Source organism: Arthrobacter sp. SD76, assembly GCF_049726125.1.
Classification (GTDB): domain Bacteria; phylum Actinomycetota; class Actinomycetes; order Actinomycetales; family Micrococcaceae; genus Arthrobacter; species Arthrobacter nitrophenolicus.
This window is the reverse complement of the sequence record NZ_JBNBLR010000001.1, coordinates 4,127,219-4,357,904: the sequence shown is the minus strand read 5'-3', so window position 1 is coordinate 4,357,904 and position 230,686 is coordinate 4,127,219. Positions and strand designations below refer to the sequence as shown.

The 230,686-nt window shown below is 64.4% G+C and carries 170 protein-coding genes, 3 tRNA genes and 42 pseudogenes (2 of these 215 cut by a window edge); 103 read left to right on the top strand and 112 right to left on the bottom strand.

The annotated features are described in order from the left end of the window. Nucleotides 1-1,261: the 3' portion of an MFS transporter gene (locus ACPEE0_RS21060; RefSeq protein WP_354176188.1), read on the top strand. 77 nt of this gene lie to the left of the window's left edge; the window shows 1,261 of its 1,338 coding nt (coding positions 78-1,338); its start codon lies off the left edge, out of view; the stop codon is at nucleotides 1,259-1,261. A 105-nt stretch (nucleotides 1,262-1,366) separates the two neighbouring features. On the opposite strand, the pseudogene ACPEE0_RS21055 reads toward ACPEE0_RS21060, so the two are convergent. From ACPEE0_RS21055 to ACPEE0_RS21000, 12 genes and pseudogenes are all read right to left on the bottom strand, one after another. Beyond that, nucleotides 1,367-2,183 (bottom strand): annotated as a pseudogene (locus ACPEE0_RS21055) (IclR family transcriptional regulator domain-containing protein). A 46-nt stretch (nucleotides 2,184-2,229) separates the two neighbouring features. Then, a complete protein-coding gene (locus ACPEE0_RS21050; protein WP_009357907.1) occupies nucleotides 2,230-2,916 on the bottom strand; it encodes a 3-oxoacid CoA-transferase subunit B in 687 nt (228 codons plus the stop codon). A 1-nt stretch (nucleotide 2,917) separates the two neighbouring features. Then, on the bottom strand, nucleotides 2,918-3,616 hold the full coding sequence (locus ACPEE0_RS21045; RefSeq protein WP_354176184.1) for a 3-oxoacid CoA-transferase subunit A: 699 nt from the start codon (nucleotides 3,614-3,616) through the stop codon (nucleotides 2,918-2,920). 6 nt (nucleotides 3,617-3,622) lie between these two features. Next, nucleotides 3,623-4,821: pseudogene (locus ACPEE0_RS21040) on the bottom strand (thiolase family protein). Continuing rightward, entirely contained in the window at nucleotides 4,818-5,243 is a 426-nt protein-coding gene (gene pcaC / locus ACPEE0_RS21035) for a 4-carboxymuconolactone decarboxylase (protein ID WP_009357905.1), read from the bottom strand. Before pcaC ends, ACPEE0_RS21040 begins: the two are co-directional and overlap by 4 nt. Beyond that, a pseudogene (locus ACPEE0_RS21030) lies at nucleotides 5,240-6,065 on the bottom strand (alpha/beta fold hydrolase). Before ACPEE0_RS21030 ends, pcaC begins: the two are co-directional and overlap by 4 nt. Beyond that, nucleotides 6,058-7,465, bottom strand: a pseudogene (locus ACPEE0_RS21025) (lyase family protein). The pseudogenes ACPEE0_RS21030 and ACPEE0_RS21025 overlap by 8 nt, the downstream one beginning before the upstream one ends. 77 nt (nucleotides 7,466-7,542) lie before the next feature. After that, nucleotides 7,543-8,109 (bottom strand): protocatechuate 3,4-dioxygenase subunit alpha, encoded by a 567-nt coding sequence (gene pcaG, locus ACPEE0_RS21020; protein WP_354176179.1) that lies wholly within the window; start codon nucleotides 8,107-8,109, stop codon nucleotides 7,543-7,545. A 16-nt stretch (nucleotides 8,110-8,125) separates the two neighbouring features. Next, a complete protein-coding gene (pcaH, locus tag ACPEE0_RS21015; RefSeq protein ID WP_009357045.1) occupies nucleotides 8,126-8,992 on the bottom strand; it encodes a protocatechuate 3,4-dioxygenase subunit beta in 867 nt (288 codons plus the stop codon). 46 nt (nucleotides 8,993-9,038) lie between these two features. After that, nucleotides 9,039-10,907, bottom strand: coding sequence for a bifunctional sugar phosphate isomerase/epimerase/4-hydroxyphenylpyruvate dioxygenase family protein (locus ACPEE0_RS21010; protein ID WP_009357046.1), 1,869 nt, complete (start codon nucleotides 10,905-10,907; stop codon nucleotides 9,039-9,041). Next, on the bottom strand, nucleotides 10,907-11,788 hold the full coding sequence (locus ACPEE0_RS21005; protein ID WP_009357047.1) for a shikimate dehydrogenase: 882 nt from the start codon (nucleotides 11,786-11,788) through the stop codon (nucleotides 10,907-10,909). Before ACPEE0_RS21005 ends, ACPEE0_RS21010 begins: the two co-directional genes overlap by 1 nt. A gap of 112 nt (nucleotides 11,789-11,900) precedes the next feature. Continuing rightward, complete coding sequence (locus ACPEE0_RS21000) at nucleotides 11,901-12,740, bottom strand: IclR family transcriptional regulator (RefSeq protein WP_083875014.1); 840 nt, start codon at nucleotides 12,738-12,740, stop codon at nucleotides 11,901-11,903. A 229-nt stretch (nucleotides 12,741-12,969) separates the two neighbouring features. On the opposite strand from ACPEE0_RS21000, the gene ACPEE0_RS20995 reads away from it, so the two are divergent. The 5 genes from ACPEE0_RS20995 to ACPEE0_RS20975 all read left to right on the top strand — a co-directional run bounded on the left by ACPEE0_RS20995 (nucleotide 12,970) and on the right by ACPEE0_RS20975 (nucleotide 19,507). Beyond that, nucleotides 12,970-14,289: an MFS transporter gene (locus tag ACPEE0_RS20995; protein WP_424575200.1), complete on the top strand. Its 1,320-nt coding sequence runs from the start codon at nucleotides 12,970-12,972 to the stop codon at nucleotides 14,287-14,289. Between the two features lie 253 nt (nucleotides 14,290-14,542). Then, on the top strand, nucleotides 14,543-16,099 hold the full coding sequence (locus tag ACPEE0_RS20990; protein WP_009357050.1) for an ABC transporter substrate-binding protein: 1,557 nt from the start codon (nucleotides 14,543-14,545) through the stop codon (nucleotides 16,097-16,099). Between the two features lie 31 nt (nucleotides 16,100-16,130). Next, nucleotides 16,131-17,072 (top strand): ABC transporter permease, encoded by a 942-nt coding sequence (locus tag ACPEE0_RS20985; protein WP_009357051.1) that lies wholly within the window; start codon nucleotides 16,131-16,133, stop codon nucleotides 17,070-17,072. A 10-nt stretch (nucleotides 17,073-17,082) separates the two neighbouring features. Next, a complete protein-coding gene (locus ACPEE0_RS20980) occupies nucleotides 17,083-18,000 on the top strand; it encodes an ABC transporter permease (RefSeq protein ID WP_424575199.1) in 918 nt (305 codons plus the stop codon). After that, nucleotides 17,891-19,507: an ATP-binding cassette domain-containing protein gene (locus tag ACPEE0_RS20975; RefSeq protein ID WP_009357053.1), complete on the top strand. Its 1,617-nt coding sequence runs from the start codon at nucleotides 17,891-17,893 to the stop codon at nucleotides 19,505-19,507. The genes ACPEE0_RS20980 and ACPEE0_RS20975 overlap by 110 nt, the downstream gene beginning before the upstream one ends. Here ACPEE0_RS20975 and ACPEE0_RS20970 read toward each other — a convergent pair. Then, nucleotides 19,504-20,592, bottom strand: a complete 1,089-nt coding sequence (locus tag ACPEE0_RS20970; RefSeq protein ID WP_009357054.1) for an ATP-dependent DNA ligase — start codon at nucleotides 20,590-20,592, stop codon at nucleotides 19,504-19,506. The genes ACPEE0_RS20975 and ACPEE0_RS20970 overlap by 4 nt on opposite strands. 63 nt (nucleotides 20,593-20,655) lie before the next feature. Next, entirely contained in the window at nucleotides 20,656-21,579 is a 924-nt protein-coding gene (locus ACPEE0_RS20965; protein ID WP_009357055.1) for an AEC family transporter, read from the bottom strand. 152 nt (nucleotides 21,580-21,731) lie between these two features. On the opposite strand from ACPEE0_RS20965, the gene ACPEE0_RS20960 reads away from it, so the two are divergent. The 5 genes and pseudogenes from ACPEE0_RS20960 to ACPEE0_RS20940 all read left to right on the top strand — a co-directional run bounded on the left by ACPEE0_RS20960 (nucleotide 21,732) and on the right by ACPEE0_RS20940 (nucleotide 27,480). Beyond that, entirely contained in the window at nucleotides 21,732-22,757 is a 1,026-nt protein-coding gene (locus ACPEE0_RS20960; RefSeq protein ID WP_009357056.1) for a TIGR03885 family FMN-dependent LLM class oxidoreductase, read from the top strand. Continuing rightward, nucleotides 22,754-24,448 (top strand): alpha-amylase family protein, encoded by a 1,695-nt coding sequence (locus ACPEE0_RS20955; RefSeq protein WP_424575198.1) that lies wholly within the window; start codon nucleotides 22,754-22,756, stop codon nucleotides 24,446-24,448. The genes ACPEE0_RS20960 and ACPEE0_RS20955 overlap by 4 nt, the downstream gene beginning before the upstream one ends. A 141-nt stretch (nucleotides 24,449-24,589) precedes the next feature. Next, nucleotides 24,590-25,806: pseudogene (locus ACPEE0_RS20950) on the top strand (MFS transporter). Nucleotides 25,807-25,872: 66 nt separating this feature from the next. Next, nucleotides 25,873-27,099, top strand: coding sequence for a pyridoxal phosphate-dependent aminotransferase (locus ACPEE0_RS20945; RefSeq protein WP_009357059.1), 1,227 nt, complete (start codon nucleotides 25,873-25,875; stop codon nucleotides 27,097-27,099). A gap of 144 nt (nucleotides 27,100-27,243) precedes the next feature. Further along, nucleotides 27,244-27,480 carry a hypothetical protein gene (locus ACPEE0_RS20940; protein ID WP_009357060.1) on the top strand — a complete coding sequence of 79 codons (237 nt, stop codon included), beginning with the start codon at nucleotides 27,244-27,246 and terminating at the stop codon, nucleotides 27,478-27,480. Nucleotides 27,481-27,574: 94 nt separating this feature from the next. Here the strand turns inward: ACPEE0_RS20940 and ACPEE0_RS20935 are convergent, their stop codons facing one another. From ACPEE0_RS20935 to ACPEE0_RS20925, 3 genes and pseudogenes are all read right to left on the bottom strand, one after another. After that, nucleotides 27,575-27,895 carry a MoaD/ThiS family protein gene (locus ACPEE0_RS20935; RefSeq protein ID WP_407710247.1) on the bottom strand — a complete coding sequence of 107 codons (321 nt, stop codon included), beginning with the start codon at nucleotides 27,893-27,895 and terminating at the stop codon, nucleotides 27,575-27,577. Beyond that, nucleotides 27,855-28,962: pseudogene (locus tag ACPEE0_RS20930) on the bottom strand (exo-alpha-sialidase). Before ACPEE0_RS20930 ends, ACPEE0_RS20935 begins: the two are co-directional and overlap by 41 nt. A 63-nt stretch (nucleotides 28,963-29,025) precedes the next feature. Next, on the bottom strand, nucleotides 29,026-29,226 hold the full coding sequence (locus ACPEE0_RS20925) for a hypothetical protein (protein ID WP_009357062.1): 201 nt from the start codon (nucleotides 29,224-29,226) through the stop codon (nucleotides 29,026-29,028). Between the two features lie 300 nt (nucleotides 29,227-29,526). Here ACPEE0_RS20925 and ACPEE0_RS20920 point away from each other — a divergent pair, with 300 nt between their 5' ends. The 6 genes and pseudogenes from ACPEE0_RS20920 (at nucleotide 29,527) to ACPEE0_RS20895 (ending at nucleotide 34,899) form a co-directional block, all read left to right on the top strand. Continuing rightward, entirely contained in the window at nucleotides 29,527-30,216 is a 690-nt protein-coding gene (locus tag ACPEE0_RS20920; RefSeq protein WP_200859137.1) for a hypothetical protein, read from the top strand. A gap of 107 nt (nucleotides 30,217-30,323) precedes the next feature. Continuing rightward, nucleotides 30,324-31,052: a class F sortase gene (locus ACPEE0_RS20915; protein ID WP_009357064.1), complete on the top strand. Its 729-nt coding sequence runs from the start codon at nucleotides 30,324-30,326 to the stop codon at nucleotides 31,050-31,052. A gap of 46 nt (nucleotides 31,053-31,098) precedes the next feature. Further along, a pseudogene (locus tag ACPEE0_RS20910) lies at nucleotides 31,099-31,618 on the top strand (universal stress protein). Between the two features lie 277 nt (nucleotides 31,619-31,895). Next, on the top strand, nucleotides 31,896-32,240 hold the full coding sequence (locus ACPEE0_RS20905; RefSeq protein WP_009357066.1) for a metal-sensitive transcriptional regulator: 345 nt from the start codon (nucleotides 31,896-31,898) through the stop codon (nucleotides 32,238-32,240). A 55-nt stretch (nucleotides 32,241-32,295) separates the two neighbouring features. After that, nucleotides 32,296-32,535 carry a heavy-metal-associated domain-containing protein gene (locus tag ACPEE0_RS20900; RefSeq protein ID WP_009357067.1) on the top strand — a complete coding sequence of 80 codons (240 nt, stop codon included), beginning with the start codon at nucleotides 32,296-32,298 and terminating at the stop codon, nucleotides 32,533-32,535. Between the two features lie 21 nt (nucleotides 32,536-32,556). Beyond that, the gene (locus tag ACPEE0_RS20895) at nucleotides 32,557-34,899 is read left to right on the top strand and encodes a heavy metal translocating P-type ATPase (protein ID WP_009357068.1); all 2,343 of its coding nucleotides are present in this window, start codon (nucleotides 32,557-32,559) and stop codon (nucleotides 34,897-34,899) included. A 25-nt stretch (nucleotides 34,900-34,924) separates the two neighbouring features. Here the strand turns inward: ACPEE0_RS20895 and ACPEE0_RS20890 are convergent, their stop codons facing one another. Then, nucleotides 34,925-35,197, bottom strand: a complete 273-nt coding sequence (locus ACPEE0_RS20890) for a DUF2277 domain-containing protein (protein ID WP_009357069.1) — start codon at nucleotides 35,195-35,197, stop codon at nucleotides 34,925-34,927. Between the two features lie 212 nt (nucleotides 35,198-35,409). Here ACPEE0_RS20890 and ACPEE0_RS20885 point away from each other — a divergent pair, with 212 nt between their 5' ends. Next, the gene (locus ACPEE0_RS20885; RefSeq protein ID WP_009357070.1) at nucleotides 35,410-35,673 is read left to right on the top strand and encodes a WXG100 family type VII secretion target; all 264 of its coding nucleotides are present in this window, start codon (nucleotides 35,410-35,412) and stop codon (nucleotides 35,671-35,673) included. A 97-nt stretch (nucleotides 35,674-35,770) separates the two neighbouring features. On the opposite strand, the pseudogene ACPEE0_RS20880 reads toward ACPEE0_RS20885, so the two are convergent. Then, nucleotides 35,771-36,819 (bottom strand): annotated as a pseudogene (locus tag ACPEE0_RS20880) (EamA family transporter). A gap of 71 nt (nucleotides 36,820-36,890) precedes the next feature. Here ACPEE0_RS20880 and ACPEE0_RS20875 point away from each other — a divergent pair. After that, nucleotides 36,891-37,436 carry a CGNR zinc finger domain-containing protein gene (locus tag ACPEE0_RS20875; RefSeq protein ID WP_009357071.1) on the top strand — a complete coding sequence of 182 codons (546 nt, stop codon included), beginning with the start codon at nucleotides 36,891-36,893 and terminating at the stop codon, nucleotides 37,434-37,436. Between the two features lie 27 nt (nucleotides 37,437-37,463). Here ACPEE0_RS20875 and ACPEE0_RS20870 read toward each other — a convergent pair whose 3' ends face one another. The 3 genes and pseudogenes from ACPEE0_RS20870 to ACPEE0_RS20860 all read right to left on the bottom strand — a co-directional run bounded on the left by ACPEE0_RS20870 (nucleotide 37,464) and on the right by ACPEE0_RS20860 (nucleotide 39,921). Continuing rightward, complete coding sequence (locus tag ACPEE0_RS20870; protein WP_133350384.1) at nucleotides 37,464-37,820, bottom strand: hypothetical protein; 357 nt, start codon at nucleotides 37,818-37,820, stop codon at nucleotides 37,464-37,466. 104 nt (nucleotides 37,821-37,924) lie between these two features. Beyond that, nucleotides 37,925-38,515, bottom strand: coding sequence for a DUF308 domain-containing protein (locus ACPEE0_RS20865; protein WP_354176167.1), 591 nt, complete (start codon nucleotides 38,513-38,515; stop codon nucleotides 37,925-37,927). 54 nt (nucleotides 38,516-38,569) lie between these two features. Then, nucleotides 38,570-39,921, bottom strand: a pseudogene (locus tag ACPEE0_RS20860) (MATE family efflux transporter). 117 nt (nucleotides 39,922-40,038) lie between these two features. Between ACPEE0_RS20860 and ACPEE0_RS20855 the strand changes: the two are divergent. The 4 genes and pseudogenes from ACPEE0_RS20855 (at nucleotide 40,039) to ACPEE0_RS20840 (ending at nucleotide 46,338) form a co-directional block, all read left to right on the top strand. After that, a complete protein-coding gene (locus tag ACPEE0_RS20855) occupies nucleotides 40,039-40,473 on the top strand; it encodes a DoxX family protein (RefSeq protein WP_009357074.1) in 435 nt (144 codons plus the stop codon). A gap of 350 nt (nucleotides 40,474-40,823) precedes the next feature. Then, entirely contained in the window at nucleotides 40,824-42,770 is a 1,947-nt protein-coding gene (locus ACPEE0_RS20850; protein WP_424575197.1) for a GDSL-type esterase/lipase family protein, read from the top strand. Nucleotides 42,771-43,402: 632 nt separating this feature from the next. Beyond that, nucleotides 43,403-45,216 (top strand): annotated as a pseudogene (locus tag ACPEE0_RS20845) (rhamnogalacturonan lyase); the annotation flags it as partial. A gap of 102 nt (nucleotides 45,217-45,318) precedes the next feature. Then, nucleotides 45,319-46,338: an acyl-CoA thioesterase gene (locus ACPEE0_RS20840; RefSeq protein WP_009357076.1), complete on the top strand. Its 1,020-nt coding sequence runs from the start codon at nucleotides 45,319-45,321 to the stop codon at nucleotides 46,336-46,338. Nucleotides 46,339-46,350: 12 nt separating this feature from the next. Here ACPEE0_RS20840 and dnaB read toward each other — a convergent pair. Next, a pseudogene (gene dnaB, locus ACPEE0_RS20835) lies at nucleotides 46,351-47,730 on the bottom strand (replicative DNA helicase); the annotation flags it as partial. 662 nt (nucleotides 47,731-48,392) lie between these two features. Here dnaB and ACPEE0_RS20830 point away from each other — a divergent pair. Together ACPEE0_RS20830 and ACPEE0_RS20825 are read left to right on the top strand one after the other, a co-directional pair. Next, nucleotides 48,393-48,677, top strand: a complete 285-nt coding sequence (locus ACPEE0_RS20830; protein WP_009357078.1) for a hypothetical protein — start codon at nucleotides 48,393-48,395, stop codon at nucleotides 48,675-48,677. Between the two features lie 13 nt (nucleotides 48,678-48,690). Beyond that, nucleotides 48,691-49,260 carry a hypothetical protein gene (locus ACPEE0_RS20825; protein ID WP_009357079.1) on the top strand — a complete coding sequence of 190 codons (570 nt, stop codon included), beginning with the start codon at nucleotides 48,691-48,693 and terminating at the stop codon, nucleotides 49,258-49,260. Between the two features lie 9 nt (nucleotides 49,261-49,269). On the opposite strand, the gene ACPEE0_RS20820 is transcribed toward ACPEE0_RS20825, so the two are convergent. From ACPEE0_RS20820 to ACPEE0_RS20810, 3 genes and pseudogenes are all read right to left on the bottom strand, one after another. Next, entirely contained in the window at nucleotides 49,270-49,593 is a 324-nt protein-coding gene (locus tag ACPEE0_RS20820; RefSeq protein WP_009357080.1) for a zf-TFIIB domain-containing protein, read from the bottom strand. Nucleotides 49,594-49,652: 59 nt separating this feature from the next. Further along, nucleotides 49,653-50,279 carry an FMN reductase gene (locus ACPEE0_RS20815; RefSeq protein ID WP_009357081.1) on the bottom strand — a complete coding sequence of 209 codons (627 nt, stop codon included), beginning with the start codon at nucleotides 50,277-50,279 and terminating at the stop codon, nucleotides 49,653-49,655. 103 nt (nucleotides 50,280-50,382) lie between these two features. After that, nucleotides 50,383-51,231, bottom strand: a pseudogene (locus ACPEE0_RS20810) (PhzF family phenazine biosynthesis protein). A gap of 57 nt (nucleotides 51,232-51,288) precedes the next feature. Here ACPEE0_RS20810 and ACPEE0_RS20805 point away from each other — a divergent pair. Continuing rightward, on the top strand, nucleotides 51,289-51,711 hold the full coding sequence (locus ACPEE0_RS20805; RefSeq protein ID WP_407710249.1) for a DUF1801 domain-containing protein: 423 nt from the start codon (nucleotides 51,289-51,291) through the stop codon (nucleotides 51,709-51,711). Between the two features lie 70 nt (nucleotides 51,712-51,781). On the opposite strand, the pseudogene rplI reads toward ACPEE0_RS20805, so the two are convergent. From rplI to ACPEE0_RS20780, 5 genes and pseudogenes are all read right to left on the bottom strand, one after another. Continuing rightward, nucleotides 51,782-52,231 (bottom strand): annotated as a pseudogene (gene rplI / locus ACPEE0_RS20800) (50S ribosomal protein L9); the annotation flags it as partial. Between the two features lie 17 nt (nucleotides 52,232-52,248). Beyond that, nucleotides 52,249-52,488, bottom strand: a complete 240-nt coding sequence (gene rpsR / locus ACPEE0_RS20795; RefSeq protein ID WP_003800144.1) for a 30S ribosomal protein S18 — start codon at nucleotides 52,486-52,488, stop codon at nucleotides 52,249-52,251. 125 nt (nucleotides 52,489-52,613) lie between these two features. Next, nucleotides 52,614-53,186 carry a single-stranded DNA-binding protein gene (locus tag ACPEE0_RS20790; protein ID WP_009357084.1) on the bottom strand — a complete coding sequence of 191 codons (573 nt, stop codon included), beginning with the start codon at nucleotides 53,184-53,186 and terminating at the stop codon, nucleotides 52,614-52,616. A 73-nt stretch (nucleotides 53,187-53,259) separates the two neighbouring features. Then, nucleotides 53,260-53,565 carry a 30S ribosomal protein S6 gene (gene rpsF, locus ACPEE0_RS20785; protein WP_015939036.1) on the bottom strand — a complete coding sequence of 102 codons (306 nt, stop codon included), beginning with the start codon at nucleotides 53,563-53,565 and terminating at the stop codon, nucleotides 53,260-53,262. A 280-nt stretch (nucleotides 53,566-53,845) separates the two neighbouring features. Then, entirely contained in the window at nucleotides 53,846-55,264 is a 1,419-nt protein-coding gene (locus tag ACPEE0_RS20780) for an amino acid permease (RefSeq protein ID WP_424575196.1), read from the bottom strand. Between the two features lie 475 nt (nucleotides 55,265-55,739). Here ACPEE0_RS20780 and ACPEE0_RS20775 point away from each other — a divergent pair, with 475 nt between their 5' ends. Then, nucleotides 55,740-58,433: an AAA family ATPase gene (locus tag ACPEE0_RS20775; RefSeq protein WP_424575195.1), complete on the top strand. Its 2,694-nt coding sequence runs from the start codon at nucleotides 55,740-55,742 to the stop codon at nucleotides 58,431-58,433. Between the two features lie 22 nt (nucleotides 58,434-58,455). On the opposite strand, the pseudogene ACPEE0_RS20770 reads toward ACPEE0_RS20775, so the two are convergent. The 15 genes and pseudogenes from ACPEE0_RS20770 to ACPEE0_RS20700 form a co-directional block, all read right to left on the bottom strand. Then, nucleotides 58,456-59,759 (bottom strand): annotated as a pseudogene (locus tag ACPEE0_RS20770) (M18 family aminopeptidase). A gap of 51 nt (nucleotides 59,760-59,810) precedes the next feature. Continuing rightward, nucleotides 59,811-60,504, bottom strand: a pseudogene (locus tag ACPEE0_RS20765) (response regulator). After that, the gene (locus tag ACPEE0_RS20760; protein WP_424575194.1) at nucleotides 60,501-61,715 is read right to left on the bottom strand and encodes a sensor histidine kinase; all 1,215 of its coding nucleotides are present in this window, start codon (nucleotides 61,713-61,715) and stop codon (nucleotides 60,501-60,503) included. The pseudogene ACPEE0_RS20765 and the gene ACPEE0_RS20760 overlap by 4 nt, the downstream one beginning before the upstream one ends. Before the next feature lie 144 nt (nucleotides 61,716-61,859). Then, on the bottom strand, nucleotides 61,860-62,645 hold the full coding sequence (locus ACPEE0_RS20755; RefSeq protein ID WP_424575193.1) for an ABC transporter permease: 786 nt from the start codon (nucleotides 62,643-62,645) through the stop codon (nucleotides 61,860-61,862). A 115-nt stretch (nucleotides 62,646-62,760) separates the two neighbouring features. Then, nucleotides 62,761-63,708: an ABC transporter ATP-binding protein gene (locus tag ACPEE0_RS20750; RefSeq protein WP_407710255.1), complete on the bottom strand. Its 948-nt coding sequence runs from the start codon at nucleotides 63,706-63,708 to the stop codon at nucleotides 62,761-62,763. A 164-nt stretch (nucleotides 63,709-63,872) separates the two neighbouring features. After that, nucleotides 63,873-65,369, bottom strand: coding sequence for a bifunctional phosphatase PAP2/diacylglycerol kinase family protein (locus tag ACPEE0_RS20745; protein WP_407710256.1), 1,497 nt, complete (start codon nucleotides 65,367-65,369; stop codon nucleotides 63,873-63,875). A gap of 46 nt (nucleotides 65,370-65,415) precedes the next feature. Continuing rightward, nucleotides 65,416-66,620 (bottom strand): annotated as a pseudogene (locus ACPEE0_RS20740) (MFS transporter). Next, nucleotides 66,617-67,390: a DeoR/GlpR family DNA-binding transcription regulator gene (locus ACPEE0_RS20735; protein WP_424575323.1), complete on the bottom strand. Its 774-nt coding sequence runs from the start codon at nucleotides 67,388-67,390 to the stop codon at nucleotides 66,617-66,619. Before ACPEE0_RS20735 ends, ACPEE0_RS20740 begins: the two are co-directional and overlap by 4 nt. A 56-nt stretch (nucleotides 67,391-67,446) precedes the next feature. Next, nucleotides 67,447-69,128: pseudogene (locus tag ACPEE0_RS20730) on the bottom strand (ABC-F family ATP-binding cassette domain-containing protein). Nucleotides 69,129-69,217: 89 nt separating this feature from the next. Continuing rightward, a pseudogene (locus ACPEE0_RS20725) lies at nucleotides 69,218-71,213 on the bottom strand (penicillin-binding transpeptidase domain-containing protein). Nucleotides 71,214-71,266: 53 nt separating this feature from the next. Then, nucleotides 71,267-72,722 (bottom strand): annotated as a pseudogene (locus tag ACPEE0_RS20720) (phytoene desaturase family protein). After that, nucleotides 72,715-74,175: a glycosyltransferase family 87 protein gene (locus ACPEE0_RS20715; RefSeq protein WP_009357097.1), complete on the bottom strand. Its 1,461-nt coding sequence runs from the start codon at nucleotides 74,173-74,175 to the stop codon at nucleotides 72,715-72,717. The pseudogene ACPEE0_RS20720 and the gene ACPEE0_RS20715 overlap by 8 nt, the downstream one beginning before the upstream one ends. A 63-nt stretch (nucleotides 74,176-74,238) precedes the next feature. Further along, on the bottom strand, nucleotides 74,239-74,373 hold the full coding sequence (locus ACPEE0_RS20710) for a hypothetical protein (protein WP_009357098.1): 135 nt from the start codon (nucleotides 74,371-74,373) through the stop codon (nucleotides 74,239-74,241). Nucleotides 74,374-74,960: 587 nt separating this feature from the next. Further along, nucleotides 74,961-75,545: a histidine phosphatase family protein gene (locus ACPEE0_RS20705; RefSeq protein WP_009357099.1), complete on the bottom strand. Its 585-nt coding sequence runs from the start codon at nucleotides 75,543-75,545 to the stop codon at nucleotides 74,961-74,963. Next, nucleotides 75,542-77,048, bottom strand: a pseudogene (locus tag ACPEE0_RS20700) (CCA tRNA nucleotidyltransferase). Before ACPEE0_RS20700 ends, ACPEE0_RS20705 begins: the two are co-directional and overlap by 4 nt. A gap of 207 nt (nucleotides 77,049-77,255) precedes the next feature. Between ACPEE0_RS20700 and ACPEE0_RS20695 the strand changes: the two are divergent. The 5 genes and pseudogenes from ACPEE0_RS20695 (at nucleotide 77,256) to trxA (ending at nucleotide 83,419) form a co-directional block, all read left to right on the top strand. Beyond that, complete coding sequence (locus tag ACPEE0_RS20695) at nucleotides 77,256-77,822, top strand: NUDIX hydrolase (RefSeq protein ID WP_424575192.1); 567 nt, start codon at nucleotides 77,256-77,258, stop codon at nucleotides 77,820-77,822. A 27-nt stretch (nucleotides 77,823-77,849) separates the two neighbouring features. After that, nucleotides 77,850-80,025, top strand: a pseudogene (gene murJ, locus ACPEE0_RS20690) (murein biosynthesis integral membrane protein MurJ). 166 nt (nucleotides 80,026-80,191) lie between these two features. After that, entirely contained in the window at nucleotides 80,192-81,781 is a 1,590-nt protein-coding gene (locus tag ACPEE0_RS20685; RefSeq protein WP_424575191.1) for an ABC transporter substrate-binding protein, read from the top strand. 318 nt (nucleotides 81,782-82,099) lie between these two features. Then, a complete protein-coding gene (gene trxB / locus ACPEE0_RS20680) occupies nucleotides 82,100-83,056 on the top strand; it encodes a thioredoxin-disulfide reductase (protein WP_354176150.1) in 957 nt (318 codons plus the stop codon). A 36-nt stretch (nucleotides 83,057-83,092) separates the two neighbouring features. Continuing rightward, nucleotides 83,093-83,419, top strand: coding sequence for a thioredoxin (trxA, locus tag ACPEE0_RS20675; protein ID WP_009357103.1), 327 nt, complete (start codon nucleotides 83,093-83,095; stop codon nucleotides 83,417-83,419). A 4,165-nt stretch (nucleotides 83,420-87,584) separates the two neighbouring features. Here the strand turns inward: trxA and ACPEE0_RS20670 are convergent. The 8 genes from ACPEE0_RS20670 to rpmH form a co-directional block, all read right to left on the bottom strand. Continuing rightward, a complete protein-coding gene (locus ACPEE0_RS20670; protein ID WP_354176148.1) occupies nucleotides 87,585-88,883 on the bottom strand; it encodes a ParB/RepB/Spo0J family partition protein in 1,299 nt (432 codons plus the stop codon). Nucleotides 88,884-88,947: 64 nt separating this feature from the next. Further along, nucleotides 88,948-90,015 (bottom strand): ParA family protein, encoded by a 1,068-nt coding sequence (locus ACPEE0_RS20665; RefSeq protein WP_424575190.1) that lies wholly within the window; start codon nucleotides 90,013-90,015, stop codon nucleotides 88,948-88,950. 91 nt (nucleotides 90,016-90,106) lie between these two features. Further along, on the bottom strand, nucleotides 90,107-90,757 hold the full coding sequence (gene rsmG / locus ACPEE0_RS20660) for a 16S rRNA (guanine(527)-N(7))-methyltransferase RsmG (protein ID WP_009357105.1): 651 nt from the start codon (nucleotides 90,755-90,757) through the stop codon (nucleotides 90,107-90,109). A 21-nt stretch (nucleotides 90,758-90,778) separates the two neighbouring features. After that, a complete protein-coding gene (locus tag ACPEE0_RS20655) occupies nucleotides 90,779-91,345 on the bottom strand; it encodes a protein jag (RefSeq protein ID WP_009357106.1) in 567 nt (188 codons plus the stop codon). Beyond that, on the bottom strand, nucleotides 91,345-92,319 hold the full coding sequence (yidC, locus tag ACPEE0_RS20650; protein ID WP_009357107.1) for a membrane protein insertase YidC: 975 nt from the start codon (nucleotides 92,317-92,319) through the stop codon (nucleotides 91,345-91,347). Before yidC ends, ACPEE0_RS20655 begins: the two co-directional genes overlap by 1 nt. 15 nt (nucleotides 92,320-92,334) lie before the next feature. Next, entirely contained in the window at nucleotides 92,335-92,727 is a 393-nt protein-coding gene (gene yidD / locus ACPEE0_RS20645) for a membrane protein insertion efficiency factor YidD (protein WP_009357108.1), read from the bottom strand. After that, entirely contained in the window at nucleotides 92,720-93,130 is a 411-nt protein-coding gene (gene rnpA, locus ACPEE0_RS20640) for a ribonuclease P protein component (RefSeq protein ID WP_035752146.1), read from the bottom strand. Before rnpA ends, yidD begins: the two co-directional genes overlap by 8 nt. A 41-nt stretch (nucleotides 93,131-93,171) precedes the next feature. After that, nucleotides 93,172-93,309, bottom strand: a complete 138-nt coding sequence (gene rpmH, locus ACPEE0_RS20635) for a 50S ribosomal protein L34 (protein ID WP_003800212.1) — start codon at nucleotides 93,307-93,309, stop codon at nucleotides 93,172-93,174. Between the two features lie 469 nt (nucleotides 93,310-93,778). On the opposite strand from rpmH, the gene dnaA reads away from it, so the two are divergent. The 12 genes and pseudogenes from dnaA to ACPEE0_RS20575 all read left to right on the top strand — a co-directional run bounded on the left by dnaA (nucleotide 93,779) and on the right by ACPEE0_RS20575 (nucleotide 106,978). Next, nucleotides 93,779-95,200, top strand: coding sequence for a chromosomal replication initiator protein DnaA (dnaA, locus tag ACPEE0_RS20630; protein WP_009357110.1), 1,422 nt, complete (start codon nucleotides 93,779-93,781; stop codon nucleotides 95,198-95,200). 524 nt (nucleotides 95,201-95,724) lie between these two features. Continuing rightward, nucleotides 95,725-96,846: pseudogene (gene dnaN, locus ACPEE0_RS20625) on the top strand (DNA polymerase III subunit beta); the annotation flags it as partial. A gap of 70 nt (nucleotides 96,847-96,916) precedes the next feature. Continuing rightward, on the top strand, nucleotides 96,917-97,801 hold the full coding sequence (gene gnd / locus ACPEE0_RS20620; RefSeq protein ID WP_354176144.1) for a phosphogluconate dehydrogenase (NAD(+)-dependent, decarboxylating): 885 nt from the start codon (nucleotides 96,917-96,919) through the stop codon (nucleotides 97,799-97,801). A 45-nt stretch (nucleotides 97,802-97,846) separates the two neighbouring features. Next, nucleotides 97,847-99,055, top strand: a complete 1,209-nt coding sequence (recF, locus tag ACPEE0_RS20615; protein WP_009357112.1) for a DNA replication/repair protein RecF — start codon at nucleotides 97,847-97,849, stop codon at nucleotides 99,053-99,055. Further along, on the top strand, nucleotides 99,039-99,599 hold the full coding sequence (locus ACPEE0_RS20610) for a DUF721 domain-containing protein (protein WP_424575189.1): 561 nt from the start codon (nucleotides 99,039-99,041) through the stop codon (nucleotides 99,597-99,599). Before recF ends, ACPEE0_RS20610 begins: the two co-directional genes overlap by 17 nt. 359 nt (nucleotides 99,600-99,958) lie before the next feature. Next, the gene (gene gyrB, locus ACPEE0_RS20605; protein WP_354176141.1) at nucleotides 99,959-102,043 is read left to right on the top strand and encodes a DNA topoisomerase (ATP-hydrolyzing) subunit B; all 2,085 of its coding nucleotides are present in this window, start codon (nucleotides 99,959-99,961) and stop codon (nucleotides 102,041-102,043) included. A gap of 54 nt (nucleotides 102,044-102,097) precedes the next feature. Then, nucleotides 102,098-104,776, top strand: a complete 2,679-nt coding sequence (gyrA, locus tag ACPEE0_RS20600; RefSeq protein ID WP_354176139.1) for a DNA gyrase subunit A — start codon at nucleotides 102,098-102,100, stop codon at nucleotides 104,774-104,776. Continuing rightward, nucleotides 104,769-105,437, top strand: coding sequence for a DUF3566 domain-containing protein (locus tag ACPEE0_RS20595; protein WP_354176137.1), 669 nt, complete (start codon nucleotides 104,769-104,771; stop codon nucleotides 105,435-105,437). The genes gyrA and ACPEE0_RS20595 overlap by 8 nt, the downstream gene beginning before the upstream one ends. A gap of 110 nt (nucleotides 105,438-105,547) precedes the next feature. Then, nucleotides 105,548-105,621 (top strand) — tRNA-Ile (locus ACPEE0_RS20590). 8 nt (nucleotides 105,622-105,629) lie between these two features. Then, complete coding sequence (locus ACPEE0_RS20585; protein WP_424575188.1) at nucleotides 105,630-105,809, top strand: DLW-39 family protein; 180 nt, start codon at nucleotides 105,630-105,632, stop codon at nucleotides 105,807-105,809. Nucleotides 105,810-105,881: 72 nt separating this feature from the next. Further along, nucleotides 105,882-105,958, top strand: a tRNA-Ala gene (locus ACPEE0_RS20580). An 81-nt stretch (nucleotides 105,959-106,039) separates the two neighbouring features. Beyond that, entirely contained in the window at nucleotides 106,040-106,978 is a 939-nt protein-coding gene (locus ACPEE0_RS20575; RefSeq protein WP_009359535.1) for a DMT family transporter, read from the top strand. Here ACPEE0_RS20575 and ACPEE0_RS20570 read toward each other — a convergent pair whose 3' ends face one another. Both ACPEE0_RS20570 and ACPEE0_RS20565 read right to left on the bottom strand, forming a co-directional pair. After that, nucleotides 106,979-107,854: a glycosyltransferase gene (locus tag ACPEE0_RS20570; RefSeq protein ID WP_035753914.1), complete on the bottom strand. Its 876-nt coding sequence runs from the start codon at nucleotides 107,852-107,854 to the stop codon at nucleotides 106,979-106,981. It abuts the gene before it with no gap. 128 nt (nucleotides 107,855-107,982) lie between these two features. After that, nucleotides 107,983-108,960 carry a hypothetical protein gene (locus ACPEE0_RS20565; protein ID WP_009359537.1) on the bottom strand — a complete coding sequence of 326 codons (978 nt, stop codon included), beginning with the start codon at nucleotides 108,958-108,960 and terminating at the stop codon, nucleotides 107,983-107,985. Between the two features lie 154 nt (nucleotides 108,961-109,114). Here ACPEE0_RS20565 and ACPEE0_RS20560 point away from each other — a divergent pair, with 154 nt between their 5' ends. The 3 genes from ACPEE0_RS20560 to ACPEE0_RS20550 all read left to right on the top strand — a co-directional run bounded on the left by ACPEE0_RS20560 (nucleotide 109,115) and on the right by ACPEE0_RS20550 (nucleotide 111,556). Continuing rightward, complete coding sequence (locus ACPEE0_RS20560) at nucleotides 109,115-109,660, top strand: peptidylprolyl isomerase (RefSeq protein ID WP_009359538.1); 546 nt, start codon at nucleotides 109,115-109,117, stop codon at nucleotides 109,658-109,660. Nucleotides 109,661-109,716: 56 nt separating this feature from the next. Then, nucleotides 109,717-110,547, top strand: a complete 831-nt coding sequence (locus ACPEE0_RS20555) for a rhomboid family intramembrane serine protease (RefSeq protein WP_424575187.1) — start codon at nucleotides 109,717-109,719, stop codon at nucleotides 110,545-110,547. Between the two features lie 535 nt (nucleotides 110,548-111,082). After that, complete coding sequence (locus tag ACPEE0_RS20550; RefSeq protein ID WP_009359540.1) at nucleotides 111,083-111,556, top strand: carboxymuconolactone decarboxylase family protein; 474 nt, start codon at nucleotides 111,083-111,085, stop codon at nucleotides 111,554-111,556. A gap of 175 nt (nucleotides 111,557-111,731) precedes the next feature. On the opposite strand, the gene ACPEE0_RS20545 is transcribed toward ACPEE0_RS20550, so the two are convergent. Together ACPEE0_RS20545 and ACPEE0_RS20540 are read right to left on the bottom strand one after the other, a co-directional pair. Continuing rightward, entirely contained in the window at nucleotides 111,732-112,349 is a 618-nt protein-coding gene (locus ACPEE0_RS20545; RefSeq protein WP_009359541.1) for a DNA-3-methyladenine glycosylase I, read from the bottom strand. A 43-nt stretch (nucleotides 112,350-112,392) separates the two neighbouring features. Further along, entirely contained in the window at nucleotides 112,393-112,644 is a 252-nt protein-coding gene (locus ACPEE0_RS20540; RefSeq protein WP_009359542.1) for a cell division protein CrgA, read from the bottom strand. Nucleotides 112,645-112,817: 173 nt separating this feature from the next. Between ACPEE0_RS20540 and ACPEE0_RS20535 the strand changes: the two are divergent. Together ACPEE0_RS20535 and ACPEE0_RS20530 are read left to right on the top strand one after the other, a co-directional pair. Continuing rightward, nucleotides 112,818-113,620 (top strand): annotated as a pseudogene (locus ACPEE0_RS20535) (class E sortase). 168 nt (nucleotides 113,621-113,788) lie between these two features. Next, complete coding sequence (locus tag ACPEE0_RS20530; protein ID WP_009359545.1) at nucleotides 113,789-114,430, top strand: aminodeoxychorismate/anthranilate synthase component II; 642 nt, start codon at nucleotides 113,789-113,791, stop codon at nucleotides 114,428-114,430. On the opposite strand, the pseudogene pknB reads toward ACPEE0_RS20530, so the two are convergent. The 7 genes and pseudogenes from pknB to ACPEE0_RS20495 all read right to left on the bottom strand — a co-directional run bounded on the left by pknB (nucleotide 114,427) and on the right by ACPEE0_RS20495 (nucleotide 123,797). Continuing rightward, nucleotides 114,427-116,333 (bottom strand): annotated as a pseudogene (gene pknB / locus ACPEE0_RS20525) (Stk1 family PASTA domain-containing Ser/Thr kinase). The gene ACPEE0_RS20530 and the pseudogene pknB overlap by 4 nt on opposite strands. 39 nt (nucleotides 116,334-116,372) lie before the next feature. Continuing rightward, a pseudogene (locus ACPEE0_RS20520) lies at nucleotides 116,373-118,074 on the bottom strand (protein kinase domain-containing protein). After that, nucleotides 118,071-119,531, bottom strand: a complete 1,461-nt coding sequence (locus ACPEE0_RS20515) for a peptidoglycan D,D-transpeptidase FtsI family protein (RefSeq protein ID WP_009359396.1) — start codon at nucleotides 119,529-119,531, stop codon at nucleotides 118,071-118,073. The pseudogene ACPEE0_RS20520 and the gene ACPEE0_RS20515 overlap by 4 nt, the downstream one beginning before the upstream one ends. Next, nucleotides 119,528-120,923, bottom strand: a pseudogene (locus ACPEE0_RS20510) (FtsW/RodA/SpoVE family cell cycle protein). The gene ACPEE0_RS20515 and the pseudogene ACPEE0_RS20510 overlap by 4 nt, the downstream one beginning before the upstream one ends. Continuing rightward, complete coding sequence (locus tag ACPEE0_RS20505) at nucleotides 120,920-122,575, bottom strand: PP2C family protein-serine/threonine phosphatase (protein ID WP_424575186.1); 1,656 nt, start codon at nucleotides 122,573-122,575, stop codon at nucleotides 120,920-120,922. The pseudogene ACPEE0_RS20510 and the gene ACPEE0_RS20505 overlap by 4 nt, the downstream one beginning before the upstream one ends. 2 nt (nucleotides 122,576-122,577) lie before the next feature. Next, nucleotides 122,578-123,057 (bottom strand): FHA domain-containing protein FhaB/FipA, encoded by a 480-nt coding sequence (locus tag ACPEE0_RS20500; RefSeq protein WP_424575185.1) that lies wholly within the window; start codon nucleotides 123,055-123,057, stop codon nucleotides 122,578-122,580. Then, nucleotides 123,054-123,797 (bottom strand): FhaA domain-containing protein, encoded by a 744-nt coding sequence (locus ACPEE0_RS20495; protein WP_009359400.1) that lies wholly within the window; start codon nucleotides 123,795-123,797, stop codon nucleotides 123,054-123,056. Before ACPEE0_RS20495 ends, ACPEE0_RS20500 begins: the two co-directional genes overlap by 4 nt. Nucleotides 123,798-124,172: 375 nt before the next feature. Between ACPEE0_RS20495 and ACPEE0_RS20490 the strand changes: the two genes are divergently transcribed. Beyond that, nucleotides 124,173-124,255 (top strand) — tRNA-Leu (locus tag ACPEE0_RS20490). A gap of 181 nt (nucleotides 124,256-124,436) precedes the next feature. Here the strand turns inward: ACPEE0_RS20490 and ACPEE0_RS20485 are convergent. Further along, the gene (locus ACPEE0_RS20485; RefSeq protein WP_009359401.1) at nucleotides 124,437-125,141 is read right to left on the bottom strand and encodes a FadR/GntR family transcriptional regulator; all 705 of its coding nucleotides are present in this window, start codon (nucleotides 125,139-125,141) and stop codon (nucleotides 124,437-124,439) included. A gap of 10 nt (nucleotides 125,142-125,151) precedes the next feature. Then, a complete protein-coding gene (locus ACPEE0_RS20480) occupies nucleotides 125,152-126,279 on the bottom strand; it encodes an L-talarate/galactarate dehydratase (protein WP_424575184.1) in 1,128 nt (375 codons plus the stop codon). Between the two features lie 284 nt (nucleotides 126,280-126,563). Between ACPEE0_RS20480 and ACPEE0_RS20475 the strand changes: the two genes are divergently transcribed. Beyond that, complete coding sequence (locus tag ACPEE0_RS20475; protein WP_424575183.1) at nucleotides 126,564-127,217, top strand: hypothetical protein; 654 nt, start codon at nucleotides 126,564-126,566, stop codon at nucleotides 127,215-127,217. Between the two features lie 11 nt (nucleotides 127,218-127,228). On the opposite strand, the gene ACPEE0_RS20470 is transcribed toward ACPEE0_RS20475, so the two are convergent. Further along, on the bottom strand, nucleotides 127,229-127,948 hold the full coding sequence (locus ACPEE0_RS20470) for a TetR/AcrR family transcriptional regulator (RefSeq protein WP_424575182.1): 720 nt from the start codon (nucleotides 127,946-127,948) through the stop codon (nucleotides 127,229-127,231). A gap of 109 nt (nucleotides 127,949-128,057) precedes the next feature. Here ACPEE0_RS20470 and ACPEE0_RS20465 point away from each other — a divergent pair, with 109 nt between their 5' ends. Both ACPEE0_RS20465 and ACPEE0_RS20460 read left to right on the top strand, forming a co-directional pair. Beyond that, complete coding sequence (locus tag ACPEE0_RS20465; protein WP_424575181.1) at nucleotides 128,058-129,446, top strand: flavin monoamine oxidase family protein; 1,389 nt, start codon at nucleotides 128,058-128,060, stop codon at nucleotides 129,444-129,446. Between the two features lie 69 nt (nucleotides 129,447-129,515). After that, nucleotides 129,516-129,998: a pyridoxamine 5'-phosphate oxidase family protein gene (locus ACPEE0_RS20460; protein WP_009359406.1), complete on the top strand. Its 483-nt coding sequence runs from the start codon at nucleotides 129,516-129,518 to the stop codon at nucleotides 129,996-129,998. Here ACPEE0_RS20460 and ACPEE0_RS20455 read toward each other — a convergent pair. From ACPEE0_RS20455 to ACPEE0_RS20445, 3 genes are all read right to left on the bottom strand, one after another. Beyond that, complete coding sequence (locus ACPEE0_RS20455; RefSeq protein ID WP_424575180.1) at nucleotides 129,949-131,433, bottom strand: phenylacetate--CoA ligase family protein; 1,485 nt, start codon at nucleotides 131,431-131,433, stop codon at nucleotides 129,949-129,951. The two genes, ACPEE0_RS20460 and ACPEE0_RS20455, sit on opposite strands and share 50 nt — an antisense overlap. A 100-nt stretch (nucleotides 131,434-131,533) precedes the next feature. After that, entirely contained in the window at nucleotides 131,534-132,154 is a 621-nt protein-coding gene (locus tag ACPEE0_RS20450; RefSeq protein WP_009359408.1) for a DUF6919 domain-containing protein, read from the bottom strand. A gap of 66 nt (nucleotides 132,155-132,220) precedes the next feature. Next, nucleotides 132,221-132,823 (bottom strand): hypothetical protein, encoded by a 603-nt coding sequence (locus tag ACPEE0_RS20445; RefSeq protein WP_083875118.1) that lies wholly within the window; start codon nucleotides 132,821-132,823, stop codon nucleotides 132,221-132,223. Between the two features lie 133 nt (nucleotides 132,824-132,956). Between ACPEE0_RS20445 and ACPEE0_RS20440 the strand changes: the two genes are divergently transcribed. After that, nucleotides 132,957-133,337: a VOC family protein gene (locus ACPEE0_RS20440; RefSeq protein ID WP_035753825.1), complete on the top strand. Its 381-nt coding sequence runs from the start codon at nucleotides 132,957-132,959 to the stop codon at nucleotides 133,335-133,337. A gap of 83 nt (nucleotides 133,338-133,420) precedes the next feature. On the opposite strand, the gene ACPEE0_RS20435 is transcribed toward ACPEE0_RS20440, so the two are convergent. Then, nucleotides 133,421-133,825 (bottom strand): DUF5997 family protein, encoded by a 405-nt coding sequence (locus ACPEE0_RS20435; protein ID WP_035753827.1) that lies wholly within the window; start codon nucleotides 133,823-133,825, stop codon nucleotides 133,421-133,423. Here ACPEE0_RS20435 and ACPEE0_RS20430 point away from each other — a divergent pair. Further along, nucleotides 133,788-134,621, top strand: a complete 834-nt coding sequence (locus ACPEE0_RS20430) for a LysR family transcriptional regulator substrate-binding protein (RefSeq protein ID WP_009359412.1) — start codon at nucleotides 133,788-133,790, stop codon at nucleotides 134,619-134,621. The genes ACPEE0_RS20435 and ACPEE0_RS20430 overlap by 38 nt on opposite strands. A 203-nt stretch (nucleotides 134,622-134,824) precedes the next feature. Here the strand turns inward: ACPEE0_RS20430 and ACPEE0_RS20425 are convergent, their stop codons facing one another. The 3 genes and pseudogenes from ACPEE0_RS20425 to ACPEE0_RS20415 all read right to left on the bottom strand — a co-directional run bounded on the left by ACPEE0_RS20425 (nucleotide 134,825) and on the right by ACPEE0_RS20415 (nucleotide 136,762). Then, complete coding sequence (locus ACPEE0_RS20425; protein WP_407708850.1) at nucleotides 134,825-135,487, bottom strand: DUF3618 domain-containing protein; 663 nt, start codon at nucleotides 135,485-135,487, stop codon at nucleotides 134,825-134,827. Beyond that, nucleotides 135,484-135,893 (bottom strand): annotated as a pseudogene (locus ACPEE0_RS20420) (phage holin family protein). The gene ACPEE0_RS20425 and the pseudogene ACPEE0_RS20420 overlap by 4 nt, the downstream one beginning before the upstream one ends. 17 nt (nucleotides 135,894-135,910) lie before the next feature. Continuing rightward, nucleotides 135,911-136,762: a hypothetical protein gene (locus ACPEE0_RS20415; RefSeq protein ID WP_354176512.1), complete on the bottom strand. Its 852-nt coding sequence runs from the start codon at nucleotides 136,760-136,762 to the stop codon at nucleotides 135,911-135,913. Nucleotides 136,763-137,021: 259 nt separating this feature from the next. Between ACPEE0_RS20415 and ACPEE0_RS20410 the strand changes: the two genes are divergently transcribed. Continuing rightward, the gene (locus tag ACPEE0_RS20410; RefSeq protein WP_009358088.1) at nucleotides 137,022-137,606 is read left to right on the top strand and encodes a MarR family winged helix-turn-helix transcriptional regulator; all 585 of its coding nucleotides are present in this window, start codon (nucleotides 137,022-137,024) and stop codon (nucleotides 137,604-137,606) included. On the opposite strand, the gene ACPEE0_RS20405 is transcribed toward ACPEE0_RS20410, so the two are convergent. From ACPEE0_RS20405 to ACPEE0_RS20365, 9 genes and pseudogenes are all read right to left on the bottom strand, one after another. Then, on the bottom strand, nucleotides 137,607-137,942 hold the full coding sequence (locus tag ACPEE0_RS20405) for a hypothetical protein (protein WP_009358087.1): 336 nt from the start codon (nucleotides 137,940-137,942) through the stop codon (nucleotides 137,607-137,609). Nucleotides 137,943-137,988: 46 nt separating this feature from the next. Continuing rightward, nucleotides 137,989-139,245, bottom strand: coding sequence for a D-arabinono-1,4-lactone oxidase (locus tag ACPEE0_RS20400; protein ID WP_424575179.1), 1,257 nt, complete (start codon nucleotides 139,243-139,245; stop codon nucleotides 137,989-137,991). Between the two features lie 97 nt (nucleotides 139,246-139,342). Continuing rightward, nucleotides 139,343-140,206 carry a pentapeptide repeat-containing protein gene (locus tag ACPEE0_RS20395; protein WP_009358085.1) on the bottom strand — a complete coding sequence of 288 codons (864 nt, stop codon included), beginning with the start codon at nucleotides 140,204-140,206 and terminating at the stop codon, nucleotides 139,343-139,345. Nucleotides 140,207-140,399: 193 nt separating this feature from the next. Beyond that, nucleotides 140,400-142,159: pseudogene (locus ACPEE0_RS20390) on the bottom strand (amidase). After that, nucleotides 142,156-143,238 carry an agmatine deiminase family protein gene (locus tag ACPEE0_RS20385; RefSeq protein WP_354176515.1) on the bottom strand — a complete coding sequence of 361 codons (1,083 nt, stop codon included), beginning with the start codon at nucleotides 143,236-143,238 and terminating at the stop codon, nucleotides 142,156-142,158. The pseudogene ACPEE0_RS20390 and the gene ACPEE0_RS20385 overlap by 4 nt, the downstream one beginning before the upstream one ends. Then, on the bottom strand, nucleotides 143,235-144,956 hold the full coding sequence (locus tag ACPEE0_RS20380; RefSeq protein ID WP_424575178.1) for an amidohydrolase: 1,722 nt from the start codon (nucleotides 144,954-144,956) through the stop codon (nucleotides 143,235-143,237). Before ACPEE0_RS20380 ends, ACPEE0_RS20385 begins: the two co-directional genes overlap by 4 nt. 32 nt (nucleotides 144,957-144,988) lie before the next feature. Continuing rightward, nucleotides 144,989-146,104, bottom strand: coding sequence for an MFS transporter (locus tag ACPEE0_RS20375; protein ID WP_424575177.1), 1,116 nt, complete (start codon nucleotides 146,102-146,104; stop codon nucleotides 144,989-144,991). A 215-nt stretch (nucleotides 146,105-146,319) separates the two neighbouring features. After that, nucleotides 146,320-146,943 (bottom strand): TetR/AcrR family transcriptional regulator, encoded by a 624-nt coding sequence (locus tag ACPEE0_RS20370; protein WP_009358083.1) that lies wholly within the window; start codon nucleotides 146,941-146,943, stop codon nucleotides 146,320-146,322. A gap of 28 nt (nucleotides 146,944-146,971) precedes the next feature. Further along, nucleotides 146,972-147,685 carry an alpha/beta fold hydrolase gene (locus tag ACPEE0_RS20365; RefSeq protein ID WP_009358082.1) on the bottom strand — a complete coding sequence of 238 codons (714 nt, stop codon included), beginning with the start codon at nucleotides 147,683-147,685 and terminating at the stop codon, nucleotides 146,972-146,974. A 112-nt stretch (nucleotides 147,686-147,797) separates the two neighbouring features. Between ACPEE0_RS20365 and ACPEE0_RS20360 the strand changes: the two are divergent. Next, nucleotides 147,798-149,370, top strand: a pseudogene (locus ACPEE0_RS20360) (sodium-dependent transporter). Continuing rightward, a complete protein-coding gene (locus tag ACPEE0_RS20355; RefSeq protein ID WP_009358081.1) occupies nucleotides 149,367-149,504 on the top strand; it encodes a methionine/alanine import family NSS transporter small subunit in 138 nt (45 codons plus the stop codon). The pseudogene ACPEE0_RS20360 and the gene ACPEE0_RS20355 overlap by 4 nt, the downstream one beginning before the upstream one ends. An 11-nt stretch (nucleotides 149,505-149,515) precedes the next feature. Here ACPEE0_RS20355 and ACPEE0_RS20350 read toward each other — a convergent pair whose 3' ends face one another. Further along, the gene (locus ACPEE0_RS20350; RefSeq protein ID WP_424575176.1) at nucleotides 149,516-149,860 is read right to left on the bottom strand and encodes a hypothetical protein; all 345 of its coding nucleotides are present in this window, start codon (nucleotides 149,858-149,860) and stop codon (nucleotides 149,516-149,518) included. Next, nucleotides 149,857-150,975 carry an arabinan endo-1,5-alpha-L-arabinosidase gene (locus tag ACPEE0_RS20345; RefSeq protein WP_424575175.1) on the bottom strand — a complete coding sequence of 373 codons (1,119 nt, stop codon included), beginning with the start codon at nucleotides 150,973-150,975 and terminating at the stop codon, nucleotides 149,857-149,859. The genes ACPEE0_RS20350 and ACPEE0_RS20345 overlap by 4 nt, the downstream gene beginning before the upstream one ends. Before the next feature lie 295 nt (nucleotides 150,976-151,270). Here ACPEE0_RS20345 and ACPEE0_RS20340 point away from each other — a divergent pair, with 295 nt between their 5' ends. From ACPEE0_RS20340 to ACPEE0_RS20310, 7 genes are all read left to right on the top strand, one after another. Continuing rightward, nucleotides 151,271-152,602 (top strand): ABC transporter substrate-binding protein, encoded by a 1,332-nt coding sequence (locus ACPEE0_RS20340; protein ID WP_009358079.1) that lies wholly within the window; start codon nucleotides 151,271-151,273, stop codon nucleotides 152,600-152,602. Nucleotides 152,603-152,619: 17 nt separating this feature from the next. After that, a complete protein-coding gene (locus tag ACPEE0_RS20335) occupies nucleotides 152,620-153,528 on the top strand; it encodes a carbohydrate ABC transporter permease (protein ID WP_407710285.1) in 909 nt (302 codons plus the stop codon). 11 nt (nucleotides 153,529-153,539) lie between these two features. Then, nucleotides 153,540-154,493, top strand: coding sequence for a carbohydrate ABC transporter permease (locus ACPEE0_RS20330; RefSeq protein WP_407710286.1), 954 nt, complete (start codon nucleotides 153,540-153,542; stop codon nucleotides 154,491-154,493). A 3-nt stretch (nucleotides 154,494-154,496) separates the two neighbouring features. Beyond that, complete coding sequence (locus tag ACPEE0_RS20325) at nucleotides 154,497-155,852, top strand: arabinan endo-1,5-alpha-L-arabinosidase (protein WP_407710287.1); 1,356 nt, start codon at nucleotides 154,497-154,499, stop codon at nucleotides 155,850-155,852. Nucleotides 155,853-155,859: 7 nt separating this feature from the next. Continuing rightward, nucleotides 155,860-156,486 carry a YesL family protein gene (locus ACPEE0_RS20320; RefSeq protein WP_424575174.1) on the top strand — a complete coding sequence of 209 codons (627 nt, stop codon included), beginning with the start codon at nucleotides 155,860-155,862 and terminating at the stop codon, nucleotides 156,484-156,486. 120 nt (nucleotides 156,487-156,606) lie between these two features. Next, a complete protein-coding gene (locus ACPEE0_RS20315; protein WP_424575322.1) occupies nucleotides 156,607-158,112 on the top strand; it encodes an alpha-N-arabinofuranosidase in 1,506 nt (501 codons plus the stop codon). 1 nt (nucleotide 158,113) lies between these two features. Beyond that, nucleotides 158,114-159,145: an arabinan endo-1,5-alpha-L-arabinosidase gene (locus ACPEE0_RS20310; protein ID WP_407710289.1), complete on the top strand. Its 1,032-nt coding sequence runs from the start codon at nucleotides 158,114-158,116 to the stop codon at nucleotides 159,143-159,145. 3 nt (nucleotides 159,146-159,148) lie between these two features. Here ACPEE0_RS20310 and ACPEE0_RS20305 read toward each other — a convergent pair whose 3' ends face one another. From ACPEE0_RS20305 to ACPEE0_RS20295, 3 genes are all read right to left on the bottom strand, one after another. Then, the gene (locus tag ACPEE0_RS20305; RefSeq protein WP_009358073.1) at nucleotides 159,149-160,177 is read right to left on the bottom strand and encodes a LacI family DNA-binding transcriptional regulator; all 1,029 of its coding nucleotides are present in this window, start codon (nucleotides 160,175-160,177) and stop codon (nucleotides 159,149-159,151) included. A 96-nt stretch (nucleotides 160,178-160,273) separates the two neighbouring features. After that, entirely contained in the window at nucleotides 160,274-161,437 is a 1,164-nt protein-coding gene (rsgA, locus tag ACPEE0_RS20300) for a ribosome small subunit-dependent GTPase A (RefSeq protein ID WP_407710290.1), read from the bottom strand. 250 nt (nucleotides 161,438-161,687) lie between these two features. Further along, complete coding sequence (locus tag ACPEE0_RS20295; protein WP_009358071.1) at nucleotides 161,688-161,924, bottom strand: zinc-ribbon domain-containing protein; 237 nt, start codon at nucleotides 161,922-161,924, stop codon at nucleotides 161,688-161,690. Nucleotides 161,925-162,081: 157 nt separating this feature from the next. On the opposite strand from ACPEE0_RS20295, the gene ACPEE0_RS20290 reads away from it, so the two are divergent. Next, nucleotides 162,082-163,233 (top strand): GGDEF domain-containing protein, encoded by a 1,152-nt coding sequence (locus ACPEE0_RS20290; protein ID WP_035752809.1) that lies wholly within the window; start codon nucleotides 162,082-162,084, stop codon nucleotides 163,231-163,233. Here the strand turns inward: ACPEE0_RS20290 and ACPEE0_RS20285 are convergent. Continuing rightward, on the bottom strand, nucleotides 163,189-164,295 hold the full coding sequence (locus ACPEE0_RS20285) for a LacI family DNA-binding transcriptional regulator (RefSeq protein WP_407710291.1): 1,107 nt from the start codon (nucleotides 164,293-164,295) through the stop codon (nucleotides 163,189-163,191). The two genes, ACPEE0_RS20290 and ACPEE0_RS20285, sit on opposite strands and share 45 nt — an antisense overlap. Before the next feature lie 173 nt (nucleotides 164,296-164,468). Here ACPEE0_RS20285 and ACPEE0_RS20280 point away from each other — a divergent pair, with 173 nt between their 5' ends. The 5 genes and pseudogenes from ACPEE0_RS20280 to ACPEE0_RS20260 all read left to right on the top strand — a co-directional run bounded on the left by ACPEE0_RS20280 (nucleotide 164,469) and on the right by ACPEE0_RS20260 (nucleotide 169,211). Then, nucleotides 164,469-165,329 (top strand): ABC transporter substrate-binding protein, encoded by an 861-nt coding sequence (locus tag ACPEE0_RS20280; RefSeq protein WP_407710292.1) that lies wholly within the window; start codon nucleotides 164,469-164,471, stop codon nucleotides 165,327-165,329. 78 nt (nucleotides 165,330-165,407) lie between these two features. Next, nucleotides 165,408-166,195, top strand: a pseudogene (locus ACPEE0_RS20275) (amino acid ABC transporter permease). Then, the gene (locus tag ACPEE0_RS20270; RefSeq protein WP_133350207.1) at nucleotides 166,192-166,971 is read left to right on the top strand and encodes an amino acid ABC transporter ATP-binding protein; all 780 of its coding nucleotides are present in this window, start codon (nucleotides 166,192-166,194) and stop codon (nucleotides 166,969-166,971) included. Before ACPEE0_RS20275 ends, ACPEE0_RS20270 begins: the two are co-directional and overlap by 4 nt. Beyond that, the gene (locus ACPEE0_RS20265; protein WP_407710293.1) at nucleotides 166,971-168,014 is read left to right on the top strand and encodes a Gfo/Idh/MocA family protein; all 1,044 of its coding nucleotides are present in this window, start codon (nucleotides 166,971-166,973) and stop codon (nucleotides 168,012-168,014) included. The genes ACPEE0_RS20270 and ACPEE0_RS20265 overlap by 1 nt, the downstream gene beginning before the upstream one ends. A 75-nt stretch (nucleotides 168,015-168,089) precedes the next feature. Beyond that, on the top strand, nucleotides 168,090-169,211 hold the full coding sequence (locus ACPEE0_RS20260; protein WP_407710294.1) for an NAD(P)/FAD-dependent oxidoreductase: 1,122 nt from the start codon (nucleotides 168,090-168,092) through the stop codon (nucleotides 169,209-169,211). A gap of 51 nt (nucleotides 169,212-169,262) precedes the next feature. On the opposite strand, the gene ACPEE0_RS20255 is transcribed toward ACPEE0_RS20260, so the two are convergent. Further along, a complete protein-coding gene (locus ACPEE0_RS20255) occupies nucleotides 169,263-170,762 on the bottom strand; it encodes a SulP family inorganic anion transporter (protein ID WP_424575173.1) in 1,500 nt (499 codons plus the stop codon). Nucleotides 170,763-171,054: 292 nt separating this feature from the next. On the opposite strand from ACPEE0_RS20255, the pseudogene mptB reads away from it, so the two are divergent. Next, nucleotides 171,055-172,635, top strand: a pseudogene (gene mptB / locus ACPEE0_RS20250) (polyprenol phosphomannose-dependent alpha 1,6 mannosyltransferase MptB). A 20-nt stretch (nucleotides 172,636-172,655) separates the two neighbouring features. On the opposite strand, the gene ACPEE0_RS20245 reads toward mptB, so the two are convergent. Together ACPEE0_RS20245 and ACPEE0_RS20240 are read right to left on the bottom strand one after the other, a co-directional pair. Further along, a complete protein-coding gene (locus tag ACPEE0_RS20245) occupies nucleotides 172,656-173,915 on the bottom strand; it encodes a glycosyltransferase 87 family protein (RefSeq protein ID WP_407710297.1) in 1,260 nt (419 codons plus the stop codon). 28 nt (nucleotides 173,916-173,943) lie between these two features. Further along, nucleotides 173,944-175,185, bottom strand: a complete 1,242-nt coding sequence (locus ACPEE0_RS20240; protein WP_407710298.1) for a glycosyltransferase 87 family protein — start codon at nucleotides 175,183-175,185, stop codon at nucleotides 173,944-173,946. A gap of 395 nt (nucleotides 175,186-175,580) precedes the next feature. Here ACPEE0_RS20240 and ACPEE0_RS20235 point away from each other — a divergent pair, with 395 nt between their 5' ends. Beyond that, complete coding sequence (locus ACPEE0_RS20235; RefSeq protein WP_009358059.1) at nucleotides 175,581-175,784, top strand: hypothetical protein; 204 nt, start codon at nucleotides 175,581-175,583, stop codon at nucleotides 175,782-175,784. Between the two features lie 27 nt (nucleotides 175,785-175,811). On the opposite strand, the pseudogene ACPEE0_RS20230 reads toward ACPEE0_RS20235, so the two are convergent. After that, nucleotides 175,812-176,068 (bottom strand): annotated as a pseudogene (locus ACPEE0_RS20230) (DUF3072 domain-containing protein). Between the two features lie 626 nt (nucleotides 176,069-176,694). On the opposite strand from ACPEE0_RS20230, the gene ACPEE0_RS20225 reads away from it, so the two are divergent. Then, nucleotides 176,695-177,285 (top strand): TetR/AcrR family transcriptional regulator, encoded by a 591-nt coding sequence (locus ACPEE0_RS20225; RefSeq protein WP_235046871.1) that lies wholly within the window; start codon nucleotides 176,695-176,697, stop codon nucleotides 177,283-177,285. A 547-nt stretch (nucleotides 177,286-177,832) separates the two neighbouring features. Here the strand turns inward: ACPEE0_RS20225 and ACPEE0_RS20220 are convergent. From ACPEE0_RS20220 to ACPEE0_RS20210, 3 genes are all read right to left on the bottom strand, one after another. Next, the gene (locus ACPEE0_RS20220; protein ID WP_424575172.1) at nucleotides 177,833-178,321 is read right to left on the bottom strand and encodes a BBE domain-containing protein; all 489 of its coding nucleotides are present in this window, start codon (nucleotides 178,319-178,321) and stop codon (nucleotides 177,833-177,835) included. 50 nt (nucleotides 178,322-178,371) lie between these two features. After that, complete coding sequence (locus ACPEE0_RS20215) at nucleotides 178,372-179,340, bottom strand: IS481 family transposase (RefSeq protein WP_424575171.1); 969 nt, start codon at nucleotides 179,338-179,340, stop codon at nucleotides 178,372-178,374. Nucleotides 179,341-179,408: 68 nt separating this feature from the next. Next, nucleotides 179,409-180,287, bottom strand: a complete 879-nt coding sequence (locus ACPEE0_RS20210) for an FAD-binding oxidoreductase (RefSeq protein ID WP_424575321.1) — start codon at nucleotides 180,285-180,287, stop codon at nucleotides 179,409-179,411. Between the two features lie 788 nt (nucleotides 180,288-181,075). Here ACPEE0_RS20210 and ACPEE0_RS20205 point away from each other — a divergent pair. After that, nucleotides 181,076-182,413: an APC family permease gene (locus tag ACPEE0_RS20205; RefSeq protein ID WP_424575170.1), complete on the top strand. Its 1,338-nt coding sequence runs from the start codon at nucleotides 181,076-181,078 to the stop codon at nucleotides 182,411-182,413. Between the two features lie 274 nt (nucleotides 182,414-182,687). Further along, a complete protein-coding gene (locus tag ACPEE0_RS20200) occupies nucleotides 182,688-182,993 on the top strand; it encodes an antibiotic biosynthesis monooxygenase family protein (RefSeq protein ID WP_009358055.1) in 306 nt (101 codons plus the stop codon). Between the two features lie 2,105 nt (nucleotides 182,994-185,098). On the opposite strand, the pseudogene ACPEE0_RS20195 reads toward ACPEE0_RS20200, so the two are convergent. The 6 genes and pseudogenes from ACPEE0_RS20195 to glp form a co-directional block, all read right to left on the bottom strand. After that, nucleotides 185,099-186,147: pseudogene (locus ACPEE0_RS20195) on the bottom strand (sulfate/molybdate ABC transporter ATP-binding protein). Then, nucleotides 186,144-186,962: an ABC transporter permease gene (locus tag ACPEE0_RS20190; RefSeq protein WP_354176538.1), complete on the bottom strand. Its 819-nt coding sequence runs from the start codon at nucleotides 186,960-186,962 to the stop codon at nucleotides 186,144-186,146. The pseudogene ACPEE0_RS20195 and the gene ACPEE0_RS20190 overlap by 4 nt, the downstream one beginning before the upstream one ends. 18 nt (nucleotides 186,963-186,980) lie before the next feature. Beyond that, nucleotides 186,981-187,793, bottom strand: coding sequence for a molybdate ABC transporter substrate-binding protein (gene modA / locus ACPEE0_RS20185; protein WP_407710300.1), 813 nt, complete (start codon nucleotides 187,791-187,793; stop codon nucleotides 186,981-186,983). Nucleotides 187,794-188,043: 250 nt separating this feature from the next. Continuing rightward, complete coding sequence (locus tag ACPEE0_RS20180; RefSeq protein ID WP_083875047.1) at nucleotides 188,044-188,565, bottom strand: molybdenum cofactor biosynthesis protein MoaE; 522 nt, start codon at nucleotides 188,563-188,565, stop codon at nucleotides 188,044-188,046. Between the two features lie 64 nt (nucleotides 188,566-188,629). Then, nucleotides 188,630-189,115, bottom strand: coding sequence for a cyclic pyranopterin monophosphate synthase MoaC (gene moaC / locus ACPEE0_RS20175; RefSeq protein WP_407710480.1), 486 nt, complete (start codon nucleotides 189,113-189,115; stop codon nucleotides 188,630-188,632). After that, nucleotides 189,112-190,401: a gephyrin-like molybdotransferase Glp gene (gene glp / locus ACPEE0_RS20170; protein WP_083875050.1), complete on the bottom strand. Its 1,290-nt coding sequence runs from the start codon at nucleotides 190,399-190,401 to the stop codon at nucleotides 189,112-189,114. Before glp ends, moaC begins: the two co-directional genes overlap by 4 nt. Nucleotides 190,402-190,679: 278 nt before the next feature. Between glp and moaA the strand changes: the two are divergent. The 8 genes and pseudogenes from moaA to ACPEE0_RS20130 all read left to right on the top strand — a co-directional run bounded on the left by moaA (nucleotide 190,680) and on the right by ACPEE0_RS20130 (nucleotide 199,014). Continuing rightward, nucleotides 190,680-191,804 (top strand): annotated as a pseudogene (gene moaA, locus ACPEE0_RS20165) (GTP 3',8-cyclase MoaA). A gap of 7 nt (nucleotides 191,805-191,811) precedes the next feature. Next, nucleotides 191,812-192,078: a MoaD/ThiS family protein gene (locus ACPEE0_RS20160; protein WP_009357543.1), complete on the top strand. Its 267-nt coding sequence runs from the start codon at nucleotides 191,812-191,814 to the stop codon at nucleotides 192,076-192,078. A gap of 636 nt (nucleotides 192,079-192,714) precedes the next feature. Then, nucleotides 192,715-193,566, top strand: coding sequence for a 2,6-dihydroxypyridine 3-hydroxylase subunit NdhA (gene ndhA, locus ACPEE0_RS20155; RefSeq protein ID WP_009357542.1), 852 nt, complete (start codon nucleotides 192,715-192,717; stop codon nucleotides 193,564-193,566). Beyond that, entirely contained in the window at nucleotides 193,563-194,063 is a 501-nt protein-coding gene (gene ndhB / locus ACPEE0_RS20150; RefSeq protein ID WP_354176544.1) for a 2,6-dihydroxypyridine 3-hydroxylase subunit NdhB, read from the top strand. Before ndhA ends, ndhB begins: the two co-directional genes overlap by 4 nt. Beyond that, entirely contained in the window at nucleotides 194,056-196,506 is a 2,451-nt protein-coding gene (gene ndhC, locus ACPEE0_RS20145; RefSeq protein ID WP_035752431.1) for a 2,6-dihydroxypyridine 3-hydroxylase subunit NdhC, read from the top strand. Before ndhB ends, ndhC begins: the two co-directional genes overlap by 8 nt. Nucleotides 196,507-196,576: 70 nt before the next feature. Further along, nucleotides 196,577-197,854: a (S)-6-hydroxynicotine oxidase gene (locus tag ACPEE0_RS20140; RefSeq protein ID WP_035752428.1), complete on the top strand. Its 1,278-nt coding sequence runs from the start codon at nucleotides 196,577-196,579 to the stop codon at nucleotides 197,852-197,854. Between the two features lie 553 nt (nucleotides 197,855-198,407). After that, nucleotides 198,408-198,782, top strand: coding sequence for a DUF948 domain-containing protein (locus tag ACPEE0_RS20135; protein WP_009357538.1), 375 nt, complete (start codon nucleotides 198,408-198,410; stop codon nucleotides 198,780-198,782). A gap of 17 nt (nucleotides 198,783-198,799) precedes the next feature. Next, nucleotides 198,800-199,014 (top strand): annotated as a pseudogene (locus ACPEE0_RS20130) (hypothetical protein). Nucleotides 199,015-200,271: 1,257 nt separating this feature from the next. On the opposite strand, the gene kdhB reads toward ACPEE0_RS20130, so the two are convergent. The 3 genes and pseudogenes from kdhB to ACPEE0_RS20115 all read right to left on the bottom strand — a co-directional run bounded on the left by kdhB (nucleotide 200,272) and on the right by ACPEE0_RS20115 (nucleotide 202,977). Further along, on the bottom strand, nucleotides 200,272-200,754 hold the full coding sequence (kdhB, locus tag ACPEE0_RS20125; protein ID WP_009357536.1) for a 6-hydroxypseudooxynicotine dehydrogenase complex subunit beta: 483 nt from the start codon (nucleotides 200,752-200,754) through the stop codon (nucleotides 200,272-200,274). Then, nucleotides 200,754-201,643, bottom strand: a pseudogene (kdhA, locus tag ACPEE0_RS20120) (6-hydroxypseudooxynicotine dehydrogenase complex subunit alpha). Before kdhA ends, kdhB begins: the two are co-directional and overlap by 1 nt. 149 nt (nucleotides 201,644-201,792) lie before the next feature. Further along, on the bottom strand, nucleotides 201,793-202,977 hold the full coding sequence (locus ACPEE0_RS20115) for a PucR family transcriptional regulator (RefSeq protein WP_009357534.1): 1,185 nt from the start codon (nucleotides 202,975-202,977) through the stop codon (nucleotides 201,793-201,795). Between the two features lie 64 nt (nucleotides 202,978-203,041). Here ACPEE0_RS20115 and ACPEE0_RS20110 point away from each other — a divergent pair, with 64 nt between their 5' ends. Beyond that, nucleotides 203,042-204,265: a PucR family transcriptional regulator gene (locus ACPEE0_RS20110; protein WP_009357533.1), complete on the top strand. Its 1,224-nt coding sequence runs from the start codon at nucleotides 203,042-203,044 to the stop codon at nucleotides 204,263-204,265. A gap of 33 nt (nucleotides 204,266-204,298) precedes the next feature. Here ACPEE0_RS20110 and ACPEE0_RS20105 read toward each other — a convergent pair whose 3' ends face one another. Beyond that, complete coding sequence (locus tag ACPEE0_RS20105; protein ID WP_009357532.1) at nucleotides 204,299-204,649, bottom strand: cupin domain-containing protein; 351 nt, start codon at nucleotides 204,647-204,649, stop codon at nucleotides 204,299-204,301. Continuing rightward, a pseudogene (locus ACPEE0_RS20100) lies at nucleotides 204,642-205,743 on the bottom strand (2,6-dihydropseudooxynicotine hydrolase). Before ACPEE0_RS20100 ends, ACPEE0_RS20105 begins: the two are co-directional and overlap by 8 nt. Nucleotides 205,744-205,909: 166 nt before the next feature. Here ACPEE0_RS20100 and kdhC point away from each other — a divergent pair. The 13 genes and pseudogenes from kdhC (at nucleotide 205,910) to nboR (ending at nucleotide 216,731) form a co-directional block, all read left to right on the top strand. Next, nucleotides 205,910-208,294 carry a 6-hydroxypseudooxynicotine dehydrogenase complex subunit gamma gene (gene kdhC / locus ACPEE0_RS20095; RefSeq protein WP_424575169.1) on the top strand — a complete coding sequence of 795 codons (2,385 nt, stop codon included), beginning with the start codon at nucleotides 205,910-205,912 and terminating at the stop codon, nucleotides 208,292-208,294. A 95-nt stretch (nucleotides 208,295-208,389) separates the two neighbouring features. Beyond that, entirely contained in the window at nucleotides 208,390-208,698 is a 309-nt protein-coding gene (locus ACPEE0_RS20090; RefSeq protein ID WP_407710302.1) for a Dabb family protein, read from the top strand. Beyond that, the gene (locus ACPEE0_RS20085) at nucleotides 208,695-209,627 is read left to right on the top strand and encodes a cyclase family protein (protein ID WP_141002297.1); all 933 of its coding nucleotides are present in this window, start codon (nucleotides 208,695-208,697) and stop codon (nucleotides 209,625-209,627) included. The genes ACPEE0_RS20090 and ACPEE0_RS20085 overlap by 4 nt, the downstream gene beginning before the upstream one ends. Continuing rightward, nucleotides 209,624-210,818: pseudogene (locus tag ACPEE0_RS20080) on the top strand (FAD-dependent monooxygenase). The gene ACPEE0_RS20085 and the pseudogene ACPEE0_RS20080 overlap by 4 nt, the downstream one beginning before the upstream one ends. Nucleotides 210,819-210,830: 12 nt before the next feature. Further along, nucleotides 210,831-211,535, top strand: coding sequence for an SRPBCC family protein (locus ACPEE0_RS20075; protein ID WP_009357526.1), 705 nt, complete (start codon nucleotides 210,831-210,833; stop codon nucleotides 211,533-211,535). A 5-nt stretch (nucleotides 211,536-211,540) separates the two neighbouring features. Beyond that, the gene (locus tag ACPEE0_RS20070) at nucleotides 211,541-211,885 is read left to right on the top strand and encodes a nitrilase-related carbon-nitrogen hydrolase (protein WP_424575320.1); all 345 of its coding nucleotides are present in this window, start codon (nucleotides 211,541-211,543) and stop codon (nucleotides 211,883-211,885) included. Further along, nucleotides 211,854-212,423 (top strand): nitrilase-related carbon-nitrogen hydrolase, encoded by a 570-nt coding sequence (locus tag ACPEE0_RS20065; RefSeq protein ID WP_424575319.1) that lies wholly within the window; start codon nucleotides 211,854-211,856, stop codon nucleotides 212,421-212,423. Before ACPEE0_RS20070 ends, ACPEE0_RS20065 begins: the two co-directional genes overlap by 32 nt. A 197-nt stretch (nucleotides 212,424-212,620) precedes the next feature. Beyond that, a complete protein-coding gene (locus ACPEE0_RS20060; RefSeq protein WP_354176553.1) occupies nucleotides 212,621-213,514 on the top strand; it encodes an AAA family ATPase in 894 nt (297 codons plus the stop codon). 36 nt (nucleotides 213,515-213,550) lie between these two features. Then, nucleotides 213,551-214,111 (top strand): hypothetical protein, encoded by a 561-nt coding sequence (locus tag ACPEE0_RS20055; RefSeq protein WP_424575168.1) that lies wholly within the window; start codon nucleotides 213,551-213,553, stop codon nucleotides 214,109-214,111. A 2-nt stretch (nucleotides 214,112-214,113) separates the two neighbouring features. Then, nucleotides 214,114-214,620 (top strand): vWA domain-containing protein, encoded by a 507-nt coding sequence (locus ACPEE0_RS20050; protein ID WP_424575167.1) that lies wholly within the window; start codon nucleotides 214,114-214,116, stop codon nucleotides 214,618-214,620. Then, nucleotides 214,613-215,140, top strand: a complete 528-nt coding sequence (locus tag ACPEE0_RS20045; protein WP_424575166.1) for an XdhC family protein — start codon at nucleotides 214,613-214,615, stop codon at nucleotides 215,138-215,140. The genes ACPEE0_RS20050 and ACPEE0_RS20045 overlap by 8 nt, the downstream gene beginning before the upstream one ends. 26 nt (nucleotides 215,141-215,166) lie before the next feature. Next, complete coding sequence (locus ACPEE0_RS20040) at nucleotides 215,167-215,745, top strand: XdhC family protein (protein ID WP_424575165.1); 579 nt, start codon at nucleotides 215,167-215,169, stop codon at nucleotides 215,743-215,745. 371 nt (nucleotides 215,746-216,116) lie between these two features. After that, on the top strand, nucleotides 216,117-216,731 hold the full coding sequence (nboR, locus tag ACPEE0_RS20035) for a nicotine blue oxidoreductase (RefSeq protein ID WP_009357520.1): 615 nt from the start codon (nucleotides 216,117-216,119) through the stop codon (nucleotides 216,729-216,731). Nucleotides 216,732-217,198: 467 nt separating this feature from the next. Here the strand turns inward: nboR and ACPEE0_RS20030 are convergent, their stop codons facing one another. Next, on the bottom strand, nucleotides 217,199-217,588 hold the full coding sequence (locus tag ACPEE0_RS20030) for a heavy metal-responsive transcriptional regulator (RefSeq protein ID WP_424575318.1): 390 nt from the start codon (nucleotides 217,586-217,588) through the stop codon (nucleotides 217,199-217,201). A 165-nt stretch (nucleotides 217,589-217,753) separates the two neighbouring features. Between ACPEE0_RS20030 and merA the strand changes: the two are divergent. Then, a pseudogene (gene merA, locus ACPEE0_RS20025) lies at nucleotides 217,754-219,196 on the top strand (mercury(II) reductase). 18 nt (nucleotides 219,197-219,214) lie between these two features. Here merA and istB read toward each other — a convergent pair. The 3 genes and pseudogenes from istB to pmfR form a co-directional block, all read right to left on the bottom strand. Further along, on the bottom strand, nucleotides 219,215-220,030 hold the full coding sequence (gene istB, locus ACPEE0_RS20020; RefSeq protein WP_424575164.1) for an IS21-like element helper ATPase IstB: 816 nt from the start codon (nucleotides 220,028-220,030) through the stop codon (nucleotides 219,215-219,217). Then, nucleotides 220,027-221,702, bottom strand: a pseudogene (istA, locus tag ACPEE0_RS20015) (IS21 family transposase). Before istA ends, istB begins: the two are co-directional and overlap by 4 nt. A 1,267-nt stretch (nucleotides 221,703-222,969) precedes the next feature. Beyond that, a complete protein-coding gene (pmfR, locus tag ACPEE0_RS20010) occupies nucleotides 222,970-224,370 on the bottom strand; it encodes a transcciptional activator PmfR (protein WP_009357519.1) in 1,401 nt (466 codons plus the stop codon). Between the two features lie 725 nt (nucleotides 224,371-225,095). On the opposite strand from pmfR, the gene ACPEE0_RS20005 reads away from it, so the two are divergent. The 4 genes and pseudogenes from ACPEE0_RS20005 to ACPEE0_RS19990 all read left to right on the top strand — a co-directional run. Then, nucleotides 225,096-226,424 (top strand): APC family permease, encoded by a 1,329-nt coding sequence (locus tag ACPEE0_RS20005; protein ID WP_363960050.1) that lies wholly within the window; start codon nucleotides 225,096-225,098, stop codon nucleotides 226,422-226,424. A gap of 739 nt (nucleotides 226,425-227,163) precedes the next feature. Next, nucleotides 227,164-228,026, top strand: a pseudogene (purU, locus tag ACPEE0_RS20000) (formyltetrahydrofolate deformylase). Between the two features lie 56 nt (nucleotides 228,027-228,082). Next, entirely contained in the window at nucleotides 228,083-230,554 is a 2,472-nt protein-coding gene (locus tag ACPEE0_RS19995) for a GcvT family protein (protein WP_424575163.1), read from the top strand. Nucleotides 230,555-230,648: 94 nt separating this feature from the next. Further along, nucleotides 230,649-230,686: pseudogene (locus ACPEE0_RS19990) on the top strand (bifunctional methylenetetrahydrofolate dehydrogenase/methenyltetrahydrofolate cyclohydrolase); it runs 888 nt beyond the window's last position.

Here is a 230,686-nt window from a genome sequence, read left to right as displayed (position 1 = left end):
GGCCCTGGCAGCGTTCCTGGGCGGCGCACTGGAGTACTACGACTTCTTCATCTACGCCACGGCGGCGTCCCTGGTCTTCTCCAAGATCTTCTTCCCCGCCGGAGACCCCACGGTGGCACTCATCGCCTCGTTTGCCACCTTCGGTGTGGCCTACGTGGCACGCCCCTTCGGCGCCGTCTTCTTCGGGCACCTGGGTGACAGGATCGGCCGGAAGAACACCCTGGTGCTGACCCTGGTGCTGATGGGCGCAGCGACCTTCCTCATCGGCGTCCTGCCCGACTTCAACACCGCCGGATACTGGGCTCCCGCCCTGCTGGTTGCCCTGCGGCTGATGCAGGGACTTTCCGCCGGCGCGGAGACAGCCGGCGCATCCGCCCTCTCCACGGAGGAAGCCCCTACCGGCCGCCGCGGCTTCTTCGCAAGCTTTGCCATGAGCGGCATCTCGGCCGGCATCGTGCTGGCCTCCCTCGCCTTCCTTCCCGTGGCCGCCATGAGCGAAACCGACCGGCTGGCATGGGGCTGGCGCATCCCGTTCTGGCTCTCCGTCGTCGTGCTCATCGTGGCGTACCTGGTGCGGCGCTCCCTGGACGAGCCGGAAGTCTTCGAGGAAAAGCATGACCACGGCGAACTGGTGAAACTTCCGTTCGCGAAGATGTTCAAGACCCACCCCGCGCAGTTCTTCCAGGTTGCCCTGATGTCCTTCGAGACCGTGACGAACACCTTCATGCAGTCCTTCGGCCTCGCCTATGCCGTCACCGTCGGCGTCCCGGCCTCCACCATGCTCTGGGTCAGCATCCTCGGCAACGTCCTGGCCATTGGCACCCAGCCGCTCATGGCCCACCTCTCGGACCGCTTTGGACGCCGCCCGGTGTTCATCACCGGCGTCCTGGGCTCCGGCATCATGATCTTCGTCTACTTCTCGGTGATCTCCACCGGGAACATCCCGATGATCTTCCTGACCAGCACGCTGATCACCGCCGGCACGTACGCCATGTCCAACGCCATCTACCCCGCCTGGTTCTCCGAACTCTTCAACGTCAAGGTCCGCTACTCCGGAATGGCGATCGGCCTCCAGATCGGCATCCTGTGTGCCGGTTTCACCCCGCTGCTGGGCACGGCCCTGGTGGGGGCGGACAAGGCCAACTGGGGACCGGCAGCGTGGATCGTCGCAGCGTCGTCAATCCTTGCAGTGGTCGGTGCCCTGTGGGCCCGGGAAACCAGCAAGACGCCACTGCGCGAGCTGGGCAACCCGGTCAGGTAGCGGCTGGCCACCCCAGCGATGACGAAAGAAGGGCGACGGCGGGAACTCCCGCCGTCGCCCTTCTTTTGATTTCAACACCCGCCGCAAGCGCGCTAGGAAAAAGCACTAGCTCCGGGCGCTGAGGTCAGCCGAGATGAGCTTTGCCGTGGCCACGATCTCGTGCGCCACGGATGCGAGGTAGGCGTCCCGGTCGGGCTTGGCGTCCACCGACTGGGCCTGCAGGGACACGTTCACCGCCGCAACCACCTTCGGGCCCGTCATATACGGGGGCGGCCACCGACATCAGGCCCAGCTCCAGCTCCTGGTCCAGCACGCACCAGCCCTGGGCCCTGACTGTTTCCAGCACGGCCAGCAGCTCCGGAACGGTTCCCAGGGCGCGCGGGGTAAGGGGCTTGATGTCGGCTGCGGCCAGGTACGCCTTCAGGTCAGCGGGCGGCAGGTGCGCCAAAAGAACCCGGCCCATGGACGTGGCATACGCCGGGAAGCGTGTCCCCACCGTGATGCCGATGGTCATGATCCGGCGTGTGGTCACCCGGGCGATGTAGGCAATGTCGGTGCCGTCCAGGACCGCAGCGGAGGTGGACTCCCCCAGTTTCAGGGACAGCTCCTCCAGGTGCGGCTGTGCGAGCTGGGGCAGCGACAGGCCCGAAAGGTACGCATAGCCCAGCTGCAGGACCTTGGCCGTGAGGGCGAACGTCTTCCCGTCGGTCCGCACGTAACCAAGCTCCACCAGGGTGTGCAGGAACCGGCGCGCCGTGGCCCGGGTCAGGTCGGTCCGGGCTGCCACCTCGGTGAGGGTCATCAGCGGGTGGTCTGTGTCGAAGGCACGGATGACGGCCAGCCCGCGGGCCAGCGACTGGACGTACTGGTCGCCGGCCTGCGGGGCGGCCGGGGTGCCGCCGTCGGCTGCTGTTGTGGTCATGGTTCCCAATCCTATGGCGGCGGAAGAGCCAGGTTCCTCCGCGGGTTCAGCCGCCGGCGACGGCGGGTGCGGCCTTGAGCGGGACGGGGACGAGTTCCTGGAGTTCTTCGAGGGTGCAGCCGAAGGTTTCGCGGACGGTGACGCCGCCGGGTCCGGTGAGGAAGACTGCCTTGTCGGTGTAGACGCGGGTGACGCAGCCGACGCCGGTGAGCGGGTAGGTGCACGATTCCACGAGCTTGGAGGCGCCCTCGCGGGTCAGCAGGGTCATCATGACGAACACGTCCTTGGCGCCGGTGGCGAGGTCCATGGCACCGCCGACGGCGGGGATCGCCCCGGGTGCGCCGGTGTGCCAGTTGGCGAGGTCGCCGGTGACGGAGACCTGGAAGGCGCCCAGGACGCAGATGTCCAGGTGCCCGCCGCGCATCATCGCGAACGAGTCGGCGTGGTGGAAGTAGGAGGCGCCCGGGAGTTCGGTGACGGGGATCTTGCCGGCGTTGATCAGGTCATCGTCGATCTCGTCCCCCGTGGCTTCGGGGCCCATGCCCAGCATCCCGTTTTCCGTGTGGAGCGTGATGTTCTGTTCCTCGGTGAGGTAGTTGGAGACCAGGGTGGGCTGGCCGATTCCGAGGTTCACGAAGGACCCCGGGGCGATGTCGCGGGCCACCAGGCGGGCGAGGTCGTCGCGGCTGAGGGCTGTTTCGGAGGTCTTGATGCTGGTTTCGGTGAGGCTCATCTCAGGCCGCTTTCGGGTTCGGGCCTGCAGCGGTGCCGCTGCCGGCCACTTTGACGATGCTGTTGACGTAAATGCCCGGGGTCACGATGTTCTCCGGATCCAGGCTGCCGGTGGGCACGATCCCGGAGACCTGCACGATGGTGTGCTTGGCCGCGGCCGCCATGATGGGGCCGAAGTTCCGGGCCGTCTTGCGGTAGACCAGGTTGCCCTTGCCGTCCGCCTGCAGAGCTTTGATCAGGGCGACGTCTGCGTGGATGGGCGTTTCGAACACGTGGCCGAGGCCGTCGATGATCCGGGTTTCCTTGCCCTCGGCGAGCATGGTGCCGTACCCGGTGGGGGTGAAGAACCCGCCGATCCCTGCCCCGGCGGCACGGATCCGCTCGGCCAGGTTGCCCTGCGGCACCAGTTCCAGTTCGATCTGCCCGGCCTTGTACTTGGCGTCGAAGTGCCACGAATCGGACTGCCGCGGGAAGGAGCAGATCATCTTCCGCACCCGGCCTTCCTTGATCAGCAGCGCCAGGCCCTGGTCGCCCTGGCCGGCATTGTTGTTCACCACGGTCAGGTCCGTGGCGCCGCACTCGAGCAGCGCGTCGATCAGTTCGAACGGCTGTCCGGCGTTGCCGAACCCGCCGATCATTACCGTGGACCCGTCCTTGATTCCGGCCACGGCCTCGCCAACAGTGTCAATGAATTGCAGCATCGCTCTTTAGCCCTTCACTCCGGCAGTTACGTTTTCGAGGACGACGGCCAGGCCCTGGCCGACGCCGATGCAGATCGCGGCAACGCCCCAGCGTTCACCCGAGGCCTGCAGGGACCGGGCGAGGGTGCCCAGGATCCGGGTGCCGGAGGCACCCAGCGGATGGCCCATGGCGATCGCGCCGCCGTGCCGGTTCACGACCGAGTGGTCGATGCCCAGGCGTTGACGCACGCCAGGGACTGGGCGGCGAACGCTTCGTTAAGCTCGACGGCGCCCACCTGGTCCCAGCTGATTCCCGCCTTCGCCAATGCCTTGTTCGCCGCCTCCACCGGGGCGTAGCCAAAGTACTGCGGGTCATTCGCGTGCGCGCCGCGGCCCGCGATCCGGGCCAGCGGGTCCAGGCCCAGCAGCCCGGCGGCAGTCTCGCTGCCCACCCAGGCCGCGGAAGCGCCGTCGGACAGCGGCGACGCATTCCCGGCGGTGACCGTGCCGTCCTCGGCCCGGAACACCGTCTTCAGGCCGGCGAGCTTCTCCGCGGAGGACCCGGGGCGGATGCCCTCGTCCCGGACCAGGTCGGTGCCGGGCACGGGGGCCACCAGATTGTCGTAGAAGCCCTCGTCCCAGGCGGCGGCGGAAAGGTTGTGGGAGTTCGCCGCGAACTCGTCCTGCGCTTCACGAGTCACCCCGTACTTCTCGCGGAGCCGCTCGGTGGCCTCGCCCAGGGAGATGGTCCATTCCTTCGGCATCGCCTTGTTCACCAGGCGCCAGCCCAAAGTGGTGGAGGCCAGGGTCATGTCACCGGCCGGGTAGGGCTTCTCCGTCTTGGGCAGCACCCAGGGGGCACGGGACATGGACTCCGCACCGCCCACCAGCATCAGGTCCGCGTCGCCGGCGTTGATCTGGCGGGATGCGATGATCGCCGCATCCAGGGACGAGCCACAGAGCCTGTTGACAGTGGTCCCGGGGATCGAGACCGGAAGCCCGGCGAGCAGGGTGCCCATCCGGGCGATGTTGCGGTTTTCCTCTCCCGCGCCGTTGGCGTTGCCGAACACCACCTCGTCGATCCTTTCGGGATCGAGCCCGGGAGCCCGCTTCACCGATTCCTTGATGACGTGCGCCGCGAGGTCATCCGGGCGGACGGCGGCGAGGCCGGAGCCGAACTTGCCGAACGGGGTGCGCACGGCGTCGTACACAAAAGCCTGGTTCATGGGGTGGTGTCCATTTCTCGAAACACTTGCTGGGCGGTCTTGAAGGCGGTGTTGGCGGAGGGCACTCCGCAGTAGATGGCGGTCTGCAGCAGGATTTCCTTGATCTCGTCCCGGCTCAGGCCGTTGGTGATGGCTGCGCGGATGTGCATGGCCAGTTCTTCCCAGTGCCCGTGCGCCACCATGGCGGTGATGGTCACGGCGGAGCGCATCTGCCGGGACAGGCCGGGCCTGGTCCAGATGCCGCCCCACGCGATCCGGGTGATCATGTCCTGGAAGTCGTCGGTGAACTCGTCCTTGTTGGCGTTGGCCCGGTCCACGTGGGCGTCGCCTAGGACTTCACGCCGGACCACCATGCCGCCGTCGTAGATCTCCTTGCTCGTGGCGTCCGGCTGGACCACGCCGTGCCTCTCGGCCCCGCTCATTTGCTTCCTCCCTTTTCGGGCTGTGATTCGGCCCAGTCCAGGAGGCTGCGCATCAGCTCGGCAGTGTGGGCGGGGCCTCGGCCGGCGCCAGGTGCGCCACGCCTTCCAGGGTGACGGCTGTGGCGGTCCCGCCCCCGGCCGTGATGCCTGCCGCCACTTCCTCGGCCATCGACGGCGGCGCCACACCGTCCAGCGCACCGGCAATGACCTGGGTGGGGACCCGGATGCTGCCCAGCCCGGCACGGACATCAAAGGCGGCCAGGGCCTCGCAGCAGAACGCGTAACTGAACCTGTCGGAGTCCCGGAGGGCGTGCAGGAGCCGGCTGCTGACCTCCGGTTCACGGTCCATGAAGCCGGGTGCGAACCAGCGCTGCGCCGAACCCTGGATCATCACCGGGGTGCCCTGGCTGCGGACTGTTTCGGCGCGTTCCAGCCATCCCTCGGGGGTTCCGAGCTGGCGCCGCTGCACTGCACGGACAGGCTCTTGAGGCGTTCGCCGTGCTTGATGCCCAGCTGCAGGCCGGTGGCACCGCCCAGCGAAACACCGGCGTAGTGGAAGGCCTCGCCGGGGGCAATGGAATCGACCAGGTCCACCACGGCTTCTGCCAGGTCCGAAACGTCGAAGGTTTCGGTGGCGGCCGGTGAGACGCCGTGCCCGGGCAGGTCCCAGGCCACCACGTCGTAGTCGTTGCCCAGCAGGGAGGCGGCACGGTTCCAGAGGATGGAGGAGGTGCCCAGTGAGGAACCCACCACTACGAGGGGATGCCCGCCAAGGGGGCGCTGGGGTGAAAGCAATGCGGCTTTCAGGGCAGGTTTAGCCACGGTGTGCTCCGTTCGCGTCGGTGGCTGAAGCGGGAAGGTCAGGGGAGGCAAAGTCCGGGTAGGCGGCGAGGATCCGGCGGGAGATTTCCCGGGACTGGCCCAGGTAGCTGGCCGGATCCAGGAGCTCCTCGAGCCGCAGGTCCGTCAGCAGGCCCGCGGGAACGGCGTCCCGGAGCAGTTTCCGGTATGCGGACGGCTGCTCGGACGGTTGTGCCTGCAGGGTCTGGTCCACCACATCCTGCAGCTGCTGCTTGCCGCTCCTGCCGTCCAGCTCCGGAAGCAGCGGGGCGACGGCGGCGCTGACGCCCTCCGCCAGGAGCAGCGGGCCGGCCAGGTCGAGGTTGCGCCGCATCGCGTCCGGGTGGACCTGCAGGCCTTCGGCAAGCTCCCGGATGTTTCCGGCAGCGCCGAGCGCCAGGGCCAGCAGCTGCTGGAGCGCGGGCCACTCGGTGTGCCATGCACCGTCCGGCCGCTCATCATTGAAGGTTGCGGCCGCCAGGTGGAGCTGGGCTGCCAGGTTGGGTGCCTGGAGGGCTGTGCTGCGGACCAGCACCGAGAGGACCGGGTTCTGCTTCTGCGGCATGGCGGAGGAGACACCCCGGCCGGCGGCACGGGGTTCGGCCACCTCTGCCACCTCGGGCCGGCTGAGGAACAGGACGTCCGCCGCGATCTTGCCGAAGGCGTCCAGTACCGCGGCCGCGGCGTTGCCGATGGAGGTGATGGGCAGCCGGCTGGTGTGCCAGGGCGCGGCCGCGGGGGCGAGGCCCAGCTGGGCGGCCAGGGCATCGGCGAGGCTGAAGGGCGTCGCCGCCGAGCCTGCGGTCAGCACCGTTCCGGCGGCAAGCGTGCCTGCCGCCCCGCCGAACTGGACCGGAAACTCCACCGCGGCGAGCTGCCGTCCGGCGGCAGCCAGCCCGTGGAACCACTGCGCTGCCCGGAGCCCGAACGTGTACGGCAGGGAGTGCTGCGTCAGGCTCCTGCCCACGCACAGCGTGTCCGGCATGCTGCCCGGCCAGGGCCGCGAGCGCCGCCGTCGTGCCTTTCACGTCGGCGAGGAGCGCGGCCACGGAGTTGCGGGCGAGCAGCATCAGCGCCGTGTCCAGCACATCCTGGCTGGTCAGCGACGTGTGCACCGCCTTCACTGCGCCGATGTTCGCAGTATCCAGCGCCGCCACGTGCCGGCGGAGGTCCGCCAGCAGCGGGATGACAGGGTTGCCGCCGCCCTGGGCGCGCACCGCGATATCGGCGGCCTTGTAGCGGCCCGGTTCTGCGGCGGACGCGACGACGGCGGCGGAACCGGCGGGCGCCAGGCCCGCCTGTTCCAGCGCCGCGGCCCAGCCGGCCTCGACGGCGAGGATCGCCGCCAGTACGGCACCGTCACCCGTCAGCGCAGCCACCATGGGCGATGCGGAGGCGGGCCGGAGCAGGCCGGCGTCGACACCGTGGCCGGCGGCCGCGTTCGGGGCAGCGGCGTCCGTCACTGGAAGTCCAGGAAGACGGTCTCGCCCTCACCCTGGAGGCGGATGTCGAACGTCAGGCCGCCGTCGGGATCACGCCGCGCGATAAGGGTCTTGCGCCGTTCCGGGTCCAGGGAGGACAGCAGCGGGTCCTGGGCCAGGGCCTCCTCGTTTTCCGGCAGGTAGGTGCGGGTGAAGAGCCGGTTGGTCAGGCCGCGGGCAAAGACGGCCACCGAGATGAAGGGGGCCGCGCCGGGCTTGGTGGCACCGGGGTTGACGGTGGTGAAGGTGTAGATACCGGTGTTGCCCACGGCGCCGCGGCCCCACCCGGTGAAGGTGTAGCCGTCGCGGTGGAATGAACCGGTCTGCTGGACGATGTTGCCCTCCGCGTCGGGCTGCCAGATTTCCAGGATGGCGTCCGGGATCGTCTCTCCGGCGCCGTCGTAGACGGTGCCCTGGAGGCGGATGGAGCCGGGCGATCCCGGGGCAAGGAGCTCGTTGTCCTTCTCGAACGGCAGCGCGTAGCCGTAGAACGGGCCCACGGTCTGGCCGGGGGTGGGGACGAGCTGGCTGGTCTGGTTGCTCATGTGACTGGTCCTCTGCCTATTCCTCGTCGCCTGCGGCACCAAGTGCCTCGTTTTCGGTCCAGGTCCGCTTGGGACCGGTCAGGACAATGTCCCAGTTGTAGCCCAGGGCCCACTCCGGTTCGGTGAGGCTGTGGTCGTAGCTTGCCACCAGCCGGTCGCGGGCGTCCTGGTCCACGATGGTCTGGTAGATGGGGTCCAACGGGAACAGCTGGTCGCCCGGGAAGTACATCTGGGTGATGATGCGCTGGGTGAACTCGGTGCCGAACAGCGAGAAGTGGATGTGCGCCGGACGCCAGGCGTTCAGGTGGTTCTTCCACGGGTACGCGCCCGGCTTGATGGTGGTGAACCGGTAGGAACCGTCCGGACCGGTGATGCAGCGGCCGATGCCCGTGAAGTTCGGGTCGATCGGTGCCGGGTGCTGGTCGCGCTTATGGATGTACCGGCCGGAGGCGTTGGCCTGCCAGATCTCCACGAGCTGCCCCGCCACCGGGCGGCCGTCGCCGTCCAGGACTTTGCCGGCCACGATGATGCGTTCGCCCTGGGGTTCGCCGTTGTGCTGGATGGTCAGGTCTGATTCCAGGGCGTGGACGTCCTGGTGGCCGAAGGCAGGCGAGAACAGTTCGATGGTTTCCGGATCCGCGTGGTGCAGGCTCTTGGTGGGGTGCCGGAGGATGCTGCTGCGGTACGGCGGGTAGTCCAGCCGGGGCTGGGTTTCCGCCGGGGCGCCGTCCTTCAGTGCACGGGCGTAGGCGTCGGCCAGGCCGTTGATCTCTGCGCTGAGGTCCTGCTGGGTTTCCACGGCTGTGTCCAGGGGCGCATGTCCTGCCTTGGGTTCGGCAGCCGGGACAAGCTCGTCCGTGGGGGCGTTCAATTCGTGCGGCACGGCTGGCTCCTTTCTGGTGTTTGGTTGGGTTTGCAGTGGTGCGGGTTCAGGGGCGGTGCAGGGAGTCGTACTGGACCGCATGCCGAACCGGGGCGTTGGGCGCCCCGTAGCCGTCGTAGTTGCCGCGGCGTTCCACCATCTCGAAGAACACGCTGCCCACCGTGGCGGTGTAGAAGTGCAGGAATTCGCCGTCGGCGTCGCGGTCGTACAGGAGGTTCAGTTCCCGGAGCGTGGCCAGGAAACCGGGTTCGAGATCGAACCGGGCGTCCAGGTCCTCGTAGTAGTTGGCAGGGATCTGCAGGAACTCCAGGCCGCGGCGGCGGGCCTCCCGGGCCGTGGCCACGAGGTCCTCCACCGCGAAGGCGATGTGTTCCTGGTAGGTCTGGCGCACCTCGCTCTGTGCCTGCTGCACGGGTGCGAGGTTGAGCACCAGCCGCACGGCGCCGTCGGACGTCTGCATGACCTGCGAGCGGACCAGGCCGCTGGGGCTGGGAACCTCGGCGAACGGCTGCGGTTCCAAAGCCAGCGCACTGGTGTAGAAGAGGACGGCCTCGTCGAAGTGCTGCCAGGGCTGGGCCAGGTTGACGTGGTCGATGACGGCGCTGGCTCCGCTCGAGGGGTGCTCCAGGCCCTCGCCGAACTCGCGCGTCCACGCCGCGGTGCCGTCCGGGCTGCCCTGGCACAGGAAGATTTCCGTGGAGTCCGGGGCCGCGATGCCCTGGAACACCTCCTCGTCAGCCTGGACCTTGCGGGCCACCACCGGCGCCTTGAGCTGCTGGGCGCGGGCGGAGGCAATGACCGGCGAATCGACGTCGAACCCCAGGGCGGCGATGGCCGGTTCGGTGTGCAGGGCTGCCTGCTCGTTGATGATCACGCGCGCCTGGCCCATGGTCCAGAGCTGGACGTCCTTGGTGCGGTGGCGGCCCTGGAAGGCGAAGCCGAGCTGGCCGAGGAGCTTTTCAAGCTGGGCGGTATCGTCTGCCTTGACCTCGGCGAAGTTGAACCCGGCGGGCTCGTTCACCTTGGGCAGGGTGGCCAGTTCCATGGGATAACGACGGCGGAGGGCGGCGCCGCCGGCCCCTTCGGCGTCCGTGGCGGCGAGCCATTTGGCGCTCTGTTCCTCGAGCCAGATGAGCGACCGCATGGCGTCCACGGCAGTGCGCTCGACGTCGGACTGGCGGAAGACGTCATTGAACACTTCGAGGGAGACGGGACCTGTGTAGCCGGCACGGACCACATGCCCCATGAACTTGGCCAGCTCAAACTGGCCTTCACCGGGGAATACCCGGTAGTGGCGGCTCCAGGAGAGCACGTCCATGGACAGCTTGGGGGCGTCGGCCACCTGGACGAAGAAGATCTTGTCCGCGTTGATCTGCTCGATCGGCGCGGTGTCCCAGTCGCGGGAGAGGATGTGGAAGGAGTCCAGGCAGGTTCCGAGGTTGGGGTGGTCCACCATCTCCACGAGCCGGTACGCGTGCTCGTAGTCGTTCACGTGCTTGCCCCAGGCGAGGGCCTCGTACGCCACCTTGATGCCGTGGTCTCCGGCAAGCCCGGCCAGCTGCGCCAGTTGGGAGGCGCGCAGGCCGTCGTCGTCGATCGTGGCCGTGGCAACGTTGGAGCAGACCAGGATGGTGTCCATGCCCAGGCGGGACATGAGCCCGAACTTCGCCTCAGCCCGGCGGAGGTTGGCCTTGAGCAGGTCCGGGGTGACGCCGTCGAAATCCCGGAACGGCTGGTAGAGGTCCAAACCCAGCCCGAGGTCCGCGGCCATCTTCCGGACATCCTCCGGGCTCAGCGGCGAGGTGACCAGGTCCTGCTCGAAGATCTCGATGCCGTCGAAGCCGGCGATGGCGCAGGCCTGCATCTTTTCCTTGAGGGTGCCGGAGAGGCAGACGGTGGCGATTCCCGTACGCATCAGGCGGCCACCTCCTCGGCGGCCACGAGCTCCAGGAAGTGCGAGCGCATGCGGTCCGGGTCGGCGTCCAGGCCGGTGAAGATCCGGAAAGCGTCGGCCGCCTGGCCCACTGCCATCCGGCCGCCGTCCAGGACGTCACAGCCCTTGGCGCGGGCGCCGCGGACCAGTTCGGTGTCGATGGGGCGGTAGACGATGTCCGCCACCCAGTGGCGTGCTTCCAGCAGGTCAAGGTCAAGGGGTACGCCGGGGTGCGCAGCCATGCCGACCGGCGTGCAGTGCACCAGGCCGTCGGCCAGCGGCATCAGCTGCGGCAGCTCCGCCGTCGTCCGGGCCGTAACGGTGGCGTGCGGGAAGAAGCCTGCCAGTTCCGCCGCCCGCTCCGCGGCGCGCGCAGGGTCCATGTCCACCAGGTCCAGCGTCCTGACTCCGGCGGTGAGCAGGGCATAGGCGACGGCGGATCCGGCGCCGCCTGCACCAAGCTGCACCACGCGGTCCAGCCGTGCACCCGGCAGGCCGGAGGCCAGGGCTGCGGCGAAGCCGGAGAAGTCGGTGTTGTGGCCGATGAAGCGGCCGTCCCGGATGACCACCGTGTTCACGGCGCCCAGCCGGCGGGCGTCCGGGGAGATTTCATCCAGGTGCTGCAGGACCAGCTGCTTGCAGGGATGGGTGATGTTGAGCCCGTTGAATCCGAGGGTGCGTGCACTCTGAAGGAGCTCGCCCACAGCTTCGCCGGGCAGGCCCAGCTCCAGGAGGTCGATGGGACGGTACAGGTAGCGCAGGCCTTGCACATCCCCTTCGCGTTCGTGCATGGGCGGGGTGAGTGACGGCGTGACGCCGTCGCCGACCAGTCCCACCAGGTAGGACTCAGTTCGAGAACTCATCCGTGCAGCTCCTTTGGTAACGGCACCGGACCAGCCCTGCGGCGGTTCCGGTGATGGAAAATACAGTACAGCATTTGTTCACTTATCGCACTCCTGTTCGAGATACGAACTTTTAGCGCTGGGGAAGGCGTGCCGCCAGTTCCGCTGCGGCCTCCTGCAGGAGCGGGACATAGGCCTCGAGCGCCTCGAGGCTGAGCCGGAAGACGGGCACCGCGGTGGCCAGGGACGCGAACGCGTGGCCCTGGGCGTTCAGCAGCGGGACGGCGACGGCGCGCATGCCCGCCTCATTCTCTTCATCCATGACGGCGTAGCCCTGGTGGCGCACCTTCTCGACTTCCTCGCGGAAGGCCTGCCTGTCGGTAATGGATTTTTCCGTCAGCGCCTCCAGCGGCAGTTCGTCCAGCAGCCGCTCGCGCTCCGAATCTTCCGCGAAGGCGACCAGGGCCTTCCCCACCGCCGTGGTGGACAGGGAGCCCAGGTGTCCGGGGTCGCTGGTGACGCGAAAGATCTGCGGCCCATCCACCTTGTTCACGGTGAGATGGTGGAGGCCGTCGCGGACGCTGAGGATGGTTGCCTCACCCGTCTGCCCGGTGACGCGGCGCAGGACCGGGAGGGCGGTGCCGGCAAAGCCGTGATAGCTGGAGACCCGCTGGCCCAGCTGGAAGATGCGCAGGCCAAGGTGGTAGCGGCGCCCGTCCGGCTCATAATCCACAAACCCGTCGCGGGCGAGGGAGCCCAGGAGCCTGTATGTGGTGCTGAACGGCAGCTCCGCGCGGCGTGAGATTTCCGCAGCACTGGCCCCCCGGGGCTCATCACCCAGGAGGACCAGCAGGCCAAGGGCCTTGCCCACCATGTCCGTCCGGTCCCCCGCCCGCGTCTTTTTTCCGCCTGCCGGGGCGCCGGCCTCCTCAGCGGGAACGTCATCGGCCACTGTGGTTTGATTCACACTCATAGCTCGATATTGCCACAATGTGAGAGCTATTTCTAGATCGTGATCATTTTCTTGACAGGTGACTGCCCTCACAGCCATCATTGCTGTATCGCACAAGTAGCTCTCATCATGTGGCTACTCGCCCTGGACCTCCACCGGACTCCAGCCGCATCGCGCCCCGCCCGCACCCAGGCACGGCTGCGATCCCCCAAGATTCACCAGCGACAATGTCGTCACACAAAGGAACTCCATGAGCCAGACTCTTCCGTCCGCCGGAGCGGGTACCGCCACCCATGCCGGGACGCCCAAGAAGGCGGCCCTCACCAGCTTCCTGGGCAGCGCCGTCGAATACTACGACTTCTTCATCTTCGGCTCGGCAGCGGCGCTGATCTTCCCCACTGTCTTCTTCCCCGACGCTGACGCCAACGCCGCCATCATGTCGTTCGCCACCTTCGGCTTCGCCTATGTGGCACGCCCCGTTGGCGCCGTGATCCTGGGGCACTTCGGTGACAGGATCGGCCGGCGGAAGGTGCTGATGTTCACCCTGATCCTGATGGGCGCCTCCACCTTCCTCATCGGCTGCCTGCCCGACTTCAACACCGTGGGCTGGTGGGCTCCGGCACTGCTGGTCCTGGCCCGGCTCTGCCAGGGCCTTTCCGCCGCCGGCGAGCAGGCCGGTGCATCCTCCATGACGCTGGAACACGCCCCGGACAACCGCCGCTCCTTCTTCACCTCGTGGACCCTCACCGGCACCCAGGGCGGCCAGATCCTCGCGGCCCTCGTTTTCATCCCCGTCCTGGCCCTTCCGGACGAGATCAAGTACGGCATCGGGTGGCGCATCCCCTTCTGGCTGAGCGCCGTGGTGGTCGTGGTGGCGTTCTTCATCCGCCGTACGCTGCACGAGCCGCCCGCCTTCGAGGAAGCCCAGAAGTCCGCGCAGATCTCCAAGCTCCCGGTTGCCGACCTGCTCAAGGGCCACTGGCGGGACGTCCTCCGCGTTATCTGCTGCGCCTTCATCGCCGCCGTCTCCACCGTCTTCGGCACCCTGGCCATCAGCTACGCCAAGACCGTTGCCGGGGTGGACGGGACCATCACGCTGTGGCTGGTGGTCGGCGCCAACCTCGTGGCCCTGGGCACCCAGCCGCTGTTCGGCATGCTCGCGGACAAGATCGGCCGCAAGCCCGTGTTCATCTACGGCGCGGTGGCCAGCGCGGTGCTGACGCCCCTGTTCCTGCTCAGCCTTGAGTCCGGCAGCGTGCCCCTGATGTTCCTGGCCGCCATCGGCATGTTCTCCTGCGGCTACGCAGCCTCCAACGCCGTCTGGCCGTCCTTCTACGCGGAGATGTTCAGCACCAAGGTCCGGTTCTCCGGCCTGGCCATCGGCACCCAGCTCGGCTTCCTGATGGCAGGCTTCGCCCCGGCCATCGTCGCAGCCATGGGCGGCATCAAGGCCGGCGGCTGGGTCCAGATCAGCATCTTCACCGCGGTCATCTGCGCCGTGGCAGCCATCTCGGCCCTCACCGCCAAGGAATCCTTCAAGACCCCCACCCAGCAGCTGGGCCTGAAGTAGGCCGCACACCGTACGGTCCCTCCCGGTTGCTCCCCGGACAGCCCGCCATTTCCCCGGAAACGGCGGGCTTTTCGGTGCCCGGGGACCGGCCGGCGGGCAGTAACCGGGCAGGAAGGCACGACGGCGGCCGGCTGGGTCATCCGGCAGGCAGGGACCGACATCAATTCACGGTTTTCAGGAAGGGAAGGCTACCCTAAGTCGTTCCCATCTTTTTATTCCTGCTTCCCCGGCAGCCCTGCAAGGCGGTATTTTCGTGCGCTCGTTCCTCCGGCCCCGCGTCCTCGTGGCAGCCCTCGCCACCCTTACCCTGGCCGGCTGCGGCTTCAGCGGCACCCAGACCCAGGCCGTCCAGGGCACGGCTGCCGCGGACACCAGCCAGCGGATCGTGGTGGACAACTTCCGCGCGCCGGTGGCCAACTGGGCCATCGAATCCGATGCCGCCTACATCCTTTCGCTGTCCGGCTGCCTGGAAACCCTCACCCGGTTCGACCAGGCACAGGGCAAGGTAGTGCCCATGCTTGCGACAGAGTGGAAGCAGACGTCCCCGCTGGACTGGGACTTCACCATCCGCCAGGACGTTTCCTTCCAGGACGGCACCCCGCTCACCGCGGAGTCGGTGGTTGCCTCGCTGAACCACGTCCTGGACGCCAAAGTGCCGGCCCGGGCCTTCAACCGGACCATGGTCAGCAGCGTCAGCGCCGTGGACGAAAACACCGTCCGTGTGAGCACCCCGGCCGAAAACCCGCTGGTCCCGTACCGCCTGGCAAGCGTCAACACCGGCATCCTCGCCCCGGCGGCCTACAAGGACGCAGAGGTGGACCCGTTCGGCCACTGCACCGGCCCCTTCACCCCCGTCTCGGAAAAAGCGAAGCAGTCCCTGACGCTCGACCGCAACGAAAACTATTGGGGCGGCGAGGTCCAGCTGGCAGGAGCGGAAATTCGCTTCATCACCAACGGCGCCACCCGCGCGGCCCAGGTCCAGACCGGCGAGGCGGACATCTCCCTGTCCATCCCGGTGGCGAGTCTCGCCACCCTGAAGGGCACCGCCGGTGTCACCGTGCTGGGCGCCGATTCGCCGCGCACTGCCACCCTGTACATGAACAACGGCCGCGCACCGCTGGACAACATCGATGTCCGCAAGGCGATCCGCGACTCGCTGGACCTGGAAGCCCTGGCCGCCAGCGTCTACGAGGGCGCTGCCCTGCCCGCCACGGGACCGTTCGCGCCGTCCGAGCCCTGGGCCGGCGAGGCGCAGGAGCAGCACAAGCAGGACCTGGAGGGAGCCCGCGCCCTGCTGGAAAAGGCCGGCTACACCGCTGACCGCCCGCTGGAGATCATCGCAATCGTGGAGCGCGCCGAGTTCGCGGACGTGGCCGCGGTCATCCAGGAGAACCTGAAGAACATCGGCATCCCGCTGTCCATCCAGGCAAAGGAATACGCCTCGGCGGAACCGGATGTGCTGGCGGGCAACTACGACATGCTGCTCAGCCAGCGCAACCGACTGATCGACATCGCCGACCCCATCGGCTTCCTGACGGCCGACTACACCTGCAAGGGCACCTACAACCTGAGCCACTTCTGCGATCCGGAGTACGACCGGATCATTGCCGAGGCGGCCAAGACGGTGGACACCAACGAACGGTACAAGCTGTACGCGGAGGCCGGACAGATCCTCCAGGACAAGGCGGTCAACGCCTGGCTGGTTAACGAGCAGGCCACCGACGCCGTCCGCACCAACGTCCTTTCCTACGTCCAGGACCCGCTGTCCCGCTATGTCCTGACGGCAAAGACGGCCAAGGCCGCCTCCTAGCCCCCAAGTCCCTCGAACACCGGACCACCGCATGCTGCAGTTCATCGCCAAACGGACGGCCACCCTGGTGGCCGCCGTCGCTGTGTCCTCTTTCGCGGTGTTCCTCATCCCCTACGTCACCCCCGGCGACCCGGTCCGGAAGATCATCCGGTCCAGGGTCGCCGGCGATGCCATCGAGGACTCCTCCGTCCAGGCCCTCGCCGAGAGCCTGGGACTGAACGATCCCCTCGCCGCCCAGTACTTCCGGTGGCTGGGCGACTTCTTCAGCGGTGACATGGGGCTGTCCTACGTCAGCCGCACCCCCGTCGCAGAGCAGGTCCTGCCCGCGCTTGCCGTCACGCTCAGCCTCGTGGCCATGTCGCTGGGGCTCGCCGCCGCCGTCGCCCTTCCGCTCGGCATCATCTCCGGGCTGCGTCCGGGCAGCATGCCGGACAAGGCCATCACCGCCGTGACCCAGGCGTTCATCGCCATGCCGGAGTACTGGGTGGCACCGGTTCTGGTCCTGGTCTTCGCCCTCAAGCTCTCGGTGCTGCCCACGGCCGGCTGGAACGACATGTCCTCGGCAGTCCTTCCTGCCCTGACCCTGGCACTGCGGCCCATCAGCTTCTTCACCTCCGCGGTCCGCGCCGGCATCATCGACGCAGCAGCAGCGGACCACGTGCCGGCCGCCCGGGCCCGCGGCCTGAGCCAGGCCCAGTCCATCATCCGCCATGTCATTCCCAACGGGCTGGTGCCCCTGTCCACCCTGTTCGCTGTCTGGTTCGCCGGGCTGCTGGGCGGCTCGGTGATCGTGGAGGTGATCTTCGCCGTGCCCGGCATGGGCCGCCTGCTCTTCGATTCCGTGGTCAACAGCGACATCCCCCTGGCACAGGGCGGCGTGGTGGTGGTCGTGGCGCTGGCCGTGGGGGTAACCACCCTGGCCGATTTCGTCCACCGCTTCCTCAACCCCACGGTGGGAGGTTCCCTTGCGTAGCCGGATCAGCGTGACCGCGGTTGCCGGATCAGTCCTTGCCCTGATCGTCCTGGCGGTGCTGCTTGCCCCGTGGATCTCGCCCTACCCGCCCGCGGAGCAGAACCTGGCACTGCGCCTGGCACCGCCGTCGGCAGCGCACTGGCTGGGTACCGACAACCTGGGCCGGGACACGCTGAGCCGGATCCTGGAGGGTGGCCGGTTCTCCATGTCCGTCGCCGCCTTGGCAACGGTGCTGACGTGCATCCTGGGGGTGGGCATCGGCATCCTCAGCGCCCGGCGACGTGGCTGGGTGGATGAGTTCCTCACCCGCACGAACGATGTCCTGCTCGCGCTGCCGGAGATGGTAGTGGCGCTGTTCATCGTCGCGGCCCTCGGCACCGGATTCGGTCCCCTGCTGCTGGCGCTCACCGTCACCGGCTGGACGCCCTTCGCCCGGCTGGCACGGACCCTTGCCTACGACGTCTCCGCCCGCGGGTTCGTGGATGCCGCCAGGGTGCTGGGCTGCAGTCCGCGCTTCGTTATCTTCCGGCACGTCCTGCCGCACCTTGCCGCCCCGATCCTGGGCCAGGCCACCCTGCGGTTCGGCCACCTGCTGATCAGCGTAGGCGCCCTCTCCTACCTCGGCCTGGGCGTCCAGCCGCCGCAGTCGGACTGGGGCTCCATGCTGGCCGCGGCGCAGCCGTTTGCCGACCGTGCACCGCTGGGCATCCTGGCCCGGGCCTGGTCATCTTCACGGTTGCCCTCTGTGTCACCCTGCTGGGCCAGCGCGCCGCCCACATGGCCGCCGGGCCCCTGCTGCTTCCGACGGCGGCGGACACGTGAGCGCCCGGCTGGTGCTGGACGGCCTGGAGGTCCGGCACAAAACCGACGACGGCGGACACGGCCGCCGTTTGCTGTCCGGCGTCTCCCTCGCCGTCGAGCCCGGTGAGTTCGTGGCCCTGGTGGGCAGTTCGGGGTCGGGGAAGACGCTCACCGCCATGTCGTGCCTGCGGCTGCTGCCCCCGCAGCTGGAAATCACCGCAGGGTCCATCCGGCTGGGGGACCAGGACCTGGCGCGCGCCCGCGAACCCGAACTCAACGCGGTCCGCGGTGGGCGGCTGGGCATGCTGTTCCAGCAGCCCAAGCGGATGTTCAACCCCAACCGGACCATCGGGAACCACCTCAAAGAGCCGCTGCGCCTGCACGCCGGGCTGCGCGGGTCCAAGGCCCGGGCCAAGGCCCTGGAGCTGCTGGCGGAGGTTGGTTTCGCCGACCCCGGCAATGGCCTTCGCTCTTTCCCGCACCAGCTTTCGGGCGGCATGGCCCAGCGCGCCATGACCGCCCTGGCGCTGGCCGGCCAACCGGACATGCTCCTGGCCGATGAGCCTACGTCAGCCCTGGACAAGATGCTTGAACGCCAGGTGCTGCAGCTGCTGGACCGCGAGCGCCGGGAGCGCGGGCTCGGCATCCTGTACATCACGCACAACCTGGCGTCCGTCGCCGCTTACGCGGACCGCGTCCTGGTCATGAACGCCGGCAGCATCGTGGAGGACGGACCCGCAGGTGAGCTGCTTACCCGCCCCGCAACGGAGTATGCCCGGGACCTGCTGGCCGCGGCGCAGCTGGCACCCGCCTCCCGGCGTCGTCCGTCCCCCGGAGAAGGCGACGTGCTGGTCCTGGACAAGGTGGGCAAGCGCTTCGGGCGCAGGCGCGGCAGTACCGTGCTGGAAGATGTCTCACTCACGCTCCGCCGCGGGGAGATCCTGGGCGTCCTCGGCCAGTCCGGGTCCGGCAAGAGCACCCTGGCCAAGGCCATCGTCGGGCTTGAGGAGGCCAGCACCGGGATTATCAGCCGGCGGTTCGACGGCGGCGCCGCCCGGCCCACGGCGGTGCAGCTGGTGTTCCAGGAGCCGCACGGCGCGTTCGACCCCCGCATGACCCTGCGGGCAAGCCTGCAGGCACCGCTGCCGCCGCGGCGGGACCTCCCGCCCGCCCAGCGGGACGAGCGGATCGCGGCCGCCTTCAAGGAGGTGGAGCTGGATGCCGCCCTCCTGGACAAGCGCCCCGGCCAATGCTCCGGCGGCCAGCTGCAGCGGGCCACCATCGCCCGCGCCCTCCTGCTCGAACCTAAAGTGCTGATCTGCGACGAAGCCACCTCAGCCCTGGACGCGCTCACGCAGCGGACCATCCTGAACCTGCTGCTGCGGCTGCAGCGTGAGCATGACCTGTCCCTGATCGTGATCTCCCACGACATGGACGTGGTGCGGTACATGTGCGACAGGGTGGCGGTCCTGCTCGAGGGTAGGGTTGTGGAGGTGGCCGAAACGCGCGACTTTTTCGCCGCCCCGCGGCACCCGCACAGCCGGGCACTGGTGGACGCGTCCATTCCCTGCCGCGCGGACGGCCTGTGGAGCATGCTGGACGCCAGGAACCCGGCAGTCCGGGGCAACGGCTAGGGCCGGCCGGTCTCCAGGACCGAGGCGAGGTCAAAGTTGACCGGCTCCTCCAGCTGCGCGTAGGTGCACGACTCCGGGTCCCGGTCCGGGCGCCAGCGGTTGAACTGGGCGGTGTGCCGGAACCTGTCCCCCTCCATGTGGTCGTACCGGACCTCCACCACCAGTTCCGGCCGCAGCGGCACGAAGGACAGGTCCTTGCCGGCGCTCCAGCGGCTGCCCTCGGCGTTCCGCGGCGTCCGTTCGCCTTCCTCCTGCTTCGCCCATGCCCAGGGGTGGTTGTCGAAATCGGTCACCAGGGGCTGCAGTTCCTGGAACAGCTCCTTGCGGCGCTTCATCGGGAAGGCGCCGATCACGCCAACGCTCGCCAGGCCGCCGTCGTCCTTGTACAGGCCCAGGAGCAGCGAGCCGATGCTGTCCGGCCCGCTCTTGTGCAGCCGGTAGCCGGCCACCACGCAGTCGGCCGTGCGCTCGTGCTTGATCTTGAACATCACCCGCTTGTCCGGTTCGTACCGGCCATCCAGCCTCTTGGCCACCACGCCGTCCAGGCCGGCGCCCTCGAACTGCTCGAACCATTTGCCGGCGGTGTCCTTGTCCGTGGTGGCGGCCGTGAGGTGGACCGGTGCCTTGCTGGCCGCCAGCGCCTTCTCCAGCGCGGCGCGGCGTTCGGAAAAGGGCCTGCCGGTGTAGTCGTCATCGCCCAGGGCCAGGAGGTCGAAGGCCACGAAGGATGCCGGGGTCTGCTCCGCCAGCAGCTTCACCCGGCTGGCGGCGGGGTGGATGCGCTGCTGCAGGGTGTCGAAGTCCAGCCGGTCGCCCGAGGCGCCCACCAGGATGATTTCCCCGTCCACCACGCACCGCGGCGGCAGGTTCTCCTTCAGCGCCGCCACCAGCTCGGGAAAGTACCGGGTCATCGGCTTTTCGTTGCGGCTGCCGATTTCCAGCTCGTCCCCGTCGCGGAAGATGATGGACCGGAAGCCGTCCCACTTGGGTTCGTAGCTGAGGCTCCCTGTCCCCGGAATACCGTCGATGCCGCTGACGGATTTGGCGAGCATGGGCGGGACAGGCGGCATCACGGGAAGTTCCATGTGCCCATTCTTGCCCGGGGGCGGCCGGCGCGGAACCCCTGCCCTGCCTGCCGGCGCGGCGGATCAGCCTGCGAGCAGCCAGACGATGAGGATCAGCGCCGGCGCCGCAGCGGCCGTGGAGAGCATGATGGTTTCCCTGGCCACGGCCACTCCCCGGCCGTACTTGCTGGCGAACAGGAAGGCGTTCTGGGCGGAGGGGAGCGCAGCCATGAGGACAACGCCCAGGAGCATGGGCTGGTCCAGGTTGAACAGGAAGCGACCGACGACGAACGCCACCGCCGGCATCACCGCGGACTTGAGCACGGTGGCGGTGAGGATCTCCGCCGTATGCCCGCCGCTGCCCAGCATCCGGCTGCCGTGCAGCGACATGCCGAACGCCAGCAGCACCACCGGCACGGCCGCGCCGCCGAGCAAGGCCAGCGGGGCCATCACCGGCTCAGGCAGCTCCACGTTGAACGCCGCCAGCACCACGCCCAGGAGGGTGGCGATGATCATGGGATTCCGGAACGGCTGCGTCAGCATCAGCCGCGGCGAGAACCTGCCGGCGGCCGAAAGGTCCAACAAGGTGAGCACCAGCGGCGCCAGCAGGAGCAGCTGGACCAGGAGCACCGGTGCCACGGGGGTGGCGTCCCCCAGCGCGTACAGGGTGATGGGGATGCCGATGTTGTTGGCGTTGACGTAGGAACTGGCCATGGCGCCGACCGCCGTTTCGGCGAGCGGCCTCGGGAACCACAGCCGGCTGATCACCACGTACAGCAGCGCGGTGACCAGTGCGGTAAGCAGGGCCAGCGGCACGTAGGCAGAGAACACCACGCTGACGTCCGATTCCAGGACCACCGTGAACAGCAGGACCGGGTTGGTGATGAAGAACGCCGTGCGCGTCAATGCCGTGACGGTGGGCTCGCCGCCCAGGCCGCAGCGCGCCGCGATGTACCCCACGGCGATCACGACGCCGATCACCGCCAGCCCGATCAGCACGCCTCCCATTGAGGTACTTCCTTCCCGTTCCGCCGGCCCCCGCATCGTCGGCAGGAACGCAGTACTACAAGTTCCAAACTTATCCGACAAGTGGACGGGTTTGGGCACCGCCGTCCGGGATGCCCTCGACAGGGCACCGTACCGGACGGTAGAGGTTAACGATGGTTACCGTCGGCTTTCACGCCTCCCACGAACAGATCAGTCCCGGCCAGCTGCTCCAGGATGTCCAGCATGCGGAGCGCGCAGGCTTTGACGCCGCCATGTGCTCCGACCACATCGAGCCGTGGTCCGCACGCCAGGGCCATTCCGGGTTCGCCTGGTCCTGGCTGGGGGCCGCCCTGGCCACCACCGGCCTCCGGTTCGGGGTGGTGACGGCACCGGGCCAGCGCTACCACCCGGCAATCATCGCCCACGCGTCCGCGACCCTCGCCGGGATGTTCCCGGGACGGTTCTGGTTCGCCCCCGGCAGCGGCGAAAACATGAACGAGCACATCACCGGCGATGCCTGGCCGGCCAAGGACATCCGGCAGCGCCGGCTGGAAGAGTGCGTTGACGTCATCCGCAGGCTGCACCGCGGTGAGGAAGTCACGCACCGCGGCCTGGTGACGGTGGAGCAGGCGCGGATCTGGGATGTCCCGGATTCTCCGCCGCCGCTGATTGCGCCCGCCATCAGCGTGGAGACAGCACGACGTGCCGCCGCCTGGGCGGACGGGCTGGTCACCGTCAACCAGCCTGCCGACAAGCTGCGGGACATGCTGGCCGCCTACCGGGACAACGGCGGACAAGGCAAGGCCGTGCTGCAGGTCCACCTTTCGTGGGCGTCCCGCGAAGAGCAGGCTGCTGCCATCGCCGTGGACCAGTGGCGGACCAACACGTTCGCCCCGCCTGTGCCCTGGGACCTGCCGACGGCCGGGCATTTCGACGGCGTGGGCGAGCATGTGGGCGAGGAGCAGGTCCGCACAAGCGTCAACGTATCGGCAAGCCTGGAGCAGCACGTGGACTGGCTGGCCGGTTACGCCGAGCTCGGGTTCGACGAGCTCTACCTGCATTTCGTGGGCCAGGAGCAGGCTCCCTTCATCGACGCGTTCGCGGCGGACGTCCTGCCCCACCTGCGGACATCCGGCGGAGCGCCTGAACCGCAGCTTGCCGCAGCGGCTGCCGAACCGTCGTCGGAGGCCCGGGCATGAGGCTCGCCGAGACGTCCGACCTGTGGTGGAAGAACGCGGTCATCTACTGCCTGGACGTGGAGACGTTCTTTGACGACGACGGCGACGGCACCGGAGATTTCGCCGGGCTGACCCAGCGGGTGGACTACCTGGCCGCCCTGGGCGTGACCTGCATCTGGCTCATGCCGTTCTACCCGTCCCCGGACCGGGACGACGGCTATGACGTGACGGACTTCTTCGCCGTGGACTCCCGGCTGGGCACGCTCGGCGACCTGGTGGAGTTCATCCGCGCCGCCAAGGACCGGGGCATGCGCGTGATCGCGGACTTCGTGGTCAACCACACCTCCGACCAGCACCCGTGGTTCGTCGAGGCCAGGAAATCGACGGACAACCCGTTCCGCGACTTCTACGTGTGGCGCCAGGACACTCCCCCGGACACGTCCTCCGAGGTGGTCTTCCCCGGGGAGGAGAATTCGCTGTGGACGCAGGACGACGCCACGGGCGAGTGGTACCTGCACATGTTCGCCAAGCACCAGCCGGACCTCAACGTCACCCATCCCGGCGTCCGGGACCAGATCGCGAAGGCGATGGGACTGTGGCTGGAACTGGGGCTGGACGGTTTTCGGCTGGATGCCGTGCCGTTCTTCCTGGAGACCCGCGGCCAGCCCAAGGATGAGGCCGCCAACCTGGACCCGCACGAGTACCTTGCGGCGCTCCGCAGCTTTGTGAGCCGCCGCAACGGCAGCGCGGTGCTGCTGGGCGAGGTGAACCTGCCCTACAAGGAGCAGCTGGAGTACTTCGGCGGTCCCGAGGGCAACGAGCTGAACATGCAGTTCGACTTTATGTCGATGCAGCACATCTACCTGTCGCTGGCCCGGCAGGATGCCCGCCCGCTCGCGGAGACGCTCAAGAGCCGGCCGGCCATCCATCCGGACAACCAGTGGGCCATGTTCGTCCGCAACCATGACGAACTCACCCTGGACAAGCTCAGCGACGGCGAGCGGCAGGAGGTTTTCGCCGCCTTCGGGCCGGACAAGAACATGCAGATCTACGGCCGGGGCCTGCGCCGCAGGCTGCCGCCGATGCTGGGCGGCGACCAGGAACGGATCCGGATGGTGTACTCGCTGATATTCTCGCTGCCGGGCACGCCCGTGCTGTTCTACGGCGAGGAGATCGGCATGGGCGAGGACCTTCGGCAGAAGAGCCGCGCCGCCGTGCGCACCCCCATGCAGTGGACCAGCGAAAAGAACGGCGGCTTTTCCAGTGCCAAGGCAGCGGACCTGGTGGCTCCGCTGGCCAGGGGCGACGACGGGCCCGGCCGGGTCAACGCCGCCGCGGCCAAGCGGGACCCGGACTCGCTGTTCAACTTCATGGCCACGCTGATCCGCCGCTACCGCGAGTCCGCGGAGCTGGGCTGGGGTGAATTCAACGTCATTGACCAGCCGGAGCCCGCGGTGTTCGCCCATACCTGCAGTTCCGACGGCGGGACGCTGGTGCTGCTGCACAACTTTGGCGAGGACCCGGTGAAGGTCAGCGGCCTGGTGGGTGGAGAGGACGCCCCGCCGCAGGCCTACAAGGACGCCATGCTGCTGGACCTGTTCGACGGCGACAACGTGGAACTGGAGCCCGGCGGCGGCTTTACGGCCGAGCTGGGGCGCTACGGATACCGTTGGTTCCGGGTGCACCGGAAGGGGGACCGGCTGGCGCCATAAGCGATGCACCGGAATCCAACTGTTCGCTAGACGAACATTTGTACGTTAAGAGAACTGCCATGTAGTCTTCTTGCTTATGCCGCGGGTCACACCCTGCTGACCGGGCGGCGAAGGCATCTTTCTGATATCAACGAGGATTTCATGACAACTTCTTCATCCGGCCTGCCCTCGCGCTGGCCTGTATGGCTGTGCTGGCTGGCAATGGTCCTGGACGGCTTCGACCTTGTGGTTCTCGGCACCGTCATCCCGACACTCATCAAGACCGGCGAGCTGGGCTTTGATGCCGTGGGCGCCACCTTCGTGGCCACGGTTTCCCTGGTGGGCGTGGGCGCGGGTGCGCTTTTCATTGCTCCCCTCTCGGACCGCCTGGGCGGCGAAACCTGCTCATGGCCTGCGTGCTGTGGTTTTCGGTGTTTACCCTCGCCGTCGTGTGGGCGCCGAACGTTGCCGTGTTCGGCGTTTTCCGGCTTCTGGCCGGTGCCGGGCTCGGAGCCTGCCTGCCCGCTGCCTTGGCGTACATGAACGATTACTCGCCTGCAGGCAATGCCGGCAAGTCGACCACCCGCACCATGACCGGGTACCACGTCGGCGCCGTGGCCACGGCATTCCTGGCCTTGCTGGTCATTCCGGAATGGCGGACCATGTTCGTCGTGGGCGGCGTTGCAGGTTTGCTGCTCCTGCCTTTCTTGTGGTTCAAGCTGCCGGAGACGCTGCCACCGGCCAGGGCAGCCGGGGCGGAGTCCCGCACCGGCTTCCGCGACCTGGTGAAGAAGCCGTACCCGGTGGTAGCCGCAGCCATCGCCGCGGCATCATTCATGGGGCTGCTGCTCGTGTACGGCCTGAACACGTGGCTTCCCCAACTGATGGCATCCGCAGGGTATCCGGTCAGCGCGGGCCTCTCGCTGCTGCTGGTACTGAACCTTGGCGCTGTCGCCGGCCTTATTGTCGCCGGCATCCTGGCAGACAAGCACGGCACAAAACGCATCGTGCTGCTGTGGTTCGGCCTCTCGGCACTGTGCCTGGCGCTCCTGAGCATCAAGGTGGAGAACGCAGTCCTGCTCAACGTGCTTGTCTTCGTCACTGGAGTGTTCGTCTTCAGTTCCCAGGTGCTCGTCTACGCCTGGGTGAGCCAGCTTTTCCCGGCCCGGCTGCGTGCCACGGCACTCGGCTTCGCTGCCGGCGTGGGCCGCGTGGGGGCCATCATGGGACCTGCAGTAACGGGCGGACTGGTGGCAGCAGGCATCGCCTATCCCTGGGGATTCTACGTATTCGCAGCGGCCGGAGCTCTTGCCCTGATAGCACTTCTCGCAGTTCCAAACGCCATCGCTGCCGAACGAACCGGCGCTGCAGTTTCCTAGCACCGCCGCCGGCCTCCCCTGCCCTAAGCAGGGGCGGCCGGCGCCGGCTGTGTGAAAAGATCAACCATGCGCGCCATGCAACACTCCAGCAAACTCCGGAATGTCCGCTACGAACTCCGCGGCCCCATCCTCCAGGCGGCCAAGAACATGGAGGCCGAGGGGCACCGCATCCTCAAGATGAACCTTGGGGACACGGCGCCGTTCGGGCTGGAAGCGCCGGAATCCGTCGTCGTTGACATGATCCACCACCTTCGCGGTGCGCAGGGGTACAGCGATTCCAAGGGGATTTTCACCGCGCGCACCGCCATCTCGCAGTACTACCAGACCCGCGGCCTGATGAACATCGGCGTTGAGGACATCGTGGTCGGCAACGGCGTCAGCGAACTCATTTCCATGTGCCTGCAGGCATTCATGGAAAACGGTGACGAGATCCTGGTCCCGGCGCCGGACTACCCGCTCTGGACGGCTGCCGTGACCCTCACCGGCGGCAAACCGGTGCACTACCTCTGCGATGAGGCAGAGAACTGGTGGCCGGACATGGCGGACGTGGAAGCGAAAATCACCAGCCGCACCAAGGGCATCGTGATCATCAACCCGAACAACCCCACGGGCGCGGTGTACCCCCGCCACATCCTGGAACAGTTCGCTGCCCTGGCACGCAAGCACAACCTGGTGCTGTTCTCGGACGAGATCTACGAGAAGGTGCTGTACGACGGCGCCCGCCACATCCACACCGCGTCAGTGGCGGAAGACGTGTGCTGCCTGACCTTCAGCGGGCTGTCCAAGGCCTACCGGATGCCCGGTTACCGCGCGGGGTGGGTGGCCATCACCGGACCCCTCGCCGCCACCGCCGGCTACCGGGAAGCCCTGGAGCTGCTTGCCTCGCTGCGCCTCTGCGCGAACGTTCCCGCCCAGCACGCCATCCAGACCTGCCTGGGCGGCTACCAAAGCATCGAGGCCCTGGTGAATCCGGGCGGACGGCTGCGGGAACAGCGCGACCTCGCCCATAAACTGCTCACTGCCATCCCCGGCGTCACCTGCGTGCCGGCGTCGGGGGCCATGTACCTGTTCCCGCGCCTGGATCCGGAACTGTACCCGATCGCCAATGACGAGCAGTTCGTCCTGGACCTCCTGCAGGAACAGAAAATCCTGGTCTCCCACGGCACCGCGTTCAACTGGCCCGCCCCGGACCACTTCCGGTTCGTGATCCTCCCGTCCGTCCTGGACATCGAGGAAGCCGTGGAAAGGATTTCGGCCTTCCTGGCCGGCTACCGCAGCCGCGGCGCCGCCTGAGCGGAATCCCGGCACCAGGGAAACAACACCGGCTCGAAGAACTAACCGGTCCCTAACCGCGGGGAAACCGGCGCGCAACATTGCCCGGCCACACTTGGTAGTGCAGGCAAGAGCCGGCACCAGCTCCAGCCAGGAGGCCACGCAATGTTGAAGAAAGCGACCACGCATGTAACCAGAGTCCGCGCCCTGGACCAGCTCCACCGCGGTGACGAAATTGAAGCCCGCCTTTCCGTGGGCCCTTCCTACGACGACGTGGTGATCCGCCGCGGCAGCGTCCAGGAAACAGCGCCGGGCATCGGCGTGGTCTGGATCCTGGACCGGATTACAGGGCTGCGGAAAGCCATCAATGCGGACGAATGCACCGTCTGGCGGGTCGCCTGAACTTCAACGCCTTGCTGCCCTTCCCGGGGCAGCGCCGCCGCGGCAAGCGGGTGTAGTCAGTAAGGACTGCCCGCAGCCGCGGCACACACGGGATTCAGCCGCCGGCCACCGACTGGATCACCAGAACCTCCTGGCCCGGCGCCACCTCGGTTTCCAGCCCCTGCAGGCGGCGCACCTCGTCCCCGTCCACATAGACATTCACGAAGCGGCGCAGCGCGCCCGTCTCGTCGCGGAGCCGCCTGCCGAGAACGGCGTAGCCGGAGGTCACCGCATCCAGCAGCTCCCCCACCGTCACAGGCCCGTCGGCGGGCGCAGTCAGCACGGACTGCCCGCCGGCGAGGGGCTGCAGGACGCTCGGCAGGACCACTGCGATGTCAGGCACCGGCCACCACTGCCGCCCGGACACACAGCACATCCGGCAGGTGCGATGCTACTTCGGTAAAGGTGTCACCCTCATCCGCGCTGGCATAGACAGCGCCGCCGCGCGTGCCGAAATACACGCCCGCGGGTTCCGCCGTGTCCACCGAAGCGGCATCGCGCAGCACGCTGTTGTACTCGCCGGTGGGCAGGCCGGACGCCAGCCGCTTCCAGGTGGAGCCTGCATCGTCCGTGCGGTGCACCGCCAGTTCACCATCGGGCGGAATGCGTTCGCCGTCAGCTTTCAGCGGCACCACCCAGGCCGTCCCCGCGCGGCGGGGGTGGGTGAGCATCACGAATCCGAAATCAGCGGGCAGGCCGTCCGCGATGGAGGTCCAGGTCTCGGCATTGTCGTCCGTACGGTAGACGCCGTGATGGTTTTGCGCATAAAGGCGGCCTTCGACGGCGGCATCCGCGGCAATCTTGTGCACGCACTGGCCGAACTCAGGGTTGGGGTCGGGCATAAAGTAGGCCGAGATTCCCTTGTTGCGCGGCTCCCAGGAGGTGCCACCGTCAACCGACCGGTAAACGCCCCCAGTGCTCATAGCCACGTGGACGGTCTTCCCACTGGGATGGACCACGATGGAATGCGCCGCTGCGCCACCATATCCTGCACCCCACTCGCTGCGGTGCGGGTGGTCCCACAGCCCCCGGTTCAGTTCGAAGTGTTCGCCGCCGTCCGTGGATTTCCACACGGAAATGGGCTCCGCGCCAGCCCAGACCACCCCCGGCCGGGATTTGGCATCCGGATAGATCTGCCACACCCGCTCGACGGCCGCGCCGGTGTCCTCCGGAAACCTGATGGCCCCCTGCTCGGGCTCGGACCAGGTGGCGCCGAGGTCATCGGAATGGGCAACCGTGGGTCCCCAGTGCTCATTGCGGACGCCCACCATGATCCGGGTGCGCCCGTTCCGGGTATCGATCCCGATGCTGGGGATTTCGCTCATCAGGAAATGGGGGCCGGTGAAGGACCAGGTACTCCTGTCCTGGCTGGTGGCCAGCCACAGTCCCTTTTTTAGTCCCGATCGCTAAGACAAAACTCTCTGCGGATGCCATGTCCCCCATGCAACCATCGCTGCGGGCGGCCCGCAACGGTTTTATGGCGGCAGAAGCCTCCGGGTCCTCGGGTCAGTCGACAAACTCCGACTGCGTCTCGATGAAATCCCAGTCGGCATCGCTCAGGACTGCTGCAGGGTTATCGGGGTGCGGTCCGCCCGCTTCCGCAATGCCCTGGAGCACGGGAAGCGGCAACTCCTCGGCACGGAGGTTCTCCCGCAGCCACTCCTTGGTGTCGAGGTCCAGGTCCAGCCACCACATGTAGATTTCCATGTCCACACACCTTTCGTATGCTTCAACGTTAGGCGCGGGGCCAACCGCGGACAAGGGAGGATCAAAAGAGTCGGCCGGTTTCCCACGCTGAACAAGTAGTACTCCCCCATTTCCGCGTAGGAGCAGGTATCGGCCCACGTCAGCGGCCCATAAAGTCGAGTACCTCCTACTCGCGACCCGCCCCTGCCGCCGCTCCTAGCCTGAAACCTCAAGCAAGCTGACCGTGCTGCTGGGGCATACGGCGTCAACGCTGGCACTCCCCGCGCGCATGGACCGCTACGGATAACTGGGGAGAAAAAAATGAAACGCACCTTAGCCACTTTGGGGGTGGCAGGGCTGGGCCTGATTGGCCTCACTGCCCCTGCCATGGCCGCACCTGAGAAAGTCACCGTCTGCCACAACAACGGCAGCAGCTGGGAAGCGCTGGAATTCAACGTCAATGGCCTCAGCGGCCACGACCAGCACCCGTTGGACATCATTCCACCCACGTCGCAGTCGGCCGGCAAAAACTGGACCGACGCCGGCAAGCTCCTTTACGTCGACAACTGCGCGCCGCTGCCGCCGGGCGAAACACTGCCGGTCGTCGTTGAACCGCCGGTGGTCACACCCCCCGTGGTGACGCCGCCGGTCGACCCGCCCGTTGTGGTTGAGCCGGTCGTCGAGCAGCCGGTGGTGGTGCCCCCGGCCGAGCAGCCGGTCGTCCACCCGCCGGTGGCCGCCGAGGTGGTGGCTCCTCCGGCCGCGCCGCCTGCTGCCAGTGCACCTGTGGTTCCAGCGCAGCCCGCCGCCGCCACGCCACAGGTGCCGGCACGCACCGGTGCTGCCGCAAGCGCTACCACCAACCTCGGCACCAACAAGGGCTACAACGCACAGACAGCCGTTGGCGGGGCTGAATACTCCCCCGCCTGGGTTGCCGGGTTGGGCGCACTGGTGGCAGCAGGAGCCGCAGTGGCCGTACGCCGCAGGGCCGACGCCTCCGCCGCAGGCTAAGCCCGGGGCTCGAGCCGCGTTCCGCGGCCACTGACAAGGAAGGCGTCCCGCCAGTGCCCGGCGGGGCGCCTTCCTTCCCATCACCCCCTGCCAGCAGAGGAGTAGAGATGTCCCAGGATCGCAGCCGGCACGTTGCCCGGACCGGCCGCCGGTGGCGCCGCTTGAACCGCGGTGACCTCGCGATCCTCCTGTCCGGAATCCTGGCCTTCCTGGCCATTACGTTCGGCGGCCCACTGCTCCACCAGCCGCAGCCGGCCGCCGTCGGAAGCGTTGAAACGGCAACCCTTGCACCGGCAACCGCAGCACCGCTGGTGGGCAGCACGCCGGACATCCAAAGGCCGACGACGGCGCCCGCCGCGGCCGCTCCACCACAACCTGGACCGGTGCTGCCGGCAGCGGCGGCACCGGTCCGGATCCGGTACGGGGCGGCAGGCTTTGACGTGCCGGTGCACCCCCTGGACCTCGACGGCGCCGCGCAGGACAGCCAGACCATCGTGCCGCCGGAAACCAAGGACGGCTACTGGCTGGTTCCGTTCGGAACCCCCGGGGAGGGCTCAGCAAACACGACGTACGTGATCGGCCACAGCTGGGACGGAGCGGAGGCGCCGTTCAACCACTTGAGCTCAGCCTCCCGGGTGGGTGACCGCTTCGAGGTGGACACCGCTTCGGGAACGCTGACCTACCAGGTGGACAGCGTGACGACGTTCGTGAAGTCCAGCTTGAAGGACAGCCCCATCTGGGACATCGTGCCCAACCGCCTGGTCCTCATCTCCTGCTACACCGAAGACCCGTGGGGCAAGAACGTGGTGATAACGGCCTCACCTGCGCTTACGTGACGAGGCAGGACCTGTTCAAGGCAGTTGCCCGGGCGCACAATGAGCTATGACATCGGAACGGTTCAGTGGAACTGCCCCCCCTGCTGGTGGGGATCATGCCCAAACAGCATCCGGAAGTCCTGCAGACCGCGGCCACCCTGGCCGCCCGGCTGGGCACGCCCCTGGTGTGCGCGTTTGTGGATGAGGCCAGCTACCTGGTGGAGTGGGACCCTGCCCGCTCGGCCCACCGCCTGTCGCTTCATCCGGACGCCGACGACGAGGACATCCGGACCCTGACAGCGGAACTCAAGTCAGACATCCAGTCAGCCGTGGACCAGGTGCCGCCCGGCAGCGGCACGGTGGACTGGACGCTCCGCACCCTCGCTGGCGATCCCGCCCGTGCGCTGGGCCAGCTGGCCGCCGAAGCCAACGTGCCGATGATCATTGTGGGCACGTCCGAACGTGGATTCTCGCACCGGCTTTCGGAGGCACTGAATGGTTCGGTGGGAGCCTGGCTGACCCACCACCAGAGCAAGCCCGTCCTGGTGGTTCCGTACCGGATGCCGGCTCACGAGGACAGACCGTAACCCCTCCCGGGGCTGCCGGCAGGGCTCGGAAATGGCACGCTGAAAATAAAGTGAAAGTAGTTATTCGCGGTGCTGGCGGACGCTAATACCAGCCAGTAAGCTGATTCAAGCAGGCCGGTCCACGCAGGTGGACACCGGTTTTTGCCCAAGAGCTGCTCCGGAGTGCGTATCCCCCAATAACGCACTCCGGAGCTTTTTTGTGCCCTTCTTCCCGAAAGTTTGCACATACCCCCTGGGGGTACTTGCCCGATACCCCTAAGGGGTATACGGTGGGTTCATGAACTCCATCCAAGAAGCAACCGCCGCGTCCGCAGTGGAGCACTTGCCGGAACACGGCTACACAGGAAACAAGGAGGCATACCTCCGCCGGCTGAAGCGCATCGAGGGGCAGGTTCGCGGCATTGCGCGGATGGTGGATGAGGACAAATACTGCATCGACATCCTCACCCAGGTGTCCGCCGTCACCAAAGCCCTGCATGCCGTCAGCCTGGGGCTGGTGGAGGAGCACATCGGCCACTGCGTGGTCGGGGCCGCCGCCGAACCCGACCCGGAAGCGCGCGCCGAAGCCATTGATGCAAAGGTCAAGGAAGCGGCCGAGGCCATCGGCAGACTGCTTCGCTAAACCCCCAACTGCACCCATCGCCGGCCACCGCCGGCCAGACGATCAGGAGCCAGCCATGAGCACCACCTCCCCCACCATCACAACCGTCAGCGTTTCCGGCATGACCTGCGGCCACTGCGTTTCCGCGGTCAGCGAAGAACTCGAAGCCCTTGCGGGGGTGGAAGCCGTGGACGTTGAACTCAACGCAGGCGGGATCTCCACCGTGACCATCACGTCCACCCAAAAACTGTCACCCTCGGAAATCGGCGAAGCAGTGGCAGAGGCCGGGTACCTGGTCGTTGCCAACGAAGCCTAGAAGGGCCAACGGGGACAAGACATGAGCCACCAGGACCTGCTCCGCCCGCCGGACACCCGCGTAGTGGAGCTCGATATCGAGGGCATGACCTGCGCCTCCTGCGTCAACCGCGTGGAGAAGAAGCTCGGCAAGCTCGAAGGCGTGGAGGCAACCGTCAACCTCCCGCTCGAATCGGCCTACGTCAGGGTTCCGGCCGGGATCACCGACGAACAACTCACAGCCACGGTTGAAGCGGCGGGCTACACGGCAAGAGTCCGCCAGCCGCACCGTCCGAGCCAAGGTACCAGTGAGGTCACCGATGCCCAGATCACAAGCGGGGACACCGGGGAAGCCGCAGCACCCGGGGGCGCCGCCGTCGAAGGTGACCATCTCGCCCACGGCGGCACAGCGGCGCAGCTCCTGCCCCGCCTGCTGGTGGCCGCCGTCCTGACGCTGCCCGTGTTCCTGGTTTCCATGGTCCCGGCGTTCCAGTTCGCCAACTGGGGCTGGGTTGCTGCCGCACTGGCACTGCCGGTGGTGACCTGGGCCGCCTGGCCGTTCCACCGGGCCGCAGCCATCAACGCGCGGCACTTCGCGTCCACCATGGACACCCTGGTATCCCTCGGCGTGGCCGCGGCCTACCTGTTCTCCGCCTGGCAGCTTGCCGCCGACCCCCGCATGACCGAGCACCCCGGCATGGAGGGAATGGAAACCGGCGGCCTGTACTTCGAGGTGGCGGCGGTGGTCACCACCTTCCTGCTCCTGGGCAGGTACCTGGAGGCGAACGCCAAGAAAAAGGCCGGCGACGCCCTGCAGGCCCTCCTCAACCTCGGGGCCAAGGACGCCACCATCCTGCATGACGGCGTGGAGCAGCGCGTCCCCGCGGACCGGCTTCAGGTGGGCAACGTCCTGGTGGTCCGGCCGGGTGAGAAGATCGCCACCGACGGCGTCGTGGTGGACGGCAACTCAGCGGTGGACGCCTCCCTGGTCACCGGCGAGTCCGTCCCCGTGGAAGTGGCACCCGGCTCAGCGGTCACCGGCGCCACCATCAACACCTCCGGAAGGCTGCTGGTCAAGGCAACCAGGGTGGGCTCGGAAACCACCCTGGCGCAGATGGCCCGGCTGGTATCGCAGGCACAGACGGGCAAGGCGCCCATCGCCCGGCTGGCGGACCGTATCAGCGCTGTCTTCGTGCCGGTGGTCCTGGCCATTGCGGCGGCCACTTTCGCGCTGTGGCTCCTGTTCTCCGGCCCGGACGTGACCGGCGGCGAGCTGCGCTCGGCCTTCACGGCCGCCGTCGCGGTCCTGGTCATTGCCTGCCCCTGCGCATTGGGCCTGGCCACGCCGGTTGGCCTGCTGACCGGTACCGGCCGCGGAGCGCAACTGGGCATCCTCATCAAGGGCCCGCAGGTCCTCGAGGATACCCGCACCGTGGACACCATCCTGCTCGACAAGACCGGGACGGTGACCACCGGCGTCCTGGCCGTTGATGCCACCGCTGCCTTCAGCAGCTTCACGGAGGACGAAGTGCTCAGGCTGGCCGGAGCGGTGGAGTCTGCGTCCGAGCACCCCGTGGCGCACGCCATCGCGGCAGCGGCAAAGCAGGCCATGCACGACGACGGCGCCCTGCCCGCCGTCCAGGCCTTCCGTTCAGCACCCGGCGGCGGAGTCCTGGGCACCGTCGAGGGCCGGCTGGTGGTGGCCGGCCGCACCGGGTGGCTTGAGGACAACGGCATTCCCTTTACGGGCGGACAGCAGGAGGTGCTGGCAGCGGCGGAGGCCGGAGGCGCCACCGCAATCTGGGTTGCCGTGGACGGCACCCCGGCCGGCGTGATCAGCCTGCGGGACACCGTCAAGGAAGGATCCGCCGCGGCTGTTGCCCGGCTGAAGCACCTGGGGCTGCGTCCCATCCTGCTGACCGGCGACAATGCCGCCGTAGCCGCCCAGGTGGCTGCCGCCGTCGGCATTGATGCGGCGGACGTGTATGCGGGTGTCCTGCCGGAAGGAAAGGTTGAGGCCGTCCGCCGGCTGCAGGCCGGCGGGGCAACGGTGGCCATGGCCGGCGACGGCGTCAACGACGCTGCGGCCCTGGCGCAGGCGGACCTGGGGATTGCCATGGGTTCCGGCACCGACGTGGCCATCGAGGCCGCGGACCTGACCGTCATGGGCAACGACCTCACCCAAGTGGCCCAGGCCATCGAGCTCTCCAGGAAAACCCTGGCGACGATCAAAACGAACCTGTTCTGGGCCTTTTTCTACAACGCGGTGGGCATTCCCGTGGCCGCGCTGGGGCTGCTCAACCCCATGATCGCCGGTGCCGCGATGGCTGCGAGCTCGGTCCTGGTGGTGGCCAACTCACTGCGGCTGCGCAGCTTCGGCAGGTAGCCCCGCCGCCGGGAAACCGGACCGTTTAGGCGGCGCCGTACCGGACGGCGGCGCGGGCCTTCGCCTTGGCAGCCTCGGCGTCCCGGTCCTTGGGCGGGGCCTGCGTCACCAGCGAATCGAGGAGGTGCTGGGTGATGTGGGCGATCTCGTGGACCGCCTCGTCGAAGGCCTCCTGGTTGGCCTTGGAGGGCTTGGTGCTGCCGCTGATCTTGCGCACGTACTGCAGCGCGGCGGCATGCACTTCCTCGGAGGTGGCGTGCGGCTCGAAGTTGTGGAGGGTTCGGATATTCCGGCACATAAGGCCATGCTAGGCTCTGGAGCGCCTGGGATCGACCCCTTCCGTGCGGGTTGGCAGGCATCCGTCCATGGGGAGTCCGGCATGGGCAGGGGTGCCCATCGACACTGTTTGAGCGGCCGGGATAGGTTTTAGGCAATGGATCTTCCGGATGAGCCGGGAGGCCGCTGGGGATGCCGACCGTATTCGGATCCACTAACCAAGAGGAGAAACTGATGGCTATTTGGGGTGCAGACGTTGAGCAGCTTCGCCAGCTCGGCAGCAAGCTTCAGGCAGGTGCGTCCGAGATCGAGACGCAGAAGTCCACTCTCACCAAGGTTCTGAGCAGCACCAACTGGGAGGGCCCGGACGCGGACAAGTTCCGCAACGAGTGGTCCGGAACCCACACCGCCATGCTGACCAAGGTTGCCGAGGCGCTCAAGGACGCCGGCAGCCAGGCCAAGCGGAACGCTGAAGAGCAGAGCCAGGCCTCCCGCTAACCTTCCGGTCGCGAAGGCTTGCAGCAGGGCCCGGACACCATACGGCGTCCGGGCCCTGCCCTTTAAGCCTCGCGGCTGCCGGCTGCTGCTGCCCGGCCTAGGGGACGGGTTCGACGTCGTTCGCGTGCTCCAGCGGGGACGGCGCCTTCGGTTCGGCTTCCCCGCCAGGCCCCGCCTCTGTTTCCGCGGCCGGGGCGCGCAGTTCATCGAGCCGCACCAGGATGACGCCGCCGACGATCAGCACACCGCCCAGCAGCTGGATGGCACCGGGCAGTTCGCCCAGCAGGAGCCAGGCCCAGACCACGGCGAAGAGCACCTCGGTGAGCGAGACGAAGGACGCCACCTTGGAGCCGAGGGCACGGGCAGCCATGATGCCTGAGACGTAGGCGAGCACTGTCGCCAGGACCACGAGGCCGGCGAGGGAGACCCACCAGGGGCAGCCCATCCCCCGAGCTTCGTGTCTGCCGTGCTGAACGCCATGGGCAGCAGGCCGGTTGCGCCGGCCAGCCACATTACCGCTGCACCCACCATCAGGCCGCCCGAGGCCAGCACGATGGGCGGCAGGGTGTCGTTCTCCTTGGCGGTGATGAAGAAGTACATGGCCAGGCAGACCGCTGCGGCAATCCCCCAGAGGACGCCCACGGGATCCACCTTCACGGCGCCGGTGAGGTCCAGGACCAGCACCAGGCCGGCCAGGGAGAGCAGGGTTCCGCCGAGCGTCAGCGCGCGCGGACGCTTCCGGCTGGCAGCCCAGAGCCAGAGGACGATCAGGACGGGCGCCAGATACTCCAGGAGCAGGGCGACTCCCACGGACAGCCGGGCCACCGCATTGAAGTAGAACAGCTGGCAGGCCGCCACCCCGATCAGGCCAAACAGGAGGATGGTCAGCCAGTTGTCCCGCAGCTGGTGCCAGCGTCCACGCAGGGCAAGGACGGCGGGGATGGCAAGGATCAGGGCGGCGCCGGTCAGCCGGAGCGTCACGGCCGCTCCCGTAGACCAGCCGGTTTCCAGCAGGGCTTTAGCGAACGAGCCGGAGGTTCCAAAGACGGCGGAGGAAAACAGCGCGACGCCAAGTCCGGAGGCCAGGAATCCCCGGCCGGCCGCCGGGGCCACGCGGCTGCGGGGTTGGTTGTTGGCGGCAGGCACCGTCGCCTCCTGTCAGGAGTAAAGTGGGGTATTGGTCATGACAGTACCCGTCTGCACTGTAAGGAGTCAAGATGGTTTTTGCCCCTGACACCGAGGTGGCGCTGCGCTCCGTGGTGGGCCTGATTAATTCGGCGGCGAACGGACGGGAAGGGCTGGCTGCCCAGGCGGACCTTGATGCCTTCCTGGAAGCCGAGGGATTTACCGGCTCAAGGACCAGGGATGCCGCGGAACTGGACAGCGTCCGCGCACTGCGGCGCGAGCTCACCCTGCTCTGGACCGCGGATGAGGACACGGCCGTGGAAATCGTGAACCGGCTGCTGCGCGAGGCAAAGGCCCTGCCCCAGCTGGTCAAGCACGATGGCTGGGACTGGCACCTTCATGCGTCGGTGCCCGAAGCGCCGCTGGCCGACCGGATGAGCACCGAAGCGGCCATGGCCCTGGCGGACGTGATCCGCGGCAAGGAGATGGACCGGCTGCGAACGTGCGAGGCGGAGGACTGCGACGCTGTTGTCCTTGACCTCACCCGGAACAGGTCCAAGCGCTACTGCGATACCGGGAACTGCGCCAACCGTGCACATGTGGCCGCCTACCGGGCGCGGCAGGCGGCAGCGGGCTGACCGGGTGGAAGTCGGCCCGCAGGCGGGTCAGCGCTCCGCTGGTCCTTCAGGGCCGGCGTCGGAGGCGGGCGGGTTGGCGGCGCCCGGCCCGAAGCCATGGGAGGGCTTCTTGGCTGAGCTGAGGTTGATGCCGGAGCCCTTGCCCAGGTGCTCGGCGTTTTCCTTGTAGCTCATGGACAGCATGGCCGCGATGACCAGGGTGACGATGAAGGCGATGCCGGCGCCGGTGAGCGCGAGGTCGAAGCGGGGCGTCTTGGCGCTGCCGCCCGAGGCGAAGATGAGTACCGCCATGAAGGTGACGACGGCCCAGAACGCGGAGAACATCAGCGGCCCCTTCACCGAGGTCCGCAGCCTGCGCGGTTTTCCTGGATGCTGGTCTGCCACTGTAAGTCCTCCCTGCAGGCGGCATGCCGGCCGTCCTGGTTTAGGTGATGTGCTGGTGCGCCCGGCCCAATTTTCTACGAGGAGTAGAACCGCGCCCTCCTAGTTTACGGCTTGCGGGCACCGGTCCGGGCATCGTGCCTTAGCGTCAGGCCGGAGAGCACCCACAACACGCCGGAAATAATGGCTCCACCGCCGGCCACTCCCAGCAGGGCGTGGGCGCCGAGGCTGATGAAGAAGGGCAGGACGGCGGCGGTTCCGAGGCCAATGATGCCGGACGCGACCCAGTCCCGGGCCAGGACGTGCCGGCGGCGCTGGCGGAGGCCGCACCACAGCTCAAGGGCCCCGGCGGCGCCCAGGCCAAGGGCCGCCACAACGGCGAACAGCAGGTCGCCGTGCAGCAGCACCAGCGCGAAACCGGCACCGGTCAGCACCGAGCCGGCTGCGGAGAGGAGTTTGCCGGATGCGGACTCCCGCGGGAAACCCGTGGCCGGCGCACCCCAGAGGGTTACGATGCCGGTGCCCAGCAGGTACAGCCCGCCGGCCCAGCCCATGACTTCGATAGAGGGCGAGGGCCAGAAGATAGTCACGGCACCGAACACCAGCGCAGCCGCCGAGCGGAGCAGGACCGGCTTCCAGAGGTCGGACTGGGGAGCGGCTTCGGGAGCGGCGCCTGCGGGGGTAAGTGGTTGCGTCACCGGACCAGTTTAGTGGGGAGCGCTTCGCCGCGTATCGAGGGCCGGTCGCAACAGTCAGGCCGAGCCCAGGACCATCCACCGGTCCGACCGGGCCCGGAGGCCCAAAGTCACTGCCCGGGCAGCCATGTAGCCCACCGCGAAAGCGGCCCAGAGCCAGCCCAGGCCTGCTCCACCGGCAGCGCCGGACCAGGCGACGGCGGCCAGCAGGGGCAGATCGACGGCGAGGTTCACCAGTCCCGCCAGCGCCAGGTACCTGGCATCCCCGGCACCAATCGGCACCCCGTCCAGGACGAAGACATACCCGGCGACAGGCTGGCCGGCGGCAACAATCCACAGGGCAACAGCCAGGACGGACTGCACTTCCCGGTCGGACGTGAAGAGTGCCCCACCCAGGGTGCCACCGCGGCCAGCAGCAGGCCGGTCAGCACGCCGAAGCCGATGCCCCAGCGGATCATCGTCCGCGTGAGCTCGCGCGCCTTGGCGGCATTGCAGGCCCCCAGCTCCTTGCCGATCAACGCCTGGGCGGCAATAGCCAGCGCATCCAGGGCAAAAGCCAGGAACGAAAAGATTGTCATCGCCAGCTGGTGCGCTGCAAGGTTCACGGCGCCCTGCGCGGTCACCACCAGCACCGTCACCAGGATGGCTGCGCGCAGGCTCAAGGTCCGCAGCATGAGCCACGACCCCACTTTGGTCATGCTCCGGATCCCGCGCCAGCTGGGGAGGAGGCTGACCCCGTGCCGGACGGCGTTGCGCCGGACCATCACCACATAGACGCAGGCCATGGCCCACTGCGCGACGCTGGTCCCAACCGCTGAACCGGTGACCGACCAGCCCAGGCCGTAGACCAGCCACAGGTTCAGGACAATGTTGATCCCGAAGCCTGCGGTGGCAACCACCAGCGGCGTCCGCGTATCCTGCAGGCCGCGGAGGACGCCGGTGCCCGCGAAGACCAGGAGCATGGCCACCAGTCCCGGCATGGACCAGCGAAGGTAGTTCACCGCGAAGGTGCGGACCTCCCCTTCCGCGCCCATCAACCCGATCAGCGGCTCAGCCGCCACGAAGCCGGCCACCGCAAGGACCACACCCAGCAGCAATGCCAGCCACACGCCGTCGCGCCCGGCCGCCAGGGCCTTGCCCAGCTGCCCCTCGCCGATGGCACGGGCCACCGCCGGGGTTGTTGAGTAGGCCAGGAACACCATGAGCCCGACGGCGGTGTGCAGCACAGCCGATGCCAGCCCCACGCCGGCCAGCTGCTCCACCCCCAGGTGCCCCACGATGGCGGAGTCAGCGAGCAGGAACAGCGGTTCGGCCACCAGAGCGCCGAAGGCGGGGACGGCGAGGCGGAGGATTTCCCTGCCGTTGCTCCGGCGGGTTGCCGCGGGAAGGGGGGCTGAAAGTTGGGGCACCGTGCCAGCTTAACCGGGAGACTCATTGCCGCGTCTTCGGACGCACCTGCATGACAAAGCCCACACTTCGCGCCACATAGTTGACTCTTCAACTATTCCTCCTGAAGACTGGAAAGCATGAACCAGCCCCGACTTACCACTACTGCCCTCACCACCCTGCGCATCGTCCTCGGCTTTCTCTTCGCAGCCCATGGCTGGCAGAAGTTTTCCGAATGGACTATCGCCGGCACCCAGGCCTCCTTCGCCAAGATGGGCGTGCCCGCAGCAGAGATCGCAGCCCCGGCAGTGGCCGTGCTCGAACTCGCCGGTGGCATTGCCCTGATTCTGGGCATCCTCACCCGGGTGGTTGCCGCCCTCCTGGCCCTCGACATGCTGGGCGCACTCTTCCTGGTGCACGCGTCCGCGGGTGTCTTTGCCGCGAACGGCGGCTTCGAACTGGTGCTGCTGCTGGCAGCGGCCGCCTTCGCACTGGCGCTCACCGGAGCCGGCCGCCTTTCGGTGGACCGGGCCCTCTTCGGCCGCGGCAATTCCAAGCTGGCTGTCCTCGCGTAACAGAAACTCGGAAAGCCAGCGCCCGACGGCGGCCGCGCACTCTGGGCCCGGCCGCCGTCGGGCATTTAACCAAACGGATCTGATGCCATTTACCAACAAATTCGAACAGCAAATATCACTATCGCGCGGGAAAGATCGGGAAAACGCTTGCCCTTCCCCCCGGCAAGCTGATAAACCATGGTGAGTGCAACGTGCGAGCTGCATCACCCGCACCCAGGTCTCAGCCTCTTCACCGGTTCCCTTTCGGGATCCACCTTCGATTGCAGCAAGCACCCTTCAGCGGACGCGCTGCTTTTGAATCGTTACAACCGACCGGGCTGCGTTGCCACCGCTCATCGAAGGAGATGTCCGTGAACCAACCCCCGCAACCCATCCCTCCCACCCTGGAAGACCCGCCGCGCCGACGACGGCTGGCCGCTTCCGGTGCCAGGGCTGCCACTGCAGCCATCGCCTCGGCGGCGATAGCCTTCACCGGCCTTCCCGCCGTCCAGGCGGACACTGCCCTGCCGCCTGCGGGAAGCGGATTCAAGTTCGACTTTGGTCCCGGTGCTACGGCCGCCGGCTACACGCACGTGGATGCAGGCACGCAGTACTCCGCAGCAGGAAAGTTCGGCTTCACGGACACCTCAGCCACCTCCGGGGCGGACCGCGGCACCGGCGACGCCCTGCGTTCGGACTTTGTCCAGGCCCAGGGCAGCACCTTCCTCGTGGACCTTCCGAACGGCGATTACACCGTCAAGCTGATAGCGGGCGATGCCACGGAAGCAACCAACATCGCCATCACGGCCGAGAAGATGGCCAAGGTCCAGCTCACGGACAAGCCTGCCGGCCAGTACCTGGAAATGGAGTTCCCCATTTCGCTGGTGGACGGCCAGCTGAACCTCGACTTCAGCGGCACGGCCGCCAAGATCAACTCGCTGGTCATCGCTGCGCGGGCCCCCCGCACCGCCACCACCGATCCCGGCGTCTACCTTGCGGGCGACTCCACGGTCCAGACCTACGATCCCGGCTACGTCCCGCAGGCAGGCTGGGGCCAGATGATCGACCGCTACTTTGACGGCGCCGTGACCTTCCGCAACCACGCCATCGGCGGACGGAGCTCCAAGAACTTCATCAGCCAGGGGCGCCTGGACGAAATCCTCCGCGTCATCAATCCCGGCGACTACCTGATGGTCCAGTTCGGCCACAATGACGCCACTATCGGCGTGGATGACCGGTACGCGTCGCCCGCCGACTACAAGGAGTACCTCCGCACTTACGTCCACGGTGCCCGCCAGCGCGGTGCGACCCCCATCCTGGTGACGCCGGTGGGCCGCCGTGACTACGACGAGGCCACAGGCAAGTTCCGCGTCAGCTTCCCCGAATACGTCGCCAAGATGCAGGAGCTTGCCGCAGAGGAAAGCGTGCCACTGGTGGACCTCTCCGCTTCCAGCCGTGCGTACTACGACCAGATCGGCCCCGAGGACACCAAGTCGGTCTTCCTCCACGTCGATGCCGGCGTCTACCCCAACCGGCCCACCGGCACCGTGGACAACACCCACTTCCAGGAGTACGGCGCCATCCAGATCGCCCGCCTGGTCGCAGGCGGGGTGAAGGGCCTGAACCTGCCCCTGGCCACGCGCGTCCGCGAGGTGGCGCCGCCGTCGTCCGTTCCCGCCAAGCCGCAGGGCCTGGTGGCGGGCAGCATCTCCAATGCCGGGGCACTGCTCAAGTGGCAGCCGGTGGAAGGTGCCGACATCTACAAGGTGTACCGCAAGCTGGCGGACGAGCCGGATACCGCCTACAAACTCGCCACTACCGCCACTGTTCCCACCGCCAACCTGGCCGGTCTTGCCGAAGGCACGGCCTACAGCGTGCGGGTGGCCGCCATGAACGGCAAGGGCCTGTCCGAGCCCAGCGACGCCCTGGCCCTGACCACCAAGAAGGCGAAGTACAAGTTCGACTTCGGTCCGGTGGGGGCGCCGGTGGAAGCCGGCTACACCGAGGTGAACCGGACCATGGCGTACACGCCGGAGCGGACGTTCGGCTTCAAGGACACCTCCGTCCTCAGCGACCGCGACCGCGGCGCCGTGACCAGCAACCTCCTCCGGGACTTCGTCCTGAGCGGCAGCAGCTTCGAATTCCGGCTGGACGTCCCCAACGGCACCTACGCACTGAAGACGTACCACAGCGACTGGATCGGCTCCACCCGGACGGACGTTGCTGCCGAAGGCATCCCGTTCGGCCAGGTGTCCTCCGGAAAAGAATCCTCTGCCACCAAGATCATCAACCAGGTCTGGTCTCCGACGGACAGCTGAACCTGGCCATCAGCGGATCGGGCCAGCGGCTCAACGGCCTGGAGGTCACCCCGCTGCTGGTGGGGCCCACCAACCTGCGCACCACCGCCGTGAACGCCGCAGGCGACCCCGCCACCGTGGATCTGGCCTGGGATCCGGTGGACGACGCCGCGAGCTACAAGGTTTTCCGCCAGGCCTCTTTTGAGGCCGACCCGCAGCTGGTGGCCGATCACGTGACGGCTCCGGCCTTCCAGGACACCACCGCTTTCCCGGGGCTCACGTACAAGTACTTCGTGACGGCGCTGGACAGCACCGGCCTCGAGTCGGTCCGCTCCAACACCGCGGAGACCGCGCTGGTTGACCCCGCGACCCCGGTCCCCGCAGCCACCGGCAAGGTTGACATCAAGGCAGTGGAGAAGACCAGTGTGACCCTCAAATGGCAGAAGGTGGCCGACGCCGCCGCCTACCAGGTCTACCGCTCCACTTCCCTGGACGGTCCGTTCGAGTACGTCGGCCGCGCCACGGAAGTGAACTTCACCGACTACACCGTGCTGACCACCATCAAGTACTACTACCGCGTGATCACCGTCAACAAGGGCGGTGAGTCCGCCCCCTCCCCCGTGATCGGCACGGAGAAGGTCACGGTGGTCAACCGGCAGATGGAGCAGATTGACCGTGCTCCCGTGGCGCTCCTGACCGAGGGCGGTGTACGACTAGGCTGGCGCATGCTGGGCCTGGACCCGGAGCAGATCGGGTTCCATGTGATCCGCGACGGCGTACAGCTCACCGGGGAGCCCATCCGCAACAGCACCACCTTCCTTGACCTGGCGGGGACGGCTGCTTCCCGCTACGCCATCAAGGCCGTTGGTGCCGGTGCCGACCAGCTGACCGCGGAGTTCACGCCGCTGGCGCAGGACTACCTGGCGGTGAAGCTGGACAAGCCGGCTGACGACTACACCAAGGACGGGCAGCCCTACACCTACTCCGCCGGTGACGCGAGCGTCGCGGACCTGGACGGGACGGCACGTACGAAATCATCCAGATGTGGTCCCCGTCCAATTCCAAGGACAACTCGCAGGCGGGCTACACCGGCACCGTCTACGTGGATGCCTACCGGATGGATGGCACCAGGCTCTGGCGGATCAACATGGGACCGAACATCCGTGCCGGCGCGCACTACACCCAGCTCCTGGCATACGACTTCGACGGCGACGGCAAGGCCGAGGTGGCCATGAAGACCGCGGACGGAACCCGTGACGGCGCCGGAACGGTCATCGGCAACGCCGGCGCCGACTACCGCAACAGCAGCGGCTACGTGCTCACCGGCCCGGAATTCCTCACCGTCTTCCATGGTGCCACCGGCACCGTGATGGACACCGTGGCCTATGACCCGCCCCGCGGGGATGTGGGGGCATGGGGAGATACCTACGGCAACCGCGTGGACCGGTTCCTGGGTGCCGTGGCCTACCTGGACGGGGAGCGCCCGTCCATGATGTTCAGCCGCGGCTACTACACCCGTGCAGTCCTGGCGGCGTACGACCTTGTGGGCGGCAAGATCACCAAACGCTGGATCTTCGACTCTGACGCCAGCGGCACGCAGTACCGCGGGCAGGGCAACCACAACATGTCCGTCGCCGACGTGGACGCGGACGGCAAGGACGAGTTCGTCTTCGGTTCCATGACGATCGACGACAACGGCAAGCCGCTCTACACCACCGGCCTGGGCCACGGCGACGCCATCCACACCAGCGATTTCGACCCGTCCCGCCCGGGGCTGGAGACCTTTGCAGCCCACGAGGACATGGGATCCAGCGGCAACCGGGGCGCCACCTTCCGCGACTCGAAGACCGGTGCGGTCCTGTGGAGCATCCCTGCCGTGAAGGACACCGGCCGGGCGGCGATGGGCGACATCGATCCCCGGCACCCCGGCGCCGAGGGCTGGGCCATCGGCGGGGACGCCGCCTGGAACTCCCCCGTCGGCCAGCTCCGCTCCGCCAAGGGGGAGCTGATCGCCGAGAAGATTCCGGCCGCCAACTTCCTGGCCTGGTGGGACGGGGACCTGCTCCGCGAAATCGTCGACCACGACTGGGACGCCACCACAAGCACCGGCACGCCCAGCATCGCCAAGTGGAACTGGCAGGCCGCAGCAAGCGAACGGCTGCTGACCGCAACCGGCGCAAAGTCGAACAAAAGCACCAAGGGAACGCCTGCCATCCAGGCCGATCTGCTGGGTGACTGGCGGGAGGAAATTGCCTGGCCTTCTGCTGACAGCACCGAGCTGCGGATCTACACCACCACGGCGGGCACGGACGTCCGGCTCCGGACCCTGATGCACGATCCGGTGTACCGCCTGTCGGTGGCGCGGGAGAACGTCTCCTACAACCAGCCGCCGCACCCGGGCTTCTTCATGGGTGTTGGAATGGAACTTCCCGCCCAGCCGGATATCGTGTACACCTGGGCCGGCTAGGGGATTCCCGCAATGCTGCCCCGCCCGCCTTTCCGGCGGGCGGGGCAGCGTTGTGTTTCACCCCAACCCGCCGGTAACCCGGGGCGTCAGTATGATCGCACCATGACTGCGACCGGCACTTCGAACTCCGTGACCCTGCGCTTCCTGGCCGCCCCCACGGATGTGGGCCACAGCGGCTCCGTGGACGCGGGGACAGTCCTGGAGTGGGTGGACAAGGCCGCCTATGCAGCGGCGGTGGGCTGGGCCAAGTCCTACTGCGTCACCGCCTACGTCGGAAACATCCATTTCGCGGACCCCGTCAACAGCGGCGACATGGTGGAGGTGGAAGCCACCATCGTCTACACCGGCCGGTCCTCCATGCACATCCGCACGGTGGTTTCCTCCGGCGATCCCAAGGGCGGGCCCGCCACCATGCGCAGCCAGTGCATGGTCATCTTCGTGGCGGTGGGCGAGGACGGCAAACCCATCCCCGTTCAGCAGTTCGAGCCCGCCACGCCTGACGAGATCGAGCAGCGGGACCACGCCCTGGCCCGGATCAAGGTCCGGGAACAGATCGTGGAAGCTATGAACCGGCAGGAATATACCGATGCGGGTACGGCCGAGCGGGTGACCCTGCGGTTCATGGCGGCCCCCACCGACGTGAACTGGGGCGGCAAAGTCCACGGCGGCATTGTGATGAAGTGGATCGACGAGGCCGCCTACGTCTGCGCGTCCCGCTACTGCGGCAGGGACACAGTTGCGGTGTTCTCCGGCGGCGTCCGCTTCTACCGGCCGCTGCTGATCGGGCATGTGGTGGAGGTGGAGGCCCGGTTGGTCTACACCGGGACCAAGGGCATGCACATTGCCGTCCACGTCCGGTCCGGCGACCCCAAGGGCGGTGAGCTGAACCTCACCACCTACTGCCTCACCGTCATGGTCGCCCGCGACGCCGAGGGCAACTCCGTGCCGGTCCCCGCCTGGGTGCCAGTCAGCGATGAGGACAAGAGGCTGCACGCGCATGCGCGCGAGCTGCTGGAGATCCGGGGCACCGCCCCTGGAAACCGGCTGCCGAACCACCTGCTTGGACAGGCCGGGGCACGCCGCGCGGCCGGACAGGACGCCGGGCAGGCTGCTCCGGCCTGACGCCGCAGCTGAGAAGCCGCCGCCGCCGGCGTCGGCCGCCATGTTCGCGAACCGCGAGTAGTGGCCCTGGAAGGCGACCACAATGTCCTTCGTGGGGCCGTTACGGTGCTTGGCCACCAGGATGTCCGCTTCGCCGGCGCGCGGTGATTCCTTGTCGTAGACGTCCTCACGGTGGAGCAGGATCACCATGTCGGCGTCCTGCTCAATGGACCCTGACTCTCGAAGATCCGAAACCATGGGGCGCTTGTCCTGCCGCTGTTCAGACCCACGGTTGAGCTGGGACAGGGCAATGACGGGCACTTCGAGTTCCTTGGCGAGCAGCTTGAGCGCACGGGAGAATTCGGACACTTCCTGCTGGCGGGACTCCACTTTCTTGCCGGAGCTCATGAGCTGCAGGTAGTCCAGGATGACGAGCTTGAGATTGTGCTGCTGCTTGAGGCGCCGGCACTTTGCCCGGATTTCCATCAGGGACATGTTGGGGCTGTCGTCGATGAAGAGCGGAGCGTCGTTCATCCGGCCCATCGTGGTGGCGATCTTGGACCATTGCTCGTCCTTGATGGTTCCCTTGCGGAGGTCCTGCAGGCCGATGGTGGCTTCGGCCGAGAGGAGACGCATGGCGATCTCGTTGCGGCCCATTTCGAGAGAGAACATGACGGTTGCCAGATTGTTCTTGATCGCCGCGGAACGGGCGAAGTCCAGGGCGAAGGTGGACTTACCGACGGCGGGGCGGGCAGCGATCACGATCATCTGGCCCGGGTGGAGGCCGTGGGTGAGTTCGTCAAGCTCGTAGAAGCCCGTGGGGACACCGGTCATGCCCTCACCGCGGTGGCCGGACGCCTCAATCTCGTCCACGGTGGACTCCATGACGTCCTTGAGCACCACATAGTCCTCGGCGGTCCGGCGCTCGGCCACCGCGTAGACCTCGGCCTGCGCCTGGTTGACCAGCTCCTCCACCTCGCCGTCGGAGCCATAGCCCAGCTGGACGATCTTGGTGCCGGCATTCACGAGGCGCCGCAGGACGGCGCGTTCGGCCACGATCTCGGCGTAGTACCCGGCATTGGCCGCCGTGGGAACGGTCTGGATCAGTTCATGGAGGTAGGCCGGGCCGCCGATCCTGTTGATCTCGCCACGTTTTGTCAGCTCGTCCGAGACGGTCACTGCGTCCGCGGGCTCACCCCGGCCGTAGAGGTCAATGATGGCTTCGTAGATGGTTTCGTGGGCCGGACGGTAGAAGTCCTGGCCCCGGAGGATCTCAACCACGTCGGCAATGGCATCCTTGGACAGCATCATGCCGCCAAGAACCGACTGCTCGGCGGCGATGTCCTGGGGAGGCTTTCGGCTTGAGTCTGATCCGCGGGTAGTTTCCACCGGGTCCAGTTGCGCGATTGACAAAGCTGCCGTCCTCCATTTGTACCGGGACATGGATTGCCCGGTGGTTACTGTCCTGTCTGAGGCTCACCCGGAAAAGTCCGTGCCCAGCCACCTGTCCAGTTCTACCGGCGGGGTCCGACAATGCTGCCGCCACCCCGAAAGCACATGATCCGGGAGTTATCCCCACTGTCCACAGGTTTTCCACAGAGGCCTCTCCTGAGGACAGTCATGGGCCGCGGCGTGGAGTGTGAACACCCGGCTGCCGGAGCCATTTCCTGCCCTCACAACAGGTACTCCGCTACGCTAGCCCCCCGAGCCCCGGCCGCAAAGCCGGAAGGCCTGGGCGGCTGTGGATAACCTGTGCACTAAGCGGCATAGCTTGTGCACAGCCTGTGTGAAAGCCTGTGGAAAGAAAAAAAACTTTTGCCTGCTATCGGGCTCTGACCTGCGGAAACAGCACATTAAGACTGTGGAGTAAATATTTCTTCTGTGGAATTTCATCCACAGGGTCTTTCCCTTCCGCTGGGCCAGGGGGTGGCTAAACGGCTCAAGTGACCCATGCCATGGGCAGGGAGTGGGACTTCTCATATTCCCCTGCAGCGACTGCGACGAATGCCAGCCACGCTGTATGCGCACGCGTGAATATTGCTGTGGATAACGTGGATCTGGCATAAGCTCTAAGTATGGGCGAACTGCTGCTGGTGCTTCTGCCGGCAATTGTCCTGGTGGCGCTCATCTGGGGTCTCTTCACGGCTCTGAGCCCGCGGGACTCCGGCATCTCCGACGCGGAAAAATACCAGCGCGACCTTGCCGAACGCTCAGCCCGGCATTACGCAGCCCAGGTTGAAGCGGCAACCGCCGCCCGCGCCCGGCTGGAGGCGAAGACGCGCCCCAGCCAAAACGCGCAGCAGCATATCCAGCAGCAGGACGCAGGCAAACAGATCTGGCACCGGCCAGGAAACATATAGAAGGCTAAGAACAATGGAATCGCTTGTGGTCCCGGTCCTCATCCTCCTGGCCGTCGTGGCAGGAGTGATGCTTGCCATGCGCGCCTTGGGTAAGCGCAAGGCAGCACATCCGGCCGCGACTCCGCAGCCCGCGGCGACCTCAGCCGAGCTGGCCCGAGCAGCGGCAGCCAAGCTCTCGGAGGACGAGCACCGCCGGCTCTATGCCCTGATCGCGCAGGGGCAGGCCATGGCAGCCATCAAGCTTTACTACGAGGCCACCGGCGACGGTTTGCGCGCCTCCCGGGATGCGGTGGGTGCACTGGCCGCCCACCCGCAGCCCTACCGGAGCACGGAAGCAGCCGGCCCGGAGCCCGACGAGGACGACGACGAGCCGCAGCGGTTCCCCTACCGCTACCGCGCCATTGCGAGCAAGGGCGACGTCACCCGCGAGGTCAGCAGCAACATGCTTAACGACGAGATCTACGGCAGGATCCGCACCCTGGCACGGAATGGTGACAGGGAGGCGGCCGCGATGGCATTGACCCGCCACTCGGACATCTCCATGAAGCAGGCCCGGGAATTCATCGAGCTGCTGGACGATTAAGGCCCCGGCTTAGAAATCGAACAGCTCCCCCAGCCAGCCTTCCTTCTTCTTGTGCCGGCGGTCGTAATCCCGGTCATAGCCCTGCTTGCCGTACTTCCGGTCATCGTAGCGCGGTTGCTCACGCCCCGGCTGGAAGTTGGGATAGAGCGGGGGCGGCGTAGGACCTGACGCGGAGGGTGCAGGCCGGGCAGGCGCCGTGCCTGGCATCAGCTCCGCGGCCCGGTCCAGGATCTTGTCCAGCTCGCCTCGGTCCAGCCAGACCCCGCGGCACTGCGGACAGTAGTCAATTTCCACCCCGCTGCGCTCGGTCATCAACAGGTCCACGGCATCCACAGGGCATTTCATATCCCGCACAACGACCGGCTGTCCCCGAAAGTTCGCTCCGGTCCGCGTCAGCGGTTCCCGGAGATGCCAGCCAGCAGCTGCTCGAAGGGGAGCGACTGCATCGGGGCAGGCTTGCGGCCGGGCTGGGTGCCGGTCAGCAGCCCGGCGAACTCGCCGGCAGCGCGGTCAATCCGGCCCGCGAGCGAGGAACCGCCGTCGTCCACCGTTCCCCAGTCCTGCGGCCCGGCAAAGACGCCTGTGGCGGTGATCCGCGTGCGCAGGTAGCTGAACAGGGGACGCATGGCGTGGTCCAGGACCATTTGGTGGCGGTCCGTACCGCCCGTGGCACCCAGCAGCACTGCCTTGCCGTCCAGCGACTTGGGGTCCAGAACGTCGATGAATGACTTGAACAGGCCGCTGTAGGACGCGCTGAATACGGGGGTTACGGCGATCAGCCCGTCGGACGCCTCCACGCCGGCAATGACTTCCGCCAGCCGGGGAGCGGCGTAACCGGTCACGAAGTTGTTGGCAATGTCCACCGCGAGGTCGCGGAGCTCCACGACGTCCACCGTCACGTCGTAACCGGCGGACGAGAGCTGCCGCTCCGCGGACGCCGCCAGCTGGTCAGCCAGCAGGCGGCTCGACGACGGGACACCGAGTCCAGCGGAAAGAACTGTGATGCGGCGGGTTTCCATGGCATATCTCCTGTTGATCGTTCATTCACCATACATGCATTTGCATCTACATGGTGAACGGCCGGCCTCCCGTGGGTATTCCCGTTGCCAGGTGCGCCCGAAGCTACAGGAGTACCTCGCCGCGGATGCAGGTGCTGGAGTGCCCGCCGATCCACGTTTCGCCGCCCCCGGCTTTGACGTGGATGCGTCCGGCACGGCCGAGGACTGTCCCTGTGCGGCCACGTATTCCTGCGGGGCCCTGCCGCTTGCCATCAACCATTGCGCTGCACCCGCATTGAAGCTGCCGGTAACGGGATCCTCCACCATGGCATCCCCGGGAATGAAGGTGCGCACCTCAAAGTCGGCATCCGCACCCGGCCCGTGCGGGGCCACAACACCCACTTTCAAATCCCCCATGAGCGCCAGATCGGGCTCCAGCGCAAGCACCTGCCCTGCAGAGGCAAGCAGCACGCCGATCCATTCCGGCCCGTTTACCAGCCAGGAAGCGTCAAGGATGTCCTCCGGCGCCAGGCGGAGTGCCGCCGCCAACTGCCCCTGGTGGGTCCATCCACCGGCCCGAAGCGTGTCAGCGGCGGAGCAGCGAAGGCCAGCCGGCCGCCGTCGTGCTTTATGTGGACCAGACCCGCCCCGCACTCCTGCACCACGCTGCCGGGCGTCTTTGGAACTCCACCGGCCTCCAGCCAGGCGTGGGCCGAGCCCAGCGTGGGATGCCCGGCAAACGGAAACTCCTCGCTGCCGGTGAAGATCCGGACCCGGTAGTCGGCGCGGGGATCGGTGGGGGCAGCAGGAACGTGGTTTCGGACAAATTGGTCCAGTTGGCGAAGTGCTGCATCTGGCCTCCGGTGAGGCCTTCGGCATCAAGGACAACGGCAAGCGGGTTGCCCCGGTACGCCCGTTCCGAAAAGACGTCAACCTGGTGGAAGGGGCGCGGCCGGATGGGTTCGATAGTCACCGCTGCATGCTAGCAGCACTGCTGGCATGGCACTGGGGCGTCTGCGAGACTACGTCCATGACGGAGAACAAGACGATGCCCACGGGCGTCCCGGTGGAGGAGTTCCTGGCGTCAGTAGAGCATCCCGGCCGGCGGACTGATGGTTACGAACTACTGGCACTCATGCGGGAGGCCACCGGGCAGGAGCCCGTGATGTGGGGTCCCAGCATCGTGGGCTTCGGCAGGTACCACTACCGGTACGGCAGCGGCCGGGAGGGTGACTCCGCCGCCGTCGGATTCTCGCCCCGCAAGGCCAGCCTCGCCCTGTACGGCCTGACGTACGGCCCGGAAGCCAAGGCGCTGCTGGAGAGATTGGGCAAGCACAAGACAGGCGCTGCCTGCCTGTATATCAACAGGCTGGACGACGTGGACAGGGACGTTCTCACCCGGCTGGTCCGCAGCGGGTACCGGCACGTCATGGCAGAACTGCACAGCCCCTGAAACCCAATTGAAAGACCCCCGCTGCCGGAATCCGGCAACGGGGGTCTTTCCAGGTGCAGTCAGGGACTGACTTGCCTGCTACTACGTCGAGTTCGATCACAGCAGCAACGTCGTCGTGCAGACGGACGTTGGCCTGGTAGGAACCGACCGACTTGATGTGGACGGGCAGTTCAACCTTGCGCTTGTCGATGCTGCCCAGGCCTGCGGCCTCAACAGCGTTGGCGACGTCGGCCTGCTTGACCGTGCCGAACAGGCGTCCGGTTTCGCCGGCCTTGACGACGAGCTGAACCGGCTTGGACTGCAGTGCAGCGGCCTGCTTCTGAGCGTCTTCCAGGGAAGCGTGCTCGCGGGCGGCGCGGGCAGCCTTGATGGACTCAACCTGCTTCTCGCCACCCTTCGACCAGGTCAGGGCGAAGTTGCGGGGCAGCAGGTAGTTACGTGCGTAACCGTCCTTGACCTCGACAACGTCGCCAGCAGCACCGAGACCGGTTACTTCGTGGGTCAGAATGAGCTTTGCCATGTTAGTTAATCCCTTCCTTAGCCGCGGCCAGCGCCGGAGTAAGGCAGCAGAGCAACTTCGCGGGCGTTCTTGATTGCCTGTGCGATCTTGCGCTGTTCCTGGACCGTGACGCCGGTGACGCGACGGGCGCGGATCTTTCCGCGGTCGGAGATGAACTTGCGCAGCAATGCTACGTCCTTGTAGTCGATGACAGTGATGTCAGCGGCCTTCAAGGGGTTGGACTTTGGTTTGGGCTTACGGAGTTCAGCCTTAGCCATCGTGGAGCTCCTATTCTAGGGAGCCCGTGGATGTTGATCCACGGGATGGTGGTGGTCCGGCGGCGGCATCCGCACAGGTGTCGAAGGCACTTTCTGCGGTCCCGGCGTCGGGCCTTTATTGGTTGTTAGAAGGGAGGTTCGGAATCGGGGCCGTTGCCCCAGCCGCCCGCGTTGGAGACGCCGGGCGTGGCCCAGGGGTCATCCTGCGCAGCCTGCTGGTTGCCGCCGCCCCAGCCTCCACCGGAGTTGCCGCCCTGGCTTCCGCCAGAGTTGCCGCCTCCGAAGCCACCGCCGCTGTTGCCGCCACCAAAGCCGCCGCCCTGACCGCCGGAGCGCTGGGTGCGGTTGACCTTGGCATTGGCGTAGCGCAGGCTGGGGCCGATTTCGTCGACCTCGAGCTCGATAACGGTGCGCTTTTCGCCTTCTTTGGTTTCGTAGGAACGGCTCTTCAGACGGCCGGTAACGATGACGCGCATGCCCTTGGTAAGGGACTCGGCCACGTTTTCGGCTGCTTCACGCCAGACGGCGGCGCGGAGGAACAGGGTTTCCCCGTCCTTCCACTCGTTGGACTGGCGATCAAAGGTGCGCGGGGTGGAAGCGATGGTGAAGTTCGCTACTGCCGAACCGGACGGTGTGAACCGCAATTCCGGGTCATTGGTGAGATTACCGATGACCGTAATGGTGGTCTCGCCTGCCATCTACTGCCTCCTTGTTCGATCCTGGGTGAAGAGTTCGTTTCCTGCGGGGTAAAGAATGAAGATCGGTGCTGAATTACTCAGCAACAACCTTCTGCTCTTCGGGGCGGGTGATCTTGGTGCGCATGATGGTCTCGTTAAGAGACAGCTGGCGGTCAAGTTCCTTGGCGGTTTCCGGCTTGGCGGTGAAGTTCACCACGGCGTAGATACCTTCGGACTTCTTCTTGATGTCGTAAGCCAGACGGCGACGGCCCCAGATGTCAACCTTTTCGATGGTTCCACCATCGTTGGTGATGACGTTCAGGAACTTCTGAAGCGACGGCTCAACGGTACGCTCTTCGACCTCGGGGTCGATGATTACCATCAATTCGTAAGGACGCATATGTGAACCCACCTCCTTTGGGCTAAGCGGTTACGGCATTTCCGTAACAGGAGGTTCATTTGCGATGCAGTGCCGTGGCCAGCCACCGGAACGGGGCGGGACGCAGCACAGACTTCACTATCTTAGTGCATTTGGAACGTATAGGCGATTCGCGCTTGACTTCGAGCCTAGCCCCCGTGCGCCACCCGGCGCAGGACGGATGCTCCTATGTGGAAAACCGCCCGCCCGGGAGCCGAGGCGGCTTCCGGGCGGGCGGTCCGTTGGACACTCGGGGCGGGAATTACGACGCCGGGCCTGCCGTGGCAGGGACTTCGCGGTCTTCGTCGGCGTCCCCGGCCTGGGCGGAGGCCGGGCCGGACTTGCGGTAGCGCCACACGCCCACAGCCACTACAACGGCTGCCAGTGCCACGGACAACAGCAGGGACTCGCGGGTGGATTCCAGGATGACCATGCCCACCACCAGGGCCACGATGCTGGCGATGGCCAGCCAGGTCAGGTACGGGAACAGCCACATCTTCAGCGCCAGGTCCTTGCCGGCAGCGCCCATCCGCTTGCGGAGGATCAGCTGGGAGGATGCGATCACCAGCCACACGAACAGCGCAATGGCACCGGAGGTGTTGACCAGGAACAGGAAGACGGTGTCCGGGGCGATGTAGTTCAGGCCCACAGTCACGAACCCAACCACAGTGGAGGCCAGCACGGCGGAGGCGGGCACGCCGCGGCGCGAGATCTTCGTCCAGGACGCGGGGGCGTCACCGCGCTTGGACAGCGAGAAGAGCATGCGGCTGGCGGTATAAAGGCCGGAGTTCAGGCAGGACAGCACTGACGTCAGGACCACAACGTCCATGATGGTGCCGGCGCCGGGAATGCCGAAGAGTTCGATCACGGCAACGTAGGGGCTCTTGGCCACGCTGGCGTCGTTCCAGGGCAGCAGGGTGACCACGATGGCGATCGAGCCGATGTAGAAGACCAGGATTCGCCACACTGTGGACTTCACGGCCTTCTTGACCGCATCCACCGGGTTCTCGGATTCGCCGGCAGCGATGGTGGCAATCTCGGCGCCGAAGAAGGAAAAGACCACAACCAGGATGCCGGCCAGGACAGCACCTGCGCCGTTGGGCATGAACCCGCCGTTATCCACGAGGTTGCTCAGGCCGGGGGCAGGGACACCCGGGACCAGCCCAAGGATTGCCGCGGCACCGAAGAGCAGGAACAGCACGATCGCGGCGACCTTGATCGAGGCGAACCAGAACTCGAACTCGCCGTAGGACTTCACGGAGCCAAGGTTGGTCAGCGTCAGCAGGACCATCAGGATCAGCGCCCAGATCCACTGGTCGATACCGGGCACCCAGCGGTGCATGATGGCGGCACCGGCGGTGGCTTCGATGCCGAGCACGATGATCCAGAACCAGGCGTAGAGCCAGCCGATGCTGAACCCCGCCCAGCGGCCGAGCGCCTTGTCCGCATAGGTGGAAAAGGAACCGGTCTCGGGGTTGGCCGCAGCCATTTCACCGAGCATGCGCATCACCAGGACCACCACGATGCCGGCCGCCATGTAGGCAACCAGGATTCCGGGGCCGGCCTGCTGGATGGCGGCACCGGAACCAACGAAGAGGCCAGCGCCGATGACGCCGGCGATCGCGATCATGGAAAGGTGCCGCGGCTTGAGCGACTTGGCTAACTGCTGGTCAGCGGGCATGGTGCGCCGTCCTTTGGGTCATTGCGGAATGGATGGAGGCCGGACGCCGGCGTCAGGGGGCTGGCCGGTGCCGTTCAACGCTGCATCCAGTGTGGTGGGTCACAGGGTTTTTCCAACCCTAAGCGTGGCGCGGGAAGGGGCGTCATGTGCAGCCGCACAGATGGCCGGAACCGGATTCAGATCTTCTCACAGGTGGGAGCAGCAGGAGTAATCAAAAGGTATTTCAGGGGAAACGTTGAAACGCAGCGGAAATCACACGGAGTCAATCTTGAGCCAATCCAGCGGATATCTGCATGGTGCCCCGTGACGGGGCGGCGTTATATTCACTTCTACGGCTGGGTACCGTGCTGGAGGCGTTGGGCCTGCAGCTTGCCGGACCTCCGGTTGCGGCCCCGTAACCGGCAGTGCGGCGGTCACTGTTGGAACGGATTGAAGCGAAAAGAAAGCGGTCTCCTTCTTCAGGGATGGGGACCCCATGTGCTTAATTGGCCGCAACAAGGAATTGGACCGGATCCGTTCGGCAGTCCGGGGTCCCAAGGAGACCGCCCTCACCATCAGTGGCGGGCACGGTGCGGGCAAGTCTGCCCTGCTTGCCGAAATCCCCACCCTGTCCGAACACCGCACCGTCTTCCTTACCGCCAGCGCAGCAGAGTCGGACTGGCCGTTCTCCGGCCTTACGGTGCTCCTCAACAGCATGGATGACCCGGTACTCAACGCAATCGCGGATGACGTCCTGCATGATGGCACACGGGCGCCCAGCATTCCCACGGTGGGCACCATGCTGCTCAACGGTTTGCACCAGCGGTCCTCCGCCCGGACGGTCATCGTGCTTGATGACGCGGACCAGCTGGATGCCGGCAGCCAGGCGGTCATCGGATTCATCAGCCGCCGGCTTGCCGGAACGGACATAGCGCTGTTCATAAGCGTGCGCGAGGACGTACCGGAAGGCCCCCTCGGCGGGCCGGCCGTCCTCCACCTTGGTCCCTTGAGCTACAGCGACACGGTGCGGATGCTGGAGGCCATACCCTCGCGCCACAGCACGACGGCGGCGGCCCACGCGGTTGCCGCGGCCAGCAAGGGAAACCCGCTGGCCGCCGTCGAGCTTTACCACCACCTCCTGGACCGTCAGGCGGAGGGAAAGTACGCCCTGCCTCTTCCGTTCCCCTGCAGTGCCAGCTTCGAAGCGGAAGCCGCCTCCGCCGTCGCCACGCTGACGGCTGGTGCACGCCAGATCCTGGACTTGCTGGCCCTGTCCCGGCGCACTGAGGTCACCTCTTTGGAAGGTATGGTCCCTGGGATGTGGTCCGGCGTGGATGAACTCCTTGCCGCCGGCCTGGTGACCCGGTCCGGGCCGCACCTGGGAATCCCGGACCAGTTGCTGCGGGGTTACCTGTTCTCGGCCATGACGCCCGCCGTGCGCGCGGCAGGCCACCATGCCCTCGCACAGGCGTCCGAAACGGCGGATCCCCACGCCCGCCGCTGGCACCTGAGCTTCACCGCGATGGAACGGCAAACTCCCTTCGGCCTCCTTCGCAGCGCCGTGGACCTCATCCAGGATGGGGATGTCCCCTTTGCCGTCGAGTGCATCGAACGGGCCCTCACCATCAATCCCTGGGAAGCGGAAACCGCTGCCCGCCTCACCACCGTTGCCGGGCTCATGTTCAACCGGGGCGAATTCGTGTACGCCAGGCGCTGCCTGGAGTGGGCGCAGCGGGTGACGCGGAACCCTGCCCTGGTGCTGCGGCTGACAGGCCTGGCGTTTGAAATCGAGTTCATCCAGGGCGGCTTTGTCCGGCCAAGCATGGTGCTGCGCCTGGTGAAGGAATTCGGCGGCCACGACCCGGGGTATGCGGCTAACCTGCTGGCGCTGGCTGCGCTCTACTTCGCCGAACGGTGGGAGCTCGATGATGCCACCGTGCTGCTGGAACAGGCCACCGGGTTCCGGGAATCCGCGACTGCTGAGTGCCTCGCAATCATCGAGCGGGCCAGGATGCTCGTCGCCTCCGCCAGCGGGGATACGGGCACCATCAGCCGGAAGCATGAGCCGGCGGGAAGCGTCAGGATGCTCAGCCTGCTGGTGCAGGGGCGGGCCCTCAGTTACGCGGAACGCTACGAACACGCCCGGGAGGCGTTCGCCCTGGTGCGGAGCTCCAGCGACGCCGGCAGCATCAACTGGCGCGAAACCGCAATGTACCTGGCAGCGGACAACGAAATCCGGGCCGGAAACGTCCGGGCCGCCGTCATGCTCATCGACGACCTGGAACGCCACGAGCCGGAGAACAAGTACCACCGCGGAATGCGGCACGTCTTCCGGGTCTGGCGGGCCCATGCCCTGGGCGACGAGGCAGGGGCACAGGCAGCCGCTTCGGAGGCACTCCGCCATGCAGGCTGCGAAAGCCATCCGGCCATCACTGCCCAGCTGGCCGCGTGGCAGGGGCACTTTGCGCTGCTCCGGGGTGACCTGGCCGAGTCCTTCGCGCAGCTGTCCCGGGCGGCCGAGATCGGAAAGACTTTCGGCAACCCCGCCCTGCTGCGGTGCGAGGCGGACCTGGTGGAGGTCCTCATCCGGCTTGGCCGCCACCGGGAGGCAACGCAGGCATTGGTCCGCCTGGAAAGCCGCTCCGTGGGACTGCGGTCGCCTTGGCTCATCATGGCGGTGGCGCGGAGCCGTGCCATGCTGGCCGACGGCGAGCAGTCGTTGCAGTTGTTCAGCCAGGCGCTGGAGGGCAGGGGCGGGCATGATTCAGTGCTGGAACGGGCACGGACGCTGCTGTGCTACGCGGAACGGCTGAACGCCTTTGGCCGCGTCCGGGCCGCACGCGACGCCCTGGCCCATGCCAAGGTGATGTTCGAGGAGAAAGGGGCTGTGGCCTGGAGCCAGCGCGTGGACGCGTTCCTTTTCCACGAGCTTTTGGAGCCCCCACGGCAGCAGGACAATCCTGCCATGCTCATGCTTGCGGACCATGAGCGGGCTTTGGCCAAGATGGTGGCACGGGGGATGCGCAACAAGGACATCGCTGCCACGCTCTATGTGTCGGTGCGGACCGTGGAGGTGCGGCTGACCTCCATCTACCGGAAACTCGGGGTGGAGTCGCGGGCGCAACTGACTGCCCTTGCCGCCGCCAGGGACGACGGCGCCGCAGCACCGTATGTGCTGCCGGTCCTGTAGCGGACTCCCCGGAAAGAAAAAGCTAGGCGGCAGTCCGGAAGAACAGCTCCGTGACGGTGGCCAGCCGGTGCGGGTCCTGCACGCCGCACAGCTCGCGGGCCGAATGCATGGAGAGCAGCGGCACCCCCACGTCCACAGTGCGGATGCCCAGCCGGGTGGCCGTCAGCGGACCGATGGTTGAGCCGCACGGAATGGCATTGTTGGATACGAACTCTTGGTACGGCACCCCGGATTCGGAACACAGCCGGGCCCAGAAGGCGGCACCAAAAGCATCGGTGGCATACCGCTGGTTCGCATTGATCTTCAACAGCGGGCCGCCATTGAGCACCGGCAGGTTGGCCGGGTCGTGCCGCTCGGGGTAATTCGGGTGGACGGCGTGGCCGGCATCGGCCGACAGGCAGAACGACGACGCCATCGCCTGCCGCCGCTGGCTCACCGAGGCACCGAGGCTGTCGGAGACGCGCACCAGGACGTCCTCAAGGATGGGCCCGCACGCACCGGAGCGTGAGTTGGAGCCGATCTCTTCATGGTCGAACGCTGCAAGGACGGCGACCGGCGCCCCCGGAGCGGCCCCGCCGGAGGCGTGGGCGACCAGCGCGGCAAGCCCCGCGTGCGTGGACGAAAGGTTGTCCAGCCGCCCGGACGCGAAGAATTCCCCTTGCCCCCGAAAACCGCGGGGGCCTGCGTGTCCGCAATGACGACGTCGTACCCGCCGATCCGTGCCGGGTCCGGGGCCTTCCCGGGCACGGACGACGCCAAAACGGCCAGCAGGTCGAAGTCCGCCGGATTCCCCAGCCCCCACACCGGGTTCATGTGCCGCTGTTTGTCCAGGGTCAGCCCCTCGTTGACGGCGCGGTCCAGGTGAATCGCCAGCTGCGGGAACCGGAGCAGGGGACCGGTGGCGGTCAGGTGCTCGGTGCCGTCCAGCATCACCAGCCGCCCCGCCAGCTGCAGCTCCCGGTCCAGCGGCGAGTTAAGGAGGGGACCGCCGTACACCTCCACGCCGGCCTGGAGCCAGCCGTGGGAGCCGGTGGTGGGCTTGGGCTTGAGCTTGAAGGACGGCGAATCGGTGTGCGCGCCGAGGATATTGAAACCGGTGGTGGGTCCCGCACCCTCCGGCACCACCCAGGCGATCAGGGCACCGTCCCGGATGATGAAGAACCGTCCCGGCCCGCCCTCCCACGGCTCCTGCTCATCCAGGCGCATGAATCCGGCATCCTCCAGCCGCCGGCCCGCCTCATGCGCCGCGTGGAAGCTCGACGGCGATGCGCTGACGTAAGCGCCAAGGTCCTGGATGTGCTCGGTGGCAGAGGATTCGAAAGGCATGGTTCCGAGTCTAGGGGGTGACGTTGAGCCCCGCCGTGTACCTTCCCTGGATCAGTAGTCCGGGTTGCTGGGGACCACCAGGCCCGTCTCATACGCATAGACGACGGCCTGGACCCGGTCCCGGAGGTGGAGCTTGGTGAGGATCCGCCGCACATGCGTCTTCACGGTGGCCTCGGAGAGGAAATACCGGTGGGCGATCTCCGCATTGGAGAGGCCCTCGGCCATCGCCCCGAGCATCTCCGTTTCCCGCGGCGTCAGCTCAGCCAGCAGGGGATCGGGCGCAGGGGCAGCGGGCACCGGCCGGCCGGCACCCCGCACATACGTTTCCAGCAGCCGCTGCGTCACACGGGGGGGCCACAACGGCGTCGCCGCTGGCCACCACCCGGACGGCGTGGATCAGGTCCTGCGGGGCCGCGTCCTTGAGCAGGAATGCGGACGCGCCCGCCTGCAGCCCGGCGAAGGCGTACTCGTCCACGTCGAACGTGGTGAGGATGATGACCCGGGCGCTGGAACCGGCCGCGGTGATCGCCCGGGTCGCCTCGATACCGTCCAGGACGGGCATCCGCACGTCCATCAGCACCACGTCGGGCTGGAGCTCTTTGGCCAGCTTCACGGCTTCCGCGCCATCGGACGCTTCACCCGCGATCCGGAGGTCCTCCTCGCCCTCCAGGATCAGGCGGAACCCCATCCGCAGCAGGGGCTGGTCATCCACCAGCAGGACGGTGATGGGCGCATTGTCTGTCATGCCTTGCCTTGCAGTTCGTACGGATGGGTTGGTGTTTCGGTGCTGCCGTCCCCCGGCCAGGAGAGGAGGGCGAGGACCCGCCAGCCGCGCCCGGTCCGGCCGGCCTCCACCGTGCCGGCGTAGATGCGGGCGCGTTCTGCCATCCCCGCCAGGCCCTGGCCGGTGCCGTAGGAGTCGCCGTGCGGGCCGCCCCCGTCATCCGGCGCCTGCCCCGGAACTCCCGCGCCGTCGTCGAGCACCTCGATGGTGACCGTTCCGTCCGAAACGGTGATGCTGACGTCCACCCGGGCCAGGGAACGTCCGTAGCGGAGCACATTCGTGAGCGATTCCTGCACGATCCGGTACACGGTGAGCTGGAAGGCGGCGTCATCGGGCAACGCGGGGCCACTGTGTAAATAGTGCAGCGGCAGGCCTGCCGTCCGGAAGCCCTCCAGCAGCTTGGCCAGGCTGTCGCCGGCGGCCAGCGGCAGGCGGGGTGCAGCCGCGCCGGCATCATCGCGGAGGACTCCCAGGACGCGCCGCATGTCCGCAAGGGCGGTCCGGCCTGTGCGGGACAGTTCGCCCAGCACCTCACCGGCCCGCTCGGGGCTTTTCCGGACCACGACGGCGGCACCGTCGGACAGGCTGACCATGACGGTCAGGGAGTGGGCGACGACGTCGTGCATTTCGCGGGCGATCCGGTTGCGTTCGTTCACGGAGGCAAGCTGCGCCGTACGGGCCGCCCACGCCGCCACCTCCTGTTCGTGTTCCCGCCGCTGCTTGACGCCGATGCCGATGCCGGTGGCAATGACGTTCGACAGCGCAATGGTGGCTCCGGTGGCAATGCTGGTCAGGAGGTGGAAATCCCCCGGATTGACCCCGTGGTCCTGGACAAACGAGTTCTCCATGGGTCCGACGGCGGCCAGCAGGTACAGGAGGGCAAGCGGTGCCGTGGCCACCGCCATGGTGATCAGCGCGAAGCGGCGCGTATGCACCACCGCCACGGCATAGAGCGAAAACCACAACCCGGCGGACGCATTGGAACCCCACGGGTGCAGCAGGGTGACTGCAACCTCCACCACCGCCACGAACGCCACCAGCCCCACCGGATGGGAGCGCCGCAGGAACATGGCGCCCGCCACCGCCACCAGCAGGGCTGCCGCGAGCCACGTGCCGGAGAGGACTGCATCAACCACCGTGGGCGCCACCAGCAGTGCATAGCTGGAAGCCACCAGCGCATCCATGATCCGCGGGTGCTGGTAGAGGTAGCGCCGGATGAGCCCGCGCCGCCGGGCCGTGAGCTCTGCGAAGGACGCGTCAGCCTGTCCGGCTGCCGCGTCCTTCCCCGGTCCTTCCTGTTCATTCGTGAGTGCAGGTCAGACGTCGCGTTTCTTGAGCACAATCAGCGCCGGCACCAGGAACACCAGCACGTAGCCCAGGAAGATCAGGCCGCCCTGCCACGGATCGATGACACCGTCCGTGTGGCCGATGGAGAGGAAGCGGCCGCCGGCCTCGCTGGGAATGTACTGCGGGACGTATTTCCAGAATTCGCCCGGAATGAGCGTCAGGAAACTGGCCGCGATGGACAGCACGAAGAAGATGCCCACCAGGACGGTGATCCCGCCGGCGGAGTTGCGGAGCAGCGTCCCCAGCGAGAGCCCGATTAGTGCCACCCCGGCAACGTAGAGCCCACCGGTGAAGATGCTGTACAGCACGCCGTCCGTGGACCAGTCGAGGTCGAACCCGATGCCCTGGAAGACCGGCATGGCGATCAGGAACGTGGCCAGGCCCGCGATGGTGGTGATGACGTAGGAGATCACGGCCAGGATGATGGCCTTGGCCACGAATGCCGGGGTGCGGCGCGGTACAGCGTTCATGGTGGAACGGATCATCCCGGTGGCGTACTCCGAAGCCATGAACAGGACCGCCAGCGAGCCAAGGACCAGGATGCCGATCTGCAGGCCGGCGTTGGGCAGGTTGTAGAGGTCGAACCCGGATCCCGGCGGGAACGTCTGCTCCATCATTTCCGGCGTCAGGGTCTGCCCCTGGTCCCTGGCGTTGCGGATCATCTCGTCCAGGAACGTGTAGCGGATCAGGACGGCCAGTGCGCCCACGCCAACGATTGCCACCAGGGTGAGGAGCAGCAGGATGCGGGTGGACATCAGGGACCAGAGTTTGATCCATTCGGAGCGCAGGACGCCGCCGAAAGTGACCCGCGGGTTCCCGCGGAAGAACGGGCCGGCGTGGCGGGGGTTGCTGTCTGGGTGCTCATCGTCCTTACTTTCCTGCCGTTGCCGGGGCTGCCACTGCGGGGCCCCCGGTCAGGTGCGAATGGTATTCCACTTCGTCCTTGGTGAGGTCGAAGTAGGCGTCCTCCAGGGAGGACAGCTGCGGGGTGAGCTCGTAGACCAGGACGCCGCTGCTCAACGCGACCTGGGCGATCTGGCGGGGTTCCAGTCCCGTCACCGTCAGGGTTTCCGGCTCGCTCTGGTCCACCGTGACGCCGTTGCCCGCCAGCAGGGACGCAAGCTGCGGGGCCGAGTCCGTGCGGACCAGGGTCCTGGCCTGACGGGTGCCGGCAATGATCTCCTTGACGGGGGCGTCAGCAATAATGCGGCCGCGCCCGATGACGATCAGGTGGTCGGCGGTTTGCGCCATCTCGCTCATGAGGTGCGAGGAGAGGAAGACGGTCTTGCCCTGGTTGGCCAGGTAGCGCACCAGGTTGCGGACCCAGAGGACACCTTCCGGGTCCAGGCCGTTGACCGGTTCGTCCAGGATGAGCGTCTGCGGGTCGCCCAGCAGGGCAGCGGCGATGCCGAGGCGCTGCCCCATGCCGAGGGAGAATCCGCCCGCTTTCTTGCGTGCCACGGCTTCCAGACCCGTCATCTCGATGACTTCGTGGACCCGCTTCTTGGGGATGCTGTGGGTGGCGGCCATGGCCAGGAGGTGGTTGTAGGCGCTGCGCCCCGTGTGCACGGCCTTGGCGTCCAGCAGGGCGCCCACCTCGTGCAGCGGCGCTTTGTGCTCCGCGTACGGCAGGCCGTTGACGGTGACGGTTCCGGACGTGGGCCGGTCGAGTCCCATGATCATGCGCATGGTGGTGGACTTGCCGGCACCGTTCGGCCCCAGGAAGCCCGTGACCTGCCCTGCCCGGACGGTAAAACTGACCCCTGCCACGGCGGTCTTCGCGCCATAGACCTTGGCCAGGTCGTGTGCCTCAATCATTGGATGTTCCTCCGGTCGGCAGCGCACGGCTGCGGATGGGTCCAGCTCGGTGGTGTACCCCTTACGCTACTGTCGCAGCGGTCCCTTTTCGCCTTCCTCAGGGATGATTCAGGGGCGAACCAGGGTAGTCCCCCTGGATGACCGGCAGCCCGGGGCGCAGCGGGTCAGGTGTGGGGCGAGTAGTAGGCCAAGGCCCTGGGGAGCACCCTGTACTCCACGCTGCGCACCCCTGCCAGGGCCTCGCCGTCGACAGCCAGGGCCATGGGTGCCCCGCCCGCGTCGATACGCACTTCCGTGGCTTCCCTCAGGTGCGTGATCCTGGAACCTGCCACCGTCCCCGTCAGGACGGACCACAGCAGTCGCAACCTGGCGAACGACTCATCCGCAGTGATCAGCCGGACGTCCAGCACGCCGTCATCCATGACGGGCCGGAGCAACGGCGCGTGGTCCCGCGGGTAATACCGGCCGCGGCCCACGTAGGCGATCCACACCCGGTGCGGCACACCGTCCACGCTCAGCGTGACGGGGGTTCCGGCGGCGAAGGTCCGGAACATGGCGATAACCCCGGCGAGGGGCTTGCCCAAAGCGGCCTGCAAGTGCTCCCGCCGCCGCACGAAGTTCGGGTACAGGCCAACGCTGGACGTGTTCAGCATGAGCAGTTCCGTCACTTCCGGCTGTCCGGGGAGCCCCCGCTCCGCCCGGACGATGCCGATGTCCGCCAGGGCTGCCTCGCCCCTCGACGCCGCCGCAACTGCTTCCTTGAGGCTGCCGGTGCCGGCATCACGGGCAAAGTGGTTCAGGGTTCCGCCGGGCAGGACCAGGAGGGGAATCGAACGTTCGACGGCGGCGGCGGCCGCTGCTCCAACGGTTCCGTCGCCGCCCCAGACTCCCAGGGCACGGGTGCCCGGCCATTCGGCTGCGGCGGTGATGGCCTCGAGGAGATCTTCCCCAGGCGGGACCGTAATGATATGCGCTTTGGGGAATACATCGCGCAGTGCCGCCGCCGTTTCCTCCCGGAAGGATCCTCCCAAGGTGTTCACCACAATGCTCAGGCCTTCCCCGCCCGGCAGTTCGGGTGCCTCGGTCCAGGTTCTCGACGTTTGCGGGAAGGGTGGCCGCACCGGCCACCAGTGCCGGGTCACGAAGGCTGCTCCCGCCCCGAGCGCTGATCCGAAGAAGACGTCCGACGGCCAGTGTGCGCCCGTGTGCACCCGGGAATAGGCCACACCAATCGCTGCGGGCGCCAGCGCGGCGCCGATGGCCGGCCGCACGAGGCCTACGCCAACGGCGAAGGCAATGGCGGATGCCGAGTGCCCTGAGGGCATGGAGGAACTGGTGGGCTGTGGATGCACAAAACGGAAGACAGGCAGGTGCTCCGGCAGGGGCCGGGTCCGGGGGAGCAGGGTCTTGAAGATTCCGTTGGTCACCGCCGACGCCACCGCCTGGGCCAGCAGTCCATGCAGTGCTGCGCGGCGGGTCTTGCTCGGAAACGCGGCCATCAGGGCTGCGACGGCCATCCAAAGTTTGCCGTGGTTGGCCGAGGCCGAGAGCCTGCGGAAGAAATCATCATGGTTTCCTCCGGGCAGGTCTGATACATGCCGCACCAGGTATCTATCGAGCCGGCCGATCCACCGGTGGCTGTGACGCCATGAGCTCCGCATGCCCCCAGACTACCCCCGCCGATGGGCATCCTCCTGCCCGTGCCGGCTAGGTGCCGTCAGCCTTGGCCGGGAGGGGTTTTGCCGCTCCGGCCAGCAGGAGCGCCAGCACAATGGGGGCCATGATGGCCAGAAGAGCGAGGTGGATCCCGGTGAGGTCGCCAAGGTAACCCAGGAGGGGCGGCCCGGCGAGGAACGATATATAGCCGAGAGTGGATACGACGGAGACCCGGGCTGCGGCGTGCTTCGGGTCGTCCGCGGCAGCGGACATACCCATCGGGAAGGCCAGCGCGGCGCCCACGCCCCATAAGGCAGCCCCCGCGGCCGCAAGCCACACATTCCCGGCGAGCACGAACAGGCCCAGGCCGGCTGCCGCCGCCGCCATGCTGGCCCTCAGGACGGCGACCCGCCCGTACTTGTCGATCACCCGTCCCCCCAGGAACCGCATCGCTGTCATAGCAAGGACAAAGAGGGCAAACATGAGGGCACCCGTGGACTCGGAGGTTCCCAGCCCGTCCACGGAGGCCTTGGCAATCCAGTCATTGCCGGCACCCTCCGTGAGGGTGGCCCCAGGACCACCACGCCAATGAGCAGCGTCCGGCTGTCCCGCCACGCAGACGGGCCCTTCGCCTGCTTTGCTTCCCCTTCGGGAGTGGCTGCGGGGACATGGGGGAGGAAGTGGCGCGGGGCGATCATGGTCACCAGTACCACCACGCCTGCGATCACCAGCAGGTGCAGGGGCAGGTCCACTCCCAGGTTGGAGAGTCCGGCCCCGATCAGCGCACCCACGAAGGCCCCGCCACTGAACGCGGCGTGGAACTGCGGCATGATGGTGCGCCGGAGTTTGTGCTCTACATCGGCGCCCTCGATGTTCTGCGAAACGTCCCACAGGCCAATGGCGATTCCGAAGAAGAAGAGCGCGATTGCCGTGCCGGGAATGGATTCAAGGTACAGGGAAAGGGCGATGCCCGCCCCGGCCGCGGCTGCCAGCAATCCGCCAAACCGGACGGTGTTTGCCGTTCCGATGCGGCCCACCACCAAACCGGCCGTGGGCAGTGCCAGCAGGGAACCGACGGCGGTGCACAGCAGCAGCGTGCCCATTTGCCCCGAGGTGATGTTCAATGTTTCGGTCACCGCCGGAATCCGGGCAGCCCAGCTGGCAAAGACCAGGCCGTTGATGCCGAAGACAAGGAAAGTCGCCACTGCGGCTGCCTTGAGTCCGGTGTCCTGGACCGTGCCCGTATTCGTGCTCATACATTCACTACTTCCACAGAGTATTCATCGAGTTGGGCGCGTTCTTCGGAGCTGAAAACCTTGTCCGTCACCATCACATCCACCCGCTCAAGGCCGGCGACCAGTACCCGGGCGTTGCTGTGCCACTTCGCGGCGGCAGCAGCGAGGATGACGCGCGTTCCCGATTCCAGCCCGGCCCGTTTCACGGCGGAATCTTCCAGGTCATGGGCCAGGAGTCCGTCCCTGGTGCTTACGGCGCAGGGCGTGATGATTGCCGTATCGAACCGCAGGGACCGGATGTTTGCCTCGGCCAGGGGTCCGCGGAAACACAGTTCACCGGGCACCACGTTTCCACCGGGGAGCAGGAGCCCGGGCCGGACGCCTGCCCCGGCGTCCTCACCGGCGGCAGCGTTCAGCGCCTGCAAGGACATGGGCATCAGCGTCAGGTCCCTGCCAGCCAGGGCACGGGCCACCTCCGTGGCCGTGCTCCCGCTGTCCAGCCAGACATGCTCACGGTCCCGCAGCAGGCCCGCAACAGCAGCCGCGATACGTCGCTTGGCGTCCTGGTCCTCCAGTTCGCGCTGCCCGTAACCGGGGTTGTCCCCGGGCCCCAGCAGGCTGCGGGCCCCGCCGTGCACCCGACGGAGCACCCCGTTGGCGGCCAGCACCTCAAGGTCGCGGCGGATGGTTGCTCCGGACGCGTTACAGGCCACAGTGAGCTCTTCGACGCTGACTTCGGCCCGCGCCCGCAGAAGGTCTGCGATTGCGCGGTGCCGCTCGTCCGTCTTCATGCTCAAATGATAGCAATTCTTGAGCAACTGATCATCGTTGTGATCATCGCTTGCCGTCAGCGGGCGCGCTCGACCCGCTTTTCGTCCCAGACGGGCTCGGCCGATTCATACACCTTGCCGTCGGAGCCGAACACGAGGAACCGGTCGAAGGTCCGTGCGAACCAGCGGTCGTGCGTCACGGCCAGGACGGTGCCCTCAAAGTGGTCGATGGCCCGTTCCAGCGCTTCAGCCGAATGCAGGTCAAGGTTGTCCGTGGGCTCGTCAAGCAGCAGCAGGGTGGCACCGCTGAGCTGGAGCAGCAGGATCTGGAACCGTGCCTGCTGCCCGCCGGAGAGCGACTCGTACTTCTGCTCCGACTGTCCGGCCAGGCCGTAGCCGTCCAAGGCACCGGCTGCGGCTTCCCGGCCCAGCCCCGAGCGGTGCTCGTCCCCGCGGTGCAGGATGTCCAGCAGCGTCTTGCCCAGAAGGTCGGGCCGCACATGGGTCTGCGCGAAGAAGCCGGGGCGGATGCGGGCCCCAGGTTTGACGGTCCCTTCATGCGGCACCTCCGCTATGTCCACGTCGGATACGGGCAGGTGCTCCCGCTCCGGGTCCGTGCCGCCGGTGGCAAGCAGCCGCAGGAAGTGCGACTTGCCGGACCCGTTGGAGCCCAGGACCCAACCCGGTCACCGAACCAGACCTCCGTGGAAAACGGCTTCATCAGCCCGGTCAGTTCCAGCCGTTCCGCAACAATGGCGCGCTTGGCCGTGCGGCCGCCCTTGAGCCGCATCTGCACGTTCTGCTCAATGGGCAGCGCCTCCGGCGGCCCGGCCTCGAGGAACTTGGCCAGCCGGGTCTGGGCTGCGTGGTACCGGTTGGCCATATCGGAGCGGAAGGCTGCCTTGTTCTTGTACATGTTGACGAGTTCCTTGAGCTTGATATGCTCCTCGTCCCAGCGTTTGCGGAGCTCCTCGAACCGTGCGTTCCGGTCTGCCCGCGCTTCCACGTACGAGCCGAATCCGCCGCCGTGGATCCATGCCGCAGCCCCGTTGATGCCGGGCTCCAGCGTCACGATCCGCCCCGCGGCATTGTTCAGCAGTTCACGGTCGTGGCTGATGAAGAAGACCGTTTTCCTGGACTCGTTGAGCTTCTCCTCGAGCCAGCGTTTGCCGGGCACATCGAGGTAGTTGTCGGGTTCGTCCAAAAGCAGCAGCTCATCCGGTCCGGCGAACAGCGCTTCGAGGACCAGCCGCTTCTGCTCACCGCCGGAAAGGCTCGACGCCGGGCGGTGCTGGGCGCGGTCAAAGGGGAGTCCCAGCGCGGCCATGCATACCTCATCCCAGACGGTCTCCACGTCGTATCCGCCGGCGTCGCCCCAATCGACGATGGCCTGGGCGTACCGCATCTGGGTGGGCTCGTCGTCGTGCTCCATCATGGCCAGTTCGGCCTCGTCCACCTCGCGGGCGGCGGCAGCCAGCGCCGGCGGGGCGGCGGAAACCAGCAGGTCGCGCACGGTGGATCCGTCCCGGACCTGTCCCACGAACTGGCGCATGATGCCCATGCTTCCGGACCGTCCGATGACGCCCTCATCAGGGGTGAGGTCTCCGGCGATAATCCGGAACAGCGTGGTCTTGCCCGTCCCGTTGGGTCCGATCAGCGCAGTCTTGGTGCCGTCCGGAACCTTGAAGGTGACCCCATTCAGCAGCTGGGTGCCGTCGGAGAGGAAATAGTCGATGCCGGAAACGTCAATATGGGCCACGCAGTCCATCTTCCCACGCCCCACCCATGAGTTTTTGCCCGGATATGGCGGTCTGACGGGCTTGGAAGCCGCCATACGTGGACAAAATTCTAGCCGGCGGCAGTCAGGAATTCCTTGAGCAGCGGCCCCGAGGTGGTTGCCCCCAGCCCGCCGTCCTCCACAAAGACGGCCACGGCAAGGTCGCCGTGCACGGCCACGATCCATGCGTGGGTCTTCGGCGGTACCTCATTGCCGAACTCGGCGGTGCCTGTCTTGGCACCGACCGGGGCCCCCGGAACCGAGGACAGGAACCCTGCGTGGCCACTGGTGACGACGGCACGCATCATGTCCGCCAGGGACGCCGCCTCCTGCGCGGTAATCGGCTGCCCGGAAGCTGGAGCAGGGGCTTCCGCCGTTGCCGTGGCCGAGGGCTGCGCGGCGGGAGCAGTGGAACCGCTGGTGGTCCCGGCAGCCGCTTCGCCGCCGTCGGGATTCAGGACGAGCTGCGGCGCAACGGGTGCACCCTTGGCCACGGATCCCGCCATCATGGCGGCGGCCAGGGGTGACAGCAGGATCTTGCCCTGGCCGATCATGGACGCGGCATGCTCGGTCCCGGAAGCCTCACCCGGGACAGATCCCAGGAAGGCCTCCGCTCCAAGGGTGGGGGCCTCCACGGCCAGTCCCATGGCCATGGCGGCAGACTCGAGCTGGCCCTGCGGGACTTTGTCCCGGGCGGCAATGAACGCAGTGTTGCAGGAGTGCGCAAAGGCGTCCCGGAGGGTGACCGAGCCCAGGGAACCCTCCGGTACCCCTCCGCATTCTTGAAGGTCCGGCCATCCACCGTGAGCGTGGGAGTGCACTCAACCTTGGATTCGGGTGTCAGGCCGTTGCGGAACATTGCCAGGGAATCGACCATCTTGAAGATCGACCCCGGCGCGTACTGGCCCAGCATGGCCGTGTTGTAGCCGTTGCTCCCCGGACCGGATGCGACAGCCAGAACGGCACCCGTCGAGGGCCGGAGGGCGACGATGGCGGAGGCAGGTCCCACCTTCGCCAGGGTGTCTTCGGCAAGCGTCTGCAGCCGGGGGTCCAGCGTGGTCTTCAGCGGTGTGCCGGACGTCGGTTCCACCTCGAACAGGACCCGCCGGGGGTCCGTTGCCGAGGACTGGATCTGTTCCCGGGTCAGGTCGGCCCGCTGGGCACGGATGACGACGGCGTCAGACCCGCGGAGCTGTTCGTCGTACTGCTGCTGCAGCCCGCCGATGCCGGTCAGGTCGCCGGCAGCGAGGGCCCCTTCGGATTCTTCGATCTGTTCCGCCGTGGCCTCACCCACGGAACCGAGTACGGCGCGGGCAAAAGACCGGGTGGGGGCCAGGGGCATGGTGGCGGGGATGGCGCGGGCACCGGGAATGGCGGCGATCTGTTCGTTGGTGATGGTGCGGCCCTCTTCCCGCAGCGTGATCGCCGGAACGAAAGCTTCGGCGCCCGAGGCCTTGACCTGTTCCGCATACACCGCGGGATCGACGCCCACCAGGGCGGCGACCTTGCCGGCCGAATCAGCAGGATCGGCGGAACCGAGCTGGGGCTTGTCGATGCCGACGTTGACCACGGGGCGATAGGTGACCAGGGGACGTCCCCGGCGCCGAGGATATCCGCACGCGGCGGCGACTGGGCGCCCTTGCTCAGGACCTCTGAATCAGCCAGGCCAGGCACCAGCGTGGCGGGGTCCCATACGGTCAGCCATTTGTCGCCGGACTTCTTGAACCTGGCCGAGACCGTATATTTCCATTCCGCCTCGCCGAACGTCCACGTGTAGTTCAGCGGCGCGGAGGCGTTGTCCCCGTCAAGGGTGAGCTCGCCGGCGGCAACGGAAGGCTTTTGGGGATCGAGGGCCGCGAAGACGGACTTGAGCTGGTCGTTGGCGGCAGCAGCATCCTTGCCGTCGAACTCCACCGAGCTGATGTCCAGGCCGGAAACGGCGATGGCAAGCTCCGCAGCTGCGGCTTCCGCTCCGCTGCGGCCGTCATCGCAGGCAACCAGTGACGTTCCCAGGATGAGCGCGGCAACAGCAACAGCAACTATCGATTTTTTTCCCCATCGCGCCATTATCCCCTGCTTTTGCCGCCGGTTTTGCCTGCATGACGGACCGCCCCGGCGGGTCAGTTGCCGCCGGCAGTATTCAGTCCCAACGCGGGTACCGGCAGCCGGAAAACGTCCTGCAAGGCATGTGTCGCCGCATGCAGGCCGGGCATTCCCGTGACGCCGGGGCCTGGCGGTGTGGCGGATGAACACAGGTAGACGCCCGGCAGGGGAGTGCGCCACGGAACGCGTGACACCACCGGCCGGCGCAACAGGCCCCGCAGGTCCATCGTGCCCACGCTGAAGTCGCCGCCGATGTAGTTGCGGTTGTAATCGGCGAGCCCGGCGGCGGTAACTGCCTTCGACTGCACCACGAGGTCGCGGAACCCGGGTGCAAAGCGTTCCAGCTGGGCGGTGACGGCTTCCGTCATGTCCCTCGTTGAATTGGCGGGGACATGGCAGTAAGTCCACAGGGTGTGGCGGCCCGCCGGCGCCCTGCCCGGATCGAACCGGGACGGCTGGGCAACAGGACGTAGGGTTTCTCCGGATGCCTGCCTGCGTTGACGTCATTCTCAGACCGGGCCAGCTCCTCCCGGGTGCCGCCCAGGTGGACGGTGCCGGCGTCGGCCAGTCCGGGCGCCTGCCAGGGACAGGTCCGGACAGGATGAAGTCCACCTTGCAGGAGCCATTGCCGTACCGGAATGACTCCAGGGAGGAGCGGTAGCGGGCCGGCACGGCATCCCCGGCCATCTTCAGCAGGCCACGCGGAGACACGTTCAGCAGGACGGCGCGTGCCTTGGGCAGGTCCGTCAGCCTGTCCACGGGTGCGCCGGTGTGGATGACACCCCCATGGGCGGTGAGGTCCTCGGCAAGGGCCGCTGCGATGGCGGCGGAACCGCCGATCGGGACGGGCCATCCCTGGGCATGGCCCAGGGCGCTGAGCATGAGGCCAGCGCCGGCTCCGGCCAGGGACGGCTGGTGGGTGATGGCATGGGACGCCACCCCGCTGAGGAGGGCGGGTGCGTACTCCTCCCGGAACCTGGCGTTCCATGCCGGTGTCCCCTGTTCCAGGGTGCGCAGGCCAAACATGACCGCCGCGAGCGGGTCCCGGGGAATCCGGTACAGCTGGTTTTGCGTGAAGTCCATGACGCCGTCGATGTTCCTGACCAAAGGCGCCATCAGCCGGCGGTATGCTGCACCGTCCCTGCCGAGCTCCGCTGCTGTGCGGTCCAGGGACCGGTACGCAAGGGCTGCGCGTCCGCCGTCCAGCGGCGAACCGTAGGAAATGTCCGGGCTGACCAGCTCCACCCGGCGGGCCAGCTCAAAAGAACGGAAGAACGGTGAGGCCAGCGCCATGGGATGCACCGCCGAGCACACATCATGGAAGTGCCCGGGCTGCATCAGTTCGGAGGTCCGCGTCCCGCCGCCAATGGAGGACGCGGCCTCGAAGACCTCCACGGACAGTCCGGCCCGGGCCATGACTGCTGCTGCGGCCAGGCCGTTGGGGCCGGCACCGACTACCACTACGTCAGGCATGCGTGGGGTCCTTTCCGGGAAGAACGGGATGTTCCGCGCGGCGCAGGCTGAGGCGGAAGCGGTCCGGCGCGCCGGAAAACGGCCCGCCATGGGGGTCATCAACGTGGTGGCGCCGGATGGGGTCGTAAGTGGGGTCGTAGATATCCCAGGTGATCCTCACCATCAGGTACGCCACGGCCACCATGTGGGCGGCCACTGCCAGGACGTAATAGGGCATGTCCAGGTTGTGCTGGGAGGAGCCTGCGCTGGTCACCTGACCAAGGTACATCCACACCGCGCCCCAGTGGAGGCCTTCAATGCCCTGCCACACCAGGAAGTCCCGCCACCGTGGCCGGGCAAGCGCGAGCAGCGGGATCAGCCACAGCACAAATTGCGGGGAGTAGGCCTTGTTGGTGAGGATAAACGCTGCCACCAGCAGGAAGGCCAGCTGGGCCAGGCGTGGGCGGCGGGGTGCCGTCAGCGCAACAAAGGCGATCCCGGCGCACAGCAGCGCAAGGAATGTCGGTGCAAGAAGGTCGACAGCCGCCGGACTCAGACCCGGCCAGCGCAGCCTGCCGGCGAGCAGGTTGTAAGCAAACCATGGGGAGCTGTAACCGGCATCGCGGTCAGCACTGAACCGGAAATAGTAGGACCAGCCACTGAAGTTGGCCGCTGCGAACGGCAGGTTCACTGCAGTCCAGGTCACGGCCGCGGCTGCGCCGGTCACCAGCAGGGGACGGTATTGGCCCGTCCGCAGGGCCAGCAGCAGGATGGCAGCAAGGACCAGCAGGGGATAGAGGTTGGTGGCGGTGGCGAGTCCGAAAAGGATGCCGGCAGGCACCAGCCGCTGCGACGCGAAAAAGTACATTCCCACCGCCACCAGGCACACTGTCCAGAGGTCCCAGTTAATGGTTCCCGCGAGGATGATCCCCGGCGCGAGTGCCACCATCGCGGCGTCCCAGGGCCGGCGGGCCGATATCCGCGCTGTTGCCAGGACCGTGACCACAGCCGCCGCGGCCAGCAAAACGGCGTTGATGTCGAAATACGCCAGGACGCGTCCTTCGGAGGCGCCAGTGCCGGGCACCAGCCAGGCGGTTAGCCCCGCCACCAGGGCTATGAGTACCGGATATTCGAACTGCCCGCCCAGGATGGGGAAGGCGCCGTCCGCCAGGCCGCGGCTCCGGAACAGCTCGGGGAAGTCCGAATAGCAGGTGGCATAGAAGTGTGTGGGCGGCTCCCAGCCGTTGGCGCGGCAGTACCCCTTAAGCAGGACTCCTGCCAAGGCTGCGAGAACGGCCAGGAGTACCAGGACCCGCTCCACGGTGAAAGGACCCGGAGAAACCACGCCCGGCTCGGATCTGCGCCCCATGGGACCGCCGGCTACCTCGGTGAAATTCCGCAACAGGACGTCGCTGCGGCTGGGAACCACCAGCCGCGACCGTGCCCGGTTCCCCGCAGGCTGGCTTTCCTCCATGCAATCGAGCTTACCGGTGTGCCTGTGGTCTGGGGCGCCCCACACCACAGGCCCCCGGCGTGCTCAGCGGAGGCCGCCCATTTGCTGGTGCATCAGGACGAAGACGTCTTCCCTCTGCTGTTCCAGCAGGTCCCTGTTGAACTGCTTCCTGCCGGACAGTCGCAGAGGAAACAGCAGTTCACGGATCTTCCGGACCATGGTTTTTCACCTCCTATTGAAGGAATGCCGGTCAAAAGGCAGCCCGAAAAAAGGGCGCAGCAAATCAACCGGTAAGTAATGGGAAAATTGCAGCAACAATTAATGCAGGAAATACCGCGGGTATGGATTGGGTATTCCAGGCGTCAATAAGTGCGGGGAATGCCGCGCGCCGCAGGCAGGACTAGGTCATGCAACGGCCAGCGGGCAGGCATGGGCTGCAGAATACGGGAAGCCTAAGCCGCCACATGGAGCGGGAGCTTCTGGTTTCCCGGAATGTCCTGCCGGTCAGCCACCGCCGGTAATCAGCAGACGGCGGAGCGGCCAGGCGCTAGCAGCCCGGAAAGCCCCAGGACAGGTGCGCATTATGCGCCGAGGCCGGGGCGGCATTGATGGTGGTCTTCCGTCCGCCAGTCAAAGTCATCATTTCTCCCAACCTCCTTTTCTCCTGTTTGCCGCAATGAAAGCGTGCAGCCGGGGCGCTGACCCCTGGCAGATTGCCTTAGGGACAGGAATAAAAGTACACCACTAATCCGTGGTTGACTACCTAATTCGGGAAAACTGCAAAAAGAAATTTCAACGAGGGATTGTTAGAGGCCCCAGCGCACAATTGCGGGGGTCTTCTTGTCCCAGCCCAAGGTGCAGACTTTGGCCGTTCCAAGAATGAAATGCCGGCCCTCGGTGGGTGGCAATTCGAGCCACCGGGCAGTCAGGATCCGGGAAAAGTGTCCGTGCGCCACAATGAGCACATTGTCCATCCCCGATTCCAGGATCCGCCCAATGATCTTGTCGGCCCTTGCCGCCACTTCGTCGAGCGTCTCGCCGTTGGGAACACCGTGGGTCCAGATGAGGTAGTCGGGGTTGTCCTTGCGGATCAGGTCGGAGCTGATGCCCTCGTAGTCGCCGTAGTTCCATTCCACGGCCAGCGGCTCATGCTGTGCGTCGGGGAAGCCCGCAAGTTCGGCTGTGCGCCGGGCCCGCCGCAGGGGCGAGGTGAGCACCAGGTCGAAGTCCACGGCGTCGAGCACCTTCCGGGCCTCCACGGCCTGCTGTTCACCTTCTACCGTGAGCGGGAGGTCCGTCAGCCCGGTGTACTGGCCGCTCTTGGACCATTCGGTCTCGCCGTGGCGCAGGATCCAGAGCTGGGGGCGTGGGGCAAGGGCGGGATATGTCACTTGGTCTCCTCGGAGGGGGAAGGTTCGACGACGGCGGGAGACCCTGCGGGATCCGCTGCAGCAGGTGCCGATTCCGGCTGCCCGGCCCACCAGCGGAGCAACCGGGCCTCAGCTTCCTCCGCTGGAAGGGGTCCGTGTTCCATCCGCTCGTTGAGCAGGAACTTGTAGGCCCTGCCCACGACGGGCCCGGGCTTGAGGCCGAGCACCGCCATGATCCGGGCCCCGTCCAGGTCCGGCCGCACGGCATCCAGGGACTCCTGTTCCTTCAGGGCGACAATGCGTGCTTCAAGGTCGTCATAGGCGAAGGCGAGCCGCTCGGCCTTGCGCTGGTTCCGGGTGGTCACGTCGGACCGAGTCAGCCGGTGCAGGCGCTCCAGCAGCGGCCCAGCGTCGGTGACGTACCGGCGGACGGCTGAATCGGACCAGCCGGCGTCACCGTAGCCGTAGAAGCGCATGTGCAGTTCCACCAGCCGGGCAACAGCCTTGGTGGTGTCCTTGTCGAAGCGGAGGGTCTTCATGCGCTTGGTGGTGAGCTTGGCACCCACCATGTCGTGATGGCGGAAGCTGACCGCGCCGCCCGGTTCGAAGCGCCGCGTAGCCGGCTTGCCGACGTCGTGCATCAACGCCGCGAAGCGCAGCACGAAGTCGGGGCCGGGGACAGGGCCGTCCGCGTCCGTTTCCAGCTCCGCTGCCTGCTCCAGCACCTGGAGGGAGTGCTGGTACACGTCCTTGTGCCGGTGGTGCTCGTCGGATTCAAGGCGCAGGGCCGAGACTTCCGGGAGCACGTATCGGCCAGGCCGGTATCCACCAGCAGGTCCACCCCCACGCGGGGGCGGGCGCCGCAGATGAGCTTGACCAGCTCGTCGCGGACCCGCTCGGCCGAAATGATGGTGATGCGCTCGGCCATCCGGGTCATGGCCTCGCGGACGTCGTCGTGCACTGCCACCCCCAGCTGCGCGGCGAACCTGGCGGCCCGCATCATCCGCAGCGGGTCGTCGGAGAAGGACAGCTCGGGCGCACCGGGCGTGGCCAGAACTGAAGCGTGGAGGTCCCGCACGCCCCCGAACGGGTCCACCAGCTCGAGGGAGGGCAATTTCAGGGCCATTGCGTTAATGGTGAAATCCCGGCGGAGCAGGTCATCGGTCAGCGACGACCCGAAGGCCACCACAGGCTTGCGGGACTGCGGATCGTAGGCTTCGGCCCGGTAGGTGGTGATCTCGATCTGGAACCCGTCCTTGCGCATGCCGATGGTTCCGAAGGCGCGGCCGATGTCCCAGAAGTTGTCCGCCCACTTCTTGATCAGGGCTACCGTCTGGTCCGGCGTGGCGTCCGTGGTGAAATCAAGGTCGGGGGAGGTCCGCCCAGGAACAGGTCCCGCACCGGGCCGCCCACGAGCGACAGTTCATGCCCGGCGTCCACAAAGCGCTGGCCCAGCTCCAGGACCACCGGGTCCACCTTGAAGTCGACGGTGTGGGATTCAGTCTTGTGATGTGCGTGCGCCATAGTTACTTAAGCTTGGCAGAAACCGGCGGCCCGGCAGGCCAAAATACTGTCAAGATCCGGAGGATTCCACCTGCCGGCATGAAACTGCGTCATATGCCGTCCATGTTGTTGTCATGTTCCGGTCATCACGAACGGGCAACAGTCGTTAGAGTGGACTCCATGGCCCATCCAGTACCGAGCGCTCCAGGCAGGAGGACGAACGCACCATTGCCATCGGCGATCGGTGCGCATGTTGCCCCTGCCCCGCATTCGGCGCCGGCCTCGCTGCCCACGGTGGAGGAAGTCTCGGCCGGCGGCGTGGTGGTGGACACGTCCGACGCCGAGTTGCGGGTTGCGATTATCGCCCGCCTTAACAGGGGCGGACGCCTGGAATGGTGCCTGCCCAAGGGCCATCCGGAGGGCAAGGAAAACAATGAAGAGGCGGCGGTCCGGGAAATCGCCGAAGAGACCGGCATTGAGGGCAGCATCCTGGCACCGCTGGGCAGCATTGACTACTGGTTTACTGTCAGCGGCCACCGGGTCCACAAGACTGTGCACCACTACCTCCTGCGCGCCACGGGCGGCGAACTGACCATCGAAAACGATCCCGACCAGGAGGCCGTGGACGTGGCGTGGGTGCCCATCCAGGAACTGGCCCGGAAACTCTCCTTCCCCAATGAGCGGCGCATTGCCGACCTCGCCCGTGAGGTCCTGCCCGGACACTTACAGGGTGCCCCGGCCTCCCGTCCGCCGCAGTGTGCCTGCCGCGCTGGCGTCCGGGCGTTGCGGCGATAAGCCCCTGCGGGTGAGACGATGAACTCGATGTCAGCTACCAACTCTCCATCCGATAACGCCGGCCGCCGCGGCGATGCGGTTCCCGACGGCGTGCCCCCGGAAGCGGGCGGGCCGGACCTTGCCGGTCCGGATGCCCCGCAGGTTGCGGCGGGTGCCAGCGAAACCCGGTCCAGTGCCATCATGGCCGCCGGGACCTTGGTTTCGCGTTTCCTGGGATTTGGCAAGACCTGATGCTCGGCACTGCCCTGGGGCTTGGCTCCACGGTCAACGACACGTTCATCAATGCCAACAACCTTCCCAACCTGATCTTCCTGCTGGTGGCCGGCGGCGTGTTCAACGCGGTCCTGGTGCCGCAGATCATCAAGGCCAGCAAAGCGCCGGACAGGGGAGCCGACTACATCAGCAGGCTGCTGACGCTTGCTGTCCTGCTCCTGCTGGGCCTGACCGCCATGGTCACACTGGCCGCCCCGTGGGTCATCGACCTGACCACCCAGGGCTATTCACCGCAGCAAAAGGCGCTGGCAGTCACGTTCGCTTTCTGGTGCCTGCCGCAGATCTTCTTCTATGGCCTGTATGCCCTCCTCACCCAGGTCCTCAACGCCAACGGCGCGTTCGGGCCGGCCATGTGGGCGCCCATCCTCAACAACATCGTGGCCATCGCCGGGCTGGGGATGTTCATCTGGATCTTCGGCACCAACGAGGCCAATCCCCACAGCCTGGACAACTGGGGCGATACGCAGACGCTCTTTGTGGCAGGGTTCTCCACCATCGGCGTCGTCTCCCAGACGGCCATCCTCCTGATCCCGGTCTTCCGGCTCCGGCTCGGCCTGCGGCCGCGCTTCGGCTGGCGGGGCGTCGGACTCGGCCAGGCAGCCAGGCTGAGCGTATGGACGCTCCTGACGGCCGCCGTCGGGCAGCTCGCGTTCCTTTACGTCATGCGTATCGCCACCATTCCCGGTGCCGAACGCCTCCGGCTGCAGGAGGCGGGCGACCCGGCAGCCGCCATGCTGCCCGGAAACGCCGTCCTCGAGGTCGCCAGCCAGCTGTACCTGCTGCCGCACTCCATCATCGCGCTGTCCCTCGCCACGGTGCTGTTCAACAGGATGACCCGCGCGTCCCAGGACGGCAACCGGGACGAACTGCGCGATGCGCTGTCCCACGGGCTTCGCACCATGGCCGTCGCCACCGTGTTCGGCGCGCTGGCACTGTTCGCGCTGGCCGGACCGCTCGGCATGTTCTTCTCCGGAGGCTCGCGCCAGGACGGCGTGATGCTGGCCCAGACGCTCACCATCCTCGCCCTGAGCACTCCCTTCATGAGCGCGAACTTCATGATGTCCCGGGTGTTCTACGCCAACGAGGATGCGCGCACGCCGTTCTACATCCAGCTGCTGCTGGCGGTGGTCTACGTGGCGGGTGCCTTTGCCATCCAGTTCCTGCCGGTAAACCAGATCATCTACGCCATCGCCATCCTGTATATGGTGGGAAACATCCTCTCCGTGGTCATCAGCGCCTACTTCCTGCGCCGGCTCCTGGGACACCTGGACGGTCCACGGATCGCCAACTCCTACATCCGGATGGGTTACGCCGCCCTGGGTTCGGCAATCGCCGGTGCCGGGGCCCTCTGGCTGATGGGCAGCTACAGCCCCGATGGCTTCGCCTGGCAGAACCGCCTGACTGCATTGATCACGGTGGTGGTGGTGGGCCCCGTCATGCTGGTGGCCTACTTCTTCCTGCTGAAGCTGTTCCGGGTTGCGGAACTGCGTGACCTGCTCCGGCCGCTGCTTGGCCGCCTGGGCCGTGGGGGCCCCGCTGCTCCTGCCGCGGAAGGCGGGGCGCCGCCGTCGTCCGCCCCGGAAGGGACCCCATCGGTGGAAGGTGCCTCGGCGGAGGCCCGCATGCACCGCCCCGAGCGTGCCACCACCTCCGTGGATACCGGCCTGATCCCTGAGGATCTCCGGCGAATTTGACGCGGTGTCCTTCCGTGCCGGCCCGGAGCCGGAGCGGACGGCAAGCGGTGCGAATTCACATGATGGCGGCCCCCAGGAAAAGTCCGACGGCGGGTACCTGCCCGGCGAGGACCAGCCCGGCACCGCACGGGGAGGCCTGCTCCGCGAGCAGATTCCGCTCCCCCGGGCGCCGCACCTTCCAGGGGAAGGCCGGCGAGAACCCCTATTTCAAGCAGCGGCGACGGCGTAAAAAGTAGGCTCCCGGCCGCTCCCGACGGCCATAGTCCGCGGCGTGCCGGACGCAATCCGCTAGGATCGGAAAGGTACAGGGGGAGTTGCATTCGGGGGCAAGCCACTCGGCGGGTCCTTGAACGGGGGTTGCATCATCCATGCCGGCAACCCCGGACAGTCTAGGAGGAACACGTGTCCAACCCGATCGATGTCGGATCAGTACTGGGCGGCCGCTACAAGGTCACAGCCACGGTATTGGCCTCGCACGACCACGATCTGGTGCTGGACGGTGTGGACCAGGTCCTGAACCGGCCGGTCAGCATCCTGGTTGCCGGTCCGCAGAACACGGAGCAGGTTGCGCAAAGCGCCCGCGAAGTAGCCACGGGTGAGCGGCCTGGTACCGTCCAGGTCCTGGACCTCGGCGTGAGCGATGCCGCCACCTACCTTATTACCAACCACACCTCCGCCGCTGACCTGCTGGACCTTGTGGTCGCCTCGAACCCGCCCTACGTGGAGCCTTTCTTCACTGACACGCTGGGCAGCGAGATCTTCGGCCAGCCCCGCTCCCGTGAGCCTGAGCCCTACGACGAGGAAGACCACGTCGACGCCGGATATATCAATTACGGCGACACGCACCAAAGCCAGGTGGACCCCTACCGGACCGCACCTGTTGTGCCGCCCAAGCCTCCCGCGCGTCCCGCTGCGGCACCCGGAAGCGGCCGGAGCGGAGCTTCGGTAATCGGCGGTGCTGCTGCCGCGGGGGCTGCTGGCGGTGCCGCCGCTGCTGCGGGGTCCGCTACCGGCAAAGCAGCAACGAGCCACGCTGATCCGGACGCCACCGCCGCCCAGCCGGTGCAGGATGTATCCAGCGGATCGGCTCCAGCTCCCGCCACCGCCCCTGGCAATGCGGTCGGGGATACCGGTTCCGGCAAGCCCAAAGTGTCGTTGTGGTCCGACGACGACTACGCCCAGGCGGACGAGCAGGAGCAGTACCACGCTGACTCAGAGCCGTACGATGAACCCCAGCCGGTCAACAAGAAGCCCGCCATGTTCGCCCGGGCCGCGGCACCCGCTGCTGCCGGCGTCTCCTTCGCCGACCCGGGGGATTACGACGGCGACCGCGACGAGCCTGAACGCGAACCGCGCTCCATGCGCTGGCTGGTGGGCGGGCTGCTGGCCGTCGTCCTCATTGCCGGCCTCGTGTGGGCGCTGACCGGTTTGGGCAGCCTCTTCTCCCAGCCGCAGGCAAACAACCCCGCACCGGTGGCCCCCACCAGTGCTCCCGAAGGATCAGCCGCGGCAACCCAGGCACCCAGCTCCGCTCCGCCTGCCGCACCGCCGGCCATCGAAAGCGTTTCGCGCCAGGGCAATTTCGACTTTGCCGCGACCTTCGACGGTGACCTGGTGAAGGCCTACGACGGGAACGCAGCCAGCTACTGGTCAGACATGGAATTCGCCACCGAAAACTGGGGCGGCCTGGCAGCCCAGGGCGTACCGCTCGTGGTCAAGCTCGAGAAGCCCGCTGCGGTCTCCTCCATCACCCTGTCCCAACTCGGTGGCTCCGGGGGCAACATCACGGTCTACACCAACGACCGCCCATCGCTGGACGGGGCGCGTGCAGTGGGGACCAGCAGCTTCACTTCCACGGACCTCAACATGCCGCTGGCAGAACCTGCCCAGGCACAGTACGTCATCGTTTCGATCAACTCCCTTCCCAAGCTGGCCGCGCCAAAGACCCGCTATGGTTACGGTTTGCGCCTGGCGGAGATCAAGGTCCAGTAGCGGCTTATTGGACGTCTGCGGTCCTCAGGTACACGGCCCTTGCCTTCGGGGGAGGGCCGTTCCTCTATCCGCGCCGGTAGTGGTGCCCGGCCGGGGCGACGCATCGCGTCATCCAGGATTCGACGGCGTGCCCTCCCGTCGTCCTTGGCTCTGGCGGGGCGGTAATCTGGAACGAGCGCCTGGAGGGGGCCGCACTTTGCCGTTCGCCGGCTGTCATCCCAAATCCAGCGCCGGAATATTCAGCATCCAGTAGCAGTTGTGCCATGTGGCCGGCCTCCACAGCGGGGCGCGTCAAGTAAGGAAGAGGTTCACCGTTCAGTGACCATCGCAGAAAACACCGCGTCCGAAGTGCGTGATGTCATCATTGTCGGCTCCGGACCGGCCGGCTACACAGCCGCCGTCTACACGGCCCGTGCCAACCTGAAGCCGCTGCTGCTCGCCGGCTCTGTGACCGCAGGCGGTGAACTGATGAACACCACCGACGTTGAGAACTACCCGGGTTTCCCCGACGGCATCATGGGTCCGGACCTCATGGAGAATTTCGAGAAACAGGCCGCACGCTTCGGCACCGAGATCCAGTTTGAGGATGTCACGGCACTGGATCTCCAGGGCGCCGTGAAGACGGTGACCATTGCGACAGGGGAGACCTTCCAGGCCAAGGCAGTCATCCTTTCCACCGGCTCCGCGTACCGCGAGCTGGGCCTTCCCAACGAGAAGCGGCTCTCCGGACACGGTGTCAGCTGGTGTGCAACCTGCGATGGTTTCTTTTTCAAGGACCAGGACATTGCCGTCATCGGTGGCGGCGACTCCGCGATGGAGGAGGCCCTGTTCCTCACCAAGTTCGCAAAATCAGTCACGGTAGTACACCGCCGCGATTCTCTGAAGGCATCCAAGATCATGGCAGACCGCGCGCTGGCCCACGAGAAGATCAACTTCATCTGGAACAGCACCGTGGAGGACGTCCTTGGCGAAGACAAAGTCACCGGCCTGACGTTGAAGAGCACCCTCGATGGCACGGAGTCGCATCTTGCCGTGACCGGTGTGTTCGTGGCCATCGGCAACGACCCCCGGACCGACCTGATCAAGGATGTCCTCGACCTGACGCCCGAAGGAACCATCGCCGTGCAGGGGAGGAGCTCCAAAACCAGCATCCCCGGCGTTTTCGCTGCAGGGGACGTCATCGACCCCACCTACCGCCAGGCCATCACGGCTTCCGGTTCCGGATGTGTGGCTGCCATCGATGTGGAACACTACCTGGCCAACCTGCCCGCATAAGTCAGCAACCTACGAACCGAGGAGAAAGAGAACGCAATGAGCAACGCAAAAGACGTAACTGACGCAAGTTTTGGAACGGACGTCCTGTCCTCTGAAAAGCCGGTAATTGTCGATTTCTGGGCTGAATGGTGCGGCCCCTGCCGCAAGCTCGGTCCGATCCTCGACGAAATCTCCGTTGAGTACAGCGAGAAGGTTGATGTCGTCAAGGTAAATGTCGATGACAACCCCTCCATTGCTGCGGAGTATGGCATCACGTCGATTCCGGCCGTCTACCTGTTCCAGGGTGGAGAAGTGAAGAGCACGGTTATCGGTGCAAAGCCGAAGCAGTTCTTCGAGAAGGAATTCGCGGACGTCCTGTCGTAAACGCTCTTCCGGGCTCTTCATCGAGAACGTCGAAAGTGGTCATCGCCCTCGGGTGGTGGCCACTTTTTTGCCTGGCTTGTAACGCCCGCGCTCGTGCAACAAGCCGCACGGGGAGGGGTGAGTCACGTTTCACGTGAAACCCTACAAGTACTTGCCCCATTACGCGACAATGCAACAGTGCTGATCGGCACGAGGGTCAGGCCATGTTTCACGTGGAACATGCACTTGTGGTTCGCGGAGCCCTTGGGGGTTGCTTGGTTGTCGCCGTAGACCTTCCGATGACAGAGAGTTGTCCACGGTGTTTACCGCCGAGGTACGTAGATGTCTGCTCACCGGCACAATTGGGAAGTAGCTGGGGCAGAGCACAAGCAAGACCACCGATGCCCACGGCGTTGGGCTCCCGACATAGCCCGGCGCTGCTTGATCGGCGTTTCACGTGAAACATCACTGGCCCACGCACCCCAACAAGCTGCGCCATTGCGGCAGAGCCACAGCACCATGGACCCTCACAAATTTGAGTTGAAGTAATCAGACGCCTGCTTCCCTTGGATGAAAGCATAAGTGCTTGGTTACTGGCACAGCTCACCGTGATCACAACCAGACCCACGTACTCGCAGCGATATACCCCAGACAAGCTGCGCGCACTGTACTGATGTGCTCATAGTTCGAATTGGGGTGCTACGTCCACCGAACTCCCAACGGCAATCTGCCACTGGATGCAAGATGTTGTGGCCGGCAGCAAACAGAAGTGCTCATGTACCCGGGTATGGCCCGGGCGAAGAACTAAGCAGCCTACGCCCAAATCTCGCAAGACTGATTCGACTTCCTACACGAAGAGACGCATCCCAGCTCCCAACATAAGACCCGCTGCAGCGACATAGGACTCACTGCAGCAAGGGGAAGTGCGTTGCTAGGTGCAATTCTGTCAGTTCCGCTGCCGTTGCCGAAGCAAGCAGGATCTTGTGCCGCAAAACGTCTTAACAGGGTGAGTTAGAAGTGGCATAGCGAGGGCCAGATCGCCCGACTGGAACTGGACCGCGGCCTAATCCTGAGCCTGACCGCAAGCCTGTCCTCGACCTGACTTGTAACTCACCCGGACCTCCGAATCCTATATCGCGAATCAGTGAGGCTCCTTGGCGTACCGATACGGCCACCACGTTGCATCGGCTCTTCTTCTGGCGTTACCCGTATGGCGGCGTGTCAATAGCCGCTCATGGGCTGCACAGTCTGAGCCGGCCTGGCAGGTCCGCAGGTCGACCGGTCCTGGCTTCCAATCCGCCGGGACCGTTCCCGTTGCGATCCGAAGCTGCAAAATCACCACGCCCGCTGCCTTGTTTCACGTGAAACAGTAGGAGCGTGAAGCTGTCACGGTCCGCGTGAAAAAAGAGCTGAACGGAAGAGACGGAAAGGAGAACGCAAGGTTCACTAGCTGGCCGCCGGAATCACCGGCAGCCGGAACGCAGTCGTTAAGGTGGCATCCTCCTTTTCCTTTAGGATCCGAGTCGAATGTTCAGGCTCAGGGCATCGCGGTAGCCCCTGGTGCTAGGTCACTACGCTCTTGACGCGTGGCGTCGATGGGATATCGCGGCAACGGCAATCGCGGGCGTACCCAGAGCGGCTATCCAAAACATCGCGGAGGTACGGTGGAAGCATCACGAATCCGGAGACCGACACATCAAAATTCGTCTGCGGGGCGCGTCGCCCAGTGGGAGCCGCTTCGTTCAACACTGGCTTCATCGCAATGGGTGGGAGGGCCAGGCATGATCGGTCCGACGGCAGCTTACCAGGGCACAAGCGGATCTCAGCAGCAGAGGCGCCGGTTGCAGGGGTTGAAGCGTCAGCTCTCGGACCAAATCTGGGCCGCTAGCGCCCACCGCTATTCACAAGTTTTCCACAGGCCGCTAGTGATCTTATGCACACAGTTATCCACAGGCGACTCAACCCCGAAGACAGCTCCTCGTGGGCACTGCTAGGCGGTGTCCTGGCAGGACAAAGGAGCCGGGGAGCGTGCAGGCGTCTTCGGATGGAAGCGGCGACCCGCATTGGTAGTGACCGGAGGCGAAAGCTTAGTTCACTGGGCGAGAAAATCAACCTGCTTCGTGCTTTCCACGACTAAGAAGCCCCCATTACTAGCGATTCATAAGGGTGCTAGGTTTCACGTGAAACAAGCGCTAGCCATGTCCCTTGCCAACGACGGACCGTCGAGCTTGCGAGGCTACGGTCGATCTGCCCGGTAGGGCTCGCCGTCCTCGGACGGAATGAACAGGATGAACACGAGTTATCCACCACGTTATCCACAGGGATATCCACCGATATCGGAACGCGATCCGCAGGGTGCGGATAGGCTGGAAAGCCTCATTTTGGTCTGGCAGACGCTCCTGTTGTTGGCCCGGCTGCGGCGTCCGGAAGGTCCGCACCCGGCCGCTCGAAGCAGACCTGTTGGTCAGCTACGGGCCTGGGAACATCCCAGCGACAGGTGCGGTATGTCGGTAGCGGTGGTAGCCAGTTACCAGCAGCGCCTGTCGTGCCCCGGCAGGAGCGGAGCGTCTACCGGATGTCAAAGCGGAGCCAGCCGCCTACTTCCCACAGAGGAAAGGGGTCCATACCCCGTCCCGGGGATTGGCCACGAGGAGGCGGGCTGCGCGACCGTGGCACAGAAAGGTCCCATCAAAGGCCGCGGAACCACTCCGTCTGCGCGTCCTGTCCGCTGTATGCCCTCACACTGCATTGCTGCGGATTCCGGTCATATCGGAGTATCGGAGTCGGATGTCGCCCTTGGCGTCCGGCAGAACGTACTGCTCGGCCGGATGGAACAAAGGAAGAACTGAAGGTTGCCGCCTGTATGGTCACAGAACCATGTGGGCCGCGGCGTCCGAGGAAGCGGCGAATTCGAGTGTGGGTACCGCTAGGGGGGTGTCCGTGACGTCAGCGGGCCTACGTTCTGTTTCACGTGAAACAGCTGCCCCGCTTGTTGCGGGTAAACCGCACCATTGGAAATGGCTAGCGACATCAGGCCAAATGGGTCAGAATAGATAGCCCTCCTGCTGCACACTCAATCGGAGTGGAAGGCATTCTACTGACGGCGCCAATGCATTTATCGCGAAGGCACCCCAGTTTCGCCAGCGTCGAAAGATTTGCAAACGCCACGGTTGGGCCTGGATAGCGGTGCTGCCTCATATTGAAAGAGTGAATATCGCCCTTGGGTATGCTGACGCCATGGGTGGCGCTCCGGTGATCGTGCCGTAGGACATCATCCGAAGGGCTAGCGGATCTTGATGTTTCACGTGAAACGCCACCAGAGGACCATGGAATGGGTAGTTTCAGCGTGTGGGTGACATTCCTGGGCTTCTTGTCAGGTAATCTTGCGACAAAAGCCGCATCCAGGGGCGGACCGGCAATCAGCGGGACACGTCTCCTTTCCAGCCACAAACTTGTCGTATTTTTCCGCAGGATCCGTCGCGATTGCCGTTTCTATGGCTTGACCTGTATCGCGCGAGATCAAGCGTAAGGGATGTACAGCACGCAAATGGCCGGGACATTTGTATTTTTCGGAGAAGACCAGCTTGGGATGGGTGCAGGCAATAGTCCCACTGGTCGGATCTAGATTCAGATCGAGAACCAGAACTCTGTTCACTGAACGCCACACACCCGCGCTTCATGGCGGATTGAGGGTCGCATATATCGAATATAGGGGAGTCCGACGCCTTTGCTTCTACAAATCGCCTAGGACGCCCCGACGTTCTGCCGCAAGCTCGTCGAAATTAATCAGGCAGCATGTCGCATTTCTCCGCAGGTGGAGGGGGCCCGATATCCTGACTCTTCTATCGATGGGCACCTTCTACGCTAGGCATAGTAGGCCGACGTGTTTCACGTGAAACGCAAAACTAGATGACGGCATCGAGCTGAGCCGGTCCACGTGTGGTTTCTGCGGAGCTGGTTCACAAATAGATCTGCGGCCATATATAGTGCAGTTTCGGTGCTTCAAAACGTCGATTGCCTCTTCTACGGGAGGGCGAGGGGCAATACAAATTGCTGAATTGTGAAGAATGAGATTTCCGAATAGTGATCTGGACTGTCTCATGACGTTCATTGGCAAGTATAGGGCCCCCAACAGACGCAGAAGAGGCCCGGTTCGCAACGAACCGGGCCTCTTCACAAGAACTTGCTAGTTGGTGGAACCAGGAGCCAATACATCCATGATGCGGTTCAGGTCCTCAACACTCGCAAACTCAATGCTGACCTTCCCCTTCCGGACACCCAGGGAAATCTTCACGTTAGTGTCCAGGCGGTCAGAGAGGGATGAAGCCAGATAGTCGAGCCGTTCATGGCGGGCACCAGGCCGGGGAATGTTGTTCTTTACCGGTTTGGCTGGATCCTGGTAGAGCGTGACCGCCTCTTCGGTGGCGCGCACGGACATGCCCTCGGCAACAATCTTCTGTGCCAGCCGCTCCATGGCCGCGGCATCCGGAAGGGACAGCAGGGCGCGGGCATGCCCCGCAGAAAGGACGCCGGCGGCAACGCGGCGCTGGACCAGGGGAGGAAGCTTCAGCAGACGCAGCGTATTGGACACCTGTGGCCGTGAGCGCCCGATCCGGTCGGCCAGCTGCTCGTGGGTGGTACCGAAATCCTCTAGCAGCTGCTGGTACGCCGCAGCCTCTTCCAGCGGGTTCAGCTGGCTCCGGTGGAGGTTCTCGAGCAGAGCATCGCGAAGAAGGTCGTCGTCGGTGGTATCCCGGACGATGGCCGGGATGGTGTCCAGCCCCGCCGCCTGGACTGCGCGCCACCGGCGTTCACCCATAACGAGCTCGAACGGCTCGCTACCGGATTCGGTTGACTTACGGACGACAATTGGCTGAAGGACGCCGATTTCCCGTACAGAGTGCACCAGCTCCGCCATGTCGTCCTCATCGAAGACGTTGCGCGGCTGCTTTCGGTTGGGATGGATATCCATAACCGGTATTTCGGCGAAGCGGACACCCGGAACTTCGACGAGCTCCACCCCGTCGTCAATCAGCGCGGGGGCAGCGACCGGCTCCGCCGTGGACCCATCCGAGGATTCGTCGTCGCGGACTTCGGCCTCAGCCGGCTTCGTGACATCCGCCTTGGCGGGCGAACCCTTGCGCGCCGAACTCTTGGTTGCAGCAGAAGTGGAGGAAGATTCCGTCTTCTTGGCACCTGCAGAATCGGTAGCGGAGGAAGAAGTGCCTGCTGCCTCCGTATCACCATCCTGATTCCTGGACGGCCTGGACGTGGTCCTGGGGGCAGGGGAAGCGATCAGCTTGTCTGCAACTGACTGGGCTGTGCCTGCAGCAGCGTCCGGCGAATCAGTCTTCTTCCGTCCCTCAGGAAAGAAGAGGTCCACCGGGCGGGATACCGCTGCCCCGTTCCCCTGCCCGTTTGATGCGGCGGAACTTGGAATCAGCGCGCCAAGACCGCGGCCTAGGCCCCGTCGCTTCTCGCTCATGGATAAATCCCTCCAGTGGTAGAACCAGGCAGTGCCGGTTCCGGTCGTTGCAGTTTGAAGATTTCTAGCGTTCTGCTATTTCAGCAGCGGCTTCCAGGTAAGACAGTGCGCCACTGGAGGATGGGTCATACGTCATGACAGTCTGCTGGTAACTCGGCGCCTCGGAAATACGGACCGAGCGCGGTACTACGGCAGACAGCACCTGTTGCGGGAAGTGCGTGCGGACTTCGGCAGCGACCTGTGCAGCAAGGTTGGTCCGGCCGTCGTACATGGTGAGCAGAATCGTGGAAACTTCGAGCTCGTCATTGAGGTGCTTCTGGATCATCTCAATGTTCTTCAGGAGCTGGCTGAGTCCCTCGAGCGCATAGTACTCACACTGAATGGGAATCAGGACCTCGTTGGCAGCGCAGAACGCGTTGACTGTGAGAAGTCCGAGGCTCGGCGGGCAATCGATGAAGATGTAGTCCAGCCGCTCCTCTCCGTTCTTTTCACGCGTCTTGGCATATACATCGATGGCCCGGCGCAAACGCTGTTCACGCGCCACCAGCGATACCAGCTCGATCTCCGCGCCTGCGAGGTGGATGGTGGCCGGCGCGCAAATGAGCTTCTCGATATCGGGGCACTGGGCCACCACGTCTGCCATCGGCACATCGTTGATGAGGACGTCGTAGATGCTGTCGACATCCGCGTGGTGCTCGATGCCCAGCGCAGTGGAGGCGTTGCCCTGCGGGTCGATATCGATCACCAGGACATTCAGTCCGGCTGCTGCCAGTGCGGCCGCGATGTTCACGGTGGTGGTGGTCTTTCCCACCCCACCCTTCTGGTCGGACACGGTGAAAATCCGGGTCTTCTCCGGCCGGGGCAGCTTGCGGCCCATGAGGCGCTCCCGGCGCTTGGTTTCGTGCGCGAGCTCGCGGGCGATAGGACTGGAATCATCCATCGCGTCAATGATGTTTGATCTACCGGCAGGGGTTGTTTCACGTGAAACGAGGGCGGCGGATCCGGCATTCGCTACCGATTGCGGATGATTCCCGCCCCGGCCAGGGGCAAGTCCCGGTCCAGTGACGGAACGAGCTGACCCCAATGACACAAACGGCGGTATCCGTTGTGCGGAGGCTTCACTACTGGTCACTGGGGCACACTCACTCTCGTTCAGCCATTTTTTGCTGCCGTTGACTAGCCTAACTGCTTGACCCGGCAGACTACGGCTACCTGGGCCAGGACTAGGACTTCTTTTGGGACTTGTTTACAACGATGCGCACTACCGTGGTGGGTTCCTCAAGCAGGTTGTCACCCACGGTCAGGACTGACGTTTCAACGCCGCCCAGTTTGCGGATCACCTTGGCGGCTTTTTCGATTTCTTCGCCGGCGCTCCGTCCCTTGATGGCAACAACTTCGCCCTTGCCGTTCAAGAGGGGGATGGTCAGCCCTGCGAGGTTGCTCAATGCCGAGACTGCCCTCGCCGTCACCACGTCGGCATCAACATGGCCAACGGCCAGTTCGGCACGCGTGCGCATCACCGTCACGTTGTCCAGCCCGAGGTCGTCCACCACCTCCTGGAGCCAGATCACCCTGCGTTCCAGGGGCTCGATCAGGGTCAGTTCCAGGTCGGGCCGGGCGATGGCGAGGCACAGACCAGGCAGGCCGGCCCCGCTGCCGACGTCGGCTACGTGGCTGCCGTGCGGGATCTGCCTCTCGATGACAGCGCAGTTCAGCACATGCCTGCTCCACAACCGGGGGATTTCCCGCGGCCCGATCAGGCCGCGTTCAGTTCCCGAAGTGGCAAGATGCTCAACGTAGCGCTTGGCCAGATCAAGGCGGTCGCCGAAGATTTTTTCGGCGGCCAGAAGCTCAGGTGCCGTGATGTCAACCATGTTCAGCGGGCCAGCAATTCTCTAGTCTGCGGATACAACAATGTGGCGTCCGCTGCCTTCGCCCTCGGACTCACTGACGAGCCCCAGGTCTGCGACGGCGTCGTGGACGATCTTCCGTTCGTAGGCGCTCATCGGTTCCAAGGCCACGGATTTGCCGGTTTCCTTCACTGCGGCTGCGGCGTCCTCCGCGATCTTCTGCAGGTGGCCGGTGCGCTCCTGGCGGTATCCGTTGATGTCAAGGACCAGCCGGGACCGGTTCTCCGTTGCGGACAGCACCGCAAGGCGCGTGAGCTCCTGAAGTGCTTCAAGGACCTCACCGTCCTCGCCAACCAGGCTCTCCAAGCCTTCGGACTCTTCCTCGGCAACGATTGAAATGTAGGTGCGGCCGTTGCGGACCTCGATGTCGATGTCGCCGTCGATATCGGCGATGTCCAGCAGTTCCTCAAGATAGTCCGCCGCGATGTCGCCCTCTTCCTCGAGACGGCTGACAGCGGACATCTTCGGCGCGGAAGTCTCTTCGTTCACGGACTCGTCCTGCTCTTCGATCATGTCTTCAGAAAGGGCGTGTTCGGTGCTCTCGGCTGACATTACTTCTTCTTCCTGTTCTTGCGCTGGGGCTGGACACGCTGGCCCTTGGGTTCGGCAACGGCTGCTGCCGCGGCGGCATCGGCGTCGTCATCCTTCTTGCCGCTGAGGATGGACAGGGCGGGCAGGCCCTTGGCGGCACGGCGCTCGGCAAGGGCCTTGGCGGCGGGGGATCCCGGCGTCGGCATGCGGCGGATGACGAAGAACTGCTGGCCCATGGTCCACAGGTTGGTGGTGGTCCAGTAGATCAGGACACCGATGGGGAAGTTGATGCCGCCCACACCGAAGACGATGGGCAGGATGTACAGCATCATCTTCTGCTGGCGCATGAACGGGCTGGCCATGGCCTCTTCGGACATGTTCTTGGCCATGATCTGCTTCTGCGTGATGAACTGCGAGGCCGTCATGGCCAGGATCATCAGGATCGAGAGGACGGCAACAGTGATCTGGTTCTCGCCGCCGCCGCCATGCAGCAGCGTTGCGTTCAGGGGTGCCCCGAAGATGGTGGAGTCGTCGAACTGCACTACCTGGTCGTGGCTCATGGCGCCGATGCCTTCGCCCTTGTCGCGGGCACCTGAAATGCCGGACAGGACGGTGAACAGCGCGAAGAAGAACGGCATCTGGATCAGCATGGGCAGGCATGCGGAGAACGGGTTGGTGCCGTGCTTCTTGTACATGGCCATCTGTTCCTGCGCCATGGCCTGGCGGGACAGCTGGTCGGTCTTGCCCTTGTACTTGTCCTGGAGCTTCTTCAGGTCCGGCTGCAGGAGCTGCATGCCGCGCTGAGCCTTGATCTGCTTCACGAACACGGGAATCAGGGCGGCACGGATCACCAGCACCAGCCCGATGATGGAAAGAGTCCAGGTCCAGCCCGATGCCTCGGGCAGGCCGATGGCGGTCAGGCCCTCGTGGAAGCCCACCATGATGATGGACACAAGCCACTTGAACGGAAACATGATTGTTTCAAAGAAGTCCATACTTATCCCTATTCGTCAGGCCGCACTGCGGCCTTCTCCATCAGTCCGAGCAGCCAGGTACTTGTCCGGGTTGTTCAGCACAACAATTGTGGGGGCCTGGCTCTCCGGCCAGTCCCGCTTTCCGGCGGGGACGTGGTCCACACCGCCGGCGTTCCATGGATGGCAGCGGCCGAGGCGCCGGACTGCGAGCCAGCTTCCCTTGACGGCGCCATGGACAGTAACCGCTTCAAGGGCATAAGCCGAGCATGAAGGGAAAAAACGGCAGACCTGCCCGTACAAGGGTGAAATCACCTTGCGGTAAGCCTTGAGCAGCACGATGAGGGTGTTCCGGGGCAGGTTCCACAGGAACATTCCGACGGCGGCGGCTACAGGACGGAGACGGGCGACGACGGCGGTGGCGTTACGCACGCGATGTCCCCTCCTGTGTTGTACCAGCCGAACCATTTGCGGCCGCCTGTATGGGGCGTCCGGCCAGCCGGGTCAGCGTCGATTCCAGTGCAGCGTTGTAGTCCTTCAGCAGCTGGTCCCAGCTGGCAGAGGCGGACGCGGGCAGCGCCCGGACCACTATGGCGAAACCGGTGCCGTGCTCGCGCAGCGAGGCGGCACCCGCTTCCCTCAGTCTTCGCTTAACGAGGTTCCTGACCACAGCGTTCCCTACACTCTTGGAAACGATGAACCCGATCCGGCTGGGTTCGTCGGCAGCGATAGCTGCCGCATATAACACTACGTTCCGGCGCCCATTGCGGACACCGGAACGTACAGTTGTTGAAAAATCGGTAGCAGTCCTCAGGCGGTTGCGGGCGGCCAGCACCTTAAACTCGCAAAGGAATGTCTACCGACAAGTCAGGTTATTTAGGCCGACAGCTCGGTGCGGCCCTTGCCACGGCGGGCTGCCAGGATGGCGCGGCCGGCACGGGTACGCATACGAAGGCGGAAGCCGTGCTTCTTGGCTCGACGGCGGTTATTCGGCTGAAAAGTCCGCTTGCTCACGTTAGTTACTCCAGTGGATCAAAGGTGCGCCCACCCGATCAGTATGGGGAAGAACTGGCCGACGCTAAGTTTTGTATATGCACGCTTCCCCCGGCTGCCCAAACGCGGAGCGTCTGGGAGATTCAGATGGGGCCAAAAAGCGGACACAAAGGACTTCACAACGTTAGGGCAATTTGAGCCCCTGCGTCAAACCGGGACGGCCCCCGAGCGCTATCCCCAGCTGTTCCTAACTACCCCTCAAAGCCTGTGGATGAAGTGGCTCACAGCCCCCTTTCGGGAACCACAACCGTGTAATTATCCACAAGCAACTGGCCAGCTATCTTCTAGGCTTTTCATCCCCTAGAGTGGCTCAGTAGCCGATTATCCACGGACTGTGCATAACCCTGTGGATTAAGCTGGGCCAGCACCCTGGTTCCGGACTTTGGGCTGCAGGCATTGCAGGCAAAGCAAGTTTTGAGGGAACCCATTGATGACAGTAGACGAAGCCAACCACGCCAATACTGTCGGAAGTTCCTGGCGCCGGGTGGTCAGTTTGTTGGAGCAGGACCACCGCGTTTCCCCGCGGCAGCGCGGCTTCGTCATCCTCGCCCAGGCCCAGGGCCTGATCGGTTCCACCCTCCTGGTGGCCGTACCCAACGAACTCACCCGCGAGGTGCTCCAGACCCAGGTGAAGGATGCCCTCGACGATGCCCTGCACAGCGTCTTCTCGGAAGACATCCGGTGCGCCATCGACGTCGATACCGATCTGGTGCCCGTCCACGAAGAACCTGAACCCGTCGTCGAACCGTCCTTCGTCTCGGACCAGCTGGTGGAGCAGAAGCCCCAGCCCATGCTGCCGAGCACCTCGCATGAGTTCGGCCGGCTGAATCCCAAGTACGTTTTCGACACCTTCGTGATCGGCTCGTCCAACCGCTTCGCGCACGCTGCGGCCGTGGCAGTTGCCGAAGCCCCCGCCAAGGCCTACAATCCGCTGTTCATCTACGGCGATTCCGGGCTGGGCAAGACGCACCTGCTGCACGCGATCGGCCACTACGCCCGGCGCCTCTACAGCGGCATCCGCGTCCGCTACGTCAACTCCGAAGAATTCACCAACGATTTCATCAACTCCATCCGCGACGACGAAGGCGCCAGCTTCAAAACCACGTACCGCAACGTGGACGTGCTGCTCATCGACGACATCCAGTTCCTGGCCGGCAAGGACCGGACGCTGGAGGAGTTCTTCCACACGTTCAATTCGCTGCACAACAACAACAAGCAGGTGGTCATCACCTCGGACCAGCCGCCCAAGCTGCTGGCTGGCTTCGAGGACCGGATGAAATCCCGCTTTGAGTGGGGCCTGCTGACGGACATCCAGCCGCCGGAACTCGAAACCCGCATCGCCATCCTCCGGAAGAAGGCCCTTAGCGAGGGACTTTCGGCACCGGATGACGCCCTTGAGTACATCGCCTCCAAGATCTCCAGCAACATCCGCGAACTCGAAGGCGCCCTGATCCGCGTCACGGCGTTCGCCAGCCTCAACCGGCAGCCGGTGGACGTGGCCCTGGCGGAAATGGTCCTCAAGGACCTCATCACGGACGACGGCGCCCAGGAAATCACATCCAGCCAGATCCTCCAGCAGACGGCCGACTACTTCAAGCTCAGCATGGAAGAGCTGTGCAGCAAGTCGCGCACGCGCACGCTGGTGACGGCGCGGCAGATCGCGATGTACCTGTGCCGGGAGCTCACCGACATGTCCCTGCCCAAGATCGGCCAGGAGCTCGGCGGCCGCGACCACACCACGGTCATCCACGCGGACCGCAAGATCCGTGAACTCATGGCCGAGCGCCGTGTGATTTACAACCAGGTGACAGAGCTGACCAACCGGATTAAGCAACAGCAGCGCGATTCCTGACCCGCCACCTATACCTTATTAACAGGTGCATGTGGATAAGGCTGTGGATAGTTAAGGGGACAACCGCGGTTAATGGGCTTAAAACCCTTAAGCCGCCTGTGGATCGCGAAAACGGCGAAAATTTCTGTCCCCATCCACACCCTGTTTAAAACCTGCTCCACCCACAGTCCATGAACAGGGCTTAACCGCTCGAACGCAGGCTGAAGCACGGTTATCCACAGTTTCCACAGCAGTTATTAACACTACTAATCCCAAAAAAATCGAAGTCCCTCAAACAACAAGATCGATCTGCACACCTCTGCCGGGCGGGCCGGGCGGCCCGGACCCCTTGAGGCCGGACTGGGGGATGGGTTAATCGCGGATGTTCCGGCTAAGCTGTCAGCAGCGCTCCCATCCCTGGGTCCGTGCGTGGTCCGCCGAGTGCAAACCATGCGCCAAACAGGGCGGGACAACACTTTCCAGGGACTCCTACCGCGGGAGTGCCGGAACCCAAACGCAGCAGCAATGAAAGGCGGCACCCTTCCGTGAAGTTCAGAGTCGATCGGGACGTCCTGGCAGAAGCCGTCACCTGGACAGCCCGGTCCTTGTCTCCGCGGCCGCCCGTACCCGTCCTGTCCGGCCTCCTCCTGAAGGCCGAAGCCGGCACCGTCAGCCTCTCGAGCTTTGACTACGAGACCTCCGCGCGGCTCGAAATTGCCGCGGACATCCGGGACGAAGGCACCATCCTGGTGTCAGGCCGGCTGCTGGCGGATATCTGCCGCAGCCTTCCCTCCGCTCCGGTCGACGTCGAAACCGACGGCAACAAAGTGACGCTCACCTGCCGCCGAAGCAGCTTCCACCTGGCCACCATGCCTGAGGCCGAGTACCCGCCCCTGCCCGCGCTTCCCGCGATCAGCGGCACAGTCCCCGGCGATGCCTTTGCCCAGGCTGTTTCCCAGGTGATCATCGCCGCGAGCAAGGACGACACCCTCCCCATCCTCACGGGTGTCCGGATGGAGATCGAAGACGACCTGATCACCCTCCTGGCCACGGACCGGTACCGGCTCGCCATGCGCGAAGTCCCGTGGAAGCCGGTGACGCCGGGTATCTCCACCAGCGCCCTGGTCAAGGCGAAAACCCTCAACGAGGTCGCCAAGACACTCGGCAACAGCGGGGACATCAACCTTGCACTCTCCGACGACGACAGCCGCCTGATCGGCTTCGAAAGCGGCGGGCGAACCACCACCTCGCTGCTGGTGGACGGCGATTACCCGAAGATCCGCTCACTGTTCCCGGAATCAACCCCCATCCATGCCACCGTGCAAACCCAGGAACTGGTTGAGGCAGTCCGCCGTGTTTCGCTCGTGGCCGAGCGGAACACCCCGGTACGGCTGGCCTTCACGGAAGGCCAGCTGAACCTCGACGCCGGCACCGGTGAGGACGCGCAGGCTTCGGAGGAGCTGGAAGCACAGCTTTCCGGGGACGACATCACCGTGGCCTTCAACCCGCACTACCTGGTGGAAGGCCTGAGCGTGATCGAAACCAAGTTCGTCCGGTTCTCCTTCACCTCGGCGCCGAAGCCGGCCATGATCACGGCCCAGGCGGACGCCGACGGCGAGGACCAGGACGACTACCGCTACCTGGTGATGCCGGTCCGCCTCCCTGACTCAGTCCCCATCGGCTCGCCGATGGGCCCCAACCACCGCCACCCATTCACCGCGCAGAAAAGAGTTCCTGATGCACATTGGACTGATTGGCCTTGGCAAAATGGGATTCAACATGCGCGAGCGGCTTCGCAAAGGCGGGATCGACGTCACGGGCTACGACCGCAACCCGGACATCAGCGATGTTGCCTCCGTGGACGAGCTGCTCGCCGCAGTCCCCGTCCCCAGGCTGATCTGGGTGATGGTCCCCGCCGGCGCGATTACGGATGCGGTCATCACCGAGCTGGCGGACAAGCTGGACCAGGGCGACCTGGTGATCGACGGCGGCAACTCCCGCTTCACCGAGGACCAGAAGCACGGCGAAATCCTTGCTGCCAAGGGCATCCGCTTCGCCGACTGCGGCGTCTCCGGCGGTGTCTGGGGCCTGCAGAACGGCTACGGCCTGATGGCAGGCGGGGATGCGGCTGACATCGAACGCGCACTGCCCGTGTTCGATGCCCTGCGCCCCGAGGGGGAACGAGCGGACAGCTTTGTCCACGTTGGCGGGGTCGGTGCCGGTCACTACGCCAAGATGGTCCACAACGGAATCGAGTATGGCCTGATGCAGGCCTATGCCGAGGGCTACCAGCTCCTTGCATCCAAGGACATCATCAACGACCTGCCCGGCACTTTCCGCGCCTGGCAAAAAGGCACGGTGGTGCGGTCCTGGCTGCTTGACCTGCTGGTCAAGGCGCTGGAGGAGGACCCGGGCCTGCAGAACATTGATGACTACGTGGAGGATTCCGGCGAGGGGCGCTGGACTGTGGAAGAAGCAATCGCCAACGCAATTCCTGCCCCGGCCATCACCGCCGCACTGTTCGCCCGCTTTGAGTCCAGGGAGGACAGTTCACCCGCCATGAAGATGGTGTCCGCCCTCCGCCACCAGTTCGGCGGACACGCAACCCGTCCTGCCAAGTAGCACCCACCGGGGACCGCCGTTGTCCCCAGAATTGTCGAAACCCGCGTGTACCTGGAACACCTCTCCCTGACCGATTTCCGCAGTTACGCCCAGGTGGACCTTGCCCTGGAGCCGGGCGTCACCGTCCTGGTGGGATACAACGGCATCGGCAAGACCAACCTGATGGAAGCCATCGGGTACCTCGCCACGCTCAGTTCCCACCGGGTCAGTTCCGATGCCCCCCTGCTCCGGTTCGGGACCGACCGGGCGCTGGTCCGTGCACGGCTGGTCCGCGGGGACCAGACCACCATCCTGGAGCTTGAGATCAACGCCGGCCGCGCCAACCGCGGGCGGATCAACCGCAGCAATCCCGTCCGGGCCAGGGACCTGCTGGGGATTTGCCAGACAGTCCTGTTCGCTCCCGAGGACCTTGCCCTGGTGAAGGGCGATCCCGCCAACCGCCGGCGGTTCCTGGACGAACTGCTGGCCAGCCTCATTCCACATCATGCCGCCACGCGCAGCGACTACGACCGGGTGCTGAAACAGCGCAACGCCCTGCTCAAGTCGGCACGGTCCGGGAAATTCACCTCCGGACACGAGGCAACCCTGGATGTGTGGGACCAGCACATGGCACGCGCCGGCGCCGAGCTCCTCCACGCACGCCTTGAACTGGTGGAACGCCTCCGGCCGCACCTTGCCCGCGCCTATGCGGAACTGACTGACGCATCCAAGCCAGCCGATGCCACCTATCGATCCACACTCCAGAACCAGATGGACGACGACGGCGCCCCCCTGGCAGGTGCGCCGCGCGGAGTGCCGGGAGACGCCGTCGGGACCGAGGACCTGCGCAGGCTTTCCGTCGAACAGCTCACGGAACGGTATGTCCTCGCCTTCGCTGAGTCACGGAAGAAGGAACTGGAACGGGGCATTTCGCTGGTGGGACCGCACCGCGATGAACTGGAACTTGTCCTGGGGCAGGCCCCGGCCAAGGGCTATGCGTCGCACGGCGAAACCTGGTCCATGTGCCTGTCCCTGCGCCTGGCCTCCTACTACGTGATGCTCGACGACGCCCGCACCGGTGGTTCTGCACCGATCCTGATCCTTGACGACGTTTTTGCCGAACTGGACGTCCAGCGCAGGCGTAAACTGGCGGCAATAGTCTCCGGCGCGGAACAGGTCCTGGTGACCGCCGCCGTCGACGCCGATATCCCGGAAGAGCTGTCCGGCCGGCGGGTGAAAGTCATCCCGGGAGGTATTGATGAGCAGGGACGGTGACAACGGCGGCGGGCTGCAGCCCGGCCGCGATCCCGACAGCATCGATGCGCCGCAGGCAGCGCTGAACAGGATGCGCGAGGCCGCGGCTGCCCGGGGCGAAGTCCGCCGGAAGGCCGTTCGGCCGGGTTCTTCCAAAGCCAGGGGCGGAATCCGGGATACCCGCGGTTTCAGCCAGTTCCATTCCACCGGCCGCGATCCCCTGGGCCTTGGCAAGGTGGTGGGACGCCTCGTGGCTGAACGCGGCTGGACGTCGCCGGTGGCCGTGGGTTCCGTCATGGCGGAATGGCCTGCCCTCGTGGGCCCGGAGATTTCCGCGCACTGCACCCCTGAGAGCTTCACGGACACTACCCTGCACGTCAGGTGTGATTCCACGGCATGGGCCACCCAGCTCCGGCTGCTCAGCACCAGCCTGCTGGAGAAATTCCGCGTGGAACTCGGCGACGGGGTGGTCACCAGCATCCAGGTCCTGGGCCCCTCCGCGCCCAGCTGGCGCAAGGGCGGACGGACCGTCAATGGCCGCGGACCACGGGACACCTACGGATAGCCTCCGGCCGGACTATTGAAAATGCTCCCAACGCCGTGTAGAGCGCTGGAAGGGCCGGTGGGTGTATAGGCCCCCGGGGACGGTCCTTTTGGGGCGCCCTAGGCGCGGCCAGCGGCCGTCCACAGCCATGCAGCTTCCCGTCCACGGCCCCGGAATGCGGGAATATGGGCTGTTTCCCGGTAGAATCGTTGTAGATAACTGGGCGCGGGTGAAACGTTGACTGCGTCCGCACCCGGGTGCGGACCCCCACCGTCAGCAAGCCACCCGCGCCATAAGTTTGTGCCTGTTGGCGGGTGCCTTTTCCGGATGGAGGAGGAATCAGCCGGCCATCATCGAGAACAGAGGAGTCGACAGCGCCTGTGGCTAACGACAATACAGATCTGGCAGTTGAACCCGTAGTCGAGGATGCCCGTACGCCTGATACTCCGGCGGAATCTGCGAAGCCGCGCGAATACGGGGCCAGCGACATCACTGTCCTTGAAGGTCTGGAAGCCGTCCGGAAACGTCCCGGCATGTACATCGGCTCCACCGGCCCGCGGGGGCTCCACCACCTGGTCTACGAAGTGGTGGACAACTCCGTCGACGAAGCCCTCGCCGGCTACTGCACGCACATCGAGGTGGTCCTCCAGGCCGACGGCGGCGTCAAGGTTGTGGATGACGGCCGCGGTATTCCCGTGGACATGCACCCCACCGAGCACAAGCCCACCGTCGAAGTGGTCATGACCATCCTGCACGCCGGCGGCAAGTTCGGTGGCGGCGGTTACGCAGTGTCCGGCGGCCTCCACGGCGTGGGTATCTCCGTTGTCAACGCACTGTCCAGCCGGGTGGATACCGAGGTCCGCCGGCAGGGCCACGTCTGGCGCATGTCCTTTGCCAACGGCGGAAAGCCCCAGGGCAGCCTGGTCAAGGGCGAGGAAACGGACCGCACCGGTACCAGCCAGACGTTCTACCCGGACCCGGAAATCTTCGAGACCACCGAGTTCGATTTCGAGACCCTCCGTGCCCGTTTCCAGCAGATGGCGTTCCTCAACAAGGGCCTGCGCATCACGCTGACGGATGAGCGCACGCCTGCCGCTGACGACGCCGACGCCGACCTGGACCTTGATGCCATCGCCACCGAGGGCGAGGTCAGTGCCGAACACCGGACCGTGGTGTACCAGTACGACGACGGCCTGCTGGACTACGTCAAGCACCTGAACTCCGGCAAGAAGGTGGATGTGGTCCACGAGGACGTCATCGCCTTCGAAACCGAGGACACCGAGCGCAAGATCGCCGTGGAAATGGCGATGCAGTGGACCAGCGCCTACTCCGAAAGCGTCCACACCTACGCCAACACCATCAACACCCACGAGGGCGGAACCCACGAAGAGGGTTTCCGCGCTGCCCTGACCTCGCTGATCAACCGCTACGCGCGCGAGAAGAGCATCATCAAGGAAAAGGATGACAACCTCACCGGCGACGACATCCGCGAGGGCCTGACAGCCGTCATTTCGGTCAAACTGTCCGAGCCCCAGTTCGAAGGCCAGACCAAGACCAAACTCGGCAACTCCGAGGTCAAGGGCTTCGTCCAGCGCGTGGTCACCGACGGCCTGGGTGACTGGCTGGAACGCAACCCCGGCCCGGCCCGCGACGTGATCCGGAAAGCCATCTCCGCCGCGCAGGCCCGCATGGCGGCGCGAAAGGCACGCGACAACGCGCGCCGCAAGAGCCCGCTGGAATCGTTCGGCATGCCCGGAAAGCTCTCGGACTGCTCCTCCAAGGATCCGGAGAAGTGCGAGGTCTACATCGTGGAGGGTGACTCGGCAGGCGGTTCCGCCAAGCGCGGGCGCAACCCCGAGACCCAGGCGATCCTGCCGCTGCGCGGAAAGATCCTCAACGTGGAGCGCGCCCGCCTGGACAAAGCCCTGGGCAACGCCGAAGTCCAGTCCATGATCACCGCCTTCGGCACCGGCATCGGCGAGGACTTCGACCTCTCCAAGCTCCGGTACCACAAGATCGTCCTGATGGCCGATGCCGACGTGGACGGCCAGCACATCACCACCCTCCTGATGACGCTGCTGTTCCGCTACATGCGTCCCCTGATCGAGAACGGCTACGTGTACCTGGCACAGCCGCCGCTGTACCGCATCAAGTGGTCCAACGCGGCGCACGACTACGTCTACAGCGACCGTGAACGCGACGCCAAGCTGGTGGCCGGCCAGGCCGCGGGCCGCAGGATCCCCAAGGACAACGGCATCCAGCGCTACAAGGGCCTGGGCGAAATGGACTACACCGAGCTGTGGGACACCACCATGGACCCGGACAACCGGACGCTGCTGCAGGTCACCATGGACGACGCCCTCGCCGCGGACCAGATCTTCTCCGTCCTCATGGGCGAAGACGTGGAGTCCCGCCGGAACTTCATCCAGCAGAACGCCAAGGACGTCAGGTTCCTGGATATCTAGGGCACGGCCCAAGATATTCGGACTTAGACATATACCTGAAACGGAAATAAATAAATGAGCGACGAAACACCCGAGAACCCGGCTCCCGACGCCGGAAACCCGGACACCGTTCTTGAGGGCGACGTGCTGGTTGACCGCGTGGAGCAGGTTGACCTGCAGACGGAAATGCAGCGGTCCTACCTGGACTACGCCATGGCCGTCATCGTGGGCCGTGCCCTTCCCGACGTCCGTGACGGGCTCAAGCCCGTCCACCGCCGCGTGCTCTACGCAATGTTCGACGGCGGCTACCGCCCCGACCGTTCCTTCAACAAATGCGCCCGTGTGGTGGGCGAGGTCATGGGCCAGTACCACCCCCACGGCGACACCGCCATCTACGACGCCCTGGTCCGCCTGATCCAGGACTGGACCATGCGCTACCCGCTGGCGCTGGGCCAGGGAAACTTCGGTTCCCCGGGGAACGACGGCGCGGCCGCCCCGCGTTACACCGAAACCAAGATGGCCCCGCTGGCCATGGAGATGGTCCGGGACATTGACGAGGAAACCGTCGACTTCCAGGACAACTACGACGGCAAGAACCAGGAACCCACCATCCTGCCGGCGCGGTTCCCCAACCTGCTGGTTAACGGCTCGTCCGGCATCGCCGTCGGCATGGCCACCAACATTCCGCCGCACAACCTCCGGGAAGTGGCCGACGGCGTGCAGTGGTACCTGTCCAACCCCGGCGCCAGCCGCGAGGACCTGCTGGAGCAGCTCCTGCTGCGCGTCAAGGGCCCCGATTTCCCCACCGGCGCCACCATCCTGGGCCACAAGGGCATCGAGGACGCCTACCGGACGGGCCGCGGCTCCATCACCATGCGTGCCGTGGTGAACGTCGAGGAACTGCAGGGCCGCACCTGCCTGGTGGTCACCGAACTGCCTTACCAGGCGAACCCGGACAACCTGGCCATCAAGATCGCCGAACTGGTCAAGGACGGCAAGATCCAGGGCATCGCCGACCTCCGGGACGAGACGTCCGGCCGCACCGGCCAGCGCCTGGTGATCGTCCTCAAGCGGGATGCCGTGCCCAAGGTTGTGCTGAACAACCTCTACAAGCACACCGAACTGCAGAGCAACTTCTCCGCCAACATGCTTGCCATCGTTGACGGTGTACCGCGCACCCTGAGCCTGGACGCCTTCATCCGGCACTGGGTCACGCACCAGCTGGATGTCATCGCACGCCGGACCCGCTACCGGCTCCGGAAGGCGGAGGAGGAAGCACACATCCTCCGCGCCCTGCTCAAGGCACTGGACATGCTCGATGAGGTCATCGCCCTCATCCGTGCCTCCAGCACCACCGAGGCGGCACGCGACGGCCTGATGGAACTGCTGGACATCGACGAGCTCCAGGCCCGGGCCATCCTGGACATGCAGCTGCGCCGCCTCGCCGCCCTGGAACGCCAGAAAATCCAGGACCGGCACGCGGAACTCGAAGCACTCATCGCCGAATACAACGAGATCCTGGGCTCCGAGCAGCGCCAGCGGGAAATCATCAGCACAGAACTCGGCGAGATCGTGGACAAGCACGGCGACGACCGGCGCACCAAGATCCTCATGGGCTACGACGGCGACATGTCCATGGAGGACCTCATCCCCGAAGAGGAGATGGTGGTCACCATCACCCGCGGCGGCTACGTCAAGCGCACCCGCAGCGACAACTACCGGTCCCAGCAGCGCGGCGGCAAGGGCATCAAGGGTGCCCAGCTCCGCGGCGACGACGTGGTGGAGCACTTCTTCGTCACCACCACGCACCACTGGCTCCTGTTCTTCACAAACCTGGGCCGGGTGTACCGTGCCAAGGCCTACGAGCTGATGGAAGCCGGACGCGACGCCAAGGGCCAGCACGTGGCCAACCTGATGGCCTTCCAGCCCGATGAACACATCGCCCAGGTGCTTGACCTCAAGGACTACCAGCAGGCCCCCTACCTGGTCCTCGCCACCAAGCGCGGCCTGGTGAAGAAGACCCGGCTGGAAGACTACGACACCAACCGGTCCGCCGGCGTCATCGCCATCAACCTGCGCGACGGCGACGAACTGGTGTCCGCGCAGCTGGTGTCCGAGACGGACGACCTGCTGCTGGTTTCCCGCAAGGGCCAGTCCATCCGCTTCACCGCCACCGAGGATGCGCTCCGGCCTATGGGCAGGGCCACCTCCGGCGTCACCGGCATGAAGTTCCGTGAAGACGACGAGCTGCTGGCCGCCAACGTGGTCACCGACGGTTCCTACGTGTTCATCGTGACCGAGGGCGGCTACGCCAAGCGGACCGCGGTGGAGGAATACCGCCTGCAGGGCCGCGGCGGCCTGGGCATCAAGGTGGCCAAGCTGGCGGAGGAACGCGGCGACCTGGTAGGAGCACTCATCGTCCAGGAGGAAGATGAGGTGCTGGTGGTCATGGAGGGCGGCAAGGTTGTCCGGTCCTCGGTGGCCGGCGTCCCCGCCAAGGGGCGCGACACCATGGGCGTCATCTTCGCCAAGCCGGACAAGAACGACCGGATCATCGAAGTGGCACGCAACAGTGAACGGGGCCTTGAGGGCGAGGAATCGCCGGAGGATGACGTAACGTTGGCTGAAGATGGCGGGGCCCCTGGGGAGTCCGCCGGGCCAGGAATGGCAGACGAATCACCGGCCGTTGAGTCAGAGGACGCCTCGGGCGACGCTGAGCCGAACGAAGACACCACGGAGGTAACGAGTGAGTAATCCCGACTCATTTCCCAAGCCGAGCAGCACTGTTCCCGACGGAAACCGGCCCTCAGCCGCTCCCCGCGTGAACGCCCCGGTTCGTCCGCAGCAGCGGCCGGCAGCGCCTGCCGCCGCCCCGGGCCAGCGCCCGGCCGTGCCCGGCCAGCGCCCCGCCCAAGGTCCGTCCCAGGGTCAACCGGCCCAGCCGGGACAGCGGCCCGCACAGGGTTCCCGGCCCGCCACCGGCGGGCAGCGTCCGGCAGGTGCTCCGGGGCAGGGGACTCCCGGGCTGGTCAAGCCCGCCCCCAAGGCCAAGGTGCGGCGCGCCAGGCTGCTGATCAGCAAGGTTGACCCCTGGTCCGTCCTAAAGATGGCCTTCCTGCTGTCCGTGGCCCTGGGCATCGTTACCGTGGTGGCTGCCATTGTCCTGTGGACCGTCCTGGACCTTACCGGCATCTTCGACCAGGTGGACAGCCTGCTCGGCACCCTGGCCGGTACCGAAGGCGGCGGCTTCGAATTGAAGAAGGTGGCCTCCCTGGGCCAGGTGGCATCCTTTGCCACCATCATCGCCGTGGTGAACGTGGTCCTGCTGACCGCACTCTCCATGCTGTCCGCCGTGCTCTACAACATCTCGGCCACCCTGGTGGGCGGCATCGGCGTCACCCTCACCGACGACTAGATCCGGTTCCCTAGGTCCCGTTTCCGCCGGTCCCGGACCGGCGGAAACGCCCGATTTGAGATCGGGCCGGGATGTGCTGTAAAGTCATGTCTCGGCCCGATGAGGCATCGGGGCGTATAGCTCAGGCGGTTAGAGCGCTTCGCTGATAACGAAGAGGTCCCAGGTTCAAGTCCTGGTACGCCCACGGAACCTGTGCAGGTTCAAGTGGAGGTTTGGTTCGGGTTTATCCCGCAGCCGGACCGGAACGGGGAGCATGTGAAGAAGTTGCTGGTACTTGCAGCTGCAATCGCAGGCATCCTGGTCTACCGCAAGGCACAGGAATCCGAAGCCCGGAAAACTGTTTGGAGCGAGTCCACCGATTCGGTTGACTAGCCGAGGCGCCTGGGCTGGAAGCCGGTAAATGGCTCTCCGGTTCTAGGGTATGATTGACGGGTTGCTTCTTATGGGGGCATGGCGCAATTGGTAGCGCACCTGCTTTGCAAGCAGGGGGGTTCGGGGTTCGAGTCCCCGTGCCTCCACCATAGGAAAGTCCCGGGCCGCGGAAACGCGGGCCGGGACTTTTGCTTTGTCCCCACCATCACGAAGCACCATAGGGTGGAGCAGTGACCTTCTTCCTCGCGGCCATGGGCGTCCTGGGCGTTGCCTCCTCGGGTCCGCTGATTGCCGCCACGCTCGGCGCCACCAGCGTCAGTGCCCTCGCCATCGCCTTCTGGCGGAACGCCATTGCCGCCGTCGTGATGGCCGCACCCACCCTTATCCGGGAACCCCGCCAGTTCCGCAGGATAACCCGCCGGGACTTCGCCTGGTCCCTGGTGGCGGCCGCCGCCCTGGCCCTGCACTTCGCCTGCTTCATCACCTCGCTCCAGCTGACGTCGGTTGCCGCAGCCACGGCCCTGGTCTGCCTGCAGTCGGCCTGGATCGCGGTTTTCCAGCTGTTCCGCGGCGTCCGGCACCGCTGGCAGGTCCTGGCCGGGCTGGGCACAGCGTTTGCCGGCGTCGTGGCCATCACGGGCTTTGACATGGGATCATCGCCGCAGGCCCTTCTGGGAGACCTGCTCGCTGTGGCCGGGGGCGCCCTGGCCGGCCTCTACACGCTGGCCGGCGGCAAAGCGCGGCGGAACATGACCACCAGCACCTACACCACGCTCTGCTACGGGGTCTGCGCCGCCTTGGTGGCGTTACTGGCGCTCGTGGCCGGACAGCCGCTGGCCGGATTCGAGGCCGCGGGCTGGCTTGGCATCGCAGCCATCACCGTCTGTGCACAGCTGGTGGGGCACACGGCGTTCAACCACCTGCTGGCCACCATGAGCCCGCTCCTGGTGTCGATGATCATCCTTCTCGAAATACCGGGTGCTGCGCTGCTTGCCGCGCTGTTCCTCGGGGAGACCCTGCCGGCCGGCACGTACGCCGGTCTGGGCCTGATCCTGGCGGGGCTCGCCGTCGTCGTCCTGGGCCAAAAGCCCGGAAGGGCCGGCAGGCGCCCTGCCGCTCGCGGGCAGAAGCCGCCGTCGGACCGGCTGGCGGAGCTGGGGACGGACTAGCTACTGGCCGCCGCGGCGGACCGGCTGCGCCGTGTTCACGGTGTGGATGGCCCGCAGGAGCTTGGCCGGGAAATACACGGAGAAGAAGACCACCATCGGGGCCTTCAAGGCCATCTTCTTGACGTTGTGCGCCTTGTACGTGCGGTCGAACCGGGTCACGTAATAGCGGTAGTCCCGCGGTGAATCCTCCAGCCGGCGCGCCGACATCCCGGACACCATCTGGGCACAGTACTGCACTTTGAGCTCGTGGTCGGCCAGGTGCAGGGACAGGTCGATGTCCTCGTGCATCTCGTCTTTCTCGTCCCGGCAGGTTTCGGCCCGGATGGTCTCCCACGCGGAGGCACGCAGCGCCATATTGGAGCCGAACAGGAAGTGATACTGGTGCTTGGCCAGCTTGAGCATGAGCTGGCGCATCTTGTCGTCCGCCTTCAGCCCGAACCGGCGCATCGGCATGTCGTAATAGACCACCGGGCCCGTGGCTGCCTGCACCGACTGGTCAAGGAACGCCTTCTGCACCTGCTCCACCCAGTCCGGTTCGAGGACGGAATCGGCGTCGATCCGTCCCAGGACGTCGCCCGTGGCGTGGTCCAGGCCGAAGTTGCGGGTGGGGATCAGGCCCTGCTCGCGGTCCTGGCTCAGCAGGATGACTGGGCTCTCCGGATACTCGAGCTGCATCTGGCGGACTATGTCGGCGGTCCGGTCCTTCGAGAGGTTGTCCACCACGATGATCTCGTGCGCCGGGACGGACTGGTAGATGGCAGCGATGAGGCACTGCCGGATGACGCCCTCCTCGTTGTACGCCGGGATGACGATGGACACGCGGGGCAGCTCGGCTGCGTCGTTCAAGGCATCCCCAAGGGGTTGATCGGCTGACATCACTTCAAATCTAGCACCGCGGGGATGCCGCGCCCGGGACGGAACCAGCGTCCGCCCCCTGCCGCGTCCGCAGACAGCAGAAGGGGCCCCGTCCTGGAACGGAACCCCTTCGCGGTGTGTGCGGGTAACTAGGCCTGGCTGGCGCCCTTGTCCCCGTTCATGTTCGCGGCGATGTTCTTGGTGGCAGTCTTCGCGTCAGTGGCAATCTTGGCCGTGGTTTCGGCGGCGTCCTCGGCCACGTGCTTGGCCTTGTCTGCAGCATCCCCTGCCTTGTCCTTGACGGTGTCCGCACCATCGGAGACCTTGTCCGCACCCGCAGCGGCGGCCGAAGCCGAGGCTGCGCCCGCCTTGTCCGCGGCGTCAGCCGTGGTTTCCTTGACCTCGTTGACGGTGGCGGCAGAAACCGGGGCCGGGGTCACCGGGGAAGGGGTCTTCCACGGGTCCTCCACGGGCTTGGAGGCCTTCCAGGCGGCAACACCGGCAGCCACTGCCGCGGCGATGACGCCGAAGACCAGCCAGCCGCGCTGCTTCTTGGGCTTCGGCTGGGCGAGTTCGATGCCAACGGTGCGGCCGGCTTCCGCTGCAGCTGCCTTCAGCTGGGTGCCGGTGGCCTGTGCCTGCTCCTGGAGGGCGTGGATGATGCCAACGTCGCCGAGCTTCTGTGCTACCGCATCCACCCGGGCCGGAGTGCCCTCAAGGGTGCGGTGGACAGCCTCGGACGCGTGGCCGATCTGGTCCGACAGGCGGGGAAGGTACTCCACCACAACGCGGTCACGGGCGTTCAGGACCACCGGGGTGGCCTTGTCCAGCGCCTCGTGGAGGCGCGGGGAGGCGCCCTCGACGGCGTCGTTGATCTTCGGGGCGAGCTGTGCCAGTCCGTCCTGGATCCGGGGGGTAACGGTGGCCACCCCGTCGGCCAGGTTGTGCGCCGCTGACTTCAGCCCTTCCTGGATCTTGGGAGAAGCGGTGTCCAGGCTGTGCTGGAGGCGGGGAACCGCCCAGTCTACAGCTGCTTCCACGCGGGGGGCGGCCCAATCCTTGGCATTTTCTACTGCCTCAATGACTGACAGCTCAAGGTCACGGGCAATACGATCCGATTTCTTCACAACTACCTCCCGATTAATGTGACGGTCTGTGGTTAGCCTACGTGGCTTGAAGTTCACCTGCTATTCCCACCGCGGATTTTAGGGCGATTTCACCCAGCGCGGAACTGCTGCAGCGGCTGCGACCGGCAGGGACCGGCGTGGAAGAATGGGGCCTATGACTGCAATCGCAACCGCAAAAGCAACCATCCACACGAGCCTCGGCGACATCGTGGTTAACCTCTTCGGCAACCACGCGCCCAAGACCGTCAAGAACTTCATCGGCCTTGCCACCGGCGAGCAGGCGTGGACCCACCCGGAGACCGGCGAGGACAAGACCGGCACTCCGCTGTACAACGGGACGATTTTCCACCGCATCATCAAAGACTTCATGATCCAGGCCGGCGACCCGCTGGGCCGCGGCACCGGCGGACCGGGCTACCGGTTCGACGACGAAATCCACCCCGAGCTCAGCTTCAACCAGCCCTACAAGCTGGCCATGGCCAACGCCGGCATCCAGATGGGCAAGGGCACCAACGGATCCCAGTTCTTCATCACCACCATCCCCACCGACTGGCTGCAGGGCAAGCACAGCATCTTCGGCGAAGTGGCTGACGAGGAATCCAAGAAGGTTGTCGACGCCATCGAAGGCGTCCGCACCGGCATGGGCGACCGCCCCGTGGAGGACGTCACCATCAACAGCATCGATATCGAGCAGCTGTAACACCACACCATGAGTTACGGAATTCCGTCGGCTGAGCCGTCCGCCCAGGTCCCGGTATGCCCCGGCACCCTGACCGGCCGTCATATGTGCGCTGCCAGCGGTGCGGGCGCCCCGCGTGCCCCGACTGCCAGCGGGCGGCCGCCGTCGGATTCCAATGCGTCGACTGCGTCAACGAGGCACAGCGTGCGACGCCGGAGGTACGGACCGTCTATGGCGGCGCCGTCGCGGCCGGCAAGCCCAGGGTGACGTTCGGGATCATCGCCGTCTGCGCAGTCCTCTACGTCCTGCAGTGGCTGATCCCCAATGACGCCATTTACCAGACCCTGGGTTTCGCCAATATCTATGCGGAGCCCCGTTACGGCCAGTTCGAACCATGGCGGATGCTCACCGCGGCATTCCTCCACTCGCAGGGCTTCATCCTCCACATTGTGCTGAACATGTACATGCTGTGGGCCTTCGGGCAGGCGCTGGAGCCCCTACTTGGGCGGGTGAGGTTCCTGGCCCTCTACCTGGTCTCCGCCATTGGCGGCTCGGTCGGCTACCTTTTGCTGACCCCCCTCTATGAACCGGGCAGGCCTCTCTATGGTGTTGTCGGTGCCTCCGGGGCGATCTTCGGGCTCTTCGGTGCCATGCTGCTGGTGCAGCGCCACCGGGGAGGCGACACCCGCCAGCTGTGGGTACTGATCGCCATCAACGGCGTGATTGGCTTCGTGATCCCCCAGATCGCCTGGCAGGCGCACCTGGGCGGCCTGGTTGCAGGCGGGCTCTGCGCTGCAGTCCTCGCCTACACCCCGCGTGGTCCGCGTCAGGGCTTGATCCAGGCAGCAGGACTGGCGGCTGTGCTGGCCCTCCTCGCCCTCGCAGCCTGGCTACGCGTCACGCTGTAGCCGGACCCGCACCGGGCACGGCCCCACAGTCCTGGACACAGCCCATGACCCCGACACCCACACAGGGTGCCGGGGGTTTCGTTTTTCCACAGGCCTTATCCACAGTGTTAATAACTTACATGCCTGTCATTCATGCCTGACTTCTGCGCCAGCGTCCGCTTTCCCGGATTTTTCCACCCGGCGGGCCGCCTTTCTCCACACCTGTGGATAACTCTTGGGGATAGACCTGTGCTTAAGTGGACAAACTGAGCATTTTCCGGAGATTTGTGGATAAAGCCTTGGATACCTTGGCTCCCAGGGCACTGAAGGCTGTAGCAGGCGGTCCTTTCAACAACTTATGCACACTGTTAATAACTTCCGCCGATGTAGTTCAGGATGCTTTCTCGCCCTGCATCCCAGTGTGCGGGCCTTTCCTGGCAGATAATCCCCAACTGGTTTCCACAGCTGTGGATAACTTGTGGGTATTGGAATGTTGGTAAGTGGATAAGCTTCAAGTGCCCCTGTTCCGCAATCCCGCCCCTCCAGGAGGTCTTCCTTGACCACCACGCAGCACATCTTCCTCGACAAGCAGCATCCTGCTGTCTGGCGCGCCATCAACGGGCTGGCCCTGAAGGTCAAGGAAGCTGCCGCGGACGCCGGAATAGACGCCAAGACTCTGGAACTCCTCAATGTGCGTATCTCCCAGATCAACGGCTGTGCCTATTGCCTGGACCTCCACGTCCGGGAAGCACTGGAGGCCGGGGAAACATCCCAGCGCCTGGCTGTGCTGCCGGCATGGCGGGACACAGCGTTGTTCACCGAGAAGGAGCGTGCCGCGCTGGCCCTTGTGGAGAGCATCACCGAACTCCCCAGCCAGCAGCTCCGTGAGCAGGAGGAAGGAATGGCCCGCAAGTCCCTGACGGAAGAGGAATTCTCGGTGGTCAGCTGGGTGGCGGTCAGCATGAACGCGTTCAACCGCATCTCCATCGTGAGCCACCATCCGGTCCGGCGCGACCGCCAGGAAAGCTAGCTGCACCTTCCACAGCGGAGATTATCCACAGGGTATTCCACACTGTTAATAACCGCATCGCGGGGGCAGGTTTTGGCTGCTGGCCCCAGTGGGCGCCGGAGGCCCGGTACTCCCCAGCGTTATCCGCAGGTTTTCAACACTGTGGATAACTTTGCCAACAGCTGGGGAGAAGGTCCTAGCGGGCTGGTTCCTGCCACACACCGGACGAGCCCCGGCGGTGGCTGTCCAGGAGGTGGGTGTCCACCATGCCAATGGCCTCCATCAGGGCGAACATGGTGGTGGGTCCAACGAAGGAGAACCCCTTTTTGCGGAGGGCCTTTGAGAGTGCCACCGATTCTTCGGACTGGGTGGGAATATCGGTGTGCACAACGGGGCGCGGGGTGGCCACGGGGCGGAACTGCCACACGAAGTCCACCAGGCCGCCCTCTTTCCTCAGGGCAACGGTGGCCCGGGCATTCTTGATGGTGGCGAGGATCTTCATGCGGTTCCTGACGATGCCGGGGTCCTGCAGGAGCCGCTCCACGTCGGCGGCAGTGAACAGCGCTACCGCGTCCGGATTGAAGCCCTCAAAGGCGGTGCGGAAGGCCGGCCGCTTGCGCAGGATGGTTGCCCAGGAAAGCCCGGCCTGGAAACCTTCCAGGCAGATCCGTTCGTAGAGGCCGTGCTCGTCGGTCACCGGAAGGCCCCACTCCTGGTCGTAGTACTCCCGGAGCAATGGATCAGACGCAGCCCAGGCCGGGCGGGCCAGGCCGTCGTCGCCGATGATCACTGAGCCGGCAGTCTCGGCAGCCATCCGGTTCCTCCTGGGGCCGTGAAGAATTGTTGGAGAAGAAGGCCTAGGAGCGCCAGCGGGTGGTCATCAGGAAGCCGACGATGGCAATGCCGAAGCCGGCCACGATGTTCCAGGATCCCCAGGCCTGGACCGGGAAGAGGCCTTCGCTGATGTAGTACGTGATGATCCAGAACAGCCCGATGATCATCAGCCCGAACATAACGGGCTTGAACCAGACAGGGTTCGGTTTGTATGCCTGCGGGGAGGCCGGCTGGACGGTGCTGGCAGTCTTCTTGCGCGGCTTTGACTCGGGCACTGGCTCTCCTTGGCAGGGTGGGCAAGCTCGGCGTCCCGGGCTTGATATCCTGCAAGAAGGAAATTGCCAGCGGTCTGCGCGATCTTGGACAAATCTGGATTCTTACTAGCAGCCAATTCTAGCCGGACTTCCTGGGCCGCCGGTGCCCAGCGGAACCGCCCCGAGGAGAACGCGTGGTATTGCAGGAGAAGGCGAGGCCCGCCGCTGCGCCGGCTGCCGGCGTCGGAATAGTCCGCATAACCATCCAGGTACTCGGCGAACTCCTCATCACCGCAGGCATCATCCTCCTGTTGTTCGTCGCCTGGCAGCTGTGGTGGACCAACGTGGAATCGGACGCGCGGCAGAGCGAAGTCATCAAGGAATTCGCCAAGGACCTCGGAAACCAGGACCTCGGCAGCCCGCCGCCCCCTGCCCCGCAGGAAACAGGCGCGCCCGCGCCTGCCGAGGATTTCGGTCCGCCGGTGGTGGGAGCCGCCCCCGGCCATGCCGGAACCATCGGCATCATGTACATCCCCCGGTTTGGCCCCAGCTACACGCGGCCCATCGTGCAGGGCACCACCAGCGACGTCCTGGACACCCTGGGCCTGGGCCATTACGCCACCACGGCCATGCCCGGAGCGGTGGGCAATTTCGCCGTCGCCGGCCACCGGCAGACGCACGGCGCCGTGCTGGACAACATCCATACCCTGGTCCCCGGCGACAAGATCTACGTGCAGACCAAAGACGGCTACTACGTGTACGTCTTCCGCAACAACCAGATAGTGATGCCCAGCCGTACCGACGTCCTGGAGCCGGTGCCAACCCTGCCCGGCGTCACACCCACGGAAAGCTACCTCACCATGACCAGCTGCAACCCGCGTTTCGGGCGGAAGAACGCATCATCGCCTATGCCCTGCTGGACAGCTGGCGGCCCGCCTCGGCAGGCCCGCCGGCGGAAATCGCCGCCCAGGTGGCGGCAGCGGTCGGGAAGGGCTGAGCATGTACGGATGGATTTTCCGCCACCTGCCCGGGCCTTTGTGGCTGCGGATCGTCACCTCGCTGGTACTCATTGCCATTGCACTGGTATTGATGGTCCAGTTCCTTTTCCGTGGATGTCCGAGTACACCCAGTTCACTGACTCAACGATTGGTGCAGCAAGCCAGCCATGACCACAACCAAGATCCTCGTGGTGGATAACTACGACAGCTTCGTCTACACCCTGGTGGGCTACCTCCAGGAGCTCGGCGCCGAGACCACCGTGGTCCGCAACGACGATGTCACCCTCGCCGAGGCCATCGAGCTGGCCAGCACCCGCGACGGCGTCCTGATCTCACCCGGTCCGGGCAACCCGGCCGAGGCAGGTGTCTGCATCGAACTGATCAAGTGGTGCGGGGAAAACAGCGTCCCCATGTTCGGGGTCTGCCTGGGCCACCAGGCGCTGGCCGAGGCTTTCGGCGGGAAGGTGACGCATGCCCCGGAGCTGATGCACGGCAAGACCTCCCTGGTGGAACACATCGGCACCAGTGTTTTCGCAGGACTCCCCTCCCCCGTCACGGCCACCCGCTACCACTCCCTGGCGGCAGTCCGGGAAACCATTCCGGACGTCCTGGAAGTCACTGCCCAGACGGCCTCGGGCGTGGTGATGGGACTCCAGCACCGGACCGCCCCGCTGTGCGGCGTCCAGTTCCACCCCGAATCGGTCCTGACCGAGGGCGGCTACCAGATGCTCGGCAACTGGCTGGAGTCGCTGGGCATGAAGGGCGCCGCGGCACGGGCTGCCAAGCTGAGCCCGCTCATCCAGCACTAGCCCCGTTTGGTGGGGCTCGCCGTCGGCGTTGGGGTTGCGGTGGGTGACGGCGGCGGAGGCGGCGCCTTGGCCACCACAATGCTGACCGTCTTGCCCTGTTCCACGGCGGCGTTGACTGCATCGCTCTGGTCCGTCACGCGCCCGGCCTCCACCTGGCCGTTTTCCACCTCGATGACATCAGGGACCAGGCCCAGCTCCTTGAGGGCAGCCTCGGCTTCCTCCCGCGTGCGGCCGCGCAGTTCGGGGACTGCCACCTTGCCAGTGGAGACCACCAGTTCAACAGTGGTTCCCACGCCCACCATCTGGCCGGGGGCAGGGCTGGTGGTAATGACGATTCCCGCCGGCACGGTGGCACTGTTGGCCGTGGTGGTGGACGGGGCGCCCACCAGCCCGCTCTGACGCAGCATGTCCCGGGCAGCAGCCTCCGTCTTGCCGGGAAGACTCTCCGGAATCTTGACGGCGCTGGGCCCTTCCGAGATGTTCAGGACCACTTCCGTGCCCGGGTTCAACGCACCGGATGCCGGTTCGGTGCCGATGGCGGTTCCCTTGGCAACGGTGTCATGCTGCATCCGGACAATCCTGGGCGGCAGGTCCGCTTTGTACAGTTCCTGCAACGCCGCAGACTCCGTCATCCCGGCCACGGCCGGAATCTGGACCTGCACGATGGGCGCGGGCCGGTTCACCGTGTTGTACAGCCACAGGCCGCCGCCAGCGAGGACCAGCAGGGTGACAACAACAGGGTGGCTATCCACGCACGACGGCGGGACGTCTGCCGGGTGCTCCGCTCGCTTTCCGGAGCGAACCCCAACGGCAGCGGTGCCGGGGCCGGGTCCTCCTCCTCGGCGGCGGGAACGGCGGCTGTGCCGCGGTCAGGGTATGCGGAGGTGGCGGCCAGCCGGCCGGTGGGGGCATCGTCGAGGAAGCTCGCACCGGTGGCAGCGAAGGCCTGGGTTGCCGGCGCCGCGGCCGGCACGTAGTCGTTGGGGTCGGTGGGTGCCTCCGAGGCGGGGACCGCCATGACCGGAATCCCGGACCTGGCCGCGCGGAGGGCGCGCCGGAAGGCGGCGGCGTCCTGGAACCTGTCCTCACGGTTCTTCTGCAGGGCTTTGGCCAGGACGGAGTCCAGCGCCGGGGAAACGTCGGGATTTACGCTGCTGGCGGGCTCCGGGATCTCCCTGACGTGCTGGTAGGCCACGGAGACGGGGCTGTCGCCGATGAAGGGCGGCCGGGACGTGAGCATTTCATAGAGCAGGCAGGCAGCGGAGTACAGGTCGCTGCGCGCATCCACCGTTTCACCCCGGGCCTGCTCCGGCGACAAATACTGGGCAGTGCCCACCACAGCCTGTGTCTGCGTCATGGTGGCCGAGGAGTCGGCCATGGCACGGGCAATGCCGAAATCCATGACCTTCACCGAGTCGGAGCCCTCGCAGTACATGACGTTGGCCGGTTTGATGTCGCGGTGCACAATCCCGGCCTTGTGGCTGTATTCCAGCGCTGCCAGGACGCCCAGGCAATAATCGATGGCCTGGGCGATGGTGACGCTGTTGGCGCGGATGAGCTCGCGGATGGTCTTGCCCTCCACGAATTCCATGACGATGTAGGGAACGCGGACGGACTCGGCGGAACCGTCTGGGACCGTGTGTTCCCCGGTGTCGTAGATGGCAACAATGGACGAATGGTTCAGCGCCGCCACCGCCTGTGCCTCGCGCCTGAACCGCGCCTGGAACTGGGGGTCCCGGGCCAGGTCGGGTCGCAGCAGCTTGATGGCCACGGTCCGCCCCAGCCGGGTGTCGGTACCCCGGTAGACGTCAGCCATGCCACCGCGGCCGATCAGGCCGCCCAGTTCATAGCGGCCGTTCAGGACACGCTGGTTGTCCACCGGGAGGCTGTCCTCCCGGTGCATCGGGGTGCGCGGTGACTCGTTCACTGGCTGTCCTGGGGGCTACGGCTTGCAGGTTGGCGGGGCACCCGGAAGCTCGCCGTCTGCGCAGTCAGGCAGCAGCGAGGTCGCGGTGGGCGCTGCCACCGACGACGTGGTGGGAACCGGTGTGGGCGTCGGAGTGGCAGTGGGGGTGGGTGGCGCCACGGCGTAGGTGACGGTGATGGGTGATCCCACGGGCAAGGGACCGGTCGGGTTCAGCCCCACTACCCGTCCCGGTGCGGCCTCCGAGGTCTGCAGCGGCTCAACGGTCACGGCAAGCCCCAGGTTTGACAGCTCCGACTGGACCTGGCGGTAATCCTTGCCCAGGTAGGCAGCCGGGATCACGTTGACCGTCTCCTGCGTGGGCTCCTGGGTGGGGCTCGGGGTGTTCCTCGTGGGAGTCGGCGATGCCGACGTGACGGTGGGACTGGCGGTGGTGGCCTGGGGGCTCGACGACGGCGGGCTGGACGTTGCGTTGTTGGACGGGAACAGGATTCCCTGCTGGTTCAGGAAGAACCCCACCAAGGCGAACAGCACCAGCAGGATCAGGGCGATGAGGGGCCAGGTCCAGGGGCTCCGGCCTTTCCGCTCGGGCTCATCGGCGGGCTCGTCGTCGTAAGTTGTCTCCTCCGGCACCCAGTTGCGTTCGGCAGCCAGCGCGTTGGCGCGGGCCAGCGGGCCCTGCGGGCCGTCCGCATCTGCGGCGGATGCCCCGGCAGCCCCGGCGGCGGCACCGGCAGCGGCCGCTCCGAGAACGGGCAGGGCCGAAGTGGGCGTCGGGGACGAATCCCGCGAGGCACCGATGACGCCTGTGGGTGCGGTGGCAGTGTCAACGGGCGCGGTGATGGGTCCCGTGGTGGCATCGAAAAGGAGCATGCCGGGCACGGCGGCGCGTGCTGCGTTGATGTCACCGTTGCGGATGGCCTCTGCTGCCTCGGCCAGCTTGATCGCGTTCGCCGGGCGGTCCTTCGGATCCTTGGCCAGCATCGACATCAGCAGGGCGCGGACCGGTGCAGGCAGGCTCTCCGGCAGGGGTGGCGGCGCGTCATTGACCTGCGCCAGGGCAATCGCGATCTGGGATTCCCCCGAAAAGGGCCGGTGCCCGCTGAGGCACTCGTAGCCGATGACGCCCAGTGAATAGATGTCTGATTGCCCGGTGGCGGTCTGGCCGGTGGCCTGCTCCGGCGCCAGGTACTGGGCGGTGCCCATGACCTGGCCGGTCTGGGTCAGCGGAACCTGGTCCGCGAGGCGGGCAATGCCGAAATCGGTGACCTTGACCCGGCCGTCAGGGGTGATCAGGAGGTTTCCGGGCTTCACGTCACGGTGCACCAGGCCCTGTGCGTGGGCAACGGCCAGGGCGCGGGCGGTCTGGGCAATGATGGACAGCGTGCGGTCCGGGACAGCACCTGCTCGCGCTCGATGATGGTGCTCAGCGGCTGCCCGGGAACGAGCTCCATGACGAGGTAGGCCGAGCCCTCCTCCTCGCCGTAGTCGAAGACGTTGGCGATGCCCACGTGGTTCAGGAGGGCGGTGTGGCGGGCCTCCGCGCGGAACCGCTGGAGGAAGCCGGGGTCACCGGTGTATTCCTCCTTGAGTACCTTGATCGCGACGATGCGGCCCAGGACCAGGTCTTTCGCCTTCCAGACTTCCCCATGCCGCCGATCGCGATCCGCGTGGTCAGCTGGAATCTGCCGCCGAGGGTGATTCCGGTTGTAGGCCTCACTTATTCAACACCGCCTCAAAAATTCTCTTCGCGTTCGGACTGGTCAGCTGTGCGCCGGTGTTGATGTCTACGCCCTCCATGACGATGGTGACACCCACCTGCGGATTGTTTGCGGGGGCAAATCCCGTAAACCATGAGTTGTTGGTTCCGTTGCCGAGCTCCGCCGTTCCGGTCTTGCCCGCCACCTGGACGCCCGGAACGCCCGCACGGTTTGCGATGCCTTCGCTGACCGCGCTGACCATCCACTCGGTGATCTGGTTGGCGATGGCAGGGGTGGTGGAAGTGCGCAGCTGCTTGGGCTGTGGCTCATCGATGACGCGGAGGTCCGGGGAGCGCAGGGTCTTGATGAGGTTGGGCTGCATCTGCACGCCGTCATTCGCGATGGCCGCAGTCATCATGGCCACCTGCAGCGGCGTGGCGCGGACGTCCTTCTGGCCGATGACGGACTGCGCCAGGCCGGGGCCGTCCAGGTCATCCGGGAAGGTGTTGCCGCTGGCGTAGTCGAGCTTCAGCTGGTCACCCATGTCCTGGCCGAAGCCGAACTTCTCGGCCTGGTCGGCGATGGCGTCGCGGCCAAGATCCAGGGCAATGCTGGCGAAGGGAGTGTTGCAGGACTGCTGCAGGGCGAAAGCGAAGCTGGCCGTGTCCCGGGTGTAGCAGTTGCCGCCCGCATAGTTGGGCAGGCGGTACTGGATGCCTTCGAACGGCAGCTCGGCCGGGTTGGGAAGCTCGCTGTCCTTGTTGTACTTTCCGGACGCCAGGGCCGCGGCAGTATCCACCAGCTTGAACACGGAGCCCGGAGCCAGCAGCTCGCCCGTGGGACCGCTGACGTTCGGATTCAGGTTGATCCCGGGCACCTTGACCAGTTCATTCATGCTGGCGGCTGCAGCCGCGAGATCCTGGGTGGCCACGAGGTTGGGGTCGTAGGACGGCTTGGACACCATGGCCAGGATGGCGCCGGTCTTGGGGTTGGTGACCACAATGGATCCCCGCTGTCCATCCGGGATCAGGCTGTAGGCGAGCTGCTGGATCTCAGGATCGATGGTGAGCTCCACCGAAGCACCCTTGGGCTGGTTGCCGAGGAACAGCTGCCCCACCCGGTCCAGGAAGAGCTGGTCCGAGTTGCCCGCCAGTTCACCGCCCATGGACTGCTCCAGGCCGGTGGCACCGAAGTTCTGCGAGAAGTACCCGGTGATGCCCGCGTACAGCTCCGGCTGCGGGTAAGTGCGCTGGAAAGCACAGGTCTCCGAGCCGCTTTCCACCGATTCAGCCACCGGGGAGCCGCCGACGACGATGGCGCCCCGGTCGTTGCAGAAACTCTGCAGGACAGCCCGCTGGTTCCACGGGTTTGCCTTGAGTTCGTCAGCGCCGATCACCTGGACGTAGCTGATGGCGCCGAAGATCAGGGCGAACATGGCGACGGCCGCCACCCATGAATGCCGGATTGCCTGGTTCACAGGTGCTTCACCGCCTCGGTTGGAGTGTCAATGCCGGTTGCTTCCGATCCCTTGGCCGGCGGCAGTGGCGTGGTGTCCACGGGGCCGCGGGCGGTGTGCGAAATCATCAGGAGCAGGCCAACAATGATCCAGTTGGCCAGCAGCGAGGAGCCGCCCGCCGCCAGGAACGGCGTGGTCAGGCCGGTCAGGGGGATCAGGCGCGTCACGCCGCCGATCACCACGAAGCACTGCAGCGCCACAGCGAAGGACAGGCCGCACGCGAGGAGCTTTCCGAACGCGTCCCGGGTGCCCAGCGCCGCGCGGAACCCGCGGGTGAACAGCAGGAGGTACATCAGGACGACGGCGAACAGGCCAATGAGCCCCAGCTCTTCACCCAGGGACGCGATGATCATGTCACTGTTGGCGAACGAACAGGTCCGGCCGCCCCTGCCCGAGTCCGGTGCCCACCAGGCCGCCGTTGGCCATGCCGAAGAGGCCCTGGACGATCTGCAGGCTGCCTCCCGGGGAGCGTCCGTAGACCTCCTCGGTGAACGCGTTCAGCCAGCCGTAGATCCGGAGTTCCACGTGGGAAAACACCTGGGCCGCAACGAACCCGCCCCCGGCGATGAGGGCCAGGCCGATCACCACCCAGCTGATCCGGCTGGTGGCCACGTAGATCATGACGATGAACAGGCCGAAGAAAAGAATGGAGGAGCCGAGGTCGCGCTGGAAGATGAGCACGCCGATGCTGACCAGCCAGGCAGTGATCATCGGGCCCATGTCCTTGAACCGCGGGAACTGCAGCGGGCCCACCTTCCGGCCGGCCAGCAGGATGAGGTCGCGGTTGGAGGACAGATACCCGGCGAAGAATATGGCCAGGGTGATCTTGGCGACCTCGCCGGGCTGGAACGTCATGGGCCCGAGCCGGATCCATACGCGGGCGCCGAGGATCTCACCGGCGCTGATGCCAGGCACGAGGGGCAGGATCAGCAGGAGCGCACTCGCGGCCAGGGAGATGAAGGTGAAGCGGCGCAGGATCCGGTGGTCCTTGAGGAACCAGATCACGGCGATGGCCACGGCCATGGCGATCAGGGTCCAGCGCAGCTGGTTGTTTCCGGTGTCCTCGCCGGGTGCGTCCAGGCGGTGGATCATGGCCAGGCCGATCCCGTTCAGGGCCACCACAATTGGAAGTATTACCGGATCGGCATATTTGGCGCGGAAGCGGAGGACGCCGTGGAAGACCAGTGCCGCCACTGCCAGCAGGCTGGACTGGAACCAGAAATCGGAGTCGAAGGCCTTTTCCTGGTCGACGCCCACCAGCATGTTGGCGCCGATGCCGACGGCCAGAGCCAGCAGAAGCAGTGCGAGCTCGACGTTGCGGCGCGGTTTGGGAAGGGTGCTGAGCTGGCTCATTGGCCCACCTCGCAGGTAACAGTGGGTGAGGGGGACGGGCTGGCCGCAGCGGGCGCAGCAGGATCAGTGGGGGCGGGCGCCGCCGGATCCGTGGGGGCCGGGGCCGGCGCTGACGGTGCCGCACCGGCCGACGGGGACGGGCATTCGTCCTCGGGGGACGTGGTGCCCGTCAGCTCGAGGTTCTTCACGATCCGCTGCGCGTCGTAAAGGTCGTTGGCAGGAACTGTCTGCCGGACCCGCTGCTGGGAGAACGGCGGCAGGGAGTCCATCCGGATCTCGGTGACCGCTTCCAGGCTGGACAGCTGGATGGGCCCGAGCCGCTGGGAAACCCCGTTGAAGATTGCGACCCGGGAATCGTACTCGCCGATGTAGTAGCGGGTCTGGGTCCAGGCATAGCCCAGCCACAAGCCCACGGTCAGGACCACCAGGAGGGCGGCCGCGATGGACCAGGTGACCCAGCGGCGGGGTTTCAGCGGCACAAGGGTTTCGTCGTCATCGCCGGTGAGCGGTTCGGCTTTGTGGGTGAGGACGGTTGCGGCCCGCCGGGCGACAGTCCGTCCGCCGATAGTGGGGATGGACCCGGATTCGGCAGCAGCCGCTGCGGCCCCGACGAGCTCATGCGGCCTGCTGGAAAGTTCTTCCCGGAGGACCTCGGCGGTGAGGTGCTCGCCGAGGTGCGGATCGGTGGAGCCGGGCTCCACGACGCTGGACCCGGCGCGTTCGGTGGGCTTCCCGCCGCCCCCGGCTTCGGCGGCATCGTCCGTGCCGGTGTCCGGAGCCTTCGCTTCGGCCTCAGGCGTGCGCGGCGCCTCGGCCGCGGGAGCAGGCTTGGTGCCCACAACGGGGGTGATGACGTCGACGGCGGCGGTACTGACGTCGTCGGGCGTTTCTTCAACGATCTCCACCATCACCACGGTGACATTGTCCGGGGAGCCGGCCTCGAGGGTCAGTTCCACAAGGGTTTCCACGCACTCGCGGAGGTCCTTGGTTTCCTTGACCGTGCGCTCCACGGCATGCCCCGCGACGTAATTGAGCCCGTCGGAGCAGAGCAGCCAGCGGTCGCCCGGTTTGACGTCGAGGGTGTCAAGGTCCAGTTCTGGGCTCGCGTCCACGTCGCCGAGGACCCGCATGAGCACGTTCTTATGCGGGTGGCTTTCCGCTTCCTCTGGCTTGAGCCGGCCCTCGTCGATGAGCCGCTGGACGAACGTGTGGTCCACGCTGACCTGCTTGAACTCGCCGTCGCGGAGGCGGTAGGCGCGGGAGTCGCCGATGTGGGCGAAATGCAGCTTGCCCTCGGCGAGCAGCAGTGCCGTAACCGTGGTGCCCATCCCGGCCAGCTTCGGGTTGATGTGCACCAGTTCGGAGAGCAGGGAGTTCGCGGTCTGGATTTCGTCCGCGAGGATGGTGCCGGCATCCCCGTCGTAGTCCGGGCGGTCCAGGTGGATCATGTCCAGGACGGTGGCAGCGGAGGCAACGTCGCCTCCCGCATGGCCGCCCATGCCGTCAGCCACGACGGCCAGGTGGCGTCCCGCGTATGCCGAATCGTCGTTCTTCGACCGGATCCGGCCCACATCGGAGCGCGCGGCAAAGCGCATGATGAGGTGCCGCTCCGCGGGCTTCTGCCCGTCTGCGGTGTTCTCTGGGACGGCCATGGCTATGGCCTCAATTCGATGACCGTCTTGCCGATTCTCACAGGTACGCCTGGCTCAACGGGGAGGGCACGGGTCAGTTGCTGGTCCGCGAGGTAGGTTCCGTTGGTGGAACCCAGGTCCTCGATGAACCAGCGGCTGCCCTGGGGAAACAGCCTGGCGTGGCGGCCCGAGGCATAGTCGTCCTCGAGGACCAGGGTGGCCTCCTGGGCGCGTCCCAGCAGGATGGGGCTGGCGGCCAGCGGTACCGAGGTTCCCTTCAACGGCCCCTCAACCACCACCAGCTGCCGGGCCTGCTGTTTGGCGGGCGCGGGCGGGGTTTCGAGATCCGGGTTCTTGCGGACCTGCCGTGCACTGGGCACCCCGGATGCTGCCTTGCGCCCGACCATGAGGTCGCGGCGCATGGCGGAAACAATGCTGAAGATGAGCACCCACAGGAGCAGGAGGAACCCAAACCGCAGCGCGGTAATGGTGAGGTCGCTCATGCGTGGCCACCCGGGCTGGCTGGAAGCAGGCGGAAAATGATCTTTGTCCGTCCCATCGTGATGGTGGAGCCGTCGGTAAGTTCGGTGCTTCCGGAAACTTTCTGCCCGTTGACGTAGCTCCCGTTGGTGGAGCCCATGTCCACGGCAGTGGAGACACCGTTCGCGGTGCGGATCTCAAGGTGGCGGCGCGAGACGCCCGTGTCCTCCACGTGGATATCGGCTTCGGAGGAGCGGCCGAGCACGATGGACGGGGCGTTGAGCGAATAGCGCTGCCCGTCGATGTCCAGCACGGGCTGGAGCCGGACCGGCTGGCGGCTGGGCGCGGCCGGAACGCTGGGCCGGGCGGGAGCAGCGGCCTGGGCGGCGCCCGATTTCTCCGTGGAGGAGACGATCTCGAAGTCTCCTGCCCGCAGTTCCGTATCCCGGCGGAAGGAGATCCGGACGGGGCCCTGCAGCGTGTAGCCCTGGCCGCGGACGTGGTTGATGACAACGTCGCAGAGTTCCTCGGCCAGCGGGGTGCCCCATTCCTGGGCCCTGCGGAAGTCGTCGTCGCTGAGCTGCACGTCGAAGACGTTGGGTGCCAGCGTCCGCCCGGCCGTGATGGTCAGCGCCCTGTGGTCCACTTCCCGGCGCAGCCGGCTGGCGATTTCCACTGGTTCAACCTGGGCTTTGGATCCGGTGGAGAAGACGCCCCGGACAGCCTTTTCAATGCCGCGTTCAACTTTGTCCAGCAGGCCCATGGTTCTTCTCCTTTCCCCCCGGATACGGGGCAGTCCTGGTTCCGGAACTTCTCTTTACGTGCAATGCACAACCCGGCAGTGCACCTGCATGACGCAGCCGCCGCTACATCCGATACTACTGGGCAGGCCTGTGAATGACCTTAATCCACAACGGCCCGCCGCCCGGAAAAGTTCATGCCCAGGGGTCCCGGGCATCTTGTCCGGCGGCCGTTTTACCTGCGCGGGGACTGGGAATAGCGGGTGTCTGTATGGGGTTTCACACAGCCCGGCGGAGGCCAATTGGTGTTTTGCGGCATGTGTCCGTTATGCTTGATCTCGCTGCTTTTACAAGACTGCGAATCCGGGAAACCGGTGCGGTCCGGTGGAAGAAGTTGCGCGCGAGTGGCGGAACGGCAGACGCGCTGGCTTCAGGTGCCAGTGTCCGAAAGGGCGTGGGGGTTCAAATCCCCCCTCGCGCACGCAAATGAAAGAGCCCCGGTCTTCAGGACCGGGGCTCTTTTGCGTTGTCTTCTGGTCTTGATTCCCGGGCCTGTTCGCGCATCAGTGCCTTCAGGATTCCGATGCGCGAACAAGCTTAGGCGCGGGCTGCAGGGTGCAGGCGTACGACGGCGGGAGGCCGCCAGGGTGCTTGGGCCCGGATTATCCGGACGTGCGCGCGGAAGCCTTGAACCGGCGTCGTGAGTTGGCCAGGTGGCTGCGCATGGCGGCGGCCGCCGCAGCCTCATCGCCGTCGGCGATGGCGTCGGCGATGGAACGGTGCTCCTGCACCACCTGGTCGAAGTGGTCCCGGGCATAGTGCTCGACGCCGGTCATCAGGCGGGTGCGCGGCATCGCGATCATCGTCTGCCCCAGGGCGGCGAGGCAGTCGGAGTAGTACGGGTTGCCGGAGGCGGCGGCCACCGCCCGGTGGAACTCGAAATCGGATTTCATGGCGTGGGCCGGGTGCCCGGCGCTGGCGGTGAACTCTTCGAGTGCCGCCTGGACCGCACGCAACTGCCGTTCGGTGTGGTTGCGTGCGGCCAGCGCGGCTGCCTCCGTTTCCACGCCCATCCTGAATGCCAGCAGGTGCAGCCGATCCTCCGTGGTGGCCACCGGACGGGCCCCCGGCGCTGCGGCGGGCCCGTCCGAGGGTGGAGTGAGGGCGAAGCTGCCGCGGCCGCGCTCGGTTTCCACCAGTCCCTCGGCCTGGAGCCGGGTGAGGGCGGCACGCACCACCGTGCGGCTGACGCCAAAATCGCTGATGAGCGTGTTTTCACTGGGCAGCTTCTCACCGGGCTGGATGATGCCGTCAACGATGCGGTTGCGAAGGTCGGCGGCAAGGTCCGCGGTGAGGTTCCGGCTCATGGCTTCAAGATTACGCGCCGAACTCCGCTGATTCGGTGGTCCAGGCGCGCGCCTGGTCACTGAGGGTGACGCCGAGTCCCGGCCGGTCCGGCACGATCATCCGGCCGTCCTTGGTTTCAAGGCGCTCATTGAACAGGGGGTCCAGCCAGTCGAAGTGCTCCACCCACGGCTCGCGCGGATAGGCCGCAGCCAGGTGCAGGTGGATCTCCATGGCGAAGTGCGGGGCAAGGCCCAGGCCGCGTTCGTCCGCGAGGGCGGCGAGGCGCAGGAACTGGGTGATGCCGCCGACGCGCGGGGCGTCCGGCTGGATGATGTCGCAGCCGTTGGCGGCGATGAGGCCCTTGTGCTCGGCCACGGAGGCGAGCATCTCGCCGGTGGCGATGGGCGTGTCCAGCACCTGGGCGAGATGGGCGTGGCCTTCGAAATCGTAGGCGTCCAGGGGTTCCTCGATCCAGATGAGGTTGAATTCCTCAAGCTGGCGGCCCAAGCGCAGTGCCGTCGCCCGGTCCCACTGCTGGTTGGCGTCCACCATCAACGGGACGTCCCAGCCGATGTGCTCGCGGATGCCCGCCACGCGGCGGAGGTCTTCCTTGCTGTCCGGCAGGCCCACCTTGATCTTGATGCCGCCGATGCCTTCGTCGAGGGACTGCGTGGCGCGGGCCTTCACCTCGTCGAGGGTGGCATTCAGGAAGCCGCCGGAGGTGTTGTAGGTCTGGACGGAGTCGCGGTAGGAGCCGAGGAGCTTGGCCAGGGGGAGTCCGGCGCGCTTGGCCTTGAGGTCGTACAGGGCGATGTCGATGGCGGCGAGGGCCTGGGTGGCGACGCCGGACCGGCCCACCGAAGCGCCCGCCCAGAGGAGCTTGGTGTAAAGCTTGCCGATGTCGTTGGGGTCCTCGCCGATGATTCCCTCGGCAACTTCCTTGGCGTGGGCGTACTGGGCCGGACCGCCTGCGCGCTTGGAGTAGCTGAAGCCGAGGCCGGTGTGGCCTTGTTCGGTGGTGATCTCGGCGAAGAGGAAGACCACTTCCGTCATTGGCTTCTGGCGGCCGGTGAACACTTTGGCGTCGCTGATGGGCACGGCGAGCGGGAGGCGGGCGGTGGACAGTTTGACGTGCCGGATCAGGTCGACGGTGCTCATGGATTCTCCTAGTGAAGGGATGCTGGGCGCCATCGCCCTCCCTCATAGGATACAAGTAACTAACTTATAGTACAAGTACTTCCAGGGGTGGCGATTGGCCAGGGCCCGACAGTGGAATGTAACGTTTAGGTCACCGGTCGGAGCGCACGCCCGGCGAAGCATCATTGCTGCTTCTGGGTGCTATGCCCCTGGGGTGCCCCTCCGTTACCAGGCCGGAAACCGTTCCAGGCGGGAACCTCTCGAGGCCTGCCGCTCCGCACTCCCATGAAGAGGCTTTGTTTTCCATGCGCAGGAATTATCTGCTGGCCACCGGTACGCTCTTTGCTCTGTTCGTGACCACCGCGTGCACCTCACCCGGTCCGACGGCGGCGGCAGATCCGGAGCAAGCCGGGACCACGGCCAGCGCCGACGCCGCTGCGGTGGGTACCAGCCAATTGGCGGCGGCTGCGAGGGCTAGGGCCGCGGCGGACAGGAAGACCGCGGACGAGGCTGCCGCCCAGGCGAAAGCGGAAGCCGATGCGAAGGCTGACGCCGACGCGGAAGCAGAAGCCCAGGCGAAGGCAGAAGCCGAGGCGAAAGCGGAGACAGGCGCCGCGCAGGCGGGGGAGGCCGCTGCAGCCGGGCAGGCCCCCGACGTCGAGGGGACGCCTCAGGATGCGGGCGGCGGAACCGCCGCGGCTTCTCCTGCTCCGGTGGCGGCGGTGCCGACTACGACCGGCCAACCGGCTGCGCCATCCCCCGCGCCCACCCCCGTGAACGGACCGGCAGCAGGCTCCATCCCCACGCTGCCAGCGGAGGACCCCACGTGCCTCCATGCCCTGGCGGACGTGGGAGCGGTGATCGGCGGCCTGTTAGGCGAAGACGCCGGGCCGGATGCGAGCCTCCTCGGGGACATCAGCTGCGAAGTCACTGGCGGGGGCGAGGTCGCAGGGGATTAGGGCGGACCGGTTCAGCCCGCCTGCCCCCGCAGCGCCCCCAGTCCCGAGATGAGCGCCTCCAGCCCCAGGCCGAACGCCGTGTCGGCGGGGCGCCCGGGGCCAGCGGAACTGCGGACTGCGGCGGTGAAGTGCGGGTTCGCCTCGGCCATCGACCCCGGCTCGAAGATGTCTCCCGGGGCCGTCACGTCATAGGCGGATCCGAAGATAAAGGACTCCAGTGCCACGATCGCGGACACAATCCGCTCCTCCGGGAAGCCGGCGTCCAGGAACCCCTTGCTCACCGTCTCGTACATTGCCAGGGTCTGCGGTGCGTCCGTTACGGGCAGCACGGCAATGACCGGAATCAGGGGAGTGTGCTCGGCAAAGACGTCCCGGTAGCTCCAGGCCCAGGTGCGCACCGCATCCTCCCAGGACTTCGAGCCGAACGCCGAGACATCCACCAACGACGTCAGGTGGTCCTCCACCAGCAGCAGCACGTCGCGCTTAGACGCCACGTGGTTGTACAGGGCCGACGGCGCCACCTCCAGCTGCTTCGCCAGCGCCGCCATGGTGAGCCCGTCGTAGCCCTTGCGACTGATCAGGTCCAGGGCCGCCGTCGTAATGCCTGCTTTGTCCAGCACCGCAGCCGATGGCCGGCCGGCCCGCCGGCGCCCCGTCCCGGTCCCCGCGGTGCGTCCTTCTTCGGCTGATACTGCCGGCATTCCTGCCCTTTCTTTGGTGGTCCCCAGCATTATTCCACCCGGGCACTTCCGGTCCCGGCCACTACCAGCTATAGTTTTACTAAATGAACGGCATTCATTTAGTGCTCCCGGTCACTTCGCGGGAGGCAGAGAGGACATCATGCTGAACCTGAACCGCGACGTCGTCGTCGTTGGCGCCGGTCCCTCCGGACTCACCGCGGCCCGGGAGCTCAAGAAGGCCGGGCTCACCGTCGCCGTGCTCGAGGCCCGCGACCGTGTGGGCGGCCGTACCTGGACCGATACCGTGGACGGCGCCATGCTCGAAATCGGCGGCCAGTGGGTCTCCCCGGACCAGACCGTACTCCTGGACCTTCTCGACGAGCTCGGACTCGAGACCTACCCCCGCTACCGCCAGGGCGAATCCGTCTACATCGGCTCCGACGGCATCCCCGTCCGCTACACCGGCGACACCTTCCCGGTGGATCCCGCAACCAAGGCCGAAATGGACCGCCTGGTCGCCCTGCTCGACGGGCTCGCCGCGGAAATCGGCGCCACCGAACCCTGGGCCCACCCCAAGGCGCGGGAACTGGACACCATCTCCTTCCACCACTGGCTGCGGCAGAACTCCGCCAATGAGGAAGCCTGCAAGAACATCGGCCTGTTCATCGCCGGCGGCATGCTCACGAAGCCGGCCCACGCCTTCTCGGCACTGCAGGCCGTGCTGATGGCAGCCTCGGCTGGCTCATTCACCCACCTGACCGACGAGGACTTCATCCTGGACCGCCGCGTGGTGGGCGGCATGCAGCAGGTCTCCCTGCTGCAGGCGCAGGAACTGGGCGACGACGTCGTCCTGAATACCCCGGTGCGCACCATCAACTGGGAGCCGGACGCCGACGGCGGCCACCGCGTCACCGTCGAATCGGACCGCGCCACCGTCAACGCCCGGTTCGTGATCATGGCCGTCCCGCCCAACCTGTACTCCCGCGTCTCCTTCAACCCGCCGCTGCCCCGCCGGCAGCACCAGATGCACCAGCACCAGTCCCTGGGCCTGGTCATCAAGGTCCACGCCGTCTACGACCGCCCGTTCTGGCGCGACAAAGGCCTTTGTGGCACGGGCTTCGGCGCCGACGCCCTGGTCCAGGAGGTCTACGACAACACCAACCACGGCGACACCCGCGGCACCCTGGTGGGCTTCGTCTCCGATGAAAAGGCCGACGCCGTCTTCGAGTTGGGTGCCGAAGACCGCAAGAAGGCGATCCTGGCCTCCATCGCAGGCTTCCTCGGCGACGAGGCACTCACGCCCGAGGTCTACTACGAGTCCGACTGGGGCTCGGAGGAATGGACCCGCGGCGCCTACGCCGCCAGCTACGACCTGGGCGGCCTGCACCGTTACGGCAAGGACCAGCTAACCCCCGTCGGCCCCATCTACTGGGCCTCCTCCGACCTCGCCGCCGAAGGCTACCAGCACGTGGATGGCGCCATCCGGATCGGCCGTCAGACCGCCGCCCGGATCGCCGAAGTGGCAAAGGTGGCTGTCGCCGTCGGGTAGCAAATAAGCATGCTTACTAATAGGCTTGCCAGTGGGGAGCGTCCCCTATGCAGACAAGCGAGGTGAGACATGACTGACGCCCAGGGCATCAGCAAGGTTACGGACATCATCAACGATTCCAGGATCGGGATGTTGACCACCATCAACGAGAAGGGCGCCCTTGTGAGCCGGCCGCTGGCAGTCCAGGAGGTTAAGGACGACGGCGACATGTGGTTCTTCACCGGGCTCGGCACGTCACAGGTCGCCCACGTCCGGGCCGACGCGCGCGTCAATGTCGCCTTCGGCCAGCGCACCGAATGGGTGTCCGTGGCCGGGACCGCCGAGGTTGTGACGGACCGGGCCAAGATCCACGAGCTGTGGAACCAGGCAGTCGAAGCGTGGTTCCCGGACGGACCGGACACCCCCGAGGTGTGCCTGCTGCATGTCGATTCGGACTCCGCCGAGTACTGGACCAGCCCGGGCGGCACCGCCGCAACCGTGCTGCAGTGGGTCAAGTCAAAGGTCACCCATGACCGGATGAGTGTGGGCGAAAGCGGCACCGTGGAGCTGTAGGTTTCGGTGAAGGGAAAGGCGGGGCAGCAGCCCCGCCTTTTTCGTTCTCCCCAATGCGGTGCTCAGTGGATATGTCATGGCTGGCCGCGCAGGCCCCGTACGAAGGGTGCTTTTCCAGGGCCGTCCTCTCAAGCCGGTCGACCAGTTCCACGTCCACCCGGGTGTCCATTGCGCCTGCTGTCTTGAGCGCGCCCGTTACTGCGTCGCGGACTCCTTCCATGGAAGCTCCCGGGGCGAGGCCGCAGAGAAGCACGCGGAGCCTTAAGGGCTCCTGGACAACCTGCCACCCGTTCCTGCCAGCTTCGTCGAGGATGTGGTGGAACACGATCGGATGGATCGCCACCCGGCCTGCTTTTCCGGGCAGGTGCAGGACGTCCTCCATCCGGCCTTCGATCTCGTGGAGCAGTGTGAAGGAGCGTCCGCAGGGGCAGCCGCGTCCGCCGAGCTTTATGGTGTCGGACATTTCGTAGCGGATGAGGGGAAGCGTCCGGGAAAACAGAACCGTGACGAGGAGCTTTGCCCCCGTTGTTCCGGCCGGTACCGGTGTTCCGGCCTGGTCCACGGGTTCGACGATCAGCAGGTCTTCGTAGACGTGGCGGTTTTGATGCGTGCAGGGAGATGCGATCCCTGCCGTCTCGGTGGCTGCGTAGACATCGAAGGGCTTGCTTCCCCATGCGGCCTCCAGTTCCGCCGCAGCGTGGGGGCTGAGGACCTCGGATGCGGACATGACGCCCTCCGGGGAGATGTGCAGGCGTCCGGCGCGCTGCTCCGCCGCGAGGGGTTTGAGGGCTGAGGCGTAGCCCACCAGGACCCTGGGTTGGAACCGGTTCAGCGCGGCAACCGTCTCGGCCATGGGCGCGGTAACGTCCAGGCGGAGGGCAGGGACAAGTCTGGAGCGCACGGACGCGCCGACGACGGCGGACTGGTGGGTGGGGACGCGCGAGCTGATTAGGGCCATTTTCAGGGGCCTGGTGAGCCCGACCGGGATCCCGGCCCAGTCGTTCGCCCGGGCGTAGGAGGCCAGGACGGTTGCCCACTCGGCGCGGTTCCAGACGAAGGTTCCGCGCCGGCCGGTGGTCCCGGCCGTTGCTGCAGCCCACCACCTGCCCTGCCAGGGCAGCCCCGGGTCTCCGTCGCTCTGGGCCAGGGCGCGCAAATGGTTTTCAAGGTCAGCGAGCCTCAGGCCCGGTGCGGTGACCGCCTCGTCGAAGTGGTCCATCAGGTCCGCCTTCGTCACCGGCGGCAACTGGTCCAGTGGGGCATCGCGGAGGCCGGCATGGTGGCGCCGGTAAAACGCCGAGCCGGCATAGGCTGCGCTGCGGAGCTCCTGGAGGGCGTGGTCCTGGTGTGCGGTGATCCGGGCGGCGTCCCAGTGATCCCTTCTCCGCCGGGCGGCGCGCAGGAACACCAGCCGAGAGAAAAGGCGGAGGTCCATGGCTGATGCCTTACCGGGTGCCTGTCGGGGAGCACGGCCGGAGCGGGACGCGCCCGGGGGTGGGGAGATTGCTCATGCCACAAAGTGTCAGGCCCGCAGGTCAGGTCCGGTAGTGCCCAACGTCCCGCCCGGTCAGGGCACCGAGCACGGCGGGAAGCAGTACACCGTTGCGTCCCCACACGGGGTCCAGGATCTCCACGTACCAGGAGTCGGCAAGCAGCAGTGCCAGGGCGTCATTGGTCTCGTCGGCCCAATCCCGGATCTGCGCCTCGTCCACCGGGTTCTCGCTCGAGCCCAGCACCGTGGTGACTTCCGCTCCGGCCAGGGTGACCGGGATTGACGCGCTGCTGGCCTCGCCCGGCGCGTGGGCCACCGTGACCAGGTCAGTCCGGGTGGACAGTGACAGCAGGTCTCCGGCAACGGCGGCGCTGCAGAAGCCTGTCACGTACTCCCGCTGTGCGGCGGTACCGGTCTGCAGGCCCGGCTGGGACTCCTTGGTGAACAGCCCGTTCCGGTTCAGCTCGGCCAAGGCCGCAGCTATCGGTCCCGTCTCCGCGTCGTAGCCCGCGGCGAAGTGACCGGGCTGGTACGAGCTGCCGCCCTCCAGCCAGCGGGCGGTGAGCTCACCGGCGGCTTCCAGGGTGGTGGCCTGGCGCCACACCCCGCGGTCCTCGAGCAGCCGGCCGAACTGGTCGCGCTCCGGCAATTCCTCTGGCTTCATCTCCGGATGCTATCGCCGGTGCGCCGGAACCTTCCAGCGCCGCCGACACACCACTTAACGTCCGGCCTATGCCTGCTCGGCGGGAATCCCGGCCGCCCGCTCGGCATCGGCCAGCGAGGCAGCAAGGCGCGTGACGGCGTCGGGATAGCCCTGGTGGGCATGGAGGCGCAGTTGGTCCGCCGTCCGCATCGCCTTGATGAACGCCGAGGTCTCCGGCAGGCGCACGTCCGTGAGGGCTGGATAGTCGATGCTGCACGCCGGGTCCAGCTCATAGCGCCGCCACCTGGCGACAACTTCGTCGTGCCGGGCAATAGCCGCCAGGTGCGCGGACTCCTGCTCGCGGCTGTTCTGCCGCGCCGCGCGCCGGCTGAGGTACCGCGGGGTTCCCCGGTACGCCGCAACGCCCGCGGCCACCCCGGCCGCGCCCAGGAACAGGCCGGTCCAGGGCGAGACCAGCGCAGGAATCAAAAGGGCAGGAACAGCGACGCATGCCCCAAGGAACAGGTCCCAGAAGAGCTGGTCCGACCGTTCCGGCTGCCCGTTGCCACCGGCAAGGGCACGGCGCCGGACCACAAAGACGGTGGCGGCGACGCTGGCTACCAGGACAGGCCCTGCCAGCAGCAGCGCCCACACCCCCTGGACCAATCCCTCGAACAAGGATTCCCCCATGGCTGACACCCGACCCTAACAGCGCCCGGGCCGCGGAATCCCGGGCTGGTCATTTAATTGCACAGTGTCCGGGACGCAGGGTCAATGGCCTGGAAGGTTCCCTGAAGCGGGGCTGGAACGTACGGTGAGGAGCATGAGACTCAAAATGTGCAGCATCCACGTCAAGGACCCCGCCGCCGCCCACAGCTTCTATACCGGAACCCTGGGCTTCGAGACCCTGATGGCCATGCAGGAGTACAACCTGTACATCATCAAGGACCCCGGTGCGGACGCGAATTCAGTTGGCCTGCTGCTGGAACCCAGCGACAATCCGATCGCAGCCAACTACATGAATGCCCTGCACGACGCCGGCCTCCCGGCCATCGTCTTCGGCGTCCCGGATGTCCAGGCCGAGTACGACCGGCTGATCAACGAGGGCGTGGTGTTCCGGGGCGAACCGGCCGAGGACCCGTCCGGCATCAGCGCCGTGTTCGACGACGGCTGCGGCAACTTCGTCCAGCTGCACCAGGACTGACATTCCTTAAAGAACAGAGGATTGTCCGCGGGTCCGCGCCTTTACGGGTGGGACCGGCGGACAAGCCTCTGATGCGGGAGAGCCTAGTTGGCCTGCGCGCGGGCTTTCTTTGCAGCCTTCTTCGCGGCCTCTTCCTTCACCCGCTGGGCTTCGGCGCGGACTGCGGCGTGCGTGGCGCGCTCGGTGACCAGCCACTGCGGGGGAGCCTGGAGCAGCGCGGTGATTTCCGCCGTCGTCAGCGCGTCCTCAACGCCGCCGCGGGCCAGGCCGCTGATGGAGATGTTCAGCTTCTGCGCCACCACGGGACGGGGGTGCGGGCCGTTGCGGCGCAGCTCTGCGAGCCATTCCGGCGGGTTGGCCTGGAGCTCGGCGAACTCCTCCCGGGTGATGGTTGATTCCTGGAACTCCTGCGGTGTTGCGGGCAGGTAGATGCCAAGTTTCTTGGCAACGGTGGCCGGCTTCATGGACTGGGAGTTTGCAGAGGTCATGCTTCAAGGGTATCCGGGCGGACGGTACTGTGAAGACGTGCCCACTGACAACACCACCCCGCCCGACGCATCCGAGGACTCCGACGCGGGGGAGCAGGCGGCGCCGCGGACCCTCCGCATTGCCTACGTGCCGGGGGTGACCCCCGGCAAGTGGATCCGCCGCTGGGAAGAGCGGATGCCGGACATTCCGTTGCAGGCGTTCATGCACGACGGCGGCGCGCACGTTGGCCCTGTCCGCGGAGGCCAGGCGGACATGGCCTTTGTCCGGCTCCCCGTTGAGCGCGACGGCCTGAGCGTCATCCCGCTCTACGAGGAGCAGCCGGTGGTGGTGGCTCCGAAGGGCCACGAAATCTCTGTGTTCGAAGAGGTGGCGCTCGCCGACCTGGAGCAGGAGTCCTTCCTGGATGTTGCTGCCCTCGGTGGGCCGGAAGCCGCGCTCCAGGTGGTTGCCGCCGGGGCCGGCCTGGCTGTCCTGCCCATGTCCGTCGCCCGCCACTTCAACGTCAAGGACACGGTGGCCCGCCGGCTCAACGGCGCCCCGGGAACCGAGATCGCCCTGGTCTGGCTGGCGGACGCCACGGACGAGGTCCTGGAGGAGTTCATCGGGATCGTCCGGGGACGCACCGCCCAAAGCTCCCGGCAGCCGTCCGCCCAGCCGGCCAAGGTGAAGAAGGATCCCAAGCCGGACCGCCGGGGCGGGGGAGTGCGGAAGCCGGCACCCAAGGTCGCCCAGCGCTATGCCCCCAACCCGGACAAGGGCCGCGGCAAGGGATCCCGCAAGAAGGGCAAGCGCTAGGGCCCTGGTGGAGACCTAGTACCGGTTCCGCGGGGGAACGTGGCCGGTGCGCGCCTGCCGCGCCTTCCGCGCACGCATGATGCGGCTGATGACGGTGGGCAGCAGGGCGAAAAGCAGTTTCTTCATGGCGTTGCTCCTTGGCTTAGGCGGGGAAGACCGAAGGCCGCCCTTCCGGACGGAAGAGCGGCCCTCGGCTGTTTGTCCTAGGTGTTTTGGACGTTGGTTTTGGCGTCGGTGGCGCGGTCCTTGACGTCGGTGGCGGCGTGTTGGCCTTCTGTTTTGACGTTTTGGGCTGCGTCGGTGGCGGTGGCTTTGACGTTTTCCATCGCTTCGCGGGCGGGTTCCTTGAGGTCCTGGGCCATGTCTTTGGCGGCCTCGGTGACCTGGTTGGCCAGGGGCTGGGCTGCGGTTTTGAGCTGGTCCGCGGCTTCGCGTTCTTTCTGGCTTGGCGGGATCAGGGAGGAGACGAGCATCCCGGCGCCGAAGGCGATCAGGCCTGCGGCGAGGGGGTTGCCCTGGGTTTTGGCTTTGACCTGGTCCGGTGCGTGGGACACGGCCGTGCCGGCGTCGGAGAGCCGGGCGGCGACGTTGTCCTTGGCGTCGTGGAGGGTGTCGCCGGTGTGGTGCAGGGCGTCGCTGGTGTGTCCGGTTCCGGTGTGCATGGTGTTCTGGACGCGGGTGGTGGCGTGGTCTGCTGTTCCCATGATTTTCTCCTTGACCCCGGTCACGGCGTCCCGGACTTTGTCGGTTTGGCGGTGGACGATGTTGGACGGGGTGACTTTGTCCGCGACGGCGTCCACGTTGGTGCCCAGCCGGGCGCGGGTGGCTTCGATGTCTTGGCGGATTGCGTCGGGGTTCTCGCTCATCGGTTGACCTCACCTGGTTTTAGGGTTGGGGGGATTTCGGAGAGTGTTTCGCCGGTCTGGGCAGGCCTTTGATCTGTTTGAGTTCCTTGCGGCCGATGCTGGCCAGGACCGCGGCGATGATGGCCCAGAGGACGGCGACGATCACGGCGGCCCAGCCAAGCGGCATCAGGGCGCCGAGGGCGAACATGAGGGCCAGGGACAGGAAGACCAGGACGAAGTGTCCGGCCACGCCGGCGCCGGCGAGCATGCCGGAGCCTTTCCCGGCGCGGCTGGCGGATTGTTTGAGTTCGGCCTTCGCCAGTTCCACTTCCTGGCGCATCAGGGTGGACAGGTCCCGGGTCACATCACCCAGGAGCTCCCCAAGGGAGGCGTTATCGGCCTTCTGATGCGCCTCACTCGGCGGCATCTCAGGAATCTGGCTACTCACAGTTGCCGCCCTTCCGTTGACCGGTAGGTGCCGTCAGCAGCACGGTAGCTGCCGTCCTCATCCCGGTAGGGGTCATCCTCGAAGCGGAGCGGGGTGTCCTCCGTGGTTCCAGCCGGAAGGGTGGAGGTGGATACCGGCGCTCCGGTGCCCACTGTCGGTTCCGTGAAAAGATCGTCCGTGCCTGCGGCGTAGACCGTTTCCTGGCGGAGCGGTGCTGCCGGCGGGGTGGCCGCCTGCTGTGCCAGCGTGCCCGTCACTCCAGTGCTGGTCTCCGGTGCGCCTGCCGTGAGGCTCCGCGTAAGGCGGCCCGCCAGGACGCCGGCACCGGCCGCAAGCAGCAGGAACGTGCCGGGGCGGTTGCGGGCGAAGCGCTGGACCTCGGTCAGCATATCGCCGGGTTCCTTGTTCTCAAGCCACGATGCGACCGATTCACCGCGCTGGGCGGCCTGCCGAATGAGATCGCTGGCCATTCCCTGCTGGTCCGGGGCGGAGGCCATGCTTTGCAGCTGGCTGGACAGGGAGCGGATGCCCTCCGCTGCCTTCTGCTGCTGCGTGCCGGCCTGGCTGGTCAGGCCGGACTTTGCCTGGTTCAGCAGGTCCTGTGCGTTGTACTTCGCCTCGGCAGCCACGTTGGCAGCCTCACTCTTGGCCGTCTGGGCGACCCCCTGGGCTGCGGTTGCTGCGTCGCTGGCTACATGCGAAGCCTCTTCCTTCGCCGCTTGCGTCTTGGAGGTGGAGGAGGTGTCCGCGGCAGCAGTCGTGTAGCTGCCATCAACTCCTGTGGCCTGTCCGGCGTACGGATCGGCCGGCGTGGTGTTCGGGGTCTGGGGCCATTGGTTCTCTGTCATCGGGCTCTCTTTCTCAAGGGTTAGCTGGCGATCAAGAACCAGCAGTGCTGGCGATTAGTAAGCATGGTTACTAACTAGATACTAAGCACACTTCCCTTTTGATGCGCAAGGGGCAGCGGCAAGCGCTTGTGATTTTGCGCGGCCGGGACGTGGGAGGATAGTAAGCCTACTTGCGAATTTGATGCTAAGCATGCTTATTGTAGGACCGTAGAGAAGCAAGTGCAGCAGCCTATTGCCACCTACAGGAAGGCCATGGCCGATGACGAGCAACCTTGATCCCGACGCCCGGAACAGCTACCGCCTCATCACGTTGGCGGCGCGGCTGGTCCAAAGGCGGCAGGATGATGCGCTGGCTCACTTGGGCCTGACGAGGGCTGCCGTTATTGCATTGGAGGGCCTGGCCCCGGGCCCGCTGAACCAGGAGCAGCTGGCCGACGCCATTCGGGTGCAAAGCCAGACGCTTGGCCGGATCCTTACCCGGCTGGAAGCAGCGGGGCATATCACCAGGACGCGGCAGGCAACAGACCGCCGGCAGCTCAAAGTCGAACTCACCGAAGCCGGACGCACGGCACTGGAATCGGCCCGGCATGCCGAGATCAATGCCTACCCGGATGACCCCAGCATTGGCTGGAAAGTGCTGCAGGACGAGCTGACCAAGTTCGTCAGCGCGCTGCCGGCAAACCGGCATCCGGAAGTGCTCCCCTTCGTGGCGCCGGACCACCGGACGCGGCGGCCGCACACGCCCAAGACTGGGGGCCGGCGCGGGCCGGGCGAGGAATTGGCCCAGGAGCCACAGTCCGATGCGCAGCCGGCTAGGGCCGTGGACCCCGAGCGGAAAGACTAGCTAAGCCGGGCAGGCGTCCTTCAATGCCTCGACGGACTCTTGCGGCACCTGGTCGCCGGCCTCCGCAATCTCGCCCAGCGGCGTCGTAATTTCCGCGGGAACCCCTGCCGTGCGGGCTGCAGAAACCAACCCGGCAAGGACCTGCTTGTCCTCCACGCTCACCAGTCCGTCCTGGACCACGGCACAGATCTGCCGGTTCACTTCGTCCGCGGCCGCCGTGGCAACTTTAGACGCGGCATCGTTGGCGGCATCGGTGGCAGCTTCCTCCACGGCACCGCAGCCGGCAAGCAGCAGCATCAGGGGGACGGCGGACAGGGCGGCGAGGCGGCGTTTCATGCTTCAAGCCTAGCCGCTGCTCCGCCGCCGCCCCGAGCGGGCAAAATCAGCGCGGGCTGGCCGCCGGCACCCCGAGTACGGTGTCCAGCAGCCCGTTCCGGAACTTTCCGTCAGGATCGTGCGCTGCCGCCAGCGAGCGGAACCCTGCAAAGCGGGGGTACAGCTGCTCCCAGTCATGGCCGGCGGGTGAGAACAGCTTGCCCCAGTGCGGGCGGGCCCCGAAGGGACGGAGCCGGTCCTCGAGTTCGGGAAGGAGGGCCTCCACCTCCGGCTGCAGGGGCTTCCAGGTGAAGTGCAGGGCGGCGCTCTGTTGGCGGTAGAACGGGCTGAGCCAGAAATCGTCGGCCGCGCCGGTGCGGATCTCCGAGACGAACAGCAGGGGTGCCAGCTTGTCTGCGAGCCCCCGCACCGCCTCGATGGCGGCGGGTGCGTGCTCCAGCGGAAGGATGAATTCGCTTTGCAGCTCCTCGCCCTTGCTGGGCGTGAACTCGTGGCGGAAGTGCGGCAGCCGGTCCAGCCAGGGGCCGGGCTCATCCATCTGCGGCGTGCAGTTTTCCGCGGACATGTCCGGCAGCGGGTGCCGGGGCCGGGCGGCGGCCGTAGCACCGAAGAGGCCGGCCAGGGGCGGTTCCTCGTCGAGAGCCTTGAGCCAGACCTGGCTGATGGCGTCGCCGGCATAGTTGGTGAAGAGGCTTACGCTGTAGGCGCTGGACACCAGGGCCGGAAAGTTTTCCAGTGCGCGGTCCCACGGCAGGTCCTCGAGCACCCGCTGGCGCATCCGGAAGCTGGGCCGGACGGACAGTTCCAGGCCGGTGACGACGCCGAATGCCCCCGATCCCACCACGGCGGCCAGGAACTCGTCGCCGTCCCCGCGGGACAGGGTGGCCACGTCGCCGCCGGGCCGGACCAGCTCGATGGTCTGGACGGCGCCCGCCAGGGACTGGTTGCCGACGCCGGACCCGTGCGTGCCGGTCTGCACCGCGCCCGCCACCGAAATGTGCGGCAGGGAAGCCAGGTTATGGATGGCCAGGCCCCGCCTTTCCAGCGTCCGGCACAGCTCGCCGTAACTGACGCCGCCGCTGACGCGGACGGTGGCTTTCGCCGAATCGGGCTCGATCTGCCGGGGCAGGGCGTCCAGCAGAACGTGCACGCCATCCGTGTCGCCCACCGTGTTGAAGGAGTGCCGGGACCCCAGCGCCTTCACCCGGGGCGACCGGGCAACAACCTCGGCCAGTTCGGCCACGGACCCGGGCCGCTGCACCTCACGGGATGAGTAGTCGAGGTTTCCTGCCCAGTTCTTCATAAAGTCGGCTTTCGGTCGGCGGGGATGGCTCCCTCCACTGTCAGCGCTAACAATCGCGGTGTCAAGGCGGACAGCAGCCCGTCCGCCCCGCCGGGGATCAGGACCCCTTCCAATGGTCGGGATGGGCCAGCACCGGCGGGAGCAGCGTGGCGAGGGTTCCCCGGGCAGCGCTGACCTGCGCCTGGGTGAGGAACAGTGCGCTGGTGAGGTTGGCGCCGTCGAGCCTTGCATCGCGCAGGTCCGCACCCAGCAGGTCCACGCCCGCGAGATCGGTGTCGCGGAGGTCGGCCCCGATGAGGCAGGCGCCGCGCAGGTCCGCCCCGCACAACCGGCCGCCGCGCAGACGGGCACCCGCCAGGTCGGCACCGGCATGCAGCCGGCCGGCCCCGGGATCACCGTCCGCGGCGAAATAGCCGGCCCGGATTTCCGCGCTGACCTCACCCAGCACATCGCGGGCCCGGCCGTGAAGGACGTCGAGGTCAAGGTCCAGCAGGTCCTGGAGGGTTCCGTCCGCCGCGGAGGCCAGCTCCTCCCGCAGTTCCCGCACCTCGGCAGCAGTGTCCGGGCTGAACACCCGTGCCTCGGCCCCGGCCAGGTGCCAGAGCATCTCATGCAGCTGCTTCATGATCTTGAAGGCCCCGAACATGGCAGGCCCGGACTGCGGGCTGGCACGCCAGCTGACACCCTGGAACAGGCCCTGGCTGACTGCCTGGCCGGCACCGAAGCAGTCAAAGACAGTGCAGCCCCGGAAGCCGCGGGGCCGCAGCCGGTCATGGATGGTGCAGGAGAAGTCCGCCCCGAGGTTGGGGCACGGCGAGGCCGGCGGTTTGTCGATGGCAAAGTCCGCCGAGCGGGTAAAGCCGAAGGCTGTACAGCACAGCGCGAAGCAGCGTGAGCAGTCAGCCCGCAGCCGATTCTGATCTGGGACCGGGGCGGTGGTGCCCGGGGGCAGGATGTTCATGGTGTCTCCCGACGATGGTTCCGGTTGGGGTGTGGGGAGGAGGGGAACTCGTCGTGGAGTTCCCCTCCGGGGCACGCGGAATCACCGCTCCGAAGGGGAGCGACGGGAGGAAGCAGCGGAGGCTGCGGGTCACAGGCAGGATATGAAGATCACTGCCTCCAGAATATCCGTTTCCGGGGGTGATGCCAGGAGATCAGGCGCCAGCGGCAGGGGTGCGCGGCGGCGGGACGCGTCGGCTGCCGGTGGCCTCGAAGGCCGCGGCCAGGTGCAGCAGTGCCGAATCGCTGTACGCCTTGCCGGCGAAGGTGAGGCCAACCGGCATGGCGATGTCCGGTGCCAGTCCCATAGGTACTGTGACCGTGGGGATGCCGAGGTGCCGGGCACCAGGTTCCCGTTGGCCACCCACACGCCGTTGCGCCAGGCGAGGTCAGCCGAAGCTTCGTTGACGTCTGCGTCCGCCCGGCCGATGTCCGCGACTGCCGGGAAGACGACGGCGTCCAGGCCAAGCCCGTCCATCCACTCTTCCAGGTCCACCCGCCGCGTTTCCTCTAGCCCCTTCAGCCCTTCTTCGAGGTGGGGGATGTCCGCGAGGGAGGGGACCCCGTGCTTCCGGATCCAGGCGGGGTAGTCGCTGATGTCGTCGTCGAACCCGTCGTACCGGTCCGGCAGGGAACCGTCCGGAGCGGGGAAGATGGCGGCACCGTCGACGTCGGCCAGCCGGTTCAGGTGCGGGTCCCCGTTGGCGTCGAGGAAGTCGTGCCATGACCAGGCGGAGAGGTCCACGATTTCGCGGCGCAGGTAGTCCGGCGACACCAGGCCGCGGGTGGCGATGGTGGGCGCGCCGGGGCGGTCGCCCTCATAGTTGGACACCACCGGGAAGTCGACCTCGACGACGTGGGCGCCGGCGGCTTCCAGGTCTCGCCGCGCGGCGTTCCACAGCTCGATGAAGGACTGCCGGGTTTCGATGCGCTGCCCGGTGGGGCCGCCGATCCCGCCGGCGGGTGCTGTTCCGGCCTCCGGGTCCGCGTTGATGTACATCCGGGGGATCCCCAGCCGCTTGCCGGCGAGCACACCCCTGGCGGCTGCGCTGTCCGGGACCGCGAGCTCCAGGTAGGAGGCCGGCCGCACCTCGGAGGCCTTGGGAACCGGCACCCACTGCTGGACCCGCCAGAAGTCGCCCCGGGTCTGCGCGTCGTCCGCCACCACGGCGTCCAGGACCTCCAGCAGGTCGTCCATGGTCCGGGTGTGCGGCACCACCACGTCCATGGTGGGGACCAGCGGCCAGTTGCCCCGGACGGAGATCACGCCGCGTGAGGGGGTGTAGGCGCAGAGGGCGTTGTTCGACGCCGGCGCCCGGCCTGATGACCAGGTTTCCTCCGCGAGCCCGAAGGCGGCGAAGCTGGCGGCCGTGGCCGTGCCGGAGCCGTTGGAGGACCCGGAGGCGAAGGCGGCGGTGAGGTAGTCCGCGTTGTACGGGCTTTCGGCGCGGCCGTATACGCCGCGCTGCATACCTCCGTTGGCCATGGGCGGCATGTTGGTCAGCCCGATCAGGACGACACCCCCGGCGCGCAGCCGTTCAATGGTGAAGGCGTCCTTCTGGGCCACCAGGTCCTTGAAGGCGGGAGATCCGGCGGCCACCGTGAGGCCGCGGGCCTGGTAGCTGTCCTTTGCGGTGTAGGGGATGCCGTCCAGGGGTCCCAGGGTGGCGTTCCGGGCGCGGCGATCGTCGGATGCCTTGGCGTCGGCGAGGGCGTCCGGGTTCATCACCACCAGCGCATTCAGATGTATTCCGGAGCAGTCATACTTCTCGATCCGCGCCAGGTACAGCCGCACCAGTTCCTCGCTGGTGACCTCCCCCGACTCCAGTGCCTCACGGAGTTCACTGATGGAGGCCTCGACGACGTCGAAGCGGGCCTTTGTGCCCGGTGTGCCGGCTGTTTCGGCGAGCCTCATGCCGCACCTCCCCGCGCTGCCGGCTGCTGCTGGGTGATGCAGTGGATGCCGCCGCCGAAGGCGAAGATGTCGCGGGCGTCCACCAGTTCCACGGTGCGGCCGGGGTAGGCACGCTCCAGGATGCCGGCGGCGATGGCGTCGTTGGGATCATCGAAGGCGCACAGCACCACCACGTTGTTTGCCACGTAGTGGTTGATGTAGGACCAGTCCACGAAGCCTTCGTCGTCCTTGAGCGTGGTGGGGGCGGGGACGTCAATGATCCGGAGGGGCCGTCCCTGCGCATCCAACTGGCTGGCGAGAGCTGCCTTCAGCTGCAGGTAGACGGCGTGGTCCGGGTGGGAGGGGTCGTCCTGCCGGTGCAGCAGGATAGTGCCGGGACCGGCGAAGGCGGCCACGATGTCCACGTGCCCGCGGGTGCCGAACTCGTCGTAGTCGCGGGTGAGGCCGCGGGGCAGCCAGATGGCCCTGGTGGTGCCCAGCGCGGCATGGATCTCGGCCTCCACCGAGTCCTTGGTGGCTCCCGGGTTGCGGCCGGGATCAAGCTGGACGGTCTCGGTCAACAGCACGGTTCCTTCACCGTCCACATGGAATCCGCCGCCCTCGTTGACCAGGGAGCTGGACCTGACGGGAACGGAAGTCTCCGCCGCGATGGTGCGGGCAACGTCCTGGTCCTTGTCCCACGCGGCCCACTCCTGCGCGCCCCACCCGTTGAAGATCCAGTCCACGGCAGCCAGCGAACCGTCCGGCTGGTGCACGAAGGTGGGTCCGCTGTCCCGGAGCCAGGCGTCATCGAGGGGGACTTCGAGCACGGTGATGCCGTCGCCCAGCCATTCCCGGGCTGCGGTGGCATCGCGGGGATCGGCCACCACAGTGACGGGTTCGTAGCGGGCGATGGTCTGGGCCACCTTGGTCCAGGCGGCGCGCGCGCGGTCCAGGGTTGGACTTCCTACTTCGCCGAAGGTGTCGTTGGGCGGCGGGAAGGCCATCCAGGTGCCCTGGTGGGCGTCCCATTCAGCGGGCATGGACGTTGCCGGTGCCGGTTCGGTGGCGGCTGCGGTGGGGGCGGGAGCGGGTTTCATCGGTATTCCTGGGTCTTTCGGTCTGGCTTGTGGTGGGGAAATGTCTTAGGCGGGCTGGCCCACGCGGGCACCGGCTGCGGCGGGACGGCCGGCCGGGAGACTCCGGCGTCGTACGCCACCTTGCCGCCCACAACGGTGAGCCGGGTGGAGTTGGTGAGCAGTTCGGCGGTGTCCGCCTGGAGCGGGTTGGTGTCCAGGACGGTGAAGTCCGCCAGATAGCCGGCGGCGATCCTGCCCTGGCGGTCTTCGGCGCGGCAGGAGTAGGCGGCGTCCCGGGTGGCGTGGCAGAACGCGTCAGCAAGCTTCAGGGCGTAGCGGGGAAGGTTTGCGTCCAGTGCGGGGTCAAGGGCGGAGCGGCGGGTGGCGGCAATGTACATGTTGGGCAGCGGCTGGTGCGGTGCCGTCGGCGCATCGGTGCTCAGTGCAAGAGTGGCGCCGGCCTCCGTGAACTCGGTCCAGGGGAAGGCCCGCTCGCAGCGGTGGTCGCCCAGCATGCTGCGCCAGGTGTCCTGGATGGCAGGGTCCGCGTGGACGGGCTGCATGGAAGCCACGACGCCGAGGGCCGCCAGCCGCGAAACGTTCGCCTCCGTGACTGTTTCCAGGTGTTCGATGCGGTGCCGGCGGTCCCGCGGCCCGTTGCGGCGGTACGCCTCCTCCAGCGCATCCAGGGCGATGTCTGACGCTTCGTCGCCGATGGCGTGCAGGGCGATCTGCAGCCCTGCGGCGTCCGCCGCAATCACCACCGGGGTCAGCGATGCGCGGTCCCAGACCGGCTCGGCGCTGCTGCCGTCCGCGTACGGCTCCTTCATGGCGGCGGTGCAGCTGTCGATAACGCCGTCCACCATCAGCTTGATGCCGCAGATCTGCAGCCAGTCACTGTGCAGTTCGGCCGCCAGCCACGCGGCCTTGGCCACCTGTGCCAGGTTGTCGGACTCCGCTTCGTGGCGGGCCACCAGGAGGTGGCCCTTGACCCGGATGGGCAATGTGCCGTTCCGGCGTTCCATGGCGCGGCGGAAAGCAGCCAGGTCGTCGTCCTGGACGGCCATGTCCACGGCACTGGTCACGCCGACGGCCAGGTAGTTGGCGAAGGCCTCCTCCAGCTGTGCGTCGCGGTCCTGGTCCGTGGCCTGCGCCGCAAGGGCGGGCCAGATGATTTGCTGGACTGCCGTTTCATACAGCACCCCGTCAGCCTCGCCCGTCCCAGGGTCGCGGCCGATGCGTCCGCCGATGGGGTCCGGGGTGTCGTTGTCGATGCCCAGTTCCGCCAGGGCCGCACTGTTGACCCAGACGGAGTGCAGGTCATTGGCGTCCAGGTAGACGGGGCGGTCCGGGACCGCTGCATCCAGCAACTGGCGGGTAGGGGGCTGCCCGTCGAGGGCGCTGTGGAGCCAGCCGGCGCCGAGGATCCGCGGTGCATCGCTGGCCGCAGCAGCGTCCCGGAGGCGCTGCTGCAGTTCGGCGAGGCTGGCGGCGTCCCGCAGCTGGACCTTCTGCAGGGCCTGGCCCGTCATCAGCAGGTGGGTGTGCGCATCTACGAAGCCGGGCAGGACAAAGCGGCCTTCAAGGTCCACTTCCGCAGCGCCTTTCCCCGCCGCGATGCGGGCACCGGCTTCGTCCCCCACGTGGATGAACTGTGATCCTTCCACGACGAAGGCTTCCGCGGGAGCGCCGTCGGCGGTGAACACGGCGGCGTTGGTATACAGCGTGCGTGCAGGCAAGGGAGTGCTTTCCTTCAGGTCGGAGCAGGGCATTAGACGATGGCCGCCTTGTTGATGTTGGTCGGGGGGTTGCCGACCGCCTCCCGGTCGATCCGGACGGACAGGCGGGAGATCAGGATCAGCGGAACAGCCAGGACCAGGGTCATGCCCGCCAGGACGTAGCCGAGGACGTCATACCCCGCCGAAGCCGAGAGGAACGTTCCGAAGAACGGGGCGAATGAGGACCCAATCAGGTAGACGCCGAGCACGGGGGCGGACCAGCGCCCGGAGGCGTCCAGCGCGGCCGCGGTGGCCACGATGTAGATGAAGGCCAGCATGTAGATGGTGTTCCAGGCGATGATCACTGCCATGTAGAGGCCCGGATCGGTCACTGTTCCGGACAGCATCTTCAACGCTGCCCCCGCCACCAGCGCCACGGCCAGCGGCGCTGTCCTGCCCAGCCGGCGCCCGGCCAACCCGATGAGGCCAGAGGCGAGGAGTCCGCCGAGCGTGGAGAGGCTGAGGACCAGCCCCATGCCGGTTTCGTCGAGCCGCGCCTGGTCGGCGCCCATGGTGGCGGCCACGGCCCAGAGGGAATCCTCACTGAGGGCCCACAGGGCGAAACAGGCCAGCAGGCCGAGCCCGGCGAGGGTCGTGGACCGGGAGCCCTTACCCGGGGCGGCGGCTGCCCGCGGCCCGTCGGTGGTACTGGCGGGGCTGCCCGGCAGCCAGGCGGTGGTGAACAGGGCCGCCAGGGCAAGGCCCGCGAGCAGGCCGAACGCACTGCCCATGCCCGCGCCCAGAACAGGGACGACAAAGAGAACCACGGAAACGATCACGCGGTTGGCGAAGCCGCTGAGGCCCGAGGCGCGGTCCGGGTTGCGGAGGGCGCCCAGGGCGGCCCCGCCTGCCGAGACGGCGCCGCCCGCGCCGAGCCCGCCGATCAGGACGCCGGCGACGACGACGGGAACGGACGGGATGAAGGCTGCGGCTGCGAAACCTGCCGCGGCAAGCCCCAGACCGGCGCGCGCCACCAGGTACCTTCCTTTTCCGGCTGCCAGCCTGGACGACAGCAGGCATGCGACGGCGCAGGCGAGCAGCGAGCCGGTCATCAGGGTGCCGGCTTCGGTGTCCGAAAAGCCGAGTTCGCCGGTCAGGGCGACGATCATGACGGGAACAGGTTGGCGGTCATGAAGCCGACGACGCTGATGCCGAAGACGGAAACCGCCCGGCGCGGCGTCAGGGGTACGCGCCCTGTGGTGGGGTCGTCCTGGGACATGGAATTCTCCTTGCTGGGATGGAGTGAATGCCGTCACAAAATGAATGGCCTTCATTTATTATGAAGATGGACCCCGCCCGGCACAAGGGTTTTAGTGAAAGCCTTTCAGAAACTTATTTTTGTTACCTCCCGGATCCCGGCCACGATCGTCGCCAGCCCGAAGGCGAAAGCGGCGTCGGAGCGCTCGGCAGGGGAGCCCAGTCCGCTGATGGCTGCAGTCAGCGCCGGAAATTCTCCCGGCGGGGGAGACCAGACGACGTCGGGGGCAGTCAGTTCCAGTGCGGAGCCGAGGACCAGGTAGTCCACGGTGGTGATGGCAGGGACGATGACCGAAAGGTCCAGGCCTGCCTTGCCCAGGACGATCGCCATATCCTCGTAGATCCGCATCACGCCCAAGTCCTGCACGGTCTGGGTCACCAGGAGCGGCACCAGCCGGGGGTGGTCCACCAGGCAGTCGCGGTACTCGTGGGCCAGGGTCCGAAGTGCCTCGTCCCAGGGCAGGCTGGCAGGGTCAAGGTGCCTCCGTGCGGAGAACTCGGAGAAGACGAGTCCGCGCATCAGCTCGATGATGTGTTCGCGGTTGTCGATGTGGTTGTAGAGCGAGGCCTGGCTGACGCCAAGTTCCTTGGCCACTTTCGGGAAACTGAAGTCTCCGGTGGCATCGACGAGGGACAGAGCGGCGCGGATGATGGCATCCACGGACAGTTGCGGTGATCGGGGGCGCGGCATGGGAACTCCTAGGCACGGGGCGGTCCGTTCAATGTAGCTGGCCGTTCCGGTCCACGGCGGCGAGGATGGCCCCGGCCAGTTCCGCCGGCCTGGTGAACTGCGGCCAGTGGCCAGTGGGCAGGTCCACGTATTCCACGTCGCGGACCCGGGCAAGCTCGGCCACGAATGGATGGCCTGCGTCGATCCATTCGCGCAGCATGGCGGAGGGGAATTCGCAGGCGATGACTGTGGCGGGGACGTCGTAGCGCCGCTCGTCGTGCAGGTGCTGCGGATCGTAGGCCACGCCCCTGGGCTGCGGAATGGCCCGTTCGCGGAATTTCCTGCGGAGGCCGTCGTCGAGGTCCACCAGATCGGCGTCCTCGAATCCTTCCCAGGGCGGAAGCGGAACGTCGTCGCCGTCTGCAGGCAGTTCGTCGTTGATCACGCCGCCCTCACCGAGGGGGCCGCTGTCCACGTAGATGGCCCGCGCAATCCTGTCCGGGCGGGCATCAACCACCCCGTGGATGATGGCCCCGCCGCCTGAATGGCCCACGAGCACCACCTTTCCGTCCGTGGCGTCCACTTCCGCGGTTACGGCGTCGATATGCTGGCGCAGGCCGATGCCGGCACGGTTGGCATCCACCGACTCCAGGCCGGGAAGGGTGAGGGGATGCGTGCGGTGTCCCGCCGCCTCAAGCGCCGGCGTCACCTCCTCCCAGGATGAAGCGTCCAACCAGAAACCGGGAACCAAGATGATGTCCATGACGGAACCCTACTCTCCTGGGGTGACAGAAAGGCCGCCGGCCAGGCCTTCCCGGGTGCGCGCACAACAGAGGGGGCTTTTGCAGGCGGAAGGGCAGCAGTAAAGTCCGGACATGACTGCTTCCTCGCCAGCGCAGCCCGCCAGTCCGGCCAAGCGCGAAACATTCTCGTCCCGCCGGCTGTTCATCCTCTCCGCCATCGGCTCGGCGGTGGGGCTGGGCAACATCTGGCGCTTTCCCTACATCGCCTACGATAACGGCGGCGGTGCGTTCCTCATCCCGTACCTGGTGGCCCTGCTGACGGCCGGCATCCCGCTGCTGTTCCTCGACTATGCGGTGGGCCATAAGTTCCGCGGCTCGGCGCCGTTGGCCTACCGGCGGCTGCACCGTGCCGCCGAACCACTCGGCTGGTGGCAGGTGCTGGTCTGCTTTGTGATTGCCGCGTACTACGCGGTCATCATCGCCTGGTCCGTTATGTATACGGTCTTTTCTTTCACCGAGGCGTGGGGAGATGACGCCGAGGGCTTCTTTTTCGGGAACTTCCTGAGCATCGCCGAAGCCCCGGCCTGGGATTCGAATACGTGCCGTCCGTGTTCTTCCCGCTGCTGCTGACCTGGGCCGCCGTCATCCTCATCATGGTGGCCGGGATCAGGAAGGGCATCTCCCGCGCCAACGCCATCCTGCTGCCGCTGCTGATGGTGATGTTCCTCCTCCTGGTGGTCCAGTCGCTCTTCCTTCCCGGCGCGGCCGAGGGCCTGAACGCCTTCTTCACCCCGGACTGGGCGGCGCTCGCAAATCCGGCCGTCTGGGCGGCGGCCTACGGACACATCTTCTTCTCCCTTTCCGTGGGGTACGGCATCATGGTCACCTACGCCTCCTACCTGAAGCGCCGGACGGACCTCACGGGCTCCGGCATGGTGGTGGCCTTCTCCAACTCGGGCTTCGAGATCCTGGCCGGAATCGGCGTCTTTGCCGCCCTTGGCTTCATGGCCCAGGCTGCGGGAACCGCCGTGGACGAGGTGGTGACGCAGGGCATCGGGCTGGCGTTTGTCGCGTTCCCCACTATCGTGTCCCAGGCCCCGTTCGGAGCCTTCATGGGCGTGCTGTTCTTCGGGTCACTGGTCTTCGCGGGCATCACGTCCCTGATCTCGGTCCTCGAAGTCATTGTGGCCGCGGTCCAGGACAAGCTCGGCTGGGGCCGGGTCCAGGCGTCGCTGGTGGTCAGCGGGCTGGTGGCGGCGGTCTCGCTGGGCCTTTCCCCACGGCCACCGGCCTCTACCTGCTGGACACCTCCGATGCGTTCGTCAACAGCTTCGGCATCACGCTCGGGGCCCTGGTCACCGTCGTGGTGCTCGCCTGGTTCCTGCGCAAACTGCCTCTGCTGTCCTCGCACTTGAACAGGATCTCCACCGTCAAGATGCGGCGCACGTGGATGATCCTGGTGGCTGGCGTCGTTCCACTGGCGCTGATCTACATGGTGTCGAACGAGTTCATCAGCAAGATCACCGCCACTTATGAGGGCTACCCGGAATGGTTTGTGGGCATCTTCGGCTGGGGTATGGCCGGGGCCCTGGTGGTGCTGGCGCTGGCACTGACATTCATTCCCTGGAGCCACCGGTCCAAGGCCCACCACGACCCCGAGTACGACGCCGTGGTGGCCGACGAGGAGAAGGAGAAGGCACTGTGACGCCGATAGCCATCACCATGATGATCATCGCCATCCTCACGGTCTGGGGCGGCCTGGCGCTTGCCCTGCTGAACCTGAAACGGCATCCGGAGGACGAGGGCGCGCTGCCTGAGGAGCGCGCCCCCGAACTTTGACGGAAGGAGCCTTACCTGCCGGGAGGGGCGGGGAAGCCGACGGCGTCAGTGGCAGCCTTGCCGTGGGCGTTCCGGAACACTGCCCGGACCAGCAGGCCTGCATCGCTGTACGTGCCGGAGGACACTTCGAGCGTCGAGCGGTAGCTGCCTTCGTCCGTCCGCTTCGTCACGGGCTGGTGGTCCGCCCGCTGCCAGCTTGCGCCGCCGTCGTACGAAATTTCCCAGACTGCCACCGGACCCGGCGTGCCGCCCGCGGTGGCGGTAAACGTGACGGCGCCGCCTGCTGCGGCCGCCTTTGGCTGCTTCAGGACCGACGGCGTTTCCACGGTCTGGTTGAAGACCGGCCAGCCGTTCACCCAGTCAATCTTCTGGATGCCGAGGGTTGGGAAATACGGGATGTCCTGTTGGAACCGTCGTAGTAGTGGAAGGCCAGGTAGTCGCCAAAGACGGACTGGCCGCCCGGGCCGGTGATTGCGCCATGCGAATCGAGGACGACGGATCCGCCGCCGCCGAACATGTCGCGCCCTTCCTGGTCCAGGTACGGGCCCTTGACCGAGGTGGAACGGCCCACGGCCACCTTGTACGTCGAATCACCGCCGCGGCAGCAGGCGTCAAAGGAGACAAAGAGGTAGTAGTAGTCCCCGTGCCTGGTGATGTACGGCGCCTCGATGGGGTTCCCGGGCATGAACCGGTCCGCGATGTTTACGGCTTTGGACTCCCATCCGGCAACCGGCTTTCCGCTCGGCCACTCAAGTTGGACCAGGAAGATGCCGTACCAGAACGAGCCAATGGCCATGTAGGGGGTGCCGTCGGCGTCCTCGATGATGCCGGCGTCGATGGCGTTGAAGGTCTTGGCGGGATTGGCCGGGTCGAGGCCGGTGGCGGGGGAGGAGACCACCATTCCCTGGTCCACCCATTCGTAGTCGGGGTCGCTGGGATCGAGCGTGGTGTTGGTGGCAAGGGCCGTGAGCGACTTGTTTCCGCCGAAGCGTGACGCCGAGTAGTACAGGTAGTACGTGCCGTTGTGTTCGGTGATTTCCGGCGCCCAGAGGTTGCCGGGCAGCTCGCCGTCAGAGAAGTGTTCGTCGATCCATGCCGGGATGCGGTCCCAGACCGTCCCGGCGTACTCCCAGGTTGTCCCATGGTCGCGGGAAGTCCACACCTGGATGGTGCCGCCGTTTTCCCGGTTCACCAGGCCGGTGGAATAGACATACCAGGTGCCGTCGGCGGCAACGATCAGCGCCGGATCGTGGATGGGCGAGGTTTCGCCCACAACCGTCTTTCCACCGGGCAGGTCCACGGGAAGCTTCTGCTGGCCCGGCGGTTCTCCGGCCTGGCTGATCTGGCTCTTGATGGCGTGGGTGACGGGAGCGGGGCCGGCGGCGGCCGTCGTCGGCAGTGCGGCTGCCAGGGCAAGGGTTGCAGCTGCTGCCAATCCTGCGGCGCGCAGCACCCAGGGACGTGACGTCATCACGTGGTCCTTCCGGGAGAGAGGGGCTGGTCGGCAGCAGGGATGCGCGGCGCCGTTTCATTGCAACGTTGTAAGAAAAATATGGCATGGATCACGTTTTGGGTCAATGGCGGCGGAATCGCGCCGGAAACAAATCCGGCGCCGGCCCCTTGACGCCGGATGAGGGCCTGTGTGATGGTTCTTACAACGTTGCAAGAAACGCCCCGGATGCCGGTCCGCCACCGCGGACAGTGGGGCTCCCGTATCGCCTCACCCATACACTTGTGTGCTCCACCCAACCCGGAAGGACTGCGTGATGATGAAGTCACGTCCCATGGCCGCGACCCTGGCGCTCTTTACCGCCGCCGGCCTGATGCTCGGCGGTTGCTCCGCCCCCTCCGCCGAGGACAGCGGCGAAAAGAAACTCACGTTCATGTTCAGGGGAGGTGAGGACGAGAAAAAGGCCTATGAGCAGGCAGTCTCGCAGTTCGAAGCGGATAACGGGGTGGACGTGGAAATCATTGTCACCACCGCGGACCAGTACGCCACCAAGCTGAAGGCGGCGATCGCCGGCAAGCAGGTTCCGGACGTCTTCTACATCGGCCCCGGCGACGTCCAGGCCTATGTGCAGAACGGCATCGTCAAGGACATCACCGAGTACGTTGAGGGCTCTGACACTATCGACCTGGACAACATCTGGGAATACGGCGTGGACAGCTACCGGTATGACGGCAAGCGCGTAGGTGAAGGTGCCATCTACGCCCTGCCCAAGGACGTGGGCCCGTTCTCCTTCGGCTACAACAAGACCATGCTGGAAAAGGCAGGAATCCCGCTGCCGGACAAAGACAAGCCATACACTTTCGACGAGTTCGTGGCAGCCGCGAAAAAGCTCACCCAGGACACAAACGGCGACGGCACCCTTGACCAGTGGGGCACCGGCCTGAACGTCCAGTGGAACCTGCAGCCCTTCGTCTGGTCCAACGGCGGTGACTGGCTCAACGAAGACCGGACAAAGGTGACGGTGGATACGCCCGAGTTCGCTGAATCGCTGCAGTGGTTCGCGGACCTGCAGAACGTCCACGGCGTCACGCCGTCCGTGGCTGAGGCGCAGACCCTGGACACCTACCAGCGCTGGATGAAGGGCGAAATCGGGTTCTTCCCCATCGCCCCCTGGGACCTGTCCACTTACCAGAAGCTGGGCTTCGACTGGGACGTCATCCCCTACCCGGCCGGGGACAGCGGCGAAACCGCCAGTTGGATCGGAACGCTGGGCATCGCCGTCTCCGAAAGCACCAAGCACCCGGAGGACGCCGTCAAGCTCGTGGAGTACCTGACAGCCAACAAGGAAGCCCAGCAGAGCCTGGTGGACGCCGGCATCCAGATCCCCAACCTCAAGGACATGGCCGAGGCCTGGGCTGCGGACACCAGCACCAAGCCGGCCAACAAGGAAGAGTTCCTGCAGATCGTGAAGGACTACGGCCGCGCCCTGCCCGGCGGCAATACTTTCAACGCCGAGTGGTATGACGAACTGTTCACCAACATCCAGCCCGTCCTGGACGGCAAGCAGACCGCCGCCGACTACCTGAAGGAAGCGCAGCCCAGGATGCAGGAATTCCTGGACGCCGCCAACCAGCAGGCCGGAAACTAGCGGGAGGGATCACCGGTATGACAACAACCACAACGCGCCCGCGCCGCTCACGGCTCCACCGGAAAGAACACCAGGCGGCCCTCGCTTTTGTTGCCATACCGGTGATCGGCTTCCTCCTCTTTACGCTCTTCCCGCTCCTTTTCTCGGTGTATGCCTCCTTCACCAACTGGAACGGCATCTCGGCGCCGGTCTTCAAGGGACTGGACAACTACACCAAGATGTTCGGTGACCGCTACTTCCTCCAGTCGCTGTGGAACACCCTCTACATGATGATCGGGATCCCCGTCGGCCTGGCCATCTCGCTGGGCCTGGCGCTGGCCATGAACCGGAAGATGCGCGGAACCACCTTCTTCCGCACCGTCTACTACCTCCCGGTCATCTCCTCGATCGCCGCCGTCGCGATTCTCTGGCAGTGGGCCTTCAACGGAGACTTCGGCCTGATCAACCAGGGCCTGGCCCTGGTGGGAATTGACGGCCCCAACTGGCTCCAGGACACCAACACCGTCAAGCCGGCCCTCATCATCATGGCCATCTGGAAGGGCCTGGGGTACTCCATGCTGCTCTACCTGGCCGCCCTCCAGTCGGTGCCCCAGTACCTCTACGAGGCAGCGGCCCTGGACGGCGCATCGGCCTGGCAGCAGTTCCGGCACATCACCATCCCCATGGTCCGGCCGGTCACGTTCTTCCTGATCGTCACCAGCATCATCGGCGGCTCCCAGATCTTCGTGGAAATCAACATCATGACCCCCACCGGTGGCCCCGAGTTCCAGTCCGCTTCCATCGTTTGGTACATCTGGCAGAAGGCGTTCGACAACCTCCAGATGGGTTACGCGTCCGCCATGTCCGTGGTCCTGGGGCTGCTGGTTTTCGCTATCACCTTCATCCAGTTCCGGCTCAACCGCCGCAACCAGTTCTCGATCGATTGAGGCAGGCAGCCATGTCCGCACAGCATGTCATCACCACTCCGCCGCTGGAACCCACGCAGGAACTCCCCGACGGCAGCGGGGGCGCAGGTAAGTCTGCTTCCCGCCCCACAGGCGGCCGCCCGCGGTCCACCAAGGAAACGCTCCGCGTTGGCAATGTCATCACCACCCTGGTCCTGAGCGTGGGCGCGATCGTCATGATTGCCCCGCTGGCCTGGACCTTCTCCACCTCCCTCAAGACGAAGGACGGGGTGTTTGCGCTTCCGCCGCAATGGATTCCGGACCCCTTCGTCTGGGAGAACTACGCCCGCATCTGGACTGCCGGCCCGCTCCTCAGCGGCATCCAGAACAGCCTGATCGTGGCCTGCTCCGTGACCATCGTGGGTTCACTGACGTCCGCGCTCGCAGCCTTTGCCTTCGCGAAGATGCGCATGCCCTTCAAGAACGTCCTGTTCCTGGGACTCCTGTCCGGGCTCATGATCCCGTTTCCCACGCTGATGATTCCGCAGTTCACCATCTTCGCCAGCATCGGCTGGGTGGACACGCTTCTGCCGCTGATCGTGCCGGGACTCTTCGGGAACATCATCATGATCTTCTTCCTGCGCCAGTTCCTGAACAGCATCCCCGATTCCATCGTGGAGGCGGCCCGCATCGACGGTGCCTCCTACCTGCAGATTTTCTGGACCCTCATCATGCCCGCCATCCGGCCGGCGCTGGCGGCGCAGTTCATCCTCTGGTTCATGGCCATGTGGAACGACTACCTGGCCCCCATCATCTACCTGAATTCGCCCGGCACCCAGACGCTGCAGCTGGTGATCGCGAACTTCAACGCCCAGTACGCCATCCAGACGGACTACCCGTTGATCATGGCGGCGTCCTTCGTGGCGCTCCTGCCGGTGCTGATCGTCTTTGTGGTCTTCCAGCGCCAGATCATCGAGTCCATTGCGCTGTCCGGATCCAAGGGCTGAGCCGTGGCCACCGATACTGATGTTTCCCGCGAACTGCTTCCGCTTCCCGCTGGCGCCAACCCACCATCTGCGTCATGGGGCTCCCGCCACGCCCACGACCCTACGGTGGTGCAGGACGACGGCACCTACTTCATGTTCTCCACCGATGCCGTTGCCAACGCGCAAGATATTCCTGCAGGGGTACATATCAGGACCTCCACCGACCTCGTGGAGTGGACCTACGCCGGCACGGCGTTCGACGGCGTCCCGCAACCAGCCGCAGCCTGGTCCGGCGCGCAGGGCCTCTGGGCGCCCGATGTGGTCCGCTGGCCCGGCGGCGGATGGCACATGTACTACTCGGCGTCCACATTCGGCTCCAACACCTCAGCCATAGGACTTGCTGTTGCTTCCTCACCGGCCGGGCCCTGGGAGGACCGCGGCCTTGTGGTGGCCACCCGCGCCGGCGAACATTCCCAGAACGCCATAGATGCGGCGGTCACCTTCGATGCCGACGGAAAGCCGTGGCTTACGTACGGGTCCTTCTTCTCGGGGATCTACACGCTGCCGCTGGACGCCGCAACGGGCCTGGCCCTGGTGGAGGGCGACCTCGGAACCGTCATCGCCCGCCGCCCCAAGTCCGTGGAGGGCGCAGTCGAAGGGGCTTTTGTGCTGTACCGCCCGGAGGACGATGCGTATGTCCTCTTTTGCTCCTACGACTCCCTGTTCAGCACCTACAACATCCGGGTGGCGGTGGCGGACTGCATCACCGGCCCCTACCGCGACTTCCTGGGCAACCCGATGACGGACCTGGAGTCCCCGCCCGCGTCGGTGGGTACGAAGGTGCTGGGCAGCTACCAGTTCGACGGCGGCACGGGCTGGCTCGCGCCGGGCCACAACTCTGTCCTGACGCAGGAGGGGCCGGACGGGCGGGCCGAGCACTTCGCGGTCCACCACGTCCGCTTCGCGGCTGATCCCAGCCAGCATGTGGTGCAGCTGCGCCGGATCTTCTTCACCGCTTCCGGCTGGCCCGTCGTCGCGCCCCAGCCCTTCGCAGGGGCAGGGCGTGAGGCGCTGCCTACTTCCGTTCCAGTCGCGGGAACCTGGCAGGTCCTCCGCTTCGCCCCGGAATCGCCTGACCTCGTCACGGCGGTGGCCCTGAGCGTCGAGTGCATTGACGCGGGCGGAGCAGTTTCCGCGGGCGCCCCCGAACAGATGAGGCTCCGCGTTGCTGCTCCCGGCAGCCCCGATGGTGCCGTTGAACTCGATGCCGTGGTTTTTGGTTCCTGGGACTGGTCCCGCAGCCGCCCGGCCTTGTCCTTCAGCGGCCTGGACCAGCACGGGGTGGCCTGGAGCGGAACCCGGATGTCGCCCTATGAATGATCAGCCGATGGGGTGGGCAGGCCGCCTGATGGGCTGGCTCCGCTTCTCCACAGCCCTGGTCCTGGTCAACGTGCTCTTTGTGGCAGGAACCCTGGCCGGACTCGTGGTCCTGGGCCTGTTCCCTGCAGCAGTGGCCGCGAGCACGGTCCTGGGCAGGCTGCGGGACGGTTCGGCCGGAGACCATGTGGTACGTGACTTCGTCACCGCCTACCGGTACCAGTTCCGGCGCGCCAACCTGGTGGGAGCCGCGTTCTGGACCGCCGGCGTCGTACTGGTATTCAACGTCGGGACCCTGCTGGGTCCGGCTGGGACCGCGATGCCGCCCCTGATGCGGGCCGTCCTGCTGGTCCTGTCCGCGGTGGTCGCCGCCGTGACCATTGCTGCAGCCGCTACGGCGGTGTCCATCTGCGCCCGGTACCGGGACACCGTTAGCAGGACATGGCGGGCAGCGTTCATGCTGCCGCTCATCTCGCCCGTGATGGGCCTTTCCCTGCTGGCAACCCTGGCGGCGGCCACTGTCATTTTCTCCGGAATGACGGTGCTGGTGCCCCTGGTCGGCGCTTCGCTTCCCCTGCTCCTGTCCGGATGGCTGGTGGGCCGGAGGCTCGGCGGGCTGGAGCCCGCAAGCCCCTAAGCCGATCTGCACCCTCACGCACACTTCAACTCGTCCTTCGCTAGTTCTACAACGTTATAAAGAATAGGAAAAACCGTGACCATCACCTCCGCCGCTGCCGAACAGACCCACCTGGCTGTCGTGGCACCCACTGTCATCACCGTGAACCGGGACGCCGTTGTGGCCCCCGTCAACCGCCGGATCTTCGGCTCCTTCGTGGAACACCTCGGCCGCTGCGTCTACGACGGGATCTACGAGCCCGGCCACCCCACTGCCAATGAGGATGGCTTCCGCCTGGACGTCATCGAACTGGTCAAGGAACTCGGCTCCAGCACCATCCGCTACCCCGGCGGCAACTTTGTCTCGGGCTACCGCTGGGAGGACGGCGTGGGCCCCCGCGACCAGCGGCCCGTGCGGCGGGACCTCGCCTGGCACTCACTCGAATCCGAACAGGTGGGCCTGGACGAATTTGCCCGCTGGTGCAAGCTCACCGGCTCGGAACTCATGATGGCCGTCAACCTGGGCACCCGGGGCATCGAGGCCGCCCTGGACCTGCTGGAGTACACCAACCACCCGTCAGGCACGGCGCTCAGCGAGCAGCGCATCGCCAACGGTGCCAAGGACCCGTACAACATTCGCATGTGGTGCCTGGGCAACGAGATGGACGGGCCCTGGCAGATCGGGCACATGTCCGCCGAGGACTACGGCAAGCTGGCTGCCCGCACCGCGTCGGCCATGAAGACTGCGGACAAGAACCTGGAACTGGTGGTCTGCGGCTCCTCCGGGTCCGCCATGCCCACGTTCGGCGAATGGGAGCGCGTGGTCCTGGAGCACAGCTACGACTACGTGGACTACATCTCCTGCCATGCCTACTACCAGGAGCGCAACGGCGACCTGGGCTCCTACCTGGCGTCCTCGCTGGACATGCAGTACTTCATCGAAACCGTGGTGGCCACCGCCGACCACGTCAAGCACAAGCTCAAGAGCAAGAAGACCATCCAGCTCTCCTTCGACGAATGGAACATCTGGTACCTGGACGAGCACCAGGCTTCCGACGAGGTCAACGAGGAATGGACGCACGCTCCGCGCCAGCTGGAGGATACCTACTCCGTGGCCGACGCCGTGGTGTTCGGCAACCTGCTGATGACGCTCCTGAAGAACCATGACAGGGTGGCCGCAGCCTCCCTCGCCCAGCTGGTCAACGTGATTGCCCCCATCATGACCGAGCCCGGCGGCGACACCTGGCGCCAGACAACGTTCTTCCCGTTCTCCGTCACGTCCCGGCTGGCAAAGGGTGAGGTGCTCCGTCCCCGCATCGAGGCAGGAACCTACACGACGGCGGTGTACGGCGATGCCCCGCTGGTGGACTCCGTGGCAACCACCGACGCCGCCACCGGAGAGTCGGCCATCTTCCTGGTGAACCGCAGCCAGACCGAGTCCATCGACGTGACCGTCAACGTCGCTGAACTCAACGCCACGGTGGTCACCGAGGCAGTGACCCTGCACGACGAGGACGTCTACGCCAAGAACACCCTCCAGGACCAGGACCGGGTTGGCCTGAAGCAGCTCGACGGCGTTGTCCTGGACGAGGGCACGCTCACGGTGACGCTGCCTCCGGTGTCCTGGTCCGCCGTCGCGCTTGGCTGACGTGCCGTCACCAGCCACAGGCGCCGCTGCCCGCCGCCCGCCGGGGGCCTGGCTGGCAGCGGCGCTGGCCGCCGTCGTCCTTGTCCTGGCCGGGTGCGCCGCACCCGGGGCGGCACCCGAGGCGAAGCACGCCGGACTCACGGGCGATTTCTTCACCCACGATCCGGCCCTGGTCAAGGGGGAGGACGGGGAGCCCTGGTTCATCTATTCCACCGGCAACGGGCAGGTGGCAGACGGCAACATCCAGGTGCGTCGGTCCGCGGACGGCGTGGACTGGGAGTATGCCGGCGAGGTGTGGCAGGAGAAGCCGGCCTGGCTTGCGGAGGCGGTGCCGGGTGTGGACAACCTCTGGGCGCCCGAACTCTACGAGCATGACGGGACCTGGTACCTCTACTACTCCGCCTCCACCTTCGGCAGGAACCTCTCCGTCATCGCCCTGGCCACCAACACCACCCTTGACCCTGCGGACCCCAACTATGAGTGGGTGGACCGGGGCGAGGTGATCTCGTCCAAGGGGAAAGCGTTCAACGCGATTGATCCGGGCATTGCCGAGGACCAGGACGGCAGGCCTTGGCTGTCCTTCGGATCCTTCTGGGCCGGGCTGCAGCTGGTGGAGCTCGAGTGGCCAAGCGGCCTGCGGGCGGGGACGGAAGAACCGGTGGCCATCGCGGACCGGCAGGCCCCGCCCAACGCCATTGAAGCGCCCTATATCCTGCCGCACGACGGTGCCTACTATCTGTTCTTCTCCCGCGATTTCTGCTGCCAGGGGCTGGAAAGCACCTACAACATCGCCGTCGGGAGGTCGGACAGCATCACCGGCCCCTACGTGGACGCGGAGGGCAAGGACCTGCTCGACGGCGGCGGCACGCCGTTGCTCGCATCCGACGGCGGGCGGGTGGGGCCGGGCGGGCAGTCCGTCTCCGGGAACGTCCTTGCCTTCCACTACTACGCGGAGGAGCTCGACGGCGCTTTCCGGCTGGGGCTGGCCGGGCTGGAGTGGAAGGACCGCTGGCCAAAAGTGCGGTGGGAGTAGGCCCTACGCCGGGACGGCCGCCGCGCGTCCCACTGTTGACTCCCGCGGCACCACCTGGAATGCCGTCTCGACCTCGCGGGGCGGCATTCCGGCCGGGTCCTTGATGCGGTCCATCAGCATCCGGATGGCAGTCTCGGCAATCTCCGTGCGGCCGGGATCCACGGTGCTGAGGGTGGGAAGGGAGTACCGGGTTTCGTCCAGGTCGTCGAAGCCGATCACCGCCACATCGTCCGGCACTCGGAACCCGGCCTCCTGCAGCACCCGCACGGCACCCTGGGCGAGCGTGTCATTCAACCCGAAGACGGCATCAAACTGGGCCCCGCGGTCCAGGAGGTCGTGCATGGCGGCGGCGCCGTTGGACCGGTGCCAGTCCACCACGTAGGCCACGATGCCGTCGTCGTACGGAATGCCCCTGGCCTCGAGGGCCTCCCGGTAGCCGCGCAGGCGGAGGCCGGCGGAACCGATGACCTCACCCTCGTGGGCGCCCACCACGGCGATCCGCTTCCGGCCCAGGTCCAGCAGGTGCTCGGTGGCGGTGCGGGCCGCCGTCACGTTCTGCATGGTGACGTGGTCGGAGGTGCTGCCGAAGATGCGCTCGCCGAGAAGTACGATGGGCACCTCGGCCTTGATCAGGTCCGCGTCCTCCTGCCCGAGCGCCAGGGGGCTGAAGATCAGGCCGTCGGACATCTTCAGCCGCGGGCTGGCCATGACCTCGAGTTCCCGGTCGCGGTCGGCGCCGGTCTGCTCCACCAGCACCACCAGCCCGCACTTTGCCGCGGCCTCGATGACGGCGTCGGCCAGTTCGGCGAAGTAGGGGAGGCTCAGCTGGGGCAACGCGAGCGTGATGGCGCCGGTGTGTCCGGAACGAAGGCTGCGGGCCGTGAGGTTGGGCCGGTACCCCAGCTCGCGGATAGCCTGCTCCACCTTGGCGCGGGTGGATTCCCGGACGTGCGGGTGGTTGTTGATGACATTGGACACCGTCTTGAAGGACACGCCCGCTACCCGGGCAACATCGTGGAGCGTGGCCGCCATGGATCCCCCTGCAAAAGGTTTGAGGCCCGGAGGCCGGTTACGCTGAGTTTACAACGTTGAACGCCTCTGGTGCGCTCACCGCCGGCCTCCGGACCCTCACCGCCGCCGCTTCCGGTCCTTCCCGCCGGCGCGGTCCTGCCGTTCGGCCAGGTCCCGCTCCGCCCAGCGCTGCGACTTCCCGGCCGACACCACCTTATGGTGCCATTCCCGGTGGTACGCGCGCTGGGCGGCCACGCTGCTGCGCCGGGCCAGGGCGGCCAGCTCGCGCTGCAGCTTCAGGTAGCTGTGCCAGCGCCGCTCGGGAAGGCTGCCGTCCGCGAGGGCCTCCTGTACGGCGCAGCCGGGTTCGCCCTGGTGGGAGCAGTCCGAGAACCGGCACCCGGCGGCCAGTTCCTCCACGTCGCCGAACATGTCCTCCATGCCGTCTTCGGCGTCGAACAGCCCGAAGCCGCGCACCCCTGGTGTGTCCATCAGCACGGTCCCGTTGGCAAGCGGCACCAGCTCCCTGGACGTGGTGGTGTGCTTGCCCTTGAAGTCGCCGGAGCGCACCGCGCCGGTGTGCTGGACCTCGCGGCCAACCAGGGCGTTGATCAGCGTTGACTTCCCTGCCCCGGAGGGTCCCAGGAGCACGATGGTGCCGCCCGGAGGGATGTGCTGCAGCAGTTCGTCAATCCCGTCGCCGTTTTCCGCGGACGTGGTCACCACCTCCACCCCGGCGGCCTGCAGAATGACTTTCCCGACGACGTCGTCCGCCACTGCGGCGAGGTCGGCCTTGGTGATGATCACCAGGGGAGTGGCGCCGGAGTCCCACGCTGCCACAAGGGTCCGCTCCAGCCGGTTGTGGGTCAGCGGCCGGTCCACGGGAACCACCACCCCCACCACGTCCATGTTCGCCGCCAGGACCTGGGCCGCGGACGAATTCTCGAAAGCCCGCTTGCGGCTCAGTTCGGACAGCCGCGGCAGGACGGCCAGGATCTGGCATTCACCGGCGCGGTTGGGGCCCGTCCAGACCCAGTCTCCCGTGACGGGAATGCCGCCGGCCAGGGGATAGGGAAGATGCAGGAGCTGGTTGTCCACCGCCACGAGCAGGAGGTTGCGGTCCACGCGGACCACCCGGCCGCGGCCGGTTGCTCCCGGCAGCGGGTGGGCGGCGAAGTGCCGGGCCACTGCCGGTGTATAGCCATAGGCCACCGGCCCGCCCGGGTCGCTTGAATTGTCTGTTGCACTGCTGGTCAGGGAGAACCCTGAAGGATTGGTCACGTCGGTTACCTCGGGTAAGTCCCGCAGCACCGCCCAGCCGAAAGAAAAAGGGAAGTCAGGCTGGAACCGTGCAGCGGAGGGAAATGGTCTGGTTGATGGGTGCGGGGCGCTCCGGGCGCACGGCAACTGCAGTCATCAAAACCACCTCCATTCCCTCCAAGGGTCCTCTCCGCTCTGCCGGGGACGGCAGGGGCGACCGTGTCCCACTCTAGCCGCGGCCGCCGCCGGGGGCCAGAGCCAGAACGGAAACTCAGCGCTGCAGTTCCAGGGCGCGTTTCTGCCGCGCCGAGATGGAGGAGACGTAGCCGCAGTTGGAGCACGTGATGTTGTATTTCCGGGAGGTGGTGAACACCGGAATGAAGAACAGCGTGAACTTGGTGGCGCGCTCTTCCAGGTGGTGATGGACGAAGGAGCGGCAGTACTGGCAGGTTGCGGGCTTTCCTGGCAGCGCCTTGAGCACCGTCTTGAAGCCGAAAAGGAGGAGCATGGCGGGCCTTTCGTGGTCCTGTCCGGGAATCCTGTGCTTATCGCACCACCTTAGGCGGTTTCGCCGCGGCTGTTCATGGGTACGACGCCGATGCGCGTGCCCGGTGAGATACTGATGGTCGGCACAGCATTCGGCGTTGGGGGGGGACTTCGAAGACATGGTTCTGGACACCGCGACCCTCCGGATCGCCTTCGGCCTGATGGCCCTGGTCCTGGTGCTGCTGTTCTACTTCTCCGCCTACCGGATCACGCGCTCGCCGTACAGCGGCTGGTGGTGCCTGGCGCTCCTGTTTTTCCTTACGGGGTCCGCCTGCTTCCTGCTGGACGGCACAGTCCACCAGATATGGGCCAATCCGCTGGGCAACGTGCTGCTGGTGCATGGCGGGGTGGCGGTCTGGGCAGGTGCGCGGTCGTTGCGGACTGTACCTCCGCCGAAGTGGGCGTTCACCGGCATCCCGCTGGTCACGCTGGTGGCCTCCGTCCTGGACAACCCTGCCACGAACACCTGGTCCGGCGGCCCGGTGTTCCTCGCCGCGATGAGTGTCAGCATCGGGCTGGCGTCACGCGAGCTCTGGCGCCTGGAGCCGGGCTATTCGCGGGTCCGGATCCCCATGGCGGTATCCGCCGGCGGCCTGGCCGTCTTCTACTTCTTCCGCTGGGTGGCGTTCCTGTTCGAGGGACAGCACGGGCCCACCTTCACCACGGTCTTTGGCTCTGCAGTGACAACCCTGGTGACCATGGTGCTGCTGGTGGTGGTCTCCTTCAGCATGGCGGCGCTCAGCAGCGAGCAGCAGACGCGGGCCCTCCGGGTGGTCGCGTCCCGGGACGACCTGACCGGCCTGCTCAACCGCAAGGCCTTCGTTGACCTGGCCGCCGAGTTGCTCTCGGACCGCACCATCACGCGCGGTTCCGGCGCCCTGATCCTGGCGGACCTGGACCACTTCAAGACCGTCAACGACACCTACGGCCACGCCGCCGGGGACATCGCCCTGCAGCGCTTCGCCGAAGCCTGCACCGACACCGTCCGGTCCACGGACCTGGTGGGCCGGTACGGCGGCGAAGAATTCGTCCTCCTGATTCCCGGCGCCAGTGCTGAGCGGGCCGAACTGATCGCGGAAGAGATCAGCCGCCGCCTGGCCTCCGCGCCAACGGTGGACGGCATGGAAATGCCGACTGCCAGTTACGGAATTTCCACGTACGACGCCGGGACCGCCGAGGTGGACAGCGTCATCGCCGCCGCGGACGCGGCGTTGTATGTGGCGAAGTCAGGGGGCCGCAACCGTACGGCCCGCAGCGACCGGCTCCTGTAGGTCCGGGCACGGTCCGACCGAACCGCGCCGCACCAGGGTAGCCGTGAACTGCGCCGGTGCGGCAGGCGGAAGGCCCTCCACCTGGCGGATCAGCGCCTTGGCTGCAGCCACACCCATGTTGTAGACCGGCTGGGCGATTACGGTCAGGGGCGGGGTGGTGAGCCGGGTCCAGGGGAAGTCGTCGTACATGAGGAACGAAACATCGCCGGGAATCGACAGTCCAAGTTCCTGGATCGCCTCCACCACGCTGAGGGCGATCAGGCCATCGGAAGCGACCACCGCAGTGGCCCGCTCCGGCCCGCGAAGGACGTCCCGGGTAATGCTGCGGATGGATTCGGCGTCTCCGGCATTCAGCCGGACCAGGTCCTCCGGGAACGGAAGGCCTGCCGCCAGGAATGCCCTCTGCATTCCCTCCAAACGGTCCTCGATCTGCGACGAGTCCAGCGTCATCCCCGGCTTGTAGGGGGCGTCGGTCCGCAACGTGGAAATGAAGGCGATCCTGCGGTGGCCGGCCTCGAGCAGATGCTGCGTGGCCTCGAGTGAAATCTTGGCCATGTCCACTGCCAGCGTCTCCACATCCAGGTCCCCGCCGGTCCGATCAATAAAGACCAGAGGGCGGCCTGACTGGTGCACCTGCTGGAGGTGCGCGGTATCCACCGATGATGCGGGTGCGACGATCAGGCCGTCCACCCGTTTGTCCAGCAGGATCCGGACGGCCTCCACTTCGGCCGCCCGGTCCTCATCCGTGTTGACCAGGATGACGTTGTAGCCCGCTTTCTTCGCGGCGTCGGTGATGCCCCGGGTGGCAAGGCCGAAATGCGGGTTTTCGATATCGCCCACCACCACGCCGATGGTGTGCGATTTCCCCGTGTTCATGCTGCGGGCAAGCTCGTTGGGGCGGTAGGAAAGCGCCTCGGCTGCGGCGAGTACCCGTTCGCGGACATCGTCGCTGACGGCGCCGTAGTTGCCCAGAGCCCTTGCGGCCTGGGCCTTGGACACTTGGGCTGCCTTCGCGACGTCGGCGACGGTCACGTCCCGCCGCCTCGCTCCTTCACCGTTCATCTTCACCTTTCGACGGGGCTGTTGACGGCCCATGTGAGTTCGGCTACATTTCTATCAATCGATGTGAGTCCGGTCTCAATCCTAGGTGTTGAGACCGGACTCAACAAGAACATCGGCCACTTTCTTTGGCGGCCCTGACAGCACCGCCTCCCCATCAACGATTGGACAACGCTGTGAAAAAACTGAACTTCCGCCCCGCCGGCCTGGCTGCGGCCGCCCTTGCCACAGTGCTTGCACTCTCCGGCTGCGGCTCCACCACTGCCGCCTCCACCACCACGGAGGACAACCCCTACGGCCTGATCCAGCCCGGCACCATCCGGGTGGCCAGCCTGGGTGACTCGAAGCCGTACACCTTCGCGGATGCCTCGGGCAACTTCACGGGTTTCGATGTGGAACTCTTCAAGGACGTGGCCCACCGCGCCGGCGTAGACAACGTGGTCTTCACCGGACAGGACTTCTCCGGCCTCCTTGCCGCCGTGGCCAACGGGCAGTTCGACGCCGGAGTGGCCGCGATCGGCATCACGGACAAGCGCAAAGAGACCGTGGACTTCTCCGACGGCTACCTGGCCGGATACCTGACCGTCATCACCACCAAGACCTCCGGCATCACCAGCGCCGACGGCCTTGCCGGAAAGCGGCTGGGCGTGGTCCAGGGGACCCTCCAGGAAGCCTATGCCGTGAAGAACTTCACGTCGGCCAGCCTGGTCCGTTTCCCGGACAACAACACCGCCATTGCGGCGGTCAACAGCGGTACCGTTGACGCCCACTTCCTGGACTACGAGGCCGCAAAGGCCTACCAGGAACAGCACGGCTTGGTCAGCGCCGCGGACATCCCGTCCTTCGACGCCCCCGCAGGGTTCGCCGTGGCCAAGGACAAGCCGGCCTTCAAGGAAGCCCTGAACAAGGGACTCGCGGAGGCCATGGAGGACGGCACCTGGAAGAAGCTCTACCAGAAGTGGTTCCCGGGTTCCCCGATGCCCGAGCAGTACCTGCCAAAAGCCGAGCAGACCGCCTCGCCTGAGCCCAGCAAATAGGCCCAGGCCGTTTACCGGGCGGGCTGCATCCTGCAGTCCGCCCGGACCGTCAACACCATCTAACGTCTGAGAGCAACCATGGACTGGCTCAACACCATCATCCGTACCTTCTTCGACTTCGGCGCGATGGCCGAGGTCCTTCCCCAGCTGCTGGGGGTCGGCCTTCTCAATACCCTGATCATTTCCATCGCAGCCACCCTCCTTGGCACGGTGCTGGGAATGGTGGTTGCCGTCATGGGCATTTCCCCCTCCAAGTGGCTGCGCGTTCCGGCCAGGATCTACACGGACCTTTTCCGGGGCCTGCCCGCCATCCTCACCATCCTGCTGATCGGCCAGGGTTTCGCACGCCTCAGCCAATCCATCTTCGGTCCGTCGCCCTACCCCTGGGGATCATCGCGCTCAGCCTGATCGCCAGCGCGTACATCGGTGAGATCTTCCGGGCCGGCATCCTCAGCGTGGACAAGGGCCAGGGCGAAGCCTGCCGGGCCCTGGGCATGAGCTACGCCAAGTCCATGGCCCTGGTGGTGGTGCCGCAGGGTGTCCGCCGGGTCCTTCCGGCACTGGTGAACCAGTTCATCGCCATCGTCAAGGACTCCTCGCTGGTCTACTTCCTGGGACTGCTCGTCAGTGAACGCGAACTGTTCCGCGTGGGACAGGACGCAGCTGTCCTGTCCGGCAACCTCTCCCCGCTGGTCGCCGCGGGCGTCTTCTACCTGGTGATCACTGTTCCGCTGACCCACCTCGTGAACTACTTCGACAACAAGTTCCGGACCGGCCGCCGTCGCCCCGCCGCCCCCACCAGCGGGCTGAAGGAAGTCAAGGAACTCGACGCGGCCTCGCCGCTCACCACCGGGAGCAACACATGAACCTGCCAACTACAGCCGCCCACAACGCCGCGGCGGACGCCTCGACGTTCCACGGCTCAAGCCTGGAACTGCGCAACCTGACCATGGCCTACGGGGACATCAACGTCCTGCGCGACGTCAGCCTCACTGTCGCTCCGGGCACCACCACCTGCATCATCGGACCATCAGGTTCGGGCAAGTCCACCCTGCTGCGCGGGATCAACCGGCTGCACGAACCGAAGAGCGGCGAGGTGCTGCTCGCGGGGGAAAGCACCCTCAGCGCCAATCCCGATACCCTGCGGACCCGAATCGGCATGGTGTTCCAGCACTTCAACCTGTTCCCGGACCACACGGCCCTGGAGAACGTGGCGCTGGCCCTCTGGAGCGTCAAGGGGATGCCCAAGGCGCAGGCGATGGAGCTCGCCCGCCGCCGCCTCGCCGAGGTGGGGCTGGCGGAGCGGGCCGACCACCGGCCCAGGGACCTGTCAGGCGGCCAGCAGCAGCGCGTCGCCATTGCCCGGGCACTTGCCATGGAGCCTGAGGTCATGCTTTTCGATGAAGCCACCAGCGCGCTGGACCCGGAACTGGTCAAGGGCGTGCTGAACCTCATGGCCGGACTGGGCCGCCGCGGAATGACCATGCTGGTGGTGACCCACGAGATGGGCTTCGCCCGCAGGGTGGCCGACCAGGTGGTCTTCATGGACGAAGGCGAAGTGGTGGAGGCCGGTACCCCCGCCCAGCTGTTCGACAATCCGCGCAGCGAGCGGCTCCAGCGCTTCCTGTCCGAGGTGCTGTGATGCGGACCGTTGCAGCGGCACCCATCCGTACTGCCGTCGTCGGCTTTGGAATTTCCGGCCGCGTGTTCCACGCTCCGCTGATCGCCGCGAATCCAGGCTTCTCCCTCGACGTCATCGTCACCTCACACCTGGAGCGGGTGGCTGAGGCAGCCAGGCTCTACCCGCAGGCCCGGATCCTCCCCACCCCGGAGGAACTCTTCAAGGAGGCAGGAAACCTCGACCTGGTTATCCTTGGCACTCCGCCGGACACCCACTTCGGGCTGGCCGCCACGGCCATCGCCCACGGACTGCACGTGGTGGTGGACAAGCCCTTCGTTCCCACGTCGGACCTGGGGGCGGAACTGATCAGCAGGGCGGCCGACGGCGGGGTGCAGCTCACCGTATTCCAGAACCGGCGCTGGGACGCCGACTTCCTGACCCTCCGGAAAGTCCTGGCGTCGGGCGCACTCGGCGAAATTAGCAGCTTCGAGTCGCGCTTTGAGTGGTGGCGTCCCGAAGGCTTCGGCAACTGGCGGGACACCGTGTCCCTCGCCGAGGGCGGCGGCATCCTGCACGACCTGGGGGCGCACCTCATCGACCAGGCCATCCAGCTGTTCGGCCCGGTGGACAGGAGCTACGGCGAGACGGCGAACCGCGGGCCCCACCCCGATGCCGCCGATACCGAGGCCTTCGTGTCACTGCAGCACGCGTCCGGCGTCCGCTCAAGGCTGTGGATGAACGGCATGGCCGCCCAGGCTGGTCCGCGCTTCCACGTCCTGGGCTCCCGGTCCGGCTATACAAAGTGGGGACTGGACGGCCAGGAACCTGCCCTCGCGGCCGACCTGCCGCCGTCGGACCCCGCCTACGGTGTGGAACCCCAGGAGCGTTGGGGGCTCCTGGGCGCGGACGGTGCCACCGTTCCCGTGCCAGCGGAGCGGGGAGCCTACCCGCAGTTCTACGCCGGGCTTTCCGCCGCACTGCGCGGAGACGGACCGTTGCCCGTCAACCCGTCCGAACCCCTCGAGGTGCTGAGGGTCATCGAAGGCATCCACGCCCTGGCCTGACATCAGGCACCCCGCCATTTTTCGCTCCGGCGCGTCGCCGCGCCACCACCATCACGCTTCACAGAAAGGGACACCATGTCCTCTGCAGCCTCCACCAAGCGCGTCGCCGTCATCGGCGGCGGCATCCTGGGCGTTTCCACCGCCGTCCACCTGCTCCGCGAAGGCGCCTCCGTCATCCTGCTGACCGAGCGCGGCCTGGCCAGCGAGGCCAGCGGCCGGTCACTGTCCTGGCTCAATTCCGCCGGCGAACGCTCCACCGCCTACCACCAGCTGCGGGTCGCCGGCGTGGACCGCTACCGCACCCTCTTTGCCGCTGACCCCACCCGGGAGTGGCTGCAGTTCGGCGGCGGCCTGATGTGGAATACCGAAGGTCAGCAGGCTGCCACCGAGTTCCGGCACGCCTACGAGAAGTCCATCGGCTACGACTCCAAGCTCCTCGGGCCCGGTGACATCGCTTCCGCTACCCCCGGCATCGACGCCGCCGCCGTGCCGGAAAAGGCCATCTTCAACCCGGGCGAGGGCTGGGTCAGCCTGCCCGACCTGATCGACTTCCTGATGGAGGAATTCCACTCCCGCGGCGGTGAACTCGTCCTGAACGCGGGCAAGACCTCCGTGACGATGGAGGGTGGACGGGCCACGGGGGTGGAAACGGCCGCGGGCGGGACCTACCCGGCCGACGCCGTCCTGGTGGCGTGCGGCGCGGCGACGCCCGCCGTCGTCGAACCCCTTGGCGTCCGGATCCCCAACGGCTCACCGGTGTCGATGCTGGTGGTGACCAAGCAGGTGCAGCACGATGTCGCTGCGGTGATGAACACCCCGCGGGCCGCGCTCCGGCCCAATCCCGGCGGCACGTTCGCGCTGGACCACGACTGGTACGAGGAGCACATCACCGAGCACGCGGACGGCTCGTTCAGCATCCCGGATGAGGTTGTGCAGGAGCTGGCCGACGAGGCGTCGAAGCTGGTTGCCGGCAACCCGGAGCTCAAGCCGGCGTCCTGGAAGATGGGCTACAAGCCGATCCCCGGCGACGGCGAGCCGGTCCTTGGCGAACTGGGACAGGTGCCCGGCTGCTTCGTCGCCTTCACGCACTCCGGCGCCACCCTGGGCCTCATTGCCGGTGAGCTCCTGGCCGGCGAGATCCTGACCGGCAGGAAGCACCCCATGCTCGCCACCTTCCGGCCGGGACGGTTCTCCTAAGCCTCATACCCGGAAAGAGCGGGGCCGCGCGGCCCCGCTCTTTCGGTGTGCTCAGGCGCCCAAATGTCCGGTGAGGCGGCCGTGGAAGCCGGTGCTGCGCTCATCCATCCCAACGATTGCCACCGCAGCCCCGTGGCCGGCATATTTCGTCTCGATCGAGTCCAGGGCGGCGACAGTCGAGGCATCCCAGACCTGGGCGCGGCTGAGGTCAATGGTCACCGAGGCGGGGTCGTCCGCATAGGCGAAGTGCTCCACCAGGTCGTTGCTGCTGCCGAAGAACAGCGGCCCCACCACCTCGTAACGGACGCTTTCGCCGTCATCCGCGAGGCTCCGCTCGACGCTGATGACGTGCGCCACGCGGCGGGCGAACAACACCATCGCCAGGATGACCCCCACCAGCACCCCGTACGCCAGGTTGCCGGTGACGACCACGACGGCGACCGTGACCATCATGACGAGCGTCTCCGGCACCGGCATCCTCTTCAGGGTGGACGGTTTGACGCTGTGCCAGTCGACGGTAGTGACCGCGACGACCATCATGACCGCGGCCAGGGCCACCATGGGGATCTGCCCCATGACGGAGCTGAGTCCGGTCACCAGCGCCAGCAGGAACAGACCGGCCACAAACGTGGATATACGGGTGCGCGCCTGGCCGGTCTTCACATTCAGGACGGTCTGGCCGATCATTGCACAGCCTGCGATCCCGCCGTAGAAACCGGCCAGAATGTTGGACACGCCCAGTGCCCAGGATTCACGGCCCTTGTGCGAGGGGGTGTCCGTCATGTCATCGACGAGTTTCGCCGTCAGGAGGGTTTCCATGAGGCCAACAAACGCCACGCTCAGCGCCGTGGGCAGGACCAGTTGGAAGGTCTCGAGGGTCACGGGAAAAAGGAAGGGGGTGATCCCGGGCAGCCGGCCGGTGAGGGGTCCCTCGTCCGAGACATCGGGAACGGTGAGTCCGACGGCGATGACGATTGCCGTGACCACCACGATGGCCACCAGCGGCGACGGGACGGCCCTGGTGAAGCGCGGCAGGATGAAGATGATGGCGAACGTCAGGGCGAACAGGACATAGGCGAGCCACGGGACGTTGATGACGTGCGGCACCTGCGCCATGAAAATCAGCACGCCCAGGGCATTGACGAACCCGATCATCACCGACCGCGGAATGAAACGCATCAGCCGGGCAAGCCCCGCGAGGCCAAAGACCACCTGGATCACGCCGGCCAGGAGTACCGCCGGCAGGACGTACTGGACACCGTGCTCATGCACAAGAGGGGCGATCACCAGCGCCACGGAACCGGCTGCGGCAGTGATGACGCCGGGCCGTCCGCCCAGGATGGACATCGCCAGGGCCAGGACGATGGAGGCCACGAGGCTCACCATGGGATCCACCCCGGCCACGATCGAGAAGGAGATGACTTCCGGGACCAGGGCCAGGGTGGTGACCATGCCGGCCAGGACCTCGCGGGAAAGCTGCCGTGGAGAGCGCAGGGCCGTGAGTACGGTAATCGGTTGCCGGGCGGGACGGGTGCTGGCGGCGACGGCCAAGGAGCGGCTCCAGGTGCTTGGCTCTGCGGGAAGAGCGGGTGGGCAACGTGATTGCGCGCCACAATGCGCACGGTTCCAGCCCGGCCGCGGAAGTCAGTGGGTGGAAAAAGGAATGCGCCGACGACTCGGCTGCCGTTCCAAGGCTACCCCAGCCTTGTTGCGTGATTGTGGCCTTCGATCCCGCCTGGTCCCGGGGAGGCAGGAAAGCCTGCTGATAAAATGGCCGGGTTGCAGGGCGGCCTTTCAGCTGGTCCAACCAGCGCCGTAACGAAGTAGGGGACCAGACACAATCATGACGGCAGGCGGGTCACATCTGGGACGTCGGAGAGCCAGCCGGCAGCGCCGGTCAAGGCCTCCGCGCCGGCGACCGGACGCGCCTACCTGGCAATCATCGAAGGGTTCGTCGGCGCCCTCATGATGTTCGCCGGTTCCATCGGAACCGGCTGGATCGCCAATGGCTCGCCCATGATCCGCCAGCCCGTGGTCATCGCGCTCCGCACCGAGGGCTGGGCGTCACAGTCTCCACCGTCCTGCTCACCGTTGGCGCCATGGTGCTGATGCGGTCCTGGCTGCGGCTGGGACAGCGCCTGGCCGAGTGGGGAAGTCGTCCCTGCGGTCGGTGGTGATTGCCGTCTCCGCCTGGTCCCTGCCGCTGCTGTTCTGCGTGCCCGTCTTTTCCCGCGACGTCTATGCCTACACCGGCCAGGGGCGGCTGGTGCAGGAGGGCCAGAACCCCTACGAGGTGGGCATCTCCACGCTCAGCAACTGGTTCGCCCTCGGCGCCGACCCCGCCTGGGCGGAGAACCGGACCCCCTACGGGCCGTATTTCCTGTGGCTGGCGCGCGGGGTGGTGGGGCTGACCGGCGCGCAGCCGGACGTCTCCGTCCTCCTCTTCCGCCTGCTGGCCGGCGTCGGGGTGCTGCTCTGCGTTATCTACGTGCCCAAGCTGGCGGAGCTGCACGGCATCAACGGCGCGCGGGCACTCTGGATCGCCGTGGCCAACCCGCTGTTCCTCATCAGCTTCATCGCCAGCGCCCACAACGATGCCCTGATGGTGGGCCTGGCCGTGGCCGGCGTCTACTTTGCTGCCACCCGCCGCTACATCGTGGGGATCCTCCTGGTCACCGCGTCGATCGGGATCAAGCCCATCACCGTCCTGCTGCTGCCGTTCCTTGGCGTGATGTGGGCGGGCCCGTCCGCTTCCTGGCCGCGCAAGTTCCTGATGTGGGGCGCGACGGCGGGCCTCAGCTTCGGTGTGCTGCTCCTCAGCGGCATCCCCTACAACCTGGGCATCGGCTGGACCTGGGCCATCATGGACCCCACCCCCGGGTACACGGGCTATTCGCCGTCCGGCTTCCTGGGCCAGCAGGTGGAAATGCTCGCCAACGCGCTGGGGCTCCCGGGCGGCACGCTCGCCACGTGGCTGAGGACCGGGATGAAGTGGGGCGCCATTGCGCTGGTCCTGCTGCTGATGTTCCGCGGCGACTACTCGCGGGCGGTGCGCCGGATGGCCCTGGCGTTCACCGCCGTCGTGATGCTCTCACCCATCATCCAGCCCTGGTACATCCTGTGGTTCCTGCCGTTCCTGGCCGTCACGGGGATCCGCGACGACTGGCAGATCCGGTCCCTGTACGTGGGCGTCACGTTCTTCGTGGTGTTCGGCGCGCAGGACCAGCTGTCCGTATGGTCGTTCGTGGAGCTTCCCATCGATGCGTCCACCCTGGCGTTCTTCACCGCGCTCGCCTTCACGTTCTACCTGCTGTTCCTTGACGTGCACACCCGCAAGCTGCTGATCCAGGGCAAGCCCTGGGACCTCGCCCGGCGCGGCTGGCAGTGGCTGCTGGCGCAGCGGGAACGGGCCGTCAGCCGCTGACCCCCTTCTCCCGCTGACCCCTAAGCGTTCGCGGCGGGAACCGGCGCGGTGGATTTCCGGCCAAGTTCCGCCGTCCGCTGCACCGACCACCAGAGCAGCACCACCAGCAGGACGTTGCGGGTGGTAAGGATGGCCGCCATGATCGGATGGGCATGGATCAGCGGGGTGTAGAACAGCGGGTAGATCACGAAGGTGGTCATCGCGATGCCCATCAGCAGCGCGGCCGGGACTTTCCAGCGGTCCCAGTCGTGGGTCAACCCGGCAATGATCACCGGCGCCAGCCAGATGATGAACTGCGGCGAACCCACCTTGTTGAACACGATGAACGCGGTGACCATCATCAGGGAGCCTTCAAGGAACAGTTCCTCGCGTTCGGCCCCCCGTTTCATGGCACGGACCAGCAGGATGGCCGCTCCGACGGCGGCGAGGATGAGCAGCGGCTGCATCAGGACCGCGGCGGTGGCGGCACCCGGACCGTAGACCTCGGTGGAGTTGATGGCGGTGTTGTCCGCCATCTTCGACCCGGCAATGTTCAACACGCTCAGCCACACCCACGGTGTGGAGAAGGTGGCTTCGAGCTGCATGCCGCGCTCGCCCTGGTTGAGGAGGAAGTCCAGGATGTGCGGCAGGCCGCCGGACAGCCACGTGCCCATGGTGACGACGGCGGTCACGGCAACGCCCGCCAGGACCACCTGGATCCGCTTGTGGCTGGCGATCACGATCGGCGCCAGCACCGCGGCGGGCCAGACCTTGATCCAGGTGGCAATGCTGAGCAGGACGCCGGCCACCACGGGCCGCTCCGATGCGTAGAGCAGTGCGATCAGCACGATGGGTGCGGTGATGCCTTCCACCCGGGCGAAGCTGAGGTAGCCCATGAAAACGGTGAAGAACAGCCACCACCAGGCCGGGGCAATGCCTTTGGTGCTCCGGGGGCCGCGGGTCAGGTAGACGAGCCCGACGGCGTTGAGCGCCGTGATGATCAGGAACCAGGTGAGCAGGTAGAGGCTTGGCCCGGCGATGTTGGCGAGGAAGATGGGGATCTGCGCCAGCACCGGGTAGACCCACGGGCTGATCTTTCCGTCCAGGTCCGCGGGGTTGTAGCCGTCCATGGCCCACTGGCGGTACTGCTCTGTGTCGCTGAAGGTGTCGCCGTGCAGGAAGAAGGACGCCATCCAGCCCAGGAAGTAGAGATGGACGACGGCGAAGCCCCACCACACGCTGGACGGGCGGGCGAACCAGTCCACCACCTTGGCAGGGAGGACTTTGCTGCGGACCGCCACCAGGCGGTCGAAAAACCTCGTGGAAATCTCAGGACTCCTTGAGCGCGGGGGCGGCGGCCGGGGCCTTCTTGCCCAGCAGGTACAGGCGCCGGACGCTCCAGAGGAACAGGACCACCAGGAGGACGTTGCGGATGGTGAGCACCAGGGCCATCCACGGGTTGTTGTGGCTGAGCGCGTCGTAGAACAGCGGGTAGATGAAGTACGTGGCCACGGCGATGACGATCAGCATGGCGGCCGGGACGCGCCAGTCGCGCCAGCTGTGGGCCAGGCCGACGGCGACGGCGGGGGCGAGCCAGACCATGAACTGCGGTGAGCCCACTTTGTTGAAGACAACGAACGCGGTGGCGAGGGTGAGGGCGCCCGCGAGGAGCAGTTCGGTGCGGTCCACACCGCCACTGATCTTGCCATTATGGAGGGCCCAGAAGGTCATGCCGGCCACGAGCAGCGCGGCCAGGATCAGGAGCGGTTGCATGAGGACGGACATGAGGGCGGTGCCCGGACCGTCCACCTGCATGGAGTTGATGGCGGTGTTCATGTACATCCGGGAATCACCGACGTTCAGGACGGAGAGCCAGAGCCAGGGCGTGGTGAAGGTGGCCTCGAGCTGCATGCCGCGGTCGCCCTGCTGGGTGAGGAAGTTCAGCAGCTTGGGGACGCTGCCCACTGCCGCTGCCAGAGCAACGACGCCCGCCGTCGTCGCAAGTCCTGCCAGGACCACCAGGATCCGGTTCTTAACGACCGCGAAGAGGGCCAGCATGATGGCCGCCGGCCAGACCTTCACCCACGTGCCGATGGCCAGGAGGACGGACGCGATGAACGGCCGGTTGACGCCGTAGGCCAGAGCCACCAGGACCAGCGGGGCGGTTAGGCCGTCCACGCGGGCGAATCCCAGCCAGCCCATGAGGAACGTGAACACCAGCCACCACCAGCCGGCGGGTATTGCCTCAGGGTGCCGGCCGCGTCCGGTGAGCTTGAGGAGCGCCCAGCCGTTGAAGAGGGTGGTCATCAGGACCCAGAGGAAGAAAAAAGGCCCCGGCCCGGCGATGCCTGCGATGGCCATGGGGATGAGCGCCAGGATGGGGTAGACCCAGGGGCTGGGGCCGCCGGAGAGGTTGGCGTCGTCGAACCCGGCCATGGCCCAGTCGCGGTAGATGAAGGTGTCACTGAACGCCTCGCCGCGGAGGGAGAGCGAGGCGGCGAAGATGAGGAAGACAAGGTGGACCACGATGAACCCGCCCAGCAGTCCGCGGCCGGTGTTCAGCTTTTCCATGGCCGGTGCGGGGAGGATGACGTTGCGGATCCTGGTCAGTTTGCCGAAGAAAGCGTCGGTGGAAATGGCGGGATCCTTGTCAGTTGTGGCACACGTGTGGTGTTGCGCTGGTGCTTGGTTCTGCCGCGTGGCGGTGTCTGTGGCGTTGGAGCCGGCTGGGAATCAGCCTCCGCCCCGGATCCAACTTTAGTTGACCGCGCATTGGGCGCCGTAATCATGCCTCGCGGGAAAACGCTATCCGCTCTGACCGGCGGTTATTTTTCTCCAGTTGTTGGCGCTCCTATGATCAGGCATCATGATCCGAAGGCCTTTTATGTGCCTTTCGTCGTCTGCAGCCTTGGGGAGCGCAGGCGGTTGCCCTGCCCCTATCCCCAATATTCAACAAAGGCTTCACCATGAACTTTCCCCTGACCCTGACTGTCGCCGACCGCCAAAGCATGGACAGCGAACTCGACGCTGCCGTCTCCGCTGCCAAGGCACGTGCCCTTGCTGATCGGCGCCACGGAATCCTGGTCACGCGGCACGCGGCCGACAAGTTCACGATTTCGCTGAGCGAGTCCGTTCCCTTCGGCCTCACGCGGGAACACCAGGCCTGGTAGGCCCTTCTCTTTTTATTGCGCCGGTGCTTAGTCGCCGGCGTCGTTCCCGTCCCCTGACACCCTCCCGCTGCGCTGCTGCAGACGGTCGATGTGCTTGGACGCCTCGGCCTTGCTGAGGTCCGCGGGCAGTTCTTCCCCGCCTCCCGGGCGAGCGTGTCCAGGTAGCTGCGCTGTGCCGCAGTCATGGGCTCGTCCCCGGTCACCCAGTCCTCGGGATCGCGGTTCAGGCCTGCATCCGGCTCGGGGGTCGGGCTGCCGATGGTTTCTTTCCCGTTGTTGTCCATGGCCAAAAGTCTAGGGGCGGGGTGGGACATTTTGGGAAGGATGCTTGTCTTTGCGTGCGTGGTGCCCGTGGGATGCAGCGGCGGCAGGAGCTTCGCGCCTGCGTGCTTCTGTCAGGTATGGGTCTAGGACCCGGCTTCGGCAGTGTCCGGGAAGTGCTGACTGGACCCTATTCTGACGCGTTTTCCACGTCAATCTGACGTCAGTTTGGGGTGTACTTAGGCGGCTTTTCTGCGCCAGATTCGGCCGAAAAGCTCCTCGCTACTGGTCGCACAGCAACGGTGCTGCCGGTGGAGGCATCAGACAGCGGCCCAACGCTAGCCCATCCCCAGAGCTGCGACGGCCACGCCGCGCAGTGGTAGGCCGCTCCGCAATCCAGACAAACCTAAGGGGCTGGATATTTATGCAAAGATGCCATGTCCCAGTTCAAACAGCGCCTCACCGCCTCCGCTTCAAGTTATACGGCCGATGGCAAGAAGCACAGGTTGCTCTGAATGCCGCATGCACTGTAATCAGTTGAACCCGCGCTGTTGGTGGGGCGAAACCAGCACGGTCCAACCGGGTGGCTCCGCGCGGGGCCTCTACGGCATTTAGAGTAGAACCTGAGTCTAGGGGGCGAGGAGACAAGTTGCGTATTTCCACGGTAGATCGTCGCGAACAGCTCATCGACGCGGCCATTCGGGTCATCAAGCGTGATGGAGTCGAAAATGCCAGCCTAAGAACGATAGCCGGGGAAGCGAATGCTTCTCTAGCAGCTGTGCATGTTTGCTTCACGAACAAAGATGAGCTCATGCAGGCAGCTGCGGCGGAGCTGCTTCAGCAACTGGTCCGTGCCATCCCGCACGTAGTCGACGGCTCGGAGGACTTAAGAGGTATCGCGCATCGCGTCATGGACTTGTTTTGGGCCCAGATGGTCTCAGACGAGTTGAACGTCCTGGCCCAATTTGAAATCGGGATGTGGGCGAAGCGTAACCCGCATCACGGTGACTTATCCCGCAGTGTTTACAGTGACTATGAAAAAGAAATTTCCAAATTGCTGATTGCCGCCGCAAAGCGGGGGAATCAGGACCAGACTATTTCTGCACGAAATCTTGCCAGGGCACTGATTGTAATCATGGACGGATGCAGTCTCCAGTACTTTGCCGATCCATCCGACCCGCGTCACAAGGACCTCTGCGACAACCTCGTAGATGCATACCTCGATAAGGTAGGTCTATAACGGCCTTCCACCATATCTGGATGCTCTGCCTCCTGCAGACTCATCCTTCTTAGCGGAATAGGCGGGCAGCAAGAGGCAAGGCAATATGCTCTCGGTGCTTCCACCTTCACCATAGCTTCTTGCCATCCGACTGCTTTGGTGGTCTTAGAACGCTGCCGAACCACGGTAAGCAAGCCGCTAATAGGGATGTGTAGTTGGGGCTCGCAGACCTTTCCGCTCAGTCAAAGCTAGGAGGACCCGGGGCATAAGTATTATCTCTGTATGTAGAGAGGATACTTTTCCTTGCAAGCCCAAGTGCATGCGCCCACACGGAGGGAGGGCTTACCTGCCTCACCCGTACGGAAGGCGCCGGCCGTCGGCCGCAGTAGAACCGGATCTGCTGCGCGTCCCCCAATTGGACGAGGCAGCAGAGATGCAACGGTGCCATGCTGGGCCCGGCTCTCCATGCTCCTTCCTGTTGGGTGGCGCCTGGGATAGCGATGGGTAGCTCCAACTTCTTCGTAATCAGTCAGAGCCTCCTGGGCTTTAGTGCAGGGCCCTTGGAGGGTTAGGATCTTTCGGGAGCTATGTTGTAGTTGCGATGAAAGCGGTTCTCAGGATCGTATTCGCGTTTGACTGCCGCAAGCCGGCGGTAAACTTCGGGGGTATAAACCTCCGCGACCATCTCTGGTGTGACCTCTGAGTTGTTATTCAGGAGGCCGAATTTAGAAGTCGTAGCTCCTGCGCGAAGCAGTGCGGCGTCCAGCTCTCGTGCCCTCTCGGGGTATTTAGCACCTCCGTGGCTCGTCCCGTTCCATTCCGCGACGGCCAACACGCCCATCGCATCGCGATGCCGGGCTGGCGTCCCCTTCGGGTTTGCGAAGGGGATCCCCTCGATCTCCAGCTTCACGGAACTTCCATTTGAGGGCTCGCTGATGAACTTGTCGAGATTCGCCGCAACCGCTTCAGCGAAACGCTTGTTCGACACCGCGATCTCCCGGTCGATCCAAAGATTTGACATGCCGTCCTCGAAACTACCCACCTCGGCATTGAGCATGACTACTTCGTCATAGGAGCGGACGACAATCGAGTCGGAGACCGGCCGGCCTAGGTGTATTGACCTGAGAGGTTGGTGACGCGGCTGGCCGGTGGCTGACCTTTGAGTGAGGTGTGGCCTCGATGATGATTGTAATGATGGAGCCAGTCCCCGAAAGCGGCAACACGCTCGGCCTCTGATCGGTAAGGACGGGCGTAGGCCCATTCGTCAAGCAAGGTGCGGTTGTAGCGCTCGACTTTGCCGTTGGTCTGAGGCCTGTAGGGACGGGTGCGTTTGTGCTTGATGCCCGGGCCCAAGGCGTCTTTGAATGCGTAGGAGCGGTAGCACGAGCCGTTATCGGTCAGGACCCGTTTGACGGTGATCCCGTGGGACTTGAAGTAGGCGTTGGCGCGCTGCCAAAATCCGGCGGCAGTGGCCTTTTTCTCATCGGTCAGGATCTCCGTGTAGGCGAGCCGGGAATAATCATCGACGGCGTTGTGCAAGAAAGCGTGGCCCGGTCTCCTGTTCGCCGCGGTACCGGTCTTGTTCCGGTTTCCGACGGCCCTGCCGACGCTGCGGTGTCCGCCGCCGTCAGGGATCCGTCCTAGTTTCTTGATGTCGACGTGGACCAGGTCCCCGGGGCTGTGGTGCTCGTAGCGGCGAATCACCCGACCCGTGGCCCGGTCCAGCCACGACAGCCTCGCCAGCCCAAATCGGGACAGCACCCGGTGCACGGTGGAGGGATGGATGCCCAGCAGATAGCCGATCCGTGCCGGGCCCCACCGGCGGTTGACCCTGATCGCGATGATCCGCCGCTCCCGCCGCTTGGAGGTCCGCCGCGGGCACCTGACCGGCCTGCTGGAACGGTCCGCCATCCCGGCCTCACCAAGAGCCCGATAACGGGCCGCCCACCGCGCAGCTGTCGTAACAGATACCTGAAAACGTTCAGCCGCCCTGCGGAGGGACCACCCGTCCTCGACCACACACCGGGCCAGCCGGAGCCGTCCCTTCGGCGTCAGAAGCGCGTTAGCATGGGACATTGAAGACCTCCTTGTGGATCGGACTCTTAGACAAGCCCCACTCCACTTGGAGGTCTTCTTCTTGTCACCTATCCACGCCGGGCGTTCCTAACGTCCGTGGTCAATACACCTAGGCCACGAAGCCGTTCCATGTCCTGTTTGGCGACATCGTGGTTTCCGAGGTGCCCCACGCAGACTGTGATGGCAGGTGCCCTGTCTTCATCCAGGCTGACGAAAACGCTCGGGTAAAGATGATCCGCCATTGCGTTGAGCGCATCGAGGATGGACGCCAAGAGTCCGGCGAGTTCATCGACAGCCGGCTCCCACGTCATGAACCCGGCAAGCATCTGCCTGGGCAGCTCGTGGAGAGCGACCTCGACCTCTGTCACGACGCCAAAGTTGGGGCCTGCACCCCTGATTGCCCAAAACAATTCGGGCCGTTCATCCTCTGAGCAGCGAATAAGGTCTCCAGTTGCCGTCACCAAAGTCGCTGCCAGGATGTTGTCACTGGCGAGCCCATACAAAGGAGTGAGGAAGCCAACGCCACCATTGAGCGCGAGGCCGCAGAACCCGACCTTGGGATGCATGCCCGTTACAGCTGCCAGTCCGTGCCTGGCTGCCTCTTGGACGAGATCGCCGGCGATCACACCACCACCTACGCGCGCCCGACCCGCGGACGTGTCAATGTGAATGGCATTCATCAGCCTGAGGTCCAAGACGATGCCGCCGTCGTTGGTCGCATAGCCATTTGGATTGTGGCCGCCGGATCGAACGGAGATTTCTAGATGGTTGTCGCGGGCGTATCGGATGGATGTCCCAACGTCTTCCGCATTTATGCACCGGGCAATTATAGACGGCCGCTGCAAGTGGCGACCATCCCAGATTTTTGCGGTGGCATCAAATTCGCTGTCGTCAGGGTAAAGAACGTCACCTTGAATAATAAGTGGGGTGGTTACTTTTGGTGACACCAAGTCAAACTCCTTTATCTTGCTGACAATCAGCGACCTCGCCCTTGAGAGAGTTATCGTCCATTAACACATGGACAGGCGTCCATGTCAATCAATTTTTCCGAATTGCAAGCGGCTTCGCATTCCGGCTCGCGCGACCCGACCGTTATACATGGGCGGTTGCCCTTGTCAAGGGTATTTGCAGTTCAAATAGTGCGGAAACTTCGTCCTGTCGTCTATCGCGAGCCTTGACGAAAGAACGGAAGATGATGAGTCAGCCTCGGTTGAGATTTGGGCGAGGCAGCAAGACAATCCACTTCGGCTCTGTTTTGTCACTGTAGCGAGTAGACGTCAGACGTCCGCTCTAACAGGTCGAACAGAACAGGTAGGGCCGCAAAGGGCGTTCCGCAACAGGTTGAGCAATAGGAGGCCGTTGTCAGGCCGTACGAGCAAGACAGTAGATCGATGACAGAACTGTCGTGTGAGTGTACTGTCCGTGGATGGCCTAACCGAGGCGCCTGGATCGGTTTTCCTCCTGAATGCTGACTATGTCAACGAGGACAATACGGGAGAACGCGTAGCGGGTGAACGCACAGAAGCACGCTTCCCAAATTTGCGGTCGAATAACAATCTGCTATTGAACCTCATGCATTCTGTCCATAGGGTCACTCGAGTTAATTGAAAGGCGTACTGCCATGCAAGTTACTTCTTCTGGAAGCCAGGGAGAGGGCGTTGGTCCCCAAATAGGGAGGGCGGGGGATATTGCCAACCCCGACCTGCAGCTAGGGCACCTGACAGGACGCCAGGTCATGGGCCTTTCCATAGCCTCATTTGTTCCAGCTGTTGGTCTGGCACAAGTGCCGGCATACCTCGCCGCGTACTCCGGGCGGTCCTCTTGGCTGGCGATGGCCGCCTCGGTAGCGGCATTCACTCTCATTGGGCTGTTCATTACCGTGTTTGCCCGACGCTTCATCGGAACCGGGTCGCTTTACTCGTACATTCGCCATGTGTTCGGCTCATGGAGCACTCTCGTCATCGCCGCCGCGATGATCCCTGGCTACATCGTCGCGATCATGTCACTCATTGTAGGAGTGGGGGTTTTTTTTGGAAGTTTCCTAGTATCGGTCGGGGTACAAAACGCGGCGGGACCAGGAATCCAGCTGTTAATCTATGTGGTCGCAACATTGATAGCTATGACCATCGCATATCGAGGCATCGACCTTTCAGTCCGATCCAGCGTCATTCTCACCATCATTTCCCTGCCCGTCATGCTGGTCATCACTATAGCCACCGCGTTCAGTGGAAACGTCGACTTGGCGGGACAGCTCAGCCTCAACGACTTGACGCTCAATAGCTTTCTTCAGGGTCTGGCAATCGGCTCGGCATACTTCATCGGGTTCGAGGGCAGCGCCGCTCTTGGCGCCGAAACCAAAAACCCCCACCGCAACATCCCCCGCGCGATCATAGTCATCCCCGTCGGCATCGGTCTCTTCTACCTGGCCGGCACCGAGATACAGGTACCAACCCTCGTTAATGCGGCCGACAAACTCGCCCTAGGCATCTCCCCGAACGCCGTACTTGCAGAAGCAGCAGGTGTCGGATTCCTAGCCAACGTCAGCGACCTCGTTCTGGCGGTGGCCATCTTCGCCAGCCTCATCGGGTTCTTCAACTATGGATCCCGCGTAATTGTCAGCGCCGCATCCGATGCCCTCCTGCCGTCTGCACTGATCAGAGTCAACAAACGATACAAAAGCCCGGGTGCTGCGATCGCTTTCATCGGGATTCCCTCCGTGATCGGGCCAGCCCTGCTTCTCTGGCTTACTCCAGCAAGCCCCCTGGAAATCAATGGGTACATTGCAACCTTGCTGGTGTATTTCTGGGTGATCCCTTACTTCCTCATCTGTATCGGGGGCGCCGTTCTACTGAACCGATCGAAGGCCAGTGGGTCCCTCATCGTCAACGTCGGAGCAGTTATGGCTTCAGCAACGGTTCTCTGGCTATACCTCAACGGCATCCTAAACCCCGGGCGGCCTGCGCCCCTGAACGCACTACCGTACGTCATGATCGGCACGGTGGTGGTCTTTCTAATCGCTTTAGTAGTATCTGTCCGTTCCAGAAAGACGAATCGATTGCCGGTACGGCAGTAAGAAGCATCAAAAGCGTTCCCGCTCCTTCTACACCTGCACTGATCTAAGGGGCCCGCTCTCATATGGGCGGGTCCCTTAGGTAGAACGGATTTCCGTGGCTCGCTGGAGGCCGTGGTTCTGGCGACGAAATAGGAGAATCTCGAAGCCCTCGGGCGGGTCTCCCGAAACCGACCCCATTCTGCCTGACTCTTGCTCCGTGGATAAGCCCGCATCTAACCCAATAACACGACTAGACCCTTAGTGGTAGACAATTGTCACGGTATGAGGAGATTGCATGATAACCGTTGTCAGCACTATGCAACTCAAGTCGAACTCAGAGAACGAATGGGACCACCTAATCCGAGAGCGCTTCAAATCAGCCCACGACAAGGAAGGCTGGATTTCCGGTCAGCTGCTCGCCCCCTCTCATGAACCCAGCACGCGAGTCATCATAGGGACCTGGAGAAGCCGGCAGGACTGGGAGGCCTGGCATAAGGATCCTGCCTTTCTCGCCTCACGAACCAGGCTGGACGAACTACAATCGGTAGACCATCAGACTGCACTTTATGACGTTATAGAGGATGCTCAGGGTACAAATTAGTTCTCGACGAGCACGAACTCGGTCCAAAAACAGGCGCTCCAGAAATGTCTTGTTTAGGTCCAGAGATTCGATAGGTTCACGTACCGTGACTGCAACCCAAACCTTGGGCTATCCAGCGCTGCGCTGTACATTGGAACGCCCGGGCAGTCTCATTCAATTCATCCGGGTTGCGTTAGCCGATGTCGGTTTGGCTTCAGCAATAAGGTTTGACAGAAGCACTTACTGGACGCACCCCGCCCAAGGGAACCCGTCCTCTTCGGCCTTGCGTCTTCCATGGCCGCTGTCGAGGCCTCATAGGAAGATGTGCCGTTCGACATGACCGTTCCGCTCTTCCGCGCAGGCTTTGGACTAAAGCTAAATGCGGGCCTGACTTCAGGTCACTCAGTTAGGCACCTCGCTTAAGCCGTCCAATGCGCGCTGGACGTTAACGACAACGGCCCTCGCGAAGGGAATCATCCAAGAGAGATCGGTGAGTTTTGACTGCTCTCCGGGCTCACGGCGACGACAAGGAACCACGGTGCCGGATGCTATAACTAATGGTCTTTACCCTCAAAGCAAAGCTTCTGATCTAAGAATGCAGGCAGCCCCAACATCCGAAACGAGACGCAAGGTCGCCAGGAAGATCGAGGTGACGTCAACGAGGTCGCCGAAAAGGGGCGAACATAGGACGCCGCCATCGAACTGGTAGCTCAGTCCGCGCAGCGCTACGACATGGGGTCTTGGTCATTGATCTTGGAATGAGCCAGTACGAGGTAAGGGCTCATCCAACAGTCACCGTCGGCCAACTGCGGCATAAGGCTTGTACGTCTAAGGAGCGCGATCACTGCAACGTGCTGGCCCCCGATTGGCCGAAGCGGGAAACCCGGGAGCTCGGTCGAGTACCCGCCATCTCGGAGGGGATCGGATCGACTTCTTCTTTTCCCTGTAGCGGAAGCTGTCCGCCTGTATATTAGCTGGTCGAACCAGCTGATCGCCGATGCACCCAAAAGGTTTCAGGGCGGTTTGCCGCAGGGGTGGAGCCGGTCGTTGCAATTGCTTCAAAAAGGTGACTCGCAAGGCTTCTTATAAAGCTCACTTCAAGGCGGGCGTGTCGCAGCTTTTGCCATGACACATGGGGGCCTTATTCGCTTGGCGCGAGGGTGTTTATCATGCACCTAGCCGGAAGTGAAGGGTTTCCTAGGCCCTGCCAGAAGTACAAATTTGATGGTCGCGTCTAAAGACGCCGAGCCACGCTGAGGCTACCGTGGATCCGTTATGGTCAAGGGCGCGTTCGCAGGTTGAAGCAATGCAGACCAAGAATTTCCCTGTGGCACGTCGGTTCATCAAGATGCCCTAAGGAGGGCCGAGAGGAGGATTGGATGACTTCTGAGAATATGAAAACAGCAACGTCATTCCCAGCGCCGGGGGAGGAGGTCTATCTTCCTCGCGGGGGCACAGATCCAGATTTTTACATCCCCGCTGAAGGGAGCCGGGGAGAGCGTCGTGTGATGAGATGGATTCGGAAACGCCTGAAGTTTTTCCGCCGACTGTCAGATTGAAGCCGTGTGACCTGATGAGGCCTGCTGCGCCCCTTGCCTCCTTCCTCTGTTAGCGGGTCATCAATATGTTCTTGTGTGGTAACAGCGGGATCAACGTCGCCTGACATCGGAGCCTATGGTCCTGGAGCCGAGAGATCATCGATTAATGGCTGGGTCCTGCAGGTGGGGTCTCATCGGACGAACCACCAATCCCGCAGCGCCAGCGAAGGACTGATCTGAAGTGGTCTACCCAGTTTTCCGCAGACCGTTGCCTGTAACGGGAAGACCAACAGCCAGGCTCTAGCTGTACATTGAGGCGTCCAATAGCGATGACGCCAGTGCGCCGGAGCATCAGGCGGGCCAGGATTGCCCATGTCCGGCCGGGTCTTTCCTTGGTGTGTTTGTTGCCTCAAAATGTTGGGCAACGTTGGAGGCAGTGGCCTGAACGCCGTTGATATCAACTTCGACGGAGGCCAGTCGGTCGGCAGGAATGAACCAAGAACCCACCCCTGCGTTTACACCCATTTGATTTGCGGGGAAGGGACATGTCGTGGCGGGGAGAACACGGGCTGCTTTGTGTCCTGTAGGCTACGCCGGATAGACGGCGATGGCCGTGGCCTTGATGACGAAGTGGACGCGCATCCCGGGCGTGAGCCCGAGGTCCACCGAGGCCGCCGGGGTGATGTCCGCGGAAAGGCCGCCCGCGTGCACACGAATCTGGTCGCCGTGGGGTTCCAAGTCTGTGATGGTGACGGCGAATGAGTTCCGCGGGCTGCCGTGCTCGGCGCTTGGGAAGACCGAGACTGCCGTCGGCGAAAAGACGGCGACGCCGTTCTGGCCGGGGACGGCACCGTCCTCGGGGTGCGCAGTAATGTCCAGTCCGCCGTGGGACGTGAGCCCGTGGCCGGTAATGGTTCCGGGGAGCAGGTTCATGCCCGCCAGTCCGGCGGCGAACTTGCTGCGTGGTTTTTCCAGGACCTGGCGGGTGGAGCCTTCCTCCGTGATCCGTCCGCCTTCGATGATTGTTGCCCGGTCGGCGAGCACGAGCGCGTCCAGGACATCGTGCGTGATGATGATGGCACGGCGGTTGGCGAGGACCCGTTTGAGAAGGCGGCGCAGCATGGGAGCGGCATGGATGTCGAGGGCGGCCATGGGTTCATCGAGGAGCAGCAGTTCGGGTCCGTGGCCAGGGCACGCGCGATGGCGACGCGCTGCGCCTGGCCGCCGGAGAGTTGGGCGGGTCGCCGGTCGGCAAACTCCTCGGCTTCCACTTCGGTGAGCCAGTGCCAGGCCGTCTGCAGCGCATTGGTCCGGTTCGCACCGGCCGCCCGTGGCCCGAAGGCTACGTTCTCCAGCACGCTCATGTGCGGAAACAGGAGCGGTTCCTGGGCGAGCAGTGCCGTTCCCCGAGTGTGCGGCGGCAGGAAGTGGTTCGTCCCCCTGTCGAGTTTGAACAGCCTTTTCTGTCCGAGCACGGCATTCCCACTGTCCGGGCGGATGAGCCCGGCGATGATCCCCAGCAGCGTCGACTTGCCGGCGCCGTTGGGACCAAGCACGGCCACTGTTTCCGTGGCCTCAAGTGTGAAAGAGACGTCGAAGTTGCGCGCGTGCAGCGCGGCATTGAGATCCAGAGTCATTTTGATTCCGCCTCTGCCGCCAGCGTCCGGGGCTGCCGGAAGGAAAGCCCGACGACGGCCACTGCCACCGCCACCAGCACCAGGGAAAGCGCGACGGCGGCATCGGCGTCCGTTTCGCGTTGAAGATAGATTTCCAGCGGCAATGTGCGGGTGGCACCCTGCAGGCTGCCGGCGAAAGTGAGGGTGGCGCCGAATTCGCCCAGGCAGCGCGCGAAGGACAGCACGGATCCGGAGGCGAGACCGGGCAGGACCAGCGGGATAGTGACGCGGCGCAGCACCGTTGTGGGGTGGGCGCCTAGCGTTGCCGCGACCGCCTCATACTTTACGCCAGCGGTGCGCAGAGATCCCTCAAGGCTGACCACCAGGAACGGCAATGCCACAAACGTCTGGGCGAGGACGACGGCGGTGGTGGAGAACATGATCTGGATGCCCGCCAGCTCTAGGCTCCGCCCGAGCAGGCCTTGGCGGCCAAAGGTATAGAGCAATGCGATGCCGCCGACGACGGGGGGAAGGACAAGGGGAAGCATAACGAACGCCCGCAGCAGGCGCTGACCCGGGAATCTCGCGCGGGCCAGGACGAGGGCCAGCGGTACCCCTAAGACGATGCATAACACCGTGCTGGCCGCCGACGTCCTAAGGCTAAGGCCGAGCGCCGTGAGCGAGGATTCCGACGTAACGAGCGGGATGAACTGCCCCCAGTTGACCTTGGCCACCATGGCGGCCAGCGGCAGCAGGACAAACAGCCCTCCTGCTGCTGCGATGGCGAAAACCCACGGCGGGACACCGTTATAGCCGGTCTTGTGCCGGTGCGTCATGCTGGCTGTCCAGGCTTTTTACGGGGTGCCGAACCCGGCGTGAGCAAGGACCTTTTTGCCTTCGCTGCCAGTGACCATGGCGATAAAGGTATTGGCCAGATCCTTGTTCTTGCTGCTGTCCACAGTGGCGATCGGATATGTGTTCACGGCCTGGCGCGACTCGCTGAATTCGATGCCCTTGACTTTGTCGCCTGCGGCCTTGACGTCGGTGGCATAGACCAAGCCAGCGTCGGCTTCCCCGGAAATGACCTTGCTTAGGACATCCGCAACTGAGGATTCCTCGCTGACTGGCTTCAAGGTTGTTCCCATGACCTTTTCCACCTTCTCGGCGGCGGAGCCACAAGGTACCTGCGGTGCGCAGACAACCACCTTAACGCCCGGCTTCGCCAGGTCCGTGAAGGAAGTTATCGACGCCGGGTTGGTCGGTGGAACTGTAATCTCCAGGACGTTCGTGGCGAAGTTGGTTGGTGTTCGGTCGATGAGCCGGGCGTCCGAGAGCTTGGCCATGTTCTTGGTGTCGGCGGAGGCGAACACGTCGGCCGGGGCGCCTTGGGTGATCTGGGCGACCAGGTCCGAGGATCCGGCGAAGTTGAGCGTGACCTTCGTGCCCGGATGCGCAGCCTCGAACTCGGCGGCAATCTCGGTGAAGGTCGACTTCAGGGACGCGGCGGCGTAAACGGTCACGGTGCCGACAGTCGCCTTGGTGCCGCCGGCGCTTGCGTTCGTGGAGCCGCTCGGGGCTGTGCCCGCGGTAGCGGAAGCGCAGCCGGCCAGTCCGGCGGCAAGGAAGCCCGCGGCCAGCAGGGCGCTGATGCAACGGGTGATGCTCACATGGTCCTCTTTCTATAGATCATTCAATGTGGGAATACCCAGCAGGGCTCCGACGCTACATTCGCGCCCGGGTAGTCACCCCTTTTGCTTCCGGGTCGGTGCATCGCCGGGCTCGCGACTCCGCTGATGGTTCTCACAACCGTGGCGGTGGGCAATGCGACGACGTCTACGTGCTGACTGAGAGAACTCGTGGACATCCTTCCTGGATGACCTGATCACCTCAATTCAGATGTGAGGGGTACGGAAAAGTTCATCCTGCGGTCCCGACACCAACCCATTCCACGGTTCCATCGGAAAAGAACTGCTCCTTCCAAATGGGTACTTCATCCTTGATCCGGTCAACCAGTTCCGCACACAGGGCGAAAGCTTGTCCACGGTGTCCGGTGGCTACAGCACAAACAAGAGCCGCATCCCCAATCCGAAGTGCACCCACGCGGTGTGCCGCCCAAATTCGCACAGGCACGGACCCCTCAGCCTCATCTGGAAATGAGTACTCGGCAGCAACCGCCTCCAAAACGTCTTTCAGGATCTGGGGCGCCTTGGGGTGGGCGGTGTAGCTCAGTCGCTCGACTGCCTTACCGCCGTCGTGATTGCGCACTACTCCACTAAAGCTGACCACTGCTCCGGATGCGCTCGACTCCACGGCAGCGATGGCCACGTCTACGGAGAGCTGTCGATCGCTGAGCCCGGAATGGACCACGGTAAGGGCCTGCCTGCTTGGCTGCCGTCCGGTAGCAATTTTTCCACGACTCGTCTGTTGAACAGTGCTCATGCCTGTCCTCTCATTAGGCCAGCGCAGCCTCTTCCATTAGAACCATGCATCTTTCCAAGAATGCTCACAGCGCCCAGTTTCCACTCTTGCCGCCACTCTTGGCGAGCACCCGGATATCGGTGAGAACAGCATGCTTGTCTACAGCCTTGATCATGTCGTAAACGGTTAAGGCGGCGACGGTCACCGCAGTCAGGGCTTCCATCTCTACACCTGTCACGCCATTGGTTTTCACAGTGGCAACAAGCTGCACGCTGTCCGACGCCAGTACGAAGTCGACCGCGACCTTCGAGATAGGCAGCGGGTGGCACAGCGGAATCAAGTCGGACGTTCTCTTGGTAGCCAAGATGCCAGCGATCCGGGCCACGGCCAAGGCGTCACCCTTAGGCAACCCTTCTGCTGTGAGCAGCAGCAGAACTTCACCAGTTGTACGGAGCGTTGCCGTAGCCGTCGCCTCCCGGTCGGATTCAATTTTTCCTGAAACATCCACCATTTGCGCGCTGCCGTCCGGCCGCAGGTGAGTGAGCCCACCAGGATAGCTTTTTAGCCTCATACTGCCCACACCTCCACCTTCGATCCCTCAGCTAGTTCAGAGATTCCCTCTGGGATGTGCACCAGAACGTTCGCCCGTGCAAGTGCTCCGAGCAGATGGGAACCTTCACCCCCTTCCAGCCGTACTGTGCCATTCGGTAAGAGGACTCCCCGCCTGACCTGATGCTTTTTTGTGGGCGACGTTAGGGGATGCGAAAGGGGTGCATGGAGGGAAAGCCTCGGTGTCGGCGCGGCAAACATTTCGCTGAGCAGCGGACGCAGGAACATCTCGAACGAGATTAAGCAGCTGACCGGGTTTCCGGGGAACGCGAGGATTGGAATTCCGTCAAAAGTGCCGACTCCCTGGGGTCCGCCGGGTTGAATGGCGACATGGGAAAATTCAACGTCATGATCGACCATCGTCTGCCTAACGGGCTCGTAGGCACCATTACTCACACCACCACTGGTAACAATCAGGTCGACATGGGCAGCATGACTTCTCAGGAGCTTTGATAGAGCGCCAGGCTCATCCTTGACAATGCCCGCCCTGATCACGGTAAGCCCGGCCTGGAGCATCGAGGACTCCAAAAGAGTGTTATTTGCGTCGTAAATCTTTCCTGGCGCGAGGTTCTCTCCGGGCTCAAGGACCTCGTCCCCCGTGGTGGCCAGCAGCACTGTGAGCTTCTGGTTAACAACAACCTCAGTGACACCCAACGCCGCGAGCAAACCAAGCTGACGTGGGCCGAGAACAGTGCCAGCGGCGAGTGCACACTCGCCGGAAGCTATATCAGTGCCAGCACCACGGACGAACGTTCCCGCGGCTGTCTCGGGAAGCCGCACTGTCGTATCCGAACCAGGGGGCGGAAAAAGGTTTGGCACTGCCCGCTCGATGGGGACGACAGCATCAGCCCCAGCGGGTAATAGGGCTCCAGTCATGATTGGAGCAGCCGTCCCTCGAGTCAAAGGGGACGGCAATGCGCCCGCCGGGACCGGCGGCGCCACACGCAATTGTCCCCGGCCCTCTGCTACGTCTTGGGATCTGACTGCATAGCCATCCATCTGAGAGTTGGTGAAGGGTGGCAAATCTATCGGTGCATATAAGGTCTCCGCCAGGCCGCGACCGAGCGCAGCCATTAGAGGCAATTGCTCAACCTTGGGTGGGGTCAACAGCGGAAAGAGCACATCCCGGATTGCCTGTAGGTGCGTGGAAATGCTTCGGTGTTCATGTTCCGGCAGCGAGTTTCCGGTGGTCCCCGGGCCGGGACTGTTGCCGGTCAGCGCGATCAACTGCTCTTCTTGCCTCTGCATGTCCTGCCTTCGGGAGATCTTTTCGGTCTTACTGAAATCCTGCTTGGCCACGCCAGGGCGCTTCACTTTTCCGACGAAAGCTTTGGCCGCCGGCTCCTTGCATGATTTTCAGATACGCGTCGCGTCCATTGCGCTGTGTATAAGCTGGTAATCCTGACTGCAAAATGATTTCAGCAGGTATGCGGAGTTTCGGGCTATAGCTACTTGGCATAACTGGCCGCCCCAATTGTCCCTTCCAGCACAAACGCGTCCATCTTGGTTTCGCGTAGCCTGATTTCATGAGTGTCCAGCTAGGAATGCCGCAGCCGCGGGAGGATGCCGGGCTGTCCGTACCGGCGGCCCGTCCTGCCGGCGCGGGTGCCGGGCTGGTGGACCGCTACGGCCGCCGTGCCACGGACATGCGGTTGTCCCTGACAGACAAGTGCAACCTGCGCTGCACATACTGCATGCCCGCAGAGGGCCTCGAATGGCTCGCGAAACAGGCGGTCATGTCTGCCGAGGAAATTGTCCGCATTGTCCGGATCGGCGTCGAGCAGTTGGGCGTCCGCGAACTGCGGCTGACCGGCGGTGAGCCGCTGGTGCGGCACCGACCTGGTGGACATCATCGCGGAGCTGCGGCGGAACCATCCCGACCTGCCGATTTCCATGACCACCAACGGCGTGGGGCTCGCCAAAAAGGCCGCGCCGCTCAAGGCCGCCGGCTTGACCCGGATCAACGTGTCCCTGGACTCGCTGCATGAGGAAACATTCACCCAGCTGACCCGCCGCCCGTTCCTGGACCAGGTCCTGGCCGGGTGGATGCGGCGTGGGCGGCCGGACTTGGTCCGGTCAAGCTCAACGCGGTCCTCATGCGCGGCATCAACGACGCCGAAGCCCCGTCGCTGCTGGCATGGGCGCTGGAGCGCGGTTACGAGCTGCGGTTTATTGAGCAGATGCCGCTGGACGCCGACCACGGCTGGACCCGCCGCAATATGATCACCGCGGCCGAGATCCGGGGCCTGCTCTCCACCGACTTCGTCCTCACCACCGATCCGCGGGCTCGTGACGGCGCCCCCGCCGAACGCTTTGAAGTACGACGCCGGGTGGCCGGGTCTGTTGCCGCTGCTGTGGAGGGGCCTGTGCTGGGGACAGTCGGCATCATCGCTTCGGTGACGGAGCCCTTCTGCTCGGACTGCCGCAGGACCCGCATCACGGCCGAAGGCAAGATCATGAGCTGCCTGTTCTCACGCGAGGAATTCGACCTCCTGGGCCTCCTGCGGTCCGGCGCGTCGGATGACGACCTTGCACGCCGCTGGCAGGACGCCATGTGGCTGAAGCCAAAGGCCCACGGCATGGACCACGTGGGACTCGACGCTCCGGACTTCGTCCAGCCGGACCGCAGCATGAGCGCCATCGGGGGCTGACACTTTCATGAACGTACGCTACTTCGCTGCCGCACGTGCAGCCGCAGGCCTCGAGGAAGAGAAGTTCGACCTGCCTGAGGGCACCACGGTGGCCGGGCTCCTGGACGCCGTGCTGGCCGTGGAACGACCCGAACCTCCCGCCGGCACTCCTCCGCTCCCCCGCATCCTCTCGCGGAGCAGCTTCCTGCTCAATGAGGTGGCGGTGCGCGACCAGTCAACCGTTGTGGGACCCGATGATGTGGTTGACGTGCTCCCCCCTTTCGCCGGCGGGTAGGCCGGTGCAGCCTCGGCACATCCGGGCTGCACCGGAGGCCTGCCGATAATAGGCAATCTGTACTGGCTACACGGCAGGCCTGCTTCCGGCACGAGCGCGTAGCAGCCGATCACCACCTAGCTACTTGGCTGCCCCCAGCCCCGCCGGAAGGTGCGCGTTTGTGTACCGTCCTGGTTCTTCCGGTGGTGTCTCTTGAGGACCTTCCACGTGGCTATGCATCAGGCGAGATTTCGCTTTGTGGCCGCAGGAGTATCAGCACTTGAACCTTCCGCCCATATGCCAGCCCCTACTCGGAGACGGCGCGATGGCAGGTAGAGCCGCCGCATAGCGGGGGAGACGCCTTCCAATTCCTGTGCGCAGGACCGGACCGGCGGCGCTGTCAGGACGAGCGCCGAAAGGAAAACCAAAGGGCTCAAGAGCATCCCTCTGCGGGCCTCACTCATCAAGACGGTTCACGCGTTCAGCCTGGACCACCGTCTTTCGTCCACCCGCCCCGCCCTCGCCGGAAAGCGGATGTTAGCCGGGACACATTCTTTATGCACACTCCGACAAAAGGTACGTCGCAGTTGTTCCTCGATGCCATGCAAGAAGCAACGGCCCATAGGGAATGATGTAAGTCATTCGAGGGAGTGAAGGATGAAATTACCCGCAATTAGATACGCATCGCCGGCTTCAATCGAAGAAGCCTGCGACTTACTGTCAAACGATGAGGACTCCAAAGTGATCGCTGGAGGCCAGAGTCTTTTACCTGTCATGGCTATGCGGTTAGCCCAACCGACCGTCGTTGTAGACCTCGGAGGCGTTCCTGGCCTGACTGACATGGAAGAAGTTGGAGATTACATTCGCTTCGGCCCTATGGTCACCCATACCACCATCGTGAGTTCCCCTGTCATTGCAAAGCACCTGCCAATGATGGCGGCAGCTGGACGGCACATAGCCCATCCCCAGATTAGAAATCGGGGGACACTGGGTGGATCCTTGGCTCATGGAGATGCAGCGGGCGAGTGGCCACTCGTGCTGGTTGCCCTCAATGGAATGGTGGAAGTCCAAAGCGTAAGAGGACGACGCACCATTGAGGCCGATGACTTGTTCGTCGGTCCGTACATGACAAGTGTTGCCGCTGATGAAATTATCACTGATGTTTGGATACCGTCACGCCCGAACGGCTGGGGCTATGGGGAGTTTGCCAGACGATCCGGAGACTACGGGCTCGCGAATATTGCAGTCGTTTTGTCGGCTGAAGATTCGCGCATTTCCGATGCCCGGATCGCCGTTGGAGGTGCTGTCGGCAAGATCCAACGAGTACCCGATGCAGAAGAGGTCCTTACCGGATCTGAGCTGTCGCCGGATAGGGCAGAAGTGGCCTCAGAAGCTGGAGCGAAATCGCTCTCGTATATCTCAGACATGCACGGTTCGGCCGAATATCGGCATGGCCTGGTGCAGGAGCTGATCCGACGCACCATAGTTGAAGCAGGAGCACGTACGTGACAACACCACCGCCTTCAGATCGCGTCGAAATTGACGTGGAAGTAAACGGACGTCGCCGAACTGTCGCAGTGGACGCGCGCGATACCTTGGCCGACCATCTGAGGAACGACCAAAAACTTACGGGCATCAAGCTGGGGTGTGAGCACGGTGTCTGCGGCGCGTGCACGATACTCATGGATGGGGCGGCTGTACGATCCTGCCTGACTCTTGCCGCTCAGGGCGACGGACGCACCATCCGGACGGTCGAGGACCTTTCGGATGGAGCCGCCCTCAGCCCCCTTCAGGAAGCTTTCAAAAGGCACCACGCCCTCCAATGCGGCTTTTGCACTGCAGGCTTCCTCATGTCGGCTACCGAGTTGCTTGAATCAAACCCTAGCCCGACAAGAGACGAAGTTATCGAAGCCCTGTCGGGTAACCTATGCCGGTGCACGGGCTACCAGACGATTGTTGAGGCTGTTTTGGATGCAGCGGGCCAGATTGGAAATGAAAATGGATAACCCACATTATTTCTCTCCTCCAATAACAAGAAACGTCATCGGTAAACGGGTCCCCCGAACTGAGGATGCAAGACTTCTCACCGGCCGGGGGAAGTATCTGAATGACGTCAACGTTGACGGCCAATTGCATGCTTGTTTCGTGCGCAGCCCCGCTGCTCATGCTCAAATAAACGGCATTGACACGTCGGCCGCCTCAGAAATGCCTGGCGTTCACCTTGTCTGGACCGCCGCGGACATTGAGGAGTACTGCGCCGGCATTGAAGCGCAGTACACCGCTGAGGGATGCGAAGCGATGACCATGCCTCTCCTGGCCAAGGACGTCGTCCGCTACGTTGGTGAACCGGTTGTATTGATAGTCGCAGAGTCGCGAGCGGTAGCAGAAGATGCATGTGATCTCGTAGGCCTCGACCTGGAGCAACTCGAGGTCGTACTTGACCCCCGCCAATCCATTCAAGGAGGCCCGGTAGCAAACGGCGAACGCCCTGACAATGTGGGCATCCGGGGGCGGGCAACCTTTGGGGATGTGGATGAGGCATTCAGCAATGCTGCGCATGTGGTTTCCGCCCTGTACCACCCTGGCCGCGTGGCAGCCGCACCCATGGAGACGAGGGGTTGCCTAGCAGACTACGAATGGACTGAGGATCGGCTCAAACTTTGGGTGTCAACACAGATGCCCCATTACGTGAAAATGTGTCTGAGCCTCTTTCTTGGTTTCGATGAGTCCCGGAGTGAGATCATTTCTCCTGACACCGGTGGTGGCTTCGGGCAGAAGGCGCACGTATTTCCAGAAGAAATGCTCATGCCCTTGGCCTCGAAGCACCTTAAGGCGCCGGTGAAGTGGGTAGAGGATCGCCGTGAAAATCTGCTGGCGGGTTCACACGCTCATGAGCAGTTCGTGACAATTCAATATGCTGCCAACGCTGAGGGAAGAATAACCGGGGTTCGTACCCATGCTTTAGTTGACGGGGGAGCCTACCACATGCCCCCGCAGACTATGGCTGTCGAATGTTGGGCCACAGCAGCAGTCACGCCAACCGGTGTGTACGATATCCCGGCCGCTGAGTATGTGTACGAGGGGGCTGTTACCAACAAGTGTCCCATGGGCGCCTTCCGTGGTGTTGGCTACACGGCGGGAACTCTTGCCCGCGAGTGCCTCATGGACGACCTGGCGCGGCAGATGAAGGTCTCTCCGTTCGAAATCAGGAGGCAGAATGTCGTCCGGGAATTCCCGTGGACAAACCCCCAGGGAGTCGTATATGAGGAGGGCTCCTTTCTTGAAGTAATCAACGCGTTGGAAGAAATGGTCGATTACCCGGCTTTTCTTCTTCGACAAGAAGAAGCTCGCAAGAACGGGAAATACCTGGGACTGGGAATAAGCGTCTTCGTCGAAAGTAGCGGCGAGAGCACGGGAATGATGCAGGCTCATGGAGCAACTGATGTGTTCCACGATACGGCGACCGTCAAGATGGATTCTACTGGGTCGGTCACAGTAACTTCGGGATTGAATTCCCAGGGACAAGGCCATCAAACGACCCTCGCCCAGGTAGCGGCGGATGTCTTGGGCATACCCTTCGAATCGATCAGCGTAGATGCCGGTACCTCCACCAAGGGCGCCTATGGCAGTGGCACTATCGGAAGCCGCGCCGCTGTCATCGCGGGTGGATGCGTCAACCGTGCAGCCCATGCCATCCGAGAAAAACTGGTTGCCGTCGCAGCCAACATGCTCGAGTCTTCTGAGGAAGATGTGGTGTTGGAAGAGGGCTTCGCGTCTGTAATTGGGGCTCCGGAATCGCGGGTGAGCATCGCCGACGTAGCCATGGCGGTCTACTGGGACTCATCCAAGTGGCCTGCCGGTTTTGAACCAGGCCTGGAGTTCACAAAGGCGTGGGACACATCGCGTCCGATGTTTTCTAACGGTGGTCATGCCTTGATCGTTGAGCTGGATCCTGTTACCGGATTCGTGACGGTCGAAAAGGTGTACTCCGTCGAGGACTGCGGGGTAATGATTAATCCCACAATTGTTGAAGGTCAGATCCGCGGCGGAGTCATTCAAGGAATTGGCGCCGGCCTCTTCGAGCAGCTGGTTTATGACAAGTCAGGAAACTTGTCTACTACATCCTTCTTGGATTATCAGACGCCAACTATGGACATTTCCCCGCCATTTGAAATCAGGCATCTTGAAACTCCGTCGAAGATGACAGCATCAGGGGTAAAGGGGATGGGAGAGTCAGGACTGATTGCTGCACCGGCCGCGGTACTCAATGCAGTCAATGATGCCCTATCTCCCTTTGGTTCCGTTCTCTATGAACTCCCGGCCACGCCCGAGAAGATTATTCGCGCCACCAAGGGCATTGTTGACCTGGAAGGGCCCCAAGATTGGACAGAACTCTGGGGTCGGGCAGGTGTACCTGCGCTTGATCGAGGCGCAATGGACCTGGCGTAGGGGCATTGTTTCCTGCAACTTCTGGGTAGAAGCGAACACCCTTAGGGCACGAATGTGAAGGAAGAAAACTTTGTATGACGCGATTGTGGTTGGTGGGGGTTTTGGAGGGCTGAAAGCAGCACGTGACCTTACCAATGCTGGTAAGAAAGTAGTTCTGCTTGAAGGCGGGGGGCGCCTCGGTGGACGAGCGTATTCCCGGGAGTCCCGGAATGTGCCGAATCTACAGGTCGAGATCGGTGGAGCGTACCTTCACCGGAAGCACCATCCGCGGTTAGCGGCTGAACTGGACCGGTATGGAATTCCCACTACAGCTGCTAGCGAGTTCACCTCGTTCAAGCATCGCCTTGGACCGACCGCACTGGACCAGGCATTTCCTATTCCTGGCTTAGAAGCAGTTGCAGTGGAAGCAGCCATCTACACATTGCTGCGGGATGCACACAGGATCGATCTGGAAAAGGGGCTGGAGAACCAAGACCTTGAGGACTTGGACATCCCACTAATCGAGTACGTTGACAAACTGGATTTGCCCCCTGTTTCCAGACAATTCTTGCTCGCCTGGGCGTGGAACATGCTTGGCCTGCCGGCTGACGAAGCATCCGCGCTTTGGGCGCTGCAACTTATTGCAGCACATCACTACAGCATCCTCGGCGTGGTTCTCTCGCTGGATGAAGTCTTTGCTAATGGTTCCGCTGACCTCGTCGACGCGATGGGCCAGGATATTCCTGAAATCAGAATGCATACAGTCGTTACGGGCATAGACCAGTCTGGCGACGTAGTGCACGTAACCGCCAAAAATGGGGATGCATTTCAAGCTCATTCCGTGATTGTTGCTACGCCAATGAACACTTGGCGGAGGATCCTGTTTACCCCCTCCCTTCCTGAAAGGCGGCTGTCAGTGATCGAGGAAGGGCATGGCGGCCGGGGACTGAAGATTCTCATTCACGTGCGCGGAGCCGAAGCAGGAATTGAATGCGTTGGAGACGGAGTTTTTCCCACGCTTTACGACTATTGTGAGGTTTCGGAAAGCGAACGACTGTTGGTCGCTTTTACGGACTCAGGATCCTTCGACGCTACCGACCTAAGCGCTGTCAAGGACGCGGTGCGTTACTACCTGCCAGAGGTTGAAGTTCTGGGTATCGACTACCACGACTGGATTGCAGACCCACTTTTCGAAGGACCCTGGGTTTCTCCCCGAGTGGGGCAGTTTACTCGTGTGCATAAGGAACTTGGAGAGCCTGCTGACCGGATTTATTTTGTAGGCTCCGATGTTTCGTTGGCGTTCCCGGGCTATATCGAAGGGGCCCTGGAAACCGCGGAGGGCGCCGTAAACGCAATCCTGCACGCGTAGAGCGCGGGTTCGATAAGACCTCTCCTTGGTGTTCCAGGTTCACTTCCGGCCCAAGGGCAGTCACACGGCTGGAGCACGTGGTGCGTCTAAGAACTGTAGATGGCGGCTGCAGCGTCTGGGTTGTGGCCAGCGCCTGCGACAACAACAAACTGCTAGCAGTTGAACTGATTCCATGAACGCCACCGGCCCCAGGAATGGCTGGGGCCGGTGGCGTTCAGATGGCTTAGCAGTGACGAGCTTGACGGTTCGTGATTTGCTGCCTAGCGATCGGCCGGCGTGTCCGCGCCATCGAGTGCTGGCGTGGTACCGCCTTACTTGCTGCTCCGCGGCGGGACTCTCGCCTGAGCGGCCAGGTACGCGTTGTTCTTTCATACCTTGCCGCTTTTCAGGGTGCGCGCTGCACAAGAAGGCATCCGCTGTGAGGGTGCGCCTCTATCTCTGGTCTTGACTTCAAGGGTCCCCGGCACCCAGTGGATTTCCCCCCCTGCATGCTTTCCCTATCCATATGAGCAGCTTTGTGCTCACACATATAAGTTCTTGGAGATGAATGTCTATGTCTGTTGGTGCTCTCGCCGGCCTCATTGCTGCGGTGATGTTTGCACTCCTTGTCCTGCTGCTGGCAGTGCCCATTATGAAACTGGGCCAGGTACTCGACGAGGTACGAATTGCGATCAGGTCATTGAGTGAGGGCACCACACCGCTGATGGCTGAGGTAACAGCTACTGTTTCCACTACACATCAACAACTCAAGAAGGTGGACGACATAGCATCGAACGTTTCGGACGCCAGCGCCAATCTCTCCGCGCTGTCCTCCTTGGTCGCCGCCTCGATCGGGTCACCATTGATTAGGGTGTTGGCTTTCAGCCATGGTGTCAGGACGGCCTTGGCAAATCACTCCAAGCCCGTTACCGGCCGCCGAAGCCGCTGAGTTTTGGAGAACCAATAATGAAACGACTCGTTTGGATGGGTATCGGGGTGGCTATTGGAGTCATTGCCCTTCGGACGGTTACTGACTCACGGTCCAGCCTGGGCCTGGAGGCCTAAATCAGGCAGTTGGCCGAATTACTGACGGAGTTTACGATTTTGCTGATGCGGTCCGCGCAGGAATGCGCGAGCGGGACTCCGAGCTTCGCGTCGCGCTCAGTGGCAAAGTAGCGTGATCCAAACCCCTGGGTGTGTAGATCGGAGCTGGATACCGGGCTAAACCTCTCTCGCTGGCGCCGGGACGCGAAACCGTCCCGGCGCAACTGTCCGCTCCAGAGCTGGTCAGGTGTCCAGCATATAAAATGGACCGTTTCGTGGCCGGGCCGAACGCAGGTGCCACCATGTTTACGGGCAGTGACCGGCATGATATCTCTGCTGGCTGGCTGGCCTCTTTCCGGAGTTGGTCTTTCCTTGGGATGCGCCCGCGTCCGGTGACGCTGATGGCGCCGGAGCCGGGGGGTGGTAGCGGCAACAGCATTTCGCTCGTGCCGGAATTGACCAGACCGCCTGCCGGGCGCATCGTCGGATGACTAGCCGGAGGTCAGCCTCCGGTACCCACTGCACTACCTGGCGTTACCGTGCTCCGGGCGGTGGAATTTAGGTGGCACAGGAACGAGGTCTTGAGGAACTGGGTTGCCCGTTGGACCAATCGCGCGATTTCCGGGAACAAGGGTCGGCGCCCACTGCTCCCGCCGGAATCGAATGAGTATCTGCAACAAAGCAGATCGTAGGCTTCACAGCATTCGCACGGGTGTCGTGAGGCGCACGCTCAGATATACGAAGACGACCTGGGAGATGTTGCTCGCCAGCGACGGCGTTTTTGGGAGATCCCAAACCGCCGCTATCGGTTTCTCGACGGTCGCTGGCTTGAACTGCTGGTGATGGCTTACGGCTGACATCGTCCTGTGTTCAGAGTAGTCATACTCTGGGATAACTGCGGGGAATGCAGATGTTGCATTCCCCGCAGTTATCCCAGGATGGTGAATCCCGAGCCAGGAGGAGTCGTGTCTGGCCCGGAAACATAGGGACCGCATGATGCTGTTTAGTCTTGCACTCGCGATGGCGACGCTGGATTTCCGGCTACGGTCCATTTTCGTTTTGTTCTGTGTCTTTGACCTTCAGCCGTGAGGCCAAGATTCCCATATCGAGACATGCTCAGGATCCCGATAGGCGGAGGCTGCGCTGAGAAGTATCTTCTGTACAGAAGCTGCCTGCCAGAATTGCTCATCCGGTCCGTTCATCCTGGTCGTGTCATCATCGGGATTCAGCACGTGTTGTTGCTTTCTTCGCCTTCTAAGATTCTGCGTTTTTATTATGCAGAGTGCCTATGGGAATTTCTGTTTCGGAAATATCCATAACCGCCACGGGGAAAGCTGTTAGGGGATGATGGGGACGCCGAAACGTTGAGCCCCGCGAAGGGGTCGAGATTAGAGTCAGTCGTCGTGAGCCCTACAATTGAAGGCTTCTACTGTAGCTTCCACAATTTGCTGGTATCCCGTACAACGACAAATATTTCCCGAGATAGCTTCGCGAGCACTCGTCGCATCGAGGGTAACCTCGTCGTCATCATAGAGAGGCTTAAGCGTCATCAAGAATCCTGAGGTGCAAAATCCACACTGCAAGGCATGGCATTTTGAGAAGGAACTTTGCAGCGGGTGAAGCTGTCCGTCCTGCTGTAGGCTTTCGACGGTTTCAATCCTGGAATTGTTCGCCTGTACGGCCAGCACGGTGCAGGATCGCACGGGCTGGCCATCCATCAGCACAGTACAGGAACCGCATACGCCGTGCTCGCAGCCTACTCGAGTACCCCTGAGGTGCAGGTCATCCCGTAGGAAGTCCGCAAGGAGCCGACGAGGCTCGACGTCCGTTTCGTGGTTGACTCCATTTACTTCAACCGTTAGGTGAAAGGCGTTCATCAGTGATCCCTGCTTTCCTGTGTCGGTCTCGCGCGGTTCAGTGCTTGGGCGAGGGTTCTTTCGACGAGCGTCCGAATAACTTGTGCACGGTACGAAGCACTCCCGTGCACTGTGGGCACGGGGTCAAGACCCTGTACCGCGGCGCGCGCAGCGGCGACAATATCTTGACTGGAGAGAGTGCTATCAATCAGGATGCTCTCCGCCTCGTGACAGCGAATGGCGGTTGACCCTCCGCCCAGGACAGTAATCCTCGCCCGCGAACATTTGCCTTGCTCGTCCAAGGTGACGATGGATGCAGCCCCTCCTATGGCGTAATCACCATGTCTTCGGGAAATTCATCAAATGCAGCACCGGTTCCAGGAGGCAGCAGAGGTACGTTCACCTCCACAATGAGCTCGCCGGGAAGGATGCTTGAGACAAAATGCGAGACCAATAGTTCCTTTATAGGAATACTCCGCTCGCCTTGTAGAGACTTTGCGGTGACGGAGGCGTCAAGGGCTAGCAGGACTACGGGCAGCTCTGCGGCTGCATCGGCATGTGCAAGGGAGCCGCCGATCGTTCCTCGAGTACGAATTTGAGGGTGCGCGATCCATGCCGCCGCTTCCGACAGGATTGGAAGGTTATGCGAAATGGTTTTGGAGCTTGTTAGCTTCGCATGACGGGTCAAGGCGCCGATCGCAATAGTTTGATCGGATTTCTTGATGTTTGCCAAACCAGGTATGCGGTTTATATCGACCAAAAGGGACGGACGGGCCATCCGGAAATTTAGGAGCGGGACTAAGCTCTGACCGCCGGCGATGACCTTCGCGTCATCGCCGCCGTCCGCCAGCAGGCGGAGCGCATGCTCAACCGAATCGGCAACAACGTAATCGAAAGAAGGTGGCTTCACGGGCAGTACCGCCGGCCGCGCTCATTGTTCATGTCACTACTTTGCCCCCTTGGTATGAATTTGCGCTCTGCGTCATGGGACAAATCAGTGCCGCGACCTACCTAGAACAGACAATCCCGCGACGCGCTAGCACTGGACGCTGACCTTCACTACAGAATGTCGGTCCCAGCAATTGACTTCAACAAGCCATAAAGCCGTAGTGCGACGAGGAGCTCCACATTGCGTTCTGCAACGCTTATGCCAAGCCGTTCTTCAATGGATCTGAGCCGGTAGGCGACGGTGCGCTCATGGACCTGGAGCGCCGTTGCAGCCGCTACGGCGTTGCAACCGGCCGAGAAATAAGCCCGAAGGGTGTCGCAAAGTATGTCTCTGCGGGGATCGCTGAGCAAAGGGCCCAACTGCTGCGAGACCAGGTCACGCACCGCCTGCATATTTGTGGCGAAGACAGCTTCGAGAGCCACATCGGAATATCGGGTTATCCGTGCGCCCGTCAGGCGGCCCACTTTATAGGCCCTCCATGCGCGCTGGTGACTGCGCCGGAACCCGGAAAAGCCCTTATCAAGGGACCCTAGAGCTAAATGTGCACCATCAGGCAAGTCACTTTCACTGACTTGCGTGACGGCATCCTGGCCCTCCGGTACCGCCAACCAGCCCAAAAACGCTCCGCCAGTGCTTTCCAGTATCAAAGGCGCATCGCTGTTGATAAGCGTAGCGGCGCGGTCGATCGTACCCTTTGGATCATGTCCCCAGGCCACCACGGATAAATGTTGTCCTTCAAAGGCGTACTTCGCGTTAGGTCGGGCAATGCGCCGTCCTGCAATGAAATCCCGCAACTCATTTCTAAGCCGGTGATCCTCCGACTTATAAAAGAACCGATGCTGTTCCGAACGATACGCGTCGATGACATTGGCGACTACAACGTCGTGCCACCGATGCTGCAGCTGAGAGACCCACTTCTGAATTTCCAACTGCTGTGATGCATCCGGAACAAGAGTGGTTGTAAAGTCCAAGAGCACATCCCACGTCGCAGACTGCAGCACTCGATAGGTGTGAATGAGTTCGAGTAGATCGACGCCGGCTTGGGCTGTCTCACGCGCCTCGAGGGTGGCCTCGGCAAGAAAATCCTCGTCGGGTTCCTCTGACCCGGACAATGCCCTGCTGATAGATAGCAAGGCAGCGGCGAGCCGCTCAGACCTCCGCTGCGCCAGTGCCGGGTCTAAGCCCACACCAGCCTGAACATCATCTTGGAGTCGACGGACCATAGAGTCGGACAGCTGATCTATATTTGCTGTAATGGCAGCCGATATTGCCGATAGAAGTTGCGTCTGGATCATGTTCCTACTTCATGCGCGCTACCTGCGTCTCGGCGCAGGCCAGCTCCGTTGATAGTCTCAGTGTATGACCATTGAGGAAGGACTGGATGAACTCTCCGCTGCCGTGAAGGCAAGGATTCCTGAAATCTACGACTGTATTAGGGCAAGACTGCAGTATGCGTACGAAGACTATTCGACCGCGACACGGAACTCGTCTCTTACAGAGGCAGAATCGGAAACCATTACGGCTTCCTTGCGCGATGTCCTCGAATACATCGGTCAAGGGCGGGTAGGAGCCACCAGGGCTTCCAATGAGACTCTCCGCGAAGTGAGGTTGGCGGCACGGGCGGGCGTCGACCTCCATCACCTACTCAGGGGATCTAGGGCGGCCCAAGCCACGTTGTGGGAGTTTATCCTTGAAGAGGCGCACCGAATCATCATCGATCCTCTCCAAAGGTCAAAGGTTCTAAGGCATGCCAGTGCAAGCCATTTCGCTTGGAACGATAGAGTTTCCGCTTCCATCATCGAAACGTACCAAATGGAGAGCACTGCCTTTTCCAGGCAAAGCCAGAATCGCAGGAAGCTATCGACGTTGAGGGCCCTCCTTGCCGGGCTCCCAATAGATTCGACAGTATTTTCCTACAACCTTTCAGGCCGGCACCTGGCTGCGGTGGTATCGGGCGAAGGCGTTGAGGCTGTTGCTCGTACGTTCGGCGCCGCCTCTCGGATTCGCCCCCTTGTTATCACGGCCGAGGATGAGACCGGCTATATCTGGGCCGAGTGGTCGAATCGACTGCCCTCACCGCAAGTTGTCCTCGCAGATGCCTTGCCGAAGGATACAAGGATTGCGTTTGGGACTCTAAGCGAAGGTGTCGATGGATTCGTAGTTTCCCATAGACGGGCGTTGGAAGCCGAGTCGGTCGCCCAAAAACTGGGCACCCAGGTTACTTGGTATGAAGATGTCATGCTTGAGGCGTTGGCTACGCGCGATCTCGCCGCAGTAACGTCATTCATCTCCGACGAATTGGGGGGTCTCGGATTGCACCAAGACCCCCCGAGCAGGCTGGTCGAAACCCTCGAAGCTTATTTTGCTTCGGGCCAGAATGCGGCGTTGGCTGCACAGCGCCTGGGAGTGCACAGCCGAACTATCGCCTATCGGCTGAAACTGATCGAAGCCAAAATAGGTTCAAGAGGAGTGCTGCGAGATGAATTGCCCGTCGCCATCAGACTCTGGCGGATGGTCGAGGCCATGAAGCTTGAGCTCGGAGGGCTAGAGGAGTCTCCCGCTCTCCCGCAGCCAGCACCGTAAGTGGCCCCGTTGCGGTGTCGCTGATGGCAGCTCTTATTCAACCAAGAACCAGATCTCCTTGAAGGGCTCGTGAAACTCCCAAGTCGACACATGCCCCTTCGGCAGGAATACCAGGTCGCCGGCAGTCACGGACACCGGCTCTTGGGACGCCAGAGTGAGCGTTGCGGAGCCTTCGACAACGTAAATAATCTCGTTGTCCATAAGTTCATAGGTTGTTGTGCTCGGCTGCGAGGTGAAGATACCCGTGCCGAATTGAGGAGAGGAAGTGCGTTCGAAGAGCGTGAACCCATGACCATTGGGGTTTCCCTCTTGGACGGTGACGCCATCCGGCTGCCAGGATTCAAGCGGCGCCGTGCCGGTACTGATCTTTCTGATTTTATCCATTGATAGGCCACCCCTTCATTGTCGGGGTGAGCGTCTTCCGGCTACCAGAACATCATAGAGCCAGTCTGCCATTTCAAGCCTCGGTCGGATTCCAAGGTTGTGGCAGCAGTGATCGCCGTCCTTTTCAACTACTAGGTGCAGGTGTTGTTTCGGCACCAAGTCAAGAACGGTATCCACGAAGGACAATGGAACCTCGTCGTGAACCCCGTGCAGGATGTACGTCGGGCATGTGATCTGCGGAAGGACGTCCCGGGTCTCCAAAGCCGCGTGGACGTGCTGCCTTGCTTCCTCGAGAGTGCCAACCTTGGAGACGTACCTCCAGCTTTCCTTTGTCAGAGGAGTTTCGAGGTCCCAGTAGTCCAGGTCCGAGAATCCGCCCAAGAGATGCATGCGGCCAAACGCGGTTCACATGCGGCAGATTTGAGAGCATAGTTACCGCCCAAGCTGCGCCCCAGCACTGCGATAGCATCGTTCCGGATTGTTTCAAGTCCGGTGAGAAGATCCACTACCGCGGACGTGTATTTTTCGTAATCACCCGCAAGCCGCTTGTGTTCGAACATTTCGCCCTGGCCGGGCCCGTCAAATGTGGCTGTAGCCATTCCCCGATCGAGCACAAGGTTTTCCATCTGGAAACTTTCCTCTTTGGTACTCTCAAGACCCCCAGCATGATGACGGCGGGGTGTGGTCCCGGGCCCTCAGGAATGCGGACGTAGACAGGCATCGGTATGCCGTCAACGACCAGATCGTGACGCTCTGCAGGGGGGGGACAGAAGTGGAGCTGCTTTCTGATATAGCTCAACTTTTCGAGCTTGGCCCTTCTGTCGGCGCTCGTCGAACCAGAGGAACTGAGCGTACTGGGCGCAAAGTGCGGCTGACATCAGGAGCTCCCCGGCGGAGAGGTCATGGCCCAGGGCCACTTTTCGTTCCGCGTCCTGCTCATACTCATTTGCGAGATTCATCCAGTAGTCAAACCAGGTGATCTCCTTGGGCCTATCGCGGGCACCCACCATGTCTGAGTAGGAAACGCCGTCAAGGATAAGACGTCCCCAGTTCAGCATTTCATCTTCAGGTTTCACTTGCGAAGTTACAGTCATCCTGCCATCTCCCTAAATTCAGCTTCCGTGACCCCGCACAAGGGGGCTGCGAAATGATCATGCTATGGAAGCTGCGCGAGGGCGCCTACTAACTGCGGATACTTGGGTCGCGTTTTTGTCAATGCCTGAACATCCGGGCTGGACGGCCCGATGACATACTGAGCGCATGATGGCAAAGGCTAAAACGCTCATCCCTGACAACGGTAGAGCCGGCGCGGACGAGGGCAACAGGCAGGCATGGATAGGCCAGGAGGTGCTGCGGCGCGAGGATCGCCGGCTACTCACTGGATCAGCAACATTTGCTGGCGATCTGGGAGTGCCCGGGCAATTGCATATGCGCATTGTCCGTTCAACACAGGCCCATGCCCGGATCGTGTCCATTGATGTTACTGAAGCTGAAAAGACTCCAGGCGTACGAATGGTTATCACGTCTGAGCACACACGGCACTTGGGTTCCGTTCTCTTGGAAGAGCTGGGATACCACGAGATATATGACAACATTGAGGACTTTCGTCACCCGGTCCTGGCAGTAGACAAGGTGCTGTACGTGGGGCAACCGGTGGTTGCCGTCCTTGCAGTTGATCCTTATCGTGCCGAAGACGCGGCCGAACTTGTCTCCATCGAGTATGAGCCGCTCCCGGTCCTCTTGGACCCGGAAGAAGCGTTGACCGGTAAGGTCGAGCTTTTTCCGGGGCGTGGTAACGAAGGTGCACGCATCAAAAAGGCCTACGGCGATATTGATCGGGCCTTCGCCGAAGCGGAGCACGTCATCCGCCACAAGTACGTCACCAACCGCCATTCCGGTGTACCTATGGAACCACGGGCCGTACTGGTACAGCCCGACCCGGCAAGGGACACATTGTTCATCTGGGGCACCGTGCATGTGCATGACAACCGGAGGATCATCGCCAAGATGCTAGATCTTCCCGAGGTCAACGTACGGATGAAACACGTGGAAGTCGGCGGAAATTTCGGCGTGAAGGGCGGAGTCTTCCCAGAGACCGTGGTTGCAGCTTGGGCGGCCCGTGCGCTGGGAGTACCGATCAAATGGATTGAGGACCGCGTCGAGCACATGACTGCCACGTCCCATGCCCGGGAAATGGTGCATAACCTCGAACTCGCGCTCGATGCTGAGGGCAGGATCCTCGGCATGAAGGACGAAATTTTCCACAATCATGGTGCCTTTTTCAGGCAAGCGGAGCCGCTGGTCAGCGACATTACTGCCGGTATCGTGTTCGGCCCGTACCGGGTTCCTGCTTACGATGCTACGTTGCACGCCGTGTTTACCAACAAAACACCTGTCGGCGCGTATCGTGCGCCCGGACGCTACGAATCCACCTTCGCTCGCGAGCGGATTTTCGATCTGGCTTGTGAAGAAATCGGCCTCAGTAAGACGGAATTCCGGCGACGGAACCTTTTAACGGCGGAGGACCTCCCTTGGGCGCCGGGTCTTGATATCGTCCACGAGCCGTACCACTTCGACTCGGGTGATGTAGTCAAACATTTTGACGAAGCGCTGCAGGCAGCAAACTTTCCAGAGTGGCTTGAGGAATCCAGACAGTTGCGGGCAGAGGGCCGAAAAGTGGGCGTAGGCCTGGGCGTGCTGATGGACAAAGCAGGGCTGGGGCTTTTCGAAACAGGCGGTGTCGACGTCAGCCGTGCCGGCCGCGTTACGGTCAAGACCGGAGCTTCTTCGGTAGGGCAGGGAATCGAGACGGTTCTGGCCCAGATTGTCGCCGAAGAGCTACAGATCGCTCCCGAAAACATCGACATCGTTCACAGCGATACGGAGCTTATTCCGGATGGCGTTGGTTCCTGGTCCAGCCGTTCAACCGTTCTCGCCGGAGGTGCTGCCCGCAAGGCAGCGCTTGCAGTGGTGGATAAAGCCAGACGTCTGGCCGCCGAGATGTTGGAAGTCGATCCCGACGACCTCGAACTGACTGCAGGCAGTTTCAAGGTCAAGGGCACCGATCAACAAATTACGCTGTACGAGATCGCAGCGGCGAGGGACCCTTTCACAGCGAGGGCGGACAATGACGAACCCGGCCTGGCTGCGGACGCCGTCTACGTGAACAACGCCATGAACTACCCATACGGCGTAACCCTGGTGCAAATCGAGCTAGATCCTGACACAGGCGGTCATAAGATTCTTCGCTTTTCCACGTCCACGGAAGCCGGGCGGGTAATCAACCCCCTGACCACAAGGGGCCAGATCATAGGTGCCGCTGTTCAAGGAATTGGGGGTGCGCTTTACGAGGAGTTCCTTTACGAAGAGGACGGACAGCCTATTACGACTTCGTTCATGGACTACTTGTTGCCGGGCGCTCAGGAGATGCCGAACGTCGACTGCTTTGTAACTGAAGATGCCAAGTCACCCGACAACCCCTTCGGCGCCAAGGGCCTTGGGGAAATTGGCATCATTGCCGCTGGAGCGGCGATCGCTTCCGCCATAGATGATGCCATTGCCGATGGCATACACATCGACCGATTGCCAGTCACGCCCGAGCAGATCTTCACCCGCTGTCAAGGTTTGAACAAAGCAGAACGGTAACTTGTGCAATCCGCCAGTGGGACAACTTCGCTGCTCTTACGAAACTGAACAGACAACCCGGCGGGTAATCCAAGACACATATGAGAGGTCCACTGATGACTAAGATTCGACACGTATTTGCATGGCGCGTAGCTGAAGGCAGCAGCCAGGAGGAGATTGTTGAAATTCTCAACACCCTTCCGCCGCGCCTGGGTTTCATTCAAGGCTGGGAGATTGGGACTCACTCCGGTGACCCTGGCGACAACGGCGCGCCGTGGGATGGAGTTTTGATTTCTGACTTTGCAAGCTGGGCTGATCTGGACAAGTACTCCACGGATCCCTTCCACCTCGAAGTAGTCGCGACACTTATGCCGATGTTCGCGGATAGGGCTGTGGTGGATTATGAAGTTGAGGCAGCCCAATGAGCCAGACTGCAGATGTAAAGGTAGGGAAGAGCCCGTGGGGACCCAATGACGAGCGAGGGGCACTAAACCTCCTTGATGAGTCCGTTCGCGCAGACGTTCTTCAACGGGCAGATCCTTCGCGGGTCTATGACCTTAGCGTTGACTACTTCGTGGGCATGCCCAGCTTTCAGGGCGCCGGAGACCCTAGCTACCAAATTTTCATGAGCCACACCCCCCAGGGCACAGTGGTGGATAACCTTAACGGCGTTGGAGAGCATGTCAACAGGCACGTGTGTTACTCGGGTGACGTTGTCTTCATGTACACCCACACCGGAACGCACATCGACTCGTTGAACCACTTCGGTGTCGACGGACAGATCTATAACGGCTACAGGCCTGAGGAGAATCTGGGCAGCCGGACCTGGACCAAGGGTGGAGCGGAGACGATTCCGCCAATCATCACCCGCGGCGTGTTGCTGGATATTGCTGGCCTGAAGAACGTTGACTGCCTTCCTGATTCCTACGCCATCACTGTTGCAGACCTTGAAGAGGCACTGGATAAAGCCGGCCTCGCATTGCAGGCAGGGGATGTGCCCTTTGTTCGTACCGGACGTATGCGTTACTGGCCGGACGGAACCAAGACTCTTGGAAACCCTCCGGGCCTAAGCTTGGACGCTGCCCGGTGGCTCACAACCCAAAACATTGCTGCAATTGGTGCTGACCAGGAGTGCGTAGAGGTAGGCCCGTCCGAGCACGAGGACAACTGGCTTCCAGGGCACACGCACTTCCTTGCTGAAGCAGGTGTACCCATGGTGGAACTGTTGAACCTGGAGGAACTGGCCAAGGATGGAGTGCAGGAATTTTGTCTGATCGCTGCTCCGATCCGTCTTAGGGGAGCGAGCGGCGCGCCAATGCGGCCGCTCGCCATGGCACTAAGGAAGAATGCATGAGCCCGACAACCGACCGCATTGCAGTAGTTGGAGGTTCGATAGCTGGCTTGGCCGCAGCGCTGATGCTTCGAGATGCTGGCGTTGAGGTCGATGTCTATGAGCGATCCCCCCAGCCCCTCTCGGGCTTCGGCACAGGCATCGTCGTTCAACCGGAGCTTGTTCGTTACTTGATGGAGCAAGGTGTTGAGCTGGACTCCATTAGCGTTCCGTCATCCTCCATGGAATATGTCGACGGACTGACAGGAGAAAGTTTCGGATCCGTTCCTGCAGACTGGCGTTTTACTAGCTACGACTCAATTTACGGGGCGCTCTACGAGCTGTTCGGACCCGAGCGATACCACACCAGTAAGTGCCTCGTCGGCCTCGACCAGGATTCCGAAGCGGTGCAGCTGCGCTTTTCCGACGGCACGCAGGCTGAAGCGAACTGGTTGATCGGCGCGGACGGCGGAGCCTCTGTAGTTCGTAAACGACTGTTGGGCGTTGAGCCTAAATACGCGGGCTACGTCACTTGGCGTGGCGTGCTTCAGCCGGGCGAAGTTTCCGATGATGTGTGGAACTGACTTTAACGACAAGTTCACGTACGGTCTTCTGGAAGACGGTCATCTCATCGCTTACCCGATACCTGGACGGGAAAACGCAGAGTCTCCGCGTCTGAACTTTCAGTGGTACTGGAACGTCCCTGAAGGAGCTGACATCGACGAACTTATGACAGACGTTCGCGGCATAAGGCTCCCGACATCAGTGCACCATAACTCGCTGAATCCCCACAATCTCCGTCAGTTCCACAGCAGGGGTGAGCGACTTTTCAAGCCTTTCAGGGAACTTGTGCTCAACGCGTCTTCCCCTTTTGTGACTGTTGTGGCAGATGCCACCGTGGATCACATGGTTCACGGCCGCGTCCTGTTGATCGGAGACGCGGCTGTGACTCCCCGGCCCCACGCAGCTGCGGGTGGAGCAAAAGCCTGTGACGACGCACGCACCCTTGCTGAAGTCTTTACAAGGAACCACGATCTGCGGGGGTCATTGCAAAATTGGGAAACCAAACAACTGCAGCAGGGAAACGCCTATCTCCAGAAAGTTAAAGAGATGGCGTCCCGCCTGCAGCACGGGGGAAGCTTTGAGCCCGGAAACCCCGCATTTGCATTCGGGCTCCCTAAAGTGGATGAACCATCCGTCGTCGAGGACGTTTAAGGAAAAACCATCATGGAGATGACCAACACTTTCACCGTGCCCGTCCCACCGGAGGAGGCGTGGCCGGTACTGCTGGACTTGCAGCGAATCGCCCCCATGCTTCCCGGAGCCTCCATCACCAGCGTTGATGGTGATGAGTACGAGGGTAAGGCAAAAATCAAGGTGGGGCCCATCACGGCCGAGTATGTAGGCGTCGCCCGCTTTATTGAGGTCGATGAAAAGGGTCGGCGCGCAGTAATCCAGGCCCGTGCGAAGGATGCCCGCGGGCAAGGGAATATGTCGGCGACCATTACCGCCCGGCTTGAGCCGGAAGCCAATGGCGCAACCGTTATCGTTCAGACCGAGCTGGACATGACCGGAAAAATCGCCCAGTTCGGGCGAGGTGTGATCAATGAAGCGGCGACCGCCATCCTCGGAGTCTTCGCTCAAAGGTTGGCCGTGGAGATGACTTCAGGGGGCGAGTCCACCAGCGGAGCATCCACTGAGCTCTCAAAGACTGAAGGAGGCCAAGGAAAAGAACTAAGGCAGCCTTCGCAGGCAGAACCCGAAGCACTGGACCTCATCAAGCTGGCGAAGGACACGCGGGCTGCCAAAAAGGGCCCCCAGATGGAGATCCCCGCAGCCGGACAATGGCTGCCCGCAATTGTTTCTGTCGTAGCTGCACTGATTGCGGTCTTCGCTGCCGGTGTTGCAGCCGGAAGCAACCGAAAGTCTTGAACCTGATGGATGTGCGCGAAGTAGCACCAAATAGGGGGCAGCTTGATGTAGCGGCTGTTCAGGTGAGATTCGACTCGGCAGAACTGCTCGAGGACAGGATTTCGCGTACCCAGGGCTTGATTTCTGGCATTGGCGAAGCGGACCTCATCGTTCTGCCTGAACTGTGGCTTCATGGCGGGTTTTCCTACGACACCTGGCGACAGAACGCTGTCTCGCTGCAAAGTGAGGTGTTTACCTTCCTGTCCGAAGTGGCCACGGAAAAGAAAGCCTGGTTGCATGCCGGCTCTTTCATGGTGACGGAGCACAGCAACGCGGCTTCTGGCATGTGGAATACGTCCGTTCTTTTTTGACCCGGCCGGATCCCTCCGGGCAACGTATAAGAAGATCCACCGCTTTGGGTTTTCCGATGGAGAACCAAAGCTGATAGCAGCGGGCGATGAGCCCGCGATTCTCGAGGTGCAGACAGAACGAGGCACCGCCATCACTGGACTCAGCACTTGCTACGATCTTCGCTTCCCCGAACTGTATCGGCATATGTCAGCTGAGGGTACGGCACTGAATGTGATACCAGCGTGCTGGCCCCTGTCGCGCATTCAGCACTGGCAGACTCTGGGTCGCGCTCGAGCAATCGAAAACCAATCCTTCGTCATTCAGTGCAATATGACGGGGGCTGACCAGAGCATAGAGTTGGGTGGACACAGTCAGATTGTGGATGGCAACGGAAACATCCTGACCCAGGCGGAGAGAGAGGAAACCGTTCTCCACGCCAGTCTGGATCTCGATTCGCTGAATGAAATGCGAAGTTCCTTCCCAGTCCTGAACGACCAGCGGGCAGATATCTGGGTTGTTAAAGGCAAGACGATGATCGCGAGCAACTTGCAGGAATAGCAAAGGGTTCAGTCCGAGCTGATGTTCTCGGCTTCGGGATGTCCTGCCTTTTGATACAGGGGGGACATCCCGGAACCGGCTGATCTTACGCTCGTGCACGGCATAGCGGCCGTCTACCAGCGGTATCCGTTACGACATACGTAGTCACTGCGGAGAGCCAGAATGCACAACCTCTCAAACGATTAGCAAGGCGAACAATGAGCAACGACAAAGTGATCAAGCCAGAAAGCCCCGGAGAGATGGCCGCGCGGCTCAAGGCTGTCAACTACTTGGCTGACGAGGGCTTGTCCACCACCGTCTTCTTATCTGTTGCTATGAATAAGCCGTTGCTTGTCGAGGGTGCTCCAGGAACGGGCAAAACGTCGCTGGCTGAAGCTTTAGCCAAGATGCTCGCGATCCCGTTGATCCGGCTGCAGTGTTACGAGGGCATCGAATCGACCCAGGCGCTCTATGATTGGGACTTTTCACGTCAGATTCTGCACCTGCGGTCACTAGAGGCAGCAAATTCGACAACGAATGCGGAGCAACTGGAGCAGTCCCTATACACGGAGCGGTTCCTACTTCCCCGCCCGATTCTTCGTGCCTTGCAAGGCGGGCCGGCCGTTCTGCTCATCGATGAGGTTGACCGGGCGGACGATGAGTTTGAGGCCTTCCTCTTGGAGGTGCTTGCGTCAAACCAAATATCAATTCCTGAGTTGGGTACCATCACCGCGAGTGTTCCACCCATCGTGATCCTAACGTCGAACCGGACGCGTGAGTTACACGAGGCTTTGAAACGGCGGTGCTACTTCCATTGGATAGACCACCCAGAACCGGCCCGTGAGTTGGAAATCATCAAGACGCGGCTTCCCGGCGTCGATGAGAAGCTAGCGCAGCAGGTGGTTGACGTAGTCCAGTCCCTGCGCAATGAAGGGCGCTTGCGACGTTCTCCCGGGGTAGCGGAGGCGCTTGACTGGGCCCAGGCCTTGGACCGCCTTGGCGGAAGTGACATTAACTCCGACAGTGCTGGCTTGACGATTGGTGCCCTCTGCAAAGACCAAGACGACCGGGAGCTTATCTTGAGCACCTTGAGAACCATCTTCCCTACCTGACCGGGAATTGTGATTGTGATGTCTTCACAAATAGGTTTGACGATCTTCTATGGCTTCGTAGGTGCTCTCAGAGATGAGGGGATGGCCATAGGGGCCGAACAGGCCCGGCTTTACCTCGAGGCTCTGAGCGTTCTCAATCTCCAACGCCGCAGCGAGGTCTTCTGGGCCGGACGCGCGACGTTGTGTAGGAGCAGGGATGACTTCGAGACTTACGACCAGACGTTTCGCTTGTGGTTTTCATCCGAGCCTCCAGTACCTGTGCCCTTTTCGGAGAGACAGGAGGCCAGCCTGCCAGACGCAGCAGACGGCGACAGCCCCCAGTCAGAACTCGAGCAGCAAATTGCACTGGCTAGCAAGGACGAAGCCCTGCAGCATCGGGATGTAGCCCTGATGTCTGCTGAGGAAAAGAGGTATCTTGCGGAGGCCTTTGCTGCTCTGCCTATTAGACCACCGCTGAGAAGGGCGCGTTACAAGCGGACCCATCGCCACAAGCGCATCGATCCGGCACACACTGTTCGAGACCACCTAAAACGAGGCGGCGAACAGGCCAGCTGCAGTATCGCCACCGAACGAAAAAGTCACGCCGAGTCGTCCTGATCGTGGATGTTTCGGGATCGATGGAAGCCTACGCTGACAGTTTTCTTCGCTTCGGTCACCGGCTTTTAGATGGCGCGGACACGACAGAAGTATTTTCTATCGGCACACGACTTACCAGAGTGACGTCGGCCTTACAGCATCCGGATCCAGAGGTCGCATTGTTGGACGCAGGTTTCGTCGTGCCGGATTGGTCCGGAGGCACGCGACTGGGGGAAGCCCTACAGGCCTTCATCACCTTGTGGGGACAACACGCAATGCTAAGAGGGTCTGTGGTGGTGATCGCCAGCGACGGGTGGGAACGCGGGGATCCAGGGGAGCTGGCCCACCAGGTTGCCCGCCTCCATAGCTTGGCGCACTGTGTCATCTGGTCCAATCCCCACCGTGGCAAGCCCGGATATGAACCCCTACAGAGCGGCATCAAGGCCGTTCTTCCGCACGTCGATGCCTTGGTCGCAGGCCACACCATGGCCGCCTTTAGGGACCTAGCAGATCGGATAGCACATGCGTGAAGTTATTGAAGCAGTAGCACAGTGGACGATGCGCGGAGAAACCTTCGCACTCGCTACAGTGGTCAGCACGTCAAAATCGGCCCCCCGGCCAGCGGGCGCAGCAATGGCTGTTAGCACCGCGGGGGAGGCCGTCGGTTCAGTTTCCGGCGGCTGCGTTGAGGGGGCTGTTTACCAAATTGCCCAGGACGTAATCGAAGGCGGTACCCCGGTATTGCAACGGTTTGGGTATAGCGACGATGACGCCGTAGCAGTGGGTTTAACCTGTGGCGGAATAATCGACGTCTTCGTTGAACGAGTTACCGACGAAAGTTATCCCGATATAAGGACTGTCATTCAGGACGTTCAGGTAGGTAACCCGGTTGCTACCGCGACCGTGGTGGAACATGACCAGGCAGAAATGCTGGGAAAGCGGCTCGTAGTTTGGCCAACCCACGCTTCCGGAACCCTTGGCAGTGCCATGCTGGATCATGCGGTGGCCGACGATGCTGAGGGGTGCTTGCCTCCGGCGAATCCAAAGTGATCACGTACGGCCCCAGTGGAGAGCGGATGGAAACCGGCACAAAGGTCTTTGTTTCTTCCTACCAGCCGAAGCCCAGAATGATCATCTTCGGGGCCATTGACTTTGCCGCGGCAGTCGCGCGGGCTGGGTCAATGGTCGGGTTCAATGTGACGGTCTGCGATGCTCGTCCAGTGTTTGCCACTACGGCGCGTTTTCCTGGGGCCGATGAGGTAATCGTATCGTGGCCCCACGTTTACCTTCAGGAAGAAGTGGCGAAGGGAAAGGTGGACAACCGCACTGTCATCTGTGTTCTGACCCATGACCCTAAGTTCGACGTCCCAGTCCTAGATATCGCCCTGCGGCTGGAAGGCCCATCAAAGCCCTCCTACATAGGTGCGATGGGCTCTCGGAAGACGCATGATGACCGGCTAAACCGGCTCCTTGAGGCTGGAGTACTCGAGCCACAAATCGCCGAACTTCATAGTCCAATAGGACTTGATCTCGGCGGACGAACGCCAGAGGAAACAGCGGTGTCGATCGTGGCAGAAATAATCGCCAAGCGTTGGCAGGGGACTGGCCGCCCACTCCGCGATTCCGCTGGCGCAGTGCACTCGGACCCGGCCTAGCTATGGGCAACAAGAAAGGGTTCGCAGCCCAATCTTCTGAAGGCAGCTCATCTTGGCAGACCTCGGTAGAAAACAAGACCATCTTGGTTTCGAAATCCCCAGAAACCCAAGCACCGGGTGACTTCGACGAAACCCAGCTATTTGATTTGCGGATGTTGGGCAGGGCGACCGGATCCATGTGTCGGAAGATGACACCTTACGCTACTCCGGCGTGGTGGACACCAGCGCTCCTTCCCTTGGCATTATCTGGATCCGTCAGGATGGGTTGGGCGAGAGGAAGCTGATTATTTGCACTGACTATCGGCTGCGTCAGGCTCGCACCAGTCACTGGGATTTGAAGGTTTTTGAACGCGAAGAATAGGAACCTCACGTTGGAGAACACGGATTTGGTGCAGGTTACGGGTGTGCTGCTGGCCGCCGGCGCCGGCACACGTCTTGGACGTGGCCCCAAGGCACTCTTGCCATACCGTGGACGACCCCTCGTGGAAATCATCGCCGACAATCTACTTGCCGGCGGCTGTCACGAAGTAGTTGTCGTACTTGGGGCAGAGGCACAAGCGGTCAGCGCCGGGGCCAACCTTAAACCCTATCGGACGCTGGTAAACCACAAATGGCCATCTGGTATGGGAAGTTCCTACCTTATTGGTGATGCTGCTGCCAATGCAGACGACCATATCCTCGTGGCTCTCGTAGATCAGCCAGGGCTTACCGTCCGCACTGTTAGCCGGCTCCTCGTCTCGCACCGGCCGGGACGCATCACTTCGGCTGCTTACGCAGCCCCAGACAACCTCGGGATGCTTCGTCGAGGTCACCCAATGCTCATCGATGTGAGACTTCGGCCAGCAGTAGCCAGCACTGTAGTGGGTGATGCTGGAGCCAGGAGCTTTCTGCGCCAGAAACCCTGGCTTGTAGATCTTATTGATTGCAGTGATGAATCTACTGGCGAGGACGTCGACACTGTCGAGCAGATGCGTCGCCTTCTATAGGACGCTGCGCGTCAACGTACAGCTGCCGATCTCTCGCGCGGCTCGGAACACGTGCGGGTCATTTCCCTGAATACAAAGGACATCATTCCACTATGGCATTTCTATTCTGGATGGATCGACTTCTTGTGGGGTTACTTGGCCGCCACGAGACAGAATGCGTCGAGTGTAACCACCCCTCAAGCGACGATCAATGGGGTTGGCTGGGAACCATGACCAACCTACCGCCTCCAGGTCTTGGGCTCTGCCAGGCATCGGACAGGAACGGCCGCAGATGTCCATGCGCGAACAGAAGCCACGTGATTGTGTCAACGTGATCGGAGCCCACTAGGACGGCCCGAACGGTACCCACCAGCCGGAAGGTGCGGAGGCGCTTTGGTCTGCTTTCTGGCGCTGTGAAACCACTGCTATGGGTCGGGACGAAGTCCAAGGTCCGGAGGCTGGGAGCTGGCGTCCGGTGGAGGAGGGCGTCAGAGGTAGCTGCAGATGCGTCCGGGATCGCAGCTTGCGTCGGTCCCGGCAGCGGCGTTGGCGTGGAGGCCGGCGACGACGGATCGCAAGGCAATCAGTTCGCCAATCTGGTGGTCGAGGTCTGCCAGCTGGTTGGAGAGCAGGTCCTGGACGTGGGCGCAGGGGGCTTCTCCGGCGTCACGGAGGCCAAGAATTTCACGTATCTTCGTCAGGGCGAGGCCTGCGGCCCGTCCGCGGCGGATGAACTCGAGCCTGGCCACGGAGTCTTCGGTGTAGTCCCGGTAACCGTTAGAGGATCTCTTCGCTGCCGGGAGAAGCCCGCTGTCCTCGTAGAAACGCAGCGTCTTCGTCGTCATCCCTGCCGCTGCCGCGGCCTCACCGATACGCATCATGAACCCATTTCTTAGCAGGCCACCAGGACGGCGATTCCTTGACATTCCAGTGTAGGGGAAGGTTGAGAATGAGATGCAGAGCAGGTCTTCGGCTGAAGGCCCGCAACGGCTGAGCAGCAGTTGTGCTGGCGGCTGCTCCCCTCGCATCTTTAGGAGTCCCTCATGTCGGCAACACCTTTCGATTATGACCTGGCCATCATCGGTTCCGGCGGGGGTGCTTTCGCTGCTGCCATACGGGCAACTAATCGCGGCAAGCGGGTGTTGATGGTTGAGCGCAGCACTGTGGGCGGCACGTGCGTGAACACGGGCTGCATCCCGTCCAAGGCCCTGCTGGCCGCCGCGGAAGCCCGCCATGTCGCCGTGGACGCTTCCGGGCGGTTCCCTGGCATCAGCACCTCCTCAGCGCCAGTGGATATGCCCGAACTGGTCGCCGGGAAGCGCTCCCTGGTCGAGGCCATGCGGTCAGAGAAGTATGTGGACCTCGCCGCGGACTACGGATGGAAGCTGCAGCATGGGACGGCGGCGTTCGCCGGAACCGCGGCCGCACCGGTTTTGAACATCACTGTCCCGGGCGGCACCACCGAGACAGTGAGAGCCGAACATTATCTGGTGGCAACGGGCTCCACTCCCTGGATTCCTGAGGTGCCGGGAATGGACCAGGTGGATTATCTGACGTCCACGAGTGCGATGGAGCTGCAGGAAGTTCCCTCTTCGATGCTGGTCTTGGGCGGAGGGTATGTGGCCCTGGAGCAGGCGCAGCTTTCGCCCGGCTCGGAACGAAGGTGACCATGCTGGTCCGCTCCAGGCTCGCCTCGGCCGAAGAGCCTGAAGCCGGGCATGCCCTCGCCGGTGTCTTCGCCGACGAGGGTATCCGGGTCCTCCGCCGGGCGACAGTGTCCTCGGTCCGGACCGATCAGTCGTCTGGGGATGTGGTCGTGGACGCTTCCGTCTCAGGAGGACAGGAGGAGTTCAGGGCCGCGCGCTTGCTCGTGGCAACAGGCCGGCGCCCGGTCACGGAGGATTTGAACCTCTGCATGGTCGGTGTCGAAACCGGGGACCGCGGGGAAGTCCTGGTCGACGGGAGCCTTCGCAGTACTAATCCGAGGATTTGGGCCGCGGGTGACGTGACGGGGCACCGGGAGTTCGTCTATGTCGGCGCCGCGCACGGGGCCCTGGTGGTGGATAACGCTTTCGAAGGTGCCGGGCGCGAGGTCGACTACCGGCACCTGCCCCGGGTTACGTTCACGAGCCCCGCCCTGGCGGCGGTAGGGATGACGGACAAGGAAGCGAACCAGGCAGGGATCCGGTGCATGTGCCGGGTTCTGCCGCTCAAATTCGTCCCCAGGGCGCTGGTGAACCGTGACACCCGCGGCTTCATCAAGATCGTTGCCGATGCGGACACGGGCCGGATCGTCGGGATCACTGCCGTGGGAAAGGAAGCCGGGGACCTCGCCGCGGCCGGGGTCTACATTCTGGAGGCCGGGATGACCGTTGATAAGGTCGCGAACCTCTGGAGCCCGTATCTGACCATGGCCGAAGGCATCAAGATGAGCAGCCCAGTCCTTCACTACTGACGTCTCGAAACTGTCCTGCTGCGCGGCATGATGTGGCCAACGACAACCTCTAGTGCGCGTTCCTCGTCAGGCTGTGGGCGAGGCGGTAGGAGTCGGTGCCGGTTTCGATGATGGTGCCGTTGAAGGTCAACCGGTCAACGATCGCGGCGCAGAGGCGCGGGTCGGTGAATGTCTTGGTCCAGCCGGAGAACGACTCGTTGCTGGCGATGGCGATGGAGTTCTTTTCTTCGCGTTCGGTCAGGACCTGGAAGAGGAGTTCGGCTCCTCTGCGGTCCAGCTCCATATAACCGAGCTCGTCAATACACAGCAGGTCCACCCGGCCGTATCTGGCGATGGTCTTGGCGAGGACTTTCTCGTCGGCGGCTTCGACGAGCTCGTTCACGAGCCGGGTGGCCAAAGTGTATTTGACCCGGTATCCCTTCTCAGCTGCAGCGGTGCCTAGCCCGATAAGCAGGTGGGATTTGCCTGTTCCGGAGTCCCCGATCAGGCACAGCGGTGCGCCTTTCCGAATCCATTCGCCGGTAGCGAGGGTATGGATGGTAGCGGGGTTGATGTTCGTGTTCGCGTCGAAGTCGAAATCACCGAGCCATTTGTCCCGTGGAAAGTTCGCGGCTTTGACGCGTCGGATTGAGGAGCGACGGTCGCGGTCATCGCACTCGGCCAGCAACAGCTCGGCCAGGAAGCCTTGGTAGGAGAGTTGCTCTTTCCCCGCCACGCTCAGAGCTTCGTCCAGGACCGCCCGGACGGTGGGCAGGCGTAGCCGGCGGCATGCTTGGTCCACGGCCGCGACCGCGGCCTGCTCAGTCAGGCCGCGGCGCCGTCGCAGGGTCGGCGTGATGGTGGTGGCCGGTGCGGTGGGGCTCATGAGATGTTCTCCTTCGACGCGGATTCTGCGGAGTGTTCGGTGCGTTTGGCCAGCAGCTCGTCATAGGCGCTGATTGTCGGGAGCGGTCGCTTGTCTGGAGGGAGCCCGGCGATGACAGCCGCCGGGTCCATCAGCCGGCGCTGGGTCAGGCTGACAACTCGTTGCACTTTCGCTTCAGCATGAGCACCGCGATGACGGTCAGGACGGGACCCACCTGCGGGGATGCTGGAGGCGTGTCTGCGGGCTTCGACCGCTACGACGTCGGCGATGACGGCACCTACTCCAAGGGCTGCGGTGATCCCTGCCTCGATGTCTTCGGCTTCCATCGAGCGGTGCAGCAGCAGGACGTCAATAAGTTCACGGGTCCCCTCGGCATCGCCGTTGACCCTGCGCGAGGCAGACCAGAAGGCTTCATGGGCGCTGGTGAAAGCACCTGACTCCCGCGCCCTGGCCAAAGCCGTGGAACCAGGCAAAGCGCCGGGCTTAGTCTTGAGGACCTCCAGATAATGGTCCAACTGGACCGACTGCCCGCCCTTGGCAATAATCCGCTGATGCCGGGCCGCCACCGCGCGGCCGTCGAACACCACAACTTCGGATGCCCGCAATGAGACCCGGACCCGCCGGCCGATGAACCGTGCCGGCACCGAGTACTTCACCATCCGCACGGTAATCATTGAGGACCGGTCCACTCTCGGGTTCAGCACCAGACCGGGATCGAACTCTTCGGCCGGCAACGGAGCCAGGAACGGGTGCTCGGTCGCGAAGTCCTGGCCGATGGTGCGGATCCTGCCATCGATCCGCCGCTGATCGTCTTCTACCTCCCTGCTCCGGATCCGGTCGTTGAGCTCCTCAAGGGACCTTGTCACGGGCATCGGCGTAAGCCGGTTGCGGCGGAACCAGCCCACCTCGCCCTCGACCCCGCCCTTCTCGTGAGCGCCGGCAATACCTGGCTGGCAATAAAAGGCATCAAATCCATAGAACGAACGGAACAACACCCACCGATCGTTCTCCAGGCGGTTCCGGCCTTGCCCGAACACCACGGACCTGACAGCACTGGTGAGGTTGTCATAGCGGATGTGTTTGACTGGCACGCCGCCGATCTCGTTGAACGCCTCGACATGGCCTTCGAGAAATGCTTCCTGGGCCTGGGTGGGTAAATCCGGTGGATGGCCTTGCCAGAGTGGGACAGCCGGAAGATGAACATGTGGCATTTCGTCTTTACCCCGTCCAGCACGATCCAGACTTCGCCGAAGTCCACTTCAGCTTCCGCGCCCGGGGCGTGTTCCTGGGGAACAAACACCTCAACCCGGCGGCCGGCCTCCACATCGATTTGCGCCCGGCGGACCCGGACGTAGTCACGCACCGTTGAATACGACAACTCCTCCGCACCGTACTCTTCGATGAGCCGGGCAAGAATCCTCCGGGCAGTGTGACGCTGCTTCCGCGGCGCCGTCGTGTCCTCGACGAGCATGGCATCGATCGCCGATTTAAAAGGATCAAGCCGCGGCGAGGATCGTTCAGGAGTTTTGCGCTCTGGCGGGACCGGGGAACTTAACGCCTTACGCACGGTTTTCCGCGCCACCTGGTGCCTGCGGGCAAGCTCCCGGATTGACGCCCCCTCCACCCGGGCATCCCTCCGAATCTGCGCGAACAACTCCACTCTTGACCCCATCCCGGCCCTCCCGTCGTCGATCCAACACTGGATGGATCAACGCTCACAGGTGGGTACCATTCAAGCCGTCATTAGGTTCGGCATGTCCGGCTGGTGGGTACCGTTCGGGCCGTCCTAGTGGGCTCCGATCAGACTGACATACTCACCACGCCAGTTACCTATGAATTCCCCTTGGGCGGCACTGTTTCGAACACACCGGGACGCAGTGCCACAAGGCTTGACGAGTCACGCCACGTCAGATCTGTTCCAGCCAATTTGTCTCCTGCTCTTGCTGTATCGAAACAAAGAAAAGTAAAGGAGGGCGCGTTAGTAGGTGTGGCACTGAGGTTAGCTCTGGCACAGGCCAGGACCCGAATGTCCTCCGCGGCGCGAAGCAAAGTGGGCTGGTTTTCCGTCGGCCCGGCCCGGGAAGTAGAACTCATCGGCGGACTGCCAGCAGCGGCAAGGCGGACCCTTGCAGCGTTATAGCTAAAAGAACATGTGCCGAAAGCGTGGGGGAGGGATTCATCGCCGACGCCAAGAGCGTCCGCAGCGTCGGCGACATCCACCGCGGTCAATGCTGATTTTTCTGCGGTGGCGTCTGCACCTTGGACAGACCGAGGACCAGCGGAAGACAAGACGGCCCAACCGCATTCCCTCATTTCGCAGCTTCGCCCGCGCAAGTGCCAAACGGAGTTCGCCCACGGATAATGGGGACGGGAAAAGCACTTGCGGTATCGCGCGGGTTCTTTGGAAGGTATCGCCCGGAACAGCTGGGCGGTTAACTTCCTTTCGTTGCCAGCTCAATCAGTTTCCGGAATGTTGCAGAATCTGCAGGGGTGCTCTTCGCAGCCAGACCCGGCAGGTTCAAGGGCCAGATACGGGTGCTGGCCTGAGGTGGGGATACTGTCACCGGGATTTACGGTAAGTTCCTCCGGAATGGCGGCTGTCATCGTGGAAACCTTTCTGTTCCTCAAGACCACGTGCTCGTGGACGAGGGGTGTATGGGGACACAGGAGCTTGTGCTAGGCACGCGAAACCTGGGTAAGACACCGATTAGCGCATCGAGACTCGGGCCAGTAAGGTTAGACCCCATTCTTCCTGCTCACGGGCGCCATACATCCATGACAAGCACTGTCCATCGACACTAAACGTTCCGGCGGCGGCAGTCATGATACGGAAAGCCAAAAACACGAGTCCCGTTTGTGTGATTCCTTGGATCGCTTCTCCGTACAAAACGACAGTCAGATAGCCGTCTGAAGAAAGGAGCCGCCGGATGACGGCGGTCCTAGTCGGATATGGTCGAGTAAGAGGGCCAGGCTTGGAACGCGAGCCAGAAGGCAGATAGGTCCGCTGAAGACGCGACATCTCGCCCTGTAATCTCTTTGATTCGGGTGAGTCTATAGGACAGAGTTTGCCGGTGGATGCCAAGAGCGGCTGCCGTTTCATTCCAGCGGCGGTCATTGGCAAGGAACGCAAAGAGTGTTTCACGCAGAGCAGTCGATTTAGGATCTGTACCCGCGAGCCCACCTAGTACCTGTTGGACTACGGCCGATGCTTCCTTCCGAGAACGAGTAAGCAGCGACACGGGGACTCCGGCGAAGTCAATCCACTGATCGTTCATCCCACCGGATGAGAAGACCTTCACGGCCTCCTCGGCTGCCGCTTTAGCATCCCGCAGATCAAGGTATGTTGACGATGCTCCGGCCCGGACGTCGAGGCGGCTGAGCAGCTGCCGGACGTCATTCCGGCTCTGCTCGGGCATCAGGATAAAGAACGAGCTGCCTCCGGAGCCCGCCAGGACTGCCAGTGACTTGATTGACGCCGCCCGGGCTACCTTCTCGCCCTCGCCCAATGCCACTGCAACGACTTGATACCCAGACGAAGTACCGCCCGTACCCAGAAGATTTTCTATCCCGTCGGGGCTACGCCCTTCCAAGATGGACGCCAGCATATGCGCTGAGCGTTCGGAACGGCGGCGAAGTGACCGCAATAGTTGGCTCAACGCGACATCAATCACCTGCAGGACATGGATTAGCAGGAAACTGCTCACCTCTTCGCCTGGGAATTCCGAAATCATGAGCCGGGCATCACTGTCCCCCGGGAGGGCATAAGTACGTTCCCGCGCGGAAGTGGGCATGGATTCCAGCGGTGCTCCCTCTACAATTGCGAGCCCGGTTTTCACATCAAAGACACTGAGGCCAGCCCTTAGAAGAGCCTGCAAGTCATTTAACATCCGTACCGGGTCAGTGCGGGCGTACGCGGACAGCTGGTAGAGCTTGCTGAGCTTGAGTACCTGCATGGTCTGTGTGGTGGCTGTAGCAGCAGCAACTGTTCGCCCGATCGCAGCGAAGGGAGTTGCATGGTTCGTAAGAAGCACGGGGAAGGAACGTTTGTCTGCTTCTTCGTATAGTTCCGGGGTGAGTGGAGGGAGACTCGGGTGATCCCCCAAGGCAACACCGGCAAGGCCGGCCTCATCGAGTTTGACAATAAAAGTCCGTTGCTCAGCGGCACTGTGAGGAACGCACAAACCCACTGTCATGAGTAGCTCATGCGGACCGAGCCACCGGTCGGGATCGCTCAACTCACAGCTATGCGCCCAGAGAACCTGCCGGTCAAGGCCTGCCGCGCCTGCAAGTACCTTTGTACCCAGGCTTTGAGCGGTAACAAGGTCCCCGACCGTCAGCACTTGTGGCTCCATACAGGCATACTAGTACTGCCGTATGAGACACGCCTCTGGTACGCGGGTACGAATCAATCCAAAACTTCGGCAATCTGTCTGATTTTGGCCGTCGGGGCCAACTCGTAAGGTGAATCACATGTAAGCGACCTTGACCCTGGGGAGCTTATATGGGCTGCGTGCATCGACTTGACCCTCTGCCACCAATCTGGAGCGCCAGTTCCGATTCCTGTGCAAGCACCTTTGCGCTTAGAAACGACACTGCTAGCTCCGGCCTTTGACATCGAACGGCGGCGACTGATCGCTCTTTGCCGGCTGCTCTGTTTTCTCCACGGCGTCATGGTGAGGCGCCGTTCTTCTGAGACCAGTAAGAGCCAGCCCCTCCCGCCGGCATCGATTGTCGCCGGAGGGCTAAACCAGCTTGAAATTGCCGAAAACAATACCGGCGAAGGGGCTCGGAAATCCGTACAGACTGAACCAGTCGCGAACCATCTCCGCGCCGAAGTCGCTATCTGGTAGGTGCAGGGACGCATCTTCCCAATCCGCTTCTTCGATTCGAAAAAGCGGGACTAAGCGTCGCGGCCGTGCGGCCGCGACTCATTTTCGAAAGGCGTACGGCTTTGCAAACTTCTTCTGAAAACGCAGGAGCAACAGCTGATGGTGGTCAAGCCCCACCGACTCAGGATATAGCCCATGCAGATCTGCAGTTAGGGCACCTCACAGGATCGCAGGTGATGGGGCTCTCAGTATCTTCCTTTATTCCCGCTGTCGGTCTTTCAGCAGTCCCAGCCTTCCTTGCGGCTTATTCAGGCCGTTCTTCATGGTTGGCGATGGCCGCGTCGGTCGTTGCCTTCACAGTCGTCGGGCTGTTCATCACTGTGTTCGCGCGACGGTATATCGGAACCGGGTCTCTTTACTCCTATATTCGCCATGTGTTTGGCTCCTGGAGCCCGCTCGTCATCGCGGCGGCAATGATTCCGGGTTACATCGTCGTAGTTATGGTACTTGTCGTATCACTAGGCCTGTATGTAGGAAGTTTCCTCATGTCCGTGGGCCTATCCACCGCAGCTGGACCAGAAATACAGCTGGTGATTTATGTCTTAGCAGCGTTGGTGGCCATGGGGATTGCCTATCGAGGTCTGGACGTGTCAGTCCGGTCCAGCGTCATCCTCACGGTCGTTTCCGTACCGGTGATGTTGACTATCACTATCGCAACGGCGTTCAGCGGAAATGTCGATCTGGCAGGACAGCTTAGCCTTAGCGATTTCACCTTCAACAGTTTCCTCCAGGGTCTCGCCATAGGCTCGGCATTCTTCATCGGCTTCGAAAGCAGCGCAGCCCTCGGCGCAGAAACCCAGAACCCTACCCGCGCTATCCCTCGGGCAATTATGGTAGTTCCCGTCGTCCTGGGTATGGCCTTCCTCGCTGCTACAGTGATCCAGGTACCGACACTTGTCGACTCTGCTGATCAGCTAGCCCTTGGGGTCTCACCGAATTCGGTACTCGCTGAAGCAGCAGGGGTGGGCTTTTTGTCAAACATAAGTGACCTGGTTCTTGCCGTTGCCGTCTTCGCCAGTCTGATCGGATTTTTCAACTACGGGTCGCGAGTGGTGGTCAGCGCAGCTTCAGACGGTCTCCTACCTGCGGCACTAACCAATGTCAGCAAGCGTTACAAGAGCCCGGTGGCAGCCATCGCCTTTCTTGGAATCCCCTCGCTCATTGGCCCCCCAATCATGCTGTGGCTGACATCATCCACACCGTTGGAAATCTACGGGTATATCGCCACCTTGCTGGTCTATTTCTGGGTGATCCCTTACTTCCTCATCTGCATCGGCGGTGCAGTGTTGTTGAATCGCACCAGCCCAAGGAAATCTGTTCTGGTTAACATTGGAGCTGTCGCGGCGTCTGCTACCGTTCTGTGGCTCTACGTCAACGGAATCTTGTACCCGGCGCCGGGGCCCCTGAGCGCGCTACCCTATGTGATGATCGGCACGGTAGCCGTGTTCCTCGTCGGTTTTGTGGCCTCCGTCCGCATCAAAAGCAGGACTGCAGCCTCGGTGTAGGGCTCACTGCAGTCACCTATAACGAGGTCAAGTGCGGCGCTGTATCGTTGCGGCGCGCACCACCTTTTCAAAAAATGAACCCAGGCCAAGAAGCTCCCGTCCGCCGCACTGGACGGGAGCTTCCTCGTTGCCGCGTTGAGCTTCTCTAAATGTGGTTGCCCGGCAAAGTCAGAACCTGACAACCGGGAGCTTGATCCACCCTCGGCTAGAAGTGAACGTCTTCCTCAGGACGTTGATGCTATTCGCTCATCCCGCCGCGGTGCGGGCAGCGCGTCCTGCCCGCACCGTATAAAGCCGGTTCACAAAGATCTGAAGTCCTCCAATATGGCGACCCCGTTGGTGTCTGCGCGTCTCCGGGCTAGGCCACCCGTTGGCGGAGGTGGTCACTTGGCCAAAGAGCAGCCAACAATGCCGCATTAGGCCGGCGGTTCAGGCGGTTATTGCTGTGTTGAAATCGGATTTGCTCGGGCAGCGGCTGCACTACTCGCATAGGCCGTCTTACACGTTCCAGGCAGCTACACCGGCGAGTCACGGATACAGTAAGGCATGCGTCCCGTCACCGCACTGCGGTATGAAAACGCTGATTTTTTCGTACAAATTGAGCATGGCGAGGGCTGCTTTAGGCCCGTATGGTCAACGTAGGATGCAGGTGCAGCTGGCAGGCGTAGGCCTATGGGCACTGCTCGAACCCTTCTCCTCGCAAGGGCACCCCAACGTACGAATCTCCCCTAGGAGTCCCATGGAAAACGCCCAATTCCGCCAAGTGATTCTTTCACTCAGTTGCAGAGACAGAATCGGAATTGTTCACGCTGTCTCCGGTTTCTTGGTATCCCATGGCTGCAATATTCTTGCCAGTCAGCAGTTCGACGATGCCGCCGAACAGAGGTTCTTCATGCGCGTGCACGTCTCTTGCCCAGCAGCCGTATCCGTTGGCGATCTGAAAAAGGCGTTTCAAGCAATGGCCTCCACGTTCGGAATGGAGTGGACGTTGGTCGACGCCGCCGACCGGCCCAAGGTTGCACTGCTGGTTTCTAAAGCCGAGCATTGCCTCAACGACCTGCTCTTCCGGTGGCGCTCAGGGCAACTTAGGGTTGACTTTCCCTTCATCGCCTCGAACCATACGACCCTTCAACCAGTTGCAGACGCCCATGGCATTCCCTTCTTTCACATTCCGGTGACACCTGAAACTAAGAGGGAAGCAGAGGAGAAGCTACTCGCTCTCCTTGCAGAACATCAGGTGGATTTGACCGTTCTAGCCCGGTATATGCAGGTGCTCAGCGACGATCTTTGCCGCGAACTTGTAGGCAAGGCCATCAACATCCATCACTCCTTCCTTCGCGATTTAAGGGCGCCAAACCTTACCACCAGGCATTTGAACGGGGAGTGAAACTCGTTGGAGCGACGGCGCACTACGTCACCGCCGAACTGGACGAGGGACCAATCATTGAGCAGGAAGTTCTCCGCGTTGGACATGACTACAGTCCAGCTCAACTTGCAGTGACAGGCCAGGACGCAGAGCGGCTTGCACTGTCTCGCGCTGTTCAATGGCACGCAGAGCAGCGGATCCTGTTAAACGGCCACCGCACCGTCGTTTTCAACTAGCACAACAACCACTTGCCCAGGGTCTGGCAGCGACCTGAGCAGAAATGAGGCCCCCGATGGACAGGCTTGTCGACCGCACCGTAAGCGCCAACATGTTTACAGATACTTCCCATGATCCCTTGCCGACGCATGTGCGGACAATCGTAATCGGCGGCGGAATTATCGGTGCCAGCATTGCCTATCACCTTTCAGTTGCAGGTGAGAACGACACATTACTTTTGGAGAGTAACGTCCTAGGCAGCGGCACCTCTTGGCACGCCGCAGGCTTGGTCACTGGAGCCCGCGGTACCACGACGATGACAAAGCTGGCCAAGTACGGTTTGGACTTTTATGGTCAGCTCGAGCAAATGTCCGGGCTGGACGTATCATTTCAGCGTTGCGGGTCCCTTAGCGTTGCACGAACCGCCGGACGCGTTGATGAACTTCTGTATGCAAAGGACGTGGCCGACCAGCAGGGCGTAAGAACGGAATGGCTAACTGAGGACCGATACAAGGAATTGTGGCCTCTCGCAACCTACTCAGGGGTTGCCGGAGCACTCCTGCTGCCTGACGATGGTCACATCAACCCCGGACATGCAACAGTGGCTCTCGCTAAACTCGCCCATAGCTTTGGGACCCAGATACGCGAAAACGTTGCTGTCCTCAAGATACTTCGTCAAGGCGATCTCGTCGTCGGCGTGCTCACCGATCAAGGAATCGTGCACTGCGATCGGGTGATTCTGGCGTGCGGCTTGTGGACCCGTGATCTCGCGGCCACCGCCGGTGTGAAGGTACCCTTATACGCCGCCGAGCACATCCACGTCCGATCTGCAGAAATTTCCGGGGCTGTGCCTGAATTGCCCGTGTACAGGGATCTAGACAACAGCTATTACATCCGGCACGAGGCCGGGAGGCTCTTGGTCGGCGCATTCGAGCCTGACGGGCTTCCACGCGCGCTTGAGGAAGTTCCTTCCAACGGCTTTGCAGAGTTCGAGCCGGAGTGGGAACACTTCGCTCCGATTAGGGCGAAGGCCGAAGGGGTAGTACCGGCACTTTCTTCAGCGGGATTCGACCGATTCCTGAATGCCCCGGAAAGCTTCACCCCGGATGCCAATTTTGCCGTGGGTGAAACCTCCGAACTTTCCAATCTGTTCGTGGCAGCAGGCTTCAACTCCCAGGGAATCATTTTTGCTCCCGGCATCGGTAAGGAATTGGCTGAGTGGGTCATTTCAGGAACTCCCGGTTTTGACTCATCCTCGGTCGATGTGCAGCGCTTTTCCGGACATCAAAACAACCGCAAGTATCTCAAGGCCCGAACCAAGGAGGGCCTTGGACGGCTTTACGCAATGCACTGGCCGAACTTGCAGATGGAGACGGGCCGCAACGTCCGTCGAACGCCCCTTCACGGGCGCCTGGCTGAGCTCGGTGCCTGCTTTGGTGAAGTTAACGGTGGGGAGCGGGCGAACTGGTACGGGCCCGGAACATCTCCCACCTATGACTACAGCTATGGACGCCCGACTTGGTTCGACCGTGTCGCCGAGGAACATAAAGCGGCACGTGAGGGTGTGGTCCTTTTCGATCTGAGTCCATTCGCAAAGTTCGAAGTTGCCGGCCCTGACGCCCTTGAAGTGTGTCAGACGGCCGCAACAGCAGACATCGACGTTGAAACCGACAAAGCGGTCTATACCCTCTTCTTGAATGAGCGAGCGGGGATCGAACTAGACGGAACCATCACTCGTCTCGGCCCGGACCGGTTCTTAGTCGTTACCCCATCGTTTACGCAGCAAAAGACCGCAGCGTACCTCAACCGAATAGCTCGGGGCAAAGCGGCGGTAGTGTTCGACTGCACTGCGGCCCTGGCCACAATCGGAGTCATGGGACCGAAAAGCCGAGAACTTCTTAGCAGGGTTTCACCGGAAGACTGGTCCGACGATGCACAGAAATACACCCACGGACGCACGGTAGAAATTGCAGAGGGCTATGCCTACAGTCTGCGCGTGAGCTTCGTAGGCGAACTGGGCTATGAGTTGTATCCGAGTGCCGACATAGCTACAAACGTCCTCGATGCACTGTGGGAGGCGGGGCAGGATCTGGGAGTCAAGTTGGCCGGATACCACGCCTTGGATTCACTGCGCAGCGAGAAAGGATTCCGGCACCTGGGTCACGACATCGGGCCCATCGACGATCCCTATTCGGCAGGCCTTCGTTTTACAATCTCCATGGACAAACCAGGAGGCTTCGTAGGCAAAGACGCCCTCCTCAAGCTCGACCCCGCAGCGCCCGCTCATCGAACAGTGTATGTGGCGCTGGAAGATCCTGAACCGGTGTTCGTACATGACGAGACGGTCTACTGCAACGGCCAACCCGTCGGACGCATGACGAGCGGCAGCTACGGCCACACGCTGGGAAGCGCAGTCGGAATTGCAGCTATTGAACCTGATGTAGACCTCTCGGGAGACTTCGAAGTCCGGTGTAAAGGGCGGCTATACCCTGCAAAGGTCTCCCGGCGGCCCTTTTACGATCCCAAGGGCGAACGGCTCCGCGGTTAGGAGCCACGTCCCATAGACCCCCACTGGCTCAGACAACGACTTAGGTCGTCTCTGCACGGGCGAGAGCCAGGAACGAGCACCACAAGGAAGGCCTATGACTAACAGCGTCATGCAGATACCGGGTCCCCCGGA

What these genes read in the sequence shown, in the direction of transcription:
- ACPEE0_RS21050 (WP_009357907.1), bottom strand. Translation starts at nt 2,916, where the DNA reads ATGAGCCTCACCGAAACCAGCATCAAGACCTCCGAAACAGCCCTCAGC.
- ACPEE0_RS21045 (WP_354176184.1), bottom strand. Translation starts at nt 3,616, where the DNA reads ATGCTGCAATTCATTGACACTGTTGGCGAGGCCGTGGCCGGAATCAAG.
- pcaC (WP_009357905.1), bottom strand. Translation starts at nt 5,243, where the DNA reads ATGAGCGGGGCCGAGAGGCACGGCGTGGTCCAGCCGGACGCCACGAGC.
- pcaG (WP_354176179.1), bottom strand. Translation starts at nt 8,109, where the DNA reads ATGAGCAACCAGACCAGCCAGCTCGTCCCCACCCCCGGCCAGACCGTG.
- ACPEE0_RS21010 (WP_009357046.1), bottom strand. Translation starts at nt 10,907, where the DNA reads ATGCGTACGGGAATCGCCACCGTCTGCCTCTCCGGCACCCTCAAGGAA.
- ACPEE0_RS21005 (WP_009357047.1), bottom strand. Translation starts at nt 11,788, where the DNA reads ATGAGTTCTCGAACTGAGTCCTACCTGGTGGGACTGGTCGGCGACGGC.
- ACPEE0_RS21000 (WP_083875014.1), bottom strand. Translation starts at nt 12,740, where the DNA reads ATGAGTGTGAATCAAACCACAGTGGCCGATGACGTTCCCGCTGAGGAG.
- ACPEE0_RS20995 (WP_424575200.1), top strand. Translation starts at nt 12,970, where the DNA reads ATGAGCCAGACTCTTCCGTCCGCCGGAGCGGGTACCGCCACCCATGCC.
- ACPEE0_RS20985 (WP_009357051.1), top strand. Translation starts at nt 16,131, where the DNA reads ATGCTGCAGTTCATCGCCAAACGGACGGCCACCCTGGTGGCCGCCGTC.
- ACPEE0_RS20970 (WP_009357054.1), bottom strand. Translation starts at nt 20,592, where the DNA reads ATGGAACTTCCCGTGATGCCGCCTGTCCCGCCCATGCTCGCCAAATCC.
- ACPEE0_RS20965 (WP_009357055.1), bottom strand. Translation starts at nt 21,579, where the DNA reads ATGGGAGGCGTGCTGATCGGGCTGGCGGTGATCGGCGTCGTGATCGCC.
- ACPEE0_RS20960 (WP_009357056.1), top strand. Translation starts at nt 21,732, where the DNA reads ATGGTTACCGTCGGCTTTCACGCCTCCCACGAACAGATCAGTCCCGGC.
- ACPEE0_RS20955 (WP_424575198.1), top strand. Translation starts at nt 22,754, where the DNA reads ATGAGGCTCGCCGAGACGTCCGACCTGTGGTGGAAGAACGCGGTCATC.
- ACPEE0_RS20945 (WP_009357059.1), top strand. Translation starts at nt 25,873, where the DNA reads ATGCGCGCCATGCAACACTCCAGCAAACTCCGGAATGTCCGCTACGAA.
- ACPEE0_RS20940 (WP_009357060.1), top strand. Translation starts at nt 27,244, where the DNA reads ATGTTGAAGAAAGCGACCACGCATGTAACCAGAGTCCGCGCCCTGGAC.
- ACPEE0_RS20935 (WP_407710247.1), bottom strand. Translation starts at nt 27,895, where the DNA reads ATGTGCTGTGTGTCCGGGCGGCAGTGGTGGCCGGTGCCTGACATCGCA.
- ACPEE0_RS20925 (WP_009357062.1), bottom strand. Translation starts at nt 29,226, where the DNA reads ATGGAAATCTACATGTGGTGGCTGGACCTGGACCTCGACACCAAGGAG.
- ACPEE0_RS20920 (WP_200859137.1), top strand. Translation starts at nt 29,527, where the DNA reads ATGAAACGCACCTTAGCCACTTTGGGGGTGGCAGGGCTGGGCCTGATT.
- ACPEE0_RS20915 (WP_009357064.1), top strand. Translation starts at nt 30,324, where the DNA reads ATGTCCCAGGATCGCAGCCGGCACGTTGCCCGGACCGGCCGCCGGTGG.
- ACPEE0_RS20905 (WP_009357066.1), top strand. Translation starts at nt 31,896, where the DNA reads ATGAACTCCATCCAAGAAGCAACCGCCGCGTCCGCAGTGGAGCACTTG.
- ACPEE0_RS20900 (WP_009357067.1), top strand. Translation starts at nt 32,296, where the DNA reads ATGAGCACCACCTCCCCCACCATCACAACCGTCAGCGTTTCCGGCATG.
- ACPEE0_RS20895 (WP_009357068.1), top strand. Translation starts at nt 32,557, where the DNA reads ATGAGCCACCAGGACCTGCTCCGCCCGCCGGACACCCGCGTAGTGGAG.
- ACPEE0_RS20890 (WP_009357069.1), bottom strand. Translation starts at nt 35,197, where the DNA reads ATGTGCCGGAATATCCGAACCCTCCACAACTTCGAGCCGCACGCCACC.
- ACPEE0_RS20885 (WP_009357070.1), top strand. Translation starts at nt 35,410, where the DNA reads ATGGCTATTTGGGGTGCAGACGTTGAGCAGCTTCGCCAGCTCGGCAGC.
- ACPEE0_RS20875 (WP_009357071.1), top strand. Translation starts at nt 36,891, where the DNA reads ATGGTTTTTGCCCCTGACACCGAGGTGGCGCTGCGCTCCGTGGTGGGC.
- ACPEE0_RS20855 (WP_009357074.1), top strand. Translation starts at nt 40,039, where the DNA reads ATGAACCAGCCCCGACTTACCACTACTGCCCTCACCACCCTGCGCATC.
- ACPEE0_RS20840 (WP_009357076.1), top strand. Translation starts at nt 45,319, where the DNA reads ATGACTGCGACCGGCACTTCGAACTCCGTGACCCTGCGCTTCCTGGCC.
- ACPEE0_RS20830 (WP_009357078.1), top strand. Translation starts at nt 48,393, where the DNA reads ATGGGCGAACTGCTGCTGGTGCTTCTGCCGGCAATTGTCCTGGTGGCG.
- ACPEE0_RS20825 (WP_009357079.1), top strand. Translation starts at nt 48,691, where the DNA reads ATGGAATCGCTTGTGGTCCCGGTCCTCATCCTCCTGGCCGTCGTGGCA.
- ACPEE0_RS20815 (WP_009357081.1), bottom strand. Translation starts at nt 50,279, where the DNA reads ATGGAAACCCGCCGCATCACAGTTCTTTCCGCTGGACTCGGTGTCCCG.
- ACPEE0_RS20805 (WP_407710249.1), top strand. Translation starts at nt 51,289, where the DNA reads ATGACGGAGAACAAGACGATGCCCACGGGCGTCCCGGTGGAGGAGTTC.
- rpsR (WP_003800144.1), bottom strand. Translation starts at nt 52,488, where the DNA reads ATGGCTAAGGCTGAACTCCGTAAGCCCAAACCAAAGTCCAACCCCTTG.
- ACPEE0_RS20790 (WP_009357084.1), bottom strand. Translation starts at nt 53,186, where the DNA reads ATGGCAGGCGAGACCACCATTACGGTCATCGGTAATCTCACCAATGAC.
- rpsF (WP_015939036.1), bottom strand. Translation starts at nt 53,565, where the DNA reads ATGCGTCCTTACGAATTGATGGTAATCATCGACCCCGAGGTCGAAGAG.
- ACPEE0_RS20780 (WP_424575196.1), bottom strand. Translation starts at nt 55,264, where the DNA reads ATGCCCGCTGACCAGCAGTTAGCCAAGTCGCTCAAGCCGCGGCACCTT.
- ACPEE0_RS20775 (WP_424575195.1), top strand. Translation starts at nt 55,740, where the DNA reads ATGTGCTTAATTGGCCGCAACAAGGAATTGGACCGGATCCGTTCGGCA.
- ACPEE0_RS20755 (WP_424575193.1), bottom strand. Translation starts at nt 62,645, where the DNA reads ATGTCCACCCGCATCCTGCTGCTCCTCACCCTGGTGGCAATCGTTGGC.
- ACPEE0_RS20750 (WP_407710255.1), bottom strand. Translation starts at nt 63,708, where the DNA reads ATGATTGAGGCACACGACCTGGCCAAGGTCTATGGCGCGAAGACCGCC.
- ACPEE0_RS20745 (WP_407710256.1), bottom strand. Translation starts at nt 65,369, where the DNA reads ATGCGGAGCTCATGGCGTCACAGCCACCGGTGGATCGGCCGGCTCGAT.
- ACPEE0_RS20735 (WP_424575323.1), bottom strand. Translation starts at nt 67,390, where the DNA reads ATGAAGACGGACGAGCGGCACCGCGCAATCGCAGACCTTCTGCGGGCG.
- ACPEE0_RS20715 (WP_009357097.1), bottom strand. Translation starts at nt 74,175, where the DNA reads ATGGAGGAAAGCCAGCCTGCGGGGAACCGGGCACGGTCGCGGCTGGTG.
- ACPEE0_RS20710 (WP_009357098.1), bottom strand. Translation starts at nt 74,373, where the DNA reads ATGGTCCGGAAGATCCGTGAACTGCTGTTTCCTCTGCGACTGTCCGGC.
- trxA (WP_009357103.1), top strand. Translation starts at nt 83,093, where the DNA reads ATGAGCAACGCAAAAGACGTAACTGACGCAAGTTTTGGAACGGACGTC.
- ACPEE0_RS20670 (WP_354176148.1), bottom strand. Translation starts at nt 88,883, where the DNA reads ATGAGCGAGAAGCGACGGGGCCTAGGCCGCGGTCTTGGCGCGCTGATT.
- rsmG (WP_009357105.1), bottom strand. Translation starts at nt 90,757, where the DNA reads ATGGTTGACATCACGGCACCTGAGCTTCTGGCCGCCGAAAAAATCTTC.
- ACPEE0_RS20655 (WP_009357106.1), bottom strand. Translation starts at nt 91,345, where the DNA reads ATGTCAGCCGAGAGCACCGAACACGCCCTTTCTGAAGACATGATCGAA.
- yidC (WP_009357107.1), bottom strand. Translation starts at nt 92,319, where the DNA reads ATGGACTTCTTTGAAACAATCATGTTTCCGTTCAAGTGGCTTGTGTCC.
- dnaA (WP_009357110.1), top strand. Translation starts at nt 93,779, where the DNA reads ATGACAGTAGACGAAGCCAACCACGCCAATACTGTCGGAAGTTCCTGG.
- gnd (WP_354176144.1), top strand. Translation starts at nt 96,917, where the DNA reads ATGCACATTGGACTGATTGGCCTTGGCAAAATGGGATTCAACATGCGC.
- ACPEE0_RS20610 (WP_424575189.1), top strand. Translation starts at nt 99,039, where the DNA reads ATGAGCAGGGACGGTGACAACGGCGGCGGGCTGCAGCCCGGCCGCGAT.
- gyrA (WP_354176139.1), top strand. Translation starts at nt 102,098, where the DNA reads ATGAGCGACGAAACACCCGAGAACCCGGCTCCCGACGCCGGAAACCCG.
- ACPEE0_RS20570 (WP_035753914.1), bottom strand. Translation starts at nt 107,854, where the DNA reads ATGTCAGCCGATCAACCCCTTGGGGATGCCTTGAACGACGCAGCCGAG.
- ACPEE0_RS20560 (WP_009359538.1), top strand. Translation starts at nt 109,115, where the DNA reads ATGACTGCAATCGCAACCGCAAAAGCAACCATCCACACGAGCCTCGGC.
- ACPEE0_RS20555 (WP_424575187.1), top strand. Translation starts at nt 109,717, where the DNA reads ATGCCCCGGCACCCTGACCGGCCGTCATATGTGCGCTGCCAGCGGTGC.
- ACPEE0_RS20545 (WP_009359541.1), bottom strand. Translation starts at nt 112,349, where the DNA reads ATGGCTGCCGAGACTGCCGGCTCAGTGATCATCGGCGACGACGGCCTG.
- ACPEE0_RS20530 (WP_009359545.1), top strand. Translation starts at nt 113,789, where the DNA reads ATGACCACAACCAAGATCCTCGTGGTGGATAACTACGACAGCTTCGTC.
- ACPEE0_RS20505 (WP_424575186.1), bottom strand. Translation starts at nt 122,575, where the DNA reads ATGGCCGTCCCAGAGAACACCGCAGACGGGCAGAAGCCCGCGGAGCGG.
- ACPEE0_RS20500 (WP_424575185.1), bottom strand. Translation starts at nt 123,057, where the DNA reads ATGAGCGACCTCACCATTACCGCGCTGCGGTTTGGGTTCCTCCTGCTC.
- ACPEE0_RS20495 (WP_009359400.1), bottom strand. Translation starts at nt 123,797, where the DNA reads ATGGGCCTGCTGGACAAAGTTGAACGCGGCATTGAAAAGGCTGTCCGG.
- ACPEE0_RS20485 (WP_009359401.1), bottom strand. Translation starts at nt 125,141, where the DNA reads ATGAGCCGGAACCTCACCGCGGACCTTGCCGCCGACCTTCGCAACCGC.
- ACPEE0_RS20480 (WP_424575184.1), bottom strand. Translation starts at nt 126,279, where the DNA reads ATGAGCACCGTCGACCTGATCCGGCACGTCAAACTGTCCACCGCCCGC.
- ACPEE0_RS20475 (WP_424575183.1), top strand. Translation starts at nt 126,564, where the DNA reads ATGCGCAGGAATTATCTGCTGGCCACCGGTACGCTCTTTGCTCTGTTC.
- ACPEE0_RS20470 (WP_424575182.1), bottom strand. Translation starts at nt 127,948, where the DNA reads ATGCTGGGGACCACCAAAGAAAGGGCAGGAATGCCGGCAGTATCAGCC.
- ACPEE0_RS20465 (WP_424575181.1), top strand. Translation starts at nt 128,058, where the DNA reads ATGCTGAACCTGAACCGCGACGTCGTCGTCGTTGGCGCCGGTCCCTCC.
- ACPEE0_RS20460 (WP_009359406.1), top strand. Translation starts at nt 129,516, where the DNA reads ATGACTGACGCCCAGGGCATCAGCAAGGTTACGGACATCATCAACGAT.
- ACPEE0_RS20455 (WP_424575180.1), bottom strand. Translation starts at nt 131,433, where the DNA reads ATGGACCTCCGCCTTTTCTCTCGGCTGGTGTTCCTGCGCGCCGCCCGG.
- ACPEE0_RS20450 (WP_009359408.1), bottom strand. Translation starts at nt 132,154, where the DNA reads ATGAAGCCAGAGGAATTGCCGGAGCGCGACCAGTTCGGCCGGCTGCTC.
- ACPEE0_RS20445 (WP_083875118.1), bottom strand. Translation starts at nt 132,823, where the DNA reads ATGGGGGAATCCTTGTTCGAGGGATTGGTCCAGGGGGTGTGGGCGCTG.
- ACPEE0_RS20440 (WP_035753825.1), top strand. Translation starts at nt 132,957, where the DNA reads ATGAGACTCAAAATGTGCAGCATCCACGTCAAGGACCCCGCCGCCGCC.
- ACPEE0_RS20435 (WP_035753827.1), bottom strand. Translation starts at nt 133,825, where the DNA reads ATGACCTCTGCAAACTCCCAGTCCATGAAGCCGGCCACCGTTGCCAAG.
- ACPEE0_RS20425 (WP_407708850.1), bottom strand. Translation starts at nt 135,487, where the DNA reads ATGAGCGAGAACCCCGACGCAATCCGCCAAGACATCGAAGCCACCCGC.
- ACPEE0_RS20415 (WP_354176512.1), bottom strand. Translation starts at nt 136,762, where the DNA reads ATGACAGAGAACCAATGGCCCCAGACCCCGAACACCACGCCGGCCGAT.
- ACPEE0_RS20410 (WP_009358088.1), top strand. Translation starts at nt 137,022, where the DNA reads ATGACGAGCAACCTTGATCCCGACGCCCGGAACAGCTACCGCCTCATC.
- ACPEE0_RS20405 (WP_009358087.1), bottom strand. Translation starts at nt 137,942, where the DNA reads ATGAAACGCCGCCTCGCCGCCCTGTCCGCCGTCCCCCTGATGCTGCTG.
- ACPEE0_RS20400 (WP_424575179.1), bottom strand. Translation starts at nt 139,245, where the DNA reads ATGAAGAACTGGGCAGGAAACCTCGACTACTCATCCCGTGAGGTGCAG.
- ACPEE0_RS20395 (WP_009358085.1), bottom strand. Translation starts at nt 140,206, where the DNA reads ATGAACATCCTGCCCCCGGGCACCACCGCCCCGGTCCCAGATCAGAAT.
- ACPEE0_RS20385 (WP_354176515.1), bottom strand. Translation starts at nt 143,238, where the DNA reads ATGAAACCCGCTCCCGCCCCCACCGCAGCCGCCACCGAACCGGCACCG.
- ACPEE0_RS20375 (WP_424575177.1), bottom strand. Translation starts at nt 146,104, where the DNA reads ATGATCGTCGCCCTGACCGGCGAACTCGGCTTTTCGGACACCGAAGCC.
- ACPEE0_RS20370 (WP_009358083.1), bottom strand. Translation starts at nt 146,943, where the DNA reads ATGCCGCGCCCCCGATCACCGCAACTGTCCGTGGATGCCATCATCCGC.
- ACPEE0_RS20365 (WP_009358082.1), bottom strand. Translation starts at nt 147,685, where the DNA reads ATGGACATCATCTTGGTTCCCGGTTTCTGGTTGGACGCTTCATCCTGG.
- ACPEE0_RS20345 (WP_424575175.1), bottom strand. Translation starts at nt 150,975, where the DNA reads ATGACGTCACGTCCCTGGGTGCTGCGCGCCGCAGGATTGGCAGCAGCT.
- ACPEE0_RS20340 (WP_009358079.1), top strand. Translation starts at nt 151,271, where the DNA reads ATGATGAAGTCACGTCCCATGGCCGCGACCCTGGCGCTCTTTACCGCC.
- ACPEE0_RS20335 (WP_407710285.1), top strand. Translation starts at nt 152,620, where the DNA reads ATGACAACAACCACAACGCGCCCGCGCCGCTCACGGCTCCACCGGAAA.
- ACPEE0_RS20330 (WP_407710286.1), top strand. Translation starts at nt 153,540, where the DNA reads ATGTCCGCACAGCATGTCATCACCACTCCGCCGCTGGAACCCACGCAG.
- ACPEE0_RS20320 (WP_424575174.1), top strand. Translation starts at nt 155,860, where the DNA reads ATGGGGTGGGCAGGCCGCCTGATGGGCTGGCTCCGCTTCTCCACAGCC.
- ACPEE0_RS20305 (WP_009358073.1), bottom strand. Translation starts at nt 160,177, where the DNA reads ATGGCGGCCACGCTCCACGATGTTGCCCGGGTAGCGGGCGTGTCCTTC.
- ACPEE0_RS20295 (WP_009358071.1), bottom strand. Translation starts at nt 161,924, where the DNA reads ATGCTCCTCCTTTTCGGCTTCAAGACGGTGCTCAAGGCGCTGCCAGGA.
- ACPEE0_RS20290 (WP_035752809.1), top strand. Translation starts at nt 162,082, where the DNA reads ATGGTTCTGGACACCGCGACCCTCCGGATCGCCTTCGGCCTGATGGCC.
- ACPEE0_RS20285 (WP_407710291.1), bottom strand. Translation starts at nt 164,295, where the DNA reads ATGAACGGTGAAGGAGCGAGGCGGCGGGACGTGACCGTCGCCGACGTC.
- ACPEE0_RS20270 (WP_133350207.1), top strand. Translation starts at nt 166,192, where the DNA reads ATGAACCTGCCAACTACAGCCGCCCACAACGCCGCGGCGGACGCCTCG.
- ACPEE0_RS20265 (WP_407710293.1), top strand. Translation starts at nt 166,971, where the DNA reads ATGCGGACCGTTGCAGCGGCACCCATCCGTACTGCCGTCGTCGGCTTT.
- ACPEE0_RS20260 (WP_407710294.1), top strand. Translation starts at nt 168,090, where the DNA reads ATGTCCTCTGCAGCCTCCACCAAGCGCGTCGCCGTCATCGGCGGCGGC.
- ACPEE0_RS20240 (WP_407710298.1), bottom strand. Translation starts at nt 175,185, where the DNA reads ATGGAAAAGCTGAACACCGGCCGCGGACTGCTGGGCGGGTTCATCGTG.
- ACPEE0_RS20235 (WP_009358059.1), top strand. Translation starts at nt 175,581, where the DNA reads ATGAACTTTCCCCTGACCCTGACTGTCGCCGACCGCCAAAGCATGGAC.
- ACPEE0_RS20220 (WP_424575172.1), bottom strand. Translation starts at nt 178,321, where the DNA reads ATGCTCAATGCCGAGGTGGGTAGTTTCGAGGACGGCATGTCAAATCTT.
- ACPEE0_RS20215 (WP_424575171.1), bottom strand. Translation starts at nt 179,340, where the DNA reads ATGTCCCATGCTAACGCGCTTCTGACGCCGAAGGGACGGCTCCGGCTG.
- ACPEE0_RS20205 (WP_424575170.1), top strand. Translation starts at nt 181,076, where the DNA reads ATGGGCCTTTCCATAGCCTCATTTGTTCCAGCTGTTGGTCTGGCACAA.
- ACPEE0_RS20200 (WP_009358055.1), top strand. Translation starts at nt 182,688, where the DNA reads ATGATAACCGTTGTCAGCACTATGCAACTCAAGTCGAACTCAGAGAAC.
- ACPEE0_RS20190 (WP_354176538.1), bottom strand. Translation starts at nt 186,962, where the DNA reads ATGACGCACCGGCACAAGACCGGCTATAACGGTGTCCCGCCGTGGGTT.
- ACPEE0_RS20180 (WP_083875047.1), bottom strand. Translation starts at nt 188,565, where the DNA reads ATGAGCACTGTTCAACAGACGAGTCGTGGAAAAATTGCTACCGGACGG.
- moaC (WP_407710480.1), bottom strand. Translation starts at nt 189,115, where the DNA reads ATGAGGCTAAAAAGCTATCCTGGTGGGCTCACTCACCTGCGGCCGGAC.
- glp (WP_083875050.1), bottom strand. Translation starts at nt 190,401, where the DNA reads ATGCAGAGGCAAGAAGAGCAGTTGATCGCGCTGACCGGCAACAGTCCC.
- ACPEE0_RS20160 (WP_009357543.1), top strand. Translation starts at nt 191,812, where the DNA reads ATGAACGTACGCTACTTCGCTGCCGCACGTGCAGCCGCAGGCCTCGAG.
- ndhA (WP_009357542.1), top strand. Translation starts at nt 192,715, where the DNA reads ATGAAATTACCCGCAATTAGATACGCATCGCCGGCTTCAATCGAAGAA.
- ndhC (WP_035752431.1), top strand. Translation starts at nt 194,056, where the DNA reads ATGGATAACCCACATTATTTCTCTCCTCCAATAACAAGAAACGTCATC.
- ACPEE0_RS20135 (WP_009357538.1), top strand. Translation starts at nt 198,408, where the DNA reads ATGTCTGTTGGTGCTCTCGCCGGCCTCATTGCTGCGGTGATGTTTGCA.
- kdhB (WP_009357536.1), bottom strand. Translation starts at nt 200,754, where the DNA reads ATGAACGCCTTTCACCTAACGGTTGAAGTAAATGGAGTCAACCACGAA.
- ACPEE0_RS20115 (WP_009357534.1), bottom strand. Translation starts at nt 202,977, where the DNA reads ATGATCCAGACGCAACTTCTATCGGCAATATCGGCTGCCATTACAGCA.
- ACPEE0_RS20110 (WP_009357533.1), top strand. Translation starts at nt 203,042, where the DNA reads ATGACCATTGAGGAAGGACTGGATGAACTCTCCGCTGCCGTGAAGGCA.
- ACPEE0_RS20105 (WP_009357532.1), bottom strand. Translation starts at nt 204,649, where the DNA reads ATGGATAAAATCAGAAAGATCAGTACCGGCACGGCGCCGCTTGAATCC.
- kdhC (WP_424575169.1), top strand. Translation starts at nt 205,910, where the DNA reads ATGATGGCAAAGGCTAAAACGCTCATCCCTGACAACGGTAGAGCCGGC.
- ACPEE0_RS20090 (WP_407710302.1), top strand. Translation starts at nt 208,390, where the DNA reads ATGACTAAGATTCGACACGTATTTGCATGGCGCGTAGCTGAAGGCAGC.
- ACPEE0_RS20085 (WP_141002297.1), top strand. Translation starts at nt 208,695, where the DNA reads ATGAGCCAGACTGCAGATGTAAAGGTAGGGAAGAGCCCGTGGGGACCC.
- ACPEE0_RS20075 (WP_009357526.1), top strand. Translation starts at nt 210,831, where the DNA reads ATGGAGATGACCAACACTTTCACCGTGCCCGTCCCACCGGAGGAGGCG.
- ACPEE0_RS20070 (WP_424575320.1), top strand. Translation starts at nt 211,541, where the DNA reads ATGGATGTGCGCGAAGTAGCACCAAATAGGGGGCAGCTTGATGTAGCG.
- ACPEE0_RS20060 (WP_354176553.1), top strand. Translation starts at nt 212,621, where the DNA reads ATGAGCAACGACAAAGTGATCAAGCCAGAAAGCCCCGGAGAGATGGCC.
- ACPEE0_RS20045 (WP_424575166.1), top strand. Translation starts at nt 214,613, where the DNA reads ATGCGTGAAGTTATTGAAGCAGTAGCACAGTGGACGATGCGCGGAGAA.
- ACPEE0_RS20040 (WP_424575165.1), top strand. Translation starts at nt 215,167, where the DNA reads ATGGAAACCGGCACAAAGGTCTTTGTTTCTTCCTACCAGCCGAAGCCC.
- ACPEE0_RS20030 (WP_424575318.1), bottom strand. Translation starts at nt 217,588, where the DNA reads ATGCGTATCGGTGAGGCCGCGGCAGCGGCAGGGATGACGACGAAGACG.
- istB (WP_424575164.1), bottom strand. Translation starts at nt 220,030, where the DNA reads ATGAGCCCCACCGCACCGGCCACCACCATCACGCCGACCCTGCGACGG.
- ACPEE0_RS20005 (WP_363960050.1), top strand. Translation starts at nt 225,096, where the DNA reads ATGGGGCTCTCAGTATCTTCCTTTATTCCCGCTGTCGGTCTTTCAGCA.
- ACPEE0_RS19995 (WP_424575163.1), top strand. Translation starts at nt 228,083, where the DNA reads ATGGACAGGCTTGTCGACCGCACCGTAAGCGCCAACATGTTTACAGAT.